The 199,417-nt window shown below is 66.0% G+C and carries 177 protein-coding genes, 3 tRNA genes and 1 other RNA gene (1 of these 181 running past the window's edge); 78 read left to right on the forward strand and 103 right to left on the reverse strand.

Annotated features, from left to right (window positions below; translation table 11 throughout):
- Positions 1-682, forward strand: partial view of a ferritin-like domain-containing protein gene (locus AC56LR_RS03220; protein WP_497127352.1) — the 3' portion only. Its footprint begins 584 nt before the window's first position; the window shows 682 of its 1,266 coding nt (coding positions 585-1,266); its start codon lies beyond the left edge, outside the window; its stop codon occupies positions 680-682.
- Positions 683-793: 111 nt separating this feature from the next.
- Positions 794-1,753 (forward strand): helix-turn-helix domain-containing protein, encoded by a 960-nt coding sequence (locus AC56LR_RS03225; RefSeq protein WP_497127354.1) that lies wholly within the window; start codon positions 794-796, stop codon positions 1,751-1,753.
- A gap of 27 nt (positions 1,754-1,780) precedes the next feature.
- Here the strand turns inward: AC56LR_RS03225 and AC56LR_RS03230 are convergent, their stop codons facing one another.
- Positions 1,781-2,767, reverse strand: a complete 987-nt coding sequence (locus tag AC56LR_RS03230) for an aldo/keto reductase (protein ID WP_497127357.1) — start codon at positions 2,765-2,767, stop codon at positions 1,781-1,783.
- Between the two features lie 269 nt (positions 2,768-3,036).
- On the opposite strand from AC56LR_RS03230, the gene AC56LR_RS03235 reads away from it, so the two are divergent.
- On the forward strand, positions 3,037-3,315 hold the full coding sequence (locus tag AC56LR_RS03235; protein WP_497127361.1) for a LysR family transcriptional regulator: 279 nt from the start codon (positions 3,037-3,039) through the stop codon (positions 3,313-3,315).
- Here the strand turns inward: AC56LR_RS03235 and AC56LR_RS03240 are convergent.
- Entirely contained in the window at positions 3,282-5,141 is a 1,860-nt protein-coding gene (locus AC56LR_RS03240) for a feruloyl-CoA synthase (protein ID WP_497127364.1), read from the reverse strand. The genes AC56LR_RS03235 and AC56LR_RS03240 overlap by 34 nt on opposite strands.
- 230 nt (positions 5,142-5,371) lie before the next feature.
- Between AC56LR_RS03240 and AC56LR_RS03245 the strand changes: the two genes are divergently transcribed.
- The 4 genes from AC56LR_RS03245 (at position 5,372) to AC56LR_RS03260 (ending at position 10,310) form a co-directional block, all read left to right on the forward strand.
- On the forward strand, positions 5,372-6,787 hold the full coding sequence (locus AC56LR_RS03245; RefSeq protein WP_497127765.1) for an NfeD family protein: 1,416 nt from the start codon (positions 5,372-5,374) through the stop codon (positions 6,785-6,787).
- Positions 6,788-6,798: 11 nt separating this feature from the next.
- Positions 6,799-7,572: a slipin family protein gene (locus AC56LR_RS03250; protein WP_497127367.1), complete on the forward strand. Its 774-nt coding sequence runs from the start codon at positions 6,799-6,801 to the stop codon at positions 7,570-7,572.
- 115 nt (positions 7,573-7,687) lie between these two features.
- Positions 7,688-8,512, forward strand: a complete 825-nt coding sequence (locus tag AC56LR_RS03255; protein WP_497127370.1) for a universal stress protein — start codon at positions 7,688-7,690, stop codon at positions 8,510-8,512.
- A gap of 19 nt (positions 8,513-8,531) precedes the next feature.
- On the forward strand, positions 8,532-10,310 hold the full coding sequence (locus AC56LR_RS03260; protein ID WP_497127373.1) for a PHA/PHB synthase family protein: 1,779 nt from the start codon (positions 8,532-8,534) through the stop codon (positions 10,308-10,310).
- Between the two features lie 66 nt (positions 10,311-10,376).
- Here the strand turns inward: AC56LR_RS03260 and phbB are convergent, their stop codons facing one another.
- Positions 10,377-11,099 (reverse strand): acetoacetyl-CoA reductase, encoded by a 723-nt coding sequence (gene phbB, locus AC56LR_RS03265; protein ID WP_497127376.1) that lies wholly within the window; start codon positions 11,097-11,099, stop codon positions 10,377-10,379.
- Positions 11,100-11,151: 52 nt separating this feature from the next.
- The gene (locus AC56LR_RS03270; RefSeq protein WP_497127379.1) at positions 11,152-12,258 is read right to left on the reverse strand and encodes a 6-phosphofructokinase; all 1,107 of its coding nucleotides are present in this window, start codon (positions 12,256-12,258) and stop codon (positions 11,152-11,154) included.
- Positions 12,259-12,504: 246 nt separating this feature from the next.
- On the opposite strand from AC56LR_RS03270, the gene AC56LR_RS03275 reads away from it, so the two are divergent.
- Positions 12,505-12,987 (forward strand): universal stress protein, encoded by a 483-nt coding sequence (locus AC56LR_RS03275; protein ID WP_497127382.1) that lies wholly within the window; start codon positions 12,505-12,507, stop codon positions 12,985-12,987.
- A gap of 36 nt (positions 12,988-13,023) precedes the next feature.
- On the opposite strand, the gene AC56LR_RS03280 is transcribed toward AC56LR_RS03275, so the two are convergent.
- The 8 genes from AC56LR_RS03280 to AC56LR_RS03315 all read right to left on the reverse strand — a co-directional run bounded on the left by AC56LR_RS03280 (position 13,024) and on the right by AC56LR_RS03315 (position 18,171).
- Positions 13,024-14,079, reverse strand: a complete 1,056-nt coding sequence (locus AC56LR_RS03280) for an NAD(P)-dependent alcohol dehydrogenase (RefSeq protein ID WP_497127385.1) — start codon at positions 14,077-14,079, stop codon at positions 13,024-13,026.
- A gap of 34 nt (positions 14,080-14,113) precedes the next feature.
- A complete protein-coding gene (locus AC56LR_RS03285) occupies positions 14,114-14,950 on the reverse strand; it encodes a universal stress protein (RefSeq protein ID WP_497127389.1) in 837 nt (278 codons plus the stop codon).
- Entirely contained in the window at positions 14,947-15,357 is a 411-nt protein-coding gene (locus AC56LR_RS03290; protein WP_497127392.1) for a hypothetical protein, read from the reverse strand. The genes AC56LR_RS03285 and AC56LR_RS03290 overlap by 4 nt, the downstream gene beginning before the upstream one ends.
- 94 nt (positions 15,358-15,451) lie before the next feature.
- Positions 15,452-15,823: a hypothetical protein gene (locus AC56LR_RS03295; RefSeq protein ID WP_497127395.1), complete on the reverse strand. Its 372-nt coding sequence runs from the start codon at positions 15,821-15,823 to the stop codon at positions 15,452-15,454.
- A gap of 36 nt (positions 15,824-15,859) precedes the next feature.
- The gene (locus AC56LR_RS03300; RefSeq protein ID WP_497127398.1) at positions 15,860-16,363 is read right to left on the reverse strand and encodes a universal stress protein; all 504 of its coding nucleotides are present in this window, start codon (positions 16,361-16,363) and stop codon (positions 15,860-15,862) included.
- Between the two features lie 26 nt (positions 16,364-16,389).
- The gene (locus tag AC56LR_RS03305) at positions 16,390-16,827 is read right to left on the reverse strand and encodes a universal stress protein (RefSeq protein WP_497127401.1); all 438 of its coding nucleotides are present in this window, start codon (positions 16,825-16,827) and stop codon (positions 16,390-16,392) included.
- Positions 16,828-16,868: 41 nt separating this feature from the next.
- Positions 16,869-17,321, reverse strand: a complete 453-nt coding sequence (locus tag AC56LR_RS03310; RefSeq protein WP_497127404.1) for a universal stress protein — start codon at positions 17,319-17,321, stop codon at positions 16,869-16,871.
- Positions 17,322-17,403: 82 nt separating this feature from the next.
- Entirely contained in the window at positions 17,404-18,171 is a 768-nt protein-coding gene (locus AC56LR_RS03315; protein WP_497127407.1) for a hypothetical protein, read from the reverse strand.
- A 244-nt stretch (positions 18,172-18,415) separates the two neighbouring features.
- On the opposite strand from AC56LR_RS03315, the gene AC56LR_RS03320 reads away from it, so the two are divergent.
- From AC56LR_RS03320 to AC56LR_RS03340, 5 genes are read left to right on the forward strand one after another with little or no spacing between them, the layout of a single operon-like run.
- On the forward strand, positions 18,416-18,748 hold the full coding sequence (locus AC56LR_RS03320; protein ID WP_497127410.1) for a metalloregulator ArsR/SmtB family transcription factor: 333 nt from the start codon (positions 18,416-18,418) through the stop codon (positions 18,746-18,748).
- The gene (locus AC56LR_RS03325) at positions 18,745-19,176 is read left to right on the forward strand and encodes a YeeE/YedE family protein (RefSeq protein ID WP_497127413.1); all 432 of its coding nucleotides are present in this window, start codon (positions 18,745-18,747) and stop codon (positions 19,174-19,176) included. Before AC56LR_RS03320 ends, AC56LR_RS03325 begins: the two co-directional genes overlap by 4 nt.
- A 10-nt stretch (positions 19,177-19,186) precedes the next feature.
- Positions 19,187-19,624, forward strand: a complete 438-nt coding sequence (locus AC56LR_RS03330) for a YeeE/YedE family protein (protein WP_497127415.1) — start codon at positions 19,187-19,189, stop codon at positions 19,622-19,624.
- Positions 19,624-20,415, forward strand: coding sequence for a sulfite exporter TauE/SafE family protein (locus AC56LR_RS03335; RefSeq protein WP_497127418.1), 792 nt, complete (start codon positions 19,624-19,626; stop codon positions 20,413-20,415). Before AC56LR_RS03330 ends, AC56LR_RS03335 begins: the two co-directional genes overlap by 1 nt.
- A 37-nt stretch (positions 20,416-20,452) precedes the next feature.
- Complete coding sequence (locus AC56LR_RS03340) at positions 20,453-21,154, forward strand: MBL fold metallo-hydrolase (RefSeq protein WP_497127421.1); 702 nt, start codon at positions 20,453-20,455, stop codon at positions 21,152-21,154.
- 28 nt (positions 21,155-21,182) lie between these two features.
- Here AC56LR_RS03340 and AC56LR_RS03345 read toward each other — a convergent pair whose 3' ends face one another.
- The 6 genes from AC56LR_RS03345 to AC56LR_RS03370 all read right to left on the reverse strand — a co-directional run bounded on the left by AC56LR_RS03345 (position 21,183) and on the right by AC56LR_RS03370 (position 26,860).
- Entirely contained in the window at positions 21,183-23,384 is a 2,202-nt protein-coding gene (locus AC56LR_RS03345) for an NADP-dependent malic enzyme (protein ID WP_497127424.1), read from the reverse strand.
- Between the two features lie 488 nt (positions 23,385-23,872).
- Positions 23,873-23,962: transfer RNA gene (locus AC56LR_RS03350), tRNA-Ser, on the reverse strand.
- 364 nt (positions 23,963-24,326) lie between these two features.
- Positions 24,327-24,416, reverse strand: a tRNA-Ser gene (locus AC56LR_RS03355).
- A gap of 101 nt (positions 24,417-24,517) precedes the next feature.
- Positions 24,518-25,810 carry a serine--tRNA ligase gene (gene serS / locus AC56LR_RS03360; protein WP_497127427.1) on the reverse strand — a complete coding sequence of 431 codons (1,293 nt, stop codon included), beginning with the start codon at positions 25,808-25,810 and terminating at the stop codon, positions 24,518-24,520.
- A gap of 121 nt (positions 25,811-25,931) precedes the next feature.
- The gene (locus AC56LR_RS03365; protein WP_497127429.1) at positions 25,932-26,129 is read right to left on the reverse strand and encodes a hypothetical protein; all 198 of its coding nucleotides are present in this window, start codon (positions 26,127-26,129) and stop codon (positions 25,932-25,934) included.
- Between the two features lie 212 nt (positions 26,130-26,341).
- On the reverse strand, positions 26,342-26,860 hold the full coding sequence (locus tag AC56LR_RS03370; protein ID WP_497127431.1) for a hypothetical protein: 519 nt from the start codon (positions 26,858-26,860) through the stop codon (positions 26,342-26,344).
- A gap of 116 nt (positions 26,861-26,976) precedes the next feature.
- Between AC56LR_RS03370 and AC56LR_RS03375 the strand changes: the two genes are divergently transcribed.
- Complete coding sequence (locus tag AC56LR_RS03375; protein WP_497127434.1) at positions 26,977-27,333, forward strand: winged helix-turn-helix domain-containing protein; 357 nt, start codon at positions 26,977-26,979, stop codon at positions 27,331-27,333.
- Here the strand turns inward: AC56LR_RS03375 and AC56LR_RS03380 are convergent.
- The 3 genes from AC56LR_RS03380 to AC56LR_RS03390 all read right to left on the reverse strand — a co-directional run bounded on the left by AC56LR_RS03380 (position 27,330) and on the right by AC56LR_RS03390 (position 31,956).
- Positions 27,330-28,631 (reverse strand): replication-associated recombination protein A, encoded by a 1,302-nt coding sequence (locus AC56LR_RS03380; protein ID WP_497127437.1) that lies wholly within the window; start codon positions 28,629-28,631, stop codon positions 27,330-27,332. The two genes, AC56LR_RS03375 and AC56LR_RS03380, sit on opposite strands and share 4 nt — an antisense overlap.
- Before the next feature lie 111 nt (positions 28,632-28,742).
- A complete protein-coding gene (gene lolA / locus AC56LR_RS03385; protein ID WP_497127440.1) occupies positions 28,743-29,372 on the reverse strand; it encodes an outer membrane lipoprotein chaperone LolA in 630 nt (209 codons plus the stop codon).
- A gap of 85 nt (positions 29,373-29,457) precedes the next feature.
- Positions 29,458-31,956, reverse strand: a complete 2,499-nt coding sequence (locus tag AC56LR_RS03390; protein ID WP_497127442.1) for a DNA translocase FtsK — start codon at positions 31,954-31,956, stop codon at positions 29,458-29,460.
- A gap of 195 nt (positions 31,957-32,151) precedes the next feature.
- Between AC56LR_RS03390 and trxB the strand changes: the two genes are divergently transcribed.
- The 3 genes from trxB (at position 32,152) to AC56LR_RS03405 (ending at position 36,073) form a co-directional block, all read left to right on the forward strand.
- The gene (gene trxB / locus AC56LR_RS03395; RefSeq protein WP_497127445.1) at positions 32,152-33,108 is read left to right on the forward strand and encodes a thioredoxin-disulfide reductase; all 957 of its coding nucleotides are present in this window, start codon (positions 32,152-32,154) and stop codon (positions 33,106-33,108) included.
- A 15-nt stretch (positions 33,109-33,123) separates the two neighbouring features.
- The gene (locus AC56LR_RS03400) at positions 33,124-33,792 is read left to right on the forward strand and encodes a Smr/MutS family protein (RefSeq protein WP_497127448.1); all 669 of its coding nucleotides are present in this window, start codon (positions 33,124-33,126) and stop codon (positions 33,790-33,792) included.
- A 97-nt stretch (positions 33,793-33,889) separates the two neighbouring features.
- Positions 33,890-36,073, forward strand: coding sequence for an ATP-binding protein (locus AC56LR_RS03405; protein ID WP_497127451.1), 2,184 nt, complete (start codon positions 33,890-33,892; stop codon positions 36,071-36,073).
- 169 nt (positions 36,074-36,242) lie between these two features.
- Here the strand turns inward: AC56LR_RS03405 and AC56LR_RS03410 are convergent, their stop codons facing one another.
- Complete coding sequence (locus AC56LR_RS03410) at positions 36,243-37,322, reverse strand: DUF1176 domain-containing protein (RefSeq protein WP_497127454.1); 1,080 nt, start codon at positions 37,320-37,322, stop codon at positions 36,243-36,245.
- A gap of 107 nt (positions 37,323-37,429) precedes the next feature.
- On the opposite strand from AC56LR_RS03410, the gene AC56LR_RS03415 reads away from it, so the two are divergent.
- On the forward strand, positions 37,430-38,035 hold the full coding sequence (locus AC56LR_RS03415; RefSeq protein ID WP_171084133.1) for a trimeric intracellular cation channel family protein: 606 nt from the start codon (positions 37,430-37,432) through the stop codon (positions 38,033-38,035).
- Here AC56LR_RS03415 and AC56LR_RS03420 read toward each other — a convergent pair.
- From AC56LR_RS03420 to AC56LR_RS03435, 4 genes are all read right to left on the reverse strand, one after another.
- Complete coding sequence (locus AC56LR_RS03420) at positions 38,032-39,711, reverse strand: ATP-binding protein (protein WP_497127458.1); 1,680 nt, start codon at positions 39,709-39,711, stop codon at positions 38,032-38,034. The genes AC56LR_RS03415 and AC56LR_RS03420 overlap by 4 nt on opposite strands.
- Positions 39,704-41,182, reverse strand: coding sequence for an ATPase domain-containing protein (locus tag AC56LR_RS03425; RefSeq protein WP_497127461.1), 1,479 nt, complete (start codon positions 41,180-41,182; stop codon positions 39,704-39,706). The genes AC56LR_RS03420 and AC56LR_RS03425 overlap by 8 nt, the downstream gene beginning before the upstream one ends.
- Positions 41,183-41,358: 176 nt before the next feature.
- Entirely contained in the window at positions 41,359-41,697 is a 339-nt protein-coding gene (locus tag AC56LR_RS03430) for a P-II family nitrogen regulator (RefSeq protein WP_091870925.1), read from the reverse strand.
- Positions 41,698-41,710: 13 nt separating this feature from the next.
- The gene (locus tag AC56LR_RS03435) at positions 41,711-43,759 is read right to left on the reverse strand and encodes an NAD(+) synthase (RefSeq protein WP_497127463.1); all 2,049 of its coding nucleotides are present in this window, start codon (positions 43,757-43,759) and stop codon (positions 41,711-41,713) included.
- 96 nt (positions 43,760-43,855) lie between these two features.
- On the opposite strand from AC56LR_RS03435, the gene AC56LR_RS03440 reads away from it, so the two are divergent.
- Positions 43,856-44,995 (forward strand): GNAT family N-acetyltransferase, encoded by a 1,140-nt coding sequence (locus AC56LR_RS03440; protein ID WP_497127465.1) that lies wholly within the window; start codon positions 43,856-43,858, stop codon positions 44,993-44,995.
- Here the strand turns inward: AC56LR_RS03440 and AC56LR_RS03445 are convergent.
- The 12 genes from AC56LR_RS03445 to AC56LR_RS03500 all read right to left on the reverse strand — a co-directional run bounded on the left by AC56LR_RS03445 (position 44,988) and on the right by AC56LR_RS03500 (position 55,748).
- Positions 44,988-45,509: a GNAT family N-acetyltransferase gene (locus AC56LR_RS03445; RefSeq protein WP_497127467.1), complete on the reverse strand. Its 522-nt coding sequence runs from the start codon at positions 45,507-45,509 to the stop codon at positions 44,988-44,990. The two genes, AC56LR_RS03440 and AC56LR_RS03445, sit on opposite strands and share 8 nt — an antisense overlap.
- A 109-nt stretch (positions 45,510-45,618) precedes the next feature.
- Entirely contained in the window at positions 45,619-45,759 is a 141-nt protein-coding gene (locus AC56LR_RS03450; protein WP_497127470.1) for a hypothetical protein, read from the reverse strand.
- A 146-nt stretch (positions 45,760-45,905) separates the two neighbouring features.
- Positions 45,906-46,835 carry an ACP S-malonyltransferase gene (locus AC56LR_RS03455; RefSeq protein WP_497127472.1) on the reverse strand — a complete coding sequence of 310 codons (930 nt, stop codon included), beginning with the start codon at positions 46,833-46,835 and terminating at the stop codon, positions 45,906-45,908.
- Positions 46,832-47,746: a triphosphoribosyl-dephospho-CoA synthase MdcB gene (mdcB, locus tag AC56LR_RS03460; RefSeq protein ID WP_497127474.1), complete on the reverse strand. Its 915-nt coding sequence runs from the start codon at positions 47,744-47,746 to the stop codon at positions 46,832-46,834. Before mdcB ends, AC56LR_RS03455 begins: the two co-directional genes overlap by 4 nt.
- Complete coding sequence (mdcG, locus tag AC56LR_RS03465; RefSeq protein WP_497127476.1) at positions 47,734-48,411, reverse strand: malonate decarboxylase holo-[acyl-carrier-protein] synthase; 678 nt, start codon at positions 48,409-48,411, stop codon at positions 47,734-47,736. Before mdcG ends, mdcB begins: the two co-directional genes overlap by 13 nt.
- Positions 48,395-49,111, reverse strand: a complete 717-nt coding sequence (locus tag AC56LR_RS03470) for a biotin-independent malonate decarboxylase subunit gamma (protein WP_497127767.1) — start codon at positions 49,109-49,111, stop codon at positions 48,395-48,397. Before AC56LR_RS03470 ends, mdcG begins: the two co-directional genes overlap by 17 nt.
- Positions 49,111-50,019 carry a biotin-independent malonate decarboxylase subunit beta gene (locus AC56LR_RS03475; RefSeq protein ID WP_497127478.1) on the reverse strand — a complete coding sequence of 303 codons (909 nt, stop codon included), beginning with the start codon at positions 50,017-50,019 and terminating at the stop codon, positions 49,111-49,113. The genes AC56LR_RS03470 and AC56LR_RS03475 overlap by 1 nt, the downstream gene beginning before the upstream one ends.
- Positions 50,016-50,330, reverse strand: coding sequence for a malonate decarboxylase acyl carrier protein (gene mdcC / locus AC56LR_RS03480; RefSeq protein WP_497127480.1), 315 nt, complete (start codon positions 50,328-50,330; stop codon positions 50,016-50,018). Before mdcC ends, AC56LR_RS03475 begins: the two co-directional genes overlap by 4 nt.
- A 9-nt stretch (positions 50,331-50,339) precedes the next feature.
- The gene (gene mdcA, locus AC56LR_RS03485; RefSeq protein WP_497127482.1) at positions 50,340-52,007 is read right to left on the reverse strand and encodes a malonate decarboxylase subunit alpha; all 1,668 of its coding nucleotides are present in this window, start codon (positions 52,005-52,007) and stop codon (positions 50,340-50,342) included.
- A gap of 32 nt (positions 52,008-52,039) precedes the next feature.
- Positions 52,040-53,533, reverse strand: coding sequence for an SLC13 family permease (locus AC56LR_RS03490; RefSeq protein ID WP_497127484.1), 1,494 nt, complete (start codon positions 53,531-53,533; stop codon positions 52,040-52,042).
- A 343-nt stretch (positions 53,534-53,876) separates the two neighbouring features.
- Positions 53,877-54,791: a LysR family transcriptional regulator gene (locus AC56LR_RS03495; RefSeq protein ID WP_497127486.1), complete on the reverse strand. Its 915-nt coding sequence runs from the start codon at positions 54,789-54,791 to the stop codon at positions 53,877-53,879.
- Positions 54,792-54,833: 42 nt separating this feature from the next.
- Positions 54,834-55,748: a LysR family transcriptional regulator gene (locus AC56LR_RS03500; RefSeq protein ID WP_497127489.1), complete on the reverse strand. Its 915-nt coding sequence runs from the start codon at positions 55,746-55,748 to the stop codon at positions 54,834-54,836.
- 295 nt (positions 55,749-56,043) lie between these two features.
- On the opposite strand from AC56LR_RS03500, the gene AC56LR_RS03505 reads away from it, so the two are divergent.
- The 10 genes from AC56LR_RS03505 (at position 56,044) to AC56LR_RS03550 (ending at position 66,953) form a co-directional block, all read left to right on the forward strand.
- Complete coding sequence (locus AC56LR_RS03505; RefSeq protein ID WP_497127491.1) at positions 56,044-58,332, forward strand: TonB-dependent receptor; 2,289 nt, start codon at positions 56,044-56,046, stop codon at positions 58,330-58,332.
- A 129-nt stretch (positions 58,333-58,461) separates the two neighbouring features.
- On the forward strand, positions 58,462-59,334 hold the full coding sequence (locus tag AC56LR_RS03510) for an alpha/beta fold hydrolase (protein ID WP_497127493.1): 873 nt from the start codon (positions 58,462-58,464) through the stop codon (positions 59,332-59,334).
- 20 nt (positions 59,335-59,354) lie between these two features.
- Positions 59,355-60,557: a substrate-binding domain-containing protein gene (locus AC56LR_RS03515; RefSeq protein ID WP_497127495.1), complete on the forward strand. Its 1,203-nt coding sequence runs from the start codon at positions 59,355-59,357 to the stop codon at positions 60,555-60,557.
- 1 nt (position 60,558) lies between these two features.
- Positions 60,559-61,341, forward strand: coding sequence for an ABC transporter ATP-binding protein (locus AC56LR_RS03520; RefSeq protein ID WP_497127497.1), 783 nt, complete (start codon positions 60,559-60,561; stop codon positions 61,339-61,341).
- Positions 61,334-62,077, forward strand: coding sequence for an ABC transporter ATP-binding protein (locus AC56LR_RS03525; RefSeq protein ID WP_497127500.1), 744 nt, complete (start codon positions 61,334-61,336; stop codon positions 62,075-62,077). Before AC56LR_RS03520 ends, AC56LR_RS03525 begins: the two co-directional genes overlap by 8 nt.
- A 10-nt stretch (positions 62,078-62,087) precedes the next feature.
- Complete coding sequence (locus AC56LR_RS03530) at positions 62,088-63,110, forward strand: branched-chain amino acid ABC transporter permease (RefSeq protein ID WP_497127502.1); 1,023 nt, start codon at positions 62,088-62,090, stop codon at positions 63,108-63,110.
- 3 nt (positions 63,111-63,113) lie between these two features.
- Positions 63,114-64,196, forward strand: a complete 1,083-nt coding sequence (locus AC56LR_RS03535) for a branched-chain amino acid ABC transporter permease (RefSeq protein ID WP_497127504.1) — start codon at positions 63,114-63,116, stop codon at positions 64,194-64,196.
- A 232-nt stretch (positions 64,197-64,428) separates the two neighbouring features.
- Complete coding sequence (locus AC56LR_RS03540; RefSeq protein WP_497127506.1) at positions 64,429-65,124, forward strand: choice-of-anchor J domain-containing protein; 696 nt, start codon at positions 64,429-64,431, stop codon at positions 65,122-65,124.
- On the forward strand, positions 65,111-65,524 hold the full coding sequence (locus tag AC56LR_RS03545) for a post-PEP-CTERM-1 domain-containing protein (protein ID WP_497127508.1): 414 nt from the start codon (positions 65,111-65,113) through the stop codon (positions 65,522-65,524). The genes AC56LR_RS03540 and AC56LR_RS03545 overlap by 14 nt, the downstream gene beginning before the upstream one ends.
- The gene (locus AC56LR_RS03550; protein WP_497127510.1) at positions 65,511-66,953 is read left to right on the forward strand and encodes a PA domain-containing protein; all 1,443 of its coding nucleotides are present in this window, start codon (positions 65,511-65,513) and stop codon (positions 66,951-66,953) included. The genes AC56LR_RS03545 and AC56LR_RS03550 overlap by 14 nt, the downstream gene beginning before the upstream one ends.
- A 75-nt stretch (positions 66,954-67,028) precedes the next feature.
- On the opposite strand, the gene ppa is transcribed toward AC56LR_RS03550, so the two are convergent.
- From ppa to hemC, 5 genes are all read right to left on the reverse strand, one after another.
- A complete protein-coding gene (gene ppa / locus AC56LR_RS03555) occupies positions 67,029-67,568 on the reverse strand; it encodes an inorganic diphosphatase (RefSeq protein WP_497127512.1) in 540 nt (179 codons plus the stop codon).
- Positions 67,569-67,785: 217 nt separating this feature from the next.
- Positions 67,786-68,982: a heme biosynthesis protein HemY gene (locus tag AC56LR_RS03560; protein WP_497127514.1), complete on the reverse strand. Its 1,197-nt coding sequence runs from the start codon at positions 68,980-68,982 to the stop codon at positions 67,786-67,788.
- 1 nt (position 68,983) lies between these two features.
- The gene (locus tag AC56LR_RS03565) at positions 68,984-70,093 is read right to left on the reverse strand and encodes a uroporphyrinogen-III C-methyltransferase (RefSeq protein ID WP_497127516.1); all 1,110 of its coding nucleotides are present in this window, start codon (positions 70,091-70,093) and stop codon (positions 68,984-68,986) included.
- Positions 70,094-70,095: 2 nt separating this feature from the next.
- Positions 70,096-70,863, reverse strand: a complete 768-nt coding sequence (locus tag AC56LR_RS03570) for a uroporphyrinogen-III synthase (RefSeq protein WP_497127518.1) — start codon at positions 70,861-70,863, stop codon at positions 70,096-70,098.
- Positions 70,856-71,836 (reverse strand): hydroxymethylbilane synthase, encoded by a 981-nt coding sequence (gene hemC, locus AC56LR_RS03575; protein ID WP_497127769.1) that lies wholly within the window; start codon positions 71,834-71,836, stop codon positions 70,856-70,858. Before hemC ends, AC56LR_RS03570 begins: the two co-directional genes overlap by 8 nt.
- A gap of 178 nt (positions 71,837-72,014) precedes the next feature.
- On the opposite strand from hemC, the gene ppc reads away from it, so the two are divergent.
- Positions 72,015-74,837 carry a phosphoenolpyruvate carboxylase gene (gene ppc, locus AC56LR_RS03580; protein ID WP_497127520.1) on the forward strand — a complete coding sequence of 941 codons (2,823 nt, stop codon included), beginning with the start codon at positions 72,015-72,017 and terminating at the stop codon, positions 74,835-74,837.
- A gap of 100 nt (positions 74,838-74,937) precedes the next feature.
- Here ppc and AC56LR_RS03585 read toward each other — a convergent pair whose 3' ends face one another.
- The 3 genes from AC56LR_RS03585 to rpoD form a co-directional block, all read right to left on the reverse strand.
- A complete protein-coding gene (locus tag AC56LR_RS03585; RefSeq protein WP_497127522.1) occupies positions 74,938-77,097 on the reverse strand; it encodes a family 10 glycosylhydrolase in 2,160 nt (719 codons plus the stop codon).
- A gap of 265 nt (positions 77,098-77,362) precedes the next feature.
- Positions 77,363-79,297 carry a methyl-accepting chemotaxis protein gene (locus AC56LR_RS03590; RefSeq protein ID WP_497127524.1) on the reverse strand — a complete coding sequence of 645 codons (1,935 nt, stop codon included), beginning with the start codon at positions 79,295-79,297 and terminating at the stop codon, positions 77,363-77,365.
- Positions 79,298-79,547: 250 nt separating this feature from the next.
- Entirely contained in the window at positions 79,548-82,211 is a 2,664-nt protein-coding gene (rpoD, locus tag AC56LR_RS03595) for an RNA polymerase sigma factor RpoD (RefSeq protein WP_497127526.1), read from the reverse strand.
- Between the two features lie 556 nt (positions 82,212-82,767).
- On the opposite strand from rpoD, the gene AC56LR_RS03600 reads away from it, so the two are divergent.
- Positions 82,768-83,394, forward strand: coding sequence for a ProQ/FINO family protein (locus AC56LR_RS03600; RefSeq protein ID WP_497127528.1), 627 nt, complete (start codon positions 82,768-82,770; stop codon positions 83,392-83,394).
- Between the two features lie 10 nt (positions 83,395-83,404).
- A complete protein-coding gene (locus AC56LR_RS03605; protein WP_497127531.1) occupies positions 83,405-83,998 on the forward strand; it encodes a 3'-5' exonuclease in 594 nt (197 codons plus the stop codon).
- 12 nt (positions 83,999-84,010) lie between these two features.
- Here AC56LR_RS03605 and AC56LR_RS03610 read toward each other — a convergent pair whose 3' ends face one another.
- Positions 84,011-84,736 (reverse strand): class I SAM-dependent methyltransferase, encoded by a 726-nt coding sequence (locus AC56LR_RS03610; protein WP_497127533.1) that lies wholly within the window; start codon positions 84,734-84,736, stop codon positions 84,011-84,013.
- A gap of 106 nt (positions 84,737-84,842) precedes the next feature.
- On the opposite strand from AC56LR_RS03610, the gene AC56LR_RS03615 reads away from it, so the two are divergent.
- From AC56LR_RS03615 to AC56LR_RS03640, 6 genes are all read left to right on the forward strand, one after another.
- Positions 84,843-85,550, forward strand: a complete 708-nt coding sequence (locus AC56LR_RS03615) for a c-type cytochrome (protein WP_497127535.1) — start codon at positions 84,843-84,845, stop codon at positions 85,548-85,550.
- Complete coding sequence (locus tag AC56LR_RS03620; protein ID WP_497127537.1) at positions 85,547-86,812, forward strand: cytochrome c; 1,266 nt, start codon at positions 85,547-85,549, stop codon at positions 86,810-86,812. The genes AC56LR_RS03615 and AC56LR_RS03620 overlap by 4 nt, the downstream gene beginning before the upstream one ends.
- Positions 86,813-86,883: 71 nt before the next feature.
- On the forward strand, positions 86,884-87,258 hold the full coding sequence (locus AC56LR_RS03625) for a BlaI/MecI/CopY family transcriptional regulator (RefSeq protein ID WP_497127540.1): 375 nt from the start codon (positions 86,884-86,886) through the stop codon (positions 87,256-87,258).
- Between the two features lie 2 nt (positions 87,259-87,260).
- The gene (locus AC56LR_RS03630; RefSeq protein ID WP_497127542.1) at positions 87,261-88,715 is read left to right on the forward strand and encodes a M23/M56 family metallopeptidase; all 1,455 of its coding nucleotides are present in this window, start codon (positions 87,261-87,263) and stop codon (positions 88,713-88,715) included.
- A gap of 18 nt (positions 88,716-88,733) precedes the next feature.
- Positions 88,734-89,441, forward strand: a complete 708-nt coding sequence (locus tag AC56LR_RS03635; RefSeq protein WP_497127544.1) for a transglycosylase domain-containing protein — start codon at positions 88,734-88,736, stop codon at positions 89,439-89,441.
- A 6-nt stretch (positions 89,442-89,447) separates the two neighbouring features.
- Positions 89,448-91,583, forward strand: a complete 2,136-nt coding sequence (locus AC56LR_RS03640) for a TonB-dependent receptor plug domain-containing protein (RefSeq protein ID WP_497127546.1) — start codon at positions 89,448-89,450, stop codon at positions 91,581-91,583.
- 14 nt (positions 91,584-91,597) lie between these two features.
- On the opposite strand, the gene AC56LR_RS03645 is transcribed toward AC56LR_RS03640, so the two are convergent.
- Together AC56LR_RS03645 and AC56LR_RS03650 are read right to left on the reverse strand one after the other, a co-directional pair.
- Positions 91,598-92,719, reverse strand: a complete 1,122-nt coding sequence (locus AC56LR_RS03645) for a type IV pilus twitching motility protein PilT (protein ID WP_489875073.1) — start codon at positions 92,717-92,719, stop codon at positions 91,598-91,600.
- 99 nt (positions 92,720-92,818) lie between these two features.
- Positions 92,819-93,292: a DMT family transporter gene (locus tag AC56LR_RS03650; protein ID WP_497127548.1), complete on the reverse strand. Its 474-nt coding sequence runs from the start codon at positions 93,290-93,292 to the stop codon at positions 92,819-92,821.
- Positions 93,293-93,511: 219 nt separating this feature from the next.
- Here AC56LR_RS03650 and AC56LR_RS03655 point away from each other — a divergent pair, with 219 nt between their 5' ends.
- The gene (locus AC56LR_RS03655) at positions 93,512-94,297 is read left to right on the forward strand and encodes a head GIN domain-containing protein (RefSeq protein WP_497127550.1); all 786 of its coding nucleotides are present in this window, start codon (positions 93,512-93,514) and stop codon (positions 94,295-94,297) included.
- 49 nt (positions 94,298-94,346) lie between these two features.
- Here the strand turns inward: AC56LR_RS03655 and AC56LR_RS03660 are convergent, their stop codons facing one another.
- Both AC56LR_RS03660 and AC56LR_RS03665 read right to left on the reverse strand, forming a co-directional pair.
- On the reverse strand, positions 94,347-94,796 hold the full coding sequence (locus AC56LR_RS03660) for a copper chaperone PCu(A)C (RefSeq protein WP_497127552.1): 450 nt from the start codon (positions 94,794-94,796) through the stop codon (positions 94,347-94,349).
- A gap of 36 nt (positions 94,797-94,832) precedes the next feature.
- Positions 94,833-95,375 carry a YaeQ family protein gene (locus tag AC56LR_RS03665; protein WP_497127554.1) on the reverse strand — a complete coding sequence of 181 codons (543 nt, stop codon included), beginning with the start codon at positions 95,373-95,375 and terminating at the stop codon, positions 94,833-94,835.
- Positions 95,376-95,480: 105 nt separating this feature from the next.
- Here AC56LR_RS03665 and AC56LR_RS03670 point away from each other — a divergent pair, with 105 nt between their 5' ends.
- The 8 genes from AC56LR_RS03670 to AC56LR_RS03705 all read left to right on the forward strand — a co-directional run bounded on the left by AC56LR_RS03670 (position 95,481) and on the right by AC56LR_RS03705 (position 104,045).
- The gene (locus AC56LR_RS03670) at positions 95,481-96,512 is read left to right on the forward strand and encodes an NADP-dependent oxidoreductase (RefSeq protein ID WP_497127556.1); all 1,032 of its coding nucleotides are present in this window, start codon (positions 95,481-95,483) and stop codon (positions 96,510-96,512) included.
- Between the two features lie 178 nt (positions 96,513-96,690).
- Positions 96,691-97,251: a hemerythrin domain-containing protein gene (locus AC56LR_RS03675; RefSeq protein ID WP_497127559.1), complete on the forward strand. Its 561-nt coding sequence runs from the start codon at positions 96,691-96,693 to the stop codon at positions 97,249-97,251.
- 127 nt (positions 97,252-97,378) lie between these two features.
- Positions 97,379-97,732, forward strand: a complete 354-nt coding sequence (locus AC56LR_RS03680; RefSeq protein WP_497127562.1) for a KGG domain-containing protein — start codon at positions 97,379-97,381, stop codon at positions 97,730-97,732.
- A gap of 123 nt (positions 97,733-97,855) precedes the next feature.
- The gene (locus AC56LR_RS03685) at positions 97,856-98,410 is read left to right on the forward strand and encodes a YgjP-like metallopeptidase domain-containing protein (RefSeq protein WP_497127565.1); all 555 of its coding nucleotides are present in this window, start codon (positions 97,856-97,858) and stop codon (positions 98,408-98,410) included.
- Between the two features lie 122 nt (positions 98,411-98,532).
- On the forward strand, positions 98,533-99,789 hold the full coding sequence (locus AC56LR_RS03690) for a hypothetical protein (protein WP_497127568.1): 1,257 nt from the start codon (positions 98,533-98,535) through the stop codon (positions 99,787-99,789).
- An 8-nt stretch (positions 99,790-99,797) separates the two neighbouring features.
- A complete protein-coding gene (locus tag AC56LR_RS03695; protein ID WP_497127571.1) occupies positions 99,798-100,229 on the forward strand; it encodes a phosphate ABC transporter substrate-binding protein in 432 nt (143 codons plus the stop codon).
- A gap of 4 nt (positions 100,230-100,233) precedes the next feature.
- On the forward strand, positions 100,234-102,945 hold the full coding sequence (locus AC56LR_RS03700; RefSeq protein WP_497127574.1) for a bifunctional diguanylate cyclase/phosphodiesterase: 2,712 nt from the start codon (positions 100,234-100,236) through the stop codon (positions 102,943-102,945).
- Positions 102,946-102,950: 5 nt separating this feature from the next.
- On the forward strand, positions 102,951-104,045 hold the full coding sequence (locus AC56LR_RS03705; RefSeq protein ID WP_497127771.1) for a GGDEF domain-containing protein: 1,095 nt from the start codon (positions 102,951-102,953) through the stop codon (positions 104,043-104,045).
- An 8-nt stretch (positions 104,046-104,053) separates the two neighbouring features.
- On the opposite strand, the gene AC56LR_RS03710 is transcribed toward AC56LR_RS03705, so the two are convergent.
- The 8 genes from AC56LR_RS03710 to AC56LR_RS03745 all read right to left on the reverse strand — a co-directional run bounded on the left by AC56LR_RS03710 (position 104,054) and on the right by AC56LR_RS03745 (position 110,709).
- Positions 104,054-104,614 (reverse strand): LOG family protein, encoded by a 561-nt coding sequence (locus AC56LR_RS03710; protein WP_497127577.1) that lies wholly within the window; start codon positions 104,612-104,614, stop codon positions 104,054-104,056.
- A 16-nt stretch (positions 104,615-104,630) separates the two neighbouring features.
- Positions 104,631-105,326 carry a TetR/AcrR family transcriptional regulator gene (locus AC56LR_RS03715; protein ID WP_497127580.1) on the reverse strand — a complete coding sequence of 232 codons (696 nt, stop codon included), beginning with the start codon at positions 105,324-105,326 and terminating at the stop codon, positions 104,631-104,633.
- 76 nt (positions 105,327-105,402) lie between these two features.
- Entirely contained in the window at positions 105,403-105,870 is a 468-nt protein-coding gene (locus AC56LR_RS03720; protein ID WP_497127583.1) for a phasin family protein, read from the reverse strand.
- Between the two features lie 82 nt (positions 105,871-105,952).
- Positions 105,953-106,768 (reverse strand): response regulator, encoded by an 816-nt coding sequence (locus AC56LR_RS03725; protein ID WP_497127585.1) that lies wholly within the window; start codon positions 106,766-106,768, stop codon positions 105,953-105,955.
- A 61-nt stretch (positions 106,769-106,829) separates the two neighbouring features.
- Positions 106,830-107,783 (reverse strand): alpha/beta hydrolase, encoded by a 954-nt coding sequence (locus AC56LR_RS03730; RefSeq protein WP_497127588.1) that lies wholly within the window; start codon positions 107,781-107,783, stop codon positions 106,830-106,832.
- The gene (locus AC56LR_RS03735; RefSeq protein WP_497127591.1) at positions 107,780-109,399 is read right to left on the reverse strand and encodes a GMC family oxidoreductase N-terminal domain-containing protein; all 1,620 of its coding nucleotides are present in this window, start codon (positions 109,397-109,399) and stop codon (positions 107,780-107,782) included. Before AC56LR_RS03735 ends, AC56LR_RS03730 begins: the two co-directional genes overlap by 4 nt.
- Positions 109,396-109,914 carry a twin-arginine translocation signal domain-containing protein gene (locus AC56LR_RS03740; RefSeq protein ID WP_497127595.1) on the reverse strand — a complete coding sequence of 173 codons (519 nt, stop codon included), beginning with the start codon at positions 109,912-109,914 and terminating at the stop codon, positions 109,396-109,398. The genes AC56LR_RS03735 and AC56LR_RS03740 overlap by 4 nt, the downstream gene beginning before the upstream one ends.
- Before the next feature lie 27 nt (positions 109,915-109,941).
- Complete coding sequence (locus AC56LR_RS03745) at positions 109,942-110,709, reverse strand: RNA methyltransferase (RefSeq protein WP_497127597.1); 768 nt, start codon at positions 110,707-110,709, stop codon at positions 109,942-109,944.
- Positions 110,710-110,884: 175 nt separating this feature from the next.
- Here AC56LR_RS03745 and AC56LR_RS03750 point away from each other — a divergent pair, with 175 nt between their 5' ends.
- From AC56LR_RS03750 to AC56LR_RS03780, 7 genes are all read left to right on the forward strand, one after another.
- Complete coding sequence (locus AC56LR_RS03750) at positions 110,885-111,664, forward strand: inositol monophosphatase family protein (RefSeq protein WP_497127773.1); 780 nt, start codon at positions 110,885-110,887, stop codon at positions 111,662-111,664.
- Between the two features lie 244 nt (positions 111,665-111,908).
- On the forward strand, positions 111,909-113,315 hold the full coding sequence (locus AC56LR_RS03755; RefSeq protein ID WP_497127600.1) for a DEAD/DEAH box helicase: 1,407 nt from the start codon (positions 111,909-111,911) through the stop codon (positions 113,313-113,315).
- A gap of 293 nt (positions 113,316-113,608) precedes the next feature.
- Positions 113,609-114,061 (forward strand): MarR family winged helix-turn-helix transcriptional regulator, encoded by a 453-nt coding sequence (locus AC56LR_RS03760; protein WP_497127602.1) that lies wholly within the window; start codon positions 113,609-113,611, stop codon positions 114,059-114,061.
- A gap of 78 nt (positions 114,062-114,139) precedes the next feature.
- Positions 114,140-114,928 (forward strand): 2-oxo-tetronate isomerase, encoded by a 789-nt coding sequence (otnI, locus tag AC56LR_RS03765; RefSeq protein WP_497127604.1) that lies wholly within the window; start codon positions 114,140-114,142, stop codon positions 114,926-114,928.
- Positions 114,929-114,991: 63 nt separating this feature from the next.
- A complete protein-coding gene (locus tag AC56LR_RS03770) occupies positions 114,992-115,357 on the forward strand; it encodes a VOC family protein (RefSeq protein ID WP_497127607.1) in 366 nt (121 codons plus the stop codon).
- Positions 115,358-115,438: 81 nt separating this feature from the next.
- Positions 115,439-116,293 (forward strand): hypothetical protein, encoded by an 855-nt coding sequence (locus AC56LR_RS03775; protein WP_497127609.1) that lies wholly within the window; start codon positions 115,439-115,441, stop codon positions 116,291-116,293.
- A gap of 11 nt (positions 116,294-116,304) precedes the next feature.
- Entirely contained in the window at positions 116,305-116,859 is a 555-nt protein-coding gene (locus AC56LR_RS03780; RefSeq protein WP_497127612.1) for a hypothetical protein, read from the forward strand.
- 11 nt (positions 116,860-116,870) lie between these two features.
- On the opposite strand, the gene AC56LR_RS03785 is transcribed toward AC56LR_RS03780, so the two are convergent.
- The 4 genes from AC56LR_RS03785 to AC56LR_RS03800 all read right to left on the reverse strand — a co-directional run bounded on the left by AC56LR_RS03785 (position 116,871) and on the right by AC56LR_RS03800 (position 119,990).
- Positions 116,871-117,425, reverse strand: coding sequence for a hypothetical protein (locus AC56LR_RS03785; protein WP_497127614.1), 555 nt, complete (start codon positions 117,423-117,425; stop codon positions 116,871-116,873).
- A 76-nt stretch (positions 117,426-117,501) separates the two neighbouring features.
- Entirely contained in the window at positions 117,502-118,386 is an 885-nt protein-coding gene (locus AC56LR_RS03790; RefSeq protein WP_497127616.1) for a M90 family metallopeptidase, read from the reverse strand.
- A complete protein-coding gene (locus AC56LR_RS03795) occupies positions 118,387-119,157 on the reverse strand; it encodes a glutathione peroxidase (RefSeq protein ID WP_497127619.1) in 771 nt (256 codons plus the stop codon).
- 224 nt (positions 119,158-119,381) lie between these two features.
- Positions 119,382-119,990, reverse strand: a complete 609-nt coding sequence (locus AC56LR_RS03800) for a winged helix-turn-helix domain-containing protein (protein ID WP_497127621.1) — start codon at positions 119,988-119,990, stop codon at positions 119,382-119,384.
- A gap of 408 nt (positions 119,991-120,398) precedes the next feature.
- Here AC56LR_RS03800 and AC56LR_RS03805 point away from each other — a divergent pair, with 408 nt between their 5' ends.
- Positions 120,399-121,427 carry an OmpA family protein gene (locus AC56LR_RS03805; protein ID WP_497127624.1) on the forward strand — a complete coding sequence of 343 codons (1,029 nt, stop codon included), beginning with the start codon at positions 120,399-120,401 and terminating at the stop codon, positions 121,425-121,427.
- Between the two features lie 108 nt (positions 121,428-121,535).
- The gene (locus tag AC56LR_RS03810) at positions 121,536-122,498 is read left to right on the forward strand and encodes a YihY/virulence factor BrkB family protein (protein ID WP_497127627.1); all 963 of its coding nucleotides are present in this window, start codon (positions 121,536-121,538) and stop codon (positions 122,496-122,498) included.
- 84 nt (positions 122,499-122,582) lie between these two features.
- Here AC56LR_RS03810 and AC56LR_RS03815 read toward each other — a convergent pair whose 3' ends face one another.
- From AC56LR_RS03815 to AC56LR_RS03825, 3 genes are all read right to left on the reverse strand, one after another.
- Entirely contained in the window at positions 122,583-123,845 is a 1,263-nt protein-coding gene (locus AC56LR_RS03815; protein ID WP_497127629.1) for an AI-2E family transporter, read from the reverse strand.
- 45 nt (positions 123,846-123,890) lie between these two features.
- Positions 123,891-124,205, reverse strand: coding sequence for a BON domain-containing protein (locus AC56LR_RS03820; RefSeq protein WP_497127631.1), 315 nt, complete (start codon positions 124,203-124,205; stop codon positions 123,891-123,893).
- 97 nt (positions 124,206-124,302) lie between these two features.
- Positions 124,303-124,851, reverse strand: coding sequence for a hypothetical protein (locus AC56LR_RS03825; RefSeq protein WP_497127633.1), 549 nt, complete (start codon positions 124,849-124,851; stop codon positions 124,303-124,305).
- Between the two features lie 217 nt (positions 124,852-125,068).
- On the opposite strand from AC56LR_RS03825, the gene AC56LR_RS03830 reads away from it, so the two are divergent.
- Positions 125,069-125,539 (forward strand): outer membrane lipoprotein, encoded by a 471-nt coding sequence (locus AC56LR_RS03830; protein ID WP_497127635.1) that lies wholly within the window; start codon positions 125,069-125,071, stop codon positions 125,537-125,539.
- Between the two features lie 226 nt (positions 125,540-125,765).
- Positions 125,766-126,131, forward strand: coding sequence for a hypothetical protein (locus tag AC56LR_RS03835; RefSeq protein WP_497127638.1), 366 nt, complete (start codon positions 125,766-125,768; stop codon positions 126,129-126,131).
- 155 nt (positions 126,132-126,286) lie between these two features.
- Here AC56LR_RS03835 and AC56LR_RS03840 read toward each other — a convergent pair whose 3' ends face one another.
- The 6 genes from AC56LR_RS03840 to AC56LR_RS03865 form a co-directional block, all read right to left on the reverse strand.
- A complete protein-coding gene (locus AC56LR_RS03840) occupies positions 126,287-126,667 on the reverse strand; it encodes a hypothetical protein (protein WP_497127641.1) in 381 nt (126 codons plus the stop codon).
- 25 nt (positions 126,668-126,692) lie between these two features.
- Positions 126,693-127,079: a phage holin family protein gene (locus AC56LR_RS03845; RefSeq protein WP_497127643.1), complete on the reverse strand. Its 387-nt coding sequence runs from the start codon at positions 127,077-127,079 to the stop codon at positions 126,693-126,695.
- Positions 127,080-127,097: 18 nt separating this feature from the next.
- Entirely contained in the window at positions 127,098-127,448 is a 351-nt protein-coding gene (locus tag AC56LR_RS03850; RefSeq protein WP_497127645.1) for an ElaB/YgaM/YqjD family protein, read from the reverse strand.
- A gap of 67 nt (positions 127,449-127,515) precedes the next feature.
- Positions 127,516-128,049, reverse strand: coding sequence for a ferritin-like domain-containing protein (locus AC56LR_RS03855; RefSeq protein WP_497127648.1), 534 nt, complete (start codon positions 128,047-128,049; stop codon positions 127,516-127,518).
- A 31-nt stretch (positions 128,050-128,080) separates the two neighbouring features.
- On the reverse strand, positions 128,081-129,016 hold the full coding sequence (locus AC56LR_RS03860; protein ID WP_497127650.1) for an OmpA family protein: 936 nt from the start codon (positions 129,014-129,016) through the stop codon (positions 128,081-128,083).
- Between the two features lie 105 nt (positions 129,017-129,121).
- Positions 129,122-129,511 (reverse strand): DUF4398 domain-containing protein, encoded by a 390-nt coding sequence (locus AC56LR_RS03865; RefSeq protein ID WP_497127652.1) that lies wholly within the window; start codon positions 129,509-129,511, stop codon positions 129,122-129,124.
- Between the two features lie 231 nt (positions 129,512-129,742).
- Between AC56LR_RS03865 and AC56LR_RS03870 the strand changes: the two genes are divergently transcribed.
- The 3 genes from AC56LR_RS03870 (at position 129,743) to AC56LR_RS03880 (ending at position 132,498) form a co-directional block, all read left to right on the forward strand.
- Positions 129,743-131,815: an AsmA family protein gene (locus AC56LR_RS03870; protein WP_497127655.1), complete on the forward strand. Its 2,073-nt coding sequence runs from the start codon at positions 129,743-129,745 to the stop codon at positions 131,813-131,815.
- Between the two features lie 128 nt (positions 131,816-131,943).
- Complete coding sequence (locus AC56LR_RS03875; RefSeq protein ID WP_497127657.1) at positions 131,944-132,255, forward strand: BON domain-containing protein; 312 nt, start codon at positions 131,944-131,946, stop codon at positions 132,253-132,255.
- Between the two features lie 21 nt (positions 132,256-132,276).
- Positions 132,277-132,498, forward strand: coding sequence for a YMGG-like glycine zipper-containing protein (locus AC56LR_RS03880; RefSeq protein ID WP_171084329.1), 222 nt, complete (start codon positions 132,277-132,279; stop codon positions 132,496-132,498).
- 231 nt (positions 132,499-132,729) lie between these two features.
- Here the strand turns inward: AC56LR_RS03880 and AC56LR_RS03885 are convergent, their stop codons facing one another.
- Entirely contained in the window at positions 132,730-133,458 is a 729-nt protein-coding gene (locus tag AC56LR_RS03885; RefSeq protein ID WP_497127659.1) for a Crp/Fnr family transcriptional regulator, read from the reverse strand.
- Positions 133,459-133,672: 214 nt separating this feature from the next.
- On the opposite strand from AC56LR_RS03885, the gene AC56LR_RS03890 reads away from it, so the two are divergent.
- The 5 genes from AC56LR_RS03890 (at position 133,673) to AC56LR_RS03910 (ending at position 139,038) form a co-directional block, all read left to right on the forward strand.
- Positions 133,673-134,413 carry a glycine zipper 2TM domain-containing protein gene (locus AC56LR_RS03890; RefSeq protein WP_497127661.1) on the forward strand — a complete coding sequence of 247 codons (741 nt, stop codon included), beginning with the start codon at positions 133,673-133,675 and terminating at the stop codon, positions 134,411-134,413.
- A gap of 184 nt (positions 134,414-134,597) precedes the next feature.
- Positions 134,598-134,825: a hypothetical protein gene (locus tag AC56LR_RS03895; RefSeq protein WP_497127664.1), complete on the forward strand. Its 228-nt coding sequence runs from the start codon at positions 134,598-134,600 to the stop codon at positions 134,823-134,825.
- Between the two features lie 97 nt (positions 134,826-134,922).
- A complete protein-coding gene (locus AC56LR_RS03900; protein WP_020652694.1) occupies positions 134,923-135,069 on the forward strand; it encodes a lmo0937 family membrane protein in 147 nt (48 codons plus the stop codon).
- 99 nt (positions 135,070-135,168) lie between these two features.
- Positions 135,169-135,837: a YiaD family glycine zipper/OmpA-like lipoprotein gene (locus AC56LR_RS03905; protein ID WP_497127667.1), complete on the forward strand. Its 669-nt coding sequence runs from the start codon at positions 135,169-135,171 to the stop codon at positions 135,835-135,837.
- Positions 135,838-136,173: 336 nt separating this feature from the next.
- Complete coding sequence (locus tag AC56LR_RS03910) at positions 136,174-139,038, forward strand: TonB-dependent receptor domain-containing protein (RefSeq protein WP_497127670.1); 2,865 nt, start codon at positions 136,174-136,176, stop codon at positions 139,036-139,038.
- Positions 139,039-139,116: 78 nt separating this feature from the next.
- On the opposite strand, the gene AC56LR_RS03915 is transcribed toward AC56LR_RS03910, so the two are convergent.
- On the reverse strand, positions 139,117-139,953 hold the full coding sequence (locus AC56LR_RS03915) for a branched-chain amino acid aminotransferase (protein WP_497127672.1): 837 nt from the start codon (positions 139,951-139,953) through the stop codon (positions 139,117-139,119).
- A 128-nt stretch (positions 139,954-140,081) separates the two neighbouring features.
- On the opposite strand from AC56LR_RS03915, the gene AC56LR_RS03920 reads away from it, so the two are divergent.
- Complete coding sequence (locus AC56LR_RS03920; RefSeq protein ID WP_497127674.1) at positions 140,082-142,211, forward strand: site-specific recombinase; 2,130 nt, start codon at positions 140,082-140,084, stop codon at positions 142,209-142,211.
- Positions 142,208-143,596: a cardiolipin synthase gene (gene cls, locus AC56LR_RS03925; RefSeq protein WP_497127677.1), complete on the forward strand. Its 1,389-nt coding sequence runs from the start codon at positions 142,208-142,210 to the stop codon at positions 143,594-143,596. The genes AC56LR_RS03920 and cls overlap by 4 nt, the downstream gene beginning before the upstream one ends.
- 156 nt (positions 143,597-143,752) lie before the next feature.
- Here the strand turns inward: cls and AC56LR_RS03930 are convergent, their stop codons facing one another.
- Together AC56LR_RS03930 and AC56LR_RS03935 are read right to left on the reverse strand one after the other, a co-directional pair.
- Positions 143,753-144,589, reverse strand: a complete 837-nt coding sequence (locus tag AC56LR_RS03930; protein ID WP_497127679.1) for a metallophosphoesterase family protein — start codon at positions 144,587-144,589, stop codon at positions 143,753-143,755.
- A gap of 17 nt (positions 144,590-144,606) precedes the next feature.
- Complete coding sequence (locus AC56LR_RS03935) at positions 144,607-145,359, reverse strand: phosphatase PAP2 family protein (RefSeq protein ID WP_497127681.1); 753 nt, start codon at positions 145,357-145,359, stop codon at positions 144,607-144,609.
- 140 nt (positions 145,360-145,499) lie between these two features.
- Between AC56LR_RS03935 and AC56LR_RS03940 the strand changes: the two genes are divergently transcribed.
- Complete coding sequence (locus AC56LR_RS03940; RefSeq protein WP_497127683.1) at positions 145,500-145,712, forward strand: hypothetical protein; 213 nt, start codon at positions 145,500-145,502, stop codon at positions 145,710-145,712.
- Positions 145,713-145,837: 125 nt separating this feature from the next.
- The gene (locus AC56LR_RS03945) at positions 145,838-146,854 is read left to right on the forward strand and encodes a sulfate ABC transporter substrate-binding protein (protein WP_497127685.1); all 1,017 of its coding nucleotides are present in this window, start codon (positions 145,838-145,840) and stop codon (positions 146,852-146,854) included.
- Positions 146,855-146,921: 67 nt separating this feature from the next.
- Here the strand turns inward: AC56LR_RS03945 and AC56LR_RS03950 are convergent, their stop codons facing one another.
- On the reverse strand, positions 146,922-147,359 hold the full coding sequence (locus AC56LR_RS03950; RefSeq protein WP_497127687.1) for a hypothetical protein: 438 nt from the start codon (positions 147,357-147,359) through the stop codon (positions 146,922-146,924).
- A gap of 98 nt (positions 147,360-147,457) precedes the next feature.
- The gene (locus tag AC56LR_RS03955; protein WP_497127689.1) at positions 147,458-148,459 is read right to left on the reverse strand and encodes a porin; all 1,002 of its coding nucleotides are present in this window, start codon (positions 148,457-148,459) and stop codon (positions 147,458-147,460) included.
- A gap of 195 nt (positions 148,460-148,654) precedes the next feature.
- Here AC56LR_RS03955 and AC56LR_RS03960 point away from each other — a divergent pair, with 195 nt between their 5' ends.
- Positions 148,655-149,989 carry an alpha-amylase family glycosyl hydrolase gene (locus tag AC56LR_RS03960; protein WP_497127691.1) on the forward strand — a complete coding sequence of 445 codons (1,335 nt, stop codon included), beginning with the start codon at positions 148,655-148,657 and terminating at the stop codon, positions 149,987-149,989.
- Positions 149,990-150,035: 46 nt separating this feature from the next.
- On the opposite strand, the gene AC56LR_RS03965 is transcribed toward AC56LR_RS03960, so the two are convergent.
- From AC56LR_RS03965 to AC56LR_RS04020, 12 genes are all read right to left on the reverse strand, one after another.
- The gene (locus tag AC56LR_RS03965; RefSeq protein ID WP_497127693.1) at positions 150,036-151,730 is read right to left on the reverse strand and encodes a diguanylate cyclase domain-containing protein; all 1,695 of its coding nucleotides are present in this window, start codon (positions 151,728-151,730) and stop codon (positions 150,036-150,038) included.
- Positions 151,731-151,827: 97 nt separating this feature from the next.
- Positions 151,828-152,475 carry a YitT family protein gene (locus AC56LR_RS03970; protein ID WP_497127695.1) on the reverse strand — a complete coding sequence of 216 codons (648 nt, stop codon included), beginning with the start codon at positions 152,473-152,475 and terminating at the stop codon, positions 151,828-151,830.
- A gap of 351 nt (positions 152,476-152,826) precedes the next feature.
- Positions 152,827-154,761: a TRAP transporter large permease gene (locus AC56LR_RS03975; RefSeq protein WP_497127697.1), complete on the reverse strand. Its 1,935-nt coding sequence runs from the start codon at positions 154,759-154,761 to the stop codon at positions 152,827-152,829.
- A complete protein-coding gene (locus AC56LR_RS03980; RefSeq protein ID WP_497127699.1) occupies positions 154,758-155,342 on the reverse strand; it encodes a TRAP transporter small permease subunit in 585 nt (194 codons plus the stop codon). Before AC56LR_RS03980 ends, AC56LR_RS03975 begins: the two co-directional genes overlap by 4 nt.
- A gap of 76 nt (positions 155,343-155,418) precedes the next feature.
- Positions 155,419-156,573: a TRAP transporter substrate-binding protein gene (locus tag AC56LR_RS03985; protein WP_497127701.1), complete on the reverse strand. Its 1,155-nt coding sequence runs from the start codon at positions 156,571-156,573 to the stop codon at positions 155,419-155,421.
- A 225-nt stretch (positions 156,574-156,798) separates the two neighbouring features.
- A complete protein-coding gene (lldD, locus tag AC56LR_RS03990) occupies positions 156,799-157,932 on the reverse strand; it encodes an FMN-dependent L-lactate dehydrogenase LldD (RefSeq protein WP_497127703.1) in 1,134 nt (377 codons plus the stop codon).
- Between the two features lie 637 nt (positions 157,933-158,569).
- Positions 158,570-163,480 (reverse strand): hypothetical protein, encoded by a 4,911-nt coding sequence (locus AC56LR_RS03995; protein ID WP_497127705.1) that lies wholly within the window; start codon positions 163,478-163,480, stop codon positions 158,570-158,572.
- 371 nt (positions 163,481-163,851) lie between these two features.
- A tRNA-Ser gene (locus AC56LR_RS04000) sits at positions 163,852-163,941 on the reverse strand.
- A gap of 70 nt (positions 163,942-164,011) precedes the next feature.
- Positions 164,012-166,057, reverse strand: coding sequence for a putative bifunctional diguanylate cyclase/phosphodiesterase (locus AC56LR_RS04005; protein ID WP_497127707.1), 2,046 nt, complete (start codon positions 166,055-166,057; stop codon positions 164,012-164,014).
- 1 nt (position 166,058) lies between these two features.
- On the reverse strand, positions 166,059-167,231 hold the full coding sequence (locus AC56LR_RS04010; RefSeq protein WP_497127709.1) for an HDOD domain-containing protein: 1,173 nt from the start codon (positions 167,229-167,231) through the stop codon (positions 166,059-166,061).
- 105 nt (positions 167,232-167,336) lie between these two features.
- Positions 167,337-167,987: a response regulator gene (locus AC56LR_RS04015; protein ID WP_497127711.1), complete on the reverse strand. Its 651-nt coding sequence runs from the start codon at positions 167,985-167,987 to the stop codon at positions 167,337-167,339.
- Positions 167,984-169,348 carry a cache domain-containing protein gene (locus AC56LR_RS04020; RefSeq protein WP_497127713.1) on the reverse strand — a complete coding sequence of 455 codons (1,365 nt, stop codon included), beginning with the start codon at positions 169,346-169,348 and terminating at the stop codon, positions 167,984-167,986. Before AC56LR_RS04020 ends, AC56LR_RS04015 begins: the two co-directional genes overlap by 4 nt.
- Positions 169,349-169,565: 217 nt before the next feature.
- Between AC56LR_RS04020 and AC56LR_RS04025 the strand changes: the two genes are divergently transcribed.
- From AC56LR_RS04025 to AC56LR_RS04040, 4 genes are all read left to right on the forward strand, one after another.
- On the forward strand, positions 169,566-171,632 hold the full coding sequence (locus AC56LR_RS04025) for a carbon starvation CstA family protein (RefSeq protein WP_497127715.1): 2,067 nt from the start codon (positions 169,566-169,568) through the stop codon (positions 171,630-171,632).
- Positions 171,632-171,850 (forward strand): YbdD/YjiX family protein, encoded by a 219-nt coding sequence (locus tag AC56LR_RS04030; RefSeq protein WP_497127717.1) that lies wholly within the window; start codon positions 171,632-171,634, stop codon positions 171,848-171,850. The genes AC56LR_RS04025 and AC56LR_RS04030 overlap by 1 nt, the downstream gene beginning before the upstream one ends.
- Before the next feature lie 209 nt (positions 171,851-172,059).
- On the forward strand, positions 172,060-174,930 hold the full coding sequence (locus AC56LR_RS04035; RefSeq protein WP_497127719.1) for a response regulator: 2,871 nt from the start codon (positions 172,060-172,062) through the stop codon (positions 174,928-174,930).
- Between the two features lies 1 nt (position 174,931).
- Positions 174,932-177,097: a putative bifunctional diguanylate cyclase/phosphodiesterase gene (locus AC56LR_RS04040; protein ID WP_497127721.1), complete on the forward strand. Its 2,166-nt coding sequence runs from the start codon at positions 174,932-174,934 to the stop codon at positions 177,095-177,097.
- 105 nt (positions 177,098-177,202) lie between these two features.
- Here AC56LR_RS04040 and AC56LR_RS04045 read toward each other — a convergent pair whose 3' ends face one another.
- The 9 genes from AC56LR_RS04045 to ubiD all read right to left on the reverse strand — a co-directional run bounded on the left by AC56LR_RS04045 (position 177,203) and on the right by ubiD (position 188,795).
- Positions 177,203-179,605, reverse strand: coding sequence for a penicillin acylase family protein (locus AC56LR_RS04045; protein WP_497127723.1), 2,403 nt, complete (start codon positions 179,603-179,605; stop codon positions 177,203-177,205).
- Between the two features lie 351 nt (positions 179,606-179,956).
- Positions 179,957-180,922 (reverse strand): DUF2334 domain-containing protein, encoded by a 966-nt coding sequence (locus AC56LR_RS04050; RefSeq protein ID WP_497127725.1) that lies wholly within the window; start codon positions 180,920-180,922, stop codon positions 179,957-179,959.
- On the reverse strand, positions 180,909-182,054 hold the full coding sequence (locus AC56LR_RS04055; protein ID WP_497127727.1) for a glycosyltransferase family 4 protein: 1,146 nt from the start codon (positions 182,052-182,054) through the stop codon (positions 180,909-180,911). Before AC56LR_RS04055 ends, AC56LR_RS04050 begins: the two co-directional genes overlap by 14 nt.
- 138 nt (positions 182,055-182,192) lie before the next feature.
- Positions 182,193-182,783, reverse strand: coding sequence for a recombination mediator RecR (gene recR, locus AC56LR_RS04060; RefSeq protein WP_497127729.1), 591 nt, complete (start codon positions 182,781-182,783; stop codon positions 182,193-182,195).
- 16 nt (positions 182,784-182,799) lie between these two features.
- Positions 182,800-183,126: a YbaB/EbfC family nucleoid-associated protein gene (locus tag AC56LR_RS04065; protein WP_259212439.1), complete on the reverse strand. Its 327-nt coding sequence runs from the start codon at positions 183,124-183,126 to the stop codon at positions 182,800-182,802.
- 49 nt (positions 183,127-183,175) lie between these two features.
- On the reverse strand, positions 183,176-185,323 hold the full coding sequence (locus AC56LR_RS04070) for a DNA polymerase III subunit gamma/tau (protein ID WP_497127732.1): 2,148 nt from the start codon (positions 185,321-185,323) through the stop codon (positions 183,176-183,178).
- A gap of 73 nt (positions 185,324-185,396) precedes the next feature.
- Positions 185,397-186,851 (reverse strand): methyl-accepting chemotaxis protein, encoded by a 1,455-nt coding sequence (locus AC56LR_RS04075; protein ID WP_497127734.1) that lies wholly within the window; start codon positions 186,849-186,851, stop codon positions 185,397-185,399.
- Positions 186,852-187,060: 209 nt separating this feature from the next.
- An RNA gene (gene ffs / locus AC56LR_RS04080) (signal recognition particle sRNA small type) lies at positions 187,061-187,159 on the reverse strand.
- Positions 187,160-187,310: 151 nt separating this feature from the next.
- On the reverse strand, positions 187,311-188,795 hold the full coding sequence (ubiD, locus tag AC56LR_RS04085; RefSeq protein WP_497127736.1) for a 4-hydroxy-3-polyprenylbenzoate decarboxylase: 1,485 nt from the start codon (positions 188,793-188,795) through the stop codon (positions 187,311-187,313).
- A gap of 483 nt (positions 188,796-189,278) precedes the next feature.
- Between ubiD and AC56LR_RS04090 the strand changes: the two genes are divergently transcribed.
- On the forward strand, positions 189,279-190,193 hold the full coding sequence (locus AC56LR_RS04090; RefSeq protein WP_497127738.1) for a transglycosylase SLT domain-containing protein: 915 nt from the start codon (positions 189,279-189,281) through the stop codon (positions 190,191-190,193).
- A 142-nt stretch (positions 190,194-190,335) separates the two neighbouring features.
- On the opposite strand, the gene nusB is transcribed toward AC56LR_RS04090, so the two are convergent.
- The 3 genes from nusB to ribBA form a co-directional block, all read right to left on the reverse strand.
- Complete coding sequence (gene nusB, locus AC56LR_RS04095) at positions 190,336-190,806, reverse strand: transcription antitermination factor NusB (protein ID WP_497127740.1); 471 nt, start codon at positions 190,804-190,806, stop codon at positions 190,336-190,338.
- Between the two features lie 12 nt (positions 190,807-190,818).
- Complete coding sequence (gene ribH, locus AC56LR_RS04100) at positions 190,819-191,298, reverse strand: 6,7-dimethyl-8-ribityllumazine synthase (RefSeq protein WP_171084426.1); 480 nt, start codon at positions 191,296-191,298, stop codon at positions 190,819-190,821.
- A 73-nt stretch (positions 191,299-191,371) separates the two neighbouring features.
- Positions 191,372-192,490, reverse strand: a complete 1,119-nt coding sequence (gene ribBA / locus AC56LR_RS04105; RefSeq protein ID WP_497127742.1) for a bifunctional 3,4-dihydroxy-2-butanone-4-phosphate synthase/GTP cyclohydrolase II — start codon at positions 192,488-192,490, stop codon at positions 191,372-191,374.
- 326 nt (positions 192,491-192,816) lie between these two features.
- Here ribBA and AC56LR_RS04110 point away from each other — a divergent pair, with 326 nt between their 5' ends.
- Positions 192,817-195,528, forward strand: a complete 2,712-nt coding sequence (locus AC56LR_RS04110; protein WP_497127744.1) for a two-component system response regulator — start codon at positions 192,817-192,819, stop codon at positions 195,526-195,528.
- Between the two features lie 106 nt (positions 195,529-195,634).
- On the forward strand, positions 195,635-198,538 hold the full coding sequence (locus tag AC56LR_RS04115; protein ID WP_497127746.1) for a M16 family metallopeptidase: 2,904 nt from the start codon (positions 195,635-195,637) through the stop codon (positions 198,536-198,538).
- Between the two features lie 125 nt (positions 198,539-198,663).
- Here AC56LR_RS04115 and AC56LR_RS04120 read toward each other — a convergent pair.
- A partial coding sequence (locus AC56LR_RS04120) for an IS3 family transposase (RefSeq protein WP_497127748.1) occupies positions 198,664-199,417 on the reverse strand: 754 nt, incomplete at its 5' end.

Below are 199,417 nucleotides of genomic sequence, written 5' to 3' on the forward strand. Positions count from 1 at the left end.
CGAGGCCCAGCTCGGGCCGGACATCATGGACCTCCCCGGCCTGGTGACGGTGACCGACTTGCGCAGCGCCGTGCTGGCCATCGACACCATCATCGAACAGGGCGAAGGCGGACGGCGCGACAGCGAGGAATCGCATTACGCGCGCTTCGTCGCGATGGCCGCGCAATACGACGCCTTCCTGCGCGAGGATCCGGCCTTCGTGCCGCACCGCGACATCGTTTCCGACCCGCTCATGTTCGCGCCGATCGGCGACGCGCCCGGCTGCCACGTCAGCGCGCCCGACAGCGCGCGCGTGCTCGACCTGGCCAATGCCAGCTATGGCCTCATGCTGCGGCTGCTCGCCAGCGGCACCGGCACACCGCAGGCCCCGGCTGCGCGCCGCGCGGAAGTCGACGGCGCAGTCAAGCTGATGCATGTGGTGCACTCGCTGAGCGTGCTGCTCACCACCCTGCCGGCGGGCAGCGAACCGACGCCGCGCGCGGGCATGAACTTCCACCTGCCGCGCAGCGGACTTGCCCTGCCCCAGCGCGAAGCAGGCAGGGCGCTGCTGGCCGAACGGGCCAGCGAAATCGCGCTGGCCCTCGACGTGCTGGCGGCCTCGGTACCAAGCCTGGACGCGGCGCTGGCCGGCGCCTTGCGCGACCTGGCGGCCACCCTGGTGACGCCGGCGGCAGGCGGCTGATTTACTTCCCGTACTGCCCGTCGCTGACCTTCTCCATCCACTCGACCGCCTTGCCTTCCAGCTGCTCCTGGATCGCCATGTGGGTCATGGCGGTCGTGGGCGACCGTCGACATGAAGGCACACCGCAACCGCGCCGAACAACTCATCATCAAGGCACATATGAATCCCGCCCCGACGCCCAGCCTTACCTCCGCCGAGAGCCTGGCCAGCTATCCCCCCGGAGACGTACTCGTAAAGAGTCATGGTCCGGCCTGGCGCGATGTCCAGATGTCCGTGTTTTCGCTGTCAGCCGAAGAGGAAGCGTTCGACATGCCGGCCGTGAGCGAGCCGTTCATCGTCTGGATCGCCGCAGGAGAGGCACGCACGGAAGAACGGGAACTGGGGGGCGCGCCGGTCATCAGTGACATCCGGCGCGGATCCTTGTTCCTGACGATGGCAGGCGCGCCCTACTCCTTCCGATGGCGGCGCCTGTCAGCCGAGCCGCTCGAAGTCGTCTTGCTGCTGCTCGGCATGCCGATCTTCGAACGCGCGCTGGACGAGGTGCATGGCGCGCGGGCGCAGGAATCGCACTTCCGGAACGTGTCCGGCATCGAGGACCCCAGGCTGGTCGCGCTACTGGGCGCGCTGCGCAGCGAACTGGCCGTACCGTGTGCCAGCGCCCTGTTTGTGCACGGCATTGCCGATGCCATTGCCGTGCACATGGCCCGTCATTACGTCGACACGGGCGTCTCGCAACTGGATGGCTCCTCGCTTCCGGCCTACAAACTGCGCCTGATTTTGCTGTGGATGAGCGAACACCTTGCAGAACCGTTCAGCCTCGCGGCGCTTGCGGCAATCGCCGGCATGAGCGAGTTTCACTTCAACCGGTTATTCAAGAAGGCGACGGGGATGCCGCCTTCGCAATACCAGATCAGGCTTCGCATGGAAGCGGCACGGCGCAGCTTGCGCGAAACCACAGCCAGTGTCGTCGACATCGCCAACGACGTGGGTTATTCGAGCCCCAGCCACTTCGCCCAGCTGTTCCGCAAGGAGACCGGCCTCACCCCCAGCGCCTACCGGCGCCAGCGCTGACAGCCTGATCGCACCATATCTCGGTCCTCATTCGGACATCGACAACAGGCCATCGTCCAGGCGCGCGCCCTTGACGTCGATCTTGCCGATTTCCGCGTTGATCTCGCTGACATCGGCCGCGCTCAATTCGAGGTCGATGGACTGGAGGTTGTCGTCGATGTAGGCGACCTTGTCCATGCCCGGAATCGGGACGATCCACGGCTTTTGCGCCAGCAGCCAGGCCAGTGCGACCTGCACCGGGCTTGCATTGCGCCTGGCCGCGAACGAACGCAACACCTCGACGACCGGCATATTGGCCTTGATCGCTTCCTGGGTAAAGCGCGGGAAATTCGCCCGCAGGTCGGTCGCGCTGTCGAAGGTGGTGGTGGTATCGATCGTGCCGGTCAAGAAACCCGTGCCCAGCGGCCCCCATGGCACGAAACCGATACCCAGCTCTTCGCAGGCGGGGATCACTTCCGCTTCCGGTTCGCGGGTCCAGATCGAGTACTGGTTCTGCACCGCTGCGACAGGATGGACGGCGTGGGCGCGGCGAATCGTCGTGGCGCCCGCTTCGGACAGGCCGTAGTGGCGGATCTTGCCTTCACGGATCAGATCCGCGAGGGTGCCGGCGACGTCTTCGATGGGCACGTCCGGATCGACGCGGTGCTGGTAGAACAAATCGATGTAGTCGGTCTTCAGGCTGGCGAGCGACGCCTCGGCCACGGCGCGGATGTTCTCCGGACGGCTGTCGGTGCCGGTGATGGCCCCGTTTTCCAGCCTGAAGCCGAACTTGGTCGCGATGACGACGTCCTTGCGCATGGGCGCCAGCGCTGCGCCTACCAGCTTCTCGTTGACGTATGGGCCGTAGGCTTGCGCGGTATCGAAAAAGGTGATGCCGCGCTCGACCGCTGCGCGCAGCACCCGAACGCCTTCGCTTTCATCGACGGCCTTGCCGGTACCGAAGCTCAGGTTCATGGCCCCCATGCCGAGTGCCGACACCGTCAGGCCACTGTTCCCCAATTGACGCATCTTCATTTGCTACTCCTCGTGTTGATTCCAGCAAGCCGCTGACCATCACACTGTATCGAGCCAGCCGCATTGCCTCTACCAGTGGATTGCCCAAGCTGTCGGGTTCTTGCTGAAACCTGAACTGTCGCCTGTCTACCCGATGCACGATTCCCGCAGCGCTAAGGACTTGGCAATCGTGAGCCATGCTCATAAGAGCATGCGCATTTCGTCCCCTAATCGCACAATCGGCCCCATGCTACATTCGCCTATCGTCATTTCGACGCAGGGAGGACAGCATGAAAGAAGTCATCGTCGTCATCGACGCAGGCGCGATCGGCCAGGCCCTGGCCCAGCTCGAGCGCCATCTCGACGTGCGCCTGTTCCACCGCACCACGCGCGTGATGGCGCTGACCGACGAAGGCCGGCGCTTCCTTGACGCGCCTGGTCGGCAATCCCGACTACGTGCTGGGGGCGGAGGAACTGGCGGCCGGCGAAGCACGTGCGCTGGCGATGGCGCCGCGCAGGCAGGCCGCGCGATGATTCAGCCCACGTGTCCCGGCTCCTCGCCCGAATAAACGATCGCCGGATCCTGTCCCGCGTACAGCAGCTCGACCAGGGCGGCACGCCGGCGCAGGATGGCGCGCTGGTTGACGGACCCCTTGTCGGTGATTTCCCCGCGTTCGGCCGAGGGCGGCTCGACCAGCACGAGGGCGCGCGCGATACGGCTTGCGCTGCCGCCCTCCTTTCCGAGGCGGTGAACCAGGTCCCTGAAATACCCGCGTACCGGGTCCGCGGCCAGCACCTCTGCCGCGCCGGCGGAATCGGGCAGGCCACCGAGGCTGCGGCATTGCGCCAGGTTCGGGATGATCAACAGGCCGACCTCGGCGCGGTCATGGCCGGCGATGACGGCGTCCTGCACATACGGTGCGCCGTCGTGCACCACGCGGCTGCGCAAGGTGGCGACGCCGACCCAGGTGCCGGTGGACAGCTTGAAGTCTTCCGCCAGGCGGCCGTCGAACACGAACCCCAGCCGCGGACGGGCCGCGTCCAGCCACCTGACGGCGTCGCCCGAGCAAAAGAATCCCTCGTCGTCGAACATCCGCGCCGTGTCGCCAGGCGTCTTCCAGTAAGCAGGCGTGACGCCGGGACCGCGGTAGCGCAGTTCGAACTTGTCGCCGCACGGCGCCAGCTTCACTTCCAGGCCGGGGCTGGGCACACCCACTTCGCCGGCACGCACGTCTTCACGCAGCGTGAACAGGGCGCAGGGAGCGGTCTCGGTCATGCCCAGGCCGGTCGCCATCCGGATCCGCTGGCCGCAGGCCGCTTCGGCGCTGGCTGCAAGCCTGTCCCAGACCGGCTGCGCCAGGGCCGCGCCGGCATGGAACTGCAGCTGCAGGCGGCTGTAGAAATGCTCACGCAGGACGGGATCGCGCGCCAGCGCCTGCGCCAGGTCCTCCCATCCCTTGGGCACGTTGAAGTGGACGGTCGGCGCGATCTCGCGCAGGTTGGCGAGGGTCTGCTCGAACAGCTGCGGGGTCGGCTTGCCGTCGTCGATGTACAGGGTGCCGCCGTTGAACAGAACCAGGTTGAAGCTCTTGTTGCCGCCGAAGGTATGGTTCCATGGCAGCCAGTCGAGCAGCACCGGTGGCGCGTCGGCCAGGAAAGGCCAGACCTGCAGCAGTGCCTGCATGTTGCTGCATAACATGCGGTGGGTATTCACGACGGCTTTCGGCTGCGCGGTCGAGCCCGAGGTGAACAGGAACTTGGCGATCGTCTCCGGGCCGACGGCTTGCATGGCCTCGTCCACCGCAGCGCCGGGCGCGGTGCGCTGCAGTGCCGTGAACGGCGTCGCCGTGCGCCCGGATGGCATGCCGCTGGCCACGACGAACTCGACGTCAAGGCCACAGGTCGCCTCCACCGCCGGGCCGAATGCGCGGCCGTCGGCGGCAAACACCAGGCCCGGATCGAGCAGCGCCATGATGTGGCGCAGCTTGCCGAAGTCGGTCGATGCCAGCGAATAAGCGGGGGAGACCGGGGCGTAGGGCAGGCCGATGTACTGGCAGGCCAGGGCCAGCATGGCGTGTTCGAGATCGTTCCCGGACAGGATGACCACCGGCCGCGCGGCCGACAAGCCGCGCTGCAGGAGCGCCTGCCCGATCGATCGCACATGGCCCAGCGCCTCGCGGTAGGTAATGTGGCGCCATGCGCCATCGGCGCCGCGCCGGGCGATGAAGCTGCGTTCCGGCGCCTGCGCCGCCCAGTGGCGCAGGCGGTCCGTCGTGCGCACGGCATAGCCGCCGAGCGGCGGCGCCGCCTTCACATAGGTCGCGCCATGGGCCATGCGGACCTCTACAGCGTCGTCGCCGAACGCCACCGGGCGGTAGCGGGCGTTTGCATCCATGCTCCTGCCTCCGTTCGTTCCTTCATCAACCGGCACCTGCCGTTGCAACACTTACTGCATGATCTTGATTCTTGCATATTACTGTTTGCCATGTCGGCGGCAAGGGCGCGGACGCCATGCGTTTGGGCGAGACCGGACGAATTTCGTGATCGTTCAGGTGTACACTGATCGCGTAGCCGCTCAGGGAACGGTCTGCCATGTCCATCATCCGGCAACATCTCCAGCCAGGAATGGTGCGTCCAGATAACGCGCCGCGGTCCCGTGTCTTCGCACGCACCTGGACTGCGTTTGTGCTCTTGCTGGCCGTGCTCCTGCCCTGCCCTGCCCTTGCCGCCGCCGCGGTTGGCTTGCTGGCGATCGACGGCGCCATCGGCCCGGCCAGTGCCGACCACATCGTGCGCAGCCTCGAGCGCTCGTCCGGGCAGGGGCAGCAACTGCTCATCCTCAGGATGGACACGCCGGGTGGGCTCGACACCTCGATGCGCACGGTGATCAAGGCGATCCTGGCCTCCCCGGTGCCGGTCGTGGCCTGGGTGGCGCCGGGCGGTGCGCGCGCCGCCAGCGCCGGCACCTATATCCTGTATGCGAGCCATATCGCGGCCATGGCGCCGGGCACGAATGTCGGGGCGGCCACGCCGGTGGAAATCGGGATCGGGCCGCAGCAGCCCGGACCCGGCGGCCCGGCCCCGGGCGCGCCGCCGAAAAAGGACGGGCGAGCCGAGCCCGGCGCCGACAAGACGGAATCGCCCTCCGCCATGAAGGCCAAGACCATCAACGACGCCGCCGCCTACCTGCGCGGGCTGGCGCAACTGCGTGGCCGCAATGCCGACTGGGCCGAGCGCGCGGTACGCGAGTCAAGCAGCCTGAGCGCCGAGGAAGCCCTGCAGCAGAATGTCATCGAATTCGTCGCCGCCGATGTGCCGGGCCTGCTGGCCCAGCTCGACGGCCGCACCGTGGTGGTGCTGGGGCAGGAGCGGCGCCTGGCCACCCGCGGCGCGGTGCTGGCCGAGTTCCTGCCGGACTGGCGCACCGACCTGCTGGCGGCGATCACGAATCCCGCCGTGGCCCTGCTCCTGATGACTCTCGGCATCTACGGCCTCGTCTTCGAATTCATGAGCCCGGGCGCGGTGGCGCCGGGCGTGATCGGCGCCATCTGCCTGCTGCTGGGGCTGTACGCCCTGCAGCTGCTGCCGGTGAACTACGCGGGCCTGGCCCTGATCGTGCTGGGGCTGGCCTTCATGATCGGCGAAGCCTGGCTGCCCAGCTTCGGCATCCTCGGCCTGGGCGGCATCGCCGCCTTCGTTGCCGGCGCCCTCATGCTGATCGACACCGAGCTGCCCGGCTATGGCGTCCCGCCCGGCCTGGTCGGCATCCTGGCCGTGGCCAGCGCGCTGATCCTGTTCGGCACGGCGCGGCTGGCCTTGAAAACCCGGCGGCGCCCCGTCACCAGCGGCGCGGCCGGCCTGATCGGCGCGCTGTGCGCCGTGGAGAACGTTTCTGCACGCAATGTCCGGGAAGGATGGGTCCGCATCGAAGGCGAGCTGTGGCGGGCGGTCAGCGCCGAGCCGCTGCACCCCTTGCAAACCGTGCGCGTGGCCGGCCGGGCCGGCCTGACCCTGGAAGTCGTTCCCGTTGTCCAACCCTGAGGAGAATGACGATGTTTTCCGGTATCGGTATCGGCCTTGGCGGCCTGTTCTTCCTGCTGCTGGCCCTGCTGGCCTCGGCGATCCGGGTGCTGCGCGAATACGAGCGCGGCGTCGTGTTCCAGCTGGGGCGCTTCTGGGGCGTGAAGGGGCCGGGGCTGGTGATCATCATCCCGGTGCTGCAGCAGATGGTGCGGGTCGACCTGCGCACCATCGTGCTGGACGTGCCGACCCAGGACGTCATCTCGCGCGACAACGTCTCGGTGAAGGTCAACGCCGTGCTGTATTTCCGCGTGGTCGACCCGGAGCGCGCCATCATCCAGGTCGCCAACTTCATGGAAGCGACCAGCCAGCTGGCCCAGACCACCCTGCGCGCCGTGCTCGGCAAGCACGAACTCGACGAGATGCTGGCCGAGCGCGAGCGCCTGAACCTGGACATCCAGCAGGTGCTCGACGCCCAGACCGATGCCTGGGGCATCAAGGTCGCCAATGTCGAGATCAAGCACGTCGACCTGGACGAATCGATGATCCGCGCCATCGCGCGCCAGGCCGAGGCCGAGCGCGAGCGGCGCGCCAAGGTGATCCATGCGGAGGGCGAGCTGCAGGCCTCCGAAAAACTGCAGCAGGCCGCCTTCGTGCTGGCCCAGCAGCCGGGCGCGATGCAGCTGCGCTACATGCAGACCCTTGGCGCGATCGCCGGCGACAAGTCCTCGACCATCGTGTTTCCGCTGCCGATCGAATTGCTCGACGTGGTGGCGGCGCATGCGCGCAGTCCGGCCGCGAAATAAGCCGGGCCCGCGCCGAATTCGGTTGCCATTTGATCTGCATCATCCGCACGCCTGACACGCCCGGGCACTCGGCGTAGAGTCGTGACTGAGGAGTACGCACACGAAAGGACCCGCCATGTACAAGACCATCATCGTGCACGTCGACGACAGCCCGGCCATGGAGGCCCGGCTGCAGGCCGCCGCCTGGCTTGCCAATGCGCACGATGCGCACCTGGTCGGCAGCGCCGCCACCGGCCTGTCCTGGCCGGCCTTCGTGCTGCTGGCCGGCTCGATGCGGGTGGCGCCGCGCGAAGAATTCGATGCCTTGCGCAGCGCCGCGCGCAACAGCCTGCAGGGGTTCTCCACGCGCGCCCGGCGGCTCGGCGTGCAATCCCTCGAAGAACGCATGGCCGAGGACGAGCACCGCATGGCGCTGCTGCTGCAGTCGCGCTACGCCGACCTGGCCGTGCTCAGCCAGGATGCGGGCGAGCCGCCGGCGCCGCGCGGCTTGCCCCAATACCTCGCCCTGCACGGGACCAAACCCGTGCTGGTGGTGCCGCCCGCCTATGCCGGCGCGCCGCTTGCCGGCCAAGTGGTGGTCGGCTGGGACGGCAGCGCGCAGGCGGTGCGCGCCATCGACGCCGCCCTGCCCGTGCTGGTGCGCGCCGCCACGGTGCACCTGGCCCTGGTCAATCCCGACCGCGAATCCGGCCTGCACGGCGACGAGCCCGGCGCCGACATGGCCTTGTTCCTCGCCCGCCACGGCGTCCGGGTCGAGGTCGTCAACGAGCGCACGCAGGCCGCGGCCGGCGACGCCCTGCTCGAGATCGCGCGCGCCACCGGCGCCGGGCTGCTGGTCGCCGGCGCCTTCGGCCACAGCCGCTACCGCGAGATCCTGCTCGGCGGGGTCACCCGGGTGCTGCTCGAGCGCGCGCCGGTGCCGGTGCTGCTGGCGCACTGAGCCCACGAGCGAGGTAGCGATGAACCAGCCCGGTTTCCCTCCCGTCGGCGTGCAGGAGCGCGATGCCAGCGCCTGGCAAGGCACGCACCACGACTATCCCGAATCTGACGTCGGCCACGCCGCGATCGACCTGCCCCTGCACGCCTGGCTCGGGCGCTTCACCGGCAATGTGTCGCCGGCGGCGCTGGCCATGGCCTGGGTCGACTGGAGCAGCCACCTGCTGCTCTCGCCGGACAAGCAGGCCGAGCTGGCGGTGCATGCCGCCTCGGCCTCGCTGCGCTGGCTCCAGTATTGCGCCGGGGCGGCGGCGTCCGGCCTGGCCGAACCGGTGGCGCCGCTGGCCCAGGACAAGCGCTTCGATGAACCCGACTGGCACCGCTGGCCCTTCAATGTGCTGAGCCAGGGCTTCCTGTTGCAGCAGCAGTGGTGGCACCGCGCGACCAACAGCGTGCGCGGCATGTCGCGCCACCACGCCGATGTCGCCACCTTCGTCGCGCGCCAGCTGCTCGACTGCGCTGCACCGTCGAATTTCGTCGCGACCAACCCGGTGGTGCTGCGCACGAGCTGCGAGCGCGGCGGCATGAACCTGGTCGCCGGCGCCGCGCGCGCCGCCGGCGACGCCTGGCGCGCGGCCACCGGCGAAGCCGAGCTCCCGACCTTCCAGCCCGGGCGCGACGTGGCCTGCACGCCGGGCAAGGTGGTGCTGCGCAACCGCCTGGCCGAGCTGCTGCGCTACGACCCGGTCACGCCAACCGTGCACACGGTGCCGCTGCTGATCGTGCCGGCCTGGATCATGAAGTACTACATCCTCGATCTGTCGCCCCACAACTCCCTGGTGCGCTACCTGGTCGAGCATGGGCATACGGTGTACGTCGTTTCCTGGAAGAACCCCGATGCGGGCGACCGCGACCTCGGCCTGGACGACTACCGCCAGCTCGGCGTCATGGCGGCGCTCGATGCGATCGTGCGCGACAGCGGCTCGCCCCAGGTCAATGCCTGCGGCTACTGCCTGGGCGGCAGCCTGCTCGCGATCGCCGCCGGCGCCATGGCGCGCGACCACGACCGGCGCCTCGCCAGCCTGAGCCTGCTGGCGGCCCAGGTCGATTTCACGGAGCCGGGCGAGCTGTCGCTGTTCATCGACGAGAGCGAAGTCAGCTTCCTGGAAGCGGCGATGTGGAGCCAGGGCTACCTCGATACCCGCCAGATGGCCGGCGCCTTCCAGCTGCTGCGCTCGAACGACCTGATCTGGTCGCGGCGGCTGCGCCACTACCTGCTCGACGTCCCCGACCGCCATACGGACCTGATGTCCTGGAACGCCGACGCCACCCGCATGCCCTACCGGATGCATTCGGAATACCTGCGGCGCCTGTTCCTGAACAACGACCTGGCCAGCGCCCGCTACCAGATCGGCGGCAAGCCGGTCGCCCTCACCGACATCGCGGCGCCGATCTTCGCGGTCGGCACCCGCACCGACCACGTCGCCCCCTGGCGCTCGGTGTACAAGATCGGCCTGCTGACCGACTGCGAAGTGAGCTTCCTGCTGACCTCCGGCGGACACAACGCCGGGGTGATCGCCCCGCCCGGCGATACGGGCCGCAGCTACCAGCTCGCCACCGCGGCGGCGGATGCGCCCTATATCGACCCGGAGCGCTGGCAGCACGAAGCGCCCCATTACGAAGGCAGCTGGTGGCCGGCCTGGGAAGCCTGGCTGGCGGCGCGCGCAGGCCCGCCCGCCCGGCCGCCGGCGGACGGCACGAGCCTGGGCCCGGCGCCCGGCCAATACGTGCTGGCCCCTTGAACCTGCCTGCCGCCGGCTCAGGGCCCAGGCCCCGGTGCGAGGCGGGCCACGCGCATGGGACGGGTGTCACGCGAGGTACTGGCCGCCGTTCACGTCGAAGGTCGCGCCGGTAATGAAAGCGCTCCCTTCCGAGGCCAGGAAGGCGACCACGCGGCCGATTTCCTCGGGGGTGCCGAGGCGCCCGACGGGAATCTGGGCGACGATCCCGCGCAAGACCTCGGGCGGCACCGCCGCCATCATCGCCGTATCGCAGTAGCCCGGCGCCACCGCGTTGACGGTGATGCCATGTGCGGCGTTTTCCAGCGCCAGCGCCTTCGTGAAGCCCAGGATGCCGGCCTTGGCGGCCGCATAATTGGTTTGCCCGGCCTGCCCCTTGCGGCCATTGACCGAACTGATGTTGACGATGCGCCCGGCGTGGCGCGCGCGCATGCCGCCGATGACATGGCGCGTCACATTGAACACCGACCCGAGGTTGGTGTACATGACCTGCCACCATTGTTCCGGGCTCAACTTGTGGAACATGGCGTCGGCGGTGATGCCGGCATTGTTGACCAGCACGTCGACCGGGCCGAGCAGCTCCTCGACCTGGGCCACGCCGTCGCGGCAGGCCTCGAAATCGGCCACGTCCCAGCGCAGGGCCAGCACGCCGGTCTCGTCCTGCATGCTGCGCGCCGCGGCCTCGTCGCTGTGATAGCTGGCCGCCACCCGGCAGCCGGCATCGCGCAGGGCGATCGCGATCGCCCGCCCCAGGCCGCGCGTGCCGCCCGTTACCAACGCAATCTTGTCCATGTCATTCTCCTTTGCAGTGTTGACCGGGCCGGGCGCCGGCCGGGCCGCCGTGCTAGCCGAGGCAGATCCCCAGGTCGCGCGCGGTGCGCACCGTGTCGCCGTCGAGCGGGACGCGCCTGCTGCGGCCGGCGACCCGGGCCAGCGGCACGGTGCCGATATCGTGCTCGGCCAGGGTCACCATGATGCCGGACTCGCCGCGCGCCAGTGCGCGCACGGCGGCGGCGCCGAAGCGCGCCGCGACCACGCGGTCGAATGCCGAGGGGCTGCCGCCGCGCAGCAGGTGGCCCAGCACCACGCTGCGGCATTCCTTGCCGGTGCGTTCGGCCAGCCGCGCCTCGACCCAGGCGCCGATGCCGCCCAGGCGCTCGGCCTGCCCGACGGCGGCGGCCGCCTGCACGGCGCGCGCCCCGCCGGCCGGCTGCGCGCCCTCGGCCGCCACCACGATGGCATGCCGGTGGCCGGCCGCGTCGCGCTGCGCGATGGCCGCGGCGACCGCGTCGATGTCGAACGCGATTTCAGGCAGCAAGATGGCATGGGCGCCGGAAGCCATCCCCGCGTGCAGGGCGATCCAGCCGGCGTAGCGGCCCATCACCTCGACCACCATGACGCGGTGCTGGCTGTGGGCGGTCGTGTGGAGGCGGTCGATGCATTCGGTGGCGAAACCGACCGCCGTGTCGAAGCCGAAGGTCTGGATGGTGTGGTCGAGGTCGTTGTCGATGGTCTTGGGTACGCCCACCACCGGCAGGCCTTTGCGGTGCAGGCAGTCGGCGATTTCCATCGAGCCATCGCCGCCGACCGCGACCAGCGCCTCGATGCCGCGCTGGCGGAACAGGGCAAGCAGCTCGTCGGAGCGGTCTTGTTCGGCCAGGCTGCCGTCGGCCTGGCGTACCGGATAGCGCAAGGGGTTGCCGCGGTTGGTGCTGCCGAGGATGGTGCCGCCGAGATGGCCGATGCCGTGCACCGCCTCGGCCGTCAGGCGCACCACCGGCTCGCCCAGGCATTGGTCGGGCGCCAGCAGGCCGTTGAAACCGTCGCGGATGCCGTGGCATTCCCAGCCCAGCCGCTCCGCCGCCAGCACCACCGCGCGGATCACGGCGTTCAGTCCGGGCGCGTCGCCGCCGCCGGTGGTGATGGCAATGCGCTTGAAGGGTGGATTCATGGGACCTCGCTTCGGGTGCGCCCTGTGCCGGCGGCGCTTGCGGCCGCGCGGCCCGCCCGGGGCCCGCCTGCCTCCAGGCCTCAAAATATAGCATGGGCAGGGGCGCGCGAGCCGCGCGGCTTGCGCAGCCGCCCAGCCTGGACGGCGCTTGCAGCGCCCCCCGGCCTGCGCTATGCTGAGCCGTAGCAAACCATCCGCCATGCGAATTTGCGATCCTGATTGCTGGGCAACCATGCCGAGGTCCGTATGTTCTACGAGAGAGTGTGTGTCGCCACCGATGGCTCCGACCTGGCCGTGAGGGCCGCCCAGATGGGCGCCGTGCTGGCGCATGCCGGCGCCGGGCGCATGGTCGCGGTCTCGGTGGCGCACGCCGATGCCTCCACGCCCGCGAACGGCGGCGAAACGCCCGAGGCCCTGGCCCGGGTCCTGCGCGCCCGGAAGGCCGCCGAGGCGCATGTCGCCACGGTCGAACGCATTGCCCACGCCGCCGGAGTCAGCTGCGAAACGGCCACGCCGGCGGCGGCGGTCCCCGGGCCGGCCATCCTCCAGGCAGCCCAGGACCTTGCCTGCGACCTGATCGTGATGGGCACCCATGGCCCGCACGACGCCAACCCGCTGTTCACGGGCAGCAACGCGCAGTATGTGCTCGCCAACTCGACGATACCCGTGTTGCTGCTGCGCGATCCGCGCGACGCCACCCAGCCGGACTTTATCGAAGGCGCGCCCTGATTGCCGGGACCGCGCCGCCCATGCGGCCTGCGCCCCTCACGGAATGATCGCCACCTTCAGCACGCCGTCGCGCTGGTTGGCAAACAGCTCGTAGGCTTCTTCGATCTGCTCGAGCCGGAAGCGGTGCGTCACCAGCGGGCGCAGGTCGATCCGCCTCGACGCCACGATCTCCATCAGGCGCCGCATGCGGTGCTTGCCGCCCGGGCACAGGGTCGTGATGAGCTTGTGGTCGCCCAGGCCCGCGGCAAAGGCGTCGACCGGCAGGTCCAGCTTGCCCGAATACACGCCCAGGCTCGACAGCGTGCCGCCCGGCCGCAAGGCGCGCAGGCAGCTCTCGAAGGTCTGCTGGGTGCCCAGCGCCTCGATGGTGACATCCGCGCCCTGCCCGTCGGTCAGGCGCAGGATTTCCTCGACCGGATCGGTTTTCTTGTAGTCGATGACATGGTCGGCGCCGAGCTGCCGCGCCATCGCGAGGCGCTCGGGCAGCGTGTCGACGGCGATGATGCGGCTGGCCCCGCGCAGGCGCGCGCCGGCCGTGGCGCACAGGCCGATCGGGCCCTGGGCGAACACCGCCACCGTGTCGCCGATCCGGATCGCGCCGTTCTCCGCCCCGCCGAAACCGGTGCTCATGATGTCGGGACACATCAGCACTTCTTCGTCGCTCAGGCCGTCCGGGATCGGCGCCAGGTTGGCCATGGCAAAGGGCACCCGCACGTATTCGGCCTGGCAGCCGTCGATGGTATTGCCGAAGCGCCAGCCTCCCATGGCGCGGCCGCCGCACTGCGACTGGTGTGCCTCGAGGCAGGCGTGGCACTGGCCGCAGGGCGTGATCGCCCCGACCACCACGCGCTGGCCGATCGCGTAACCCTGCACCCCTGCCCCGAGTTCGGCGATGACGCCGACCGGCTCGTGCCCGATGGTCAGGCCGGGAGCGACCGGGTATTCGCCCTTGAGGATATGGACGTCGGTCCCGCAAATCGTCGTCATCGTGACCTTGACCACGGCTTCGCCCGGACCTGCGGTGGGCACGGGCTTGCGGTCGAGCACGATACGGCCCGGCCCGGTAAATACGGCGGCATTCATCATCGGCATGGGAGCTCCTGCGGGAAAGGATGGGAGGCGACGCTCAGCGCGCCATCAGCACCGGCACGGTCGCGCTGCGCAGCACGGTGCTGCTGGCGCCGCCCAGGACCAGTTCACGGAATTGCGAATGGCCATAGCAGCCCATCACGATGAGGTCGTCGGCCTGCCGGGTGGCAAGGGCCAGCAAGGCGTGGCCGTCGTCGACGGTGCGGTCGAAGGCCATGATGTCAGCGGATACGCCGTGGCGCGCGAGAAAGGCGGACAGGTCGGCCTGCTGCTGCAGGTCCGACAGATCGCCGTCTTCCGGGGCGCGGAAGGACACGACCCGCACGCGCGCCGCGCGCTGCAGCAGCGGGAGCGCGGCGCGCAGCGCCGCCGCCGCCTCCTTGCTGCCGTTCCAGGCGACCAGCACCTGCCGCCCCACATCCTGCGCGAACGGCGCGCAGGGCAGCACCAGCACCGGGCGGGCGCAGGTGAACACGACGTATTCCGGTATGCGTCCGAGCCGGTCGTCGAGTGCTTCGCCCGGGTCGTCCTGGTGAACCACCACCAGGTCGCTGAAGCGTCCCAGCCGGGCCAGTGCATCGCTGGCCAGGTCGCAGACCCGCCGCGCCTCGAACGAGACTCCGGCGCCTTCGGCGATGCGGGTGAACTGCTCGAGCGCGTGCGCGGCCTGTTCGTGCAGCGGATCGAAATAGCTGGCTTCCAGGCTGCCGGGGGCGGCGTGGTAGCCGTGCGGGAAGACCTCGCGCGACACCCCGGTGGCCGCCACGCCGATCAGGTGGGCGCCATGCGCCCGGGCGAGCTGGGCGGCGCTGCGGATGCGCGCCGGCGCATGGCGCGACGCGTCGGCGTGCACGGCGATGGTCTTGTAGCTCATCGCGGACGCGCGCCGGCCATGCGTGCGTGGCGCGGCGCCCGCACGCCGCGCCACGCCGTTGCCAGCAGGCGCAGGCTGCTGAAGCGGTGCAGCGACAGCAGGTCGCCGAGCGCCGCCACGGTCTCGCGTCCGAGCGCCAGGTTGCCGCCCTCGACCTGCGGCTGGGCGCGGTGCAGCGCCGCCAGCAGCAGGGCATTGTCGCGGCGCTGCGCGGGCAAGCCGGCGAACCCGGCCGTTTCCATCAGCGTTTCCTCGTGCCGGAAGGCAGCCTCGACCTCGGCAACCAGCAAGCCGAACAGTGCCTGAAAGCGCTCGTCCGGCGCAGCGGCGGCCTCGTGGACCCGGACCAGCAGCCGCTTGCGCGCATGGGCCATGGCGCGGGCAGCGTTGTGGAGGCCTTGTTCCATCAATGAATACGGGGACATAGGGGAAACCTTGCATTGACGATGATCGATTTGTTCCCAGTTTCCCCTTCTGATCGCGCAGCGCGTTTGATGCAGGTCAAATACGCTGGTATCGTCGTTCAACCGCAGCGCCAGGCCGGCGCGATGCGGCCGTGCCATGAGAAATAGCCCAGTGCCCCACCAGCACCAGCGCCAGGCGCACCACGGCGGTGGTGGCGGCCTGCACCGGCGCGATCCAGTAGTCCCAGATGCCGAACAGGATCACGCCCGCGCCGAATACGGCGCCGAGCACAGGCAGCATTGACGCCAGCGCGCGGTCGAGCGCGCTGCCGAAATCGTTTTCGTCCGCGGCGTCCGGTACGGCGTCCGGTGCGGCGTCCGGTGCGGCGGCCATGCGGGCCGGTTCCGCAGACGCCGCTTCCAGCGCCGCCGCGGCCGGCCTGGACTCATGCCCTGGCAAAGACGGCATCGCGCTGGGCGCCTGGCGCAAGGCGGCCAAGCGCGTTCAGCGCACGGCAGCGGCGGAGCCGGCGTCCTTGTGCTGCCCGGGTCCGGCGCCGCCCGCCGGCGCCGGGCGCATGACCATCACGGGTACCGGTGCATAGGCCAGCACCGACTGGGTCACGCTGCCGGCCAGCAGCCGGCTCAGCCCGCGCCGTCCGTGCGAGCCCATGATGATCAGGTCGCACCCCTGTTCTCGCGCCGTATCGACAATGGACTCCCCCGGATCGAGCGAGAATTTGGTAAGCGGCGTGCAACGCACCCCCGCCGAGCGGGCCTGCTCGGCGATCGCGGTGACGAATGCATAGGCATGGTCGAGCAGCACGTCGACCTGCTGGCCCGGGTCGAGCACCATGGCTCCTTCGAGCGACTGGAGTACGGGCTCGGGCACGGCGACCGACAGCGCGACGATCTCGCTGCCGCAGGCCTGGGCAAAGTCGATGGCCGCGGCGACGGCGTCATTGGAGACGGGCGAACCGTCGGTAGGCACCAGGATGCGCTTGTACATGGTTGTCCTCCTGTGTGGGCGTAGCCCTAGCGATGCACCATCACCGGGATCGCACTGTGCACGAGCACCTTCTGGGTCTCGCTGCCCAGCAACAGGCCCTTGATCCCCTTGTGGCCATGCGAGGCCATGACGATCAGGTCGCAGCCGTTGGCGCGTGCGGTGGAAATGATGGCCTCGTACGGATTATCGGATGCCGCCAGCACCGAGGTGCAAGGCACGCCGGCATCGCGCGCCGCAGTCGCGACTTCGTCGAGCAGGCGTTGGCCGCGCGCCTGGCTGGCGGCTTCGTATTGGTCGCGGGTCTGCTCGAGCATGTCGGCGTCGGTGGTGAAGGTATGGAACTCCGGCACGGCGGTCATGGCGACCACCTCGGCCCCCACGCTCCTAGCGAAGTCGACGCCCGCCAGGATGGCGCGCCCGGAAGCCTCCGAGCCGTCGGTGGGAAGCAGTATTCGCTTGTACATAATAAACTCCTGAATTAGGCCGGCGCTGCCGGCGGGCGCCGCTAGGCGGGCTGGGTGCTGCCCCTGAACAGAATCACCGGCAGCGGCGAATAGGCCAGCACCAGTTGCGGCACCCGGCCGGCAATGAGGCGGGTCACGCCGCACTGCCCGTGCGCCGCCATGAAGATCAGGTCGCAACCGAGTTCCAGCGCGACGCGGATGATTTCGTCGTGTTGCGAGGATGCGGCGGCGGTCACGAGGCTGTGCGGCACCCCGCCTTCTTGCGCCAGCCGGGCCACCCGCTCGGCGTGCTGCCCGGCCAGGCGCAGGGCGCGTTCGCGCTCGGCAGCCACCATGCCGGCATCGGCCCCGGCCTCGCCCGGCGGCGGCCAGGGCTGCGCCACCGACAGCGCCACGATCTCGGCGCCGCTGCCGCGCGCGAGCGCCACCGCGGCGGCGGCTGCGGTTTCGGACAGCGCCGAGCCGTCGGTCGGAACGAGGATCTTGCGGAACATGGTGGCCTTCGTGGGGTTCGTGCAGGCTGGGTAGCCTGGACCCTAGTCTGTGCGTTTCGATCAACCGTTTCTTTGACCTGGATCAAACGCGTCCGACACAGCGGCAGACCGTCACCGGCGCCGCAAACTGCGGAACCATACGCCGCGCACGCTGCTCCATACGCCTGCCGCCGCCATCCCCGAGCCGGGCAACGTCGGTCCAGCCGACGATCTCGCCGCGGTTGTTGATGTCGAAGGCGGAGCTGAAGCCTCCGCCCAGGGTGCCGAGGTCGGTCATCTCCCCATCGGCATACAGGAAGGCACGGCCGTCGAAGGAAGAGCTGCCGTTCAGGCCAACCACCTGGCCGGCGTCGTTGACGGCGCGCGCGATGCTGTAGCCCATCGGCGCGCCAAGGTCGCGCAGGCCGTCGCGGTACACAAAAGCGTGGCCGCCGGATTCGCCCACGACGTCTCCTGAAGCATTGATGACCATCGCCGGGCTCGAGAAGCGGTCGAGCGTGCCGAGGTCGAGCATGGTGCCGCCGCTGTACAGGAAGGCATGCGGGTAGCTCCAGTCGAGCGGCGCCGCATCCGAGAAGCCGACGACCTGGCCACGGTCGTTGACGCCGGTGGCCCAGCTCCTGGCGCCGGCCAGGCTGCCCAGCCTGGTGCGTGTTCCCCCGGACCAGAAGAAAGCGTACTGGTAAGGGGGCGTGTCGGCAGCCACGCCGGCGACGTCGCCGCCGTTGTTGATGGCCGTGGAAAATGTGGGTAGGCGGGTGAGGGTGTATTGCGGGGCCGCCAGCACGTCGGAGGCGGCCAGCGCGAGCAGCAAGGCCAGGGAAATACGGGGAAATTGATGGCGAGACATGGTTCGCTTCCTTGTCCGGGGAGACCCGTGCCCGGAGTACGGACGCCCATGTTGCCACGCAGGCTGGCGACCGGAGGGCGTGCACGACGGAGCCAGATTGTTGCACCTTCATCCTCACATTACACGATTTCCTGAAGCAGATCAAAGACGCGCGGCACCCGCACATTCGATTCGGCAAAACACATACATAGAAAATATATTGTATTGGTATATAATGTGAAAACACAGATTAACCGGGACGCGTATGACCGACACACACCACCTCGAACTCCAGGCAATGCGCGCGGCGGCAGGCCAGGCCTGCGCCTTGCTGAAAGTACTGGGCAACCGCGACCGGCTGATGCTGCTGTGCCAGCTGACGCAAGGCGAATACTGCGTCAGCGACCTGGAAAGCATACTCGGCATCGGCCAGCCCACGCTGTCGCAGCAGCTCGGCGTGTTGCGCGAAGAACAGCTGGTCAGCACCCGCCGCGAAGGGAAGCAGATTTTCTACCGCATCGACAGCCCCGAAGCGCTGGCTGTCATGCAAGTACTGTACGAACAATTTTGCCTGCCAACAAAAGGAGTGCAAGCATGAACATCGATTGGATCCATTTCACGCCCTGGAGCTCGCTCGTGGGCGGCCTGCTCATCGGCGCCGCCGCCGCGGCCTTCATCCTGTTCAACGGCAGGATCGCCGGCATCAGCGGCATTCTTGGCGGCCTGCTGCGTCCCGCACCCGGCGACACCGGCTGGCGCATCGCCTTCCTGCTCGGCTTGATTGGCGCACCGCTAGCCTATGGCCTGGTAGCGGCACTGCCAACGGTCACCGTTGCGGCCGATGTCCCGACCCTGGTCGCTGCGGGCCTGCTGGTGGGCCTGGGCACCCGCTACGGCGCCGGCTGCACCAGCGGGCACGGGGTCTGCGGGCTGTCGCGCCGCTCGCCGCGCTCGCTGGCGGCGACGGCGGCCTTCATGCTGGCCGGCTTCGCCACCGTCTTCGTCACCCGCCACCTGATCGGATAAGGACAGCACCATGCACATCGTTACAGCACTCCTCGTCGGCCTGGTCTTCGGCATCGGCCTGATCGTGTCGGGCATGACCGATCCGGCCAAGGTCATCGGCTTCCTCGACCTTGCCGGCGCCTGGGATCCATCGCTCGGCTTCGTCATGGGCGGCGCCATCCTGGTGGGCGCCCTCGCCTTCCGCCTCGCGGGCAAGCGCGAACGCTCGCTGCTCGGCGAACCCATGCGCCTGCCGACGGCGACCCGGATCGACCGCCGCCTCGTGCTCGGTTCCCTGGCCTTTGGCGCCGGCTGGGGCCTGGCCGGCTACTGCCCGGGGCCGGCACTGGCGTCGCTGGCCAGCGGCGGCATGAAGCCGGCCGTGTTCACCGCCGCCATGCTGGCCGGGATGGCCATTTTCGACCTGCTCGAGCGGATCGCGGTCCGCCGGGCTGAACGGGCGGCCTGATGCCGACCGTGATCCTGCTGGGCCTGGTCGTCGGCCTGATCCTCGCCCTCACCGGTGCGGGCGGCGGCATCCTTGCCGTTCCCCTGCTGGTATTCGGCACGGGGATCGGCATCGCCCAGGCCGGCCCGATCGGCCTGCTGGCAGTCGGAATGGCGGCCGCGCTCGGCGCCTTGCTGGGACTGCGCGCGGGGCTGGTGCGCTACCGCGCCGCGCTGCTCATTGCCGCCGCCGGCATGCTGCTCGCGCCGGCCGGGCTCCGGGCCGCGCGCCTGGCCGACGCGCGCTGGCTCGGCCTGCTGTTCGCCCTGGTCCTGCTGCAGGTGGCCTTGCGCACCTACCGGCAGGCGGTCGATCCGGAACCCGCCGCCGTGCAGGGCGCACCGGCCTGCGTGCGCGGCTCCCTCACCGGCCGCTTCATCTGGACGCGTCCCTGCGCGCGCGCCCTCGCCGGCTCCGGCGCCCTTGCCGGCTTCTTGTCCGGCATGCTGGGCGTGGGAGGCGGCTTCGTGATGGTCCCTGCGCTCCAGCGTTTCACCGACCTGCCGGTCAAGTCGGCCGTAGCCACCTCGCTCGCCGTGATCGCCATCATTTCCGTTACCGGCGTCGCGGCGGCGGCGGCGCAGGGCGCGGTCGACTGGAATACCGCGGCGCCTTTCGCGGCCGGCGCCCTGGCCGGCATGCTCGGCGGCCGCTCGCTGGCCGCGCGGGTCGCCGGGCCACAGTTGCAGAAAGCTTTCGCCGCCGTCGCGGCCCTGGTAGCGCTGGGCATGATCGCCGGCGCCCTGCGTTAAGCTGCGCCGCTCGCGCAGCGCATTCCTGGAGAACGAGATGAACCTCAACCCTGTCCAGCTGTTCGATACCGAATCATCGACCTTTACCTACATCCTGGCGGCGCCAGGCGAGACGGACGCCGTCATCATCGATCCGGTGGCGCGGCATTGGGAGCGCGACCTCAGGCATCTCGAGCGCCTCGGCCTGCAGCTGCGCTTCGTACTCGAAACCCACGCCCATGCCGACCACCTTACCTCGGCCGGCAAGCTGCGCGCGCTGACCGGCGCCCTCACCGCCGCCCCGGGCGGCTGCGGCATCGACCCGGCGGAGCTGCAATTGCAGGATGGCGACGTGCTGCGCTTCGGCACCGGCGAAGAAATCCGCGCCCTGCACACGCCCGGGCACACCGCGGGCAGCATGAGCTATGCCTGGCGCGGCAACATGTTCACCGGCGACACGCTCCTGATCGGCGGCTGCGGACGCACCGACTTCCAGGGAGGCAGCGCCGGAGCGCTGTACGACAGCATCATGGGCAAGCTGTTTACGCTGCCCGACGACACCCGCGTGTGGCCGGGCCATGACTATCAGGGCCAGGCAGTATCGACCATCGGGTGGGAGAAGCGCCACAATGCGCGCCTGGCCGGCCGCAGCCGCGACGATTTCGTCCGCCTCATGGACCAGCTCGACCTGCCCAGGCCGGCACTCATCGACGTGGCCGTGCCGGCCAACCGCAACTTGGGTTTGCCGCACGGCGGGTAGGCACCGGCGCGGCCAGCCGCTTGCCGCATCAATCCACGGCGGCCGCCGCCAGCGCCGTCATGTTGACGATCCGCCGCACCGTCGCGCTCGGGCTCAGGATGTGCACCGGCTTGGCCGCGCCCAGCAGGATCGGCCCGACGGTCACGCCCTTCCCCGCCGCGACTTTCAGCACGTTGAATAGAATGTTGGCCGCGTCCAGCGAAGGCATCACCAGGAGGTTGGCGCTGCCGGCGTAGCCGTCCGGGATCTGGTAGAGGTCGCGGATTTCTTCGGACAGCGCGGCGTCGCCGTGGATCTCGCCGGTCACCGACAGCTCCGGCGCAGATTCCTTGAGCAGCGCGCGCGCTTCGCGCATGCGGCGCGCCGACGGACGGTTGGATGAGCCGAGCGAAGAATGCGACAACAGCGCCACCCGCGGCTCCAGGCCGAACTGGCGCAGCATCGCCGCGCCCAGGCGGGCGATTTCCGCCAGCTCCGCGGCGGTCGGCTGGTCATTCACATAGGTATCGGTGATGAACAGCGTGTACTTGTCGAGCACCAGCGCATTCATCGCGGCCAGCACGCCGACGCCCGGCGCCATGCCGATCTGTTCCTGCACATGCCCCAGGTGGCTGTCGTAGCTGCCCTGCATGCCGCAGATCAGCGCGTCGACCTTTCCCGCCGCCAGCAGGCGCGTGCCCAGCAAGCTGGCTTCGCCGTCCGGTTCCACCAGCATGTAGTCCACGTCAAGCTGCAGCCTCAGGCCCGCTTCCCGGATCGCGCGTTCGACCTGGGCCTTCTCCCCGATCAGCACCGGATAGGCGATGCCCTCGTCGACCACGGTCTGCACCGCGCGCAGCACGCGGCGGTCGGCGCCTTCGGCATAGGCGACCCGGCGGGGATTGGCCTTGGCCTGGGCGAATACCGGCTTCATGAAGAAGCCCGTGTGGTAGATCATCTGCGCCAGCTTGTCGCGATAGGCCGCCATGTCCTCGATCGGGCGCGCCGCCACGCCGGATGCAGCCGCAGCTTCCGCCACGCGCGGGGCAATCGCCGCCAGCAGGCGCGGGTCGAAGGGTTTCGGGATGATGTATTCAGGGCCGAAGCTCAAGTCCTGGCCCTCGTAGGCCGAGGCCACCACGTCGCTGGCTTCCGCTTCGGCCAGTTCGGCGATCGCGGTGACGCAGGCCAGCTTCATCTCGTCGGTAATGCGGGTGGCGCCGCAATCGAGCGCGCCGCGGAAGATGTAGGGGAAGCACAGGACGTTGTTGACCTGGTTCGGATAGTCCGAGCGGCCGGTGGCGATGATGCAATCGGGCCGCGCGGCGCGCGCCACTTCGGGGCGGATCTCCGGTTCCGGATTGGCCAGCGCCAGGATCACCGGCTTGTCCGCCATGGTCTTGACCATCTCCCCGGTAAGTACGCCGGCAGTGGAGCAGCCGAGGAAGACGTCGGCGCCATGCATGATGTCGGCAAGCGTGCGCGCATCGGTGGCCTGGGCGTAGCGCGCCTTGTTGGCTTCCATGTTGGTGTCGCGGCCGACGTAGATCACGCCCTTCGAATCGGTGACGAAGATATTCTCGCGCTTCACGCCCAGCAGCACCATCATGTCGAGGCAGGCGATCGCCGCCGCGCCGGCGCCGGAGGCGGCCAGCTTGATCCGCCCGATGTCCTTGTCCACCACCTTGAGTGCGTTCAGGAGCGCGGCGGTGGAGATGATCGCGGTGCCGTGCTGGTCGTCGTGGAAGACCGGGATGTTCATCCGCTCGCGCAGCTTCTTCTCGATGTAGAAGCATTCCGGCGCCTTGATGTCTTCCAGGTTGATGCCGCCGACGGTGGGCTCCAGCATGGCGATCGCGTCGACCAGCTTGTCCGGATCCATTTCGTCCAGCTCCAGGTCGAACACGTCGACTCCCGCGAATTTCTTGAACAGGCAGCCCTTCCCTTCCATGACCGGCTTGGAAGCCAGCGGCCCGATATTGCCCAGGCCCAGCACTGCGGTGCCGTTGGTGATCACGGCCACCAGGTTGGCGCGCGAGGTGTATTCGGCGGCCATGTTCGGGTCCGCGGCGATTTCTTCGCAGGCATACGCCACGCCCGGCGAGTAGGCCAGCGACAGGTCGCGCTGGTTCGACAGCGGCTTGGTGGCGACCACCTCGATCTTGCCGCGGGTCGGGCTGCGGTGGTATTCCAGCGCGTCGGCGCGCAGCTGGGTGTCGCGGGATTCGTCCTTGCTCGGTTCCGTGCTCATCGTGTCTCCTGTTGTTCTCGTGTGCGGGCCTGATGGCAAGCCTACCTGTCGAAAAGCCATCATTGCAACACGAAACGGGAAAAGCCATCACATTGGATGGCTTTGGTACTTCCAAGCAAAAAACGAGATACGCGCGGAAACGAAAAAGGCTCCCGGTGGGGGTAATGCCGTTCAGTTAAACGTAGGGTGGCCGGGTTTCCCGGCCGCGCGTCCAGCTCCGATGTGATCTGCCACAGCGCATCGTTGATGTGAACGCGCGGCCGGCGAAGCCGGCCACCCTACATTTTTATGCTAACTGAACGGCATTACCCATGCGGGAGCTTTTTTATTACTACTGGCGGAGAGGGTGGGATTCGCCCACATGCTGCGGGCCGCCCTCGCGCAAGTATGCGCGAGGCTTCGAATTCCACGCGTAAGCCGCGCAGGCGGCTTACTCCTTCCGCGCACGCAATAAAAAAGCTCCCATGCGGGAGCTTTTTTATTACTACTGGCGGAGAGGGTGGGATTCGAACCCACGGTACGATTTAACGTACGCCTGATTTCGAGTCAGGTACATTCGACCACTCTGCCACCTCTCCTGAAACGGTGTTGCGGTCGCTGTAAGCGAGGCCGAATTATAGCGAAGGATCGACTCTTGTGGAAGAGGAAAAGTACAGTACGTAAATTTTCTCTGAATTTGGATTGCACGTATGTATGAAAGGAAATTTCACGCCAGTGCGTCGAATGGAAGGACATTTCAGGCTCCTACTGCAAGAGCCAGAATGAGGCTCCCTGCGGGAGCCTGGGAGGGTGGGATTCGCCTACGTCCCGCAGGCCGCCCTCGCGCAAGTATGCGCGAGGCTTCGAATCTACCGCCTTGGCGACACACGCAGGGCCCGCAGGGGCCCTGCTCCTCTCCGCGAGCAAATAAAAAGGGCTCCCGAGGGAGCCCTTTTTATTTACTGGCGGAGAGGGTGGGATTCGAACCCACGGTACGATTTAACGTACGCCTGATTTCGAGTCAGGTACATTCGACCACTCTGCCACCTCTCCAGAATCGGTGTTGCGGTCGCTGCAAGACACGCATTATAGCGAGCCTCTTGCGAAAACGGAAGAGCAAATTCAGCTGCCACGCAAAACTTGCCCTGTCCGCGTCAGGCGGCCGAGAGACGCTCCAACCCACCCATATACGGCCGCAGCACCTCAGGAATCACCACGCTGCCATCGGCCTGCTGGTAATTCTCCAGCACGGCCACCAGCGTACGCCCCACCGCCAGGCCCGAACCGTTCAGCGTATGCACCAGCTCCGGCTTGCCGGCCGCATTGCGGAAACGGGCCTGCATGCGGCGCGACTGGAAGGCCTCGCAGTTCGACAGCGACGAAATCTCGCGGTAGGTGTTCTGCGCGGGCAGCCACACTTCCAGGTCATAGGTCTTGGCGGCCGAGAAGCCCATGTCGCCGGTGCACAGCAACATTACGCGGTACGGCAGGCCCAGCGAGGTCAGGATGAATTCGGCCTGGCCGACCATCTCTTCCAGCGCGGCATACGACTGTTCCGGATGCACCACCTGTACCAGCTCGACCTTGTCGAACTGGTGCTGGCGGATCATGCCGCGGGTGTCGCGGCCGTAGCTGCCGGCTTCCGAGCGGAAGCATGGAGTGTGCGCGGTCATCTTCAGGGGCAGCTCGTCCAGCGCCACGATCTCGTCGCGCACCACGTTGGTCAGCGAGACTTCCGAGGTCGGGATCAGGTAGAAGGTTTCGCCTTCGCCCTCGACGCCGCCCTTCTTCACCGAGAACAGGTCGGCTTCGAATTTCGGCAGCTGGCCGGTGCCGCGCAGCGAATCGGCATTGACCATGTAGGGGGTGTAGCACTCGGTGTAGCCGTGCTGGCCGGTGTGGGTGTCGAGCATGTACTGGGCCAGCGCGCGGTGCAGGCGCGCCATGCCGCCCTTCATCATCGAGAAGCGCGAACCGGTGAGCTTGGTCGCGGTCTCGAAGTCCAGGCCGAGCTGCTCGCCGATGTCGACGTGGTCCTTGACTTCGAAGTCGAAGCTGCGCGGGGTGCCGATCTTGCGCACTTCGACATTGCCCGTTTCGTCCGTACCTTGCGGTGCGCTTTCGTGCGGCAGGTTCGGCACCGCTTCGATGAAGCGCGCCATCCTGGCCTGGACGTCGGCGAGGGCCGCTTCGTTGGCCTTGAGCTCGTCGCCCAGGCCGGCCACGTCCGCCATCACGGCCGTGGTGTCTTCGCCCTTGCCCTTCATCATGCCGATCTGCTTGGACAGCGAATTGCGCTTGCCCTGCAGTTCCTCGGTACGCGTCTGGATCGCTTTGCGTTCGGCTTCGAGGGCGTTGAAGGCAGCCACGTCGAGCTGGAACTTGCGTGTCGCGAGGCGCGCGGCGACGTTGTCGATGTCTTTGCGGAGAAGTTGGATGTCAATCATGTCGGGTTGGGCTTGCGTATGTCGAAATCACAATTGTACCAAGCCGACAGCCAATGCTTGCGAGTTTCGGCAACGGTTCCAGCGACCGTCTTGCCGGGCTATCCGCCAGCCCTTCCCTGCTTCAGTTCAGGCCGGCTTTTTCCGCGACGGACAGGCGTGGCGCCTTGACCACGACGACGTGCATGGTCGTATCGACCAGGATCGCGGTCGGCGCTTTCACGACCTCGACCGGACGAGCGGCGGCGGTAGCATAGCTGGCGGCCAGGCCCAGTGCGGCGGCGGCGAGGAAGATGGCTTCGGAGTTTTTGCGGATGTTCATGGTGTGCTCCTGGGGGTTGAGTGATTCGATAAGTGGTTCGGTATGCTTGAACTTTATCGACCGCCCCCTTCAAGCGCCATCGACTTGCGACGAAGCGCGGAAAACATGGCCCAGGATGCACAAAGCGCGGACCGGCCGCACGAAGCCGGCAAGTTCGCCGACGTTCTCCGGCATTTGACCCAACCGCGGCTGCTTTCGAGTCCGCCTGCGGTTTATTTCCGGCGGATGGAGAGCAGGAATTTTGCGGTGTACAGCACGATGATCGTCCCGATCAGATCGCCGCTGGCCATGACGAAGAAGCCGCGCAGCAGGCCCTCTTCCTGGCCCTGCAGGGCGAACCAGATGTGGTGCATCAGCGGGCTGGCGATCGAGAACGCCAGGGCGCAGCCGAGCAGGCGCCATGGGCCAAGGCCGGCCAGCGAAGGCCCCACCCGCCCGGCCACCAGCAGGCGGTAGGTGAGATACGGCGCCAGCGCGGCCAGGATGCCGCCGGCAAAGGAGCGGATCGGGTCGTTCGGGAAGAAGTAGAAGATGCAGATCAGCCAGGAGGCGATCAGGATGCCGATCGCCCCGGCTTCGGCAAACAGCAGGATGCACAGCAGGCGCACGCCGGCCGGCAGGTAGATCCAGCTGATACCATGGGCGAATTCCAGTTGCGCGAACAGCAATTCGTTGAGGCCGATGGTGCCGAGGAAGAGAAGCGCCGTGCCGGCGATCATGGCAAGTTTCAAGGGTATGCCGGACATTTGGGCGCAGGGTAAAATAAGCTAGGCTAATATATCAAAGCATTATATCAGTTACTCTTATTAAACGAGCAATAAGCTATGTCTATCCAACCAATGCTGTCATGAGCAAATCGTCCCGTCCAGCCGACATCTACCTGCGCTTCCTGAATCTGATGGACGCGCTGCGCGCGCTGCCCGCGCTGCCGCCGCTCGACCCGCTCGAGGAACGCATCCTTGGCGTGGTCGGCCGCGCGCGCCAGCTCGAGGAACGACTGAGCGTGCGCGACCTGATGGGCCAGGATGGACTGGGTGCGCCGGCGACGATCCACGCGCGCATCACCTCGATGCGCAAGAAAGGCTGGCTGGTGCTGGGCGATACCGAAGACAGCCGCCGCAAGCAGGTCGACCTGACCCCGGCGGCGCTGGCTTATTTCGATGAGTTATCCGGCCTGATGATCAAGGCTGCGAAGGGAAGCTAGCTGCCCGCTTCGTCGTCGAGGCTGCGCAAAAAAGCCAGCTTCTCCGCGATCTTCGCCTCCACCCCGCGCGGCACCGGCTGGTACCAGCCCGGCTCGCGCATCCCGTCCGGCAGATAGGTTTCGCCGGCCGCATAGGCATGCGGCTCGTCGTGCGCATAGCGGTATTCGTGGCCGTAGCCCAGCTCTTTCATCAGCCTGGTCGGCGCATTGCGCAGGTGGACCGGCACCTCGCGCGACTTGTCCTTCTTCACAAACGCCATCGCCGCATTGAAGGCGTTGTAGCCGGCATTGCTCTTGGCTGCGATGGCCAGGTAGACCACGGCCTGCCCCAGCGCCAGCTCGCCTTCCGGGGAACCCAGGCGCTCGTAGGTGGTGGCCGCGTCGTTGGCCACCTGCAGCGCGCGCGGGTCGGCCAGGCCGATGTCTTCCCAGGCCATGCGCACGATGCGGCGCGACAGGTATTTGGCATCCGCCCCGCCGTCGAGCATGCGGCACAGCCAGTACAGGGCCGCATCCGGATGGGAGCCGCGCACCGACTTGTGCAGGGCCGAGATCTGGTCGTAGAAATTGTCGCCGCCCTTGTCGAAACGGCGGGCGTTGAGCGTCAGCGCGTTCTGGACGAATTCGGCGGTGATGGTGGTGATGCCGCTGGTCTCGGCCGAGGTCTTGGTCTGCTCCAGCAAATTCAGGAAGCGGCGCGCATCGCCGTCGGCGTATCCCACCAGGGTGTCGATGGCCACTTCGTCGAACTTCAGGTGCCGCAGCACGCGCGCCGAGGCGCGTCCCAGCAAGAGGCGCATCTCGTCGTCGCTGAGCGCCTTGAGCACATACACCTGGGAGCGCGACAGCAGCGCCGAATTCACCTCGAAGGACGGGTTCTCGGTGGTCGCGCCGATCAGCGTGACCAGCCCCGATTCCACGAAGGGCAGCAAGGCGTCCTGCTGCGACTTGTTGAAGCGGTGGATCTCGTCGATGAACAGGATGGTGTGCTTGCCCTGCTGGAGATAATGCTCGGCCTGTTCGACCGAGGCGCGGATGTCCTTCACGCCCGAGAGCACGGCCGACAGCGCGATGAATTCGCACTCGAAGGCGTAAGCCGTGAGGCGCGCCAGCGTGGTCTTGCCCACGCCCGGCGGACCCCACAGGATCATCGAATGCGGCTTGCCCGACTTGAACACCAGGTTCAGGGGCTTGCCGGGGCCGAGCAAATGGCTCTGGCCGATGACTTCGTCGATGGTGCGCGGACGCAGGGCTTCGGCCAGCGGAGGCGAAGGCTCGGTCTTGAACAGGTCATCCATGACGCGCTCCGGCGCTCAAGGCGTTGGGAAGTGGGTGGGTGTGCATGCGCCTAGTGTAAACGATCGATCCCGGCGGAGCCGGGATCGAAGCGTGCGGGGTAGAGCCGGGTTTTACTGCTTGACGACGTCCGCGCCCTTCGGCGTCTCGAACTTGAACTGCTGCGCCCCCAATGAAGGATTGCGCTGGAAGTTCGAGAACTTCAGCACCGACACCTGCCCGAACTGGTCCTTCAGTTCCATCGCCACCGGCACCCCGCCCCTCAATCCGATGCCGATCTGCTCAAAAGTAGTGTCCTTCGTCTTCGGCACGGCGTTGAGCCATTCCGCGCCATCACGCTCGCCGGCTTCCGACAGGGTGAAGTTCTTTTCCAGGTCGTTACTGCCGAACAGGATCGCGGCCGGGGATGAACCCAGGGCGTTGCCCAGCTTGCGCACGGTGACCTGGTTCAGGTCCTTGTCGTAGATGTAGAGCTGGTCGCCGTCGGCCTGCAGCAGCTGGTCGTAGGGCTTCTGGTAGGTCCAGATGAATTTGCCGGGACGGGCAAAGACGAAGCTGCCGCTGGAGACCGGGGCGGCCTTGCCGGATTTGGATTTCGTCAGCTGTTGCTGGGTGAATTCGCCCCTGGCGGATTTGGTGGTGGAGACGAAGGATTTGAATTGGTCGAGGGCGCTGGCCTGGGCGGCGCCGGTCAGGGTCAAGGCGGCGATGAGTGCGGCGATGCGATGCGTCGTGAATTTCATGTGGATTCCTCTTGTTGTGGTCCGCCGCCGTGCGTTGAACGCGCGGGCGGGAGACCCGCCCACCCTACAAAAGCGGTGAACCAGATTATTCGGCGGTCGTTGCCGGCACGAGGATGTCGCGGTTGCCGTTGCTCTGCATTGGCGACACCATCCCGGCCTGCTCCATCTGCTCGATGAGGCGGGCGGCGCGGTTGTAGCCGATGCGCAGGTGGCGCTGGACCAGCGAGATCGAGGCCTTGCGGTTCTTGAGCACCACGGCCACGGCCTGGTCGTAGAGCGCGTCGGCCTCGCCGCCGCCCTCGCCCGCAGGCACGCCTTCCGCATTGCCCTCTTCCAGCGTTCCGCCTTCGAGAATGCCTTCAATATAATTCGGCGCGCCCAGCGACTGAAGATGTTTTACAACTCGATGCACTTCGTCGTCCGAGACGAACGCGCCGTGCACGCGGATCGGCAGGCCGGTCCCCGGCGGCATGTAGAGCATGTCGCCCATGCCCAGCAGCGCTTCGGCGCCCATCTGGTCGAGAATCGTGCGCGAGTCGATCTTGCTTGAAACCTGGAAGGCGATGCGGGTCGGGATATTCGCCTTGATCAGGCCCGTGATCACGTCCACCGACGGACGCTGGGTTGCCAGGATCAGGTGGATGCCGGCCGCGCGCGCCTTCTGGGCGATACGCGCGATCAGCTCTTCCACCTTCTTACCGACGACCATCATCAGGTCGGCCAATTCGTCGATGATGATGACGATGGTCGGCAGCTTCTCGAGCGGCTCCGGGTTGTCCGGCATGATCGAGAACGGGTTCGGGATATGCTCCTCGCGCTTGGCGGCGTCCGCGATCTTGGTGTTGTAGCCGGCCAGGTTACGCACGCCGAGCTTGGACATCAGCTTGTAGCGGCGCTCCATTTCGTTGACCGCCCAGTTCAGCGCGTGGCCGGCCTGGCGCATATCGGTGACGACCGGCGCCAGCAGGTGCGGGATGCCTTCGTAGACCGACATCTCCAGCATCTTCGGGTCGATCAGGATCAGGCGTACGTCGGCCGGATCGGATTTATACAGCAGCGACAGGATGGTGGCGTTGATGCCGACCGACTTACCGGAACCCGTGGTACCGGCCACCAGCAGGTGCGGCATCTTGGCGAGGTCCGCACACACCGGCTTGCCGGCAATGTCCTTGCCCAGGGCGACGGTCAGGCTCGAGGCGCTGTCGCCATAGACCTTGGAGCCGACGATTTCCGACAGGCGCACGATCTGGCGCTTCGGATTCGGCAGTTCCAGGGCCATGTAGTTCTTGCCGGGGATGGTCTCGACCACGCGGATCGAGGTGAGCGAGAGCGAACGGGCCAGGTCGCGCGCCAGGTTGACGATCTGGCTGCCCTTCACGCCGGTGGCCGGCTCGATCTCGTAGCGCGTGACCACCGGGCCGGGATAGGCGGCGACGACCTTGGCCTCCACACCGAAGTCGGACAGCTTCTTTTCGATCAGGCGGCTGGTGAATTCGAGGGTCTCGACCGACACGGTTTCTTGCGCGGGCGGGGCTTCATCCAGCAGCGCCAGCGGCGGCAGCGGCGAATCGGCATCGAGCTCGCGGAACAGCGGCGTCTGCATTTCCTTCTGGGCGCGCTCGGACTTCGGCACGCTTACCATCTGCGGCTCGATCTTGATGGTCGACGCGCAAGGGGCCGACAGCGCCGCTGCCGACGGCATCGACGGCGGCAGGATCACCGGCTCGGCGCGTGGCGGGACAGGTGGCATCGCGCGCGGCTCGTCGTCGTAGTCGTCGCGCATCTCCAGCTTCGGCTCGGCCTTCACGATCGGGGGCGGGGCCGGATGCTTTTCGGTGTATTTCTGGCGTTCGTGCACCACCACTTCGTCGCGCTTGACGGCGGCGGCTTCGCCCTGCTTGCGGTCTTCGTGGTCTTCGATGCGCAGGCGGAACCAGTCGACGGTGGACTCGACCCAGGCGCCGATGCGCTCGGCCACGGCCAGCCAGGAGACCTGGAAGAACAGCGAGAAGCCCAGGCCGAACAGCAGCAGCAGCAGCAGCGTGGCGCCGGTGAAGCCGAAGGCGACATGGCTGGCGTGGCCGATCAGCTGGCCCAGCACGCCGCCGGCGGCGCGCGGCAGCTCGACGTTCCAGGACCACATGCGCAGGTATTCCAGACCCAGGCTGCCGGCGAACATGATGGCGAAACCGGTCCAGCGCACGTACATTTCGCCGGCATGCGGCTCCTCGTCGGCCGGGGCCAGGCGGTCGGTCAGGCGGCGCCAGCCCTGCCAGACGCCGCGCAGGAAGATCACGCCCCACCACCAGGCCGAGAAACCGAAGATGAACAGCAGCAGATCGGACAGCCAGGCGCCGGCGCGGCCGCCCAGGTTGGCGATCTTCGGCACCGCGTTGGCGTGCGACCAGCCCGGGTCGCCCTTGTTGTAACTGACGAGGATCAACAGGAAATACAGGAAGGCGACGGCCATGGCGATCCAGCGCGCTTCTGACAGAAGGCGCGAGAGCCGGCCCGGCAGGGGCTGGCGGGCGGTGGCCGGGGTGCGGGTGTATCCTGACGGGCTGGCTTGGCTATTCTTGCTCATGCGAGGTAGTGCTGAAGTGTTCTGCTGAAGTGTCCGCTATCGGCGATCCGAGCATTCTAAGCCATATACGGCTGGGCGGACCACGATTCATGCTTGGCTGCATCATCGCTTATAATCCCGGGCTGTGCAAAGCCTTGATTCCTGCGGCAGCCGCCCCCAGTTTCCGTCTGTTCATATCTTAAAAAGCCTTCCTCGATGACTACTACCAAACACGCCAAAGTCCTGATTCTCGGTTCCGGTCCTGCCGGCTACAGCGCCGCCGTCTATGCCGCGCGCGCCAACCTGAAGCCGATGCTGGTGACCGGCGTCGAGCAAGGCGGCCAGCTCATGACGACGACCGACGTCGAGAACTGGCCGGGCGACCCGATGGGCGTACAGGGTCCGGAGCTGATGCAGCGCCTGCTGCAGCACGCGGAGCGCTTCAACACCGAGATCGTGTTCGACCACATCCACACGACGTATTTGAACGAAAAGCCGATCCGCCTGGTGGGCGATTCGCACGAATTCACCTGCGACGCCCTGATCATCGCCACCGGCGCCTCGGCCCAGTACCTCGGCCTGCCGTCGGAACAGGCCTTCATGGGCAAGGGCGTGTCGGCCTGCGCCACCTGCGACGGTTTCTTCTACCGCAACCAGGAAGTCGCGGTCATCGGCGGCGGCAATACCGCGGTCGAGGAAGCGCTCTACCTGTCGAACATCGCCAACAAGGTGACCTTGATCCACCGCCGCGACAAGTTCCGCGCCGAGCCGATCCTGGTCGACCGCCTGCTGCACAAGGTTGAAGAAGGCAAGATCGTGTTGGAATATAACCACACGCTCGAGGAAGTCGTCGGCGACCAGAGCGGCGTGACCGGCCTGCGCATCACGTCCACCGAGACCGGTGTGACCAAGGACCTGACCGTGCACGGCCTGTTCGTGGCGATCGGCCACAAGCCCAACACCGGCATCTTCGAAGGCCAGCTCGAGATGCACAACGGCTATATCAAGACCCGTTCGGGCCTGGAAGGCATGGCCACCGCCACCAGCGTACCGGGCGTGTTCGCCGCCGGCGACGTGCAGGACCACGTCTACCGCCAGGCGATCACCAGTTCGGGCACCGGCTGCATGGCCGCGCTCGACGCCCAGCGCTACCTGGACGAGCTGGAAGGCTAAGGAGCACTACCTGGGATGGCGGGCATGAAGGACTTTTCCGAATTGAAGGGCTTGCGCGACAAGCTCAAGGAAGACGAGCGCGTGCGCGCCATCGAGCAGGCCGCGCGCGAGAAGCGCGAACGGATCGCGCGCGAACGCGCCGTGGAATTCCGCGGCGCGATGGAAGGCGTGCACAAGATCCCCGAATCGGACCGCTACGTCTACCGCCCGGTGTACGTGGCCTCCGAGCGCGCCTTCCAGGACCGCCGCCCGCTCACCGAAGAAGAAGAAACCGAAGCGGTGCTGCGCGAGTCGCTGTCCGACGGTTTCGACGTGGACGGCCTGCTCGACGAGGATCCGTCGCTGAGCTACGCCCAGGACGGCGTCGGCCCGGACGTGGTGCGAAAGCTGCGCAAGCGCCACTGGCCGGTACAGGATGAACTCGACCTGCACGGCATGAACCGCGACCAGGCGCGCGACGCCGTGGTCGACTTCCTGCACCGCGCCAACCGGCGCGGCGTGCGCTGCGTGCGCATCGTGCACGGCATCGGCTATGGCTCGCCCCGGGGCGAACCGGTGCTGCGCGGGATCGTGCACAGCTGGCTGGTGCAGATGGGCGAGGTCATCGCCTTCTGCGTCGCCGGCAAGAAAGATGGCGGGCATGGCGCCCTGATCGTCCTGCTGCGCCCGGCGCTGGACACCTGAGTCCACCCGCCACGCAAGACATCTTGCGTCCAAAAAAAATTATTCGATGTAGAATTTGCAAGTCCGGCGTTGGCTGGGGTTGATGAGAAGGGTGCACGTGAAGGGAACTACCGCGATTCCAATGGAGCATGGCCGCCTGGTCGACCTGCTCTCGTGTGCCGACGAGTTGATCCACATACCCGGATCCATCCAGCCCCACGGCGCCCTGCTCTTCTTCACCCCCGGCGGCAGCCTCGAAGGCTGGAGTGCGAACGCCGCCACGCTGCTGGGCATCGAACCGCAGCTCGGCATGGCATATGCAGCGCTGCACCTGCCCGCCGCCGCGGTCGAACTGCTGGACGAATTCGCCGGGCCGCAGGATGACGAGATCGCCCCTTCGGTGACCCCGGTGTCCATCGGCGGCCTTGACTTCGACTGCATCGTCCACGCCGCCTATGGCCGCCTGATCGCCGAATTCGAACGGCGCGACGTTCCATCCGACGAGGTCGCGCTGTTTGCCGTCAAGGCGCACGGTTCGATCGACCGCCTGCGCCGCCAGAAGACCATCGACGGCCTACTGGGCAGCGCGGTGCAGCAGGTACGCGAATTCACCGGTTTCGACCGCGTCATGGCCTACCGTTTCCGCGCCGACGAGAGCGGCGACGTGGTCGCCGAAAGCCGCCGCGACGATCTGGTGCCCTATCTCGGGCAGCGCTACCCGGCCTCGGACATCCCGGTGCAGGCGCGCCGCCTCTACCTGCTCAATACCCTGCGCATCATCGTCGACACCGACTACGGCGCCGTGCCGATGCTGGGCGAACCGGATGCTGCGCCGCTGGACATGAGCCATGCGGTGCTGCGCAGCGTCTCGCCGATCCACATCGAATACCTGAAGAACATGGGCGTGGGCGCCTCGATGAGCGTCTCGATCGTGATCAACGGCCGCCTGTGGGGGCTGATCGCCTGCCACCACATGTCGTCCAAGCTGGTTCCCTATGCGATCCGCATGTCGGCCGACGTCCTGGCCCAGGTGATGGCCTCGACCATCCACAGCATCGAAGCGCGCCTGCAGTCCGAACAGGTGGAAAGCTCGTCCACGACCCGCACCGCCCTGATCGAAGACCTGCTGCTCGACGAAGAACCGCTCGACGTGCTGGGGCGCCATGCGCAGGCATTGATGGATTCTTCCGCCGCCCAGGGCCTGGTCGCGAGCCAGTACGGCAAGCTGCTGGTGCGCGGCGACCTCCCGGCCGGCCTTGCCGAAGCGATCATCGCTTCGCTCCCGGAGAGCGGACACGACCTCGTAACGCGCGAATCGCTCGACGACTGGCCATCGAACATGCATGCGCAGCTGGGCAAATGGGTCGGCATGCTGGCCCTGCCCTTCGAGCCGGCGGCCGGCGGCTGGCTGGTGATCCTGCGGGTCGAACAGATCGAGCAGGTGGCCTGGGGCGGCCGGCCGGAGAAAACCGCCGAAACCGGTCCGCTGGGCCCGCGCCTGACCCCGCGCGGCTCCTTCGACGCCTGGCACGAGACCGTGCGCGGCATGGCGACCGGATGGGAACAGACCGTGCTGGCCAATGCCAGGCTGACCCTGGCCGAACTGGTGCGCGTGATGAATGCGCGCCGCGCCCAGACCGAGGCAACCCGCGCCCAGCTGCTGGCCATGCTGGGGCACGACCTGCGCGACCCGCTCCATTCGATCAACATGGCCGGCATGGTGCTCGAGAAGGGCAACAGCCAGCCCACGCTGGGACGGCGCATCCAGTCCTCGACCAACCGCATGCAGAAAATGATCGGCCAGGTGCTCGACATGAGCCGCATCGACGGCGGCATCGGCCTGGGCGCCGCGCCGGAACCGGTGGACCTGGGCGCCCTGGTCGAAGACCTGATCGACGAGGCGCGCATGGCCTATCCGGACATCGCCTTCGAGCTCGAATCCGCTGCCCCCGCGACCGTGAATGCCGACAGCGGGCGCCTCGCCCAGGTGCTGTCGAATTTGCTGAGCAATGCGCGCCACCATGGCGAGTTGGGCAAGAAGGTAGGAGTGCGCGTATTCACGTCCGGCAGCGAAGCCGTGGTCGAGGTCAGCAACGCCGGCGCCCCGATCGCGCCGGAAGTCGCCGCGACCCTGTTCAACCCCTTCAAGCGCGCCTCGCTGCACAACCCGCGCAACCGCACCGGCATGGGCCTGGGCCTGTACATCGCGCAGCAGATCGTGCGCGAGCACCAGGGCGAGCTGGCGTACCGGCACGAGGATGGGCAGGTGGTGTTTGCGTTGCGGCTGCCGCTGCGGACATAGGTTTACCGTAGGGTGGGCGGGGTCATTTCGGGCAATGCCCGGAATGACGAACGCCCGCGCGTTCAAATAACGGTTGCGTACCAGATTCGCGTTTCAATCGGCGTGTGTCGGTTGAACGCGCGGGCGGCGAAGCCGCCCACCCTACCGGTTATCCCATATCCAACGCACCCTACCCCCCTGCCTTGCGCACCAATGCCACCAGCACCGGCAAATGCCAGGCCCCACCCGGTGCCACCAGCCGGCACTGGCCGCTGGTGCTCGACGCCGTGTGCACGAAGCGCTTGCCGTCCCACACCCATTCGTCCAGCGAGCGGCAGTCGCCCAGGCCGCGCCCCTTGTGCGAGGCGCTGATCACGCCGTCCAGGTAGCTGGTTCCCTGCGTGGTCACCAGCACCGGCGCATAGGGCGGCGCGGCGTTCGCCACCCAGTAGCCCGAGCCCACGTTGTACGCGCCCATCCAGCAGCGCGCCGACACCAGCAGCTTGTCGTGCGACAGGCGCACCGCCGCCAGCTGGTTGCCGCCCTTGGCCACATCGGCCAGGTCTTCGCATTCGGCGCCGCCAGGTGCGGACTGCAACTCGCCCAGCAGCAGGCGCACCTGCTCGCGCGGCAGCTTGCGCGGCGTGGCCGGCGGCACCGGGGCCGCCTCGACGACGGGAGCGCCCAGGGGCGGCGGCACCAGCGCCTCCGGCCTGGTTCCCTTGCGCACCAGCGCGCCCGGGGTCCCGAGCCGGCCCTGGAGTTCATCCATCTTGAGCAGCACCGCGGCCGCGCCCTTGCCGGAGACGGCCCAGTGCATGCCCCCGCCCTCCCAGTCGAGCGTGGCCTTGCCCGCCAGCGCCGCCACCAGGGCGTCGGTCTGCTTGCGGTTCAGGTCCGCGATCATGGTGTCGCGGTCGACCGCCACGGTGCCGACCACGCGCCCGTTGATGCGCATGGTGAGCAGGTTCGATTTCGACAGCCGGGCCGCGGTTTCGTCTTCGCCGAAGGTGCCGACCTGGAAGCGCGCCGTCACCAGGACGCCCGGCCCGGCCTTGCGCACCAGCAGCACCGAGGCCGCGGCCGGCTCGCCCTCTTCCGCGTGGTAGCCGGCCGCGTAGCAGGTACGGGTGTTGTCGCAGGCCAGTTCCCAGTCGAGGTGCTCGTACCTGGCCTGCAGCGGCGCCGCGGCAAGCGCCGTCCCGGCAAGGAGGCTGGCCGGCAGCGTAGCGGCGGCGGCGGCCTGGATGTAGCGGCGGAAGGTGGCCATGTTTGCTCCAGCATTGACAACGTATAGCAATTAACGCGGACGAATGCCCTTACGTTAATGTAGAGCCGCATGGTAGTCTAATAAAAGTTCCGGCTAACCCTTTGCGCATGACCCTAATCAAGTTTATTGAAATCATGGCGATCCTGGTGGGCGCTTTTTCCGGCTTCATCGAAGCCCGGCGCAAGCGCATGGACCTGGTGGGGGTATTCACGGTGGCCTTCATCACCGCCTTCGGCGGCGGCACCCTGCGCGACATCCTGTTGGACAAGCGCCCGCTGTTCTGGGTCACGCACCAGGAATACGCGATCCTGATCTTCGTGCTGGCCCTGGTCGCCTCGCCCCTGATCCGCACCCTGCGCCAGATGGTGTCCGAACGCCTGATCGTGATCGCCGACGCGGTCGGGCTGGGGCTGTTCTCGATTGCCGGGGTGTCGGCGGCGCTGGACGCCAACATGCCGATCTTCATCGCCTCGATGATGGGGGTGATCACCGGGATCTTCGGCGGGGTCTTGCGCGACATCGTCTGCAACGAGGTGCCGATGGTGTTCCGCGACGGCAAACCGTATGCGATCTGCGCCTTCCTGGGCAACTGGCTGTTCCTCCTGATGGGCAAATACGGCGTCGGCCACGATTTTGCCCTGTGGTCGAGCGCCCTGTTCATCAGCGGCCTGCGCCTGATTACCTGGAAGTTCGACCTTCGGATGGGGCGCTAGGCTGCCGGCGCGACGACCCGCGTGGCCAGCAGCCGCGCCAGCGCCTTGCGCAGCACTTCCTGGGTGTACGGCTTGGCCAGCACGCTGATGTGCAAGTCCTTGAGCCGCTCCGGCGCAATGACATAGCCGCTGGCAAGCAGCACCGGCAGGTCGGGACGGCGGGCGCGCACTTCGCGGGCCAGGTCGATGCCGTCCATCGCACCCGGCATCAGCACGTCGGAAAACATCAGGTCGAACTGCCCCAGCGGCATGGCCAGGGCCTGTTCGGCGTCGCAGGCCAGTTGCGCCGCGCATCCGAGGTTGCCAAGGATGGCGATGGTGGCCTGGGCCACTTCCGGATCGTCTTCGACATACAGCACCCGCGTACCCGAGAGCATCTGCACACCCTGGACCGGATCCACGCCGGCAGGCCCGGGAGCCGCCTCCTGCAGGCTGCGCGGCAGCAGGATCGACACCGCGGTTCCCTGCGGCGAGGTATCGATCCAGGCCATGCCGCCGGACTGGCGGGCGAATCCATACACCTGGCTCAGGCCCAGGCCGGTGCCCGAGCCGACCGGCTTGGTCGTGAAGAAGGGGTCGAAAGCCTGTTGCTCGACTTCCGGCGCCATGCCCGGGCCGGAGTCCTTCACGGTAATCCAGACGAAGTCGCCTTCGAGCTCGCCCATGCCGGCCATGTCCGGGGATGGCAGCACCAGGTTGCGCGCCCGGATCTGGACCGACCCGCCGCGCGGCATGGCGTCCTTGGCGTTGACGGTCAGGTTCAGCAGCGCCACCTCGAGCTGGGTCGGATCGGTATCGGCCAGCCATAGCCCGGGCGCGATGTCCAGGCTCAGCGGGATCTGTTCGCGCAGCGATTGCTGCAGCAGGCCGGCCACGTCGCCCAGCTGCTTCGCGATATCCAGCGCCCCGGAAGCGAGCGCCTGGCGCCGGCCGAAGGCCAGCAGCTGGTGGGTCAGCTTGGCGCCGCGGGCGGCAGCGCGCTGGATTGCATGCAGCGAGCGCTGGAAGGCTTCGCTGCCGGGCTCCACCAGCGGAAGCAGCGTGGCCGAGCCCTGCACCACCTGCAGCAGGTTGTTGAAGTCATGCGCCACACCGCCGGTCAGGCGGCCGATGGCCTCGAGCTTGCGCGATTCGTTGAGCGCGCTTTCCACCCGCTTGCGCGACTCGACTTCCGATACCAGCTGGGTGGTGCGCTCCAGCACCCGCTGCTCGAGCAAGGTCGCGGCCGCCGACAACGTGGCCATCTGGTCGCGCACGGTGAATTGCCAGGCCCGCGCCCGGCAGGCGGAGTCGAAGGACGCACGCAGCAGGTTCGGCGCGGTCGGACGGTGCAAGATGGTGAGGTTGGCGAACTGGCGCAGGAAATCCCATTGCACGCCGGAGCCGCCCCGCGCGGCCTCGGCGCTCATGACGATCAGCGGCAGGTCGGACCAGGCCGGCTGTCCCTGCAAGGCCTCCACCAGGGGCGCGGCGAAGGCTTCGAGCACCTCTTCGGTCAGCACCAGGAGGGTCAGGTCGCCGTCGCGCACCGAGTCCGCAACCTGGCCGGGGCAGGCGCAGCTGCGCACAGTGGCGCCCCACTCCTGGAACAGGCGCGCCAGCGCGGGCGTGTCGTGGCCGAACGGTGCGCAGACGGCGACGTTGATGGGCCAGTCGGCCTTGCGCGGATCAGTCATACCCGCCCTCGGGCCGTGCCGGCGCATTCTGAATCATGCTCGGCACGCCGGTGAGCACGCCCACCAGGCCGCCGAGCTGGTCGCCGACCGCCACGCCCTTGTTGGTCAGCGAGAACTCGCGGATGGTGGTTTCGTGCTGTCCGGGACGCTTCTTGAGCACCGAGATGGCTTTGCGCACCGAACCGTCGGCCTCGAAGAAGCGCAGCAGGACCACGGTATCGCTGAGGAAGCCGACGTCAAGCGGGTCGTGCACGTTGTCCAGCAGGCCGGACTGGCCGACGATCAGGATGGTGAGCACGCCCTTGTTCGACAGGTAGCTGAGCAATTCGTGCATCTGCAGCAGCAGCGAGGTTTCCTCGTGCATGGTTTCGAGGTAGGAATTGACGCTGTCGATCACCACCACCGCGGCGTTGTGGTCTTCGACCTGGCGCCGCACCTTCCAGATGAATTCGCCCGGCGAAATGCGCGAGGGATTGATGCGCTCCCAGTAGATGCGGCCGTCCTCGATCGCACTGGATGCCCGCATCGACAGGCCGATGGCCCGGTCGAGCAGGGTTTCGCGGGTTTCGTCGAAAGCGAAATAGGCAACATGTTCGCCTTCCTCGGCCGCCACGTTGGCATACTGCAGCGCCAGCGAAGACTTGCCCACACCGGTCGGCCCCAGGATCATGACCGAAGTGCCGCGCGCCAGCCCGCCCCCCAGCATGTCGTCAAGGGCGGGAATCCGGCTCGCGACCGTGCCGCGCAAATGCTGCTTCGGATGCTCGTCCGCGATCAGGCTGGGGAAGACATAGACTTCACGCGCGGTGATCGCAAAGTCGTGCCAGCCGCTCTGGAAATCGGCGCCACGCATCTTGACCACCCGCAGGCGGCGCCGCGCGGCCCCGAATTCGCGCTCGCGCTGCTCGAGCGTGATAACGCCGTGCACGGTGCCCTGCAGATCGTACTGGCGCGGCTCGTCGGTGAGATCGTCCATCAGCATGGTCGTGCATTGCTGCTTGAGCAGGAAATGCTTGAGCGCGACGATCTGGCGCCGGTAGCGCATCGGATCGTTGGCCACCATGCGCAGCTCGGACATCGAGTCGATCACGACCCGATGCGGCGCCACCGCGCCGATTGCGCTCGTGATCAGGTCGATCGTCTGGCTCAGCTCGGCTTCGGTGGGAAACAGCACGCTTTGCTGCTGGTTGAGCTGCACTTCGGCCGGCACGACTTCGCGCAGTTCGATGCCGTCGAGCGACCAGCCATGGCTGGCGGCAGTCGCGCGCAGCTCGGCGACCGACTCGGACATCGAAACGTATACGCCGCGCTCGCCCTTCTCCGCGCCGTCGATGAGGAAACGCAGACCGATGGTCGTCTTGCCGGAGCCAGGCCGGCCCTCGACGAGATGGATGCGCTGTTTGGGCAATCCGCCGCGCAAGACCAGGTCCAGCTCAGGAATGCCGGTAAGAATTTTCTCGATATCGCTCATGTGCTCTCTCTGCCAAAAATTGAAGGAGCGATCGTTAGATGCTGTTTATAGTATGTTTTACACAACTTATATAGACATCATAACGTAGCGGCGAGCGAATTCTCAGTCGTGAATTCCTTACATGAACGACGGACTGGGCCTACGTGACTCGGCAGTATGGCTGACAGGAAACAGGCTCAGACGGCGTCGGCGCCGGTCTCGCCGGTGCGGATCCGGATCACCTGTTCGACGTTCTGCACGAAGATCTTGCCGTCGCCGATCTTGCCGGTGCGCGCGGCCTTGATGATGGCGTCGACCACGCCTTCGGCCATGGCGTCGTCCACCACCACTTCGATCTTGACCTTCGGCAGGAAGTCGACCACGTATTCGGCGCCGCGGTAGAGCTCGGTATGGCCCTTCTGGCGGCCGAAGCCCTTTACCTCGGTCACGGTCAGGCCGGTGACGTTGACGTCGGCCAGCGCCTCGCGCACTTCATCCAGTTTGAACGGCTTGATCACGCAGGTAATCTGTTTCATGGTGGTCCTTGTGTTAGTCGGGAATATTGTTCAGGTCATCCATCCAGACGGTGGCTTCGGAATCGGACGGGGCGCGCCAGTCGCCGCGCGGCGACAGCGAGCCGCCATTGCCTACTTTTGGGCCGTTCGGCACGCAGGAGCGCTTGAACTGGCTGGTCTTGAAGAAGCGCCACAGGAAGATGCCCAGGTTCTTCTTGATCTCGGCGAGCGCGTATTGGTTGCGCGACGATGCCGCGCTCGGCCACCTGCCCTGATCCCGGTCATGCCAGGCCGACCAGGACAGGAAGGCGACCTTGCTCGGCTTGAAGCCGAAGCGCAGGATGTAATACAGGTTGAAGTCCTGCAGCTCGTAGGGGCCGATGACGTCCTGGGTGGACTGCGCCGGCCTGGCGTCAATGGCGCCGCCGGGCACCAGTTCGGGACTGATCTCCGTGTCCAGAATCTTGAGCAGGACCTCGGCGCCGTTCTCCACCACCGCGCCGGTCTCGGCCACCCAGCGCACCAGGTAGGAGATCAGGGTCTTGGGCACGCTGGCGTTGACGTTGTAGTGCGACATGTGGTCGCCCACGCCATAGGTGCACCAGCCCAGCGCCAGCTCGGACAGGTCGCCGGTGCCGATCACGATGGCATTGTGGAAGTTCGCCAGCCGGAACAAATGGTTGGTACGCTCGCCCGCCTGCACGTTCTCGAAGGTGATGTCGTAGTCCGCCTTGCCCTCGCTGTAGGGGTGGCCGAGGTCCTTGAGCATCTGGATGCAGCTCGGGCGGATGTCGATCAGCTGCGCGCTGCAGCCGACTACCGCCATCAGGTCGTGGGCCTGCTGGAGGGTGCGCTCGCTGGTGGCGAAGCCCGGCATGGTATAGGCCAGGATGTTCGTGCGCGGCAGCCCGAGGCGGTCCATGGCGCGGGCGCAGACCAGCAGCGCATGGGTCGAATCCAGGCCGCCCGAGACGCCGATCACCACCTTCTTGATGCCGCTGCTGGACAGGCGCTGGACCAGGGCCTGCACCTGGATGTTGTACACCTCCGTGCAGCGCTCGTCGCGGCGCGCCTGGTCGGCCGGCACGTAAGGGAAGCGCTCGACGGCGCGCGCGAGCGGCATGTCCTGCTGCAGCGGCAGCTCGAGCGTGAACTGCACGAGCCGGAATTTCGCTACCTCGTCGGCATGGCGGCGCACCGACTGCGCGAAGGTCGTGGCGTGCATGCGCTCGTTCGACAGGCGATCGAGGTCGACGTCGGCGAAGATCATGTGCGAGTCGTCGGAAAAGCGTTCGGATTCGGCCAGCAAATCGCCCTTCTCGTAGATCAGCGACTGGCCGTCCCAGGCCATGTCGGTGGTCGATTCGCCGCGCCCGGCGGAGGTGTACAGGTAGGCCGCCAGGCAGCGCGCCGACTGCTGGCTCACCAGTTGGTGGCGGTAGCCGCTTTTTCCCACGACGACGTTCGAGGCCGACAGATTGACCAGCACCGTGGCGCCGGCCATGGCGGCAAACGAGGACGGCGGAATCGGCACCCAGACGTCTTCGCAGATCTCGACGTGGAACCGGAACAGCGGCAGGTTCTCGACCTCGAACAGCAGCGCCGGACCAAAAGGCACGCTTGCTCCGAACAGGTCGATCTGGTCGACGACGGCACAATCGGCCGCACTGAACTGCCGGGATTCGTAAAACTCGCCATAATTGGGCAGGAAACTCTTGGGCACCACACCCAGCACGCGGCCGCCGGCCACGACCACCGCGCAATTGAAGAGCTGGTGGTTGACCTTGAGCGGCAGGCCGACGACCAGCGCCAGCGGCAGCGCCCTCGAGGCTTCGATGACCTTCTTCAGACCATCGAGGCAGGCGTCGAGCAGTGCGCGCTGGTGGAACAGATCGTCGCAGCTGTAGGCGGACAACCCGAGCTCGGGAAAGGCCGCCAGCACGGCGCCTTCATCGGCTGCCTGCCGCGCGAGCGCGAGGGTCTGTTCGACGTTGAAGGCCGGATCGGCGATGCGGCAGCGCGGGATGGCCACGGCGACGCGGGCAAAGTGGTGCGTATAGAGGTTGAAGAATCGCTGGGTCATGGTGGGGTCTTTCGCGTGCCGGCAGGCAGGGGGCCGCCCCCTGCTCCCTGCCTGCAGGGTCGCAATCTATCCATTCGTTTTGCTACGGAAGTCATTTTGAATTATCGCACGCATATCGCTTCTTCTCTGCCCGAGCTGGGGCAAGCCCGGTGGGACGCACTGGTGGCCGCGCAGGACAATGCCAACCCCTTCCTGTCGTATGCCTTCCTGCATGCGCTGCATGCCTCCGGCAGCGCCGCGCCGGAGACCGGCTGGCAGCCGCAGTACATCGCGCTGTTCGACGGCGACGAACTGGCGGCCGCCCTGCCCCTGTACGTCAAGGACCACTCCTACGGCGAATACGTGTTCGACTGGGCCTGGGCCGATGCCTATCAGCGGCACGGGCTGGATTACTATCCGAAGCTGCTCTGCGCAATCCCGTTCACGCCGGTGGCCGGGCCGCGCCTGCTGGCGGTTGACGATGCCGCGCGCGCCGCGCTGATCGAGGTGCTGGTGGCGACCCAGCGCGCGACGGAAGTCTCGTCCACCCACATCCTGTTCCCGCCCGAGGCGCATGCGCGCCAGCTGCAGCAGGCCGGCTTCATGCTGCGCAGCGGGGTGCAGTTCCACTGGCTGAACCAGGGCTATGCGAGTTTCGACGAATTTTTGGCGACGCTGGAGCAGAAAAAACGCAAGAACATCCGCGCCGAGCGGCGCAAGGTTCGCGAAGCCGGCGTCACCATGCGCCGGGTGCGCGGCCGCGATGCGCAGGACGCCGACTGGGTGCTGTTCAACCGCTGCTACCGCCATACCTACCAGGCGCACCACTCCACGCCTTATCTCAACCTGGACTTCTTCCGGCGCATCGGCGAGACCATGCCGGACAATATTTTGCTGGTGATCGCCGAGCGCGATGGGCGCGACATCGCGGCCTCGCTGGTGATCCACAACGAGACCACGCTGTTCGGGCGCTATTGGGGCGAGCTGGAACACGTTCCCTGTCTGCATTTCGAGGCGGCCTATTACCAGCCGCTCGAGTTCTGCATCGAGCAAGGGATTCAGGCGTTCGAGGGCGGGGCCCAGGGCGAGCACAAGATGGCGCGCGGCTTCCTGCCGACGCGCACCTGGTCGGCGCACTGGCTGGCGCATCCGGCGTTTGCGGATGCGATCGAGCGTTTTTTGGAGAGGGAGAGCGGCGGGATCGACGATTACATGGATGAACTGAACGAGCGCAACCCGTTCCGGGCCGCTAGCTAGCGAGCCGGTCCAGCGCAGCCTGTAACTGGCCTGCGGGCAGGACGTAGCGGCCATAGGGCACGCCGCGGATCGGATCGAGGTCGCGGTCGCAGGTGAACCCCAGGTTGCTGTACAGGCGCAGCGCCGAGGCCATGATGGGGCTCGTGTGCAGGCCGACTGCCGGCGCTTCGTCACGGATCGCGCAGCGCAGGCAGGCAGCGACCAGCTGGCCGCCGATGCCTAGTCCGCGATGGGCCGGATCGACCACCAGCATGCGGATCACTGACCAGTCTTCCGGGAAGATCGCGCTGCGGGGCCGGCCCGGGCCGACGTGCACGATCGCACCCACGACCTGACCATCCAGCTCGGCCACCAGCAGGTCGGCCTGGGCGGCGAGGTCGGCCATCCGCTTGATGCCTTCGCTGAAGGCGGTCCAGTCGTCGTAGGCGTGTTCGTACTGTGCGAAGGCGGCCAGCGCCACGTGGTTGACGCCGTCGCGGTCGGCGCCCTGGTAGCTGCGGATGAGAATGTTCATCGCTCAAGTATAAAGCGGTTCTTGCCTGGATAAACGAACGGCCGGGTTCGCTTGACGCGGACCCGGCCCTGCTTGAATCAGCCGCGCCTGGAATGGCGGCGACCGTGTTTTACTTCCAGCCGCCTGCGTTTGCGCGGAACTCGACGTGGAAAGGCTTGGCAAGTTCAGCCTGCTTGCGCAGGACGTTCAGGGCGCGGCCGTTGGCGGCGGCCACCAGCGCGCGGATGGCGGTGTTCAGGAAATTCTTCATGTGCGACTCCTTGTTTGCCCTGCCGGGAACAGCACGGCGGACGGTGGTGATGCGATCGCGACTGCGATGCGATACCACCGTTATATAGGCGAGTCGGCCCAATTTCCAATTCCCATTCGCAATACCAGACATCAGCTTGATGAATGTTATTCGAGTTGCCTCCCCAGCCAGGAGCATATTCCGTCCAAGGAGCGAAATTCGGTAACGGAACGGCAAGCGATGTGCGGGTGGCGCGCCTGCAACATGCGCGACAGGGCGGCGCCCGGGCCGAGTTCTAGCGCGACCGTCACGCCGGCCTCGACCAACGCATCCATGCACTCCTTCCAGCGGATCGGCTCCGCCAGCTGGCGTGCCAGGTGATCGACAGCTCGTCCGGCATCCTGCAGCGGCTCGGCCGAGATGCCGGACAGGACCGGGAAGGCCGGCGCCGACCAGCGCTGGGCCTGCAGCAGCGCCCTGAAGGGTGCCACCGCGCCCTGCATCAGCGGCGTGTGCGAGGCGACTTCGACCGGCAGCACGGTCGCCCGGCCGCCCAGCGCGACGGCTGCTTCACACAGCGCCTCGCGCGCCCCGGCCGGGCCGCCGGCCACCAGCGTGTCTTCGCCGGTCACGATGGCGGCATGAAAGCCGAAGCGCCGCAGCAGCGCGTCGACGCTGCCGTCCGGCATGGCGGACAGCGCAACCATGCCCTGGGGCGGTCCGCTGGCCATGCACGCATCCATCAACTGCGCGCGCTCGAGCGCCAGCTTGACGGTCTCAAACGGATCGAGCGCACCGGCCACGCCCCAGGCGGCCAGCTCGCCGATGCTGTAGCCGGCAACCAGCGCCGGCTGTGGCAAGGACTTGCCCAGCGCGGCCCACATGGCGAGGGTGGCGGCCACGATCGATGGCTGGGCCACACGGTTGGCGAAACGATCCGGGCCGTCGAGGGAGGCGAGCAGCAGCGCCGCCAGCGCCGGATCGTCGAAGCACTGTTCCAGCAGGCGGCTTGCTTGCGGATCGGTGCGCGCCATGTCGAACATGGCGGGATGCTGGGCGCCCTGGCCCGGACACAGGATGGCGAGCCGGCCGCTCATGCGCACGCACGCCCTGCGCACACGGCGTGCAGCAGGCAGGCGGCGCCCAGCAGGTCGGCCGCGCCGCCGGGCGACAGGCGTGCGGCCACAAAACTGCGATGGCAGCCTAGCGCGCGCGCTTCCCAGTCCGGTGCCGCGGTGCCGCCCCGCGCAACGAAGGCGCGTGCCTGGCGCCGCACCACCGAGGCGCCTTCGATGCCGCCACGGTGGTAGACGTTGGTGTCGCTGATGTGGGCCATCAGGGCGAACAGCGCATCGACGCGCGCCCGGCGCATGCCGCGCCCGGCGCCAAGGGTGCGCAGCAGCGCCGGCAGGCCGACCTGGAACACCGAAGGGAAGCCGCGTGCGCCCTCCTCGCGCGCGCCGCTGGCGGCGTAGCGCAGCAAGGCCTCGGCGCCATGCGATGGCGTGCCGGTGCCGGTGCCCGTATCGCCGCTGTGGGCGCCGAGCGCCTGGCCCCAGCTCGCCAGCAGCGTGGACTGGATCGCCGCGGGTTCGAGCGCACTACCGTTGGCATGGCAGCGGCCGATGGCGGCGCACAACATGCCCAGGCAAAAGATCGCGCCGCGGTGGGTGTTGATGCCCTTTGTGGCGCGCAGCATGCGCTGCTCGGCCTCGATGCCCATGCGTTTGAGCACGTGGAAAGGCGCGTCCCGCATGCCGGCCTGGGTGATGTGCAGGAAGTAGCGGCGCAGCGCGAACATGCTGCGCATGAAGGTGGCGGCCGTCATGTCGTCGTGGCTGCCGTTGTCGACCAGCGATACCAGGCCCGGTTTCGGGTAGAGGGCCAGTTCGGCATACAGGCTGCGCACCGCCAGGCGCGCGACCTGCCGGCAAAAGCTTCGTTCATGGACGATGGCAGATACCGGCGCGCGGCTTGCCAGGCTCGAAGCATTGCTCAATTCAGCCATGCCTGCTCCTCCAGCGTCGCCAGCAGTTCGCCAGGCGCCACCAGCGCCACCCGCTCCAGGCCTTTCGCCAGCACCCGCGTGCCCGGCGTGCTGGCGAATGCGGCGCCCAGCTCTTTCCAGGCCACGGCGCGCCCGTCGGGAAAGACGATTTCGCCGTCCAGCGGCAGGCTGGCTGCATAGCGGGCCAGCAGGGCCAGCCCTTGCGCCAGTTGCGCGCGGTTGAGGGGCCGCAGCAGCAGGTCGATATCCGATGTGGGCGTGACATAGACCTGGCCGGTGAGCGCTTCCAGCGCGACCGAACCGTAGACGGCCAGGCCCAGGCCGGCGTCGGCGGCTTCGCGTTCGAGCGCAGCGACGCCTTCGCGCCAAGCGGCCGGCACCGCATCGAGGGCGCCGACCAGGGCCAGGGCGCGGGAACGGCGCTGGATGTCGGCCAGCTCGACCCGGCAGCCGACCCGCAGCTTGCCGCCATCGGGTCGGGGCGGCATGGCAAAGCCGATCGCCAGCTCGCCGGACGCGAGACCGGTTTCCGCGCGCCGCACGGTGGCCGGCCAACCGGCATCCCGCCAGGCGTCGAGCGCGCCGAGGGCGTCAGGTGGTGCGCCGGCGCGCGCCCGCTCCCAGCCGCGGCTGGTCAGCCAGACCAGGTCATGCCGGGCGAACATCGCCGCCCGTCCGGACCGCCTGCGCGACCGGCTGCGCGAGCATGCGGCCACCGCGCTCGAAGCCCAGCGCCATGCGCGCGTCGTCCGCACCGCATTCGCGCAGCGCGCGCGCCAGTTCGCCGGCCAGGTCGTGTTCCCAGATGCCGTGCAGGCCGCCCATGCGCAGGTAATTCTCGGGACCGGGCGCGAACACCGGATTGTCCCTGGCCAGTTCGGTGAGGCGTTCTTCGGGTACCTTGGTGATGCGCGCCATGGCCGGCAGGCCCATCACGCGGATGGTCGCCTGCGGCAGCGCATAGCAGGCGCTGGCGATCAGGCCGCTGGTGATGAAGCCGCCCGACAGCGCCTGGTCGTACACCAGGCCGATCACGGTATGCCCGCGGCGCCTTGCCAGGTCGACGCATTTGCCGAGATGGGCCATGTAGCTGTTGATGCCCAACATTTCGTCGCGGTGGCGCAGGCGCTGGCCCTGGGTATCGACCAGGATCAGGATCGGCCGCCCGGGGTGGTCCTGCACGGTTTTCAGGATGGCCTGGGCCTGGGCCAGCGCAATTTCGATGCCGATCGGGACGTGGCCGGTGGTGCCGATCACATCGACCGCCTGGGACTCGACCTGGGCGGTCCCACTCAGGAAGTTGTCGCGCTCGGCGATGGTATGACCGCCCGGGAACAGCTGCGTCGTCAAAGTCTGCCAGTCCATCATTGTTCTCCGATATGCAGGCCAGCACGGTGCCGGTTGGCGAGCTTCATGAAGGCGTCGGCCTCGAGCATCGGCACGCCGGCCGGATCGGGTATGCCGAGCCCCTTCCACACGTCCATCGGCTCGACCAGGCCTTCGGTTTGCGCCAGGCGACGGGCCAGCATGGCTTGTTCGAGCAACAGGCCGTCCAGCGTCAGCTGCGCGCCGCCGGCGCGCACGTCCGCGATCGCCTGCAGCGCGGCGGCGCGGAAGGCCGCCGTGTCATCCGGCACCAGCACCTGGCAGTCGCCCAGCAGGTAGCGGTGCTTGCCGCCGGTGGTGCGCCAGACCAGGGCGCGGTCGCGCGAATCGAATTCTTCGACGCCGTTGGCCGTCTCGATGACCTCGGGGCCGGACATGGCCAGCCGCCCTTCTTCGGACATGATGACGCTGTTGGCGCAGCGCGCCGAGATGCCCATGCCGCCGAAGCAGCCGTTCGAGCCACCGATGACGGCGATCACGGGAATGCCGGCCTCGCGCGCGTCGAGCATGGCGCGCATCACTTCGGATACCGCGATCAGGCCGGCATTGGCTTCGTGCAGGCGTACCCCGCCCGACTCGAGCAGCAGCAGCACCGCGTGGGCGTGTTCATCGACCGCACGGCGCAGCATGCCGACCAGCTTGGCGCCATGGACTTCACCTACCGCGCCGCCCATGAATCCGCCTTCCTGGGCCGCACCGAACACAACCTGCCCGCCCAATAAGCCACGCCCTACCACCACGCCGTCGTCGAACGAGACCGGGGCATCGAGCTGGGCCAGGTGCGGGCTGACCACGCGGCTGCTTGGCGGCAGGAATTCCTCGAAGCTGGCGGGGTCGAACATGGCGGGGATGCGCTGGCGCGCGGTCAGTTCCAGGTAGCTGCTCATGGCGCGCCTCCGGTAAGCGATTCGACCGCCTGGTCCAGGCGCAGGCTGACCACGGCCGGCGTGGCGCCCATGTCGTTGATGCAGATGCGCGCGTCGGCCAGGCCCCAGCGCTCATGGAAGTCGGCCATGACTGCCTGCCAGGTGGCGCCGAAGCCCACGGCGGCGGTGCGCACTTCGATCTCGCAGGCGCCGCTCAGTTGCGCCGGCTCGATCAGCACCTCTAAATTGCCCGAGCCGACCACGCCGACCAGTTGCGCCATGCCACTAAGGGAGCGTGCGCCCTGCTCGAATCGGAATTGAAGCGTTTCCATGGTTTGTCCTTACCAGTTCCTGAAGCGCTTGGGCGGCTCGTACAGGCCGCCCGATGCACGCACCAGGCCTTTCATGTTCTTGGCGGCCAGCAGGTCGCGGGTTGCCAGGCGCTTGTCGATGCCGAGGTCTTCGGCGCGCTGGATGATGCCGCGGTCGCGCAGGTTCTCCACCATGCGCTTGTCGCGCGCCATGCCCACCGGGGTGTAGCCGGCCACGCCGCGGATGGCCTGCTCGCGTTCTTCGTCGCTGCGGCACAGCAGCAGATTGGCGATGCCCTCTTCGGTCAGGATGTGGGTCACGTCGTCGCCATAGATCATCACCGGCGGAATCGCCATGCCGGTCTGCTCGGCCAGCTGCCAGGCGTCCAGACGCTCGACGAAAGCCGGCGCCATGTGCTCGCGGAAGGTCTCGACCATCTGTACCACCAGCTTCTGCCCGCGCGGGATGGTGTTGCGACCGGCGCGCGCCTGCTGGCCGGCCTTGAGCCAGGCCGCGCTCGGGTGGCGCCGGCCGCGCGCATCCGCCCCCATGTTCGGCGCCCCGCCGAAGCCCGAGATGCGGCCCAGGGTCGCTGTGGACGAATTGCCCTGCAAGTCGATCTGCAGGGTCGAGCCGATGAACATGTCGCAGGCATAGTGCCCGGCCGCCTGGGAAAACGCGCGGTTGCTGCGCATCGAGCCATCCGGGCCGACGAAGAAGACGTCGGGCCGCGCGCGGATGTAGTTTTCCATGCCCAGCTCGGAGCCGAAGGAATGCACCGATTCGACGAAACCCGCTTCGATCGCGGGAATCAGCGCCGGGTGCGGGTTCAGGGCCCAGTGGCGCGCAATTTTCCCTTTCAAGCCCAGATCAGCCGCATAAGTGGGCAGCAGCAACTCGATCGCCGCGGTATCGAAGCCGATGCCGTGGTTCAGGCGCTCGACCTGGTATTCGGCATAGATGCCCTTGATCGCCATCATCGCCATGAGCACCTGTATCTCGGAGATCTGGGCCGGATCGCGCGTGAACAGCGGCTCGATGTAATACGGCGTGGGCGACTGCACCACGTACTCGACCCAGCCCGAGGGAATGTCGACCCGCGGCAGCTTGTCGACGATCTTGTTCACCTGCGCGATCACGATGCCGCTCTTGAAGGCGGTGGCTTCGACGATGGCCGGGGTGTCCTCGGTATTCGGGCCGGTGTAGAGGTTGCCCTCGCGGTCGGCCATCTCGGCCGCGACCAGCGCCACGCGCGGCGTCAGGTCGACGAAATAGCGGGCGAACAATTCCAGGTAGGTGTGGATCGCCCCGATGTTGAGCTTGCCGGAACTGGCCAGTTTGGCCAGGCGTGCGGCCTGCGGCCCGGAGAAGGAGAAGTCCAGGCGCGAGCCGATGCCCTTCTCGAACACATCGAGGTGCTCGGGCAGCGACAGCACCGAGAGCAGCATGTGCAGGTTGTTGATGCGGCCCGGGTCGAGCCGCGTGAGCGCCTTGCCGAGGAAGTCGGCCTGCTTCTGGTTGTTCCCTTCCAGGCAGACGCGGTCGCCCGGCTCGAGCACCTGGTGCAGCAGCTCGACGATGTGCGAGGACGCGACGATCTTGCCGTCCAGCGCCTCGCCCAGGGCCGCCCGGACCCGTCCCAGGCGGTCGCTGCGGTTGCTTTGCTGGCTGGTCCAGCGGCCTTCAGCATGGTTCATTGTGGTTCCCGAAAAGTGATGGCGCCAGCTGATCAGAACACCACGAACAGCACCCAGACGACGACCGGGGCGACCAGGGTCACGATACCGCCATAAATCATCAGCTGGCGCAGGAATACGTCGCGGTCCACGTGCTGGGCGCTGGCCAGCACCAGCGCGCCATTGGTCGAGAACGGGCTGACGTCGACGATGGTCGAGGCCACCGCCATGGCGGCGATGAAGCCGATCGGGTCGACCCCGGTGCCCGAGGCGAGGAAAGGCACTGCCAGCGGGATCAGCGAGCCGAGCACGGCGGTGGACGAAGCAAAGGCCGACACGACCGCGCCCACGAACAGCAGCAGCAACGCGACGGTCAGCGGGGACGTGAGGCTGGCGACGCTGTCGCCGACCCAGGTGATGGTGCCCATCTTCTGCATCACGCCGACATAGGTGGACACGCCGACGATCAGCATGATTTCCGGCCAGGACACCTGGCCGATGGCGCGCTTTTGCACCTGCGGCGACAGGATCGAGATCAACAGGCCGATCGAGATGGCGACGAAGCCGATGTCGAGCTTGTACAACAGGGTCAGCACAGCCAGCGCGATCAGGCCCACCACCGTGACGATCTGGTGGAAGGTCGGGCCTTCGGCGGCCGCGGCGCCGCTGCCCCTGGCGCCTGCGGCCATGCCGCCGCCCATCGCGCCGCCCAGGGTACCGGCGGCGGCGCCCCCTGCCGCCGCGCCCATGGCGCCGCCTGCACCGCCCATGCTGCTCCCCATCGCACCGACCGCCTTGCCGGAGCCCTGCTGGGTGAGTTTTTCTTCGCTCGCCGCTTCGCTTTCGGCGTCGCCGTAGATCTGCGGCCCCTGCGCGGCCACCGCCACGTTCGTGCTGAAAGGCGCGCCAGGCAGGCCGAGGCCGGATTTGGGCACCTGCTGCTTCATCAGCTTCAGGCCGCCGAAGGCAAAGAACAGCAGCACCGAGACGGCCAGGTTCACGCCCAGGCTGGTGAAGGCCGTGGTCAGCGGGGAAATCGGCAGGCCGGCTTCGAGCACCACCTTGTTGGTGATGCCGCCATAGATGCTGATCGGCGAGAAGCCGCCGCCCTGGGCGCCGTGGATCACCATCAGGCCCATCATCAAGGGATTGATGTTGTACTTGGCGGCGAAGCCGAGTGCGATCGGGGCGATGATCGCCACCGCCGCAGGGCTGACCGCGCCCACCGACGTGAGCAGCGCGGTGATGGCGAACATCACCCAGGGAATGGCGGCAATGCGCCCGCCCACCGCGCGCACCGCCAGCCGTACGAGCCAGTCGATGGTGCCGTTGTTCTGGGCCTGGGCGAACAGGAAGGTGATGCCGACCAGGGTCAGGAACAGCTCGGCCGGGAAGCCGGCCATGATGGCCTTGGCTTGCATGCCGGCGACGACCGTGCCGACCAGGAAAGCCCCGACAAAGGCGATGACACCCATATTGATGGGCAGGGCGGTGGCCAGGACGAACATCAGGGCCAGCACGCAGATTGCAATCATGTGAGAGGACACGGCAGTGCTCCTTCAACGCGCGGATCCGGCTCCAACCGTCACCGCTGGTGATACGTCTCCAAATCATCCCCGGTGCCATACGCCACGGAACAGGCTGGCGAAGGTCGGGCATGCACTTTTGTTATGCTATTTTGTGACGTAAAGGTAGCCTTGAATGCTGCCGGGATCAATTAGGCTTAAGGGCCAACGTTTACTTTCAGCGGAACTATTCAAGTTAAATGTAAACCATAGCCTGGCCGGGGACGACGTACCGGATTTGCAATTGTAGGGTGAGCGTTCAACTTACGGACGCGCTGTGGCAACGCTGTTTTCGCTGAACGCGCGGTCGGCGGAGCCGACCACCCTACGCTGCCTCGTGCTTGAGCATCCGGCACACCGCCGCCAGCGCCAGCAGATTCGGATCGCGCTCGCGCACGCGCAGGAAGGACAGGCCGATGCTCTGGCGCATGCGGTAGTCGTGTTTCAACGGGATGAGCTGGACCTTGTCGCCGAAGGCATGGCGCACCCGGCCCGGCAGCAGGGTGTAGCCGATGCCCGCCCCGACCAGGTTCATCAGCGAGAAGATGTCGCCCACCCGGGTCACGATGGTGGGCGCGAAGCCGGCGATGCGGAAGGCTTCCTGGAATCCGCTGAAGGTGACGAAGCCGTCGCGCAGGCAGACGAATTTCTCGGCGGCGCAGTCGCGCAGGTCGACTTCATCCAGCCCGGCGTAGGGCGAGCCCGCCGGCGCCGCAAAGAATACTTCGTCTTCGAACAGCGCGATCGATTCGACGTCCGGATCGGACTCGGGCAAGGCGATGAGTGCGGCGTCGACCGCGTTCTGCCTGAGCTTGTGCAGCAGTTCGTCGTTCGAGCCCAGCACCAGCTCGGTCTCGAGTTCGGGTTTGCGCAGCTTGATGCCGATGAGGACCTTGGGGATCACGCCGGTGGTGAGCGAATACAGCGAACCGATTCGCAGGTGGTCGGCCGAATAGCCGGCCGCCGAGCGGGTGGCGGCAATCCCGTCGGCCATCAACCGGATCACGTCGCGGCTGACATCGGCCAGCACCTGCGCCGCTTCGTTCGGGATCAGGTTGCGGCCTTGCAGGCTGAACAGCTGGCAGCTCATTGCGTCTTCCAGCGAATGCAGGGCCCGGTGCACGCTCACCGCGCTGATGTCGAGCAAACGCGCGGCGGCGTTCAGGTTGCCGCCTTCCATGTAGGCGAGCAGCACTTCAAGCTTGCGGAAGGTGATGTCGTCGCTGATCCGGCTGCGCATGGATGCCTCGTGAGTAGATGCGGTAAGTGAACAGGCGCCGCACTAGGCGTGCGCGCCCTTGCCCTGCACGAACAGATCCGGATGGCTCTCCGCGCACTCGCGCAGCAAATCCCACACCACCTTGACCCGGCGCAGCCGGTACAGGTCGGTCGGCGCCGCCAGCCAGAACGAGCGCTCGGCCTGGAAGCCGGGCAGCACCCGCACCAGCCGGCCGTTTTCCGGCACTGCATAGGGCGGCGCCATCATCAGGCCCATGCCGAGCGAGGCGGCCTCGAGTTGCGCGGTCATGCCCGAGCAGCACATGCGGCGGCGCGGCGTGAAGCCCAGCTCGTTCAGGTAGGAGAGCTCGCGGCTGGCCAGGCGGTCCTGCACGTAGTCGACGAAGTCGTGGCCGGCGAGATCCGCCTGGGTGCGGATCGGCTTGTGCTTGGCCAGGTAGATCGGCGAGGCGTACAGGTAGAAGTGGAAGGAGGCCAGCCGGGTCACCATGTAGCGGCCGGTGGTGGGCGCGTCCATCATGACGCCGAGGTCGGCCTCGCGGTTGGCCAGGTTGGCGAAGCTGGGCAGCGCCAGCAGGTCGATCGACAGGTCGGGATTCTGCTCGAGCAGCCTGGCCAGCAGCGGCGCCACCACCCGCACCCCGAACACTTCCGGCACCCCGAGCCGGACCACGCCGTGGGCCGCGACTTCGGCGCCGCCGATCTGCTCGGCCGCGGCCAGGGCGGCGCCTTCCATCGCCTCGGCATGCGGAAGCAGCGCCTGCCCCACCTCGGTCAGCTCATAGCCTTCGCGCGAGCGGTCGAACAAGGTCGTCTCGAGCTGGGACTCGAGCCGGTCGATGCGGCGCGCCACCGTGGTGTGCTCCACTTCCAGCCGGCGCGAGGCCCCGGACAAGGTGCCGGCGCGCGCCAGCTCCAGGAAGAAACGCAGGTCGGTCCACTCGGGCAGCGTATTCATTGGGTCACTTGTTCGATATCAAGATCTCATATTGTGCACCAGTGCACATTCCCCCTGCAATCATTTGTCGCATCGATCCTGCCACCGCGCATAAAACGTGCGTGGCCTGCCGCCGCCGCCGCTGTCCGCCCCAAGGATGCACGGCGCATGCATGCACAGCAATGGTGAGGAGCCCTGTGCATTTTTGCACAAAGGGGTGGGCGATTGATGACTATCTAACCAAACTCAACCGAGGCACACTGCTCGGCATGCGACAACCTGAACGCATGCCGCTATCAAAAATTAGGAGACATCGATGCGTCTGACCAAGAACAAAATGAAGCTGCTGAACCCTGCCATTCAATCCGCGATCGCGGTACTCGTCCTGTCGGGCGGTGCCACGGTCCACGCCCAGGAAACCGGTGGCGCCGCGCCGGTGGCCAATGCCGGCGAAGCCGTGAACAAGGTGGTCGTGACTGCCCGCCGCCGCGAAGAAACCCTGCAGGACGTGCCGGTCTCGGTCACCGCCTTCAGCGCCGACCAGCTCGCGAAAGTGGCGACGCCGGACATCACCGCACTGGCAACCTCCCTGCCGAACACCACCCTGAAGGCGTCGCGCGCCACCAATTCGACCCTGACCGCCTTCATCCGCGGCGTCGGCCAGGCCGATCCGCTGGCCGGCTTCGAGGCAGGCGTCGGCATCTACATCGACGACATCTACCTGGCGCGTCCGCAGGCCGCCGTGGCCGACATCTACGACGTCGAGCGCATCGAAGTGCTGCGCGGGCCGCAGGGCACGCTGTACGGCCGCAACACCATCGGCGGCGCCGTCAAGTACGTCACCCGCAAGCTGGCCCCGCAAACCGATGCCCGCCTGCGCGCCACCATCGGCCAGTACGGCCAGAAGGAAATCGTCGCCACCGCCAGCACGCCGGTGTCGGAAACCGCCCGCATCGGCGGCACCTTCGCCCGCTTCAAGCGCGACGGCTTCGGCAAGAACCTGACCACCGGCGGCGACAACTACGACAAGGACGTCACCGCGGCCCGCCTGTCGGCCGAATTCACGCCGACCCCGGACCTGTTCATCCGCATCGCCGGCGACGCCACCCAGGACGATTCGAGCCCGAAGAACGGCCACCGCCTGATCGTCGGCCGCACCAGCGCCGCGCCGATCCTGGGCAATGTCTTCGACACCCGCGCCAACCTGATGCAGGCGCTCGGCCAGGACCAGGAAGTCAAGGCGCACGGCGTCTCGGCCACCGTCGAATACACCATCAATAACGCGTGGTCGATCAAGTCGATCACCGCTGCGCGCAAGGACAAGTCGTACGCGCCGATCGACTTCGATTCGCTGGGCGTGACCGACTTCCACGTGCCGGCCCTGTACACCAACAAGCAGTTCAGCCAGGAATTCAACCTGACCTATACGGGCGACCGTTTGCAGGGCGTGGCCGGCATCTACTACATCGATGCCAACGCCTTCAACAAGTTCGACACCATCCTGGCCGGCGCCGTCCCGACCTCGACCTTCACCAGCGGCGACGTCGACACCAAGGCCTGGGCCATCTATGCCGACGGCAGCTACAGTATCACCGACGCCCTGAGCCTGTCCCTGGGCGGCCGCTACACCGTCGACCAGCGCGACGCGGAAGTGCTGCGCCAGATCTACTTTGGCGCCGGCGGCACGCCAGGCCTGGGCAATGCCGGCGCGGTGCTGTTCCGCACCGATACCGACCTGCGTGGCGGTGTCCTGAGCCGCAAGGACAAGAAGTTCACCCCGCGCATCGCCCTGAACTACAAGTTCAACCAGGACCACAACGTCTACGCGTCGTATTCGGAAGGCTTCAAGGGCGGCGGTTTCGATCCGCGCCTGAACGTGGTCGGCACCCGTATCCCGCTGGCCGTGGCGCGCGCCGGCTATTCGCCGGAAACCATCGAGACCTATGAGCTGGGCCTGAAATCCGCCTTCAACGGCGGGCGCATCACCACCAACGCCGCGGTGTTCTACAGCGACTACCAGGACGTGCAGATCCCGGGTTCGGTGGCGATCGACACCAACGGCGACGGCAAGGACGACAGCTTCGCCGGCGTGACCACGAATGCCGGCAAGGCCAAGATCAAGGGCCTGGAGCTGGAAGCGGTGGCGAACATCAGCTCGAACTTCATGGTCGCCGGCATGTACAGCTACATCGATGCCGAGTACAAGGAATACTTCGCGGCCGGCGTGAACGTGGCCGGCGCGCGCAAGTTCCAGAACACGCCGAAGAACTCGGCCAACCTGCGCGCCAACTACGACATCCCGATGCCGATCATGGGCCGGGACGGCAAGCTCTCGCTGATCGGCAGCGCCTCGCACAAGGGCGCCACCGCCCAGTTCGAGACCGCGTCGCTGATCGACCAGGAATCGTACAAGCTGTATGACGCCTCCATCGTCTGGACCCGGCTCGATGGCAAGGTCCGCGTCGGCCTGCACGGCAAGAACCTGAGCGACAAGCACTACAAGACCGGCGGCTACCTGTTCCCGACCCTGGGCAACGAAGGCACCCTGACCGCGTTCTACGGCAACCCGCGCCAGGTTTCGGCCACGCTGGACTACCGCTTCTAAGCTCTCCGTTTCACCAGGCAGCACCGCCTGGCTGGCGCCTTTTCTCCGGAAAAGACGCCGGCCGGGCCGGTTGCGGCCTGTTTTTTACCTGAACCACCGCATCTTGACCGACTCACAGGATAAGCCAGCGTGTCCACCTTCACACCAATCAGCTACACCAGCAGCGACGGGCTGGCGCTGTACGCGCGCGATTATCCGGCCGCGAAAGGGCCTGCGCACCTGCCGGTCATCTGCATCCACGGCCTGACCCGCAATTCGGCCGATTTCGACGAACTGGCCCCCGAGCTGGCTGCCATGGGCCGCCGCGTGATCGCCGTCGACGTGCGCGGCCGCGGCAATTCGGCGCGCGACCCCAACCCGGACAACTACAACCCGGTGGTCTATGCCGGCGACATCGTCAAGCTGATGAACGACCTCGGGATCGCCCGCGGGGTGTTCGTCGGCACCTCGATGGGCGGCCTGATCACCATGACCCTGGCGGCGCGCCACCTCGACCTGATCGCGGCCGCCATCATCAACGACATCGGTCCCGTCATGTCGCTGCGCGGCCTGGCCCGCATCGCGGGCTATGCGGGCCGCTGCGGCACGCTCGCATCGTGGGACGATGCCGCTGCCTACCTGCGCGACATCAATGCCTGCGCCTTCCCCGCCAACAGCGACGCCGAATGGGGCAAATGGGCGCGCCGCGCGTTTGAACAGAAGGATGACGGACAGCTGGCCCTGCGTTACGATCCGAATATCGCCACGGCGATCCAGACGGGCAAGCTGCGCCCGACCTCGCTGGCGGCGCGCATGGCGTTCCGCCGCCTCGCACGGCGCCGCCCTACCCTCCTGGTGCGCGGTGCGCTGTCCGACCTGGTCGAACCCGAACAGGCCAGCTGGATGCGCAAGGCGGCCCCCGAATTGCAGTATGCCGAAGTACCCGATGTCGGCCATGCACCCATGCTCACCGAGCCTGCAGCGCTGGACGCCATCCGCCAATTCCTGGCCAAGGTACCCTGAGGAACACAGAAGGAGACTTTATGACACACCTGATCAAACCCCTTTCCGCCGCCATGCTGGCCGCCTTCGCGGCCCTCGCCGCCCCGAGCGCTGTCGCCCAGGGCAAGGACCTGAAGATCGCCCTCATCGCCGGCAAGACCGGCCCGCTCGAAGCCTATGCCAAGGAAACCGAGACGGGTTTCATGATGGGCCTCGAATACCTCACGGGCGGCACCATGACCGTCAACGGCCGAAAAATCAAGGTCATCGTCAAGGACGACCAGAGCAAACCCGACCTGGGCCGCACGCTGCTGGCCGAAGCCTATGGCGACGACAAGGTCGACATCGCGGTCGGCACGTCGTCCTCCGGCTCGGCGATCGCCATGCTGCCGGTGGCGAAGGAATACAAGAAGGTCCTGATCGTGGAGCCGGCCGTGGCCGACGCGATCACCGGCGACAAATGGAACAAATACGTCTTCCGCACCGCGCGCAGCTCGATGCAGGATGCGCTGGCCGCGGCCAGCACCCTGAAAAGCGGCAGCGTGGGCTTCCTGGCGCAAGATTATGCGTTCGGGCGCGACGCCATCAAGGCCGGCAAGGAAGCACTCACCACCACCGGCAGCAAGGCCAGGGTAATCCACGAGGAATACGCGCCGGCCACCACCACCGATTTCACCGCCTCGGCGCAGCGCCTGTTCGACGCCCTGAAAGACAAGCCGCAGCCGCGCATCCTGCAGATCGTCTGGGCCGGCCCGAATCCGCTGAACAAGATCGCCGACATGAAGCCGGAACGCTACGGCATCACGCTGGCCCCCGGCGGCAACATCCTGCCGGTGATGAAGACCTGGAAGCAATATGCGGGCACCCAGGGCACCATCTATTACTACTATGCCTTCCCGAAGAACAAGATGAACGACTGGCTGGTCGCAGAGCACACGAAGCGCTACAAGATGCCGCCCGATATGTTCACCGCCGGCGGCATGGCGGCGGCCGGCGCCGTCCACGCGGCCCTGCTCAAGGCCCCGAACGCGAAGAACGGCGACGATATGGTCGCGGCGATGGAAGGCTTGAGCTTCGACACCCCGAAGGGCAAGATGAGCTTCCGCAAGGAAGACCACCAGGCGATCCAGCCGATGTACCACTTCCGCATCAAGAAGGACCAGAAGAACGAATGGGACCTGCTGGAACTGGTGCGCGAGATCCCGGCCACCGAATTGCCGCTGCCGGTACGGAACAAGCGCTGACATGACCGGCACCAAGACGCAGCAAGCCTCCCTGTCCACCCGCGACCTGAGCATCCGCTTCGGCGGCCACGTCGCGGTGAACGGGGTCACGGCCGACTTCTATCCCGGCACGCTCACGGTCATCGTCGGCCCCAACGGCGCCGGCAAGACCACCTACTTCAACCTGGTGTCGGGCCAGCTGCCCGCCACCTCCGGCCAGGTGCTGGTGAACGGCCAGGACATCACCCGCGCGGGCGCGGCCAAGCGCACCCGTCTGGGCGTGGGCCGCGCCTTCCAGCTCACCAACCTGTTCCCGAACCTGACGGTGATCGAGAACGTGCGCCTGGCGGTGCAGAGCCGCGCCGGCATGGGCCTGAATTTCTTCTCGATCTGGTCCAGCCACACGGAGCTGATCGCCCGCGCCGAGCATTACCTGGAACGCGTGTCCCTGATCGGCCGGCGCGACGCTTTCGTGGGCACGCTCTCGCACGGCGACCAGCGCAAGCTGGAAGTGGCGATCCTGCTGGCGCTCGAACCGTCCATCATGATGTTCGACGAGCCCACCGCCGGCATGAGCGTGGACGAGGTGCCGGTGGTGCTCGACCTGATCCAGTCGGTCAAGGCGGAGCGCAACAAGACCGTGCTGCTGGTGGAGCACAAGATGGACGTGGTGCGCGCGCTGGCCGACCGCATCATCGTGCTGCACAACGGCACCCTGGTCGCCGACGGCAATCCGGCGGAAGTCATGCAATCGAAGATCGTACAGGAAGCCTATCTTGGAACACCCGAAACCGAACATGCTTGAACCCCAGCGCAGCGCAGGCCCGATCCTGACGATGGCGGGAGTGCATACCCACATCGGCCAGTACCACATCCTGCAGGGCGTGGACCTGGCGGTGCCGCGCGGCGGCCTGTCGGTCCTGCTGGGCCGTAACGGCGCTGGCAAGACCACCACCCTGCGCACCATCATGGGCCTGTGGAAGGCCAGCGCCGGCTCGATCACCTTCGATGGCCGCGACATCACGAAGATGGCCACGCCCGACATCGCCCGCCTGGGCATCGCCTATGTCCCGGAAAGCATGGCGGTGTTTTCCGACCTGACGGTGCGCGAAAACCTGTACCTGGCCGCGCGCAGCGGGCCGCTGGACCAGGCGCGTGTGGACTGGATCTGCGGCTTCTTCCCCGCCCTCAAGAAATTCTGGAACTACCCGGCGGGGAATCTCTCGGGCGGCCAGAAGCAGATGGTAGCGATCGCCCGCGCGATCGTCGAGCCGCGCAAGCTGCTGCTGGTCGACGAGCCGACCAAGGGCCTGGCACCCGCCATCATCCAGAGCCTGATCGCCGCCTTCCGCGAGCTCAAGGAAACCGATACCACCATCCTGCTGGTCGAGCAGAACTTCAACTTCGTCCGCTCGCTCGGCGACACCGTCAGCGTGATGGACGACGGCCGCGTCGTGCATGCCGGCTCGATGGATGAACTGGCGAACAACGATGACTTGCAACAGCGCCTGCTCGGCCTGTCGCTCGACTCCCATCAATAGGAACAAGACCATGAGCGCCACCCTACCCTTAGCCAGCAAGGACACGCCCTTGCCCAGCGCGCCGCGCGACCTCGCGCCGCTGCTGCTGGTCCCTGGCTTGATGCTGTTGATGCTGCCGCTGGTCGGCAGCCTCCCCACCTGGATCACCCTCACCGTCGCCGGCCTGGCGATGGGCATGATGATCTTCATCATGGCCAGCGGCCTGACCCTCGTCTTCGGCCTGATGAGCGTGCTGAACTTCGGCCACGGCGCCTTCGTGTCGGTCGGCGCCTTTGCCGCGACCATGGTCCTGATCCCGATGCGCGGCTGGCTCGAGATGGATTCGCTCCTGATCAACCTGGGCGTGCTGGCGCTGGCGGTCACGCTTGCCATGCTCGTCACCGGCCTGATGGGCTGGGCTTTCGAGCGCATCATCATCAAGCCGGTCTACGGCCAGCACCTCAAGCAGATCCTGATCACCATGGGCGGCATGATCGTGGCCGAACAGCTGATCCACGTGATCTGGGGGGCGGAGACCATCGCCCTCCCGCTGCCGACCGCACTGCGCGGCGCCATCTTCCTGGGTGACGCCGCCATCGAGAAGTATCGTTTGGTTGCGGTGGTGGTCGGGCTGGTGGTGTTCGTCGGGATGTTCCTGCTACTTAACCGCACCAAGATCGGCCTGTTGATCCGCGCCGGCGTGGAGAACGGCGAGATGGTGGAAAGCCTCGGCTACCGCATCCGCCGCCTGTTCGTGGCGGTGTTCGCGGCCGGTTCCGCGCTGGCCGGCCTGGGCGGCGTGCTCTGGGGCCTGTACAAGGAAACCCTGAATGCGGCGATGGGCGGCGAGATCATGGTGATGATCTTCATCGTCATCATCATCGGCGGTCTGGGGTCGGTGGGCGGCTGCTTCATCGGCGCCCTGCTCATGGCGCTGGTCGCCAACTATGCCGGTTTCCTCGCCCCGAAGGTCGCGCTGGTCTCGAACATCATCCTGATGATCGCGATCCTGCTGTGGCGACCCAGCGGCCTGTACTCGAAAATGCGGAGCTGACCCATGCTGCATCGACTTCTTTCCGGCGACCTGCCGCGCAGCCGCGTCCTCACCGGCGTCCTGCTCCTGATTTTGCTGGGACTGGCCTTCGCGCCCTTCCTGACCTCGGGCGCGCGCCCGCTCAACACCGCCGCCACGATCTGCATCTACATCGTGCTGGTGGCCTCCTACGACCTGCTGCTGGGCTATACCGGCATCGTCTCGTTCGCGCACACGATGTTCTACGGGATCGGCGCCTATGGCATCGGCCTGGGACTGGCGCGCGTCGACGACGCCACCTGGGGCGCAGCCCTCGGCGGCCTCGCCATCGCGCTGGTGGTGGCGCTGGCGCTGGCGCTGGTGGTCGGCCTGTTCGCGCTGCGCGTGCGCGCCATCTTCTACGCCATGATCACGCTGGCCGTCGCGTCCTCGTTTGCCGTGCTGGCCTCGCAGCTGTCCGACTTCACCGGCGGCGAAGACGGCGTCACCTTCAGCGTGCCGGAAGTGCTCACGCCCGGCTATACCTTCATGGAAAACGAGGTGTTCGGGCGTTCGATCGACGGCAAGCTGCTCAGCTACTACCTGGTGTTCTTTGGTTGCCTGCTGCTCTTCCTGTTCCTGCTGCGCCTGGTGAATTCGCCCTTCGGCCGCGTGCTGCAGGCGATCCGCGAGAACGAGTTCCGCGCCGAGGCGCTGGGCTACCGCACCATGGTCTACCGCATCTGGGCCAACTGCCTGGCCGCGCTGGTGGCGGCCCTGGCCGGCGCCTTGATGGCGCTGTGGCTGCGCTATGTCGGGCCCAAGACCTCGCTCGGCTTCGAGGTGATGACCGACATCCTGCTGATCGTCGTCATCGGCGGCATGGGCACCATGTACGGCGCGGTGGTCGGCGCGGCGCTGTTCATCATTGCGCAGAACTACCTGAAGGAGCTGATGGGCGCGGGTTCCAGTGCGCTCGAAGGCGTGCCGATCCTGGCCGCGGCTCTGCATCCGGACCGCTGGATGCTGTGGCTGGGCGTGCTGTTCATCCTGTCGATCTATTTCTTCCCGATCGGGATCGTGGGGAAGATGCGCTTGCGCGGTCACTTGGCGCGGCAGAAGAAATAGGTCGATTGCCGAACACAGCAGCACCCCACGGCCTCCCCAACGGAGGCCGTTTTATTTCCCCCAAGCTTTCCTACCTCCCCCTCCCTTGAGCCGGCCCCGGCGCTCGCCCCTGAATATTGAACATACGTCAATATTTCTTATCTCCTCGCTCTTACCATAAAAACAACTATGGCCTCGTCGTCAGCCAGCGCGAGCGGACCGCCATCCTTCTGGCTTGCTTGAAAGGGGAATCATGAAACGACTTACCTCGCTCTTGGGCGCGGCGCTGCTTGCCGTGGCCGCCGCGGCGCCGCTGCCCGCTGTTGCCGCCGAACTCGTCGTGCTCAACGAAGGCTTCCGCAATGTCGCGAATCTGTCGGACTGGGCGCAGATCAATCGCAGCGTCCCGCCCGGGACCGGCTGGTTCCAGGGCAATCCGGACGTATTCACCTCGTATAACGGACCCGACAACGCCTACATCGCCGCCAACTACCTGAACGCCCAGAATGGCATGGGCGCGGTCGACAACTGGCTGATCACACCGACCCTCACGCTGAACGGGCTGACCACGCTGTCCTTCCATACCAACCGCAGCGGCGAGCCCGGCTTCTTCGACCAGCTCGAGGTGCGCTTCGGCCTGGGCAGCAATACCAGCGCCGAAGGCTTCGACACGCTGCTGCTCACCATCGGCGGCGACCTTGGCTTTCCAAGCGACTGGGCGCGATGGAGCACGAACCTGGATGTCCAGGGAGAAGGACGCTTTGCGTTCCGCTACCTCGGCGACGCCGCCACGCTCGACTATGTCGGTATCGATGCCGTCCGGGTCGTCACCGCAGTGCCGGAACCGTCGTCCTGGCTGATGCTGCTCGCCGGCCTCGGCGCGGTCGGGGCAAGCGCCCGCCGGCTGCGCAAACAACCGCTTCCAGGAGAACGCCATGTCCAGCTGTAAACCGATGCTCTTCCTGCTCCTGGGCGCACTGGCGCTGCCGGCGTGCGCCTTCCAGCAGGCCGCCCCTGCTCCTGCCGCCGAACAAGGCATGGTGGTCGTGCGCGACGCCGCCACCGGCCAGTTGCGCGCCCCCACGCCTGCCGAAGCGCGCGCCCTGCAGCCGCGGCCCACGGCATCGGCCGCGGCGGCCGCCGCGACTCCGCCCAGGATGGTCGTCGGTCCCGGCGGGCGGCGCTCGGTACGCGTTGGCGAGCGCCACATGGTGTATTCGGTCGTGACCCGCGACGCCAACGGCAAGCTGGCGCAAGACTGCGTCCACGGCGCGCAGGCGGCCACGCATGCCCTCGCCAAGCCGGCCCCCGCCACCAAGCCAGAGGAGCAGCGCCATGAAAGCCGTTAAGTCCCTGCGCCGCATGGCGGCCGTACTGGCATCCACCCTGGCCATGACGCTGGGCGGCACCGGCGCCGCCCAGGCCGCGGCCGACATCGTCATCGTCAACCTGAACGCACCGGGCGTGGGCTTCAACGACCCGACCCCGGCCGCGCCGGTGGGCGGCAATACCGGCACCACGCTGGGCGAGCAGCGCTTGACCGCCTTCCGCCATGCCGCCGGCGTCTGGGGCGCGACGCTCGACAGCAGCGTGACGATCCGGGTCGGGGCGGCCTTCGTGCCGCTGGCCTGCAATGCTGGCGGCGCGGTGCTCGGTTCCGCCGGCCCGACCGAAGTCTGGAGCGATTTTCCCAACGCGCCGCGCGCCGGCACCTGGTACGTGAACGCGCTGGCGTCCAAGCTGGCGGGCGAAGACCTGACCGCGCCTTCCGACCCGCACATCATCGCCCGCTTCAACTCGCGGCTCGGCCTGTTCCCCGACTGCCTGCCCGGCTCGCCGTTCTACCTCGGCCTGGACAGCCGGGCCGGCGACCGGATCGACCTGGTGACGGTGCTGCTGCATGAAATCGCCCACGGGCTCGGTTTCCTGTCGCTCACCGACGACGAGACCGGAGAGCTCTTCCTCGGCATCCCCTCGGTCTGGGACTACCATCTGGTGGACAACCGCCGCAACATCCCCTGGGTCGCCCTGACCAATGCCCAGCGCGCGGCCTCGGCCATCACCTGGCGCGGCGTGTCGTGGGACGGTCCGAACGTGAACGCCACCGTGCCCCAGGTGCTGGCGCCGCGCTCGAACCTGGATATCGGCGGCGCCAATGCCGGCTCCGCCCGTGGCGACTATTACGTGGGCGATGCATCCTTCGGCCCGCCGCTGGGAACCACGCTGGTGAGCGGCCAGCTGATGCCGGTGGTCGACCAGCCCGGCGGCGCCGGCCTGGCCTGTACGCCGCTGAACGCCGCCAATGCGCTGGCGGTGCGCAACAACGTCGCCCTGGTCGACCGCGGCGCCTGCGACTTCGTGACCAAGGCGCGCAATGTGCAGGATGCCGGCGCCATCGCCATGGTGGTGGTGGACAACGTGGCGGGCGACGTCATCGGCCTGAGCGGCGACGATCCCACGATCACGATCCCGTCGGTGCGCATCACCCTGTCCGACGGCGTCGCGATCAAGGCCGCGCTGCAGCAGCGTTCGCGCAGCAAGTCCGGCGTGATCGCCACCCTGGGCCTGGACCCGGCCCGGCTGGCCGGCACCGATGCACAGCAGAGGATCCTGATGTACACGCCCAGCATCTATTCGCCCGGCTCCTCGGTCTCGCACTACAGCACCGAAGCCAAGCCGAACCAGCTGATGGAGCCGTCCCTCAACTCCGACCTGGAGCACGTCGTGACGCCGCCGCGCGACCTCACCACCCCGCTGCTGGAAGACATCGGCTGGTAAGCCCCGCTCGAGCGCAGGCGAAAAAAAGCCGGCGTCCCCACGAGGGGCGCCGGCTTTTCCACGACCAAGGACGTTTTACGCCTGGGCCTTGTTCTTGAACGCCGCCACGCCGGCGACGATTTCGGCCTGTGCGGCGTCCTTGTCGGCCCAGCCTTCGATCTTGACCCACTTGCCCGGCTCCAGGTCTTTATAGTGCTCGAAGAAGTGCTGGATCTGCTGCAGGCGCAGCTCTTCCACGTCGTCCAGGGACTGGATCTTCTTGTACATCGGCAGCACCTTCTCGACCGGCACCGCGATGACCTTGGCGTCGCCGCCGCCGTCATCGGTCATCTTCAGCACGCCCAGCGCGCGGCAACGGACCACGACGCCCGGCGGCAGCGGGAACGGGGTGATGACCAGCACGTCGCACGGGTCGCCGTCGTCGGCGATGGTCTGCGGCACATAGCCGTAGTTGCACGGGTAGTGCATGGCGGTACCCATGAAGCGGTCGACGAAGATCGCGCCGCTGTCCTTGTCGACCTCGTACTTGACCGGGTCGGCGTTCATCGGGATCTCGATGATGACGTTGAAGTCGTTCGGCACGTCTTTGCCGGCTGGGACGTTATTCAGGCTCATGGATATTCCTTGGTTGCTGGGATTCGGTGAAAGTTTGACATTATAGCGAAAGGAACATGGCGATGTCGCGTAGGGTGGGCGGGTTTTCCCGCCCGCGCGTTCAACCGGTGCGGGAACAATGGCGGCGTTCGACATTGACGGGGTAACGACGCGTCATAAAACGCCGGCGCGACGATTCATGGTGCGGTTGAACGCGCGGGCGGCGAAGCCGCCCACCCTACAAAATACTGGCCAGCGCGCACTGCCTGTAATGATTCGCCGCTTCCTGCTCCTGCCCCAGCGCCTCGTGCATCTGCGCCAGCTTCAGGTGCGCCTCGCGCACCATCGGCGCCTCGGTGGCGTCGGACAGCGCGCCTTCCAGGTGGCGTTGGGCCTTGCCCCACAGTTTCTGCTTGAGGCAGAGCGAGCCCAGGGTCAGGGCCAGCTCGGCGTCGCGCGGACGCTCCTTGAGCCAGGCCTCGCAATGCTCGATCTGGGTGAGCAGGGTCGGCGAGCCGGCCGGGCCGGCCGCTTCGCGGTAGGCGCGCACCACGCGGTCGTCCCAGTTGGCGCGCAGCGCGTCTTCGGCGATGGCGCGCGCCTCGTCGTGCAGGCCGCGCGCATTGAAGGCGCCGGCCGCGCGCGCCGCGATATACGGCACGGTGCGGTCCAGCGCGGGCACGCCGGCCCAGACGCGGCGGATCGATTCGGCGTCGTGTCCTTCGGCGCCCAGCAGGGCCTCGTAGGCCATCTCGCGCAGGCGCGTGGACAGCGCCGGGTGCAGGGCCTTGCGCTTGTCCAGGATGCGCACCAGGCGCAGCACTTCGGGCCAGTTGCGGGCCTGCTGGTTGGCCTTCATCGACCACTGCAGAGCGTGGATGTGACGCTGGCCGCTGGCATTGAGTTCGGCCACCGCTTCCAGCGCGGCTTCCGGCTGGTGGTCGTCGACCAGCAGTTCGGTGACCGTCATCAGGCGCGCGACCTTCAGGCTGGTGTCGTGGGCGACGCCGGCCAGCCAGGCGTCGCGCCGGGCGGGTTCGCGCATGCGGTGCGCGGCGCGGGCGCCGATCAGCGCGGCCAGGCCGGTGTTTTCCGGCAGCTCGGCGGCGCGCATGGCGGCTTTCTCGGCATGGCCGAAGCGGCCCTCGAACAAGGCCTTGAGCGCGTCGCGCAAGCCCTTGTTGCCTTCGCGTTCGCGCTTGCGCTGGCGGTAGGCGGCCACCCGCTGCGGCATCTTGCGGGTGGCGTTGAGCGCGCGCACCAGGCCGTACATGAGCAGGAACAGGAGCGCCAGCAGCACCACGAACAGGTTCAGCGACATGTCGAGCCGGTGCGGCGGGTAGAACAGCACCACGTTGCCCGGATTGAAGCGCGCCGTCACGGCGATGCCGATGGCGGTGGCCATCAGGGCGACTAACCAGAGAAGAAGCCGCATCTCAGCCCTTCGCCTTGTAATTGCGCACCGCGTTCAGGCTCTCGGACAGGGTCGGCATCTCGATGGTCAGGTTGTTGGCCTGCACCTGGCGCAGCGCGCTTTGGGCCGACTGGGTGACCCGGGCGCGGGTGTCGAAATACTTGAGCATGATGTCCTGCGCGCTCTTGAGGTCGTCGCGGAAGGCTGCTTCGTTGCGCGACAGCAGGGCCAGGCGCGCGTTAAGCAGGCGCAGCTTGAGGTTCTCGCGCACGAAGAAGGCTTCGCTCGGCGAGAGCATCAGCGCTTCCGGCGTGTCGACGCTGCGCACGCGCACCAGCTGGCGCACGTCGTCCCACATCTCGTGGCTCCAGTTGCGCCAGGTCCGGGTCACGCGCTGGACCAGGGTCAGCGACTTGGGCGGGGCCTCCTTGCTGCGGGTGCTGCGCACCGGCGCAGCCGGCAGCAGCGGCTTTTCGTCCGACAGCATCGGCAGCGTGTCGACGTGGGCGATCACGCTGTCCAGGCGCAGGGCCACGCCGGCCAGGTCGACCGCCGGCATCGCCTTCAGGCGCTCGATGTCGGCGCCGATGGCGCGGCGGATGTTCAGGAATTGCGGCTTGTCCGAGCGCGACAGCGAGCGGTCGGCATTCTGCAGCGCGATCAGGGCCCCCTGCACATTCCCGGCCAGCTGCAGCTGCTGGCTGGCGGTGGTGAGCACCTGTTCGATCTCGGCCAGCGCCCATTCGTCGCGGTTCTTCGACAGGTCCTGGTAGAGCTGCTCGAGCGCCAGGGTCTGGGTCTGGGCCTCGGACTGGCGGCTTTCCAGCACGCCGACCTTGACCTGCAGTTCTTTCGCGGTGTCGGACACGTCGCGCGCCAGCGCCGCGGTTTCGGCATTCATGGCGTTGCCCTTCTGCAGGCTCAGCGCCATGTCCTTGCGCAGCGAATTGATGCGGCTGTGCGAAGTCCAGGTCTGCAGGGCCAGCAGCACGGCGAGGATGGCGACCGCCGCCGGCAGCGGACGCTGCAGGGTATGCAGCAGGCCCTGGCCCTGTGACGGGCGCATGGGCGCCTTCTGGACCACGTTGCCGGCCGGCGGGAGGATGTCTGGATTGTCAGGGTGTTCGTTCATTCTTATGATTGTATCGCGGCAAGTAAGCGTGCGTCGCCAGATCCGGTGAGCGTGATGTGGCCGCACCCCAGGGCGCGCGCCGTTTCGGCGATGCGGGCATGGGGCACGACCAGGTGCTGCTCGCGCAGGCGCGCCATCCCGGACGGCGGATCGAGTTCCTGCACCAGCGCGGCCAGCCCGCGCAAGGCTTCCGAACTCGTGATTATCCAGTCGTTTGGCCCGGCCAGCAAGGCGGACAACTGCCGGGCAAGCAGATCGTCAAGCGCCGGCACCGTGCGGCGGTAGGCGGCAACGGTGTCGACACTGGCCCCGGCGGCGCGTAGGGTATCGGCCATTAGCTCGCGCCCGCTCTCCCCGCGCACGATCAGCACGCGGCGTCCTGCCAGTTGCGCCAGGTCGAGGCTGGCCAGCAGGTGCTCGGAATCGCTGTGGGCGGGGTCCGGCGGGCAATGGATGACGGCGTTGCTGGAGCTGACGCCGTGGCGCGCCAGCGCCGCCCGGCTGCCTTCGCCGACGATGCCGATCGCGACCCCGGCGGGCCAGGCGTCCAGGTGGGCGAACGCGGCGTCGACCGCGTTCGGCGACACGAAGGCCACCAGCGCATAGTGTGCGAGATCGGCCAGCGCGGCGCGCAACGCGGACTGGTCATCCAGCGGCGCGATCTCGAGCAGCGGCAGCACGACCGGCTTGCGGCCGATGCCGGCGACGGCCTGCGCCAGCGCATCGGCCTGGGCGCGCGGCCGGGTGATGACGACCAGCCGCTCAGGCATCCTGGCCGGCGGCGGCTGAATCAGCGGCGGCCGCCTCCTGCTTGCACGCTTCCAGGATCGCATGCGCGTCCTGGTCGGCCAGCAAGATGGACACCTGCTCGCCGAGGAATTCCGGGTGCTCCCACGAACCGGCCACTTCGGCGCGGGCGGTGCGCAGGCCGTCGGGCGTGGCGACCATGGCGCGCAGGCGCATGGTGCTGCCCTCGACGGTGGCGAAGGCGGCCAGCGGAATCTGGCAGCTGCCGCCGAAAATCTTCGACACCTTGCGCTCGGCCGCGACCGCGCGCGCGGTGGCGTCATGGTTCAGCGGGGCCAGCACCGCGCGCAGGTCGACGCCGTCGCTGCGCGCGGCGCCGAGAATTTCGATCGCCATCGCGCCCTGCCCGGCCGCCGGCAGGCTGTCTTCGGGTTCGAGCACGGCGCGGATGCGCTGCGGCAGGCCGAGGCGCTTGAGGCCGGCCGCAGCCAGGATGATGGCGGCATATTCGCCGCGGTCGAGCTTGCCCAGGCGGGTGTCGAGGTTGCCGCGCAGCGGCTTGATGACGAGCTGCGGGTAGCGCGCCGCGATCAGGGCCTGGCGGCGCAGGCTGCTGGTGCCGACGATGCTGCCCGCCGGCAGTTCGGCCAGGCTGGCGTAGTCGTTCGACACGAAGGCGTCGCGCGGGTCTTCGCGCTCGAGCACGGCGGCCAGCTCGAAGCCTTCCGGCAGTTCCATCGGCACGTCCTTGAGCGAATGCACGGCCAGGTCGGCGCGGCCTTCGGCCATCGCCACTTCGAGTTCCTTGACGAACAGGCCCTTGCCGCCGACCTTGGACAGCGCGCGGTCGAGGATCTGGTCGCCCCGTGTTGTCATTCCGAGAATTTCGACACTACACTGCGGATATAATTCGGCGAGACGGGCCCGCACATGCTCGGCCTGCCACATGGCCAGGCGGCTCTCGCGGGATGCGATAATAAGCTTTTGAGGCGTCAGCTTCGCGGGCGCTCCCTGCGCCGTTTGGGTTGCATTCAACACGGATTCTTTCACTGTCATCTGGCCTACCAGGACGATGCCGGTACCTGGCCCTTGCATAAGATCATAAATTTTAGCATGGGCCCTCTTGCAGACGATGGCCAACCGCCATGGCACAATCAATTTACATGTGGTCGATATGGATAATCCTGCTGCATCAGTTCCCCCCGGCGCTTCTCCCCCTGACAAGGACGCGCCGCTGAAAGAAGACATCCGCCTGCTCGGCCGCCTGCTCGGCGACGTGCTGCGCGACCAGGAAGGCGATGAAGTGTTCGAGGTGGTCGAGACCATCCGCCAGACCGCCGTGCGCTTCCGCCGCGAAGACGACGCCGAGGCCGGCCGGGAACTCACCACGTTGCTGCACAAGCTCACGCGCGACCAGACCATCTCGGTGGTGCGCGCCTTTTCGTATTTCTCGCACCTGGCCAACATCGCCGAAGACCAGCACCACATCCGGCGCCGCCGCGCCCACATGCTCAAGGGTTCCGGCGCCCAGCAGGGCAGCATCGGTTTCGCGGTCGGCAAGCTGGTCGAGGCCGGCGTGCCGCAAGACCTGGTCGAGGGCTTTTTCAAGGACGCCCTGATCTCGCCGGTGCTCACCGCCCACCCGACCGAAGTGCAGCGCAAGAGCATCCTGGATGCGGAGCACGACATCGCCCGCCTGCTGGCCGAGCGCGACCGCGGCCTGACGCCCAGGGAACTGCAGCGCAACGGCCAGCTGCTGCATGCGCGCATCGCGACGCTGTGGCAGACCCGCATGCTGCGCTATTCCAAGCTGACCGTGGCCGACGAGATCGACAACGCCCTGTCCTATTACCGCATTACCTTCTTGCGCGAAGTGCCGGCGCTGTACGACGACATCGAAGCCGAGATCGCCGCCAGGTACGAAGGCGGGGAAAGCACAGGCAAGGGGCTGGGCGACGCCCTCTACCTGCAGATGGGCAGCTGGATCGGCGGCGACCGCGACGGCAACCCGAACGTCAATGCCGACACCATGCGCCACGCGCTGGTGCGCCAGTCCACCACCATCCTCGATTTCTACCTCGAAGAAGTGCATGCGCTCGGCGCCGAGCTGTCGATTTCGACCCTGATGGTCGATGTCACCCCCAGCATGCAGGCCCTGGCCGATGGGTCCACCGACGCTTCGCCCCACCGCAGCGACGAGCCTTACCGCCGCGCCCTGATCGGCATCTATGCCCGCCTGGCCGCCACCGCGCGCGAGCTCGGCGTCGACCACATCCTGCGCAAGGAAGTCGGCCACGCCCCGCCCTATCTCGACGCCGGCCTGTTCGCCGCCGACCTCGAAGTGCTGGCCGATTCGCTGCGCAGCAACCACGGCGCCGTGCTGATCCAGCCGCGCCTGGCCGGCTTGATGCGCGCCGCGCGCATCTTCGGCTTCCACCTGGCCTCGCTCGATATGCGCCAGAGCTCCGACGTGCACGAGCGCGTGCTGGGCGAGTTGTTCGCGCGGGCCGGCGCGGAAAGCGACTACGCGGCCCTGCCGGAAGAGCGCAAGATCGCCCTCCTGCAGGCAGAACTGAGCCAGCCGCGCCCCCTGTACTCGGCCTATGAAAGCTATTCGGAAGAGACCAATTCCGAGCTGGCGATTTTGCGCACCGCGCGCGAGATCCGCCTGCGCTACGGCAGCCGTGCGATCCGCAACTACATCATCTCGCACACCGAGACCGTGTCCGACCTGCTGGAAGTGTTGCTGCTGCAAAAAGAAACCGGCCTGCTGCGCCCATCCACGGGCGGCTGCGACGTGATGGTGATCCCGCTGTTCGAGACCATCCCCGACCTGCAGAGGGCCGCCGGCATCATGGACGAATGGATGTCGCTGCCGCTGGTGGAGTCCGTGATCGAGAAGCAGGGCCGCCTGCAGGAAGTCATGCTGGGCTATTCGGATTCGAACAAGGACGGCGGCTTCCTCACCTCGAACTGGGAGCTGTACCAGGCCGAGCTGAAACTGGTCGACGTGTTCGCCGCGAAGAACGTGAAGCTGCGCCTGTTCCACGGCCGCGGCGGCACCGTCGGACGCGGCGGCGGCCCGAGCTACGACGCGATCCGCGCCCAGCCGCCCGGCACCGTGAATGGCCAGATCCGCCTGACCGAACAGGGCGAGATCATCGCCTCGAAATTCTCCAACGCCGAGATCGGCCGGCGCAACCTGGAGCTGCTGGTGGCGGCCACCCTGGAAGCGAGCCTGAGCCCGCGCGCCGCGGACGACGCGACCAATGCGCGCCTGGCGCGCTTCGAAGCCGTGATGGCCGAGCTGTCCGAACGCGCCTACCGCGCCTACCGCAACCTGGTCTACGAGACCCCGGGCTTCACCGACTACTTCTTTGCCGCCACGCCGATCGCCGAGATCGCGGAACTGAACCTCGGTTCGCGCCCGGCCTCGCGCAAATCGACCCGCCGCATCGAAGACCTGCGCGCGATTCCCTGGGGCTTTTCGTGGGGCCAGTGCCGCCTGCTGCTGCCGGGCTGGTACGGCTTCGGCGCGGCCGTCAGCGGCTGGCTGGCCGAGGGCGAGCCGGGTGATCGCGCGGGGCGTCTCGAGCAGCTGCAAGCCATGTTCCGCGAATGGCCTTTTTTCGCGACCCTGCTGTCGAACATGGACATGGTGCTGGCCAAGACCGACCTGGCGATCGCCTCGCGCTATGCGGAGCTGGTGGCGGACGTGGAACTGCGCGAGCGGATCTTCCGCCGCATCACGGCCGAGCATGGCGAGACCCTGCGCTGCCTGGAGTCGATCACCGGGTCCAGCGAACGGCTGGCCGGCAACCCGCTGCTGGCGCGCTCGATCCAGAACCGCTTCGCCTACCTCGATCCGCTGAACCACCTGCAGGTGGAGCTGATCCACCGCCGCCGTTCGCTCGGCGACAACGAAGATCCGCGGGTGCACCGGGGGATTCATTTGTCGATCAATGGGGTGGCGGCGGGGTTGCGCAATACGGGGTGATCGTTACCGCAATTCCACCCACTGCACTTGAAACCGTCAACCCGGCGAAGGCCGGGGCGACGGTTTTCAGGCTAACAATATAAAGCGTTATGCGGTCGACTTACCCCGCACACGCCCCCAGCACACTCCCCTTCTTCAGCAAGGCCTTCACCGCATTCGACGACACGCATACGGCGTTCGACGGATTGCTGTCGCTGCCCGTCTTGTGGCACACCAGCACCTTGTCCTCGCCGCAGCGCGCATCGATCACCGGCACCGTCACGGTGGCGGCGGCGAAGCAGCCTTCCGGACTTGCCGCCTGCGCGGTGAAGCTGAAGGCGCCGGCGGCCGTCGGCGCGAAGGTGGTGACCGCGCCGGTCGCCGTCGACAGTCCACCCGCCGGGCTCCAGCTGAAGCTGGACGACCCGCCCGCATCGCTTGCCGTGAGCTGCACGCTCCGCGGCCCATACCCCAGCGTGATCGTATTGGCCGTGACGCTGATCGACGGCTGCGGCACATGCCCCGCTACCTGCACCGTCGCCTCGCCGCTGGCGCTGTTGCCGCCCTTGTCGACGGCAGTGAGCACCACCTTCTGCGCGCCAATGTCCGAGCACGAGAAACTGGTGCGCGAGGCGCTGAGCGACTCCACGCCCCAGTTGTCGCTCGTACCGCCGTCGAGTTGCGCCGGCGTGACCGAGGCCGTGCCTTTCGCAAGCGTCACGGCGCGGTCGCGGGTGCGAACCAGAGGCGCCTCGAAGTCGTTGCTGACCGTGTTGGCGCGCGGGCTCTCCACGCTCAGGCGGTTCAGGGCCGTCACCGTGTAGTAGTAATACTGGCCGTTCGCGGTGCTGTCCGCGTAGGCAGTGGTGGCGGTATCGGTCACGCCCAGCAGGTTGGCCGGGGACTCCAGGTCCATCTCGCGCTGCTGCGAGCGGTAGATGGCGTATTTGCGGGTCTTCTCGAATTCGTCCGCGCTGCCAGTGGCCGGCGCCCAGGCAAGCTGCAGCGCGCCATTGCTGCTGGCGGCGCCAAGGCTAGCTGGGGCGGCGGGCGCCTGCAAGCCCTTCCAGCCCATCACCGGCAGCAGCGCCGGGCGCGCATAGGTGCTGTTCTTGAGCGACGTGCGGTAGCCCAGCAGGTCGCCCTGCAGGAAGGCATGGCGGAAGTGGACCTGGCCCGAGACCTTCGCCTGCGCGCGGTTCAGCGCGATCTGGTTGTTGATATGGTTGGGGTCAAGCCAGCCGGCGGTGTTCATCTTGTAGTCGGCCAGGCCGATGTACATGTGGCGCTCGTAGGCATTGTCGTTCCACCACGGCACCAGCAGCTTGTAGTCCGAGCCGGTCTGGCCGATATACCAGTAGACCTGCGGCACCAGGTAGTCGACCCAGCCCTGCTCGATCCACTTGCGGCTGTCGGCGAACATGCTGCTGTAGTGCTGCGACGCGCCGCTCGAGGTCGGCGAACCGATCGCCGGATCTGGACTGCTGCGGTAGATGCCCGAGGGCGAGACGCCGAACTTCACCCACGGCTTCACGGCGCGGATGCTGTCGTTCACGCGTGAGATCAGGAGGTTGATGTTGTCGCGGCGCCAGTCGGCGCGGCCGGCCGTCGTGTTCGGGAAGCCGCGCGGGTCCGCGTTGTAGGCCTCGTCGTCGCCCGTGGTGCCGGCCGGGTAGAAATAGTCGTCGAAATGGATGCCGTCGACGTCATAGCGGTTGACGATCTCCATGATGACGTTCACCACATGGTCGCGCACTGCCGGCAAGCCCGGGTTCAGGATCTTCACCGTGCCGACCGTCAGCATCCATTCCGGGTGGGTGCGCGAGACGTGGCTGGCCGCGTACTGCGCCGTATTGCCCTGGTTGGCGACGGTGGCCACCGCGCGGTAGGGGTTGATCCAGGCGTGGAGTTCCATGCCGCGCTTGCGGGTTTCAAGAATCGCGAAGTCGAGCGGATCCCAGGCCGGGGACGGCGCGCTGCCCTGGTTATTGGTCAGGTAGTAGGACCACGGTTCGTAGCTGCTCGGGTACATGGCGTCGGACTGGCTGCGCACTTGCAGGAAGGCGGCGTTCATGCCGGTGGCCTTGTTGTGATCGAGGATGGCCTTCAGGGCCGCCTGCTGCTGCGCCGGGGTCTGGGTGCGATTCGGCCAGTCCAGGCTCAGGTGGGTACTGATCCACACGCCGCGCATCTCGCGCTTGGGACTGATCGACTGGGCATCGGCGTGGGAAACGGAAGCGACGAGCACCGCGGCGGCCGCTGCAAGCAAAAGTTTTTTCATGTTGTGGATTTTTTGCGGGTTGAGAAAACGTCCCAAGGGAACGCTAGTGGCGGCCCCCCGTGCCTCTCCAAGCCCCGGCGTGTTGCCATCCGCAAAAAAGGGTACGCCCGAGCAATTTTGACAACCAATGAATTTCGCGTTGTCGCGCATAACCCGCATGCATGAGACCGACTGGCCGCCCCATGTGAGGCCGATGAAAAAGGCCCTGTCCGGAGGACAGGGCCTGTGGTGCTGCCGCGACGCGGGCCGCCGGCGGCCCGGCAGCTTAATAAGCGATGGCGGCGACCGGCGCGCGGCGTGGCGCCTGCGCCACGGCGGCAGCCGTGGTCTCGAGCCGGAATGCGCCCACCACCTGCGCCAGCTTGGCGGCCTGGTCTTCCAGGGCGCTGGCGGCGGCCGCCGCTTCCTCGACCAGGGCGGCATTCTGCTGGGTCACGTCGTCCATCGTTGCGATCGACTGGTTGACCTGGCCGATGCCCTGGCTCTGCTCGCGGCTGGCCGAGTCGATCTCGCCCATCAGGTCGGCGACCTGCTGGACCGCCTGCACGATGCCGGCCATGGTGGTGCCGGCCGTGTCCACCAGCCTGGCGCCGGCCTGCACCTGCTGGACCGAGTCGCTGATCAGTTCCTTGATTTCCTTGGCGGCGCCGGCCGAGCGCTGCGCCAGGTTGCGCACCTCGGTCGCGACGACCGCGAAGCCGCGGCCCTGCTCGCCCGCACGCGCCGCTTCGACCGCCGCGTTCAGCGCCAGGATATTGGTCTGGAAGGCGATGCCGTCGATGACGCCGATGATGTCGGCGATCTTGCGCGAGCTTTCCGAGATCGATCCCATGGTGGTGACCACTTCGCCGACCACCTGACCGCCCTTCTCGGCCTGGCCGCTGGCCGACAGCACCAGCTGGTTGGCCTGGCGCGCATTGTCGGCGTTCTGGCGCACGGTCGAGGTCAGTTCTTCCATCGCGGCGGCGGTCTCTTCCAGGCTCGAAGCCTGGGCTTCGGTGCGGCTCGACAGGTTCAGGTTGCCGGCAGCGATTTCGCTCGAGGCGCTGGCGATGGCGTCGGTGCTCTCGCGCACCTCGGTCATGGTGTGGTTCAGCGACGAGACGAAGCGGTTGAAGGCGGCCGCCAGCAGGCCGACTTCGTCGCCCGATTCGACCGGCATGCGGCGCGTCAGGTCGCCGTTGCCGTCGGCGATCTCGCCGAGCATGGTGGCGGCGCGCGCCACCGGCGCCGCGATCGCGCGGCTGACCAGGAAGATCACGAACAGCCCCAGGCCGCCGCCGACGATGCCGGCCACCAGCGCGGCCGTGGCGCTGGTGCGCGCCAGGTCGCCCAGGATTTCGCTCTCGGGCACTTCTGCCACCGCATAGATGTCCAGCTCGGGGATATACGACGCGGCGACGATCAGCTCGCCCCGCTCGGAGGCGCGGCTGACGTGCGAAAACTGGCGCTTGGCGAACAGGCGCGTTATCAGCTCGGGCGAATAGCCTGCCAGGCTCTTCATGTTGTGCTCGCCATCGGCCAGCTTCGGGTCGCGGTGCAGCACGATGGTGCCGTTCGGGCGGGCCAGGAACACATGGCCGGTCTTGCCGATCTTGTGGGCGCGCACGGCGTCGGCCATGGTCTTGACCGACATGCCGATGCCGGCCACGGCCAGCTTGCCCTCGCCGAGCTCGACGCGGGCGTTCACGAACATCTTCATGACGCCGGTCTTCGCGTCCGGGTCCAGGTTCAGTTCGTACTGGCGGCCGCCGGCCAGGAAGGCGTCGAGCCAGCCGTCGCGCGGGTTACCCTTCTCCAGCATGTAGCTCAGGCCGCCCTGGTCCATGAATTTCAGCTGCGCCGGCGAGGCCCAGAACACGGTATCCACCTTGTGCACCGCCTTGAGCCTGGCCGCGTAGGTGCGCCAGGCGTCCAGGCCGGCATCAAGCAGCCCGTCGCGCTCCCATCCATGCAGGAAGGTATTGTTGGCCACGTCCAGCGAGGCCGTCAGCGGCCCGCCGATCTGGCGCAGGATGTCGTTACGGATCTCGCCGACCACCGCCGGCAAGTCCTGGTCGACTGCACGCTCGCGCAGGCTGCGGCCCGCCAGCGTGATACTGACCACGGTGGAGATGACGATGAACAGCAGCATGCAGGCTGCCATGCTGAGCATGAGTTTCATCTTGATCGACGAGCGGTGGAAGATTCGGGGGAGCATGGGAGACCAGGTCGAGGTGGAAAGTAAAAGAATTGCCGTACGGCATAATCCTTCACGCTTGGCGGAGTGGTCAATACAAGTGTGAAGCATTGTTTTCACACTGACAAAGAAACGTTGCTGACATGCCTCACCGGTGCCAAATCATGGCAAAACTGCCATGCATTCAATAACTTATCGATATTCCACTGGTTGGGCAGGCGAAAAAAATGCCGCTCCTCAGAGCGGCATTTTTTACCAACTGGCAAAACTTTTAGTGGTTGTGCAGGAAGGTCTTGAGCTTGTCCGAACGCGACGGCTGGCGCAGCTTGCTCATGGCCTTGGCTTCGATCTGGCGAATCCGCTCGCGGGTGACGTCGAATTGCTTGCCGACTTCTTCCAGCGTGTGGTCGTTCGACATCTCGACGCCGTAGCGCATGCGCAGCACCTTGGCTTCGCGCGGGGTCAGCGAGTCCAGCACTTCCTTGATCACGTTGCGCATCGACGCGTGCAGCGCGGCGTCCAGCGGGGCCAGGGTGGTGTTGTCTTCGATGAAGTCGCCCAACTGCGAATCGCCGTCCTCGCCCATCGGGGTTTCCATCGAAATCGGCTCTTTCGCGATCTTCATGATCTCGCGAACCTTGTTCTCTGGCATTTCCATCTTCAGGGCCAGGGTCGGCAGGTCGGGCTCGCTGCCGGTTTCCTGCATGATCTGGCGCGAGATGCGGTTCATCTTGTTGATGGTCTCGATCATGTGCACCGGCACGCGGATGGTGCGGGCCATGTCGGCGATCGAACGCGTGATCGCCTGGCGGATCCACCAGGTCGCATAGGTCGAGAACTTATAACCGCGGCGGTATTCGAACTTGTCGACGGCCTTCAGCAGGCCGATATTGCCCTCCTGGATCAGGTCGAGGAATTGCAGGCCGCGGTTGATGTATTTCTTCGCGATCGAGATCACCAGGCGCAGGTTGGCCACGGTCATTTCGCGCTTGGCCTGGCGGGCGCGCTTCTCGCCCGCCGCCATCTGCTTGTTGATCTTGCGCAGGTCGGCCAGCGGCAGCGCCACGCGCGCCTGCAGGTCGATCATGCGCTGCTGCAGTTCCTTGATGGCCGGCAGGTTACGGCTGAGCACGGCGCTGTACGGGTAGGCGCAGTCGACTTCGCGGTCGCCCCATTGCAGGTCGGTCTCGTTGCCCGGAAATACCTTGATGAAGTGGGCGCGCGGCATGCCGCAGCGGTTCACGCAGATGTCCAGCACGGCGCGCTCGATGGAACGCACTTCGTCCATCTGGTGGCGCAGCGTGTCGCACAGCTTTTCCACGATCTTGGCGGTGAAACGGATGCCCAGCAGCTCGGTCGAGATGATGGCCTGCGCTTCCTCGTATTCATCCGAGCCGTAGCCGACGGTCTTGAAGGCATGGCCCATGCGGTCGAACTGCTTTTCGATCAGCGCGAACTTTTCCAGCGCGCTCTTGCGCAGTTGGACAAGCTGTTCGGTCGAGTAGCCGGCCGCGCCGCCGCCGACGGCGCCGTCTTCTTCCTCTTCCTCGACTTCTTCCTCTTCTTCTTCCTCGTCGTCACCGGCACGCGCAGCGGCGCTGGCCGGCGCGGCCGCCGGGGCAGGCGCCGAGGCGTCATGGTCGACGAAGCCGTCCACCACGTCGTCGATCTTCATGTCGTCGGCGGCGATCTTGTGCGACAGCGCGATGATTTCCGAGATCGTGGTCGGGCAGGCGGAAATTGCCTGGACCATGTCCTTGAGGCCATCTTCGATGCGCTTGGCGATCTCGATCTCGCCTTCGCGCGTCAGCAGCGACACGGCGCCCATTTCACGCATGTACATGCGGACCGGGTCGGTGGTGCGGCCGAAGTCCGAATCGACGGTCGACAGCGCGGTGGCGGCGGCGGCTTCGACTTCGTCTTCGCTGGTCGCGGTCGGCACGTTGTCCGACAGCAGCATCATTTCCGCTTCCGGGGCGCGCTCGTAGATCGCGATGCCCATGTCGTTGAAGGTGGCGATGATGCCTTCGATCGCTTCCGGATCGACGATGTTTTCCGGCAGCTGGTCGTTGATCTGGGCGTGGGTCAGGTAGCCGCGCTCCTTGCCCATGTTGATCAGGTTCTTCAGCTGGGTGCGGCGCTTTTCGAGTTCCTCTTGCGAGAAGTTGGCGGCGGTCGCGCCCGGCAGGCCCTTGGCGCGGCGCTCGCGCAGCTTCGATGCGGCCTTCAGTTCCGAGCGCTCGATGGTGTTGAGTGCCGCGACTTCGTCGTTCTCCGGCACGAACTCGCTCGGCTTGCGGCCGCGGCGGCCCGGGACCTTGACCTGCGGCAGCAGGTAGCCGGTGGTGTCGATCGCGGCCAGCTTGGCGGCGTCGGTGGTCGAGCTGACCGTGCCCACGGCCGTGGCCGGGGCCGCCACCACGGGCGCGTCGGTGCGGCGGCGCGTGCGCACGGCCTTCGGCGCCTCGTCGGCCGCTTCCGGGGCAGCAGCCACCGCTGCGGGCGCCGGCGCCGCCTGGGCCGAGTCCGAGACCGGCTCGGCGTGCGACGCATGCGTCGCACCTTTCAGCACGGCCAACTTCGATGCGCGCTTGCGCACGATCACGGGCGGCGCGGCCAGCGTGGCCGCCACGGCCGGCATGTAGTCATCGGCCACATCGGCCCCTGCTTCGACGGCCGGAGCGACTTCAGCCACCGCTTCGACCGGCACGTCCACGACTTCGACCTGCGCTGCGACTTCCTGGACCGGCGCGTCTTCGGCCTGGGCGGCCTTGACCGACGCCAGGCGCGAGCGGGTTTTCACCACCGTGACCTTGGCCGCCGCTTCCGTTTCGAGGAAGTAGGAGGTCGCGGTTTTCGGCACTGCCAGCTGTGCCGTTGCCTTGGCGGGCGCTTTTTTGGCGGTCAGTGTCAGTGTCTTGGCGGTGTTTTTCATAGTAAAACTCTCTCCAGTCGAGGCGGGTGGAAGGCCTGCGAAGTCAATAATCCAGCGGGACCCGCGTGCGGGTCGGATACGGGGAACGGAAGTGGCCCTAGCTGAGGGCAGGCAGGCAGACTTCAAGCACGCATTCCCCTCGGTCGCCAGGCTTCGATGGGGCGCGGCAGCAAGAGAGCAAGGAAGAAATGGTGTCTGAAATCACGGTATACAAGTCGAAACGAAAAAAAGCCCGTAGGATCTAACGGGCTTGCTTCTATAGTTCAGGGAACATAGAGGGAAGCGAGATTATGCCGTATTGCAAGAATTGGTGATAATTGATATATCCCATAATGGGTATCACCACGCTGAATATGACACGGCCTGTCGACTTCCCGGCAGGCCTGCGACGGCGCAAGCCGCGCGCAAGGCAAGAGGCGGATCATACACGTTTTTCGGTCTGCACGCCGCCCGGCCGTGGCTGGGCCCGCAAGATTAATGGAAGAAGTACAATACGGCCGCGCTGGCGCACGGACGCCGTGCTATCCTTCGCATTCCCGTTCTTACCATGAAGTCAATGAATACCATTACCGCTGCAGAGTCCGTCGATACCACCGCCCCCGCCACCCCTGAGCTGCCTGCCGAGGCCGGTTCGCCATCCGCCGCTCCGACAGCCGATGCTGCGGCAGCGGTTGCTGCGGACGAAGCTGGTTCGGCCGACGCAGGGGCCGGCGCCGCACCCGTGGCCGAGACCGTTTCCACCGACGCCGCAGCCGCTCCCGCTGCGGCTGCTCCCGCCACCGGCCAGCCAGGCTCGGCCCGCGCCCTGCTCAAGCAGCTCCAGCAAGCGTTCCCGGCCTTCCGCGACTGCCTGCCGCTGGCGATCGGCATCGACAAGCAACTGCTGGCGCGCATGCCCGGCCTGGACCGCAAAGTTATGCGTGCCGCCCTCGGCATCCATACCGGCTCGATGCGCTACCTGCGCGCGATGGAAAAAGCCAAGGTGCGCTTCGACCTCGACGGCGCCGCCGGCGCCGAAGTGACCGACACCCACCGCCTGCACGCGAAAGAGCTGCTGCAGCAGCGCTTCAAGAAGGAAGCCGACCGCAAGAAGGCCGAGCGCGAAGCGGCTGCCGAAGAAGAAGCGAACCGCCAACGCCAGGAAAAGCTCAAAGCCCTTGCTTCCAAGTTCTCCAAGAATTGAGCCGGCGTCGATGAACGTCGACCCGGAGCTGCTGCCGCCCTATGACGGCATCCGGCTGGCGGACGTGCGCCTGGTGCGCACCCCGCTGGACGCCGCCGCCGCACTGGCGGCGTTATCAACGGCCGACGTGATCGGCTTCGACACCGAATCCAAGCCCACCTTCGCCAAGGGCGAAGTCTCGACCGGACCGCACCTGGTGCAGCTCGCGACCGACGAACTGGCCTACCTGTTCCAGATCGGCAGCGCGGCCAGCGCCCAGAACGCCCTCACCGTCCTCAAGCCGGTGCTGGAGTCGGAGTCCATTCTGAAAGTGGGTTTCGGCCTGGGCGACGACCTCAAGCGCCTGCGCGCCAAGCTCGGCATCGAGACCAGCAATGTGCTCGACCTGTCGACGGCCATGCGCCGCCGCGGGGAACGCAATACCCTCGGCGCCAAGACCGCCGTGGCGCGCTACTTCGGGCAGAAGCTCCAGAAGTCGAAACGCATCACCACCACCAACTGGGCCCTGCCCCAGCTGAGCGACAAGCAGGTGCTGTACGCGGCCGACGATGCGCACGTGGCGCTGCGGGTGTATCGGTTATGGAAGGCGGGGCCGGGGGAGTAAGCCTTCGCCGGCTCAGGCGCCGCGTTTCCTGACCACGAAATACGCTTCCGGATTCGCCATCGTCCCCAGCAGCGGGAACGGGCTGGCGCTCGCCCGCACCAGCGAAAACTTCTCCGCGATCGCCTGGCGAAACACCCGGTGATCGAAGCCCATATGCTCGTTGTGCACCTCGACGTCCGGCGGCAGGATCCCGACCGGGCGCTCTTTCGGCGGCATGCCGAGCGCCGCCAGCAGCACGTTCTTGGGGCGCGCGTCAAACGCCCCATAGCGCCGGCTCATGCGGAACATGCCCTTGTACAGGGCCGGCAGGCCCACCTCGACCGGCACCCCGAACACCACTTCCGCATCCGGCGCAAGGAGCGAGTCGACTTCGCCCAGCGACTTCGCGCGCATCGACAGCGGAATGTGCTCGAAGACCTCGAGGCAGAACAGCACGTCGGCCTGCCCTTTCGGCAGCGCGTCGAAGGATGCGAAAAATTCGATCCGCGGCAGGCCCGCCAGTTCGCGCCTGGCTTCTTCCAGCAGGTCCGAGCAGGGCTCGTAGCAGATGATGGTGGCGTTCGGGTAGGCGTGGACCAGGTGCTTGCACAGCTCCCCGCTGCCGGCGCCGAAATCGAGCACGCAGGTCACAAGCTCGCGCGCCTTCTGCGTGAAGCCCAGGGCGCTGACCAGCCGCTGGCGCTGCAGCCAGCGCTTGATGGGATTCTTGTCCCTGAAGACACCTTCCGTATAGCTCACACCCATGCCGCACCCCGTTGACCCAAAGGGCTGCGATTATAGCAAGGGCGGACCGGCTGGCCTTGATCCGCGTTATCATTCCGGCATCCCCACAATCGGTGAACCCATGAGTGCTTCCCGCACGTTCGCAGCGCTGTCGCTGGCCGCATGCACTGCCCACGCCGCGCCCCAGGCAGTGCCCGACACCCTGGCCCAGCGTTTGGTCGCATGTACGAGCTGCCACGCGCGCGTCGACGCCGCGGGCAACCCGGTCAACGACACCTATTTCCCGCGCATAGGCGGCAAGCCGGCCGGCTACCTGTACAACCAGCTGCTGAATTTCCGCGAAGGCCGGCGCCAGTACCCGCTCATGACCTACCTGGTCGACCACCTGCCCGACGCCTACCTGCGCGAGATCGCCGGCTTCTACGCGGCCCAGCCCCCGAGCACCCACGCCGCGACCGCGTCAAGCCTGACCCCGCAAACCCTCGAACGCGGCCGTCAGCTGGTGTTCAACGGCGACGCGGCGCGCAAGCTGCCGGCCTGCGTGGCCTGCCACGGCCAGCGCCTGCTGGGTGTCGAACCCGCGATTCCCGGCCTGCTTGGCCTGCCGCGCGATTACGTCAACGCGCAATTCGGCGCCTGGCGCAACAAGGCGCGCCGCGCGCATGCCCCCGACTGCATGGCGACCATCACAGCCCGCCTTTCGCTCGAGGACGTCGCCGCGGTCTCCGGCTGGCTCGCCGCCCAGCCGGTTCCAAACGACCCGCGTCCCGCCGCCGCGGTCGCGCGCCCCTTGCCGATCGCCTGCGGCAGCGCCTCGGCGGCGCCATGAAGAAACGCATCGCTCTTTTCGCGCTTGCCGCCGCTGCCGCCATGGCGGTGGCCATTGCCTGGCCGCGCGACGAATTCATCGCATCGACCTCGCCCGCGGCCTGGGCCGCGACGCCCGAGAATGTCGCCAGGGGCGCCTATCTCGCGCGCGCCGGCGACTGCGTGGCCTGCCACACCGTGCGCGGCGGCGCGGACTACGCGGGCGGGCGCGCACTCGACACGCCTTTCGGGCGCCTGTATGGTCCCAACCTGACGCCGGACCGCGAGACCGGCATCGGCAACTGGAGCGCCGACGACTTCTGGAGCGCCCTGCACAACGGCAAATCGCGCGACGGCCGCCTGCTCTATCCGGCCTTCCCCTACACGAACTACACCAAGGTGTCGCGTCCCGATGCCGATGCGCTGTTTGCGTACTTGCGCAGCCTGCCGCCCGCGCGCCGGCCGAACACGCCGCACGAACTCGATTTCCCCTACAACCAGCAGGCCATGCTGGCCGGCTGGCGCCTGCTCTACTTCAAGCCGGCCGCCTTTATGCCGCTGCCTGCGCGCGACGCCGCATGGAACCGCGGCGCCTATCTGGTCGAGGGCCTGGGCCACTGCAGCGCATGCCACAGCACCCGCAACCGCCTGGGGGCGGCCGGCGACACGCTGTCGGGCGGCCTGATTCCGACCATCGGCTGGTACGCGCCTTCCTTGACCTCCGGCGCGGAAGCGGGACTGGGAGACTGGGAGCAGGAGCACATCGTGGCGCTGCTGCAGACCGGCGTCTCGCCGCGCGGCACCGCCACCGGCCCGATGGCCGAAGTGGTGGCGCGCAGCCTGCAGCATTTGTCGGCGCAGGACGTGGGCGCGATGGCCATTTACCTGAAATCGCTGCCTTCGACAGAAGCGCCGGCGCCGGCCGAGGTGCAGCAGCCGAACGAGCCGCTGCTGATGGAGGGCAAGCGCCTGTACGGCAACCATTGCGTGGACTGCCACGGTGCGGACGGCAAGGGCAAGGCGCCGGGCTACCCGCCGCTGGCCGGCAACCGCGCGGTGACGCTCACGCCGGCCGTGAACGCGATCCGGATCGTGCTCAATGGCGGCTTCCCGCCGGGGACCAGGGGTAACCCGCGGCCGTACGGGATGCCGCCGTACAGCCACGAACTGAACGATGCGCAGGTGGCGGCCGTCTTGAGCTATGTGCGCGCCAGCTGGGGCAATGCCGCGCCGCCCGTTGCCACGCCGGACGTGAACCGTTACCGCAGTGTGCCGCTGGACTGAGCAGCCTCGGCGCTTGCGGCCGTGCGACACTTGTCGTATGATTGCGTCATTAGTCACAAGGCGAGGCCATCATGTCCATTCCTTCGGTTACCGAACTGACGCTGCTGAAATGCCTCTGGCGGCAGCAGCCCCTGTCCGCCCGTGAACTCCACGACCAGGCCGCGCCCGAGCTGCAGTGGTCCTACTCGTCCACCCGCAAGACGCTCGAGCGGATGGTGGAAAAACAGATGGTCACCCTGGCGCCGGTCCACGGCGTGAACGTCTACACCGCGGCCCTGGACAAGATCGAGACCCTGGCCGCCTTCACCCGCGATTTCGGGCGCCGCGTCATGGAGATGGACGGGCCGCTGCCGGTCAATATGTTCACCGGATCGAAGCTGGTCAATCACGCCGAGCTGGCCGAGCTGGAACAGCTGCTGCAGGACTGGCCCGTCGCCGGGGAGTGAGCATGAGCCTCTCGCATTTCCCCTTGCTCTTCCTGCAGGCGAGCGTCACTACATTGGTGACATCCAGCCTGGCCTGGGCGCTGCTGCACCTGGCGCGCCGGCGCTGGCCTGGCCTGGAAGCCCGGCGCAGCCCCTGGCTGCTCGCATTGCTGGCCGGCGCCCTCACGCTGGTGCTGGTGCTGCTGCCCGGCGCCGCCCAATTGAGCCTGTTCGCGGCGGCGCCGCAGCCTGCGGGCGCGGGTCTGGTCGCGCATGTGCCGGTGCTTGCGGTCATGGACTTGCTCCCTGGCGGCACCGACGACCTGGCTGCCGACGAGACGCTGCCGACACTCGCCTGGCTCTGGCTGGCCACTTATCTCGCCGGTGGCGCCTGGCATGCATGGCACTGGCAGCGCCTCCGGCGCGAACTACGTGCGCTGTTACGCCTCGCGGACCGCCTGGACGGCCCCGCCCTGCGCTCCCACCCCGCTTTCGCCCGGCACGAAGGCTCCGTGCCGGCGGTGCTGGAAATCGATGCCCCGGTGTCGCCGATGCTGGCGGGCCTTGCAGATCCCGTGCTGCTGCTGCCGCGCCACATGCGCGCCTTGCCGCCGGGGCAGCAGGAACTGATCGTCGCCCACGAACTGGCGCACCTGCGGCGCCGGGACCATCTGTGGCAGCACGCGGCTGGCTCCCTGGAGGCGATCCTGTGGTTCGTCCCGGCCGCGCACGCCTTCCGGCAGCGCCTGCAGTGGGCCCTGGAGCTCGGCTGCGACCGCGCCGTGCTGGCCGGGCGACCGAACAACGAGCGCCGTGACTATGCCGCGGCCCTGCTGGCACAACTGGCCGTGCAGCTGCGCCCGGCCTCGCTGGCCTTCGGCCTGCACGGTGGTCAGGCCGTGGCCCAGCGCATCCGCCTGATCCGCGACGCCCACCCGGCGGCGCAGGCGCCCTGGGCCAGCTTGGCCGCCTTGCTGCTCGTGCCGGGCCTGTGCGGCGCCAGCGTGCTGCTCCAGCCCCAGTTCGCGTGGAACCAGGCCAAGCCAGCCTCGCTGCCGGCGCCGGCGGCAGGGGCCGCAAACTGGCAGGCGCCCCTGGCCACCCTGCGCGTGACCAGCGCCTTTGGTTCCGTCAACCGCCCCGGCGGCAAACCGCATGGGGGCATGGACCTGGGCGCGGCCCGCGGCACGCCAGTCATGGCGCCGGCCGCCGGCAGGGTCGCTGTGTCGACCGACCGTTACGAGGGCGGCGCGCGCTACGGCAAGGTCGTCGTCATCGACCACGCCGACGGCAGCCGCAGCCTGTACGCCCACCTGGACGGGCGGCTGGTGCGTACCGGCGACGTGGTGCGTGCCGGCCAGCGGATCGCGCTCACGGGGGCGACCGGCAAGGTGACCGGGCCTCATCTCCACTTCGAGGTGGCGCGCGATGGCGCCCCCATCGATCCGCAAACCCTGCTCGGCGGCGCCGCCGACTGAGCCCTGGACGGAATACCGATGCTCGTCAAAACAAAGAAAAAACTGCTGCTGGCGCTGCCGGCCTTCATGCTGGCCTATCTCGCCATCGCCGCCTGCTGGGCCTGGGCCAGCTTCGACGACGCCATGGCGGGCGCGGGCGCCCCGCCGGCTGCGCAGCTCTCGCCAAGGCAGACAGCGATCCTGACGCAGGTGGAAGACCCCAGCTTCTTCACCCATCGCGGCGTCAGCCTGGCGCCGGGCCAGGGCCTGGCGACGATTTCTTCGGCGGTCGCACGCGACGTCTACCTGTATGGCGCGCAGTTCACCGGCACCGCCGGCGCCCTGCAAACCTTGTACCGCGGCGTGTTCGATTGCTGCAAGAAGATCGACTTCGGGCGCGACGTGATGGCCGTGGTGCTCAATGCCCGGCTGTCGAAGGAAGATCAACTGGAGCGCTACGTGTCCCAGGTCTATATGGGCACCCACCAAGGCCGGCAGATCAGGGGCTTGCACCAGGCAGCCGAAAGCTATCTTGGCAAGCCGCTGGACGCGACGACGATCGACGAATTCATCGGCCTGGTCGCCATGATCAAGGCGCCCAACGGCTTCCATCCGCTAAAGCACCCCGATGCCTACGACACCCGCGTGTCCCGGGTACGCGCCCTGGTCGCCGGCACTTGCAAGCCCGCCGGATGGTTCGACACGAAGCTCGAGCACTGCACCCCCTCCCCTCTACACACTCCTTAACTCGCCATGCACACCATCCGAACCGGCAGCGCCTGCGCGCTGCTGCTGGCGGCGCACGCCTGTGCGTCCGCCCAATCCACCCCGATCCAGCAGGTCGTGGTCACGGCCGATGCCGGCAACCAGCGCGCCCAGTCGACCACCACCAGCATCGTGCTCAATCGCGACGAACTGCTGCGCCAGGGCGATACCAGCCTGCTTGACGTCCTGAAGCGCCAGCCCGGCATCACCATCGACACCACTGCCGGCAAGTCGCCCGAAGTGCGCATGCGCGGCATGGGCGCCGGCCACGTGGCCATCTTACTCAACGGCCTGCCCGCGCCCAGCGGCTTCTCGCTCGAGTCGATCAGCCCCGACCTGGTCGAGCGCATCGAGATTGGGCGCGCCGCCACCGCCGAGACGAGCAGCCAGGCCATGGCCGGCACCATCAACGTGATCCTGAGGCGCGCGGGCGCGCCCAGGGGCGGCAGTGGCAACGAGATCAAGGCGGGCAGCGCGTCTACCTCCGGCCATCTGGCGCCGCAACTGGTGGCCCAGCACAGTGGACGCACCGGGACGCTTGCGTATTCGGCCAGCGCGACGCTCAAGCGCCAGGTGAACCCGATTGCCGCCCTCACCCTGGAGGAAGGCGTCGATCCGCTTCTCTTGCGCCGCACGGCATGGACCGACTACCAGGTGGAAGACCTGCTGGAACTGGCGCCGCGCCTCTCCTGGCAGCCGACGGCGGCGGACAACCTCACCGCGAACGGCTACCTGCGCACGCGCCATATCGACAACGCCAAGCGCGAGAGGGAAACCACCGAGATCGGCGCGCCGACCGCGTTCCCGCACGCCGAGCATCGCTATGAAACGCGCCCGCTCAACGCCTATGCCGACCTGGCCTGGACGCGCAGGTTGGACGCGGGCGCCCGGCTGGCCGTGAAACTGTCCGGCTTCTACACGCAGCGCGACGCGGCCTTCGAATACCGCGGCCTAACCCTGCAGGACCGCCTGCTCGAAATCCATGAAGTCGCCTCCGGCCCGGTCGAGCGCGAATCGACCTTCAGCGGCAGCTGGCGCCGCCCGCTGTGGGGCAGCCACGCGCTGGCCGCCGGCTGGGAATTCGGCCGCAAGGCGCGCAGCGAATACCGGCGCGAGCGCCATCTCGACCCCAAGGGCGCGCAGCTGCTGCTCAGCGACGAGGCCTACCGCGCGACGGTAAGGCGCAGCGCATTCTTCATCCAGGACGAGTGGGATATCACAGGAAGCTGGTCGGCCTACGCGGGCCTGCGCCGCGAAGACCTGCATACCAGCGGCGAAGGCAACGCCGACGCGCCGGTGGACGTGGCTGCGGGCGCCTGGAGCCCGGTATTCCAGGCGCTGTTCAAGCCCCAGCGCCCGAGCGACGATGCCGGGCCGCGCGACCAGTTCCGCCTGGCGGCGAGCCGCACCTACAAGGCGCCGAACATCATCCAGCTGATGCCGCGGCGCTATACGGTCGACAACAACAACAGCGCCACCAACCCCGACCAGCAAGGCAATCCGGGCTTGCGTCCCGAACTGGCGCTGGGGATCGACCTGGCCTGGGAACGCTATGTTGGAAAAAGCGACATGCTCAGTGTCAGCGCTTTCCACAAGCGCATCCGCGACATCACGCTCACGCGCGTCGAGCAAAGACAGGGGGTCTGGACCGCGATGCCGGTCAACGGCGGCGATGCGACCGTGAGCGGGATCGAGTTCGAGGGCAAGGCCTCGCGCGCAGCCCTGTCGGCGCGCATCAACCTGGCGCGCAACTGGTCGCGCGTCGACAGCGTGCCGGGCCCTGGCAACCGCATCGAAGGCCAGGCCGCCTGGAGCGGTAATCTCGGGATGGACTACGCAGCGCCGGCCACCGGCATCGACCTGGGCGGCAGCTATTCGTACCGCGGCCGGGTCGCCACCCGGTCGAGCGCCCTGCTCTTCAGCGACAACGGCGCTCGCCGCCAGCTCGACCTGTATGCGCTATGGAAGCGCGGCAGCGGGTCGCGCCTGCGCCTGTCGGTATCCAACCTGCTGCAGCGCGACTACAGCGAACGCCTGGCCTACGAAGGCGAGCACGCGCTTGAGCGCACGACGCTCTACCGCGTGCGCCCGGTGTGGCGCCTGATGTGGGAACAGGCCCTGTAATCCTGGGGGGCGGGCTACACCATGTCCGCGAACGACACCCGGTCCGTCGTGGCATTCCTCGCATCCTCGACCCGCACCTTGTGCGAAGCCAGCAGCTGCTCGAGCGAGGCGTTCATCGTGTGGCAGCCTGCATCGCGCCCGGCATTCATATGGGCGCGGATGCCGCCCACGTCGCCCGATTCCAGCATGCGCATGATCGCCGGGCTCGGCGTCAGGCATTCGGTGGCGAGGTGGTAGCGGTTGCCTTCGACCGAGGGCAGCAGCGCCTGGCACAGCACGCCGCGCAGGGCGTGCGCCAGTGCCTGCGCCTGGGCTTCGGAGTTGCCCAGCAGGCGCAGCATCTTCTGCAGGCCCAGTTCGGTGGAACGCGCGTGCAGCGTGGCCAGCACCAGCGGGCCGGATTCGGCCAGGGCCAGTGCTTCCTGGGCGGTTTCAGCGTCGCGGATCTCGCCGATCACGATCACGTCCGGGCGCTCGCGCAGCGCGTCGAGGGCGCCGAGGTAATAGCTTTCGACGTCGCCGTCCACGCCCACTTCGCGCTGGGTGATGATGCATTTGCGCTGGGGGATCAGGGTCTCGACCGGGTCTTCGATGGTGATGATGTGGCCCGAGCGGTGCTTGTTGATCTCGTCGATCATCGAAGCGATGGTGGTCGACTTGCCCTGGCAGGTGTCGCCGATGATGAGCACCAGGCCGCTGTTGAGGCGCGCGAATTCCTGCTCGTCCTTCCACAGGCCCAGCTCCGACAGCGCCACCGGCTCCTTGGGGAAGCGGCGGATCACGCAGCCCAGGCGCTTCTTGCCCTGGAAGGAGAAGCAGTTGGCGCGGATGCGCGCCGTGTGCAGGTCGATCGAGCGGTCGAATGCCCGGACCTGGATGCGCTCGTTCCAGTTCGGCTCGATCACGTCGAAGAATTCTTCCAGCTCTTCCTTCGTGATCGGCGAATCCGTCACCGCGACCAGCCCCTTGGGCTGGCGCAGCATCAGCGGGCTGTTCTGGTGAATGATGATGTCCGAGAACACCAGGCGTGAATTGAGCAGGTGGAGGATCTGCTCGACCAGGGTACCGAATACCGGATGGTCTTCGTTCTCGATGTACGACAGGGTGGGGATTTGCGAGGACTGGTGATGTTCCATCTGGCCGGCACTTAGGAAAAGGTTAACTAGTGTCGGATATTATAGAACCATGCCTCGCCGAAAGATTGCAAAAGTGAAAGAATAATTTCAGAGGCGGGTTCAGCGTCCAAAACTCGCAACGATGCGCTCGCCGAACAGCGTCACCGCCACCCCCAGCGCGACCACGCCCGCGCCCAGCATCCTGATGCCGGATACCTTGCGCACCGCCATGTGGATCAGCCCGAAATGGTCGATCGCCATCGAGGTGATCAGCTGGCCGGCGATCACCAGCACGATCAGGCTGAGCAGGCCGATGCGCGGCGCCAGGAACACCGTGCCGAAGACGAAGGCCGCGCCCAGGAAGCCGCCCGCGAACTTCCACGGCGGCTGGACCGCCAGGGCCGCGAAGGTGGGACCCAGGCCGCCGCGCGAGATCGCCATGCCGCCCAACACGATGGTGCCGCAGGCAAAGGATACGAAGGCGGCGACCACGGAATTGGCGCCGATCGACGAGGCCAGCTGGGTATTGACGGCGGCCTGGATCGACATCGCGATGCCGACGCAGAAGGCCATCACCAAGAGAATTACGTTCATGCTTGCTTCCTCCGGCACGGAACCGGGGCAAAAAGCGCACGATTCTAGTGCAAACCGGCCGTTCAGGATAGCCATGCATACCGCATGAGTGATCGACGGCCTGTCCCGCCACCTTGCATTCTGGGCCGTAAGCTGTGCAATTCGTCGCATGGGGCATGCGCCAGGCCCGGCGTTTGCCTAGGATGGCCACATCGACAAACGCTTTTCGAGGAGACCACCATGAACAAGACCATCCGTTCCACCACCGGCCTGCGCGCCATCGCCCTGGGCGCCGCCCTCGTGGCGGCGCTATCCTGCGCCACCGCCCCAAGCTTTGCGGGAGAATGGCCCTGGAGCGGCGAGCAGGTGCAAGGCAGCGGCAGCATCAAGCGCCAGCAGCGCCAGGTCTCGCATTTCACCGGCCTGGCCCTCGAATTGCCGGGCAAGCTCGAACTGCGCCTGGGTGACACGGAATCGGTCACCATCGAAACCGACGACAACCTGCTGCCGCTGGTGGAAACCGTGGTCGAGAACGGCACCCTGAAGATCCGCCCGTCCAAGCGCAACCTCAACCTCAAGACCCGCAACCTCAAGATCGTGGTGCAGGCGCGCCAGATCGAGCGCCTGGCGCTGGGCGGCTCCGGTTCGGTCGATGCCGACGTGCTGCGCGCGCCGCGCCTGGACATCGACCTGGGCGGCTCGGGCGAGATCAACGTGCGCAGCCTGGAGAGCGAATCGGTGGCGGTGAGCCTGGGCGGCAGCGGCGACTTCAAGGCGGCCGGCGGCAATGCGCGCAAGCTGTCGGTATCGATCGGCGGCTCGGGCACGGTGGACATGGGCCGGGTGCAGTCGGACAGCGCCAGCATCAGCGTGGCCGGTTCCGGCGAAGCGACCGTGTGGGCGCGGCATGAACTGAGCATGACCATCGCCGGCTCGGGCGACGTCAATTATTACGGCGATCCGCGCGTGAGCAAGTCGGTGGTGGGGTCGGGGGATGCGCGCCGGATCGCGGCGGCGCCGCGGTAGGCGGGCGCGAAAACAACATGGCCGGCATATGCCGGCCATGTTGTCTGGATCAATGCCCGGCGTGCGCGCTATGCGTCAGCGGCTTGACCGGCACCTTCACCTTCACGTCCTGGCGCTTGCCCGCCGCATCCTGCACGGTCAAGGTGACGGCAACAAGCTCGCCCTCCTTCACCTGGCGCTTCAGGTCCATCAGCATGACGTGGTAGCCGCCGCTGGCGAGGTTGACCTCTTTACCTGCCGGCAGCTCGATCGACTCCACGCGGCGCATGCGCATGGTCTGGCCGTCCATGGCCATTTCGTGCAGCTCGGCGCGGCCGGCCACCTCGGTTTGCACGCCGACCAGGCGCGCGGGCGCGGCCGACTGCATCCGCATGAAGGCGCCGGTGACTTTCTGCTGCGGCACGGTGGCGCGGATCCAGGGTTCAGAGACGGTGACCTGGGCAAAGGCGGAAGCGGAAATCAGGCTGCTGGCAAGCAGGGCAAGAAACTGTCGGGTCATGGCAGGGCCTCGTTGGGATGAAGGAAAATGATAGCCTTAGAGCGAGCCGCGCAGGTATTCGCGCTCGACCAGCACCGTGTCGACGCCGTCGGTCAGCCAGATCTGGCTGTCCTGGATCGTGCACTGCAGCTGCATATTGCGCTTCGCCATCTTCTCCAGCTGGCTGCTGGTCTCGCTCGGGATGTTGATCACCGAGACGTTGCGGGCGCGGTCGATCTTGTTGGCGATGCCCCTGAACCAGATGTCGCTCGTGGCGCTGTAGCTGTACACCACGACTTTATCCGAGCGCCCGGCTGCCTTCAGGATGCGCTTCTCGTCCGGCTGGCCGACTTCGATCCACAGGTCGATGGCACCGGTCAGGTCCTTCAGCCACAGGGCCGGTTCCTCGACGTCGAACAGGTCCTTGGTGAAGGCCAGCGCCGGGTCGGCGTGCAGCGCGAAGGCCAGCACGCGGATCATCACGCGCTCGTCGGTCTCGGACGGGTGGCGCGCGATGGTCAGCGTGTGGTCGCCGTAATAGTTGCGGTCCATGTCGGCAATCGACAGGTCGGCCTTGTAGATGGTTGCTTTGATAGCCATGGTGCGTGGATGCGGGTTGGGGTAAGCCTGCCATTGTCGCACGCGCCGCACGCGGGCGCGATGTTGAAGGTATAGTCTTGTTGCCAACACCTTCAGGAGACCAGCATGACCAATGCATTCCCGCCGAACCAGCAGTTCCGCCTTGCCGCCCGCCCGCTCGGCATGCCGAGGAGCGAAGACTGGCTGTTCCACGAAGAAGCGGTGGCCGAGCCGCTCGATGGCGGGATCGTGGTCAAGGTGCTGTACCTGTCGCTCGACCCGGCCATGCGCGGCTGGATGAACGAAGGTAAATCGTATATCCGCCCGGTGGCGATCGGCGAAGTCATGCGCGCCGGCGGCCTCGGGATCGTGGTCGCCTCGAAGTCGCCGCGCTTTGCCGTGGGCGACTACGTGGTCGGCGGCACCGGCGTGCAGCGCTACTGGTCCGGCCCGGCCGACGACAGGACCGCCGCGTTCACGAAAATCGATCCGACCCTGGCCCCGCTCACGGCCTGGCTCAACACGCTCGGCATGCCGGGCATGACCGCCTTCTTCGGCCTGCGCGAAGTCGGCCAGCCGAAGGCCGGCGAGACCGTCGTGGTCTCGGGCGCGGCCGGCGCGGTCGGCATGACGGTCGGCCAGGTGGCGAAAAAGATGGGCTGCCGCGTGGTCGGCATCGCCGGCGGCGAAGACAAATGCCGCTACGTGGTCGAGCAGCTGGGCTTCGACGCCTGCATCGACTACAAGGCCGGCCCGGTCGCTGCCGGCCTGAAGGAACACTGCCCGCAGGGCGTGGACGTCTATTTCGACAACGTCGGCGGCGACATCCTGGACGCGGTGCTCACCCGGATCAACATGAAGGCGCGCATCGTCATCTGTGGCGCGATCTCGCAGTACAACGCGACCAGCCCGGTGAAGGGCCCGGCCAACTACCTGTCGCTCCTGGTAAACCGTGCGCGCATGGAAGGCATGGTGGTGTTCGACTACGCGCCGCGCTATGCCGAAGGGGTGGCGACACTATCCGGCTGGATGCGCGAAGGCAGCGTCAAGAGCCATGAACATGTCACGGAAGGCTTCGAGCGCTTCCCGGAAGCGCTCCTGATGCTCTTCGAAGGCAAGAACCTGGGCAAGCTGGTGCTGAAGGTCGCCGACGCCTGAGCAGGTAGCGCCACGCCGGGATGCAAGCCCGCCCGGCGTTCCTTTTGATCCATCGCATGTTCACGATTGATGGTCTAAACTTGTTCTCCTGGGGCGCGTCTATATCGCTTTGGTGCTGCGCGCCAACGTCGTTTTGCGAGGAGACCATGATTCCATTCCCCGAACCCCAGGAGGCGCCATGCATTCGCTAGACGCGCCCGAGCCGTCCGACGGCATCCTGGCCCAGCTGCGCGCCGACCATGCGCGCGTGCGCGCCATGTTCCACGAATTCGCCATGCTCGATGGCGAAGAAGAAGAGCGGCGCGAGCGCCTGGTCGATGACCTGTGCGACGAACTCACGCTGCATGCCACGCTCGAGGAAGAGCTGTTCTACCCGGCGCTGCGCGGGATCGTCGACGACAGCCTGCTCGACAACGCGGAGCTCGAGCACGACAGCGCGCGCGAACTCATCCTCCAGCTGGAGACCCTGTTCCCCGAAGACGACTTTTTCAACGCCACCGTCGCCGTGCTGGCCGAAGAAGTGGCGCACCACGTCGCGCAGGAAGAAACCGTGTTGTTCCCTGCCCTGGCCCACGCCGGCGTCGACCAGCTCGCGCTCGGCCAGCGCCTGCGCGCGCGCCGCCTGCAGCTGCAGATGGACCTGGCCTCGCCGCCTCCCGCGATCGACGGCACCGAACCACGCGCTCTGCTGCGCGGCGTCCTGGGCCAGCTGCGCGAACGGCGCGCGCGGCCGCGCTAGCGGGCCATCGCAAGTCCAGTCCGATGGAACTAACGCCTAAGGCGTGCCTCTAAACGGCACGAGCGCATCCATACAGGCGTTCGCGGGTTCCCACTTCGACAGCACACAGGCAGACAAGGAGAGCGACATGGCGACGAGTAAAGACATTGGCAAGGGGGCGGGAAATCAGTCCGGCAGCGTCCAGAAGACCGGCGCCGGCAGCGGCACGCCGGCCAAGCGCGGTTTCGCAGCGATGGACCAGAACCAGCAGCGTGAAATCGCCAGCAAGGGCGGCCAGGCAGCACACCAGAAAGGCACCGCCCACGAGTTCGATTCCGAAGAAGCACGGCGCGCCGGCCAGAAAGGCGGCGAGGCCGTGAGCCGCAACCGCGCCCACATGGCCGACATTGGCCGCAAGGGCGGCGAAAGCCGGCAGTCGGCCCAGCGCGCGGCGGCGGCGGCGAAAAATGCCGGCAACCGCCAGGGAGGCAAGGAAGGCTAGGCCGCCCGCTCCCCCTCCTCCATCGGTCACTCCCCCTGACCGATGTTTCCATACCACGGCGCGCAGCCCGGCGCCGTGGCTCCGGGACCGCAGCGGCATACGCCGTGTTACATTGCGGCCCCTATGCACAAGCTTCCCTACCTCACGGCCTATCCCGACACCCTGCGCACCCAGGTCGCGGCGCTGGTCGACGCCGGGCGGCTCGGCGACACCCTCCTGCAGCGCTATCCGGACGCCCACGGCATCCGTACCGACAGGGCGCTCTACGACTACGTGCAGGAGCTGAAGATTGACTACCTGCGCCAGGCGGAACCGGTCGCCAAGGTCGCCTACGACAGCAAGATCCACGTGGTGCAGCATGCGCTCGGACTGCACACGGCCATCTCGCGGGTCCAGGGCAGCCGGCTCAAGGCCAAGCACGAGATCCGGGTGGCCAGCGTGTTCCGCGACGCCCCGCTCCCCTTCCTGCGCATGATCGCGGTGCACGAACTGGCGCACCTGAAGGAAAAGGACCACGACAAGGCCTTCTACAAGCTGTGCTGCTGGATGGAGCCGGCCTACCACCAGCTCGAATTCGACTTGCGGCTCTACCTCACCTGGCTCGACCTGGGTGGAAACCGCCTGTGGATGGCGGGCGAAGATCGCGTTGCCATATCACCACAACCATTGTCAAAATGATTCGTTGCTGTGCGTAAATATCTCGACTTTCCCAAGCCCCTTGGGTAAAGTCGGAGGCGTCGCGTTCTTCCGGCCGCGCATTTCCACAGCTCTCCGTGCCGCCCGGCCGCTATTTGAACACGATGACGAACCAGATCCTCCATGACGGCCCCTTCCTGCCGGCCGTGCTATGCGGCGGCATGCTCGCCTGCAGCCTGCTGGGCGCCGGCGCCCAGGCGGCCGACGGCCCGGCCTGGAAGTTTTCCGGCTTCGGCACCCTGGGCGCAGTGCACGCCAGCACCCGCACCGCCGACTACACATCGACCGTCCTGCGCGCCACCGGCGCCGGCGCCAGCGAGCGCTGGAGCCCGGACGTGGACAGCCGCCTCGGCGCCCAGCTCGACGTCTCCCAGGGCAACTGGTCGGGCGTGGTGCAGCTCGTGAGCGAGCAGAGCATGACCGGCAGCTACCGCCCGCGCATCGAATGGGCCAACGTGAAATACCAGCTGACCCCGGACCTCGCGGTGCGCCTGGGCCGCATCGCGCTGCCGGTATTCCTGGCCGCCGACTACCGCAAGGTCGGCTACACCCTGCCCTGGGTCCGCACCCCGGTCGAGGTCTATGGCGCGCTGCCGCTGTCGAGCAGCGACGGCGTCGACGCCACCTGGCGCTGGAGCACTGGCGAGATGCGCCATGCCACCCAGGTGCTCTACGGCCGCACCGAGAACAAACTGTTTGACAGAAAGCGCTTGCGCGCGCGCGGCATTGCCGGCCTGTCGCACAGCATCGAACGCGGGGCCCTGAGCGGGCGCGCCTCGATGCTGAGCGGCAAACTCGATACGGAAGTCGGCAGCGAAGTCTTCACCGCGCTGCGCGCTTTCGGCCCGCAGGGCGCGGCCATCGCCGAGCGCTATGCGATCGAGGACAAGCGCGTGACCATGGTCAGCGCCGGCCTGAGCTACGACCCGGGCCAGTGGTTCGCCAGCGCCGAAATCGGCCGCACCCATTCCCGCACCCTGCTCGGGCAGACCACCTCGCTCTACCTGGGAGGCGGCTACCGCCTGCGCAACCTGACCCCCTACCTCGGTTTTGCCAAGGTGCGCGCCGACAGCGCCATCAGCGACCCGGGCCTGCCGCTCGGCAGCCTGCCGCCGCGGCTGCAGCCGACCGCCGCCCTGGTCAATGCCGGCCTGAATTCCTACCTGGCGACGATCCCGGTGCAGCGCACCGCCAGCGCCGGGCTGCGCTGGGACGCGATCGACAATGTCGCGCTCAAGGCCCAGTACGACCGGGTGCAGCCCACCGGCGGCTCGCGCGGCACCCTGATCAACCGGCGGGACGACTACCGCTCGGGCCAGACGATCCATGTGGCCAGCGTCGCGCTGGACTTCGTGTTCTGAGGCCGCGCATGGGCGTCCGCATTCACTCCCTGGCCGCCACGGCCGCGCTGCTGCTGGCGGTCTCCGGCAACGCCGCGGCCGAGCTGGTGGTCATCGTGTCGGCGCGCAGCCCGGCCCCGGCGCTCTCAAGCGACCAGGTGGCCGCCATCTTCCTCGGCCAGGCCGGACGGTTTCCCGACGGCGCCGAAGTGATGGCGCTCGACCAGCGCATCGGCTCGAACGAACGCAACCAGTTCTACCAGCAGGTCGCCGGCAAGACCCCGGCCCTGCTCAAGGCGCACTGGTCGAAGATGGTCTTCACCGGCCGCGGCCAGCCGCCGCGCGAAGCCGCCGACAGCGGCGCGGTGCGGCGCATGGTGGCCGAGAACCCGTCGATGATCGGCTATATCGACCGCTCCGCGCTGGACGCCAGCGTGCGTCCGGTCCTGCTGCTGCGCTGAGACGATGAAAGCAGCCCTGGCCGAGCACCCGCATCCGCGCCCGGCGCCGCCTGCCGCGCGCCGACTGGCCCTGGTGCGCCTGCTCGGGCGCGGGCTGGAAACCCATATCTCGCTGCCGCTGTTCGCGCTGGTGCTCATCGCGGCCTTGTGGATCGCCACCTTCCACATGATCCGCGCCGAAGAAGCCGCGGCGCGCGAGGCCGCCCGCAACGCCACCCGCGAACTGGTCTACACCTACGAAGCCCAGATGGCGCGCAGCCTGAGCAGCATCGACCAGACCCTGCGCGTGATGCAGTACGCGGCCGCCATGAACGGACCGGACCAGGCCCTCGGCACGATGAGCGCCAAGGGCCTGCTGCCGCCGGGCCTGGTGTTCCAGGTGGCCCTCACCAATGCGGCCGGCCGCGTCCTGGCCAGCAACCCGGACGCCGGCGCCCGCCGCGACGTCTCGCGCGCCGCCTGGTTCAGCTTCCACCGCGACCGCGCGGGCGACGCCCCCTATGTCAGCCAGACCATCGGCCGGCGCGAGCCGCACGTGGTCTTCTCGCGCCGCCTGGACGACGCCGACGGCCGCTTCGCCGGCGTGGCCACCGTGGCGGTCGACCCGGCCTTCTTCACCAGCTCCTACGAACATTCGCGCCAGGGCGCGCGTGGCCTGCTCGGCATGGCCGGCCGCGACGGCGTGGTGCGCGCCGCGCGCACCGGCGAGAAGGTCACCTGGGGCCAGCGCATCGTCCTGGGCAAGGCCGACGAAGTGATCCTGGGCCCCAGCCCGCTCGACGGCGAACTGCGCTTCAAGAGCACGCGCCCTCTGGGCGGCTTCCCGCTGGTGGCCATGGTCGGCCTGTCCGAACCCGAACAGATGGAAGAATTCCAACAGCAGCGCCGCGCCTGGTTGCTGGGGGCCAGCGCCGGCAGCGCGCTGCTGGCGGTGGTCGTGTTGCTGGTCAGCGCCTGGTCGTGGCAGCTGGCCAAGGCGCGCCGGCGCGAGCGGCTTGCGCAGGAAACCTATGCCGCCGCCTCCGAGGCCAGCCTGGACGCCTTCTTCGTGCTGCGCACCCTGCCCGGCGCCGGCGGCGAAGTGGCCGACTTCATCATCGAGACCACCAATACCCGCGCCGAGCAGCTCACGGCCCTGGCCAAGGCCCAGATGGAAGGCCGGCCGATGTCGGTGATGCTGCCGACCCACATCGGCAGCGGCATCTTCGGCGACCTGGCGGCCGTGGCCACCGACCGCGTGGCGCGCGAAGCCGAATGGCTGGCCGACCTGCCGCACAACCCGGACTGCTGGCTGCACCGCCAGGTGGTGCCGGTCGAAGGCGGCGTGGTCGTCATCGTGCGCGACATCACCGAACGCAAGCTCACCGAGCAGCGCATCCGCCACCTGGCCCACCACGACGAGCTCACCGGACTGCCCAACCGCAGCCTGCTGCGCGACCGCCTCGGCCAGGCCATCCGCGACGCCGAGCGCAAGGGCAGCAGCGTGGGCCTGGCCTTCATCGACCTGGACGGGTTCAAGCTGGTCAACGATGGTCTCGGCCACAATGCCGGCGACGAGCTGCTCAAGGTGGTGGGCGAGCGCATGGGACGCTGCCTGCGCCGCAACGACACGCTGGCGCGCTTCGGCGGCGACGAATTCGTGATCCTGCTGCCCGACCTGTCGGGCGAGCCGCTGGCCGTCACGCCGCTGCTGGAAAAGGTGCGCCAGGCCGTCACCGAGCCGGTCGAGGTGGAAGGCCAGGAAGTGCAGGTCAGCTGCAGCATGGGCGTGGTACTCTATCCGCGCGACGGACTCGATGCCAATACTCTGATGATGAATGCCGACGCGGCCATGTACCGCGCCAAGGAAAACAAGAACAACTTCCAGTTCTACGCCAGCGAAATGAACGCCAGCATCGAGGAAAAGCTGGTGCTGCTCGAAGGGATGCGCACTGCGCTGGACACCTGCGCGGGCGCGGCTTGCCAGTTCCAGCTGCTGTACCAGCCGAAGGTCGACCTGCGCACCGGCCAGGTGTTCGGCGTCGAGGCGCTGATCCGCTGGAACCACCCGGAGCATGGCCTGATCTCGCCGCTGCGCTTCATCGGCCTGGCCGAGGAAAGCGGCATGATCGTGGCGCTCGGCGAATGGGTGCTGCGCACCGCCTGCTTTCAAACCCAGGCCTGGCGCGCGGCCGGCCTGCCGCCGCTGGCGGTCTCGGTCAACGTCTCGGCCCGGCAGTTCGAGGAAAAGCGCCTGGTCGAGCGCATCGCCGGCGCCCTGCGCGACAGCGGCCTGCCGCCGCAGGCGCTCGAAGTCGAAGTCACCGAAAGCTCGATCATGCGCGACCTGGCGCGCTCGGTGGACAAGATGCGCGAGCTCGAGGCGATGGGCGTGGCGCTGTCGATCGACGATTTCGGCACCGGCTATTCGAGCCTGTCGGCGCTGAAATCCTTCCCGATCAGCCGCCTGAAGATCGACAAGAGCTTTGTCAGCGACCTCGCCCACAGCCTGGACGACCAGGCCATCGCAATGGCCGTGATCTCGCTCGGTCACAAGCTGAACCTGCGCGTGATCGCCGAAGGGGTCGAAACCGAGCAGCAGCGCGACTTCCTGCGCGCCAACGACTGCGACGAGATGCAGGGCTATCTGTTCAGCCGTCCGGTGCCGGCCGAGCGCATCGCGCAGATGCTGGCCGCCTCCTCAACCACCCCGACGACTTGCGAGGAATTGCCTTGAGCCTGATGCGCCGCCTCACCCTCCTGCTGTGCGGTCGTGATCCGGCCCTGCAACGGATGCTCAAGTACTGGGCCGCCACCTGCGTGCTCTACGTCGCCTGCATCGGCATGCTGCTGGTGCAGGTCGAGCTGGGTTTGAGCCGCCCGGCCGCCGCGAACGGCCTGATCGCCTTCGGCGGATGCGGCGCCTTCGTGTTCTACCTCCTGATCCGCGCCAACGCCCGGCTCCAGCTGGCGCCCGACCAGCTGGCCGTCGCCCAGGCCGTGTTCTCGCTGGTGTGCGCCTGCTGGGCCTATGCCATTTCCGGGCCGCTGCGCGCGGCCATGCTGATCATGGCGGTGGTGATCATCGTGTTCTGCATGTTCGCGCTGCGCCCGCGCCAGACCCTGATGCTCTCCGGCGCCGCCATCGCCGGCATGGGCGCGACCATGTTATGGCTGCAGGCGAACGACCCGGTGCGCTTCCCGCCGGCCAACGAGGCGCTGACCTTCGGCTACCTGGCCGGCGCGCTGCTCTCGACGGCGCTCCTGAGCGGCGAAATGAGCAAGCTGCGCTCGCGCCTGAAGCGCCAGAAGCGTGAGTTGACCGAAGCGCTCGAAACCATCCGCGTGCTGGCCACCGTCGACGAACTGACCTCGCTGGTGAACCGCCGCCACATGAACGAAGTGCTCGATGCCGAGGAACGCCGCCAGGTGGGCGCCGCCGCGGCGGACACCTGCATCGCCCTGCTCGACATCGATTTCTTCAAGCAGGTCAACGACCTGTACGGCCACGCCGTCGGCGACACCGTGCTGCGCTGCTTTTCGAGCGCCGCGCGCGCCTCGCTGCGCGAAGGCGACGTGCTGGCGCGCTGGGGCGGCGAGGAATTCCTGCTGCTGCTGCCCGACGCCGTCCCAAGCGACGCCCGCGCCGTGCTGGAGCGCATGGCCGAGCGCGTGCAAACGATGCTGGTGCCGGGACTGGACGGGCGCCGCATCAGCTTCTCGGCGGGCCTGGCCACGCGCCGCGCCGGCGAGCCCTTCGCCGACGCCATCAGCCGCGCCGACAAGGCGCTCTACCAAGCCAAGGAGGCCGGGCGCGACCGGATCGTGCTGGCTTGAGGTGAGCCTCAAGAAGCCTGAAGCGGCACGACCGCGGCCCGCAGGCGCCGGATCAAGGCATCCGCATCCGCATCGACCTGCATCAGTCCCAGGTGCTCGGGCCTGACGAAGCCCTCCTCGCACTGGTGCCGCACGAAGTTCACCAGCCCGTCCCAGAAGCCGTTCGGGTTATACAGCCCGATCGGCTTGGCGTGGATCCCGAGCTGGGCCCAGGTCAGCATCTCGAACAGTTCTTCCAGCGTGCCCATCCCGCCCGGCATGGCGATGAAGCCCTCCGACAGGTCGGCCATCATGGCTTTGCGCTCGTGCATGTCCTTGACCACGAACAGGCGGGTCAGCCCGGCGTGGCCGACCTCGCGTTCGACCAGGGCCTTGGGGATCACGCCGGTGGCTTCGCCGCCCAGGCGCAGCACTTCGTCGGCGATCACGCCCATCAGGCCGACCTTGCCGCCGCCGTAGACCAGGCCGATATTGTGCTCGACCAGCGATGCCGCGAGCAGGCGCGCCGCGTCGGCGTAGAAGGGATTGGCGCCGTGGGCGGCGCCGCAATAGACGGCCAGGGTTTTCATCGTGAACGGATTGGAGTTACAGGAAATCGGCGCCGGGCCTGGCCTCGGCGGAGAGCTTCTTGAGGTATTCCTCGGACAGCTTTTCGAACAGCAGGCGGGTATCGCCGCGCAGATAGGGGCCGAGCATCGACAGCACCTGGTAGCAGCCGCGCGCGAGCGCATCGGCGATCGCCTGCTGCTCGCTGTACTTGCGCGGGTTGCGCACGTACTCGTAGGACAGCCAGTAGGTCGCCACCACCACCATGTTGGTCGCCATCGCGCCGATATGGTGGTCGGAGGCTTCGAGCGAGCCTTCGCTGCGCAGGTCTTCGCACAGCTGGCGCGCGACCTTGATCTTGTGGGCGAGGATGGCCTTGAAGTGCAGCTCCAGCTTGCGGTTGCGCGACAAGAGGTCGTTCAGGTCGCGGTAGAAGAAGCGGTAGCGCCAGATCAGCTCGAACATCAGGTGCAGGTAGAGCCAGACGTCTTCCATGTTCGAGCGGCGCCCGGCCGGCACGGTGAGAATGCGCTCGATCTCCGCCTCGAACTGGTTGAAGATCGAGTTGACGATGTCGTCCTTGTTACGGAAGTGATAGTAGAGGTTGCCGGGCGAGATATTCATCTCCTCGGCAATGACCGTCGTCGTGATGTTCGGCTCGCCGAATTCGTTGAACAGCCTGAGCGAGAGCTCGAGGATGCGTTCACGGGTCCGGCGCGGAGCTTTTTGTTGCATGAAGGGCGAAGTTTAGGGTGCCAGCCCGGAGAATAACACCAAATGATGCCATTGCGACAGCGCGGCAGGCCTCGTTTCAGGCCCCTTCGCCATCTTCCTGCACGATCGTGCCTTTTTGAGCACGGCGGGGGCGCGGCTGGGGGGCGGACACGGGCAGGCGCGCGGCGAAGTCGGCCAGCATTTTCTCGAGATCGTCGACGCGCCGGCGCAGTGCCTCGACCTCGCTGGCGGCAGGCACGCCGATGGTGGCCAGGGCCCGCGCCACCCGCTCTTCGAACACCTGTTCCAGCTTGCCCCAGGAGCCGCCGCTGCGGCGGCTTGCGCGTTCGGCGGCACGCGCCACGGTGCCGGTGGCTTCCTCGACTTCGCGCGCGCGCTTTTGCAGGGCGCTGCCGTCGCGCACCAGGCGGGTGAAGGAGCTGCCGCCCTCTTCCTGTGCCTTGGCAAAGGCGCCCAGGCCGGCCTGCCAGATCTGCTGGGCGGAATCGCGCACGGCGCGCGCGAGCGCCTCGTCGTCGTCGGGTGCGGGGAGTTTCTTGGTCATGGCGAAGGCCTCCTGGAACTGGTGCGGCCATTGTAGGCACGCACAGTAGAAACCTGCTTCTAAAGGGGTGTGCGAACGGCCTTCAGCTGGAAGCGCGGCGGCGCTGCAGCGCGGCGGCGTCGCGGATGCTCAGGCGCAGGCTTTGGGCGGAGACCGGTTTGGCGTAATGCGCATCGGCGATGCCGGCGCGCAGGGCGGCATCGATCTCGGCCAGGTCTTGCTGGCCGGTGAGCATCAGGCGCGCCGTGCGCGGATAGCGCCCGGCCACCTCGGCCAGCACTTCGGTGCCGCTCATGCCGGGCATCGACTGGTCGCACAGGATCACCTCGACCGGCTCGCGCGCGAGCAAGGCCAGCGCCTCGGCGCCGGAAGCGGCGCTGAGCACGCGCCAGGGTTCGGACGCGAGCATCTCGGCCAGCACCGCCAGCATGAAGGGATCGTCGTCCACCAGCAGGACGGTGGGCTGCCCTGCGGGCGAAGGCGCGGCTGGCGCAGCCGATGCCTGTGGCGCGGACGCGGACGCCGGGGCGCTTGCAGGCAGCAGGAAGGCTTCCAGTTCGGCGACGAAGCTTTCGGGTTCGATCGGCTTGCTGATATAGCCGTCGAAGCCGGCCGCCAGCACTTTTTCGCGGTCGCCCGCCATTGCCAGCGCGGTCACGGCCAGCACCGGCACGCCGGCCAGTGCCGGCTCGGCCCTGAGCGCGCCCAGCACCGCGAAGCCGTTCATGCCGGGCAGGTTGACGTCGCAGGCGACCAGGTCCGGCGGCTCGGCGCGGGCCAGAGCGATGCCGCGCGCGCCGTCGGGTGCGGACAGCGCGGCGTGGCCATAGGCCGTCAGCAGGAACGTCATCAGCTCGACGTTGGCTGGATTGTCTTCGATGATCAGGATGCGGGCCAAGACGGCGCTCCAGTGACAGGTTGTGGCTAATGTAGCATGGCCTTCGTAAATACAACCAGCCCTACTCTCCCGGCATAGGAGAGAGCTCCCGCATGACGGCGTCCAGCACGCGCCGGTTGCGTCCCAAGGCCACGTGGCCGACGCCGCCGAACGCGATGTTGCGCGCACCCGGCAGTTCGCTCGAGGTCTGGGGCGAAATGATGTTGTCGTGGTGGGTGTAGATCGAGGTGACCAGGGCCCGCGTGGCCGCGGTTTCGCTGGCCGCAAGGGCGCGCAGCCAGTCGCATTCCGGCAGCCCGGCGGGGTCGTCGGGATAGGCACGGCGCATCTGCGCGGCGTTCAGGCCGATACCGAAAGCGGCCAGGCAGGTGCCGTGATGCGGCGTGCCGAGCGTGATCACGCGCGCCACCCTGTCCGTGCCGCAGGCGCGCATCCAGGCGCGCGCCACCAGCCCGCCCATGCTGTGGGCGACGATCACGACCTTGTCCGCGCCGGTCGCCCCGCACAGCGCGTCCACTGCCCGCTCGACCAGGGGCGCGTAGGCGTCGATGTCGCCGGTCAGGGGTTCGAGGTCGACCGCGGCGTGGCTGACGCGGGCGGCGTTGAGGAGCAGCATCAGGCGCGACCAGTAGCCGCTGTTGCAGCCGTAGCCGTGCAGCAGCAGAACGGGCGGCGCTTTCGAGCCCGGATGGATGCGCGTGCAGGGCCGCGCGCGCGGCATGGTCCACGATGATTGCAGCATGCTGGCCGCGAATTCCTCGCCGAACATGCGCAGGCGCGCAGCCATGCCGAGCTGGTGTTCGCTTGGCGTCGGGCTGGCGTAGCGCGCGCTCATGAAGAAGTTATTGGCGTTGATGAGCAGGCGCACCAGCAGCACGCTGCCCAGGCCCGCGGCCAGGGCCTGCCAGCGCGTGGCGCCGAATACCTCGACGGCGGCGACGCCGATGCCAAGGGCGGCCAGGGCCTGCAGCACCAGAAGCAGGCGCAGCAACCCACGCGCGCTCAAGGCCTTCATGCGAGCGGCGCGGCCGGGCGCCTGGAGAGCGCGGTCGCCAGGCTGCTCGCGATCCTGGCCGTGAGCGCATAGATCGACAGCTGCGGATTGGCGCCGAGCGAGGTCGGGAACAGCGAGCCGTCGTGCACCGAGACGTTGGAAAGACCCCGGTAGCGGCCATCGGGCGTGGTCACGCCGAGCTGTTCGCTGCCGGACATCGCGCAGCCGCCCATGACGTGGGCCGAGGCCACGCGCGTCAGGTGCACTTGCTGCGGCAACGCGGCGATCGCACGCTTCGCTTCGCTCCACGAGCGGTAGCGGCGCGACAGCTCGTGCGCCGGCAGCACCTCGCGCGCGCCGGCCGCGAACTGGATCTCGGCCATGGACAGCAAGGCGCGCCGTGCGCCGTCCCACAGGTAATCGGTGAGCGGGTAGTCGAGCTCCGGGCTGCCATCGAAGCGCAGGCGCACCGTGCCGCCGATCGCATCGTCGTGGAAGCCGTCGCGCAGCAGCGCCAGCATGCCCTGCAAATGCGGGAACTCGCGCATCATCTGCGCATGCTGCTGCCCGAAGCCGTTCATCGTGGTGGCCAGCAGCAGCGGATGCAGGGGCGGCGCCTCCAGCTTGTAGCCGATCGGGCCATCCAGGCTGCCCTTCAGGAAGTGATCGGAATAGACCGTCTGCGGCGCGCCGGCCCAGGCTTCGACCCGCTGCGGGAAGAAGGCGGCCGAGATCAGGGTGGGGTGGAGAAAAGTGCGTTTGCCGAGCATGCCGCTGGGGTCCGGCGCTTTGGAGCGCAGCAGCAGCGCCGGCGAATTGATGGCGCCGCCCGCGACTACGTAGTGGCGCGCGCGGAGCTGTAGCGTGCGCCCGTTCGGCGCGATGCCGGCCGGGTCGAGCGCGTGGCAGAGGAGCGTATCGGCGCGCTCGCCCTTGAACACCAGCTGCTGGGCCCTGGCGCGCGTGACCAGGGTTGCGCCCAGGTCCAGCGCGGCCGGGATGGTGGTGACCAGCATCGACTGCTTGGCATTGGTTGGGCAGCCCATGCCGCAATAGCCCAGGTTCCAGCAGCCGTTGACGTTGCGGCGGATGAGGCCCGTTTCGATGCCGAGTTGCCCTGCGCCGCGCCGCAGCACGTCGTTGTTCTCGTTGGGCGCGCCGGCCCAGTCGCCAATGTTCAGGCGCGCTTCCATCATGGCGAACCATGGGGCCAGCGCGTCCGGCGTGGCCTCCGGCAGCTGGTAGTGGCGGCGCCACCATTCCAGCGTGGCCGGCGGGGTGCGGAAGCTCGAGGTCCAGTTGACGGTCGTGGAGCCGCCCACGGTGCGGCCCTGCAGGATGTTGATGCCTTTGTCCGCCGTCTTGCGCGCGGCCGATTCCTGGTACAGCGACGGATAGGCCTCGGCTTCGCGCATCTTGAAGTCGTTTGACGACTTCAGGGCGCCCTCTTCCACCACGATGACCGACAAGCTAGATCGCGCCAGGATCTCCGCGGTGACGCCGCCGCCGGCGCCGCTGCCGACGATGACGACGTCGGCTTCCAGAGTGCGATCGCTCGTGAGTGCGGACGCATCGATGATCTTCCAGCCCTTCGCGACGCCTTCGCGGATCGGATCGGTAATGATGGGAGTCGTCACACCAGCTCCTGCATCGGCCCGGGATAGCCGGTCGCGGGCCAGCTGGAAGGCTGGGCATACCAGGCGCCCAGCACCAGGTCGTGCAGCGCGTGGTAGGCGCTGCGCAGCAGGCCGAGGCGATGCAGGCGCCAGTCGTGCAGGAAGGCGCTGACGTCCTCGATGCGCGCCCCTTCCCAGCCGCCCGCAATCCCGGTCAGCAGGCGGCGCGCCGGCGCCAGAGCGAGCAGGCCGAACAGGTCCTGGATTTCGGCCTGGGTGGCGGGCGGCAGGCCGAGGATGGCCGCGTGCACGCCGTCGATCGTGGCCGACAAGGCGGCCGCGCGGCCCGCGTCACGGGGCAAGGCGCCGGCCAGGATCGCGGGGGCGATCGCATGCAGCGCGGCGCGCGCCTGGCCGTCGAGCGCAAAGCGCTGTGGCGTGCTGGCATGCCTGGCGCGGTAGAGCGCGCCGCCGGCGGCCAGCGCCAGCGCGGCCACGCCACCGACTTGCAGGAAGCCTCTTCTGGATGTCCCCATGTTCCGTCTCTTGTGTTTTTCCTGGGCTTATTTCGGCGGGACGCGCTTGAGGATCTCGCTGGCGATGCCGCGCAGGATGTTGACTTCTTCCGTCTCGAGCCCGGTGCGCGCGAACAGGCGCTTCAGGCGCGGCATCAGCTTCTTCGGGTTGTCGGCGTTGAGAAAACCAATCGCGACCAGCGCCTGCTCCAGGTGCGCATACATGCCGTCGACCTGGGTCACGCTGGCGGCGTCGCCATGGAAGCCCACGCCGCGCCCGTCGATCGCGCCGCCGTTGTCCATGGTCGCCATCCGGCACTCATAGGCCAGCACCTGGGCCGCCTGCGACAAATTCAGCGAGGAATAATCGGGATTGGCCGGGATGTTGATCAGGACATTGCAGCCCTCGACGATGCCGTTGGGCAGGCCGACCCGTTCGTTGCCGAGGACCAGGGCCGGCCTCAGGTCGTCCTGCCCCGCCACGTGGCCCGCGAAGGCGCGCGGGGTCCAGACCGGCGGCGAGAACTCGCGCAGGCGGGCCGAGACGGCCGCCGCGAAATTGCAGCCCTCCAGGGCTTCCTGCATGCTGCCGACGATGCGCGCGCCCTGCAGCACGTCGATCGCGCCGCTGGCGAAGGCCACCGCTTCCGGGTCATTGAGCGGGTCGGGACAGCGCGGCGTGACCAGCACCAGCTCGGTGAAACCCATGGTCTTCATGGCCCGCGCGACCGACCCGACATTGCCCGCGCGGCTGGTTTCGACCAGCACAAAACGCAGGCGTTTAAAAAGAGACGTGTTGATTTCGGTCGGGTTCATTTAAAATAGCGCTATCGCGCGGTGCAGACAGGTGGATTCATGGACGTCAAGTTCGGGAATTCTAACGGTTTCAGCACCGCTTTGCTCTTTGTCATTCTCTAATAGCTGACCGTTCACGGCGCATCCTTGCGTGGTGGGCGTTCGCGTTTTTTCACGGAAAGCCTCCATGCACCCAATGCTCAACACGGCCATCAAGGCCGCCCGCCGCGCCGCCACCGTCATCAACCGGGCGTCCTTCGACATCGACCGTATCACCGTTTCTGAAAAACAACACAACGATTTCGTCACCGACATCGACCAGGCCGCCGAGCAGGCCATCGTGGAAACGCTGCTGAAGGCCTATCCGGGCCACGCCATCCTGGCGGAAGAAAGCGGTGCGTCGGCTAATCTGAATGACGAGAGCCAGTTCGTGTGGATCATCGACCCGCTCGACGGCACCACGAATTTCATGCACGGCTATCCCAACTACTGCATCTCGATCGCCCTGCAAGAGCGCGGCGTGACCACCAACGCCCTGGTCTACGACCCGGTGCGCAACGACCTGTTCACCGCCACCAAGGGCGCCGGCGCCTACCTGAACGACAAGCGCATCCGCGTGCGCAACCACGACCGCCTGGGCAAGGCCCTGCTGTCCTCGGGTCACGGCACCGATCCGCGCGCGCTGGCCGAATACCTGCGCATGTACGAAGTCGTCGCCTCGCGCTGCCACGGCGTGCGCAGCAGCGGTTCGGCCGCGCTGGAGCTGGCCAACGTGGCCGCCGGCCGCATCGACGGTTTCTATGAAAAAGGCCTGAAAGTCTGGGACATCGCCGCGGGCGCCCTGCTCGTGACCGAAGCCGGCGGCATCGTCGGCGAGTTCAGCGGGGAGTCGGATTACCTGCACAAGGGCGACGTCGTGGCCGCCGGCCCGAAGGTTTTTGGCGCCATGATCCCGCTGCTCTCGCCTTTCGCGTAAAATACCCGCTGTGCTTCCGGGGCGACATCAACTTGCCCCGCTTCACCGGACGGAAAGTCCCGGTCAGAAACTTTCCATTGAGAAACAACTTCTCTATAATCCCGGCTGTACTCGCCTGAATCTTCAGGCGTGGCAGCGTCCGGCGTTCCCGCGGTGTCCACTGCGTCCCGCCTGCAATGACTAATCCGATTTTCCTGGACTGGCGCTGTACTCGGCGGCGGACCATCTTTCATATAAAGAATTCATGTCATTTTCTACTCTCGGTTTGTCCGACGCGATCGTTCGCGCCGTCACTGAACAAGGCTATACCACGCCGACCCCGATCCAGGCACAGGCGATTCCCGCCGTGCTGAACGGCGGCGACCTGCTGGCCGGCGCTCAGACCGGCACCGGCAAGACCGCCGGCTTCACCCTGCCGATCCTGCAGCGCCTGTCGAGCGACAAGATCGGCGCCGCGCTGGCCAGCAAGACCTCGCCGCGCGCCATCCGCGCCCTGGTGCTGACCCCGACCCGCGAACTCGCGGCCCAGGTCGAGGAAAGCGTGCGCCTGTACGGCAAGTACACCAACCTGAACTCGGCCGTGATCTTCGGCGGCGTCGGCATCAACCCGCAGATCAAGCTGCTCAAGCATGGCGTGGACGTCCTGGTTGCCACGCCGGGCCGCCTGCTGGACCACGCCGGCCAGCGCACCGTCGACCTGTCGAAAGTGGAAATCCTGATCCTGGACGAAGCCGACCGCATGCTGGACATGGGCTTCATCCACGACATCAAGAAAGTGCTGGCCCTGCTGCCGCCGAAGCGCCAGAACCTGCTGTTCTCGGCCACCTTCTCGGACGACATCAAGGCCTTGGCCGACAAGCTGCTGGACAACCCGGCATCGATCGAAGTGGCCCGCCGCAATTCGACCGTGGAAGTCATCTCGCAGAAGATCCACCCGGTCGACCGCGACAAGAAGCACCCGATGCTGTCGCACCTGATCAAGGAAAACGACTGGGAACAGGTGCTGGTCTTCACCCGCACCAAGCACGGCGCCAACAAGCTGGTCGAGCAGCTGGGCAAGGACGGCATCGGCGCGATGGCGATCCATGGCAACAAGAGCCAGACCGCCCGCACCAAGGCCCTGGCCGAGTTCAAGGACGGCAGCCTGCAAGTGCTGGTCGCCACCGACATCGCGGCGCGCGGCATCGACATCGACCAGCTGCCGCACGTGGTGAACTACGACCTGCCGAACATCCCGGAAGACTATGTGCACCGCATCGGCCGTACCGGCCGTGCCGGCGCGACCGGCGAAGCCGTGTCGCTGGTCTGCGTGGACGAGCACCAGATGTTGAAAGACATCGAAAAGCTGATCAAGCAAACCCTGCCGCGCCAGGTCATCCCGGGCTTCGAGCCTGACCTGAACGCCAAGGCCCAGCCGATCCAGCTGCGCAGCGGCGCGCCCGGCCATGGCGGCCGCGGCGGTGGCGGCGGTGGCCGTCCTGCTGGCAACCGCGGCGCCGGTGGCGGTGGTGGCGCAGGCGGCAACCGCGGCGGCAACGGCGGCGGTGGCGGCAAGCCCCGCAGCCCGGGCGGCGCCCCCGCCTCGGCCGGCGCCAAGCGCTCCAGCGGCCCCCGTCCAGCCAGCGCATCGCGCCCAGGCCGCGACCGCTAAGCATTACTCCATGGCTCTTGCTAGAGCCCGTTAATTAGGGTCAGAGTCGAATTATTGGGAAACATTCAAAAGTTTCCTGTAATTCGACTCTGACCCTAATTGTTTTGCAACGGGCTCTGCCGCCTTCTAATTAGGGTCAGAGTGCAATTATTGGGAAAGATTGTTAAATTTCCCAATAATTGCACTCTGACCCCAATTGTTTGACGATCGCCGGAGTATTTTTCGCTTGCATGGCAGGTGAACCGGGCATATAGTTGCATGCTCAATGATCTATAAAGTACGTTGAAAGGATAATGATGAGTTCCGCACCCTTGCCTCCCGAGACCGAGTTCTGCCTGCGCATGGCGCGCGTGACGACGGCGCTGGTGCGCCGCTTCGATTCGGCGCTCGGCAGCCATCACGGCATCAGCTTTTCGGATTACCAGATCCTGCGCCACCTGAACCTGGCGCCTGGCGGGCGCCTGCGCCGGGTCGACCTGGCGGAATGCCTGGGCTTGACGGCCTCGGCCGTGACCCGTGCGCTGCTGCCGCTGGAGAAGATCGGCCTGGTCGGCCGCGAGAGCGATCCGCGCGATGCACGGGTCGGCTTTGCGATCATCACGCCGACCGGCAGCGAACTGGTCGGCAATGCGGAGTCGGTCGTGAATGTCGTCAGCAATAACCTGGTGGGCAGCGTGCGCGCGGAGCTGCTTGGGCTCAATGCCGCGCTGGCGCAGATGTCGGGCAATCCGGGCGCGAGCATCTGAATGCGGCATGCCGCCGCGGTTCCTGCTCTCGGCGGCAGTTTGGTTTAGGATAGGGCTCCATTTCCTCACCCGAGCACGATGCCCACGTTCGCCGCCAACCTGAGTACGCTGTTTACCGAAGCCGCCTTCCTCGAGCGCTTCGGCCTGGCCCGCGCGGCCGGCTTCGACGCGGTCGAATTCCAGTTCCCGTATGCCTTCGAGCCGCGCCAGATCACCCAGCGCCTGCAGCGCTACGACCTGGCACTCGTCCTGCACAACCTGCCGGCCGGCGACTGGGCCGGTGGCGAGCGCGGCATTGCCTGCGACCCGCGCCGCGCGCGCGAGTTCGAGGAGAGCGTGGCCCTGGGCCTCGAATACGCGACCGAACTGGGCGTGCGCCGCCTGCACTGCCCGGCCGGCAAGCTGCCACCCAATGTCCCGCAGGAACGCGCCCACGCCGCCTATGTCGACAACCTGCGCTACGCCGCGGCGCAGTGCGCGGCGCATGGCATCGAGCTGCTGATCGAGCCGATCAACACCCGCGACATCCCCGGTTATTTCCTGACCGGCACGCGCCAGGCCGCCGCCATCATCGCCGAATGCGATGCGCCGAATCTGTTCCTGCAGTACGACATCTATCACGCCCAGCGCATGGAAGGCGAACTGGCCGGCACCATCCGCGAATTCCTGCCGCTGATCCGCCACATCCAGCTGGCCGACGTTCCGGGACGCCACCAGCCCGGCACCGGGGAGATCAATTTCCCCTACCTGTTCCGCCTGCTGGACGAGCTGGGCTACGAAGGCTGGATCGGCTGCGAATACAGCCCGCAGGGCGCTACCATGGAGTCGCTGGGCTGGTTCGAGCAAGTACGCGCGGCCTCCCGCTAAGCCCGCTGGACAGCGAGTGATCAATCAGGCAACATCGATGCTTTACCGAGCCGAGGAGCCAGCATGATCCAGGGATTGCGCACTGTAATTTACCCCGTTACCAACTTGCCCGAGGCTACCGCCTGGTATGAGCAGGTCGTCGGGCATGCGCCCTATTTCAATGAAGTCTTCTACGTGGGCTTCGAGGTCGGCGGCTTCGAGCTGGGCCTGATCCCGGACGGCGAACCCGGCGTCACGGGCGGCACTGCCTACTGGGGCACCCAGGACGCCGACGCCGAAGTCGCGCGACTCATCAAGCTGGGCGCGGAACTGGAATCGCCTGTGGCCGACGTCGGCGGCGGCATCCGTGTCGCCACCGTGCGCGACCCGTACGGCAACCTGTTCGGCGTGATCCAGAATCCACACTTCGATCTTGCCAAGGCCAGGTAATTGACCATAAGCAAGGTCGCTCCGGACGGAGTTTGAAACAATGGACCTTTCGGGCCGCCTCATGCGGCCAGGAAGGAGCCCATGCTGCGATATCTACTTAACCGTCTGCTCCTGCTGTGCCTGCTATGGCTGGGCGGCTGCGCCTCCACCGGCGGTCCGGTCAGCCTGCAGGAAGTGCGCGAATTCGCCGACGCCTCGGCCAAGCTGGGCGGCTATGCCGAACTGGCGCGCCGCTACCGCGACACCTACGAGCGCGAGCAGCCCTACCTCTCCCCCGCCACCGACAAGTTGGGGCGCGAGAACGATGCCAAGCGCAAGGCCGTGTACGAGGACTTCATCGCGATCCAGAAGACCCTCGTGCTCTACATGCAGACCCTGAGCCTGCTCGCCGGCGACGCCCGCTACGACCTGTCCTCCCGCATCGATGACCTCGGCAACGGCCTGAAGGCGAATGCCGAATCGGGCCTGCAGCAGCGCCACATCACCGCCTATACCGGCATGACCCGGCTGCTCACGCGCGTGATCGCCTCCGGCTACCAGAACCGCAGCGTGGAAACCATGGTGCGCGACGGCGACGCCGATGTGCAGGTGCTGCTGGACGCCATGATCCAGCTCACCCGGCTCTACTACAAGACCAACGAGAATGAGAAGAAGACCATCCTGGGCATCTTCGATGTCGAGATCCCGTTTTCGACGCGCAATTCCGACCGCATGCTGGTGACGCTGGCCAAGGTGCACTACCTGAACAAGGCCACCGAATACAAGCTGGTCGACCGCCGTTACGAGCTGGCGCTGCAGGGCCTGACCAAGGTCGCGCTGGGGCACCAGAAGATGCGCGAGAACCTCGGCAAGCTGTCCACGGATGAATTCCGGCGCCTGCTGGAAAACTACGGCCGCGACCTGCGCCTGATCCGCGACGGCCTGGCGGGCGAATGACAGGAGAGCACATGGCACCGACCCCACCCCTTACCAAAGACGACGCAGCCGCAGCCCCTTCGGGGACCGTGCCGGGCAACGCCGACGTCGCAACAGCGCCAAGTGGCGGCAGCGGCCTGGCCACGCCCGACCAGATCGTCGAACTGGCCGACCAGCTCTCGGCCTGCGCCGACCAGATCCACGAGCGCGTCATGCGCGAAATCCGCGCTTATGCCGGCGGCCCGGTGCCCGACAAGGCGCAGGCCACGGCGCGCGCCCTGCTCGAGGACGAAGTGCTGCTGCGCCAGCGCGCCAACGGCCTGTATGCGGACGCCGCCACCTTCATCGTCCGGGCCCTCGGCAAGCCCCAGGCGCAGCTGGTCAAGCTCACTGCCGACGCCGCCGAGAAGATACGGAAAATCGGCGTCATCGGCGAAGTCACCGGCCTGGTCGGGGGATTGCTGGCCCTGGCCGGCGCCGCCGCGACGGGCCAGGCCGTGCCGGTGCTGGTGGCCCTCGAAAAGATCCACAAGCAGGTCAAGGCGATCGAAGCCCTGGCGCCGAAGCCGCCGGCTAAGGCAAGCTGAACGCAAGGGTATCAGGCGATCAGCTGGGGACGGCTGCTCGGGTCGAAATCGGCCCAGTCGCCATCGACGATATTGCCATTGGCGCGCTCGAGATGGTGGGCGCCCAGGCGGCGCAGCACGTCGACCGCGCTGTCGGCCATGCCGGCGTCGTCGAACGCGACGGCCACCAGCATGCCGGCCTCGCGCGGCGGAATGCGGTTCTCGCCGCCCTCTTCCGCCTCGCCGCGCTCCTTCATCTTGGAAAAGCTGAACAGCGAGCCGACGTGGCCGCCGACCAGGCCGCCGACGATCGGGCCCAGCGGTCCGGTAAGCGGCGAGGTGGCCGCGCCGATGGCCATGCCGACTGCGCCGCCGGTGGCAACGCCCTTGACCACGCCTTCCGGCGTTTCCTTGGCGCCCGGAGACTGGATGTTGTCGCCCCCGATCGGGGTCTGGTCGTGCTGGCCCGGCTGGCTCAGGTAAAAGCCGCTGATACGGCCGGCGTCGAAGCCGGCCTCGGCCAGAGCCTGGCGGGCGCGGTCGACGTCTTCCTGAAGCTGGAACCGTCCTGCGATAATTGTGGACATATCGATTTCTCCTTGATCGTTGTAGCTCGACTATGCGCCCTGCGTCCCGCTGCCTCTGTACGCGGACGCACGCAACTTACCTCCATTGCCCGTAGACCACGTGCTCGCCCAAGCCTTCGTCAACGAAGACGGGTTCCGGCATCCAGGCGCGCGGGTCGAGCCGGTAATACTTCAGGAATTCCCCGTACAGCTCGGGATGGCGCGCGGCCAGGGCGTGCGGCTGCTCGAAGAAGCTCTCGGTGGCCACCGCGAAGAACTCGGCCGGGCTGCTGGCCCCGTAATGGTCGAGCACGCCTTGCTGGCCCCACATCGCGTCGCGCCGCAGGTTGGCATAGTCGCGCGACAATACCTGCGACCAACTGCGGTAGCGCTCGGTACTGCCGAGATAAGGCGCACCGTTGGTGCTGCCCGATTCGCTGTCGAGCTGGTGGGCGAACTCGTGCAGCACCACGTTATGGGAGGGAGCATCAAGCATGCCGGCGCGGCGCACGTGGTCCCAGGACAGGATCACGCGGCCATCGCCCCAGGATTCGCCCAGCAGGTCCTGGCGCTGCTCGGAGACGACGCCGGCGGCATCGACTTCGCGCCGCGGCACCAGGAAGGCGCCCGGATACACCAGCACCGCATGCAGCGATGGATAGACCTTGGCCGGGACCGCCTCGCCTGCCCGGCCCAGCACCAGCAGGCAGGCCTGGGCCGCAATGGTCAGGCGCATCTCGTCGGTGACCTCCAGGCCGGCGCAGCCGACGAAGGTCTTTTCGTGCAGGAATTGCTGAACCAGGCGCTGCAAGCGGGCGCGCTCGTCGCCGCCCATGCCGGCGTACTGAACGACGTTGCGCTCGAGGACGCCGATATGCGCGGGTGCGAGCGGACGCCCCAGCGCCCGCCGCAGCCGCCAGCGCGGCAACTGCCAGGCCGCCAGCAGGCCGGCCGCCAGGAGGCCGGCAATGATGCCTTCCATTCAGCGTCCTTTGGTGACGAGATAATCCTGCACGTCGTCGGCGCCGCCGATCAGGCGGCCGCCGACGAAGACCTGCGGCCAGGTGAGGCTGCCGGTGACGGCGCGCAGCACATTGGTGGTGATCTTCTGGTCTTCCGAAATATCGGTGAACACGATGCCATTCTCGCTCAGCGCCGATTTGGCGCGCGCACAATGCGGGCAGCCGGGCCGCGAGAACACCACCACTGCTTCGGGAATCTTTGCCTCGGGGTTGATATAGCGGAGCATGGTGTCGGCGTCGGACACCTCGAACGGGTCGCCTTCGCGGTCGGGCTCGATGAAGATCTTGTCGATGATGCCGTCCTTGACCAGCATCGCGTAGCGCCAGGAACGCTGGCCGAAGCCGAGATCGCGCTTGTCGACCAGCATGCCCATGCCTTCGGTGAAGTCGCCGTTGCCGTCGGGGATGACGGTGATATGGGTGGCGTCCTGGCCGGCCTTCCACTGGTTCATGACGAAGGCGTCATTGACCGAGATGCACAGGATGTCGTCGACCCCGTTCTCGCGCAGCACCGGGGCCAGTTCGTTATAGCGCGGCAAGTGGGTCGAGGAACAGGTGGGGGTGAAGGCCCCGGGCAGCGAGAACACGACCACGGTCTTGCCCTTGAACAGCTCGTCGGTGCTCAGGTCCTGCCACTGGTCGTCGGGGCGTGCCTTGAAGGTCACGCGCGGGACCGGTTTGCCCTGGAGCGCCTCCGGGGTCGGCAGTGTCGAAGATGCGGTCGGTAACATGGGGGCTTCCTTTCCTGTGAGCGGCAAGCTGTCGCCGCGGTGAAAGGGAGGTAAGGCTTATTGACGGGATTTCAACGCGCCCATCGCAAATAATTGTTCAACTGAAAAAACAAAGCCGCGCACAAGGCGCGGCATGAAGGACGACAGCGATCGTCGGACCGGCAGCTGCCGCGGGTCTCGTCCGCGGCGTACCGGGTCGCGCACTGGGGCGCGTCGGTCGGCGATTACTTGGCTGGCTGGCCACCTGGAGGTGGGCCGAACAGCGCTGCGACCAGCGGATCGCGGGTAACCGGGCTGCGGTTCACGCGGATGGCGTAATGGGTGTCGTCCGCCAGGATGTGGAAGTGGCGGCCGCTGCCTGCCATATTCTGCTCGCGCAGGCCTGGACGCTCCTTGCGCGGGGCGGCGCCTTCGCGCTTCGGCTGGCAGATCGCTGCCAGGAAGGCCTTGACGCGGTCTTGATCGGGGCAGATCTGGTAGACGGCCTTGCCCAGGTAGGTGGCGGTGCCTTCGATATAGCGCGCCAGTTCGATGACGCCGGCTTCGCGCAGGTCGCGGATGTACTTGCGGGCGCCCGATGGCGAGAACTTCAGGAACCAGGCGATTTCGTCGGCCAGCATTTCGTGCGTCGAGAGCTCGTTGATCAGCTTCTGCATGTTCTCGATCCGACGCTGCGTGGCCGAGGTGGAGCGGACACGTTCGATCGGCGCCAGGGAGATGGGCGCGCGTTCGGTAGGCTGCGGCGGGACGCGTTCGATCAGCGCTGAGTTGCTGGAAGTGTGCACTGCGCCGATGTCGCCTTGCACCGCGTTGTGATGAGTCGTTGCATGCATATTGGTGAGCTCCAATGAAAGAGAGAGACTGTGTGGTCCGGGTCGCTGTGTGTCGTTTGACACCCTGACAACACCTCGGTTCCGCTTAACTGGGCTCAAGATTGCCTGCGTCACCCCCTCTTGGTCTGTGCGCCATCCCACATTCGAGGTCATTCCCGCAAGCATTCTTGACAAGCAGACTTGCCAAGACGGTTTTCATTGGAGAACTAGAACGTACCCGTTTGCGCCGATCAGGCGCGCACGGCAGAGATTTACGTTGTTTTTATACCACTGTTGTAAATGCGCACAGCATCCGACGCATAGGTGCGGTACCGCACGAAGGGTGCGGAACTTGCACTGTTATTCTTTATCCAACACCTGCTTTAAAGCTTGCGATGTCAACAACCCTTCACCTTATGGGAGTTACCTGTGAATAATTCGAAGAAGATCGCCCTGGCCGTGGCCATCCTGTGCTCGGCTGGCACCACCATGGCGCAAGAAATCAACCCATCGTGGTACATCCAGCCGAATGTCATCCACGCCAAGCCAGACAGCGACTTTGGTGTGCGCGATCGGGATTGGGGCGCTGGCCTCAAGTTCGGCAAGGCCGTTTCCCCGATGTGGGACATCCAGTTCGGCGCCAGCCAGGTGCGCTTCGAAGACGGCGCCGCCAACTACCGCCAGACCCTGCTGGGCGCCGACGCCCTGCTGATGTTCTCGCGTGACCGCTTCCGTCCCTTCGTGCTGGTCGGCCTCGGCCTCGAGCGCGACAAGGTGGAAAATCCGCTGCGCCGCGTCGGCAAGAATTCGCCTTACCTCACCGCCGGCATCGGCTTCCAGGCCTCCCTCACCCCGCAATGGTCGCTGCAGGCCGACCTGCGCAGCGTGCGCGGCCACCTGCGCGACGACGAGCAGTTCGGCTTCAAGCGCAGCAACAACAAATACTTCACCCTCGGCCTGAACTACGCGTTCAACCCGCCGCCCGCAGCAGCCGTCGTCACCCCGGCGGCCGCACCGGCCCCGATGGCTGAAGCGCCGGCACCAGCGCCGGCACCGGCTCCGGCGCCCCAGGCCCGTTTCGAGAAAGTCACCCTGGAAGCGACCAAGCTGTTCGAGTTCGACAAGGCCGACATCATCATGCCGTCGCCGAAGCTCGACGAGATCGCTGCCGCCCTGATGGCCGACACCAGCATCACCGACATCGACATCACCGGCTACACCGACCGCCTGGGTTCGGAAAAGTACAACCTGAAGCTGTCGGAACGCCGCGCCAACGCCGTGCGTGACTACCTCGTCAGCAAGGGCGTCGACGGCAACCGCCTGAAGGCCTACGGCAAGGGCGAAGCCAACCCGCTGGTCCAGTGCACCGAGAAGAACCGCAAGGCCCTGATCGACTGCCTCGAACCCAACCGCCGCGTCGAAGTCGAGCAGATCACCGTCGAAAAACGCGTGCAGTAATAACCTGCCGGCCCTGCCCGGCTAGTCTGGCCGCCCGCGGCGCTACTAGCCGGGCAGGGCGTGCTGATACAGGGGGCTTCGGCCCCTTTTTTACTTGGAGAATGAAACATGGAAGTCAAGAAGTGGCGACCGTATTCGCGTCAGCTGGTGGGCGTTCTGCGCTGCGCTGCCACCGAATGGCTGGCGCACCGCGCCGCCAGCAAGGGGGCCGCGCTGGCCTTCTATACCCTGTTCTCGCTGGCGCCGATCCTGGTGCTGGTGATTGCCGTGGCCGGCCTGTTCTACGGACACGAAGCCGCGCAAGGACAATTGCTCGACGAACTGCGCGGCCTGGTCGGCACCCAGGGCGCCGAGACCATCCAGGCCATCCTGGCCGGTGCGCGCAACAAGGAAGACGGCCTGTGGGCCACGATCGTGGCCGGCGCGCTGCTGTTGATCGGCGCCACCAGCGTGTTTGCCGAGCTCAAGGACAGCCTGGATGAAATCTGGGGCGTGCCGCCGCCGAAGGATGCCGGCTTCTGGGACCTGGTGCGCACCCGCCTGCTGTCGTTCGGGCTGATCCTGGTGCTGGGTTTCCTGCTGATGGTCTCGCTCGTCGTGAGCGCCGCGCTGGCTGTGGTCGAGAACTATATCGGCGGCATGTGGAAGGAAGCCGCCTTCATCATGGGCTGGGTTGCACGCGCCATCAGCTTCCTGGTGATCGCCACCCTGTTCGGTGTGATCTACAAGCTGCTGCCGCGCATCAAGCTGTCCTGGCATGACGTGACCATCGGTGCGATCGGTACCGCGGCCATGTTCTCGCTGGGGAAATTCCTCATTGGCCTGTATATCGGCAACAGCGGCGCGGCGGACAGCTTCGGCGCGGCCGGGTCCCTGATCGCCCTGCTGCTGTGGGTATATTACTCGGCACAGATCTTCTTCCTGGGCGCCGAGTTTGCGCGGCAGTATGCGCTCAAGCTGGGGAGCCTGAAGCACAAGCCCAAGGAAGAAACCGGGGATGTGCCGCGGGACAGACCGGGAACGAAAGCCCCGGCGCCGACAGGCACATGGAAGGACGGCCGCGCCGTGTAAGTCAAGCTTGGCCGGGCTCGCCGCCCGGCCATGAAATCGTAGCGTGGGCAAGTTCCTTGCCCACGCTACGATGCGCGGCAGATTCTATTCCCCCAACAACTCCGCCACCACTTCCATCCCCTCCACCCGCTCGGCAATCACCTTGAGCACGACCACCACGGGAATGCCCAGCAACAGGCCCCACATGCCCCACAGCCAGCCCCAGAACAGCAGACTGACGAACACGGCGGCCGGGTTCATCTTGGCGATCTTGCCGGTCATCCAGGTGGTGACGACCATGCCGACCAGGGTCGCGATGCCCAGCGACGAGCCGGCCACCAGGATCACCATGCGCAGCGATTCGAACTGGAAGAAGGCGACGGCGCCGGTGGCCATGGTGATCAGCAGCGGCCCGAAATACGGGATGACGTGGGCCACGCCGGCAAAGGCGGCCCAGGCGCCGGCATTCTCCAGGCCGATGGCGCGCAGCGCCGCCCAGGTCAGCAGTGCCAGCAGGATATTCGTCACCAGCAGCATGAACATGTAGTTCTGGATCGAGGTATTGATGTCGTCCAGGATGTGGACCGTGACTTTCTTGCGGGTGAGCGAGGGGCCGGTCAGCTTGACCAGCTTGCGCTTGAAGGTGTCGCCTGCCAGCAGCAGGAAGAACACCAGGAAGATCACCATGGTGGCCTGCGACAGGAAGGTCGCCAGGCTGACCGAGCCGGCCAGCACCCAGTCCATGACGCGGATGCCCGGCGCGCCGGCGCCCGGCACCGCAGGCACGCTCTGGGGACGCTTCTGGATGGCGCGGCGCTGCTCGCCGCTGCCGGCATTCGAGGCGGCCCGTTCGATCTCGGCGGCGGCGGCCTGCACCTGCTGGATGGTCGAGCGCTCTCCGGGGGCGCCGCTGCTGGTCAGGATACGCGTGACCTTGTGCGTGAGCGTCGGCAGCTCGTCGATGATGTTGAAGAATTCGTCCTGCAAGCGGTACAGGGTGCCGCCCATGGCGCCGAGGATGAGCACGGTCACGAGGGTCGCGCCGATGGCGCGCTTGATATGCCAGCGTTCCAGCCAGCGTACGACCGGATTGAGGGTGTAGGCAATGAAGATGCCGAGCAGGAGCGGCACGAAGAATTTCTGTGCCCACTGCAGTGCAAAGATGGAAGCGATGGTGGCGAGGATGCCGAGCGAGAGTCCGCGTGCGTTGACGTGGAGCGGCAGCCGCAGGCTGCCCACGTGCAACGTGAGCTCGTCGCCTGCAAGGCCGGGCTCGGCGCCGGGCCCGCTGGGGGCCGGCGCCACCGGGGCGGTATTGTCAGGCGTTATCGCGGCAGATTGTGCCGGTTCGGTTGGTGCAAGCTGCATGGATGGTGCCTTGACAATGGAGCCGGGCCGCCCCGGCGGACTACATTACTTGACGCGGATGTCGTTCTTCACCGAGGTTACACCTTTCACGCCGCGTGCGATTTCCACCGCGCGCTGGGCATCGCCTGGCTGGGCAACGAAGCCCGACAGCTGGACGTCGCCCTTGAAGGTTTCGACGTTGATTTCGGTGGCCTTGACGGTTGGGTCGGCAGCGAAGGCAGCTTTCACCTTGGTGGTGATGACTGCATCATCGACGTACTCGCCGGCGCTGGTGCTGGTCGGAGTCGAAGCGCAGCCAACCGAGGTGATGGCGATGACGGCAGCGAAGGAAGCGGTGACGAGGCGTTGTGCAATTTTCATGATAGCTCCTGGATAAAAGTGGTCAAACTACGGGTAAAACTACTAAAACAAAGCCCAAGCGGGCGGTGTGGGCGGTGCCGGCACGCCGGCCCGCTGATTATTTCCGGAAGGCGGTCTTGGCAGTGCTGACGCACTGGTCCTTGACTGCTCCGGCATAGGCGTCGCATTTTTCAATGGCGACGCGGTATTCGGCGGCGAGCTTGTCTTCGCGCGCATCGAGGCGCGCTTCGATGCTCTTGCGGTCGGCCTTGGCGTCGGCCTGCGCAGCGATCAGGGTCGCCTTGGCCTGCTCCAGGCAGACGTCGCGGTCGTTGCCGGTCACGGCAGCGCAGCGCACCTTGTCGCGGTCGAAGTTGGCCGACGCAATCTTCATGCGGGCCTGGGTATAGGCCGACAGGGTGTTCTTGTAGGCAGCCTCGGCTTCTTCATCGATGCGCACTCGGGCAGCCTTGGCTTCAGCCATGCACAAATCGTGCGGGTTGCCGGCGATCAGGTCGCAGCGGGCACGGGCGCCCTTGTAATTGGCTTCCGCCGTGGCGCGCGCTTGTTCGTAAGTGGCCTTCGGATCCAGCACGGTCTGGGCCTGCACCGTGTTCGCCCAGGCAAGTGCTGCACCAACCAGCAGGAAAGCATGGGTTGTTTTCATTTTTTATTCTCCATTTGTCAACACGCTAAGGACGTTTTACACGTGCCGCGCCAGGTCTTCTGTTCGCTGACGAACACATGAGCATTCACACAACAATTGCTTGATTAAAGTCGATTTGTTCGACTAACGAAACGTAGAGCAAGGACGGTTAGGCAACGCACAGACCACGGTTGTCGTTATGACTATTCTGAACTCACACTTTTGTCAGGAGAACAACATGAAAGCATCCCGTACCTTTGCTGCTGCTGTACTCGCCACTTCGGCACTGCTCACCGGCTGTGCCAGCACCTCGTCGTCGCCTTATAACGATGGCTATGGCTATAACTCCGGCTACAACAACAATGTGTCGATGGGCTATGGCACGATCGAATCGATCCAGGTGACCCAGGGCGCCAGCCGCACCAGCGGCGCCGGCGCGATCCTGGGCGGCGTGGTCGGCGCATTGGCCGGCAACCAGGTCGGTAGCGGCAGCGGCCGTACGGCTGCCACCGTCGCAGGCGGCGTGGCCGGCGCGGCGATCGGCAACAATGTCGAGCGCAACCGCAATGCCAACGGCGGCCAGGAGAACTACCAGATCAATGTGCGCATGGATAACGGCGAATACCGCGCCGTGACCCAGGACAGCGTGTACGACCTGCGCGTGGGCAACCGCGTGCGCATCGTCGACGGCCGCGTCTACCGCTATTGATCAGTTAGACCGGGTACGGGGGGAACGGCGCGAGCCTGCGCCCTTCCGCCTGCCCTGCTGCTGGCCCCGCCGGTGTGATGCCGCGCGGGCGCCACAGCCTTCCTCAGGCATCAGCCCGGCAGGAAGTCCCGTTGTTGCCGTGCCGGTCCTGGCCTCGCTGCCGGTAAACCACTGGCCGCGCTATCCTGGCCACCCCAGCGCCAGATCATCCTCCCTGGAGGCAAGCATGCGATATCTCACTCCCCTATTCCGCGGCGCCTGCGCCTGCCTGCTCGGCACGGCCCTGTTCGCCCATGCGCAGACGCAGCCGCAGACGCAGGGCGACGCCCTGGTCGAACCCGCAGCAGCCCAAAAGCAGGCGCGCGAAATCGCGCAAGGCGACCCCGCCCGCTGGTACCACGAAGATGCGACCAGCCAGGCCAAGCTGCGCACCCTGCAGAAAGAAATGGGCGCGGCGCTGCAGGAGGCAAAGAATGCCTGCAAGCGGATGCCGGCGGCCGAACGCAGCAGCTGCTTGCAGCAAGCACAGGCCGTGTATCGGCGCGATATGGCGCAGGCCAGGGAAGGTGTGGCTGGGCAGACGCCCGAATAGCGAGCACCTGAACTGCCGCGCACCGTCGGGTGGGCGGGTCTCCCATCCAACCGACGAAAACCGGGACGCAAAAAAACGGCGCCCAGTCCATGCGACGCCGCTCAAGCCCCACCATATCGATATCAAGGCGATGTCGTCTCGCCCTTGCGTATCAGTCAGTCCGCGCGCTGCTGGCGGCGCTTGTTCAGGTAATACCCGATCGCGCCCAGCACCAGGGCGGCGCCGGCAGCCTGCTTGCCCATGCGGCGCTGGCGGATGAAATTGAATGCCGCCATACCGTAAGGCATCAGTGCCGACACACTGGTGCCGGTGGGCCGCAGCAAGGCGTCGGCACGTCCCCGCAGCGCCGAGGTGGCGTGGTCGAGCACGCCGTGCAGCATGACCTCGGGATGCGCCGCATGGCGGATCTGGGCCTTGGCGTGGACGACGTTGCTGCGGAAGTACTCGCCTTCGCGCAACAGTTCCTGCTTGCGGATCGCCGGGTCGGTGCTGTGCTTGTGACCGGCCAGTCCGGTTTTTTCGTCATGATTGTGCATGGGTTCCCCTCCTTCGTGGCGCCGCTCAACGCAGCATGTCGCGGTCGTTCTTGAGTTCTTTCATCGTGGCCGGCAAGGCAAGCTTGCCCTGCTTGATCAGCGCCAGGCCCTTGGCCACCAGCACGCCGGTTATGACGAGGAACACGAGGAACATGATCAGGAGGATCTTCCAGCCCATTTCGTCCCAGGCCAGCGCGACGATGGTCGCGGTACCGTAGGCGATGGCGAACCAGATGGCAAGCAATGCCGCCCCGAAGATGGCAACCAGTTCGATGACGTGATTGCGCACATCGGCCAGCTCGAGCGAGGCCAGTTCGACCCGCGATACGACCAGGCCGAACAGGCTCTTCATCAGGCTGGAGATCCCGCCCATGAGGCCGGGGTTATGCAGGACGGTATCGTCTTTTTGCATGGCAGTCCCCGGCGCCGCTTATTGCTTACGGCTCAGCAGGACGCCGAGCAGCAAGCCCACGCCGGCCGCGGCCGCCACGGTGCGCCATGGGTTGTCCTTGACGTAGACGTCGGCTTCGTGGGCCAGCTCGCGGCCTTTTTCCATCGCCTGGTCCTGGTAGTGGCCGGCACGGCCGAGTGCGCGGTCGAGCATTTCCATGCCGCGTTCGCGCAGCTCGTCTGCCTTAACTCCCGACAGCGAGGCGGCGGCGGTCAGCATCGACTGGGCGTCGCGTACCAGCGCCTTGACGTCCGACTGGGCATGCGACAGGTTGCTGTCGAAGGATTGGGCGTGGGCCTGGGATTTGATGGTGCGGGTGGTGTCGTACATGGTTAACTCCGTTGTTATTGATTGGTGAGTGAAATTTGCCCCCCGGCCCGGCCGGGGTGTCGCAGCCTCAGGCCAGCAGGTCGGACATGTCGTCGGCGTGCTCTTCTTCGACGGCCATGATGTCGACCAGCATGGCGCGGGTGGTCGGATCCTTGTCGCCGATCGCGAGAATCATCTGGCGGTAGGATTCGATCGCGACGCGCTCGGCGATCAGGTCGGCGCGGATCATGGCTTGCACGTCTTCGGAATCGTCGTACTCCGCGTGGCTGCGCGCGGTGAGCGTGGCCGGGTTGAAGTTCGGCGAGCCGTTGAGCTGCACGATGCGTTCGGCGATGCGGTCGGCATGATCCTGCTCCTGCTGTGCATGCTCGAGGAACTCGGCCTTGATGTGGCCGGTGTTCGGGCCGCTGACCGTGTAGTAATGGCGCTTGTAGCGCAGCACGCACAGCAGTTCGGTCGCGAGCGCGTCGTTGAGCATGGCGATGACGGCTGCGCGGTCCGCCTGGTAGCCCTCGGTGACGGCGCCGTCATCGAGGTTGGCCGCCGCGCGGCGGATCGCCGCGATGTCGAAGCCATGCGCCAGGTGTTTCGTATCTTCCATGATGTTTCCTTATAACTAGTGGATGCCGGCTTCAGCGTGCGCGTGGCGGAATCTGCGCGCCTTCGTTCGACAGCACGATCTCGACACGGCGGTTGCGCTGGCGGTTGCCGGCGTTATCGTTGGAGGCCACCGGGAACGCCTCGCCATAGGCCTTCATGGCGATGCGGTCGCGCGGCACGCCCATCCCGCCCAGAGCGGAGGCCACGGCCTCGGCACGGCGCTGCGACAGCTCCTGGTTGTACGAGGAGCTGCCGACGCTGTCCGTAAACCCTTCGACCAGCACGGTACGATTCGGGTTCTGTGCCATGACGTCGGCGAGCTTGCGCAGGGTCGACATTCCGTTCGGGGTCAGGCTGGCCTGGTTGGTGGCGAACAGCACGTCGCCGATGGTCACGACATAGCCGCGTTCGGTCTTGACGGCCTGCAGTTCGACCAGGATGGCCTCCAGCATGGCGGCGCGCTGCTGCAGCGCGGCGTTCTGCTCCTGCGTCGCGGCGGCCTGTTGCTGGGCGGCCTGGGCCTGTTGCTGGGCCGACTGGGCCTGCATCTGGGCCTGGGCGGCCTGGGCTTGCGCAGCTTCGGCTTCGCGTTTGGCGCGGTCGGCCTCAAGGGTGCGCGCTTCCAGGCGCATTTCGGTGCGCTGGCGCGAGGCGTCCGCGATGTTCGCTTCCGCCGTCTTGCCCTTGGCCACTTCCATGGCGGTGGCGATGCGCTGTTTGGCCACATAGGCCAGGCGGTCGACATCGCTCAGGCTTTCGCGGCGGGCGGCCGCGGCATTGGCCTGGTCGAGCGCGTCGCTGGCCTGCTTGAACTCGAGCGGCGCATATTGCGACACATACGGGTTGTTATTGGCAGCAACGAAATCGGCGCGCGCCTGGTCCAGGGTTGGCGTGCTCATCGGGGCGGTAGCGCAGGCTGCGGCGAGCACGGCGGCGGCCAGCAGCGACATCGTGGAACGGGTTTTCATGTGCTTGTCCTTTATTCCTGGGCGCCGCGGATGGCGGCGATCGGTGGATGGAACTTCTTCTTCTCAGGCGCTGCCGCGGGCTTGCCGCGGCAACTTGCTCAAGGCTTATTTCTGCGACGAATTGGCGCGGTCGACTTCCTGCTGCAGCACGCGCAGGTCCTCGTTCAGCGCGTTGGCCGCGGCGTTGGACTTGGCCGAATTGGCCTTGCTCTGCGCCAGCTTGGCGTCGGCCTGGGCCTGAATCGCCAGTTCGCGCGCCAGCTTGTAGTCCTTGGCGGCGAGGGCCTGGTTGGCGCGCATCATCTTGTCGCGGGCCAGGTTGATCTCTTCCGGCGCCAGCTCGGCGGCGCCCGCCGACACGGCGTTCTCGACTGCGTTGCGCGACACGGCCACGTCGGCGGTCGCCGGGGCCTTCTGCGGGCTGGCGCAGCCGGCCAGGACCAGCAGGGCAAGCGTGGCGGCTGCCAGTGGGGTGATCTGGTGTTTCTGTTTCATCGCGTTCCTCCTGTGATGAGTCGGGTACTGCAAGCGGATTGAAGTTCTATGGTTGAGTCAATGTCCTTGATAACGTTATAAACCTGTTATCGTCCGCCTTCGGTTCGCTGCCGCACATTGTCCATGCCACGCGGGCCCGCTCAATGGCAGAGCGTTAGGCAGCGCACATTGACCGCATGGGGCTTTGCGCTAAGCTGGACTGAACCACTACCTCATAATGGAAGGACCGCCATGGCCGAGACCCACACGCCGGCGGCGCAGGGCCGGTCTCCGGCGCGCCGCAAGCCGAACAAGAAACTCCTGCTGAGCATCCTCGGCATCCTGGTCGCGATTCCCATCATCGCCATCGTCATCATCCTGACCTTCGACTGGAACCGCGCGCGTCCCTGGATCAATGCCAAAGTCAGCGATGCGATCGACCGCCCGTTCGCCATCCGCGGCAACCTGAACGTGGAATGGGTAAGGCCCGCCAGGACCATGACTCCGGAAGAGCGCAGCTGGCGCGACCACATCCCCTGGCCCCACCTGGTGGCCAACGATGTCCACGTCGGCAATCCGGCCGGCCTCGTGGCCCAGGACATGGCCAGCGTGCGCCAGTTCTCGTTCTCGCTCAACCCCTTCGGCCTGCTCCACCGCACCATCGGCATCCCGCTGCTGCGCTTCGACGGCCCGCGCGTGGACCTGCTGCGCACGGATCGCGAGCACAACAACTGGACCTTCAAGCGCAACGAGGAAAAATCGCGCTGGAACCTCGACCTCGAGCGCGTGGTGCTCACGGAAGGCGTGGTGCACATCAAGGATGCGGTGACGAAGTCGGACGTGACGGCGCTGGTGCGCACGCTCGACCAGGACAAGCGCTACGGGGTCGGCTGGACGCTCGACGGCACGTATAACGGCGCCAGGGTGGCGGGCGGCGGCAAGGCCGGCGCGGTGCTCTCACTCAAGGAGCAGAGCACGCCCTACCCAGTCCAGGGCGAGCTGCGCTCGGGCCGCACCCGCATCGCCGCGGAAGGCACGGTCACGCGCCCGGCGAAGCTGGAAGGGATCGACCTCAAGCTCGAGCTGGCCGGCGCCAGCATGGACCAGCTATACAAGTTCACCGGCATCGTGCTGCCGACCACGGGTCCGTTCTCGACGTCGGGGCGCCTGATCGGCACCCTCGGCGGGAACCGCAGCCGCTGGGTCTACGAGGGCTTCAAGGGCAAGGTGGGGTCGAGCGACATCGGCGGCCGCCTCGAATACGCCAGCGGTTCGCCGCGCCCCAAGCTGTCGGGCAACGTGCGCTCGAAGCAGCTGGTGTTCACCGACCTGGCGCCGCTGATCGGCGCCGATTCGAACGCGGCCAAGAAGGAGCGCAATGCCGACGCGGTGCAGCCTTCCGGCAAGGTGCTGCCCGTCGAGGAATTCAAGACCGAGCGCTGGAACAAGCTCGATGCCGACGTGCGCTACGCCGCCGACCGCATCGTCCGCGATACCGCCTTCCCGATCAGCAAGCTGTCGACCCACCTGAAGATGCAGGACGCGGTGCTGACCTTGGCGCCGCTGGAATTCAGCATGGCCGGTGGCACGGTGCGCTCGAACATCCGCCTCGACGGCCGCGGGCGCGAAGGTCCCAAGGCGATCAAGGCCCAGGCCAAGGTGGCCGCGCGCAATATCGAGATCGCCAAATTGTTCCCCAGGATCGAGCAGATGAAGGCCACGGTCGGCAATATCGACGGCGAAGCCAACCTGACGGCGCAGGGCAATTCGGTAGCCAGCCTGCTGGCCGGGTCGAACGGCGAACTCAAGACCCTGATCAGCAAGGGGCAAGTGAGCAAGATGCTGCTCGAGATGATGGGACTGAACGTGGCCAATATCGTGATCACCAAGCTGTTCGGCGACAAGCAGGTGCAGCTGAACTGCATGGCCACCGATTTCGCGGTGACCAACGGCATCGCGCGCACCCGCACCTTCGTGGTCGATACCCAGGAAGCCCTGATCACGGTGACCGGCGCCATCAACCTGGCCGACGAGCAGATGGACCTGCGCATCGATCCGAAGACCAAGGCGGTGCGCATCTTCTCGCTGCGCTCGCCGCTGTATGTGCGCGGTCCCTTCAGCAACCCCGACGTCTCGATCGACAAGGGCGTGCTGGCCATGAAGGCCGGCGGCGCCGCCCTGCTGGCCGCGGTGGCCGCACCGATCGCCGCGCTCATCCCCCTCATCAATACGGGCCCGGGCGAGAGCACCGACTGCGCCCGCCTGCTGGCCGTGGCACGCGAAAAGCCACAGGCCCCGCCACCGGGCAAGGTCCAGCGCCGCTGACGCCCCTCTCGCCCACGAGCGGCTTGCTTGTGGGCGAGAAAAGTTTGCTGAACTGTTACTTGTCGAACAGACCAGCTCGGCTAGAAGCACTATTCTGCACTCATGGACTCGACAAACACCCTGGCAACATGAAGCGATTCGGATGCACGACTACCCTTCTGGCCATGCTGGCCCTGGGCCAGGTCGCGGGGTGTGCGATGTCAGGCAGCGTTGGACCGGCGGCACAAACCGTCGACGACGCCACCATCACCGCGGGTGTCAAGGCCGCCATCGTGCGCGATCCTGCGCTGACGGTAACCGAGATCGGTGTCGAGACCGAGCAGGGCGTAGTACAGCTGAGTGGCTTCGTAAGCTCGGCGGATAGCGTGGCGGCCGCAGCGTCGGTTGCACGTACCGTTAAAGGCGTGAAATCGGTCAGGAATGACCTGCGCTTGAAATAACCCACCATTTAGGAGATTACTATGAAAACCATCAAACAACTGATCGTTACCGCATCGCTGGCAACCGTGGCCCTGGGCCTGACCGGCTGCGCCGGCATGTCGCAGCAGGACAAGAACACCGCCATCGGCGCCGGCGCCGGTGCAGTGGTCGGCGGCGTGCTGACCGGTGGCAGCCCAGTGGGCACCGTTGGCGGCGCAGCTGTCGGCGGCGTGATCGGCAACCAGGTCAACAAGACCAACTAAGCAGTACCCCCCAAGAGCGACACGAGAAAGCCCGGCTTGCCGGGCTTTTTTGTTTGTGGGTTACTGGGATTTGCCGCAGATCGTAGGGTGGACAGGTCTCCTGCCCGCGCGTTCAAATCACGCATCCGTCCCGGCGGGTGCGCACAATAAAAAACGCATGCGTTTCAATATACGCATGCGTCGCGGTACCTCATCCGATGGTTGAACGCGCGGGCGGGGAACCCGCCCACCCTACATGAAGCTGAGCGCGGGCTGCGCGCCCGCCTCCTTGACGATCTCATAGCAGGTGCACGACGCTGCCGCCAGCCCTTCTGGATCGAGGATCTCGATATTCCCCCGGCTATAAATGATCAGCCCCTGCTGCTGCAGCGCGCTGGCCGCCTTGGTCACGCCGACCCGCCGCACCCCGAGCGCGTGCGCCAGGAATTCGTGCGTGAGATGGAACTTGTCCGACTGCAGCCGGTCGCGCGTGATAAGCAGCGACCTCGCCAGCCGCGCTTCCAGTACGTGGAAGCGGCTGCACACGGCGATCTGGATCGCCTGCGCCAGCTGGGTATCGGTATAGCGGTACAGCACCCGCTGCAAGGCGGCGTTGCGCGCGACCTCGGTGCGAAAGCGCGCGCTGTCCATGCGGCTGGCACTGCCGGCGCGCTGTACGACGGCGCGTACCTGGGTGGTGTCGTGGCCCAGCGCGACGGTGGCGCCGACCATGCCTTCGCGGCCCACCAGGCCGACCTCGAGCGTCATGCGGCCCTCGGCCACGCCCATCAGGGAAATCAGGCAATCGTGGGGAAAATAGATGTAGTGCAGCGGGTCACCCGCTTCGCACAGCACGTCGCCGACCTCGACCTTCACGGGGTCCAGCAGCGGCAATACCTGCGCCAGTTCCTGCGGCGGCAGCGCGGCCAGCAGCAGGTTGCTGTTGTGCTCGACGATCTGCGGCGGTACGGCAAAATTCATTGGATCCTCGGAGTGAGACTGCATGGTGCAAACCGTTGATCGGTGTGTTGGATACATTTGCAAACAATTTTAGTCAGCGTAACCGTGCCCCTGCGCGCGAGTATGTACGGTGACGCACGGAACCCCCTGTTGTTCCTGAGGACAATCGAGTAATGAACAGGCCGCCTGACGTTTGCACGCCGGGCCCACACAAGACCAACCCGAAAGGACGCACATGAACACTTCCCCCAACCCTCACGCACGGGGCCGCCTTCACCCCATGATGATCCTGGCCGCGCTCGCGGTGCTGCTGTTCTGCCTGGTCGGCACGGCGGCGATCCTCGGCTGGATCCCGTCGTCGATCGGCGGCACCTCCGAGCGCCAGCTGAGCGACGCCGACCGCCTGGCCCTGGCCTCGACCCTGCCGCAGGGCGCGCAGCCGGCCCCGGGCCTGGCCGTGGCCGCGCCGAGCCAGCTGGCGCAGGGCTATGTGCAGCCAGCGCCTGCCCCGGCCCCGGCCCCGTCGAACTACCAGCCGCAGGCCTACGCCCCGGCGCCGGTGCGCGTGTATGACGAGCCGGCCAGCAAGCCTGCGCCGAAAGCCGTGCAACTGGCGGCCGCCGACAACGGCCGCAACTGGTGCTCGAACTGCGGCAACGTGGAATCGGTCCGCGCCATCAAGCACCGCGCACAAGGCAGCGGCCTGGGCGCGGCGGGTGGCGCCGTGCTGGGCGGCCTGCTGGGCAACCAGGTGGGCAGCGGTTCCGGCCGCACCATTGCCACCGCGGCCGGCGCCATCGGCGGCGCCGTGGTCGGCAACCAGGTCGAAGGCAACATGAAGGCCACCACCACCTATGAAATCCGGGTGCGCCTGGATGACGGCAAGGTGCGTACCTTCAACCAGAGCAACCCGCCCGCATGGCGCAGCGGCGACCGCGTCAAGATCGTCAAGGGCCGCCTGCGCTCGGTTGCCTGATCCAGGTCGGCTTGCATGAAACAGGCCGGGTTTCCGCAAGGAGCCCGGCCTTTATTACTTCTGAATAATTTTCTGAATTGCAATGTGCGCCATCGCACGGAATTATTGCTGAGCTAACCCGACAATGGAAACACGCGAACAATGCGTGCGGTGCAGACAATAACCATTCGAGGGGGAACGCATCATGAACAGCATGGCGTGGATTGGGATCATCATCTGGGGCGTGGTCGTGGCAGGTTTCGGCTTGCTGTCGGCGCCGCCTCCAAGCGACCTGCCCTCGGGCTCGCTGCAGCCGCACGACGTCGTCTTCCTGGTGGCGGGCGGACTCGTGACCTGCCTGATCGGCTTCACCGGCCTGCTCGGCTTCATGGGCTGGATTCCGGGCTTGAGCAAGGACAAGCGCTGCGCCTAAATGCGCAATGCGTACGCCATCGAACAGAGGCCATCAGTAAGGCTGGCCATACTGGAATCACGGCGCCAAAGCGCGTAATTCGAGTGAGGACATAATCATGCTTTACACAATCGCTGTCATTCTGATCGTCCTGTGGCTGCTCGGCCTGGTGACCTCGTACACCATCGGCGGCTTCATCCACATCCTGCTGGTCGTCGCCGTCATCATGATCCTGGTGCGCCTGATCAGCGGACGGGGCATATAGCCCTTGCCACTATTTCGACCTACCCGATCCGTTTCGCAGTCGCTTCCCCGCGGGTGCGATTCCGAAACGGATTTTTGCTTATTTCGTAAGGAGAAAACCATGCATACCAAACTCACCAAATCGGCGATTGCCGCCACCATCGTCCTCATGACCGCCACCGGTTGCGCCGACATGAGCCCGACCCAGCGCGGCACCGCGCAAGGCGCCGGTATCGGCGCTGGCCTGGGCGCCATCCTTGGCGCCACCACCAGCGGCGGCGGCGGCGGCCGTGCGGCCAAGGGCGCGGCGATCGGCGGCGCCCTCGGCGCGGTCGCCGGCAACATCTGGTCCAAGCGGATGGAGCAGCAGAAGCAGGCCATGGAACAGGCCACCCGCGGCACCGGCGTGCAGGTCAGCCAGACCTCCGACAACCGCCTGAAGCTCGAGATCCCGAGCGACGTCTCGTTCGACACCGGCCGTTCGGACATCAAGTCCAACTTCCAGCCGGTGCTCGACCGCTTCGCGTCCACGCTGCAGGAAAACCCGGCCACCACCGTGACCATCATCGGCCACACCGACAGCACCGGCACCCCGGACATCAACCAGCCGCTGTCGGTCGACCGCGCGGCGCGCACCCGCGACTACCTGTCCAATCGCGGCGTGAACCCGAATCGCATCACGATCGAAGGCCGCGGCGAGCGCGAGCCGATCGCCTCGAACAACGATGCATCGAGCCGCGCGCGCAACCGCCGCGTCGAGATCTACGTGGCCGAGCGCGGCCAGGGCTAAGCACCCGCCCTCGCCCGTTCCTATCCAAGGCCGGCTTTGCCGGCCTTTTTCATTGGCACAACTTCGCAACGTCGGGGTTTACGCTCCAGCCTGCCGCAACGACGTCCCTGTTCAAACCATAACGCTCCCACCCCGTCCCATCACCTGCATTTATGCCTGTCGTAAATAACTAACAAGTCATTAAACAAATGTTAAGCAGATTTGACTTTTGTTTAGCGGAAATGTTTTGATGCTGCCCTCGGGTGAATATTCACACTTTTGCCGGAGAGTCGATCAACAAGTAAGACACCGCTCCGCAGAGCGGAGTGGTCGTGTTTCAGAAGTTTTGGAGAGATTTTGTCTAAGCATCAGCAACTCGTAGTCAAGCGCAGCGTCATCGCTGTCGCCATGGCGCTGGCTACCACCAGCACCGCATTCGCCCAACAAGACGTGCAAGCATCGGTCCAGAAAGTCTATGTCACCGGTTCGAACATCAAGCGCGCCGACAAGGAAGGCTCTTCCCCGGTCGCCACCCTGAACGCCAAGCAGATCGCCGCCACCGGCGCCAACACCGTGTCGGAACTGCTGCATGCGATCCCGGCCTTCGGCTCGGGCACCTCGAACGACATCACCGACGGCAGCTTCTCGAAAGGCGCATCGACCGCCTCGCTGCGCGGCCTCGGTTCGTCCTCGACCCTGGTCCTGCTCAACGGCCGCCGCATCACCGCCTCGGCCTACGCCGACCCGAACCAGGGCAAGTCGGCCGTGTATGACCTGAATACCATCCCGGTGTCGGCCATCGAACGCGTCGAGATCTTCAAGGATGGCGCATCGGCCGTCTACGGCTCGGACGCCATCGCCGGCGTGATCAACTTCATCACCAAGAGCAACTTCCAGGGCAAGGAACTGACTGCATCGACCAGCGCCAACGACAACCTCGAATTCGCCCGCCGCAACCTGAGCGGCGTTCTGGGCTTCGGCGACCTGGAAGAAGACCGCTACAACGCCTTCCTGAGCTTCGACATCGCCTCGCGCGACCGCACCGCGATCCGCGACGCCCGCGACGTCAAGCAGCATATGTACGCCGACATCAACGCGCGCCTGAACGAATACGGCAGCTATGTCTCGAACCAGCCCTTCTTCTTCCGCGAGCGCACCGCCGGCGCGCGCAATTTCGCCACCACGCTGGCCAACGGCGCGGACATCATCAACCGCCTTGGGTGCGACGCGTCGAACCAGGTCACGGGCGACCGCGCCAGGCACAACCTGACCGCGACTTCGCTGCTGAACGGCCGCACCTTCTGCAACTACGACGTCTGGAACAACTACGAAGCCCAGAGCAAGGGCAATGACGTCAACCTGCTGGGCAAGCTGACCTACAAGCTCAGCCCGGATGTCACCGCCTTCCTCGAGACCGGCGTCACCCGCACCGAGCGCCAGTACACCGGCAACTCGTCGACCATCTCGTCGACCTCGCCGGTCACCGTGTTCCGCACCAACGGCCTGCCGAGCGACTACCAGCTGATCCTGCCGGCCGGCCATCCGGACAACCCATGGTCGACCTCGCGCGCGGCAATCGCCTACCGCTTCTCCGGCATCGACGGCGGCTCGAAGAACGTGAACTCGGCTGCGCGCATCCTGGCCGGCCTGAAAGGCACGAGCGGCCGCTTCGACTGGGAAACCGCCCTGCTGGTCAACCGCAGCGAGCGCACCGAGACGATGCGCGGCATGCTGTACCGCCCGACCATCGACCGCATCATCAGCGAAGGCCGCACCCTGGCCCAGACCGCAGCCGATCCAAGCGCAGCGCGTGACGTGGTGAACAAGGGCTATGCCCAGGTCGCCCAGTTCGACGCCAAGGCATCGACCACCCTCGGCGCCCTGGCAGGCGGCGACATCGGCCTGGCCTTCGGGGGCGAAATTCGTCAGGAAAAGCTGTCGATGACCCCGGACCTCCAGACCCAGAGCGGCAACATCATCGGCCTGGCCAACTCGCTGGTCAACGGCAGCCGCGTCGTGAAATCGGCCTTCGTCGAACTGCGTACGCCGTTCACCAGGAACTTCGAGATGGACTTCGCCGGCCGCTACGACAAATATCCGACCGAGTCGAGCTTCGTGCCGAAGGTGGGCGCCAAGTTCGTCGTCAGCGACGCCTTGAGCTTCCGTTCGTCGTACGCCGAAGGCTTCCGCGCCCCTGCCCTGTCGCAGATCGCCGAAGGCGGCGTGCAGTCGTTCTCGACGGTCGTCGACACCGTGCGCTGCCCTGACGGCAAGAACCCGCTGCCGGGCGGCGATTCGTCGGACTGCTCGCGCCGCATCTCGTCGATGTCGAAGGCCAACCCGAACCTGAAGCCGGAAACCTCGAAGAGCTTCTCGTTCGGCGCGATCATCGCCCCGACCAAGAGCATCGACCTGCTGGTGGACTTCTACAAGATCCGCAAGGAAGACGAAACCGCCCTGCTGTCGGCCGGCTACGTGATCGACCACCCGGACCTGTACCCAGGCCTGGCGATTCGCGACACCAACCCGGCCAACCAGCTGACCAATGCGGCCGGCCAGCCGATCGCGGGCACCGGTCCCGTGAGCGCGGTCAACCGCTACTACGTGAACCAGGGCGCCACCGAGACCTCGGGCCTGGACTTCGAACTCGCACACCGCCTGAACCTGGGCGAGAACGGCCGCCTGACCACGAAGCTGGACTGGTCCTACGCGCTGACCTTCAAGCGTTCGGAGCGTCCGGGCGAAGTCGAAGCCAACGTCGTCGGCAGCGCCGGCGGCTACTCGGACTGGGCCACCACGGTCGGCGACATCCCGCGCCACCGCGCCAGCCTGTCGAGCAACTGGTCGCGCGGCGCCCACTCGCTGACCGGTTCTGTGGACTTCGTCTCGCCGGTGTCGCTGCTGCGCCGTACCGACGACGACGTCACCTACCCGGTGCCATACTGCCACTACGGCAAGGGCCAGCCGGCCGGCGCCTACAGCCTGGGCGGCCTGGAAAAGTTCAGCAACTGGGTGAGCGACTGCTCGATCCCGGAATGGACCACCTTCCACGTGTCGTACTCGTACACGGGCTTCAAGAACTGGACCCTGTCGGGCAATATCAAGAACCTGTTCGATACCGCGGCGCCGTATGATCCGCGCTACCCGAACGAAGGCTTCAACACTCAGCTGCACAATGCAATGGGCCGTTACTTCCGCGTGAGCGCAAGCTACAAGTTCTAATCGAACCTGTAGCGTGAAATGAAAAGCCGCCTGGTGTGAACCGGGCGGCTTTTTTTGTTGGGGAGGATTATCGTCGGGTCAGGTCGTTTCCGTGAACGCCAGATACAGCTCACGCGCCCGGCGCGCCACCGGCCCCGCCTCCATCGTGTGCTCCTCGAAGCGCGTGCACGGCGTCACCTTGCCGTAATTCCCGGTGCTGAAAATCTCGCGCGCGCTCAAAAGCTCCTCCGGCTTCACGACGCGCTCCTGCACGGTCACGCCTTCCGACGCCAGCAGCGCAATCACCCGCGCCCGCGTGATCCCCGCCAGGAAGCTGCCATTGAGCTTCGGCGTCACCACGGAACCATCTTCCGCCACGATGAACAAATTCGAGGACGCGAATTCCGCCACATTGCCCTCGGCATCGAGCACGATCGCCTGGTCGAAGCCGCGCGCCTTGGCTTCGCGCATCGCGCGGGTCGAGTTGGCGTACAGGGCCGAGGCCTTGGCGTCGGTCGGGGCCATGGTCGGCTGCGGACGGCGCAGGGTCGACAGGCAGGCGGAGAAGCCGGCGAACGGCGGCAGCGGCGCATCGAACAGGGTCAAGGCGAACTGGCTGGCCTCGGGCACGGGAATCAGGAAACCGTCGGTGCCGAACACCAGCGGGCGGATATACAGTTCGGCATCCGCCGGGAATTTGGCCACGCCTTCGCGCACCAGCGCTTCCATCTCGTCGACGGTCAAAGGGCAGCGCAGGCCGAGTTTCTCGGCCGACGTAATGACGCGTTCCAGGTGCGGGCGCAGGTCCGGCAGCTTGCCGCTCATTGCGCGGGCGCCGTCGAATACCGACGAGCCGAGCCAGAGGCTGTGGTCCATCGCGCCATACAGCGGAACATTACCTTCGTTCCAGTTGCCGTTGAAGTAAGTCAGGTACATGGGTTCCCCAAAAGTTCGTGTATTGCACAGCGCTCCAGTGTAACCGAGAGGCTATTCCATTGTTCGGTGGCGTACCAAGTTTGGCTGATGACTCGCGTACACTAGGGCTTTCACGGCCAACATTGCCTATGCTCGACATTCTCGAACGGATCGATCCCGACAGCGAACGTATTGACCTGCTGGTCGACCTGGTCGATTGCCTGCGCCCGCGTCACCGCTGGGTGTGGCAAAAACCGGACGATCCTGCGCAGGCCGTGCGTACGCTGACCCAGCTGCTCAAGGGTAATCCGGACCAGGCCTGGTCGCTGCGCCACTACATCACGACCCTGCTCGAGAAGCGCCGCCACACCAGCCTGTACAGCGACATCGGCATCCTGTCCAACGACGGATTCGTTACCGAACTCAAACGCCGCATCACCTACCGCTTCCTGCCGCCGGCGCTCAACGACCTTTACCTGTCGGACGCGCTCAACCAGGTCTTGTACGCCGAAAACGACTACGAGTGGATCCGCGCGGTGCCCAACGCCGACTGGATGGATCTGTTTGACGTGATCGCCGACGCCCCGCCTCCGCTGGACCGCCTCGGCGGACCGACGCAGCCCGACCGCGCGCGCTACGTCACGGTGGTGGGCATTCTGGACGCAATCCGCACCCTGTCCTGCCGCGTCTGCGCGCTGGGCCTGGAGCCGCGCCTGGTGCACAGCTACAGCGAGATCGAATACTTCGACTCGCCCTTCCTGATGCAGAACATCGAGGTCAACCACTACCTCGACGAATACGGCCGTTTCCTCGACGGCAAATGCAGCGAGCCCGAGCCGGCCCGCCACCTCTTGGTGATGCTGGACCAGTGCGAAGACGTGGTGCTCAAGATCCGGCGCGGCGCGCGAAGCAGCGGCACCAGCGTGGCGCTGACCTACCTGCTGGTGGCCCTGCAGCAGAGCATCGACCGCCTGCACAAGCTGCTCTACCTGGTGGACGTCAGCGGCGAGCTGCCCTCCGCCCCGACCGTGGACCTGGACGCCGTGGCCAGCTCGGTCGCGACCGCCGGCGGCACCGTGGCCAGCGACCGGCGCCTGGCCGCCATCGCCCTGGCCGAAGAACTGATCGAAGCCCACAACACCAAATACCAGGTGCGTGGCCTGATGCGCGCCAACGTCGACCTGCTGGCGCGTAACGTCACCGAAAACGCCAGCCGCACCGGCGAGCACTACATCGCCGAAACCCGGCGCGCCCTGCGCCACATGTTCACGGCCGCCGCCGGCGCCGGCTTCATCGTCGGCTTCATGGCGATGTTCAAGATCATGCTGGGCTACCTGCGCACCGCGCCGCTGGTCGAGGCCTTCCTGTTCAGCATGAACTATTCGCTCGGCTTCATCCTGATCTACGTGCTGCACTTCACGGTGGCGACCAAGCAGCCCGCCATGACGGCCCAGCACATCGCCGCTTCGCTGCAGAATGCCGAGAACGGGCGCGGGATCGACGTCGACAGCCTGGCGATCCTGGTCAACAAGGTGTTCCGCACCCAGATCGTAGCCGTGCTCGGGAACGTGGCGCTGGCCTTCCCGGTGGCCTGGGCGATTGCGGTCGGCTACAAGGCCATCAGCGGGCGCCACATGGTCGATCCGGCCAAGGCCCACCACCTGCTGGCCGATATCGATCCGTTTGGCGGACCGGCGCTGTTCTACGCGGCGATCGCCGGCATCTGGCTGTTCGTGGCCGGCCTGATCTCGGGCTACTACGACAACAAGGCGCTCTACACCCGCATGGGCCAGCGCGTGCGCCAGCTGCGCGGCCTGCGCCGCCTGATGGGCGAAGCGCGCCTGGGGCGCTTTGCCGACTATGTCGAGGACAATCTCGGCGGCCTGATGGGTAATTTCTTCTTCGGTTTCATGCTGGGCATGACCGGCACCATCGGCTACCTGCTGGGCCTGCCCCTCGACATCCGCCACGTGACCTTCTCGACGGCGAATTTCGCCACCGCCCTGGTCGGCCTGGAATACCAGCTGCCGGCCGACGCCATGCTCAATGCCGCGGCCGGGGTGGCGCTGATCGGCGCCGTCAACCTGTGTGTGAGCTTCGGGCTGGCGCTGTGGGTCGCCATGCGCGCCCGCAAGATCCGCTTCAAGCGCGGCATCCTGCTGGTGCAGGCCCTGGGCCGGCGCCTGCTGGCCGCACCGCTCGATTTTTTCCTCGGTCCAAAAGACCTTCTTCCAAGTATCGAACAACGCAGCGAACTCATCGTGAGGGACACGAAATGAACAACCAACGCCCGGCCAGAATGCTTGCCTTCCTCGCCTTCGTCTGCGCCCTTGCCTCGTGCAAGACGCTGCCCGATGCCGATTCGCTGCCGGACGCGCCGATCAAGCGTACCCCGACGGTGGCGACCCAGCGCGGCATGCTCGACGCCAGGCAGGCTTCGCAGCTGCTGTCCAAGCGCTGGTCGAACGCCACGGCCGACCTCAAGCAGCTGGCCGTGCTGGAGGAACAGGCCACGGGCGCCCCGCTCATCCCCGGCAACAAGGTGACATTGCTGTTCGACGGCCCGGCCACCATGCGCGACATGATGAATGCGGCGCGCGAGGCGAAAAGCTCGATCAACCTGGAAACCTATATCTTCGACCAGGACCCGGTCGGCCTCGAATTCGCCGAGGTCCTGATCGAGAAGCAGCGCCAGGGCGTGGCGGTGAACATCATGGCCGACGGCGTCGGCACCCTGGCCACGCCCAAGGAATTCTTCGAGCGCCTGCGCGCGGCCGGCATCAAGGTCCTGATCTTCAACCCGGTCGACCCGACCAAGCGTCCCGGCAACTGGCAGCTGAACAACCGCGACCACCGCAAGATCATGATCGTCGACGGCAAGGTCGGCTTCACCGGCGGCATCAACATCAGCGAGACCTATGCCAACAGCTCGCTGTTCCGTTCGAAGAAGAAGGCCGGCACGGCCGACAGCAAACAGGTCGGCTGGCGCGACACCCATATCCGCATCGAGGGCCCGGCCGTGGCCACGCTGCAGTGGGCCTTCATCGACAACTGGGTGCGCCAGGATGCGGGCGAGCTGCCCCAGGTCGACTACTTCCCGCGCCTGGCCCCGGTCGGCGACAAGGTGCTGCGCGTGCTGGCCACCACGCCCGACCGCGATTCGGAAATCTACAAGTCGCTGATGATCGCGATGAACGAATCGAAGAAATCGATCCACATCACCTCGGCCTATTTCGTGCCGGACCAGCAGATCGTCGACGCCCTGATCGCGGCCGCCCGGCGCGGGGTGGACGTCAAGCTGGTGCTGCCGGGCGTCTCGGACCACGACCTGATCAAGTACGCGGGCCAGGCCTTCTACGACCAGCTGCTGGCGGGCGGCGTGAAGATCTTCCAGCTGCAGGTGGCGGTGCTGCATGCGAAGACCGCGGTGATCGACGGCATCTGGTCGACCATCGGCTCGGCCAACATCGACCGCCGCAGTTTCATCCACAACTATGAACTGAACGTGGTGGTGCTCGACCCCGCCTTCGGACAGGCGATGGAGAGTGCCTTCAGCGAAGATCTGCGCGATTCGAAAGAGATCACGCTGGAGCAGTGGAAGCACCGGCCGTGGAAGGACCGGCTGCGCGAGTGGATGGGGCGGTTAGCGGAATATTGGATTTGATTCGTAGGGTGGGCGGGTCTCCCGCCCGCGCGTTCAAGCAGCGTATGAAAAGCCGTAACGTGATTTTCAAAGGATTGTTGAACGCGCGGGCGTTTGTCATTCCGGGCATTGCCCGAAATGCCCCCGCCCACCCTACGGAACCCGTCGACTCGACCGCTACAAGCCCGCCGCCATCAAGCCATCGTTATGCGCCGTCCACACATTCCCGCTGCGCAGAAATTTGTCGGTATCGACCAGCTCGAAATGACCGTGCACCGAATCCCACCCGTAGCGGTCGATCTCGACCTTCTCCGACTCCACCCGCACGACATTGAATGAATTCACCTCCCCGCGCCCGCGGGTCGAGGTTGCCGTGCCGGCCTGGATCACCAGCGCCGCATATTCCCTGATCTGGTAGCGCTCGGCCGTGCTGCCCGCGTGGCTGGCGTGCATGTGGCCGCCCATCAGGATGTCCACGCCGCTTTCCGCGAACGCCTTCATCGCCCGCGGCGCCCGGTCGACCAGGTCGCGGTCCTCGAAGTGGTCGGGCAAGTCGAAGGGATGATGCCCCACCACGATGCGCGTGACGGAGGCCGGCACGCCGGCCAGCTGCTGCCGGATCACGGCCAGCTGCTCGCGGCTCACGCGGCCATCCTTGATGGTCAGCGAGCGCGCGGTGTTCACGCCCACGACCGCGATCTCGTCGTCGATATACACCGGGTCGAGGTCGTCGGTGATGTAGCGCTTGTAGCGCTCCAGGGGCTTCACGAAGCGGCGGAACACGTTGTACAGCGAGATGTCATGGTTGCCTGGCACGATGATCTGCGGCCCCGGCAAGGTGTCCAGGTAGGCCCGCGCTTCCTCGAACTGCTCGGCCTTGGCGCGCTGGGTCAGGTCGCCGGAGACCACCAGCACGTCCGGGTCGATGTGCTCGATGAGTGTGCGCAAGGGCGCGAGCAACGCAGGGTCGACGCGTCCGAAATGCAGGTCCGACAGGTGTACGAGTGTGCGCATCCGTTTTCCTCAATGGTTCACATATCCTGGGGCTCGACCGGCGCCCCTTCGCGCCGTGCCCGCGCGCGGCTGCGCCGGTTGAAGGTGGCGGTGCCGGCGACGCAGATCGCCAGCCAGCCGCAGCCCTCGGCGGCGGCGGCCAGCACGTCGGACAGATAATGGACCCCAAGATACATCCTTGAGAACGCGACCGTCGCCACCATGAGCAGCGCCAGCACGAAGGGCAGCACCCTGCCCGTCCAGCTGCGCGCATGGCGCGATGCATAGCAGGCGATGAAGCCATACAGCACCGTGGCCGCCATGGTATGTCCGCTGGGGAAGCTGTAGGTAGTCAGTTCCAGCAAGGGCTCGGCGAATTGGGGGCGCGCGCGCGCGAAGGTGTGCTTCAGCACCACGTTCAGCACCAACCCGCCCGGGACGGCGCTGGCCAGCGTAATCACCCAGTAACGGTGCCCGCGCCGGACAAGCCAGGCGCCGGCAATGAGCGCCAGCACCAGGATGCCCGGCGTGCTGTGCACCTGCGTCACCGCCATCAGGAACTGGCGCAGGCCGCCGTTGGCGCGGGCATGCGCGTGCAGCCAGTTGGCCACTTCCACATCCAACTGCGTGATCGGCGCGCCGGTGACGACGGCGCCGGCAAGCTGGGCGAAGACGGCGGTGGCGATGACCAGCATCGCGATGCCGAGGGTCAGGTGCAGGCCGTATTCGCCTTCGGGCGAGAAGCGGTCGGCGGCGAAGCGGTGGAGTCGGGGGCGGAGTTTGGTCGGCATACGCCTCGATATAGGGCCAGTTGGCGAAAAAACTACAGAAATAAATTTTTACTGTACATCCGAACAGTAACTGTGGATTCATACAGTAGTTATGCTATTCTTTAGTTACTCCAACGAATTTAATAAAAGGAAAACGCAACATGACCACTCTGAACAGCTCCTTCGGCCTGGAATATGCCCCTGTCCCTTTTATGCTGCGCATTGGCCAGCGTGAACTCCTGATCACCCGCGACTTCCGCAAGCGCTTCTATGCGGTGAACCCGGTCATCGAATGCGATACCGGCATCGAAGCTGGCCACGTGGAAATCCTGCTGTTCCGCCGCTGGCTGCTGATCCTGTCGAAGGCACACTGAACCACGCCAGATCGCAGCTTGGCGGACGAATTAAAATCCGCATATTGTTAAGCGAATAAATTCGTTCCTTCAGGGGGAACTGAGCCGTAGTCTACAGGTTCCAAACTGCCCTCTGAAAGAACGACATGCTCCGCAAAACTTTCCTGCACTCGCTGGCCGCAACCGCGCTGCTGGCACCGCTGCTTGCTGCAAGCCCAGCCTTTGCCGCGGACGTCACCCTGCTCAACGTGTCCTACGACCCGACCCGTGAGCTCTACCAGGATATCGACGCCGCCTTTGCCCGCCACTGGAAAGCCAAGACCGGCGACAGCGTCACGGTCAAGCAATCGCACGGCGGTTCGGGCAAGCAGGCGCGGGCCGTGATCGACGGCCTGCCGGCCGACGTGGTCACCCTGGCGCTGGCCTATGACATCGATGCCATCAGCGAAAAAGGCCTGATCGCGCAGAACTGGCAGCAGCGCCTGGCGCATCGCAGCGCGCCCTACACCTCGACCATCGTGTTCCTGGTCCGCAAGGGCAACCCGAAAGGCATCCGCGACTGGGCCGACCTCGTCAAGCCGGGCGTTGCCGTCATCACCCCGAACCCGAAGACCTCCGGCGGCGCACGCTGGAACCACCTTGCTGCCTACGGCTACGCCCTGCGCCAGCCGGGCGGCTCGCCCGCCAGCGCCAAGGATTTCCTGGGCAAGCTCTACAAGAACGTGCCGGTGCTCGATTCGGGCGCGCGCGGCGCCACCACCACCTTCGTGGAGCGCGGCATCGGCGACGTCCTGCTGGCCTGGGAAAACGAAGCCCTGCTCGCCCTGCGCGAACTGGGTCCGGGCAAGTTCGAGATCGTGGCGCCTTCGCTGAGCATCCTGGCTGAGCCGCCGGTGGCCGTGGTCGACAAAACGGTGGACAAGCGCGGCACCCGTCCGGTGGCGCAGGCCTACCTCGAGTTCCTGTACAGCGACGAGGGACAGGAGATCGTCGCCAAGAACTATTACCGCCCGGTGACCGAGCGCTTCGCCAAGAAGTACGCGTCGCAATTCCCGAACATCAAGCTGTTCCCGATCACCGAACTCGGTGGCTGGACGCAGGCGCAGAAGGCCCACTTTGCGGACGGTGGGCTGTTTGACCAGATTTATGCGCCGGGGAAGTAAGGTCGCACACCTTGCTTCACCTTAGCCCGCAGGGTGGGCAGATCCATCGGTAACGACCCGATAGATCCTATTTGCGGCCTTCACCCCGCCCCGGCGGCTGGCTCGACAGGAAGTCGGTGTCTTCCTCGGTCAGCGGCAGGTCGGGGATGCTGATGATCTGGTCGGTGTCGATATCGGCGCCGTCCTTGGCCACCGTATCGCGCCCGGCCGAGGCGCGTTCGCCGGTGCCGCCCATGTCGCTGTCGCCCGAGAAGTTGGCGTCGCCGACATCGGGGCCGGCGGTGCCGTCGGCGTGGCTCGCTTCCATGTCGGAGGTGGTGCCGGTGTCGAAGTCGAGAATCTGGTCGGGATCGAGTGCATCGGCAAAGCCGGGGCCGCCGACGACGTCGCTGCCGGTATCGGAAATATCGCTCGGGCCCAGGGCGCCGATGCCATGTCCTTTGCCGAGACTGCGGTCCGGGCCTTCCGGGAAGTTGTCCGGATCAAGTGTGCTGCTGCCTGTCATGTTGCCTCCAAAACGTTAATGAGCCATAGCACTCAGGCTACCGTTTTTTGCAACATTGCGTCGCCGCGCACGCCTGGGGGATGCAGAGGGCGTGCGGCTCAGAAGCCGCGCCGCATCCCGACGTTGATCGCGCCGCCGCCACCCGCGCGGATGCCGGCATCCTGCAGGCCGCCGGTATGCCGGATGTGCGAATAGGCCGCGTAGAAATCCATCCGGCGCGACACCGCATAGGTGGCCCCGATCGCCAGTTGGCGCGCGTCGCGGTTGGCCGGGTCGCGGTCGTTCTTGCGGATGAAGGACGCCAGCAGCGTGGTGGCGTGGCCCAGCGGTACGGCCACGCCCGCCAGCACGTCGCGGCTGTTGGTCGACAGGGTCGTGGAAATGACGCCGGCGCCGTAGGGATTATCCGGATTGAACAGCGGCGAGCTGCCCCAGCCGCGGTTGGCGCTGTAGGCGGCGTAGGCCGTGCCCCAGCCGAGCCGCAGGTTGGCGGCGATGATGGAATTCTTGGCCGCCATGCTGATGCCGGTCTGGTCGTAGCGGGTGATCTTGGCGACGTTGCGGTTCTGGTGCGCCGCGCGGATCGTGAACGGGCCGGCGTTCAAGCCCACCGTCATGCCCCAGGCGCGCCCGGAAGGCGAGCCGTCGATGTCGCCCTTGCCCCAGGACGAACCGGCCATGAAGTTGCTGTACCTGCCTTCGTAGTTGACGCTGTCCTCAAGGCGGCGCGCGCCTGCGGCGCCGGTGGCGTTGCCGGCCAGGCCGCCGTGGAAGGGGTCGCCGACATCCTTCAGCGCCTCGTAGTCGAGCGTGTACTGGCGGCCGACCGTCAGGATGGAGGCTTCGCTTGCGCGCCGGGTTTCCGCTTCCTGCGCGGTTTCGCGCATGAAGATCGCCGGCGCATCGCTCGGAATATTTCTCGCGTTTTGCGCGGCCACGGTCTTGCCGCCGGCTCCAGCAGGCGGCGCGCACCCGGTGGTGCAATCAGCTTCTCTGGCTACCCCGGCAGGTGCGTTCGCTACTACAGCAGCGACATCCTGGGCCGAGGCGCAAGCCGCACTCGCTCCGAGTACGGCGCATGCGACGATGGACATCTTCATGGCGTCATTCCCTCTCTGAAGCTCAGTTATCCGCTTCTTCGACGAACTGATCTGTCTAATAACGCACATAAAACAGCACCGGGCAGGCAAAACCGATGCAGCGTGCAAGGCCGAGCAGAACATTCCCAGCCATGGCTTGTTCTACACCGTAGAATGAGCGGGCACAAGAGGCTTTCACAAAATTCGAGGAGACCGATGAAAACAACTTCCCTTTCCCTGCCCGCCCTGGCGCTGGCGCTGTGCGCCACGCTGGCGCCCCTGCCCTCGCTGGCCCAGGAGACCGGCAAGAGCGCGCCGATGGCGCATGTGGCCTGGTCGAAGAACGCGAACATCTACGAAGTCAACATCCGCCAGTACACCAGGGAAGGCACGTTCAACGCGTTTGCCGCCCACCTGCCGCGCCTGCGCAAGATGGGTGTCGACGTCCTGTGGCTGATGCCGGTGCAGCCGATCGGCGTGAAGAACCGCAAGGGCACGCTGGGCAGCTATTACGCGGTGCGCGACTACACCGCCGTCAATCCCGAATTCGGCACGATGGACGACTTCAAGCGCCTCGTGAAACAGGCCCAGGGCCTGGGCATGCATGTGATCCTCGACTGGGTGGCCAACCACACCGCCTTCGACAATCCCTGGACCGTCCAGCACAAGGACTGGTACCTGAAGGATGCCAAGGGCGAGATCTTCCCGGTCACCTACACGGAAGGCGCGGAGCCCGAATACTGGACCGACGTGACGGGCCTGGACTGGAAGCAGCCCGGCCTGTGGAAAGGCATGAGCGACGCGATGGCCTTCTGGGTACGCGAGGCCGGCATCGACGGCTTCCGCTGCGACGTCGCGGCCAAGGTGCCGACCGCCTTCTGGGAACAGGCTAGAGCCGAGCTGGAGAAGATCAAGCCGGTCTTCATGCTGGCCGAGGCCTGGCAGCCCGAGCTGCACAACAAGGCCTTCGACATGACCTATGGCTGGGACACGGTCACCATCTTCAAGGACATCGCCAAGGGCAAGGCCGACGCCAAAACCCTGCGCGCGCTGCTGGAAAAGCCGCCGGTCGCCTATCCGGACCACGCCTACCGCATGCGCTTTACCAGCAACCACGACGAGAACTCCTGGCATGGCAGCGACAAGGAGCATTACGGCCCGGCCTTCAAGGCGATGGCGGTGCTGGCGGCCACGCTGCCCGGCATGCCCTTGATCTACGGTGGCCAGGAAGCGGGCCTGGACAAGCGCATCGAATTCTTCGAGAAGGACCCGATCGAGTGGAAGGGCTATCCGCTGGCGCCCTTCTACGCGGGGCTGCTCAAGCTCAAGCACGACAACCGCGCGCTGTGGAACGGACAATATGGCGGGCCGGCCGAGGTGCTCGATACCGGCAACGACAAGGTGTTCGCATTCCGGCGCGAGAAGGATGGCAACCGGGTGCGGGTGGCGGTCAATCTGACCGGGGCGACGCAGCAATACAGCCTGCCGGGGGGCGGTTCCAAACGCTCGCTGGGGGCGTGGGAGTATGTGATCGATGCGGCCGTGAAGTGAGGCGTGGCAGCTGCAGCGTCGCCTCCCGACCCAGGCAGCCGGCCCCCTAGGCCGATGCCGCCAGTGCGACCCCGTTCTTGCCGGTGCGCTTGACCGCATACATCGCGTGGTCGGCGCGCGCCAGCCAGGCATCCAGGTCCGGCTTGTCCTGCGGCGCGTGCAGCGCCACGCCGATGCTGGCGCCCACCGTCACGGTGGCGGTGCGCAGCACGAAGGGTTCCTTCAGGCGCACCAGCAGCTTGCGCGCGGTGTCTTCGGCGTGCGCTGCATCGGTCAGCATCTCCAGCACCACGACGAATTCGTCGCCGGCCAGGCGCGCCACCATGTCGGTCTTGCGCACGCCCTGCAGCAGGCGCTGGCCGAACTGGCGCAGCAGCTCGTCGCCCTCTTCGTGGCCGTGGTTGTCGTTGACGGCCTTGAAGCCATCCATGTCGAGGAACAGCAGCGCACTCGGACGTTCCACGCGCCGCGCGCGGCTCATGGTCTCGGGTAAGGCCTCGAGCAGCGCGCGCCGGTTCGGCAGGCCGGTGAGCACGTCGCGCAGCAGCAGCGCCTGGAGTTCGGCGGTGCGTTCGGCCACGGCGGCCTCGAGCCGCTCGTTCAGGGCGATCAGGGCTTCGCGGTGATTGGTTTCGCTGCGCACCAGGTCGCGCATGGTGCTCGACAGGATCTGCGCCTCCAGGAAGCCGTCGATCCGGGGAATCGGGGGCGGCTGCTTGCCGGCGTCGGTGGCCGCCGTCACGCGCTCGATCGCTTCGCGCAGCACCGCCATCGGGCGCGTCAGGCGGCGCGCCAGCACGACCGCGGCGCAGGCCAGCACAAGCCCCAACAGCGCGCTCCAGCCAAGCATGCGCGCCTTCAGGTCGACCGCGCTTTCCAGCGCCCTTTCCTCGGTCTGGCGCACCAGCACGGTCCAGCGCAGCGAGGCCGGGTCGAGGATGTCGCCGGTCTGGCTGTAGCCGGTCAGGTAGGCACGGCCGTCCGGCCAGACTTCCCGCAGCGACCCGGTCATGCCCTTCTGCGCCAGGCGCAGGCTGGTGGTATCGAGCTTGTGCTCGACCAGCGACTGGGGCCCCAGCATGACGGTGCCGTCGTCGCGGATGACCAGGATCTCGGCCCCGTATTCGCGCAGCGCCGGCGTGAGCAGCGTGCGCGCATGGCGGCGCGCCCATTCCCAGCTCAGGTGCATGCCCAGCACGCCCACCGGCTTGCCCTTGCCGTCCACGATGGGGCCGGACACGTCCACGAAGCGCCACGGATCGGGCGTCCTGGGCAGGATTTTTTCGAGCAGGACGGCGGGATGGTAATCGGTCGCGCGCACGCCCTGGATGCCGGCCACGAACCATGGCCGCTTGCCCACGTTGGCGCCTTCAAGCATGCTGCCGGTGGCGGCGGTCACGGCGCCGTCGATGTCGGCAATGCCGATCCAGGCGTAGTCGGGAAAGGTGCCCTGCAGGCTTTCCAGCACGGCGCGCGCTTCTTCGGGATTCCTGGCGTGCCGCACCTGCGGCAGCTGGGTCAGCAGCCTGGCGTCGCCGGTGGCCTGCTCGATCACGCGGTTGAGCGAGTCGCGCATCTGCCAGGACAGCTGCTGCAGGCGCAGCTCGGCTTCCTCGGACGACTGGCGCACGGCGAAGTGGTTGACCAGCGTCAGCTGCAAGGCGACGGTCAGGGCCACGGTCGCACACACCGCCAGGGTCATCAGGCTGGTCAGCCGCAGTTTGCCGAAGAAGCTGGTCATGGACGAAAAATCAAGCCGGGGAGTTCAATTGTCGCACATTGTAACTAGCTTCCAGCCTAGAAATAAATACTAATGAGCATCAATTGTTGAAGGCGGCTCAGTTACCGAAGTAGCGCCCCGGGCGATGCCAGGCCATGACCATGCTGCTCATGGCGATCGCGCTCAGGCACGACCAGCCGACCAGTTCCGGCGTCACGAGCGTCAGCGCCGCCAGCAGGATGACGGCGTCGATCAGCACCTGGGTGCGGCCGGCATTGATCGCGTATTTCTTTTGCAGCCAGAGCGTGACGATACCGGTGCCGCCCACGCCGGCCCCATGACGCGCCAGGGCCAGGATGCCCATGCCGCAGAAAGTGCCGCCGCCGAGGGCTGCCAGCATCGGGTTCACGTGTCCGATGACCAGGCCATAGGGCACGAGCCTGAGCATCGCCATGATGAGCACGCTGACCGCGAGCGACTTGATGGTGAAGCGCGCACCCATGAACAGGTAGCCGAACAGGAAGAACGGCAGGTTGATGAGCATGAACAGCAGGCCGACCGGATAGCCGGTGGTGTAGGAAATCAGCAGCGAAATACCCGCCACGCCGCCCGTGATCAGCCCCGCGGCCTGCAGCAGCAGGACGCCCATGACGACGAACAGCACGCCCACGGCAATCCCGTAGAGATCGTCCAGGAAGGAATGCGGCTTGACGGACACCGGACGGTTCGCCTGCACCCGTGAAGACGGCAAGGTGCCTTGCATCATCGCACCGCCGCTGCAGGCAAGACCGGCGCACGCAGGGCGATCGTGGCGCAAGGGGAAGATAGCGAGCCGGACAGGAGACGGTGATTCATTTTCCTCATGGTTCTCAGAGTAGCTGCCGGATTACGGAGTGAGCACTTGCGACAACAAAAGACGGGAACGTGGATGGTACTGCTGGGTATAGCCGCTTATTATTACCGATGTTGCAGCGCAATGTAAGACGAGGAAACGATATGTCGGTCATTCGGGAAACGAATAACCGGGAGAGGTGGAAGGCGTGGGAATGCGATACTGCTCATGGCCGGGTTGAACGCGTGGGCAAGAAACTTGCCCACGCTACGGGTTCATGCTGATCTACTTGTACAGCACGCCCGGCAGCCACAACCCGATCGCCGGGAAGGCATACAACAGGATGATGCCCAGGACCTGGATGCCCATGAAGGGCAGCATGCCCATGAAGATCTGGTTCAGGGTCACGTGCGGCGGCGCCACGCCCTTCAGGTAGAAGGCCGACATCGCCACCGGCGGCGACAGGAAGGCCGTCTGCAGGTTCATCGCCACCAGCAGGCCGAAGAACAGCGGGTCGATATTGAAGTGGGCCAGCAGCGGCACGAAGATCGGCATGAAGATGACGATGATCTCGGTCCACTCCAGCGGCCAGCCGAGCAGGAAGATGATCACCTGCGCCAGCAGCATGAACTGCACCGGCGTCAGATTCATTCCCAGCACCCAGGCATTGATGATCTCCTGCCCGCCCAGCAGCGCGAACGCGGCCGAGAAGATGCTCGAGCCGACGAACAGCCAGCACACCATGGCCGTCGTCTTGGTGGCCAGGTGGGCGGACTCGCGCAGCAGGTTGAAGTTGAAGCGGCGGTAGGCGATCGCCAGGATCAGCCCCCCGAAGGCGCCCATGGCCGCCGCCTCGGTGGGCGTGGCCAGCCCGAACACGATGCTTCCCAACACCGCCAGGATCATGATCGCCAGCGGGAACAAGGACCCGAGCAGCATCTTGAAGATCTCGAGCCGCGCGAAGCTGAAGAAGATGTAGAAGACGAGCATGGCGGCGGCGCCGACCGCCAGCACGATCCAGAAGGTGGTGGAGGCGGTCCTGGCCAGCGGCTCCTGCGCCGGGATGCTCGACGCAGCCTCCATGGCCTCGGGGCCGGCCGGGGCGGACGGCGCTGACACCGTCGGCGGCGTGGCGACCGCGCCCTCGGCTGGCGGCTCGGCCAGGGCGCCCTCCGCGGGCGGCTCCTGCAAGCCACCGGTGTCGCCGCTGCTGGATGCCTCGACGTCCTGCTGCGCGCCCATCTCGACCAGTTCGGTGGGCGCCGCTTCCGGCGCCGTGACCAGCCGGTAGCTCACGCCCATGACCAGGGCAAAGGCGAGTGCCGGCAGCAAGGCAATGAACAGGTTCGACATCAGGGTGCGGCTCGGCACGTTCGCGGCGAGCGGTCCCTTGATCGCGCCGACCAGGCCGCGCACCGCGCCCTTGTGGTAGGCGCCGGGAATGGCCTGCGTGTATTCCGGCAGCGCGACGATCCGCTCCGCCGCGGGCAGCGGCGGCGCCCAGGCGGGTTTGAGCTTGGCGACGATCAGCACATAGGCCACATACAGCCCGGCCAGCATGATCCCCGGGAAGAAGGCGCCCGCATACAGCTTGACCACCGAGACCCCGGCCGTGGCGCCATACACGATCAGCAGCACCGAGGGCGGAATCAGGATGCCCAGGCAGCCGCCCGCCGTGATGCAACCGGCCGATAACTGGGTGCTGTAGCCGGCCTTGAGCATCGCCGGCAGCGCAAGCAGGCCCATGAGCGTGACCACCGCGCCGACGATGCCGGTGGCGGTGGCGAAGATGGCGCAGGTGACGATGGTGGCCACCGCCAGCGAACCGGGCACGCGCGCCATCGCGATGTGCAGGCTCTTGAACAGCCGCTCGATCAGGTTGGCGCGTTCGACCAGATAGCCCATGAAGATGAACAGCGGGATCGAGATCAGCACGTCGTTGGCCATCACTGAATACGCGCGCTGCACCATCAGGTCGAGCGTGAGCTGGGTGGCCTGGCTGGGGTCACTGCTGTGGAAGGCGAACCACGCGAACATCATGCCCATGCCCATCAGGGTAAAGGCGGTCGGGAAGCCGAGCATGATGGCCACCACCACCAGCGCCAGCATCAACAGGCCCAGGTGGCCGTTGGTCATGTCGGCGGGCGCCGGCATCAGGATGAACAGGCCGACGACGATCGCCAGCAGGATCGACAGGCCGAACCAGATTTCCTTCCTCATGACGCCCTCCCCTCGTCGACATGCACCATGGCCTTGAGTTTATCGACGTCGACCTCCTCGACATCGGGCTCGCGCGCGGGCCAGTCGCCGTTACGCAGGCAGACCACGCAGCGCACGATCTCGACAAGACCCTGCAGCAGCAGCAGGATGCCGGCGAAAGGAATCACCATCTTGAAAGGATACAGCGGCGGGCCGTTGGCGGTGAGCGTGGAGTGCTCGCGGATGGCGAAGGACTCGGCGGCATAGGTGTAGCCGGCCCAGCACAGGGCGACCACTCCGGGGATGAAGAAGACGATGTAGAGCAGCAGGTCCAGCCCGGCCTGCAGGCGCGGCGGGAAGAAGCTGTACAGCACGTCCCCGCGCACATGGCCGTTCTTGGCCAGCGTGTAGGCGCCCGCCATCATGAAGGCGGCGCCGTACATCATGATCATCAGATCGAAGGCCCAGGGGTTGGGCGTGTTCAGGGCATAGCGTGCAAACACTTCCCAGGTAATGAGGAAGGTCAGCGCCACGATCAGCCAGGAGAAGGCCTGGCCCACCCAGCTGCTGACCCGGTCGACGAAAAACAAAACGTTCTGCATGGAGCTGCTCCCGGTCGCCAAGAAAGCGCCACCCTCGGTTTGAACGGGGGTGGCGCGCATGAAGCTCAAGACGTGCTTACGCCTTCTTTGGCGGCGGCGCCTTGCGACCGAAGTAGTGGTTGTAGGCCATGCGGCGCGGGTTGTTGGTGTCCATGTCCCACTTCATCGCGCGCTCGGCAAAGGCGCGCATCGACGCCTCGACCTTCTTGAACAGCGGGTTGTCGGCGCCCTTCTTGGCCACCACCTGGTCCCAGATGGCCAACTGCTGCTGCAGGATCGCGTCCGGCGTCTTGTAGAACTTGACGCCGTCCTTGGCCTGCATGTCGCGGTAGTCCTTGGAATAGCGGTCGACCGCTTTCCACGACATGTCGGACGATGCCGCCTCCACCGCATTCTCGATGATCGACTTGAGCTTGGCCGGCAGCGCGGCGTACTTGGCCTTGTTGAAGGTGATCTCGAAGGTTTCGGAACTCTGGTGGAAGCTTTGCAGCATGCAGATCTTCGAGACGTCCGGGAAGCCGAGCAGCCGGTCCGAGCTGGCGTTGTTGAACTCGGCGCCATCGAGCAGGCCGCGGTCCATGGCCGGCACGATCTCGCCGCCCGGCAGCGCATTGACCGCCGCGCCCATGGCGGTAAACAGGTCGATCGCCAGGCCATTGGTGCGGAACTTCATGCCCTTCAGGTCTTCTGCCTTGCTGATCGGTTTCTTGAACCAGCCCAGCGGCTGGGTCGGCATCGGGCCGGTGAGGAAAGAGACAACGTTGGCGCCGATGCCGTTGTACAGCTCGGCCAGCAGCTCCTTGCCGCCGCCGTACTTGTGCCAGGCGAGCACCATGTTGGCATCCATGCCGTAGGCCGGGCCCGAGGTCCATAGCGCGATGGCGCTTTGCTTGCCGTAGTTGTAGCCCATGACGCCATGGCCGCCGTCGAGCGTGCCCTTGGAGACGGCGTCCAGCAGGCCGAAGGCCGGAACGACGGCGCCGGCAGGCAGCACCTCGATTTTCAGTTCGCCGCCGGTCATGTCGTTGACCTTCTTGGCGAAGTCCAGCGCGTACTCGTGGAAGATGTCCTTGCTCGGCCAGGTGCTCTGGAAGCGCATCTGCTTGGGCGTCTGCGCACTGGCGATCATCGGGAAGGCCAGCGTGGCCCCGGCGGTGCCGGCGGCTGCATTGCCCAGGAACTTACGCCGGCCAGGAACCGACTGCTTCGACTCTTTATCACCCTTCTTCATGCTTATGTCTCCTGTCTAGTTTTTAATTACATGGACTGAATCGATACACGCACAAATTCTGGCTTCGAGAAAACACCCTCCTCGATACGACGCCGCACATCCGTTTGGAGAATGTGCCTGTTTCCTTACGGATTGCTTACGTAGTACATACGCAGGATGTTATCGTTTTAATGTTGTGTCAAGAATATGTTTGCGGGTCAATCCCGCGCAGCGCAGCGGTGCGCCTCAACGGGCCAGCAAGTGGGGGCCGATCTCTTCCACCGACTTGGCGCCGGTAAGGACCATGTTGGTGCGCAGATCCTTCTCCATGATGGCCAGCAGCCGCTCGACGCCGGCCTGGCCCTGCGCCGCCAGCGCGTAGACGAAAGCGCGCCCGAGCAGCACGCCATCGGCGCCCAGCGCCAGCATGCGGAACACGTCGGTGCCGGTGCGCACGCCGCCGTCGGCGAAGATCGTCATCTTGCCTTTCACCGCGTCGGCGATCGACGGCAGCGCCTGGGCGGTGGACAAGGCGCCGTCTAACTGGCGGCCGCCGTGGTTGGAGACCACGATGCCGTCGGCGCCAAAACCGAGTGCGGCGTAGGCATCGTCGGCGTCGAGGATGCCTTTCAGGATCAAGCTGCCCTTCCACTCGTCGCGGATCCACTGCAGGTCTTGCCAGGCGATGTCGGGATCAAAGTTCTCGCCCAGCCAGCCGATGTAGTCTTCCAGGCCGGTGGCGTGGCCGCGGTAGGCCGAGATATTCCCGAGGTCGTGCGGACGGCCATGCAGGCCGACGTCCCAGGCCCAGCGCGGATGCAGCATCGCCTGCACCATGCGCCGCAGCGGGCCGTTCGGGCCGCTCATGCCGCTATGGGCGTCGCGGTAGCGGTTGCCGGGGACCGGCATGTCGACCGTGAAGACCAGCGTGGTCGCGCCCAACTCCCAGGCGCGGCGCATCACGTCGCGCATGAAGGCGCGGTCTTTCAGCACGTAGAGCTGGAACCAGATGGGTTTGGATGCCTGGGCGGCGACCTCCGACAGCGGGCAGACCGAGACGGTGGACTGGATGAAGGGGATGTTCCTGTGGCAGGCGGCGCGGACTGCCTGAACCTCGCCGCGGCGGGCGAACATGCCGGTCAGGCCGATGGGGGCCAGCGCGATGGGGAGGGAATAGTGCTGGCCAAACCAGCTGGTGGTGAGGTCGAGTTGGGAGGAACCGCGCAATACCTTTTGTCGCAGCTTTACCTGTTGAAGATCGTCGACGTTGGCGCGGAGGGTCTGTTCGGCGCCGGCGCCGCCGTCAAGGTAGTGGAACAGGAATGGTGGGAGCCGGCGTCGGGCGGCTTCGCGAAAGTCGGTGGCGGAGGAGATGATCATGGGCGTTAGGGTGCAGCGGTGGTCAGCAAGTCTGCAGTTCGCGAAGACCGAAACCATAAGTCGGGCTTTCCCCTTGGCATCCTGAACGAGCGTAAAGTAAATGTCAATAAACTCTTCATCTCAGGATCTGGAACTACGTCTGGCAAAAGTGTGCAAGGAAGACACACTCGACGCCGGCCCCGAACTTGGCGTGCGTTCGTAAGTCGCTGGCCTTACCTTCCCGAAGATACAATCAAAATTTGCCGGAGTTCGCGTTTTCCGGGAGCCGAACGCGCGAAGAGTACATTCGCTACTGGGAAAACTGAAGTATGCGTGCTTTTCTATTTGCTCACCTTTTTCAACTTGCCTCGCTGAGCGGCCATACTCTAACTACGAAAAACACCTCAAGGTCGCCTATGCAACTCACCACATGAGCGCGCCATAAGCGGCAATATCCAATGAACCAAAACGTTCCCGGCCAAATACATACTCAGGATTAACGATCGCCACATTCGAATAATTTATCATTAAAACTCGAAGTCGCTGCACAGGGACTATTTCGAATATGCGAGCAGGTAGAATATTCACAAAAAGCGAAATAGTCGTAACACGCCATATCCCTACCGACGGCGAACCGGCAAGTCAACATCGATATACCTTACATATCAACGACACGGTAATTCACACGATTTGCCCCGACAAAACGCGTTTTTCGGCTCAAGTATGACTCGATCTCCTCGCGACGAGCCTGGACTTCGCCTTCGGCGATCTTCGAAATTTCCGACGTACGCCCAAGCCCTATTGAATGTATAGACGTGCCGATCCGTATACCGCTTTTATTCGCTACCAGCCAACGGTCATGGATTGGATGCACCCCGTGCGGCTTAACCCCTACCACCACTATATCAGTCCGCGGTGGGTCTTCATCACTAATATCGCTCCATCTATCGCGAAAAAGCTCCTCATGCGTACTGCTCCCGAGATACTTCTTGATGTAGTCCTCGCATAATAATAACTTAATCGTCGCGGCAGGCTTTTCTTCCTGGATCATCTTGAGAATTTCAAATTCATCAGGCCCAAAGTATGGATCGCTAATCAACACTTCATCAACAACGAATTCCTTGACCCATTCCTTTAGCTGTGACAAAGCCGCATCTCGATCCCCATGTCGAAATAAGTTACTGGTAGTCGCGTCGCCTTGCACGCCTGCCCCAGTTCGACCCGCCAAATGGCATGCCAATTCGGCAGCAGACATACTCGAGTCCAATATAGCCGCGAGCGTGGATAATTCCTTCGGGCTGTGTTGGTACCGCCGATTTACATTCTCAATAAACCACGACCAAATAGGAAAAGCTTGAATTAATGGGATGCACGATGCCCGTTGAACGAGAAACTCCATATCATCTAAATGGCGTGCACTAAACCGCCCTGCCAACATCGAGCGAAAATTCCCCCAAGCAACCTCGATTAACTCATCATCAGACAAATTCAGCTCATCTTTTTGCTTCGTCGATTTATCGAAAAGCTTTTTCCGACTCTTCAAAACTTTTAGATGACTCGACAATTGTTTAGCACGATGCCGAGCTGGATCGTTATCCAACAATACAACTAACTCGTCAGCAAGCTTCGGGTCAATCTGATGTGCAATATCAAGAATTCGTCTCTGCTTCTCCGCAATATCCTCTTTCTTTTCTAGCGAATCGGCGAGTTGAAAAGCCTCTTTTAACATTAGATGGCAGAACCCGGCATCGATCTTTCCTACCATTTCGCTCATCCACCGATACCTATCGATTTTATCTTTTAGCGAGGGGATTTCATTAGTAAGGGACTTCGCCTCAGCTAACCACACCTTTGCAATTGCAATTTCTTTAGGCGCAGCCTGGACCGCTATCATACAGATGACAACTGCTCGATCAGCCTTATTCGGAATATCATCGGCCAGCTTCTTTAAATCGCGCCATTGTTGCAGATTTACTTTTTCGAATTCACTCTGCACACGCAGCAGACGGGCGCGCGCCGCGATTTGATAACCGAGGTGGGTAATATTCTCAACGTCCGGAAGCGCAGTCGATACCAACCGGTTTAGTTCATCAGTAAATTTCTTCTTCTGAACGACAGTAAAAATATTTCTGTTTTTCGATGATAACAAACAGTCGCAGAAAGTTCCTATGGCCGACAATAAAGAGGAATCGTGCTTTAGCTTCGTCATCACTGACACGATATCCAAAGCCCTCGCATAATCCAGTCTATACTCAGCTACAGATGACGTCGGCTTAGGATCATAAGGGCTAAGCTGAGAGTGTAAAGCCAGGCAAATCGCCTCCCGTGCGAGATCTTGCTCCTCCCTAGCTAGTGACGTCAAGTACATTTCGGCCAAGTTTGGCGCACTAATGTATAGCGCAGGCGCGGCCTCCGTGATTAAATAACTTCGCCATGACGCGAGATCCTCAGGAATCGAATCGATAAGGGGCCGAATATATTGAGTCGTAATTTCTTCGCACCTTGACTTATCCCCCGCCGCCCAGCACTTTACCGCAAGATCAATCCATAGCTTGATCTGCTCAGTCGTCCCAGGCACCCGTTTAACGAGATTTGACAGCCTTGTAAAGACGCGCTCATCTACAGCCTTTGCATTTACCAAACCTATGAACGAACGTATTGACAACGTTATGCTTGTCATGATCATCGGTTCAATCTCGAGAGAGATCAGCGACTGACTGGCATAGTCATCCATCAGCTGGTCCATCCACCGTTCGGCCAATTCAGAATTATGCGGCGCGAGTATCTCGACGATTTGAAATCCGACGTTTAGTTTGTAACCGCCGTCAGGCATCTCATCCCAGCAGGGCAAAAGATTTTTGTCCAAGTTGAGATCTCGTGCTACGTTAGGGTAATTTTTTGCAAGCATTGCATATGTTGATGCGAGTGCGAGCATTCGAACGTCAGGTCCCAGCAGTTTCTTCCAGAAAGTGAGGATCTCATGAGCACGAGGCCTTGTAATATCAAAGTCATCGTTCTCGCGCAGCTTTGCTAACATGTCCATGCCTGCATGATCTTTGTCGATCAAAGTCGTTATCGAGCCGACCGCATCGATGACGTTGCCATAACCTGAAGCATAAGACCGATCAGTCAGAATCACTCGTGAAAGATGCCGAAACGCCTTATTACGAGAGGCGGAAGTGTTCAACCTTCCCGCTAAGCTAAATGCCTTATCGGTGTAATTTCTAGCAAGGGCGCGAATTGCTTGACGAGTAATACTGTAGTGATCAACGGTGGATGCTAAGAGATCTTCTATACATTCAATCAGCCGCATTGCAGAAGCGGACGTTAAATCAGTTTCCGTATCGATGATATTCTGCTGCGTGCAGTCGTGCATATAATGGAGAATCCACGCAAAACACGTTGTCTTTGTGCCGATGTCAGCCATATCGTCCACAATTGCAAAAATCTCAGTTGCACGCTCCACCGCCTTCTCAATGCTGTCGACCGCATCCGCCAGCAAGAACAACATTTTCAGGCGGACGTAAAATTCGGATGTGCCATTTGCCGCAACTACTGTTTTTTGCGACTCGACAGTCTCCAGAATAGCGCGTGCCTTTGCACGATCGGTCAGATTTGGGAGAATAGCTACAATCGGTATGAAATCACTTAATTTTGGCAAGTACTCCGTCTGTTCAACCATGAGATTCAGTGCATAATCCGCAACTTCGGCAGAATCTTGGTTTTTTGAATTATTCTCGAGCCATACTCCTACGAAGAACATCCGGTGCTCAAAGCCGAGGGTTTCTATCTTTTCAATGACTCTGACAGCACTATACTTTGCAAACACCGCAGCGGCAGCCTCTACAAATTCCTTTATTTTCGAGTCCGTTATTCGATCTCGTGTTTTTTTCTGAGCGCGCTCTCTGGCATCGTCCGTAAGATTGGAAGTAGACATTGCGGCGTGTAAAGTCGCGAACGCAAAATCACGCCCTTTTCCATCATTTTTATCTTTTTCGCACGTATGAAGAATTTCAATTGCAAGGTCGGGATCTATCCCAATCAGATCATTGGCTATCACACTGGCTTTACGACCTAAGTCCTTGAAATCTACATATTTCGACGCTTCCACGATCTGTTCCTTTAGCTCAGACGGGAGATTTAACTTCTTTGCGATCAAGTATTGGCCTATACATGCTAATAGCGCAAACCGGTCCTCTTTTGTGGACGCCTGACCAGCTATCGTCACCGCCTCCTCGATCTTTCCAAGAGTAAGGAGCGCTTGGACCATCATACGGCTAGAATCTGAGTTTTCGATTTCAATAAAAACTGATCCCATCATAGAGAATTGGAACGTATTTGCAACGTTACGCAACTTCTCCGCAGTTTCGCGGCCAATGGCAGCATGATTTTTTAGAACCGATATGCTTTTTTCCTCGGCAAGAAGTCGATGAAAGTGTTCGTTATCAAGAGTCTCAATTATTTTCTCAAATTTGCCCGCATCTGTTAATTGCTCTGGAAGAAAGGATAGTGAATCGCGGTCCAACGGCCTTAACAAGAAGTCTTCGATGAGCATATTTTGAGCTCGAACTCGTAAACTTTCTAGTTTTTTAGCAATAAACCTGCGTTGCGGCTCTGAACGAAATCTTATCGTGTGATCGATCTCATTCACGCTTATGAAATACGTTTTTCCTAAAAGTTCTCGAATATCATCGGGCAAGATTTGTGTCAATTTGGAAAGATCTTCAATAGACAGTGAGCGCGAAGAAAATATGAGCAGCCCTAGTAACATCTTTAGAGGCTCACTGGCTGCCCCATCTACCCGCTTCCAGTCGATCTCAAAATAATCGTTTGCACCGGCGTATCGGTGAGCAATGACTTCACCTAAGGAAATACCAGTTCGCATTGAACGCAATGCAACCTCCAACCGAAATGGCAGTCCTTGTGAGAAGTGCTTTAAGTCGCGGATATCGGATTCGCTAGGTTCAAATTCGGAAAAATACTTTCTAATTTGTGGCTGATCGAATGGCAAAACATGTTGGGTTTGAATAAGGAGGCGTTCCGCCTCAGGCAAGTTCACCTCTTTAAGTTCACCAGAGATTACAAATCGGAACTCGCGCAATCCTAATGGAAGAACATCTTCAAATAGATAATCAACAACGCGCTGCCGATCAGCAATATCAATGTCGGCCAAACCATCGATCACAAATATAATTGGTTTGCTCTTAGCATGCTTCTGCAACCTGAGCATTAATTTCAGTACATCAGAAGAGGACGCGTGATCACTCGGAAAGCGTTTAGCCTCGAACAGCCAATAGATCTGTTCTGTAATGGCAAGATTGAAATAGTCCTTAGAGTAAGACATGCGACTCAAAGGTGAAATGAAAAGCCCGATCACCGTCTCCGGCCTGCGCTCCATCAATTGCGCAAGAATCGTAGTTTTGCCGATTCCTTCCTCACCTTCAATAAACACGACTTGCATCGTTTTAAGAGCGTGTTCGATCGCGTCCAACTGACTTTCTCGCTCAATCGCTACGAGTGCGGCAGGGGGAAAATTGCGGCAAATATTTGGAAGACCGGTAACATTCATGACCAAGGCACCCTAGGGAAACATGTAGAGTACCGTTAACTTAAGGAATTTGTACATGGCAAAGATGTGTCACCGAAATTTTTTGTTGAGACCGTGACTTCCCATCGATGTCTTATGCCATATGCATTCACACGAAAAACTCGTCGCCCTATCCATTCAAAAACCCTCGTTGCATAAACCGAGAATAGGGAGACGAACACGGGGATGACAGCGCATCTTGCAGCTTCACTCATCATAGAAGCGTAAGTCGACGTCGCGTGATTCAGCATTTATAACAGCACGAATGGCCAATCAATGGAAGGACATTACTTCCCAAGTTGTTCGTCGAAGACGAAAAAAAGCCCCAACACGTGGGGCTTTTTTCAGGAACTTGGCGGAAGCGGTGAGATTCGAACTCACGAACGGGTTCCCCCGTCGGCAGTTTTCAAGACTGCTGCCTTCAACCACTCGGCCACGCTTCCTTGAGGAACTGGCATTATACATAAATCATCCCCGCCGGACAGGACAAATCCGCCGCCGGGCCGGCTGCAGTCAGCTCACCAGCAGCCAGTTCTCCCGCAAGCTGCGCTCGAAGTCAAACGCCGGCACCGGCTTGCTGTACAAGTAGCCCTGCACCTCATCACACCCCGCCTCGCGCAGGAACTCGAGCTGCTCCAGGGTCTCCACTCCCTCCGCAATCACGCGCAAATTCAGCTTGCGCGCCATGCTGATGATGGTCCCCGCAATCGCGCAGTCGCTCGGATCGAGCGGAATCCCGGTCGTGAACGAGCGGTCGATCTTCAAGGTGTGGATCGGGAAGCGCTTCAGGTAAGACAGGCTCGAATACCCGGTCCCGAAATCGTCCAGCGACAGCGACACGCCCAGCTCCGTGATGCGGTCCATGATGGTGGTCACGCGCTCGAAGTCGTGCATCAAGGTGCTTTCGGTGATCTCCAGTTCCAGCCAAGACGCGTCCAGCTGGTAGCGCAGCAGCGTGTCGGCCACGCGCGCCGGCAGGGTCGGCGTGAACTCGCGCGCCGAGACGTTCACCGCCAGGCGGAAAGGCGGTACGCCGGCGCGCTGCCAGATCGCGGCCTGGGCGCAGGCCTGTTCCAGCACCCATTCGCCCACCTGCACGATCAGGCCCGTGGTTTCGGCGAGCGGGATGAATTCACTCGGCGGCACCAGGCCGCGGGTCGGATGCAGCCAGCGCACCAGCGCTTCGGCGCCGACGATGCGGCCACTGCCGATCTCGAACTTCGGCTGGTAGTACAGGATCAGTTCACCATTGCCCAGACCGTGGCGCAGGTCGGACTCGATGCGCATGCGTTCCTGCATGCCCTGGTTCATGTCCTGGCTGAAGAAGGCGACGCTGCGGTCCGGATTGTCGGCCGCCTGCTTGGCCCTTTCCATCGCGATATCGGCCAGGCCCAGCAGAGTCTCGGCGTCGCCGCCGTCCTGCGGGTAGACGCTGATGCCGATGCTGGCGCCCACGCGCAGGTCGTGGCCGGCGATCAGGAAAGGCGCATCGAGCGAAGCCTGCAGCTTTTGCGCGACGGTGGTCGCCTCGAAGTGCTGGCGGATGTCGAACAGGCCGACCGCGAATTCGTCGCCGGACAGGCGCGCCACCACGTCTTCGTCGCGCAAGGTAGCGCGCAGGCGCTGGGCGACCTGGCGCAGCAGCTCGTCGCCGATGCGGCGGCCCAGGGTGTCGTTGATGCGCTTGAAGCGGTTCAGGTCGACGAACAGCACGCAGCCGGTGGCTTCGTTGCGCTGGGCGACCATCAGGGCCTGGTCGACCAGGCGCGCGAACAGGGTGCGGTTCGGCAGGCCGGTCAGTTCGTCGTAATAGGCCAGGTGGTGCAGCTGTTCCTCGGCCTGTTTGCGCTCGGTGATGTCGGTGAGGTAGGCGATCAGGCCGATCGGGCGTTCGGCCATGTCGCGCAGCAGCGACAGCGACAGGCTGGCCCAGAACACCTCGCCCGACTTCTTGCGGCGCTTTACCTCCATCATGCGCCCGCCCTGCTCCGCGAACACGTCGTGGAAGCTCTCGTCTTCGTCGGCGTACAGGAACAGGATGTTGCGGCCGATAGCTTCCAGCGCGGTGTAGCCGAACAGCTCTTCGGCGCCGCGGTTCCAGCTGGTGATATAGCCCGTCTGGTCCATCGTCAGCACGGATTCGTGGATCTGGTCGAGGATCTGCGACTGGTGCGCGAGCTGGGCTTCCATCTGCGCGTAGGCGTGGGTCGAGCGCTGGGCCAGCGAGTGCACCTGCATCAGCGATGCGGTCAGCCGGGCCAGGCCCGCCAGCAACTGCGCGTCGTCAAGCGAATAGCTGCCCTTCCCTGCCACTTCGTACACGCCGAACTGCTCGGCCACGCCGGCCACGACCTGGCGCAGCGCGGGGCTGGCGCCGATCGGTGCGGCGACGGCGGCGCTGGGCAGGAAGCGACCCAGGGGGCTGCCCAGCAAACCGGCCGCGATCGCTCCCAGCGTCTCGTGCAGGGCGCCGCCGCGCAAGCGCAGCACGGCGTCGCAGACGGCGTTCGAGCCGCCGATGAAGTCGGGCGATGCGTCCAGGGAGAGGGCTTCGGGCATGTCAGACATTCCGGCCGACCTGGATGGCCCAGTGATAGGCGTTCAACTGGCTGATCCACCAGTCGGCGGGGTCGATGCCCGCCGCATCGAGCTCGCCGCTCGATGGATGGGATTCGGTCATGCGCAGCCAGGCGCCCAGCTTGCCGCTGCGCGCGAGCAGCGCGCCCGAGACGTGCGGCGGCAACTGCAGGTCGGCGACGATGTCCGTCATCGGCATGTGCAGCAGCCGGTCGAGCAGCGAGAACACGCCGGTCATGAAGGCCAGGTCGCATTCGTCGCGCGGGCCGCCGTCCAGCGTGCACAGGGCTTCGAGTTGCGCGCCGCGGCGGGCGGCCAGCGGCAGCAAGAGGTTGGGCAAGCCGTCCGGCTGCTGGCGCGCGTACAGCAGCAATTGCAGCCAGCGCTGCAGCTGGCGCCGCCCCAGCAGGTTGATGGCCTGGTTGAAGCTGGTGATCTGGGTGCTCACCGCAAACGCCGCCGAATTCACCAGCTTGAGCAGGTGGAAGGACAGCGCCGGGTCCTGCTTGAGTTGCAGTTCGATGTCGCGCGAATCGGCGTCGCGCGACAGCAGGCCAAGCAGCGTCAGGATGCGGCGGCGCGAGGTGCCGTCGTGGGCCTGGCTGCCGGCGAGCAGCGGGTCGTAGGGATAGTCGCCGCTGAACCAGTCGAAGCCGGCGGCCGCGCAGGCTTCGAGGCGCTGGGCGCTGTCGACGCGGCGCGCCAGGTGCGGTCCGAACAGCGCCGTCAAGCGGCCCGGAGGCGGCGCGTCCAAAGCGCAGTCGCGCGCGCTGCTGCGCAGTGAAGACGGCAGGGCCACGCCCGGGGGCGCTGCGCCGTCGAGCCAGATACGGTAGCCAATCTCGTGCAGTTCGGCCAGGTGGCGCGGGACGCCCTCCTCCAACAATGCGCCGGCGGCGATGACGAAGCCGATGCGGTTCGTTGGCATCAGGGCCAGCACCGGCGGCGTAAGGGCGGATGGATGGTCGAGCATGACCAGGCCGTCGAGCGGCGCGATCGCGGTCAGCAGGTCGGGCGTGCCGAACAGGGTCTGCAGGCGCTGCGACGGGTCGGCCTCGCCTGATACGTGCAGGCACAGCGCGACCCATTCGTTCTGCCCATTGGCGACCGGATCGACTGCTACCAGCGGAAATGGGTGGGGGTCCAGCTCGGCCATTGTGGGGGCTCTCAGTGATATTCGATCAATCTTATTGCACCGATTATCAGAAAGCAACACCTTTTGTTTCCATACGGATACATTTTACGACAAGTTTGTGCATTCTTAGGCAGATTCATCGAATCCGGCACGCTGGACCGCAAAACGGATGAGCTCCGCCTGCCCTTCGATGCCCAGTTTGCGCTTGATGTTCAGACGGTGGGTTTCCACCGTGCGTACCGATAGGTCGAGGTCGCGCGCGATCTGCTTGTTCGACTGGCCGGTGGCGATGTGGCGCAGGACTTCCTGCTCGCGCAGGGTCAGGCTGCCGGGCGTGGAGCCGGGGGCCATGGCCAACGGGCCGGCCAGCTGGCGCGCCAGCGCGGCGGAGTAATAGATGCCGCCGCCCATGACGGTGTCGATCGCCAGCACGATGTCCTTGCCCGGCGCGTCCTTGAGCACATAGCCGCGCGCGCCGGCTCCCATGGCCTGGGTCACGTATTCGGGTTTGTCGTGCATCGACAGGATCAGCACCGCGATGCCGGGATAGCGCCCGGTCAGCAGCGCGGTGGCCTCGATGCCGCTGCCGCCGCGCATGTTCACATCCATCAGTACCAGGTCCGGACGGCACAGGCCGACCTGCTCGAGCGCTTCCTGGCTCGATCCGGCTTCGCCCACCACGCGCAGGTGCGGCGCGGCTTCGAGCCGGGCGCGCAGGCCGTCGCGCACCAGGGGGTGGTCGTCTACCAGCAGGATGGTGGTCTCGTTCTGGTTCATGCGTGTTCCTTCAGGTCGATGCTGGCCACCACGCGGGTGCCCTGGGACGACGAGTCGATGGCCAGAGTGCCGCCGATTGCCTCCATCCGTTCCATCATGTTGCGCAGGCCGATGCCGCGCTGCGGGTGCACGGCCACGCTGTCGGCGTCGAAACCGGCGCCGTCGTCCGCCACGGTGAGGCTCAGGCAGCGGCGGCTGCGGCGGAGCAGCATCTCGATGCTGCGCGCGCCGGCGTGGCGTTCGGCGTTGGTCAGGGCCTCCTGCGCGATGCGAAACAGTACCGTGCCGGCCATCTCGGGCAGCGCGTCGACCGCGCCTTCCACGCGAAAGCGCACCGGGGTGCCGCTGTCCTGGCCGAATTCACCGGCCAGGTGCTCGAGCGCCGGCGCCAGGCCCAGGTCGTCGAGCAGCGCCGGGCGCAGGTCGTGCGAGATGCGGCGCACTTCGCCCAGCACCGACTTCACCTGCTCCACGGTGCGGTCCAGGTTGGCGCGGGCGGCCAGCTGCTGCTCTTCGCTGCCGGCCAGGCGGATGATGCCGGCTTCCAGCTGCAGCTTGACGGAGACCAGCGCCTGGCTGATCCCGTCGTGCAGGTCGCGCGACAGGCGCGCCCGCTCCTCTTCCTGCGATTCGACCACGCGCTGGGCCAGGGCTTTCAGCTTGGCGTCGGCCACGCGCAGCTCGCGCAAATTCAGGGCCAGGCCGGCGCCGGCCACCGCGCACGATGCCAGGATCGCCAGCCCGGCGATCCACAGCAGGGTTTCCTCGATGTTGCGCGACTGCTGGGCGTCGACCTGGGCCAGGGCGCTTTCCACGTCGTCCAGGTAGATGCCGGTGCCCATCACCCAGCCCCAGTTCGCCACCGGCACCACGTAGCCGAGCTTGGGAGCTTGCTGGTTCGACGATGGCTTGGCCCAGGTGTAGCGGTGAAAGCCGCCGCCGGCACGCGCACGCTCGATCAGGCGCTGAATGGTGGGGGTGCCGTTGGCGTCGACCCAGTTCCACATCTCGGTGCCCACCAGCTCGGGCTGGCGCGGGTGCATCAGGTTGCGGCCCTGCATGTCGTAGACGAAAAAATAGCCGTCGTCGCCGAAGCTCAAGGCACCCAGGATGCGCTTCGCCTCGCTCAGGGTGGCGGGGTCGTCGCGGCCCGAACGCACCAGGTGGCCGATCGACTGGGTGGCCAGCGCCACGTAATGGCGCAGCTCGGCTTCCTTGCTGGCCAGGTAAGCGCGCTGGATGGTGGCGCGCTGCTGCTGGGCCAGCTCGGCGGCCTGCTGGCGCACGAACAGGGCGATCGCGCACAGGGCCACGATCAGCGGCGCGATCGCCAGCACGATGACCTTCTGCCTCAGCCGCATGTCCCACACTCCCATTACTCCAAGACATCTATTCTAAGGCGGAACGGGCCAATCGGCCTGCGTACTACTACGGAGTGGCTGCGTAATCATGCGCTTGTGGTGCTGATAATCATGCAACATACTCCGCGGTACGCTGTCAAAAAACCGCCGGTACACGTGCTCCATCAGGTCACGCTGCCGGTCAAAACAAGAATCATTCCATCTTCGGAGGAGCACCATGAAACGAATGTCGAGCACGCTCGGCTGGGCCGCGCTTGCGGTCCTCGGCGCCTTTTCGCTCGGGTTCATCGCCGTCAAGCGCGGTGAAACCATCAATGCGATCTGGATTGTCGCCGCCGCCGTCTGCGTCTACCTGATCGCCTACCGCTTCTACAGCAGGTTCATCGCCTACAAGGCGCTGGGCCTGGACGCCACGCGCCAGACCCCGGCCTACAAGTACAACGACGGCCTGGACTATGTCCCGACCAATAAATACGTGCTGTTCGGCCACCACTTCGCCGCGATTGCCGGGGCCGGCCCGCTGGTCGGCCCCGTGCTGGCGGCCCAGATGGGCTATTTGCCCGGCATGATGTGGATCCTGGCCGGCGTCGTCTTTGCCGGCGCCGTCCAGGACTTCATCGTGCTGTTCATGTCGACCCGCCGCGACGGCCGCTCGCTGGGCGACCTGATCAAGTCCGAAATGGGCGAGATCCCGGGCCTGATCGCGCTGCTGGGCACCTTCATGATCATGGTGATCATCCTGGCGGTGCTCGCGCTCATCGTCGTGAAGGCGCTCACCGGCTCGCCCTGGGGCACCTTCACCGTGATGGCCACCATTCCGATCGCGCTGTTCATGGGCCTGTACTCGCGCTACGTGCGCGTGGGCCGCATCGGCGAAATCTCGATCATCGGCTTCGTGCTGCTCATGCTGGCCATCATCGGCGGCCAGTGGGTGCACGACTCCCCTACCCTGGGCCCGATGTTCACCTTCACCGGCACCGAACTGACCTGGATGCTGATCGGCTACGGCTTCGTCGCCTCGGTGATTCCCGTGTGGCTGCTGCTGGCGCCGCGCGACTACCTGTCGACCTTCCTGAAGATCGGCACCATCGTGGCGCTGGCGATCGGCATCCTGATCGTCGCCCCGGACCTGCGCATGCCATCGGTCACCAAGTTCATCGACGGCTCCGGCCCGGTCTGGTCGGGCAACATGTTCCCCTTCCTGTTCATCACCATCGCCTGCGGCGCGGTGTCGGGCTTCCACGCGCTGATCTCCTCGGGCACCACGCCGAAGATGATCGAGAACGAAACCCATGCGCGCCTGATCGGCTATGGCGGCATGCTGATGGAATCGTTCGTGGCGATCATGGCGCTGGTGGCCGCGTCGACCATCGACCCGGGCGTCTACTTCGCCATGAACAGCCCGGCCGCCGTGCTGGGCACCACCGCGCAGACGGCTGCCGCGGCCGTATCGCAGATGGGCTTCGTGATCACGCCTGAAACACTGGAACAGATGGCACGCGACGTCGGCGAGCACACCATCATCTCGCGCGCCGGCGGCGCTCCGACCCTGGCCGTGGGCATGGCCCACATCCTGTCGAACGTGGTCGGCGGCCAGGCCATGATGGCCTTCTGGTACCACTTCGCGATCCTGTTCGAGGCGCTGTTCATCCTGACCGCCGTCGACGCCGGCACCCGCGCGGGCCGCTTCATGCTGCAGGATCTGCTGGGCGCCTTTGCACCCTCGCTCAAGCGCACCGAGTCGCTGCCGGCCAACCTGCTGGCGACCGGCCTGTGCGTGGCGGCCTGGGGCTACTTCCTGTACCAGGGCGTGGTCGATCCGCTGGGCGGCATCAACACCCTGTGGCCGCTGTTCGGCATCGCCAACCAGATGCTGGCCGGTATCGCGCTGATGCTGGGCACCTGCGTGCTGTTCAAGATGAAGCGCGCGCAGTATGCGTGGATCACGGTCGTGCCGACCCTGTGGCTGCTGGCCTGCACGCTGACCGCCGGCTGGCAGAAGATTTTCGATGCCAACCCGAAGGTCGGCTTCATGGCCCACGCCAACAAGTTCCAGGCCGCGCACGACGCCGGCACGGTGCTGGCGCCGGCCAAGTCGCTCGACCAGATGGAGCGCATCATCTTCAACGATTACGTCAATGCGACGCTGGCCGGCTTCTTCATGTTCGTGGTGCTGGCGGTGCTGGTCTACGGTATCCGTACCGTCCTGGCCGCCCGTAACAACAATACCCCGACCGCGAAAGAAACCGCCTACGTCGCCATGCCTACCCCGCAGGTGCAGTGATGTTCAGCGACCTGGTAGATGCCGGCGTTCAGGCAACCAAGCAGGCCGGCAAATACCTGGGGCAGAGCATGCGCCTGATGGTCGGCCTGCCCGAGTACGACACCTATCTGGCGCACATGGAACGTACCCATCCGGACCAGACGCCGATGAGCTACGAAGAGTTTTTCCGCGAGCGCCAGGAGGCCAGGTACGGGGGGAAGCGGGCGACCTGTTGCTGATGCCTGCTGATTGATCGAAGAGAAGGGACGCCGAGGCGTCCTTTCTTTTTGCCGGCGCGCCCCCACACTTCACCTTCCCTATGTTGACTTCCGTCAACGCCCCCCTCCCCCCTTAAACGTATATTTTTTTCTTGCGGGAATTTGCATTCCGCAAAGGAGGTTCTGTTTCGTCCGAAGCAGGACCGCTCCGCCGTGCCTGCGGGATCAGAATGCCGAACTTCGAGCGCTCCAGCCTGAACCAGAAGCTGACCATCATCTCGCTGCTCTCGACGGCGACCGCGCTGCTGTGCGTGTTCGTTGCGTTTGCCGCGACCTCGGTGGCCAATCATCGCCAGACCGAGGCCATGCAGCTGGCGACCTTTGCCAAGGTGATCGGGGCCACCAGTGCCGACGACCTGCTGCTGCGCGACCGCAAGCGCGCCACCGCCGCCCTGGCCGCCCTTGGCGCCAAGCGCGAGATCTCGTCGGCCGTGCTCTACGACCGCCACGGCCAGCCCTTCGCCTGGTACCCGGTCGACAAGGACGCCAAACCGGGCGCCCTGGACGGCGTCGACAGCGCCGCCCTGGACGGCGCCAACGCGCAGGGCCAGCAGCTGGTGTCGCGCAAGCTCAGCCTGTACCAGCCGGTGCTCGACGGCGAGCTGCAGGTAGGCGTGATCATGATCGAGACCGACCTGGTCTCGACCTGGATCGACATCCTGGCCGGGCTGGCGATCATGGGCCTGGCCATGCTGGCGTCGCTGCTGGTGTCGATCGCGATGGCGGGCCGCTTCAAGCGCGCGATCGCCGAACCGGTGACCAAGCTGATCCAGGCGGCGCAGAAGGTCTCCACCAGCCAGAACTACAGCCTGCGCATCGCCCACCAGCGCACCGACGAGCTGGGCCAGCTGATCGACAGCTTCAACACCATGATGGCGCAAATCGAGGACCGCGGCGCGGCCCTGCTGCATCACCGCGACGAGCTCGAACGCCAGGTCGGCGTGCGCACCGAGCAGCTGGAAAAAGCGAAAAACGCCGCCGAAGCCGCGAGCCGCGCCAAGAGCGCTTTCCTCGCCACCATGAGCCACGAGATCCGCACCCCGATGAACGGCGTGCTGGGGATGACGGAAATGCTGCTCGCCACGCAGCTCACCGACGCCCAGCGCAACTACACCACCCTGGTCAAGCGCTCGGGCGAACATCTGCTCGTGATCATCAACGACATCCTGGACTTCTCGAAGATCGAGGCCGGCAAGCTGACCATCGAGTACATCAACTTCAACCTGTGGGACCTGCTGGACGACATCCACAACGTCTACACCCCGCAGGCGGCTTCCAAGGGCATCGGCTTCGACTTCGACATCGCCAACGACATTCCGGTGGCGATCTGCGGCGACCCGAACCGGCTGCGCCAGATCATGGCCAATTTGCTGGGCAACGCCATCAAGTTCACCGACCAGGGCCGGATTCTGGCGCGGGTGCGCGTGGCGGGCGAAGACACGCAGTCGGTGGTGCTGCGCTTCGAGGTACACGACACCGGCATCGGCATCTCGCGCGAAGCCCGCGCGCGCCTGTTCGAAGCCTTCTCGCAGGCCGACGATTCCACCACCCGGCGCTACGGCGGCACCGGCCTGGGGCTGGCGATTTCCAAGCAGCTGGTCGAGCTGATGAAAGGCGCCATCGGCGTCGACAACGCGCCCACGCGCGGCTCAATCTTCTGGTTCACGGTGAGCTTCGACAAGCGCCGCGTCGATCCGGACGCGCCCGGCCACCGCCAGCACACCCTGGAAAACCTGCGCGTGCTGATCGTCGACGAAGACGAATCGAGCCGTCTCGACGTGGTCCAGCAGCTGCAGGCCTGGCGCGCCACCGCCGACGGCGCGGCCACCGCGGCCGGGGCCTACGAGCGCCTGCTCAATGCTGCCAAGGCCGGGCGGCCCTACGACGCGGCCGTCCTCGACATGGAGCTGACGCACACCAGCGGCCTGGCGCTGGCCGCCTCGATCAAGGCCGAGGCGGCGGTGCGCGCCACCCACCTGGTGCTGATCAGCCCCGAGCGCCAGGCGGCCGACCCGGTGCAGCGGCGCAACGCCGGCGTGGCCTACCAGCTGGTCAAGCCGGCCAGAGGCGCCGACCTGTATGCCTGCCTGGCGGCCTGCGCGGCGCGCCTGAACGCGCCCTCGGCGCCGGCACCGGCCGAGGGGCCGGCCTGGTCGGTTGCGCCGGCCACCAGCGCGCACCTGCAGCGCGCGGCGCCGCTTGACGGCGCCGCGGCGCGCCCGGCCAAGCGCGCACGCGCGCGCCGCGTGCTGCTGGCCGAGGACAATCCGGTCAACGTCGAAGTGGCCAAGGCCATGCTCGAGAGCCTGGGCATGGAGGCGCATTGCGCGCGCAACGGCCAGGAAGCGCTGCAGGCGGTGCGCGACGCCAGCTGGGATGCGGTGCTGATGGATTGCCAGATGCCGGTCATGGACGGCTTTGCCGCCACTGCCGCGATCCGCCGCCACGAGCGCGAAGCGGGCCGCGCGCGCACGCTGCCGGTGATCGCGATCACGGCCAACGCCCTGCAGGGCGACCGCGAAGCCTGCCTGGCCGCCGGCATGGACGACTACCTGTCCAAGCCCTTCACCCAGCAGCAGCTGGCCGCCGTCATCGGCCGCTGGCTGGCGGTGCCGCTGGCCGCCACCACCCACCACGACGACCTCCCGCCGCGCCTGCCGCCGGAGAGCGTCGAGGTGATCCAGCGCGAAGCGGTCAACCGCGCGGCGCTGGAAAACATCCGGGCGCTGAGCCGCGACGGCGGCGATGCGCTGGTGCAGAAGGTGATTGCCGCCTACATGGGCGACACGCCGAGGCACCTGGCGACGCTGCGCCAGGCCGTCGCCGGGGATGACGCCGGCAGCGTGCGCCGCGTGGCCCATGGCCTGAAGTCGTCCAGCGCGAATATCGGCGCGGCGCGGCTGGCGACGCTGTGCAAGGAGCTCGAACAGCTCGGACGCGCCGAGACCGTCGATGGGGCCGACCGCATCCTCGCCGACATGGAGCACGAATTCCAGTCGGTACGCCATTCGCTTCACGCCATGCTTGAAAAGGAAACCTGAGATGCGATCCTCCTCTCCCCTGAAGCGCGGCACGGTACTGGTCGCAGACGACGATCCGGTCATGCGCCTGTTGATGCTCGAGATGCTGGCCCAGGTCGGGCTGGACGCGATCGAGGCGCCCGATGGCGTGGCGGCGGTCGAGCTGGCGCAAAGCCGCTCGCCCGACCTGATCCTGATGGACGTCGAGATGCCGCGCATGGACGGCTTTGCCGCCTGCGAAGCGATCCGCCGCATTGAGGCGGCCAGCGGCGGCGACAGCGCCAGCGTGCCGATCGTGATGGTCACCGGCGGCGACGACCTGGAAGCGGTCACGCGCGCCTACGAGATGGGCGCGACCGACTTCATCTCCAAGCCGATCAACTGGCCGATCCTGGGCCACCGCGTGCTGTACGTGCTGCGTGCGAGCGACGCCATCGCGCGCCTGCGCATTGCCGACGCCCAGAACCGCGCGGTGCTGGCCGCCATCCCCGACACCTTCTTCCGGTTGGATCGCGACGGCTTCTACCTCGATTACGAGCCGGGACAGGAGCAGCCCGGGCGCGGGCGCGCTCCCGCCCAGCAGCAGGCGCAGCACTGCATCGGCAAGCATATCGGCGACGTGCTGCCGGCCGATATCGCCACCCGGATGCTGGAGCAGATGCGCGCCGTGCTCACCACCCAGCAGGTGCGCTCGGTGGAATACGAACTCGAACACTGCGGCGAATCGCAGCATTTCGAGGCGCGGCTGGTGGCCACCAGCGCCTCGCAGGTACTGGGCCTGGTGCGCGACATCAGCGAGCGCAAGCGCGCCGAAGAACAGATCCGGCGCCTGGCCTATTGCGACAGCCTGACCGGCATTCCGAACCGCCAGGCTTTCCTGGAGACGCTCGAGCGCGAGCTGCAGCGCTCGAAGATCGGCAACAAGAAGTTCGCGGTGCTGTTCATGGACCTGGACGCCTTCAAGCGCATCAACGACACGCTCGGCCACAATGCGGGCGACGCGCTGCTCAAGATGGTGTCCGAACGCCTGCGCGAGACTACCCGCCCGAGCGACCTGGTGTCGCGCGGCGAAGGCGCGGCGAGCAGCGCCTCGAACCTGGCGCGCCTGGGCGGCGACGAGTTCACCATCCTGATCCCCGACCTGGAGCGGGTCGAGCATGCGCTGAACGTGGCTACCCGCGTCAAGGAGGCGATGCGTCGCTCCTTCCTCATCGAGGGCAACGAGATTTTCGTCACCGCCAGCATCGGCATCTCGCTGTTCCCGGAAGACGGCGACGATTGCGGCTCTCTTCTGAAGTTCGCCGACACCGCGATGTACCACGCCAAGAACTGCGGCAAGAACAACGCGAAGCTGTACAGCTCCTCGCTGACCATGCAGATCATGAGCCACGTGAAGCTCGAAGTGGGCCTGCGCCGCGCGCTGCAGAACGACGAGCTGTATCTGGTGTACCAGCCGCAACGCGACGTGCGCACGTCCGAGATCGTCGGCGTGGAAGCCCTGGTGCGCTGGCGCCATCCCGAGCGCGGGCTGGTGCCGCCGACCGAATTCATCCCGCTGGCCGAGGAGACCGGCCTGATCGTGCCGATCGGCGAATGGGTGCTGCGCACCGCCTGCCGTCAGGCGCGTACCTGGCAGCGCCTGTCCCAGCGCACGCTGCGCATGGCGGTGAATCTGTCGGCGCGCCAGTTCAAGGACGAGAATTTGTCGCAGATGGTGCATTCGGCCCTGCTCGACGCCGGGCTGGAACCGCGCCTGCTGGAGCTCGAACTCACCGAAGGCACGCTGATGGACGACGCGCGCGCCACCATGGTCACGCTGGAACGCCTGCGCGGCATCGGCGTCTACCTGTCGATCGACGACTTCGGCACCGGCTACTCGTCGATGAACTACCTGAAGCGCTTCGACGTGCGCGCCTTGAAAATCGACCGCAGCTTCATCAACGGCCTGCCGCAGGATTCGGAGAACGCCGCGATCACGCGCGCCATCATCGCGATGGCGCACGGGCTGAAGATGGTGGTGGTGGCCGAGGGGGTGGAGACCGGCGAGCAGCTGCTGATGCTGGAGCAGTATGGCTGCGATATGGTGCAGGGTTACTTCCTGGGTCATCCGTCGAATGCGGATGATATTACCGGAATGTTGAAGACGCCCTTGTTGCTGCCGGAGCGGCTGGCGCTGCCGGCGAAGTGATCTTGTAGGGTGGGCGGCTTCGCCGCCCGCGCGGTGATAGTCAGGATTTGAGCAGCCGCGCGGGCAGCAGCACCGTGATTTGAACGCGCGGCATAGCCGCCCACCCTACGGGGAAAGTCTGAGCGTGTACTGTGGCGTCCCCGGCAGCAGCGGCACCGGCTTCGCCTGCGCCCACTCCTTATGCCCCGCCAGGAAAAACGGCGACAGCGGATGCCCGCTCTGCCCACCCGGCATGTTGTACAAGCCCTCCTCTTCCCGCCCCGGCGACACCGTCATGCGCTCCGATTGCCCGAAGGTCGGCCCGGCCACGCGCGGCATGTTGGCGTCCCCCGCCAGCTGGTCGGCAGGCGCGGACAACCACGATTTCAGCGCCGGCACCGCCATCCCGATCGGATGCCCGATCGACGCCGTATTACGCGCTCCCCAGGTGGCCTGGGAGAGCGGCTTGCCGTCTTTGGTCAGGTCGCGGATCACCCGGTCCACCGCCGCCAGCTCCACCGCGCGCCAGTCGGCATACCCCGGCGGCAGCCAGCCGGCCGGCCGCGCCTCCAGCAGGCGTGCAATCACGTCCGGCCAGCGGCTCGATGCCGACACCGGCGTGACCGTCCGGCCGAGTTCACGCATCGCCTTGCCGGCGCCGCCGTAGAAAACGTCGTGCAGTCCCCACATATAGCCGCGCGCCAGGCGGAAGCCCACGGAATCGACGCTGGCGCGGCCATTCCAGCTGGTCTCCAGCAGGCGGCGAAATTCGGCGCGCGCCGGATGGCCTTCCAGCGCCTGCGCGTCCAGTGCCGCCAGCGCCCGGTCGCGCCAGCGCGCCACGAACAGGGCCCGGTCGTCGAGCGCCACGTCGAACACCTGGCGCACGCCGGTCCTGGGTCCGAGCGCGCGCAGGGCGTCAAGCAGCTGGCGGTTGCGGGCGCCGATGTCGAAGCCGCCGTCGCCGATCAGGGCCGCGCCCTCGTTCATCAGCTGGCGGCTGTTCGCGGTCGAGAGCTGGCCGTCGGCGGGGTTCACCACGCGCGGATAGCGTGCGGGCGGCAGCAAGGCATTCCAGGTCGCGACGGGTCCTTCCGCATTTAATGGAAAGGTGGTGGCTACCGGCGCGGTGGCGCGCTGCGGCAGCAGGCCGGCGATGGTCCAGCCGATGTTTCCCGCAGCGTCGCCAGCCACGAAATTCTGCGCCGGGATGCCGTCGCTGGCGGCGATCGACAGCGCCTCGTCGACATTCGCCGCGGTCTCGAGCTTCAGGTGGTTGAGGTTGAGCGCGGCCGGATCGTGGGCGATCCAGTGCAGCGCGTACTGGCGCGCGCCCACCTCGCGGATCGGGCCGAGCGAGGTGTCGCGCACCACGAAGCGATCCGCCGGCGCGCCCTTCACGGCGATCATCTCGACGTGGCTGACCGGGGTCTCCCATCCGCCTGGCGTGCGCACCTGGCCGGGACGCGAAGCATCGCTGCCCAATGCCACCAGGTCGACCAGGTCGGCATAGCTGTTGGTGAAGGCCCAGGCAACCTGCCCGTTGCTGCCGACGATGACCGCCGGCGGCGCGCCCGCCAGGCTGACGCCGACGATGCGGCGCTGCCTGCCCTGGGCATCCGGGTAGCGCAGCGCGACGCGATACCAGATATTGGGCAGCTGCAGGCCCAGGTGCATGTCGTCGGACACGATGGCCGCGCCGCTGGCGCTGCGGCTGCCGGACACCGCATAGTTGTTGCTGCCGACAGAGTCCACATAGGTGGCGCCGGCGAGCTGCTGCGATGCGTCCGGGGCTACGGCCTTTCCCCACCAGGCAGGGGCGCGGGCGGGAATCGGGGCCGGCGCGGGCGCCGCGCCGCCGTCGAGCGTGGCGTCCCAGCTGCTGGCCTCGGGCAGCAGGAAGGCCAGCTGGGCGGCATCGCTGTGCTCGCGCAGCCAGCCGCGCGCCAGCTCGCGCGGCTCCTGGTTGTTCTGCAGGTCGAGATACATCGCCCACACGACCAGGAGTGAATCGGCCGCGCTCCACGGGCGCAGCTCGGCGCCGGTCAGGGCGTATTCGAAAGGTTGGGCGCCCAGCGCCTTCACACCGTCATTGATGCCGGCGACATAGCGTTCCAGCAAAGCGCGTTCGGCTGCCGGCAGGCGGGCCAAGGCGAGCTGCGCGCGGGCGCGGAAGCGGTGCAGGCGGTGACCGCGGTCCATCGGCAGCGCGCGCGGGCCGAACAGCTCGGCCAGTTCGCCGGCCGCGGTACGGCGCAGCAAGTCCATCTGGAAGAAGCGTTCCTGGGCATGCACGAAGCCGGTGGCATAGGCGACGTCCGCGCGGCTCGACCCGCTGATCAAGGGCACGCCGGCGGCGTCGCGCGCGACCGTCACCTGGGCGGACAAGCCGGGTGCACGGTGCTCGCCCTCCAGCTGCGCCAGGCTGGCGCGCAGGTAGAGCCAGGCGCCGGCGGCCGCGAGCAGCGCGAGCAGCAGGAGGCCGGCCAGGGTGCGCAGGGTCCAGGTCTTCCAGCGGCGCTGACGCATGCGTGTTCTCCGTGTTTTTAGGGGGAATATCTTGCCAGAAAATTCCTTGTCCGGGCGGACAGAGAGCGTTACAAAGGCCGTGCACGATTGATTTACCCGCGACGGGTCAGGGCCCGCAGCCCTATACTTGATTCGCGACGCCAGGACGGCGGGCACAGGAGGCAATCATGCGATTTTCGACAATCCCGGTATTGGCTTTGACGCTTGCGTTGGCGGCATGCACCACGCCGCAACAGCGTGCCGAGCGCATGCAGGCGGAGATGGCCCAGATGATGGCAATCTACGGTCCGGCCTGTACAGGCCTGGGCTACACGTCCGGCAGCGACCCATGGCGCCAGTGCGTGCTGCAGCTCAGTACGCGCGAGGAGCTGCGCCAGATCGGCAATAGTCCGTCCTTCTATGGCGGATGGGGCTCGCGTCACTGGCGGGGCGGTGGCTATTGGGGACCGTGGTAAATAGACTCTGGGCGAAAGCAGCCTTGGTCATGGCGGATCGCGTCGCCAGCAGGCGCGCGACCGTGGCCTGGGCATGGCGCAGCAGGCGCGGATAGCGCAGGTCCGGCGGATGCAGGCCGAGGCGGATCAGCGGCTGCGTGTCCAGCGCGAAGGCCAGCAGGTCGGCCAGCACGGGCGAGGCCAGGCGCCCGCTGCGGTTGCGCGCGGCGTAGACCAGCGAAGGGGATAGCACGGAGGGTGGCGCCGATAATCGTGGTGCATCCGATTGCCCGGCCACCCAGGCGCCTTCCGGCGGGCGCTGCAGCAGGTGGAAACTCCGGAAAGTGGTCGTGTAATCGAAATCGAAGCCGCGCAGGGCTTCCCAGGCGCCCTCCCCGATCAGCCAGGCCGGCGGCACGAAGCCGCGCACCGGCCAGCCGCGCTCGGCGAACCAGTCCAGGCCCAGCCCGATGCGGCGCGCGGCTTCACCGGCGTCGAGCGCCGCGAACTCGCCTTCGTGGGTATAGGCGCCGCGGAAAAACCGTTCGGCCACGCCACGGCCGCGCGGCGCCGTGTCGAGATGGGTATAGCCGTGCAGCGCCAGTTCGTCGCCCGCTGCCAGCATGCGTTCCAGTCCCGCCTCCATGCGCGCAAGGTCGCCGCCGGCGCGGTGGTAATGCGGCACCACCAGCCAGGTCAGCGGGATGCCGGCGACCTCGCGGATGGCGCCGGCCAGGCGGGCGCACTCGTCCCAGGTCGCCGGGGCCACATCGTGGATCGACACGCACAGCGCCCGCCGGCCGGCGCCACCGGCCGCATGGATATGCGCAGATGCATAGATGGCGGCAATCCCCTGCGGATGACGGCTTTCAGTCGCTGACACAGAAGCGCTCCACGGCCCGCGGCGCACCCGGACGCGCCGCCAGCAAACTGCCGTAGCGGTGCATCAGTTGCGGGAAGATCTGTTTCCAGTCGTAGTGTTCGTGCGCCTTGCGCCTTGCATTGGCGCCGAGGCGCGCCATGTCGCGGCCGTAGATGGCTTCGATCGCGCCGGCCAGGCTGTCGGCGTCGTTGGGGCGCGCCAGGATGCCGGTGTCGTCATCGACCAGCTCGGCGACCCCGCCCGCCCTGGTGCCCACCACCGGCAGGCCGCAGGCCATGGCCTCGAGCACGATCAGGCCGAAGGTTTCGCAGTCGCCCGGATGCACCAGGAGGTCACAGCTGGCCAGCACCCGCGCCAGCGCACGCTGGTCGCGCTTGAAGGGCAGGATGCTCAGCTGCGGATGCGCCGGCAGCGGCGCCCCGCCCCCGACCAGCAGCAGGTGGTAAGGCGGGCCGAGCTTGCCCACGGCCTCGACCAGCAGCGGCAGCTTCTTGTCGGCGGTGAAGCGCCCCGCGTAGACCAGCAGCCGCGTGTCGTGGGACAGGCCGAGTTCGGCGCGCAGGGTCTGGCTGCGGCGCTTCGGGTGGAAGATCTCGCTGTCGATGCCCAGCGGCTGGTGCAGCGCGTGGGTCACGCCCATGTCGGCCAGCTGGTGCACCATCAGCAGGCTCGGGGCGAGCACAGTGTCGAACTCGCGGTAGAGGTGGGCCAGGTATTTGCAGCTGCCCTGAGAAATAGCGTCGCCGAAACGGTTTTGCATCAGGCGCGGCAGGTCGGAATGGTAGAAGGCGATCGCCGGGATGCCGAGTTCCTGGCGCAGGCGCAGCGCCGCCCAGGCACTGTGGCCGGCGTCGCCCGCCTCGATCAGGTCTGGCCGGGCCGCGCGCAGGCGCCGCGCCGCGGACGCCACCGATACGGGCATGCGGTAGCCGTTGATGCCGGGCAGCGACACCGCCGGCACCCGCACCAGCCTGGGCAGGCCGCAGCCGTCTTCGTCATCGGTGACGTTGGGACTGCAGATGGTATGGCGCGCCCAGCCATAGCGCGCCAGCCAGCGGGCCTTGGCGTTCAGGTAGGTGCTGACGCCGCCGCCTTCGGCCGCGTAGAACATCGTGATGTCGACGAGATGCATGGTGGGTCCGCTGAAAATCCCAAGATAGCAGCGGTCCGATCGCCAGGCTTGCGCGCACGCAGGCACACAGTCAGGCTACCCAGGTGCGGCATGCAGGCAAGGTTCAGCGGTCCCTGCTACCGGGTCTCATGCAGTGGATTATGCGCTGCGGCGATCGAGCATGGCGCGCGCTATCGTGCCGGCGTCGACATACTCGAGCTCGCCGCCGACGGGCACGCCGCGGGCAAGGCGGCTGACCTTCAGGCCGCGCGCCTTGAGCATCTCGCTGATGTAGTGGGCGGTCGCTTCGCCCTCGTTGGTGAAGTTCGTGGCCAGCACGACTTCCGCGACGACGCCGTCCGTGGCGCGCCCGACCAGCTTGTCGAGGTGCAGGTCGCGCGGACCGATGCCGTCGAGCGGCGAGAGCCGTCCCATCAGCACGAAGTACAGGCCCTTGAAGGTCATGGTCTGCTCGATCATCAATTGATCGGCAGGGGTTTCGACGACGCACAGCAGCGCACGGTCGCGCGCTTCGTCGGCGCACAGGTCGCACACTTCGGTGTCGGAGAAGGTATTGCACATGGCGCAGTGGTGCACGGTGTCCACTGCCTGGTAGAGCGCGCGCGAGAGCATGGCCGCGCCTTCGCGGTCATGCTGCAGCAGGTGGAAAGCCATGCGCTGCGCCGACTTCGGACCGATGCCCGGCAGGCGCCGCAATGCCTCGGTCAGGAAGTCGAGCGACTTGGACATGGCGTCTCTTGCCCGCTCAGAACGGCATCTTGAAGCCCGGCGGCATCGGCATGCCGGCGGTCAGGCCGCTCATCTTTTCGGCGGAGGTTGCCTCGGCCTTGCGCACCGCGTCGTTGAAGGCGGCCGCGACCAGGTCTTCCAGCATGTCGCGGTCGTCGCCCAGCAGCGACGGGTCGATGGTGACGCGCTTGACGTCGTTCTTGCAGGTCATGACGACCTTTACCAGGCCGGCGCCCGACTGGCCTTCGACTTCGACCAGGGCGAGCTGCTCCTGGGCTTTCTTCATGTTGTCCTGCATGGCTTGCGCCTGTTTCATCAAGCCTGCGAGCTGGTTTTTCATCATGGTCTGGGTCTCCAAAAGTTCCGTTGAATGGGGTGGGTCTGAATGCGGATCAGGCTGCGGGCGCGGCCGGCTTCACCGAGCCGGGCACGACGAAGGCGCCGAAGCTTTGTTCCATGGCCTGCACGAAGGGCTCGGCGGCGACGATGGCTTCGGCCTGGCGCTGGCGCTCCTCGCGGTCGGCCTTGGCTTCGGCCGCGGCCGTGTACCAGGTCGGGCCGATCTCGGTATCGATCGCCACGCGCACTGACGGGAAATGTTCCTGCAGCGCGGCGGTCAGCTTTTCGCTGTTGCCGCTGGCGCGCAGGGTGTCGACCGGCACGCGCAGGCGGAAGGTCGCCGCGTTGTCGTGGGTGACGCATTCGATCAGCTCGGTCTGCAGCGCCAGCTGCTGCGAGACGCCGCGCAGCGGCAGGCTGGCGGCCAGGGCCGGCCAGTTGCCGTCCCAGCCGATCGCCGGGACCGGGGTGACGACATAGGCGTGCGGCGGCCTGGCCGGGGCGCGCACCGGCGCGGCCGACTGCACGGGCGCGGCAGTGACTGCCGGCGCATCGGCGGCCAGCGCCGTATCGTCGGAAAATTCGGTGACCCAGGACGGCGGCTCGTCTTCGGCGGGCGCGGCGCCCATGCGCGCCTGCGGCTGCGCTGGTGCGGCAGCTTGCGGCTGGCCGCTGTCCCAAGGTGGCGCGGCCGCCGGGACCGCGCTCGCGGCCGGGGCCTGCGGCATGATTGCCGACGGGCCGGGTGCGGAGGGCGGCGCGGCTGGGGCCGGCGCCGGTGCTTCCGGCGCGGGACGACGCGCGCCGCCACCGCCACCGGGACGCCCGGAGGCGGCGCGGGCCGCTTCCAGCGCCGCGTTGATCGCGGCGCGGGCCGAGGTCATGGCCGGCGCCGGGCTGGCGCCTGGCGTGGCAGGCGGCGCCGATTGGACTGGCGGCGCTGGACGAACCGGCGCAGGAGCAGGCGACGCAGGCGGGGCGAACGAAGCCGGAGCCGGTCGCGCCGGCGCCACCGCCGCGTGGCTGGCAGCGGCCACCGCCGCGGCGCGCGCCGCCGGGGCCGGAGCAGGTGCCGCCACCGCAGGCGGTTCCCCACCGCCCTGCCCCGGACGGAAGGCCAGCATGCGCAGCAGCGTCATGGTAAAGCCCGCGTATTCGTCCGGCGCCAGGCCGATCTCGTTGCGGCCGTGGACGGCGATCTGGTAATACAGCTGCACTTCCTGGGCATCAAAACTGCCCGCCAGGCGCAGGATGTCGGGGAGCTCCGGCAGGTCTTGCGGCACGGCCGCCGGCACCGATTGGGCCAGCGCGATCCGGTGCAGCAGGGTGCCGAGGTCTTGCAGCGCGCCGTTGTACGACAGGCTGCGGCTGGCCATTTCGTCGGCCACCGCCATCAGGTCGGCGCCGTCCTGCGCCAGCAGCGCATCGAGCAGGCGCACCAGGTAGGATTGGTCGAGCGCCCCTAACATGCCCTGCACCGCTTCCAGCGTGACCTGGCCGGCGGCGTAGGCAATGGCCTGGTCGGTCAGCGAGAGCGCGTCGCGCATCGAGCCGTGCGCGCCTTGCGCCAGCAGGCGCAGGGCCGGCTGCTCGAACGTCACGCCTTCCTGCCCGAGGATGTTCTCGAGGTGGCCGACGATATGGCCGGGGGGCATCTGCTTGAGGTTGAACTGGAGGCAGCGCGACAGCACCGTGACCGGGATCTTCTGCGGGTCGGTGGTGGCCAGGATGAATTTGACGTGCGGCGGCGGTTCCTCGAGCGTCTTCAGCATCGAATTGAACGCGTGGTTGGTGAGCATGTGCACCTCGTCGATCATATAGACCTTGAAGCGCGCATTGCTCGGCGCGTACACCGCCTGTTCCAGCAGTTGCGCCATCTCGTCGACGCCGCGGTTGGAGGCCGCGTCCATCTCGATATAGTCCACGAAGCGCCCGGCGTCGATCGCTCGGCAGGCTTCGCACACGCCGCAGGGCTCGGGCGTGATGCCGCCCTGCCCGTCCGGGCCGACGCAATTGAGCGACTTGGCCAGGATGCGCGACAGCGTGGTCTTGCCGACCCCGCGCGTGCCCGTGAACAGGTAGGCATGGTGCAGGCGGCCGGTTTTCAACGCATGGGTCAGGGCACGGACGACGTGCTCCTGGCCAACCAGCGTGTCGAAGTTCTTGGGACGGTATTTGCGGGCGAGGACTTGATAGGACATGCCGGGATTTTACCGCAGTTGGCGGCCGCCGCGGACAATCCGCGGCGTGCCCGGCAACAACTTCAAGGCTGCTTCAGCGGATCGCCAGTGCCGCACTGGCGTCCAGCCCATTCAGGCGGAAGACGCTGACCACCTCGGCCAGGTGGCGCGCCTGCTCTTCCAGCGAATCGGCCGAGCTGGCGGCCTGCTCGACCAGGCGCGCATTGTCGCGGGTCGAGGCATCCATCGCATTGATGGCCTCGCCGATCGCGGCGATCCCGCCGGCCTGCTCGCGGCTGGCGTTGCTGATGCCGGCGATCAGGGCCGACACCTGGCGCACGCTGCCCACCACCTGTTCCATGGTGGCGCCGGCCTGGCGTACCAGCTTGCTGCCGGACTCGACCTCGGACACCGATTCGCCGATCAAGGCCTTGATTTCGCGCGCAGCAAGGGCCGAGCGCTGCGCCAGGTTGCGCACTTCGCTGGCGACGACGGCAAAGCCGCGTCCCTGCTCCCCGGCGCGGGCGGCCTCGACGGCGGCGTTCAGGGCCAGGATATTGGTCTGGAAGGCAATGCCGTCGATGACCGCGATGATGTCGGCGATCTTGCGCGAGGATGCGTCGATGGCCGCCATGCGTTCCACGGCGCGCGAGACGACGTCGCCGCCCTGCGCGGCCACCGTGGCGGCGGCCCCGGCCAGTTCGTTCGCCGCCAGGGCGCGGTCGGCGTTCTCGCGCACGGTGCCGGTCAGCTCGGCCATGGAGCGGACGGTCGCATGGATGGACGCGGCCTGGGCCGTCGTTCGTTGCGCCAGCTCGGCATTGCCTGCGGCGATCTCGACCGATGCCGCGGCGGTCGTCCGGACACTGTGCTGAACGCTCGACATTGCCCTCTCGAGCAGGCCGACGACGTCGCGCAGAGCGCGTCCGCTGTCGCTGGCCGCCGGCAGCGCGCTTGGCCGCAGGTCGATCTTTCCGCCTGCATTCGACATGGCGGCCACGCTGACCCGCAGCTCGGCCGATTGCAACGCCTCGCGCTGGAGCACCAGGGCCAGGAAACACAGCGCCGCGCTCTCGGCAACGACGTAGGCGGCATGCGCGAGCACCATGCCGAAGCCGGGCTCGCTCAAGCAAAGGACGCCGAAACCGAGCTCTTGCAGGTAATTAAAGGAGACGTGGTGGACGGCGATGGTCGCGGCGGCGACCACGATGACCGTCCAGTCGCGGTAGCACAGCAGGAAAGCGAGCAGCACGAAAATCCCGAAATGCAGCTCGGTGCGTCCGGCCGCCTGGTGGATGTGCAGCGCGCAAAACACCATCATCGCCACCGCCACCGCGATGCGCGACAGCCGCGAGCCGCCATGCAGCACGATGACCAGCGTCGGAAGCAGCGCCGCCGGCAAGCCCACGAGCAGCGCCCACTGCATGGTGCCATGCATGCCGGACATGCCGAGGGCCAGGGCAAACAGCGCCCATAGGATGCCGCACATGAAGCGGTCCGCACGGCGGTAACCCGCCTTCAGTACCTGCCCGACGCTGTGTTCTTGCACGTTCGTCTCCTGATGAAATCGCAAAGATGCGTATTCAATCAGATTCGGCAATTTCCATGTGGAAATCTATTGAAATTGTCGAAACAAACCCGGTTCGCGACGTCGAAGCACAATGGGCGTTGCTGCAGTTTTGAGAGCGACGTGGGCACCGCTTGGGCGGAAAAGCCGGGCGCATGCAAAAGGAGAGGGTCGAGCAGGAAGAAAGGGAAAGAGGCGAGCCTGATCTGCGGCACTTGCGGTGAACGGCTTTGGCTGCTTCGTTCCCGACCTGACCAGGTTAACCATGCCACAATGCGCAGGGGCCCGCCAGCCGCAATTATACCCCACGGCGGCAATGTTGGGGGGACCTTGCCTTTGTAGGGCGGGCGGGTCTTCCCGCCCGCGCGTTCAACCACCGGACGCACAGTGGCAGAACATGCTCTTGTTGAACGCGCGGTCGGCATAGCCGACCACCCTAGGTCAGATCCCGAGTTCTCCCCACAACCCATCGATGCGCGCCTTCACCTCCGGCGTCATCACGATCGGCGTGCCCCACTCGCGGTTGGTCTCGCCCGGCCACTTGTTGGTGGCGTCGATCCCCATCTTGCTGCCCAGCCCGCTGATCGGCGAGGCGAAGTCGAGGTAGTCGATCGGGGTGTTGTCGACCATGACCGTATCGCGGGTCGGGTCGACCCGGGTCGTGATGGCCCAGATGACTTCCTTCCAGTCGCGCACGTCCACGTCCTCGTCGACCACCACAATGAACTTCGTATACATGAACTGGCGCAGGAAGCTCCAGACCCCGAACATGACGCGCTTGGCGTGGCCGGCGTACTGCTTCTTCATCTGCACCACCGCCATGCGGTAGCTGCAGCCTTCCGGCGGCAAATAGAAGTCGGTGATCTCGCTGAACTGCTTCTGCAGCAGCGGAATGAAGACTTCGTTCAGCGCCACGCCCAGCACGGCCGGTTCGTCCGGCGGCTTGCCGGTATAGGTCGAGTGGTAGATCGGATCGCGCCGCATCGTGATCCGGTCGACCGTAAACACCGGGAAGCTGTCCTGCTCGTTGTAATAGCCGGTGTGGTCGCCATAAGGGCCTTCGAGCGCATGCTCGAAGCCCGACGGGTGGTTCGCATCCGGATAGATATGCCCTTCCAGTACGATCTCGGCGGATGCGGGCACGCGCAGCTCGCTGCCGATGGCCTTGGTCAGCACGGTGCGCTGGCCGCGCAGCAGGCCGGCGAACTGGTATTCGGACAAGGAGTCCGGCACCGGCGTGACCGCGCCCAGGATGGTGGCCGGGTCGGCGCCCAGGGCGACTGCCACCGGATACGGCTGGCCCGGATTGGCCAGCGCATGCTCGCGGAAGTCGAGCGCGCCGCCGCGGTGGGCCAGCCAGCGCATGATCAGCTTGTTCGGCCCCAGCACCTGCTGGCGGTAGATGCCCAGGTTCTGGCGCTTCTTGTGCGGCCCCTTGGTGATCACCAGGCCCCAGGTAATGAGCGGGGCGATGTCGCCCGGCCAGCAATGCTGGATCGGCAACCTGGCGAGGTCGACGTCCTGCCCTTCCCAGACGATGTCATGGCAGGGGGCGCCGCGCACTTCTTTCGGCGCCATGTCCCACACCGCTTTCACGAGCGAGCCCATGCCCATGATGTCCTTGAAGCCCTTGGGCGGCTCGGGTTCCTTCAGGCGCGCCAGCACGTGGCCGATCTTGCGCAGCTCGCCGACGTCGTCGGCACCCATGCCCAGCGCCACCCGGCCGGGCGTGCCGAACAGGTTGCCCAGTACGGGAATCGTGTGCCCGGTGGGTTTTTCGAACAGCAGCGCAGGCCCGCCGGCACGCAGCGTGCGGTCGCAAACCTCGGTCATCTCGAGATGGGGCGATACCGGAATGCCAACACGCTTGAGCTCGCCCATTTTCTCGAGCTGAGCCATAAAGTCCCGCAAATCTGAATATTTCATCAAGTTTTGATCGTTATCTCGACCGTATAAGGTTGTTCAAGGCACCATCACAAGTGACTGATTTGACAAGCATTTTCAAAATTTCGGCTAGACAATCAGATCTAAAAGTAATAAGAGCGGATCGTGCTAGGGTTGACTTGGTATAAGCGAGCCCCTACAATCCGTCCTACTTGATGAGGCAGGCAAAACGTTTCGACATGATTTTAGCTTGTTCTCATGCATTCACGGGGTCGGGGCCCCACATGACATTTTAAGGAGTGTTCTCACTGGGCGTCTGCCCAACCCCCGAGACAGTTGTTGAGCCACTGGATCTGCCACCCCCCTTTGGGCCTGGCGACCAGCTGAAGCAAAGCAATGACGGCGTTAGTCGGCCGCTAGGCGGCGACCTACGATATTTCTGATGCACGGCAATCAGTCCAGACACAGCGCGAATTTCCATGAGCGCCGTGACGGGAATCTTTTTGCCGCGACAAGGGGAATTCGATGATCCATCGTTTCATCACGAGCGCAAGGCTCGTGCAATCCATGGCCACCCAGCCAGTGAGCTGGTCTTCCATGGGCAAAGCAGTACGCGGCGCAGCAAATGCCGCACGTAACACCCTGACCGTATTCGGTCTCTCGGCAATCGCGATGCTCGCGCTGCTCTATACCAACGACGGCGTGGCCAAGCACGTCTCGGACGTGCTGGATCCCCAGCCTGAAATCGTTGCCATCGCGCCTGCCGCGCCGATCGCGGCGACAGTCGCCGAAGCCGGAGCCGAAGCAACTGCCCCGGCCAGCGCCAAGACCGCGGCCCGCAACAGCAAGCAGCAGCAATTTGTCACCTCCTGGCTGAGCAAGCGCTACCGTGTTGCCAGCGATGCCGCCAACATGCTGGTCTCGACCGCCTACACGACGGCGCACGAGGTCAAGATCGACCCTCTGCTGATCCTGGCGGTGATGGCGATCGAATCGGGCCTGAATCCGTTCGCGGAGAGCCCGGTGGGCGCCAAGGGCCTGATGCAGGTCATGGCCAAAGTCCACCACGACAAGTTCGAGCAGGTCGGCGGCCAGAAGGCAGCGCTGGACCCGGCCGCCAACATCCGTGTCGGCGCCCTGATCCTGAAGGATTACGTCAAGCGCACCGGTTCGGTCGAAGGCGGCCTCAAGACCTATGTCGGCGCCGCCGACATGGAGAGCGACCAGGGCTACGGCTCGAAAGTGCTGGCCGAGTACCACCGCCTCAAGCAGGTTGCGCGCGGCCAGAATGTGCCGACCCGCACTCCGCCTGCCCTGCCCGCGCCGATCATGGTGAAGCAGGCTCCGGCCAGCGCGCCGACGGCCGCTCCGGTGGAAGCGCCGGCTGCCGCGCCGGCCGCGCCCGAGAGCCACACGGCGGAGACGCTGGCGACGCTGTAAGTTGTTTGGATGAATGGATGGATCGAGAAACCACTGCTGCTGCGGTGGTTTTTTTATGGGCGGCTATGCACGCGCCAACAAAAAAGCCACCGGGACAAGGCCCCGGTGGCTTCTCTCTACTATATATAGAGGGATGTAACGATCAACGCCGCGTATCGGCCCCGACTTCATCCGGCCGCATGCTCGAGGCCAGCTTGTCCAGCACGCCATTCACGTACTTGTGGCCGTCGATGCCGCCGAAGGACTTGGTCAGCTCGACCGCTTCGTTGATCACGACGCGGTACGGGATTTCCGGGTGGTTCTTCAGCTCGTAGGCGCCCAGCAGCAGCACGCCGTGCTCGATCGGCGACAGGTCGGCGACGTTGCGGTCGATCAGCGGGGAGATCGATTCGCGCAGCTCGACCGAGGTGCTGATGGCGCCGTTGAGCAGGTCGGCGAAATACTCGCCGTCGGCCTTCTCGAAGCCATGCGCGCCGCGGATATTGGTGACGATGGTGCGGGCCGCTTCATTGTTGAGCAGCCACTGGTACAGGCCCTGCAGCGCGAACTCGCGCGCGCGGTGGCGTGGGGTGCGGTTCTTGCTCGGGTTGGCGTGCGAAGTCTTGTCGTTCATGTGCGTGTTTCCTTATTCTTCTTCAGCCTGCAGCTCTTCCAGCGCGAACAGCAGGTTCGCCATCTCGACCGCCGCGCGCGCCGCTTCCAGGCCCTTCTCGGCCATGCGGGCTTCGGCCTGCTCGTCGTTCTCGGTGGTGAGCACGGCATTGGCCACGGGGATGCCGTAGTCCAGGCCGATGCGGGTGATGCCGGCGCCCGACTCGTTCGAGACCAGCTCGAAGTGGTAGGTCTCGCCGCGGATCACGGCGCCCAGGGCGACCAGCGCGTCGAACTGCTGGGTCTCGGCCATCTTCTGCAGGGCCAGCGGGATTTCCAGCGCACCCGGCACGGTGATGTGGAGGATGTCTTCATCCGCCACGCCCAGGCGCTTGAGTTCGGCCAGGCACGAGGACAGCAGGCCGTGGCCGACGTCGGCGTTGAAGCGTGCCTGCACGATGCCGATGCGCAGGCCTTCACCTGCCATATTGCTTTCAAAAGTTCCTACCGTCATGGCTGACCTCTTTTCTCTTTGTATGGTTCTATATTAGTGTGTGTTCGGTTCGGGCGGCGCGCTACGCAACGCGCTATGCGACGCGCTCGCCGGCCGGCTGCGGCAGGTAGCCCGTGACTTCCAGGTCGAAGCCCGTCATCGACGGCATCTTGCGCGGATTGGTCAGCAGCTGCATCTTGCCCACGCCCAGGTTGCGCAGGATCTGCGCGCCGATGCCGTAGGTGCGCAGGTCCATCGAGGCGGCGCGCGCGCTGCGTGGACTGGCGTCGCGCGGGGCGAACTGCGCGAACAGTTCGTCGGCGGTCTCGCCGGCATTGAGCAGCACGATCACGCCGCAGTCGCTGCTGCGGATCGCCTTCATGGCCGAGGCCAGGTCCCAGGAGTGGGTCGAGGCGCAGTTGCCGAGCACGTCGAGGATCGAGACCGGCTGGTGCACGCGCACCAGGGCTTCGCGCTCGCGCGCCAGCTCGCCGTGCACCAGCGCCAGGTGGGCGGCGCCGCTCGGCTTGTCGCGGAAGGCGACCAGCTTGAACTCGCCGTACGGCGTGGACAACGGGCGCTCGGCCACGCGCTCGACCAGGCTTTCGTTCTGGCTGCGGTAATGGATCAGGTCGGCGATGGTGCCGATCTTGAGATTGTGTTCTTGCGCGAACTCGATCAGGTCCGGCAGGCGCGCCATGGTGCCGTCTTCCTTGATGATCTCGCAGATCACCGACGCCGGGCTCAGGCCCGCCATCGCGGTCAGGTCGCAGCCTGCTTCTGTGTGCCCGGCGCGCATCAGGACGCCGCCGTTCTGGGCGCGCAGCGGGAAGATATGGCCCGGCTGCACCAGGTCGTCCGGGGTCGTGCCCTTGTTCACGGCCACCTGGATGGTGCGGGCGCGGTCGGCCGCCGAGATGCCGGTGGTCACGCCCTCGGCCGCTTCGATCGAGACCGTGAAATTGGTGCCGAAGGAGGTGCCGTTCTTCGAGGTCATCATCGGCAGCGCCAGCTCGTCGCAACGCTCTTCGGTCAGCGTCAGGCAGACCAGGCCGCGCGCGTGGCGGATCATGAAATTGATCGCTTCCGGGGTGACGAAGTCGGCGGCAAGCACCAGGTCGCCCTCGTTCTCGCGATCTTCTTCGTCGACGAGAATGACCATGCGCCCGGCGCGCAATTCGGCAACGATTTCTTCGGTGCTGGAAATAGACATGCGGATTCCTTGAAACGGGAGGAGTTTTGCGTAATCCGTTATTTTAAAGGATTTACCGCCTTTCAACCTGACTCCCTCTGCCTGCCCATCAGCGGGCACGGTGCTGCGATTTCGTCAACGCACGTTGCCGAACAGCAACAAGCAATAATTCGCGTACATTTGTGTCCCCAGGATTGTTAAGCTTCACAATCCTGCACGCAACAAGATGGCATGTCCACGCTCGACTAGATTATGATTAATACATTGCGGCCAAAAATGTCGCCGAGGGCGCTCCCCGGCAACGCCGGTCCCCTTCGCGGAGTTGCCATGGCGGTAGTGCCATCATCTTGCAGTCGCTGCAGCGCTTCGCCAGGGGAGCGCTGCTGATGGCCACGATCCTGATCGTCGACGACCGGCCCAGCAACCGCGCCTTCCTCCATGCCCTGCTCGGCTATACCGGCCACCGCCTGCTCGAAGCCGAAGACGGCGCCCAGGCCCTGGGCCTGACCCGCACCCACCATCCCGAGCTGGTCATCACCGACATCCTGATGCCGATCATGGACGGCTACGAGCTGGTCCAGCAGATCCGCCAGGACCCCGAACTGCAGGCCACCCGCATCATCTTCTTCTCGGCCGTCTACGCCGAGCGCGAGATCCAGGCCATGGCGGCGCGCTGCGGTGTGGCCACCGTGCTGCCCAAGCCTTCCGACCCGCACCAGATCCTCGAAGCCGTCAACGCCGAACTCGGCGTCATCGAAGGCAACCCGCCGGCGCCGCCGGTCGCGCTTGCAGAACGCGACCGTGGATTGCCCTTCGACCTGTGCGCGCGCCTGACGGAACTGGAGCGCATGTGCCTGTCCCTGATCGGCGAGCGCCGGGTCGAGACCCTGGCCGCTTCCTTCCTCGACGCCGCCCGCCGCGTGCTGCACGCCGACTGCGCCGCGCTCTGCCTGCTCGACCGCGACGAGCGCAACGTGCGCCACCTCGCCGCCTGGGCGCTCGACCCGGACCTGCTGGCCGGCCACGCCCAGGACGAAACCCGGCTGCCCGGCATGCTGCTGCGCGCGCGCGCCCCGCTGCGCCTGGTCGAGGGCGACGCCTACCTGGGCACCCTGCCGTCCTGCCACCCCGGCCTGGGCAGCTTCCTCGGCCTGCAGGTGCACGACCTGCAGCACCCGCACGGCTGGCTGTACTGCGCCCGCCATCCGGGCGCGCCGGCCTTTACCGAAGAAGAAGAGCGCTGGGCCACGGCCCTGGCCGCCCAGCTGGCGGTGGCCTGTGAAAACCTGAACCTGTACGACGTGGTGCAGCGCCACGCGGCCCAGCTCCAGCTCGAAGCCCTGGCCCGCGCCGATGCCGACGTCGCCCTGCGCGAGAGCCAGCACCGGCTCGAGCTGAACCGCCAGGTCTTCGACAGCACCCAGGAAGGCATCATGATGACCGATGCCGAGGCGAATATCGTGGCCGTGAACCCGGCCTTCGAGCAGATCACGGGTTACCGCGAAGCCGACGTGCTGGGCCTGAACCCGCGCATCCTGCGCTCGGGGCGGCACGATTGCGCCTTCTACGGCAGCATGTGGCATTGCCTGGAACGCGATGGCCAGTGGCGCGGCGAGATCTGGAACCGCCGCAAGAACGGCGAAGTCTACCCCGAGCGCACCAGCATCAGCGCGGTACGCGACGAGGCCGGCAAACTCACCGCCTACGTGTCCGTCTCCACCGACCTGTCGGCCCTGAAGGCGGCGCACCACAAGCTCGACTTCCTGTCCAACCACGACGCCCTGACCCTGCTGCCGAACCGCTCGCTGTTCAACGACCGCCTGCAGCAGGCGATCGCCGCGGCGCGCCAGGGCGACGGCCAGCTGGCCCTGCTGCTGTTCAACGTCGACCGCCTCTCGCGCATCAACGACAGCCTGGGCCACGGCGCCGGCGACGCCGTGCTGCGCGAAGTGGCGCGCCGGGTCGGCGCCATCGCCGGCCCCACCGATACGCTGGCGCGGCTGTCGGGCGACGAATTCGTCCTGCTGCTCACCGCCTGCCACGACAACGAAGACATCATCCTGGCCGCGCGCCGCCTGATCGACGCCATCGCCCAGCCGCACGAGGTGGGCGGGCACGACGTGGTGGTCACCGGCAGCGTGGGCATCAGCATCTTCCCGCGCGACGGCAACGCGGCGGGCGACCTGCTCAAGTCGGCCGACGCGGCCCTGACCGACATGAAGCAGTCGGGACGCAACGGCTTCCGCTTCTTCAAGGGCGAGATGAATGCCCAGGCGCTGCGCTGGCTGGCGCTGGAGAGCCGGCTGCGGCGCGCCATCGAGCGCAGCGAGCTGGCCCTGCACTACCAGCCGCAGATCTCGCGCCTGGACGGCAGCGTGGTCGGCATGGAAGCGCTGCTGCGCTGGCGCAGCGAGGAAATCGGCATGGTGCCGCCGGGCGACTTCATCCCGCTGGCCGAAGATACCGGCCTGATCCACCCGATCGGCGAATGGGTGATCCGCCAGGCCTGCTTCCAGAACAAGACCTGGCAAAACGCCGGCCTCCCACCGGTGCGGGTCGCGGTGAACGTCTCGGCCAACCAGTTCAAGGCCGGCTCGGTCAGCGGCATCGTGCGCGCCGCGCTGGAAGAAAGCGGGTTGGCGCCGCGCTACCTGGAAGTCGAACTGACCGAAAGCGTCATGATGGGCGACAGCGCGGTGGCCGAGGCGCAGATGGCCGAATTGCGCGCGATGGGCGTGTCGCTGTCGCTGGACGACTTCGGCACCGGCTATTCGTCGCTGGGCTACCTGTCGCGCTTCCCGCTCGACAAGCTCAAGATCGACCAGACGTTTGTGCGCAACATCACCACCGAGCAGCGCAGCGCGGCCATTGCCCAGGCCACCATCGCGCTGGCCCAGGGCCTGTCGCTGTCGGTCGTGGCCGAAGGCGTGGAAACGGTCGGCCAGCGCGACTTCCTGGGCCTGATCGGCTGCGACGTCATGCAGGGCTATTTGTACAGCCGGCCCCTGCCCGTGCACGACATGGCGCAATTGCTGGCCAAGGGACGCGTTGCCATCTAAATATTGCTGCCTGTACGCAACACGCACCGGGTCAACACTGGCCCAGGCGATATTTCGCCGGGCGCGCGCGGTAGAATGCGTGCTCTTCTATAGAAAAGTTCCCTAAATGAGCAACAATTTCGTGCGCGGCCTGCTCCTGGTCGCCGTACTGTGCGCGCACTTGCCTGCGAATGTTGCGCATGCGGCTGCTGCGGCGACCGCGTCCCGGGACGCCGGCGCGCTGCGCCTGGATGCGCCGATCCCGGTCGGCCCGCAGGTCAAGGTCGGCAAGCTGGCCAACGGCCTCACCTATTACATCCAGCGCAATGCCCGCCCCGAACGCAAGCTCGAGCTGCGCCTGGTGGTCAAGGCCGGCTCGATCCTGGAAGACGACGACCAGCGCGGCCTGGCCCACTTCGTCGAGCACATGGCCTTCAATGGCTCGACCCATTTCCGCAAGCACGAACTGGTGTCCTATTTGCAGTCGATCGGCGTGGGCTTCGGCGCCGACCTGAACGCCTATACGGCCTTCGACGAGACCGTCTACATCCTGCCGATCCCGACCGACAAGCCGGAGCACGTCGGCAAGGCCTTCCAGGTGCTGGAAGACTGGGCCCACGGCGTCAGCTTCGATCCGGCCGACATCGACAAGGAACGCGGCATCATCCTGGAAGAGCTGCGCCTGGGCAAAGGCGCCTCGGACCGCATGAGCAAGCAGATCATGCCGAAGATCTTCAACGGCTCGAAATATGCCGAGCGCCTCCCGATCGGCACCGAAGAGGTACTGCGCAATTTCACGCCCGAGGCGCTGCGCCGCTTCTACCGCGACTGGTACCGCCCCGACCTGATGGCGGTGGTCGTGGTCGGCGACATCGACCCGGCGCGCGCCGAGCAACTGGTCAAGCAGCATTTCGCCAAGCTGAAGAATCCGCAGCCATCGCGGCCACGGGCTTACGCCGAGATCCCGGCGCGCCAGGCCACCAAGGCGCTGGTCGTCACGGACCAGGAAGCCACCGGCAACGCCATCCTGATCCGCTACCCGGTGCAGCCGGTGCATGAGGCCGGCACAATCCGCGCCTACCGCGACGACCTGGTGCAGGCGCTGTTTTCCGCCATGCTCAACCAGCGCCTGCAGGAACTGGCCCAATTGCCCGAACCGCCCTTCATGGGCGCGAACAGCTCGCTCGGCAAGCTGACCCCGCGCTACCGCTCGTACAACGCCTCGGCCGCGCTGGGACCGCGCGGGGCGGACGCCGCCCTCACCGCCCTGGTCGAGGAAAACGAGCGTGCGCGCCGCCACGGCTTCGGTGCGACCGAGCTCGAGCAGATGAAGAAGAACATGATGCGCACCTACGAAGCCGCCTGGAACGAGCGCGCCAAGAGCGATTCCGGCACCTATGCAGCCGAATACATCCGCGCTTTCCTGCAGCAGGAAGCCATACCCGGGATCGACACCGAATACCGCTACGTCAAACAGCTGGTGCCCGGCATCACGCTGGAAGAAATGAATGCCTATGCGCGCCGCACCATTCCGGCCGACTCGGGCAAGCTGGTGCTGTACACGGGCGTGACCCGCCCCGACACCCCGCGCGGCGAGCAGTTGCTGGCCACGGTGGCGGCGGCCCAGCGCGCCGAGGTGAGCGCGCGCGACGAAAAGACCCTGGCCGCGCGCCTGATGGAGCGCCCAACCAAGCCTGGCACGATCGTGTCCCAGGCCCAGGACAAGGCGCTGGGCCTGACCCGCTTGACCCTGTCGAACGGCGTCAAGGTGATCCTGAAACCCACCGATTTCCGCAACGACCAGGTGATGATGAGCGCGGCCCGCTTCGGCGGCCAGAGCCTGTTCCCGGACAAGGACGTGCTCAATGCGCGCTTTGCCAATGCCATCGTGGCCAGCATGGGCGTGAAGGATTTCACCCCGCTGGACATCAACAAGATCCTCGCCGGCAAGGCGGCCCAAGTCAACGTCGGCCTGGCCAACTACACGGACGTGGTGGTCGGCGCCTCGGGCGCGACCGATATCGAAACCATGCTGCAACTGACCTGGCTGAAATTCCACGGCGTGCGCCGCGACGAAGCCTTGTTCCGCTCCTATGTCGGCAAGCAGGCCGAGCAGGCACGCAACCAGACCTCGCAGCCCGGCGTGCACTTCGGCGACGCCGTGATGGCCGCGCTCTACAACAACCACCCGCGCGCGCCGCGCACCCTGCGTCCCGAAGAATACGAGCAGATCGACCTCGACCGCAGCATCGACATCTTCCAGCAGCGCTTCTCGAGCGCGAAGGACCTGACCTTCATCCTGGTCGGCAGTTTCGACCTGCACACCATCAAGCCGCTGCTGGCCGCCTACCTCGGCAGCCTGCCGACGCCGGACCTGCCGGTCGCCTACCGCGACGTCGGCATGCGACCCAGCACGGGCGTGGTCAAGCGCGAAGTGCGCAGCGGCTCGGAGCCGAAGAGCACGATCTCGCTGACCTTCACGGGTCCGGCGGAATTCACCGAAGCCGAGCAGCTGCGCCTGTCGGCCCTGCTGGAAGTGACCAACCTGCGCATCATCGACGTGCTGCGCGAGCAGATGGCCCTGATCTACGGCGGCGGCGCCAACGGCGTGCTGAGCAAGATCCCGTACGGGAATTACTCGATCGGCGTGACCCTGCCGACCGGACCCGAGCACGTGGACAAGGTGATCGCCACCACGTTTGCCGAAATCCGCCGCCTGCAAACCCAGGGGCCGGACGCGGCCGACCTGGACAAAGTCAAGAGCAACTGGATCCAGAACCACCGCCGCTCGCTGCGCGAGAACGGCTACTGGCTGGGACACCTGCAGACGGCGCTGAGCGAAGGCACCGACCCGGCCTCGATCCTGGAGATCGAAAAGCAGGTCGCGGCGCTGACCGCGGACGAGATCCGCACGGCGGCGAAGCGCTATTTCAACGACCAGAATTATGTGCAGGTGGTGCTCAATCCGGAGACGCAGGCGCCGGGTACGGTGGCGGCCTCCGGCAGGCAGGCGGTGGCGCCAGGGGGCTGATCGAGGTCGCCGGAAAGCAACTTCGGGGTCAGGTCTGACATTCGGACACGAGCTTAGCCTTACCCTGGTTGAGCCCGTGTCTAAAAGTCAGACCTGAGGTGGTCCGGATATTCTGGACAAGTTATTTAGGTACAGCGAAATGCTGCATCGACGGCGACGGGCGTTTGGTAGCCCAAGGTTTGATGTAAGCGCTGCCGATTGTAATACACCTCAATGTAGTTGCTGACCGCTGCTTTCGCTTCGTCCCTTGATCCGAACAATCGATCGTGCATGACTTCGTTCTTCAGGTTCGAAAAGAAGCTTTCCGCGACAGCATTGTCGTGGCAGTTTCCTTTGCGGCTCATGCTGGGTAGAACGCCATGCGCTTGGAGCAAGCCACGATAATCATGCGATGCGTAGACCGTTCCCTGGTCGCTGTGGAAGATCAGGCCGGCATTGGGTTTTCGCTGCGCCAGGGCCATGTTCAACGCCGCCATCGGCAGTGTCGTAGCCTGCGTCGTATCCAACGACCAGCCCACGACACGCCGCGCATACAAGTCCAGCACGATGGCCAGATGAAGCCAGCCTTCCTTGGTACGCAGCGCCGTCATGTCGCCTACCCAAATCGTGTTTGGAGCGTTGACCTTGAAACCCCGCTTAACCAGGTCAGGCGCCGGCGGCTGCACACGCTCCATCGCTTGCATGACACGGAATCGCCTGGTGCGGGTCGTCTGGATATTCTCCAGCTTGCGCAGCCTTCTTACGCGGTGTTTGCCGCATTTGAGACCTTCTGCTCGCAGCAGATGCCACATCTTCACCGTTCCAGGCGCCCAGCGATGCAGCGCGTTGATCCTGACGATCTGCGCACGCATGGCCAAGTCTTCCTGACTACGCAAGCTC

This window comes from Telluria sp. ZT3P39 (assembly GCF_059685935.1).

Excerpts from the sequence above, each read along its gene's own strand:
- AC56LR_RS03225 (WP_497127354.1), top strand. The coding sequence starts at position 794 with ATGAAGGCACACCGCAACCGCGCCGAACAACTCATCATCAAGGCACAT.
- AC56LR_RS03230 (WP_497127357.1), bottom strand. The coding sequence starts at position 2,767 with ATGAAGATGCGTCAATTGGGGAACAGTGGCCTGACGGTGTCGGCACTC.
- AC56LR_RS03235 (WP_497127361.1), top strand. The coding sequence starts at position 3,037 with ATGAAAGAAGTCATCGTCGTCATCGACGCAGGCGCGATCGGCCAGGCC.
- AC56LR_RS03240 (WP_497127364.1), bottom strand. The coding sequence starts at position 5,141 with ATGGATGCAAACGCCCGCTACCGCCCGGTGGCGTTCGGCGACGACGCT.
- AC56LR_RS03245 (WP_497127765.1), top strand. The coding sequence starts at position 5,372 with ATGGTGCGTCCAGATAACGCGCCGCGGTCCCGTGTCTTCGCACGCACC.
- AC56LR_RS03250 (WP_497127367.1), top strand. The coding sequence starts at position 6,799 with ATGTTTTCCGGTATCGGTATCGGCCTTGGCGGCCTGTTCTTCCTGCTG.
- AC56LR_RS03255 (WP_497127370.1), top strand. The coding sequence starts at position 7,688 with ATGTACAAGACCATCATCGTGCACGTCGACGACAGCCCGGCCATGGAG.
- AC56LR_RS03260 (WP_497127373.1), top strand. The coding sequence starts at position 8,532 with ATGAACCAGCCCGGTTTCCCTCCCGTCGGCGTGCAGGAGCGCGATGCC.
- phbB (WP_497127376.1), bottom strand. The coding sequence starts at position 11,099 with ATGGACAAGATTGCGTTGGTAACGGGCGGCACGCGCGGCCTGGGGCGG.
- AC56LR_RS03270 (WP_497127379.1), bottom strand. The coding sequence starts at position 12,258 with ATGAATCCACCCTTCAAGCGCATTGCCATCACCACCGGCGGCGGCGAC.
- AC56LR_RS03275 (WP_497127382.1), top strand. The coding sequence starts at position 12,505 with ATGTTCTACGAGAGAGTGTGTGTCGCCACCGATGGCTCCGACCTGGCC.
- AC56LR_RS03280 (WP_497127385.1), bottom strand. The coding sequence starts at position 14,079 with ATGCCGATGATGAATGCCGCCGTATTTACCGGGCCGGGCCGTATCGTG.
- AC56LR_RS03285 (WP_497127389.1), bottom strand. The coding sequence starts at position 14,950 with ATGAGCTACAAGACCATCGCCGTGCACGCCGACGCGTCGCGCCATGCG.
- AC56LR_RS03290 (WP_497127392.1), bottom strand. The coding sequence starts at position 15,357 with ATGGAACAAGGCCTCCACAACGCTGCCCGCGCCATGGCCCATGCGCGC.
- AC56LR_RS03295 (WP_497127395.1), bottom strand. The coding sequence starts at position 15,823 with ATGCCGTCTTTGCCAGGGCATGAGTCCAGGCCGGCCGCGGCGGCGCTG.
- AC56LR_RS03300 (WP_497127398.1), bottom strand. The coding sequence starts at position 16,363 with ATGTACAAGCGCATCCTGGTGCCTACCGACGGTTCGCCCGTCTCCAAT.
- AC56LR_RS03305 (WP_497127401.1), bottom strand. The coding sequence starts at position 16,827 with ATGTACAAGCGAATACTGCTTCCCACCGACGGCTCGGAGGCTTCCGGG.
- AC56LR_RS03310 (WP_497127404.1), bottom strand. The coding sequence starts at position 17,321 with ATGTTCCGCAAGATCCTCGTTCCGACCGACGGCTCGGCGCTGTCCGAA.
- AC56LR_RS03315 (WP_497127407.1), bottom strand. The coding sequence starts at position 18,171 with ATGTCTCGCCATCAATTTCCCCGTATTTCCCTGGCCTTGCTGCTCGCG.
- AC56LR_RS03320 (WP_497127410.1), top strand. The coding sequence starts at position 18,416 with ATGACCGACACACACCACCTCGAACTCCAGGCAATGCGCGCGGCGGCA.
- AC56LR_RS03325 (WP_497127413.1), top strand. The coding sequence starts at position 18,745 with ATGAACATCGATTGGATCCATTTCACGCCCTGGAGCTCGCTCGTGGGC.
- AC56LR_RS03330 (WP_497127415.1), top strand. The coding sequence starts at position 19,187 with ATGCACATCGTTACAGCACTCCTCGTCGGCCTGGTCTTCGGCATCGGC.
- AC56LR_RS03335 (WP_497127418.1), top strand. The coding sequence starts at position 19,624 with ATGCCGACCGTGATCCTGCTGGGCCTGGTCGTCGGCCTGATCCTCGCC.
- AC56LR_RS03340 (WP_497127421.1), top strand. The coding sequence starts at position 20,453 with ATGAACCTCAACCCTGTCCAGCTGTTCGATACCGAATCATCGACCTTT.
- AC56LR_RS03345 (WP_497127424.1), bottom strand. The coding sequence starts at position 23,384 with ATGAGCACGGAACCGAGCAAGGACGAATCCCGCGACACCCAGCTGCGC.
- serS (WP_497127427.1), bottom strand. The coding sequence starts at position 25,810 with ATGATTGACATCCAACTTCTCCGCAAAGACATCGACAACGTCGCCGCG.
- AC56LR_RS03365 (WP_497127429.1), bottom strand. The coding sequence starts at position 26,129 with ATGAACATCCGCAAAAACTCCGAAGCCATCTTCCTCGCCGCCGCCGCA.
- AC56LR_RS03375 (WP_497127434.1), top strand. The coding sequence starts at position 26,977 with ATGAGCAAATCGTCCCGTCCAGCCGACATCTACCTGCGCTTCCTGAAT.
- AC56LR_RS03380 (WP_497127437.1), bottom strand. The coding sequence starts at position 28,631 with ATGGATGACCTGTTCAAGACCGAGCCTTCGCCTCCGCTGGCCGAAGCC.
- lolA (WP_497127440.1), bottom strand. The coding sequence starts at position 29,372 with ATGAAATTCACGACGCATCGCATCGCCGCACTCATCGCCGCCTTGACC.
- AC56LR_RS03390 (WP_497127442.1), bottom strand. The coding sequence starts at position 31,956 with ATGAGCAAGAATAGCCAAGCCAGCCCGTCAGGATACACCCGCACCCCG.
- trxB (WP_497127445.1), top strand. The coding sequence starts at position 32,152 with ATGACTACTACCAAACACGCCAAAGTCCTGATTCTCGGTTCCGGTCCT.
- AC56LR_RS03400 (WP_497127448.1), top strand. The coding sequence starts at position 33,124 with ATGGCGGGCATGAAGGACTTTTCCGAATTGAAGGGCTTGCGCGACAAG.
- AC56LR_RS03410 (WP_497127454.1), bottom strand. The coding sequence starts at position 37,322 with ATGGCCACCTTCCGCCGCTACATCCAGGCCGCCGCCGCCGCTACGCTG.
- AC56LR_RS03415 (WP_171084133.1), top strand. The coding sequence starts at position 37,430 with ATGACCCTAATCAAGTTTATTGAAATCATGGCGATCCTGGTGGGCGCT.
- AC56LR_RS03420 (WP_497127458.1), bottom strand. The coding sequence starts at position 39,711 with ATGACTGATCCGCGCAAGGCCGACTGGCCCATCAACGTCGCCGTCTGC.
- AC56LR_RS03425 (WP_497127461.1), bottom strand. The coding sequence starts at position 41,182 with ATGAGCGATATCGAGAAAATTCTTACCGGCATTCCTGAGCTGGACCTG.
- AC56LR_RS03430 (WP_091870925.1), bottom strand. The coding sequence starts at position 41,697 with ATGAAACAGATTACCTGCGTGATCAAGCCGTTCAAACTGGATGAAGTG.
- AC56LR_RS03435 (WP_497127463.1), bottom strand. The coding sequence starts at position 43,759 with ATGACCCAGCGATTCTTCAACCTCTATACGCACCACTTTGCCCGCGTC.
- AC56LR_RS03445 (WP_497127467.1), bottom strand. The coding sequence starts at position 45,509 with ATGAACATTCTCATCCGCAGCTACCAGGGCGCCGACCGCGACGGCGTC.
- AC56LR_RS03450 (WP_497127470.1), bottom strand. The coding sequence starts at position 45,759 with ATGAAGAATTTCCTGAACACCGCCATCCGCGCGCTGGTGGCCGCCGCC.
- AC56LR_RS03455 (WP_497127472.1), bottom strand. The coding sequence starts at position 46,835 with ATGAGCGGCCGGCTCGCCATCCTGTGTCCGGGCCAGGGCGCCCAGCAT.
- mdcB (WP_497127474.1), bottom strand. The coding sequence starts at position 47,746 with ATGGCTGAATTGAGCAATGCTTCGAGCCTGGCAAGCCGCGCGCCGGTA.
- mdcG (WP_497127476.1), bottom strand. The coding sequence starts at position 48,411 with ATGTTCGCCCGGCATGACCTGGTCTGGCTGACCAGCCGCGGCTGGGAG.
- AC56LR_RS03470 (WP_497127767.1), bottom strand. The coding sequence starts at position 49,111 with ATGGACTGGCAGACTTTGACGACGCAGCTGTTCCCGGGCGGTCATACC.
- AC56LR_RS03475 (WP_497127478.1), bottom strand. The coding sequence starts at position 50,019 with ATGAGCAGCTACCTGGAACTGACCGCGCGCCAGCGCATCCCCGCCATG.
- mdcC (WP_497127480.1), bottom strand. The coding sequence starts at position 50,330 with ATGGAAACGCTTCAATTCCGATTCGAGCAGGGCGCACGCTCCCTTAGT.
- mdcA (WP_497127482.1), bottom strand. The coding sequence starts at position 52,007 with ATGAACCATGCTGAAGGCCGCTGGACCAGCCAGCAAAGCAACCGCAGC.
- AC56LR_RS03495 (WP_497127486.1), bottom strand. The coding sequence starts at position 54,791 with ATGCGCAGCCGGATCAGCGACGACATCACCTTCCGCAAGCTTGAAGTG.
- AC56LR_RS03500 (WP_497127489.1), bottom strand. The coding sequence starts at position 55,748 with ATGAATACGCTGCCCGAGTGGACCGACCTGCGTTTCTTCCTGGAGCTG.
- AC56LR_RS03505 (WP_497127491.1), top strand. The coding sequence starts at position 56,044 with ATGCGTCTGACCAAGAACAAAATGAAGCTGCTGAACCCTGCCATTCAA.
- AC56LR_RS03515 (WP_497127495.1), top strand. The coding sequence starts at position 59,355 with ATGACACACCTGATCAAACCCCTTTCCGCCGCCATGCTGGCCGCCTTC.
- AC56LR_RS03520 (WP_497127497.1), top strand. The coding sequence starts at position 60,559 with ATGACCGGCACCAAGACGCAGCAAGCCTCCCTGTCCACCCGCGACCTG.
- AC56LR_RS03525 (WP_497127500.1), top strand. The coding sequence starts at position 61,334 with ATGCTTGAACCCCAGCGCAGCGCAGGCCCGATCCTGACGATGGCGGGA.
- AC56LR_RS03530 (WP_497127502.1), top strand. The coding sequence starts at position 62,088 with ATGAGCGCCACCCTACCCTTAGCCAGCAAGGACACGCCCTTGCCCAGC.
- AC56LR_RS03535 (WP_497127504.1), top strand. The coding sequence starts at position 63,114 with ATGCTGCATCGACTTCTTTCCGGCGACCTGCCGCGCAGCCGCGTCCTC.
- AC56LR_RS03540 (WP_497127506.1), top strand. The coding sequence starts at position 64,429 with ATGAAACGACTTACCTCGCTCTTGGGCGCGGCGCTGCTTGCCGTGGCC.
- AC56LR_RS03545 (WP_497127508.1), top strand. The coding sequence starts at position 65,111 with ATGTCCAGCTGTAAACCGATGCTCTTCCTGCTCCTGGGCGCACTGGCG.
- AC56LR_RS03550 (WP_497127510.1), top strand. The coding sequence starts at position 65,511 with ATGAAAGCCGTTAAGTCCCTGCGCCGCATGGCGGCCGTACTGGCATCC.
- ppa (WP_497127512.1), bottom strand. The coding sequence starts at position 67,568 with ATGAGCCTGAATAACGTCCCAGCCGGCAAAGACGTGCCGAACGACTTC.
- AC56LR_RS03560 (WP_497127514.1), bottom strand. The coding sequence starts at position 68,982 with ATGCGGCTTCTTCTCTGGTTAGTCGCCCTGATGGCCACCGCCATCGGC.
- AC56LR_RS03565 (WP_497127516.1), bottom strand. The coding sequence starts at position 70,093 with ATGAACGAACACCCTGACAATCCAGACATCCTCCCGCCGGCCGGCAAC.
- AC56LR_RS03570 (WP_497127518.1), bottom strand. The coding sequence starts at position 70,863 with ATGCCTGAGCGGCTGGTCGTCATCACCCGGCCGCGCGCCCAGGCCGAT.
- ppc (WP_497127520.1), top strand. The coding sequence starts at position 72,015 with ATGGATAATCCTGCTGCATCAGTTCCCCCCGGCGCTTCTCCCCCTGAC.
- AC56LR_RS03585 (WP_497127522.1), bottom strand. The coding sequence starts at position 77,097 with ATGAAAAAACTTTTGCTTGCAGCGGCCGCCGCGGTGCTCGTCGCTTCC.
- AC56LR_RS03590 (WP_497127524.1), bottom strand. The coding sequence starts at position 79,297 with ATGCTCCCCCGAATCTTCCACCGCTCGTCGATCAAGATGAAACTCATG.
- rpoD (WP_497127526.1), bottom strand. The coding sequence starts at position 82,211 with ATGAAAAACACCGCCAAGACACTGACACTGACCGCCAAAAAAGCGCCC.
- AC56LR_RS03600 (WP_497127528.1), top strand. The coding sequence starts at position 82,768 with ATGAATACCATTACCGCTGCAGAGTCCGTCGATACCACCGCCCCCGCC.
- AC56LR_RS03605 (WP_497127531.1), top strand. The coding sequence starts at position 83,405 with ATGAACGTCGACCCGGAGCTGCTGCCGCCCTATGACGGCATCCGGCTG.
- AC56LR_RS03615 (WP_497127535.1), top strand. The coding sequence starts at position 84,843 with ATGAGTGCTTCCCGCACGTTCGCAGCGCTGTCGCTGGCCGCATGCACT.
- AC56LR_RS03620 (WP_497127537.1), top strand. The coding sequence starts at position 85,547 with ATGAAGAAACGCATCGCTCTTTTCGCGCTTGCCGCCGCTGCCGCCATG.
- AC56LR_RS03625 (WP_497127540.1), top strand. The coding sequence starts at position 86,884 with ATGTCCATTCCTTCGGTTACCGAACTGACGCTGCTGAAATGCCTCTGG.
- AC56LR_RS03630 (WP_497127542.1), top strand. The coding sequence starts at position 87,261 with ATGAGCCTCTCGCATTTCCCCTTGCTCTTCCTGCAGGCGAGCGTCACT.
- AC56LR_RS03635 (WP_497127544.1), top strand. The coding sequence starts at position 88,734 with ATGCTCGTCAAAACAAAGAAAAAACTGCTGCTGGCGCTGCCGGCCTTC.
- AC56LR_RS03640 (WP_497127546.1), top strand. The coding sequence starts at position 89,448 with ATGCACACCATCCGAACCGGCAGCGCCTGCGCGCTGCTGCTGGCGGCG.
- AC56LR_RS03645 (WP_489875073.1), bottom strand. The coding sequence starts at position 92,719 with ATGGAACATCACCAGTCCTCGCAAATCCCCACCCTGTCGTACATCGAG.
- AC56LR_RS03650 (WP_497127548.1), bottom strand. The coding sequence starts at position 93,292 with ATGAACGTAATTCTCTTGGTGATGGCCTTCTGCGTCGGCATCGCGATG.
- AC56LR_RS03655 (WP_497127550.1), top strand. The coding sequence starts at position 93,512 with ATGAACAAGACCATCCGTTCCACCACCGGCCTGCGCGCCATCGCCCTG.
- AC56LR_RS03660 (WP_497127552.1), bottom strand. The coding sequence starts at position 94,796 with ATGACCCGACAGTTTCTTGCCCTGCTTGCCAGCAGCCTGATTTCCGCT.
- AC56LR_RS03665 (WP_497127554.1), bottom strand. The coding sequence starts at position 95,375 with ATGGCTATCAAAGCAACCATCTACAAGGCCGACCTGTCGATTGCCGAC.
- AC56LR_RS03670 (WP_497127556.1), top strand. The coding sequence starts at position 95,481 with ATGACCAATGCATTCCCGCCGAACCAGCAGTTCCGCCTTGCCGCCCGC.
- AC56LR_RS03675 (WP_497127559.1), top strand. The coding sequence starts at position 96,691 with ATGCATTCGCTAGACGCGCCCGAGCCGTCCGACGGCATCCTGGCCCAG.
- AC56LR_RS03680 (WP_497127562.1), top strand. The coding sequence starts at position 97,379 with ATGGCGACGAGTAAAGACATTGGCAAGGGGGCGGGAAATCAGTCCGGC.
- AC56LR_RS03685 (WP_497127565.1), top strand. The coding sequence starts at position 97,856 with ATGCACAAGCTTCCCTACCTCACGGCCTATCCCGACACCCTGCGCACC.
- AC56LR_RS03690 (WP_497127568.1), top strand. The coding sequence starts at position 98,533 with ATGACGAACCAGATCCTCCATGACGGCCCCTTCCTGCCGGCCGTGCTA.
- AC56LR_RS03695 (WP_497127571.1), top strand. The coding sequence starts at position 99,798 with ATGGGCGTCCGCATTCACTCCCTGGCCGCCACGGCCGCGCTGCTGCTG.
- AC56LR_RS03700 (WP_497127574.1), top strand. The coding sequence starts at position 100,234 with ATGAAAGCAGCCCTGGCCGAGCACCCGCATCCGCGCCCGGCGCCGCCT.
- AC56LR_RS03705 (WP_497127771.1), top strand. The coding sequence starts at position 102,951 with ATGCGCCGCCTCACCCTCCTGCTGTGCGGTCGTGATCCGGCCCTGCAA.
- AC56LR_RS03710 (WP_497127577.1), bottom strand. The coding sequence starts at position 104,614 with ATGAAAACCCTGGCCGTCTATTGCGGCGCCGCCCACGGCGCCAATCCC.
- AC56LR_RS03715 (WP_497127580.1), bottom strand. The coding sequence starts at position 105,326 with ATGCAACAAAAAGCTCCGCGCCGGACCCGTGAACGCATCCTCGAGCTC.
- AC56LR_RS03720 (WP_497127583.1), bottom strand. The coding sequence starts at position 105,870 with ATGACCAAGAAACTCCCCGCACCCGACGACGACGAGGCGCTCGCGCGC.
- AC56LR_RS03730 (WP_497127588.1), bottom strand. The coding sequence starts at position 107,783 with ATGAAGGCCTTGAGCGCGCGTGGGTTGCTGCGCCTGCTTCTGGTGCTG.
- AC56LR_RS03740 (WP_497127595.1), bottom strand. The coding sequence starts at position 109,914 with ATGGGGACATCCAGAAGAGGCTTCCTGCAAGTCGGTGGCGTGGCCGCG.
- AC56LR_RS03745 (WP_497127597.1), bottom strand. The coding sequence starts at position 110,709 with ATGAACCCGACCGAAATCAACACGTCTCTTTTTAAACGCCTGCGTTTT.
- AC56LR_RS03750 (WP_497127773.1), top strand. The coding sequence starts at position 110,885 with ATGCTCAACACGGCCATCAAGGCCGCCCGCCGCGCCGCCACCGTCATC.
- AC56LR_RS03755 (WP_497127600.1), top strand. The coding sequence starts at position 111,909 with ATGTCATTTTCTACTCTCGGTTTGTCCGACGCGATCGTTCGCGCCGTC.
- AC56LR_RS03760 (WP_497127602.1), top strand. The coding sequence starts at position 113,609 with ATGATGAGTTCCGCACCCTTGCCTCCCGAGACCGAGTTCTGCCTGCGC.
- otnI (WP_497127604.1), top strand. The coding sequence starts at position 114,140 with ATGCCCACGTTCGCCGCCAACCTGAGTACGCTGTTTACCGAAGCCGCC.
- AC56LR_RS03770 (WP_497127607.1), top strand. The coding sequence starts at position 114,992 with ATGATCCAGGGATTGCGCACTGTAATTTACCCCGTTACCAACTTGCCC.
- AC56LR_RS03775 (WP_497127609.1), top strand. The coding sequence starts at position 115,439 with ATGCTGCGATATCTACTTAACCGTCTGCTCCTGCTGTGCCTGCTATGG.
- AC56LR_RS03780 (WP_497127612.1), top strand. The coding sequence starts at position 116,305 with ATGGCACCGACCCCACCCCTTACCAAAGACGACGCAGCCGCAGCCCCT.
- AC56LR_RS03785 (WP_497127614.1), bottom strand. The coding sequence starts at position 117,425 with ATGTCCACAATTATCGCAGGACGGTTCCAGCTTCAGGAAGACGTCGAC.
- AC56LR_RS03790 (WP_497127616.1), bottom strand. The coding sequence starts at position 118,386 with ATGGAAGGCATCATTGCCGGCCTCCTGGCGGCCGGCCTGCTGGCGGCC.
- AC56LR_RS03795 (WP_497127619.1), bottom strand. The coding sequence starts at position 119,157 with ATGTTACCGACCGCATCTTCGACACTGCCGACCCCGGAGGCGCTCCAG.
- AC56LR_RS03800 (WP_497127621.1), bottom strand. The coding sequence starts at position 119,990 with ATGCATGCAACGACTCATCACAACGCGGTGCAAGGCGACATCGGCGCA.
- AC56LR_RS03810 (WP_497127627.1), top strand. The coding sequence starts at position 121,536 with ATGGAAGTCAAGAAGTGGCGACCGTATTCGCGTCAGCTGGTGGGCGTT.
- AC56LR_RS03815 (WP_497127629.1), bottom strand. The coding sequence starts at position 123,845 with ATGCAGCTTGCACCAACCGAACCGGCACAATCTGCCGCGATAACGCCT.
- AC56LR_RS03820 (WP_497127631.1), bottom strand. The coding sequence starts at position 124,205 with ATGAAAATTGCACAACGCCTCGTCACCGCTTCCTTCGCTGCCGTCATC.
- AC56LR_RS03825 (WP_497127633.1), bottom strand. The coding sequence starts at position 124,851 with ATGAAAACAACCCATGCTTTCCTGCTGGTTGGTGCAGCACTTGCCTGG.
- AC56LR_RS03830 (WP_497127635.1), top strand. The coding sequence starts at position 125,069 with ATGAAAGCATCCCGTACCTTTGCTGCTGCTGTACTCGCCACTTCGGCA.
- AC56LR_RS03835 (WP_497127638.1), top strand. The coding sequence starts at position 125,766 with ATGCGATATCTCACTCCCCTATTCCGCGGCGCCTGCGCCTGCCTGCTC.
- AC56LR_RS03840 (WP_497127641.1), bottom strand. The coding sequence starts at position 126,667 with ATGCACAATCATGACGAAAAAACCGGACTGGCCGGTCACAAGCACAGC.
- AC56LR_RS03845 (WP_497127643.1), bottom strand. The coding sequence starts at position 127,079 with ATGCAAAAAGACGATACCGTCCTGCATAACCCCGGCCTCATGGGCGGG.
- AC56LR_RS03850 (WP_497127645.1), bottom strand. The coding sequence starts at position 127,448 with ATGTACGACACCACCCGCACCATCAAATCCCAGGCCCACGCCCAATCC.
- AC56LR_RS03855 (WP_497127648.1), bottom strand. The coding sequence starts at position 128,049 with ATGGAAGATACGAAACACCTGGCGCATGGCTTCGACATCGCGGCGATC.
- AC56LR_RS03860 (WP_497127650.1), bottom strand. The coding sequence starts at position 129,016 with ATGAAAACCCGTTCCACGATGTCGCTGCTGGCCGCCGCCGTGCTCGCC.
- AC56LR_RS03865 (WP_497127652.1), bottom strand. The coding sequence starts at position 129,511 with ATGAAACAGAAACACCAGATCACCCCACTGGCAGCCGCCACGCTTGCC.
- AC56LR_RS03870 (WP_497127655.1), top strand. The coding sequence starts at position 129,743 with ATGGCCGAGACCCACACGCCGGCGGCGCAGGGCCGGTCTCCGGCGCGC.
- AC56LR_RS03875 (WP_497127657.1), top strand. The coding sequence starts at position 131,944 with ATGAAGCGATTCGGATGCACGACTACCCTTCTGGCCATGCTGGCCCTG.
- AC56LR_RS03880 (WP_171084329.1), top strand. The coding sequence starts at position 132,277 with ATGAAAACCATCAAACAACTGATCGTTACCGCATCGCTGGCAACCGTG.
- AC56LR_RS03885 (WP_497127659.1), bottom strand. The coding sequence starts at position 133,458 with ATGAATTTTGCCGTACCGCCGCAGATCGTCGAGCACAACAGCAACCTG.
- AC56LR_RS03890 (WP_497127661.1), top strand. The coding sequence starts at position 133,673 with ATGAACACTTCCCCCAACCCTCACGCACGGGGCCGCCTTCACCCCATG.
- AC56LR_RS03895 (WP_497127664.1), top strand. The coding sequence starts at position 134,598 with ATGAACAGCATGGCGTGGATTGGGATCATCATCTGGGGCGTGGTCGTG.
- AC56LR_RS03900 (WP_020652694.1), top strand. The coding sequence starts at position 134,923 with ATGCTTTACACAATCGCTGTCATTCTGATCGTCCTGTGGCTGCTCGGC.
- AC56LR_RS03905 (WP_497127667.1), top strand. The coding sequence starts at position 135,169 with ATGCATACCAAACTCACCAAATCGGCGATTGCCGCCACCATCGTCCTC.
- AC56LR_RS03915 (WP_497127672.1), bottom strand. The coding sequence starts at position 139,953 with ATGTACCTGACTTACTTCAACGGCAACTGGAACGAAGGTAATGTTCCG.
- AC56LR_RS03920 (WP_497127674.1), top strand. The coding sequence starts at position 140,082 with ATGCTCGACATTCTCGAACGGATCGATCCCGACAGCGAACGTATTGAC.
- cls (WP_497127677.1), top strand. The coding sequence starts at position 142,208 with ATGAACAACCAACGCCCGGCCAGAATGCTTGCCTTCCTCGCCTTCGTC.
- AC56LR_RS03930 (WP_497127679.1), bottom strand. The coding sequence starts at position 144,589 with ATGCGCACACTCGTACACCTGTCGGACCTGCATTTCGGACGCGTCGAC.
- AC56LR_RS03935 (WP_497127681.1), bottom strand. The coding sequence starts at position 145,359 with ATGCCGACCAAACTCCGCCCCCGACTCCACCGCTTCGCCGCCGACCGC.
- AC56LR_RS03940 (WP_497127683.1), top strand. The coding sequence starts at position 145,500 with ATGACCACTCTGAACAGCTCCTTCGGCCTGGAATATGCCCCTGTCCCT.
- AC56LR_RS03945 (WP_497127685.1), top strand. The coding sequence starts at position 145,838 with ATGCTCCGCAAAACTTTCCTGCACTCGCTGGCCGCAACCGCGCTGCTG.
- AC56LR_RS03950 (WP_497127687.1), bottom strand. The coding sequence starts at position 147,359 with ATGACAGGCAGCAGCACACTTGATCCGGACAACTTCCCGGAAGGCCCG.
- AC56LR_RS03955 (WP_497127689.1), bottom strand. The coding sequence starts at position 148,459 with ATGAAGATGTCCATCGTCGCATGCGCCGTACTCGGAGCGAGTGCGGCT.
- AC56LR_RS03960 (WP_497127691.1), top strand. The coding sequence starts at position 148,655 with ATGAAAACAACTTCCCTTTCCCTGCCCGCCCTGGCGCTGGCGCTGTGC.
- AC56LR_RS03965 (WP_497127693.1), bottom strand. The coding sequence starts at position 151,730 with ATGACCAGCTTCTTCGGCAAACTGCGGCTGACCAGCCTGATGACCCTG.
- AC56LR_RS03970 (WP_497127695.1), bottom strand. The coding sequence starts at position 152,475 with ATGATGCAAGGCACCTTGCCGTCTTCACGGGTGCAGGCGAACCGTCCG.
- AC56LR_RS03975 (WP_497127697.1), bottom strand. The coding sequence starts at position 154,761 with ATGAGGAAGGAAATCTGGTTCGGCCTGTCGATCCTGCTGGCGATCGTC.
- AC56LR_RS03980 (WP_497127699.1), bottom strand. The coding sequence starts at position 155,342 with ATGCAGAACGTTTTGTTTTTCGTCGACCGGGTCAGCAGCTGGGTGGGC.
- AC56LR_RS03985 (WP_497127701.1), bottom strand. The coding sequence starts at position 156,573 with ATGAAGAAGGGTGATAAAGAGTCGAAGCAGTCGGTTCCTGGCCGGCGT.
- lldD (WP_497127703.1), bottom strand. The coding sequence starts at position 157,932 with ATGATCATCTCCTCCGCCACCGACTTTCGCGAAGCCGCCCGACGCCGG.
- AC56LR_RS03995 (WP_497127705.1), bottom strand. The coding sequence starts at position 163,480 with ATGAATGTTACCGGTCTTCCAAATATTTGCCGCAATTTTCCCCCTGCC.
- AC56LR_RS04005 (WP_497127707.1), bottom strand. The coding sequence starts at position 166,057 with ATGCCCGAAGCCCTCTCCCTGGACGCATCGCCCGACTTCATCGGCGGC.
- AC56LR_RS04010 (WP_497127709.1), bottom strand. The coding sequence starts at position 167,231 with ATGGCCGAGCTGGACCCCCACCCATTTCCGCTGGTAGCAGTCGATCCG.
- AC56LR_RS04015 (WP_497127711.1), bottom strand. The coding sequence starts at position 167,987 with ATGAACCAGAACGAGACCACCATCCTGCTGGTAGACGACCACCCCCTG.
- AC56LR_RS04020 (WP_497127713.1), bottom strand. The coding sequence starts at position 169,348 with ATGCGGCTGAGGCAGAAGGTCATCGTGCTGGCGATCGCGCCGCTGATC.
- AC56LR_RS04025 (WP_497127715.1), top strand. The coding sequence starts at position 169,566 with ATGAAACGAATGTCGAGCACGCTCGGCTGGGCCGCGCTTGCGGTCCTC.
- AC56LR_RS04030 (WP_497127717.1), top strand. The coding sequence starts at position 171,632 with ATGTTCAGCGACCTGGTAGATGCCGGCGTTCAGGCAACCAAGCAGGCC.
- AC56LR_RS04035 (WP_497127719.1), top strand. The coding sequence starts at position 172,060 with ATGCCGAACTTCGAGCGCTCCAGCCTGAACCAGAAGCTGACCATCATC.
- AC56LR_RS04040 (WP_497127721.1), top strand. The coding sequence starts at position 174,932 with ATGCGATCCTCCTCTCCCCTGAAGCGCGGCACGGTACTGGTCGCAGAC.
- AC56LR_RS04045 (WP_497127723.1), bottom strand. The coding sequence starts at position 179,605 with ATGCGTCAGCGCCGCTGGAAGACCTGGACCCTGCGCACCCTGGCCGGC.
- AC56LR_RS04055 (WP_497127727.1), bottom strand. The coding sequence starts at position 182,054 with ATGCATCTCGTCGACATCACGATGTTCTACGCGGCCGAAGGCGGCGGC.
- recR (WP_497127729.1), bottom strand. The coding sequence starts at position 182,783 with ATGTCCAAGTCGCTCGACTTCCTGACCGAGGCATTGCGGCGCCTGCCG.
- AC56LR_RS04065 (WP_259212439.1), bottom strand. The coding sequence starts at position 183,126 with ATGATGAAAAACCAGCTCGCAGGCTTGATGAAACAGGCGCAAGCCATG.
- AC56LR_RS04070 (WP_497127732.1), bottom strand. The coding sequence starts at position 185,323 with ATGTCCTATCAAGTCCTCGCCCGCAAATACCGTCCCAAGAACTTCGAC.
- ubiD (WP_497127736.1), bottom strand. The coding sequence starts at position 188,795 with ATGAAATATTCAGATTTGCGGGACTTTATGGCTCAGCTCGAGAAAATG.
- AC56LR_RS04090 (WP_497127738.1), top strand. The coding sequence starts at position 189,279 with ATGATCCATCGTTTCATCACGAGCGCAAGGCTCGTGCAATCCATGGCC.
- nusB (WP_497127740.1), bottom strand. The coding sequence starts at position 190,806 with ATGAACGACAAGACTTCGCACGCCAACCCGAGCAAGAACCGCACCCCA.
- ribH (WP_171084426.1), bottom strand. The coding sequence starts at position 191,298 with ATGACGGTAGGAACTTTTGAAAGCAATATGGCAGGTGAAGGCCTGCGC.
- ribBA (WP_497127742.1), bottom strand. The coding sequence starts at position 192,490 with ATGTCTATTTCCAGCACCGAAGAAATCGTTGCCGAATTGCGCGCCGGG.
- AC56LR_RS04115 (WP_497127746.1), top strand. The coding sequence starts at position 195,635 with ATGAGCAACAATTTCGTGCGCGGCCTGCTCCTGGTCGCCGTACTGTGC.